The sequence below is a fragment of the Cellulomonas sp. H30R-01 genome (assembly GCF_010119915.1).
Lineage (GTDB): Bacteria > Actinomycetota > Actinomycetes > Actinomycetales > Cellulomonadaceae > Cellulomonas > Cellulomonas algicola.
Window position 1 is genome coordinate 2,477,073 of the sequence record NZ_CP048210.1, and the last position, 226,005, is coordinate 2,703,077.

General features: G+C 73.8%; 215 protein-coding genes, 4 tRNA genes and 1 pseudogene (2 of these 220 running past the window's edge). 50 read left to right on the plus strand and 170 right to left on the minus strand.

Translation table 11 applies throughout. The features are described 5' to 3' along the window. The 7 genes from ptsP to GXP71_RS11015 all read right to left on the minus strand — a co-directional run. Positions 1 to 702 carry the beginning of a phosphoenolpyruvate--protein phosphotransferase gene (gene ptsP, locus GXP71_RS10985; RefSeq protein ID WP_162354310.1) on the minus strand. The gene continues 984 nt to the left of window position 1, outside the view, so 702 of the gene's 1,686 nt are visible here — the first part of the coding sequence; its start codon is at positions 700 to 702; its stop codon lies off the left edge, out of view. A gap of 65 nt (positions 703 to 767) precedes the next feature. Beyond that, positions 768 to 1,064 carry an HPr family phosphocarrier protein gene (locus GXP71_RS10990; protein ID WP_124343827.1) on the minus strand — a complete coding sequence of 99 codons (297 nt, stop codon included), beginning with the start codon at positions 1,062 to 1,064 and terminating at the stop codon, positions 768 to 770. Positions 1,065 to 1,118: 54 nt separating this feature from the next. Continuing rightward, positions 1,119 to 2,651: a PTS fructose transporter subunit IIC gene (locus tag GXP71_RS10995; protein WP_162352694.1), complete on the minus strand. Its 1,533-nt coding sequence runs from the start codon at positions 2,649 to 2,651 to the stop codon at positions 1,119 to 1,121. Then, positions 2,648 to 3,103 carry a PTS sugar transporter subunit IIA gene (locus GXP71_RS11000; RefSeq protein WP_162352695.1) on the minus strand — a complete coding sequence of 152 codons (456 nt, stop codon included), beginning with the start codon at positions 3,101 to 3,103 and terminating at the stop codon, positions 2,648 to 2,650. Before GXP71_RS11000 ends, GXP71_RS10995 begins: the two co-directional genes overlap by 4 nt. Position 3,104: 1 nt before the next feature. Beyond that, positions 3,105 to 4,052, minus strand: a complete 948-nt coding sequence (gene pfkB, locus GXP71_RS11005; RefSeq protein ID WP_162352696.1) for a 1-phosphofructokinase — start codon at positions 4,050 to 4,052, stop codon at positions 3,105 to 3,107. After that, on the minus strand, positions 4,049 to 4,810 hold the full coding sequence (locus tag GXP71_RS11010; protein ID WP_124343831.1) for a DeoR/GlpR family DNA-binding transcription regulator: 762 nt from the start codon (positions 4,808 to 4,810) through the stop codon (positions 4,049 to 4,051). Before GXP71_RS11010 ends, pfkB begins: the two co-directional genes overlap by 4 nt. Positions 4,811 to 5,092: 282 nt before the next feature. After that, positions 5,093 to 6,217, minus strand: a complete 1,125-nt coding sequence (locus GXP71_RS11015) for a GuaB3 family IMP dehydrogenase-related protein (RefSeq protein ID WP_124343832.1) — start codon at positions 6,215 to 6,217, stop codon at positions 5,093 to 5,095. 54 nt (positions 6,218 to 6,271) lie between these two features. Between GXP71_RS11015 and GXP71_RS11020 the strand changes: the two genes are divergently transcribed. After that, positions 6,272 to 6,493: a hypothetical protein gene (locus GXP71_RS11020; protein ID WP_162352697.1), complete on the plus strand. Its 222-nt coding sequence runs from the start codon at positions 6,272 to 6,274 to the stop codon at positions 6,491 to 6,493. A gap of 140 nt (positions 6,494 to 6,633) precedes the next feature. Further along, entirely contained in the window at positions 6,634 to 7,353 is a 720-nt protein-coding gene (locus GXP71_RS11025) for an exonuclease domain-containing protein (protein ID WP_162352698.1), read from the plus strand. 102 nt (positions 7,354 to 7,455) lie between these two features. Here the strand turns inward: GXP71_RS11025 and guaB are convergent, their stop codons facing one another. From guaB to GXP71_RS11040, 3 genes are all read right to left on the minus strand, one after another. Continuing rightward, on the minus strand, positions 7,456 to 8,973 hold the full coding sequence (gene guaB / locus GXP71_RS11030; protein WP_124343834.1) for an IMP dehydrogenase: 1,518 nt from the start codon (positions 8,971 to 8,973) through the stop codon (positions 7,456 to 7,458). A gap of 100 nt (positions 8,974 to 9,073) precedes the next feature. Further along, on the minus strand, positions 9,074 to 9,772 hold the full coding sequence (locus GXP71_RS11035) for a response regulator transcription factor (RefSeq protein WP_162352699.1): 699 nt from the start codon (positions 9,770 to 9,772) through the stop codon (positions 9,074 to 9,076). 330 nt (positions 9,773 to 10,102) lie between these two features. Further along, a complete protein-coding gene (locus GXP71_RS11040) occupies positions 10,103 to 11,050 on the minus strand; it encodes a MerR family transcriptional regulator (RefSeq protein WP_162352700.1) in 948 nt (315 codons plus the stop codon). Between the two features lie 260 nt (positions 11,051 to 11,310). Here GXP71_RS11040 and GXP71_RS11045 point away from each other — a divergent pair, with 260 nt between their 5' ends. Continuing rightward, complete coding sequence (locus tag GXP71_RS11045; protein WP_124343837.1) at positions 11,311 to 11,607, plus strand: WhiB family transcriptional regulator; 297 nt, start codon at positions 11,311 to 11,313, stop codon at positions 11,605 to 11,607. A 97-nt stretch (positions 11,608 to 11,704) separates the two neighbouring features. Here GXP71_RS11045 and groES read toward each other — a convergent pair whose 3' ends face one another. Further along, positions 11,705 to 12,001 carry a co-chaperone GroES gene (gene groES / locus GXP71_RS11050; RefSeq protein ID WP_124343398.1) on the minus strand — a complete coding sequence of 99 codons (297 nt, stop codon included), beginning with the start codon at positions 11,999 to 12,001 and terminating at the stop codon, positions 11,705 to 11,707. A 253-nt stretch (positions 12,002 to 12,254) separates the two neighbouring features. Between groES and GXP71_RS11055 the strand changes: the two genes are divergently transcribed. Together GXP71_RS11055 and GXP71_RS11060 are read left to right on the plus strand one after the other, a co-directional pair. After that, positions 12,255 to 13,442 carry a class I SAM-dependent methyltransferase gene (locus tag GXP71_RS11055; protein WP_162352701.1) on the plus strand — a complete coding sequence of 396 codons (1,188 nt, stop codon included), beginning with the start codon at positions 12,255 to 12,257 and terminating at the stop codon, positions 13,440 to 13,442. Next, positions 13,442 to 14,590, plus strand: a complete 1,149-nt coding sequence (locus GXP71_RS11060; RefSeq protein WP_162352702.1) for a glutamate--cysteine ligase — start codon at positions 13,442 to 13,444, stop codon at positions 14,588 to 14,590. The genes GXP71_RS11055 and GXP71_RS11060 overlap by 1 nt, the downstream gene beginning before the upstream one ends. Before the next feature lie 120 nt (positions 14,591 to 14,710). Here the strand turns inward: GXP71_RS11060 and GXP71_RS11065 are convergent, their stop codons facing one another. Continuing rightward, complete coding sequence (locus GXP71_RS11065; RefSeq protein WP_162352703.1) at positions 14,711 to 17,395, minus strand: PKD domain-containing protein; 2,685 nt, start codon at positions 17,393 to 17,395, stop codon at positions 14,711 to 14,713. Positions 17,396 to 17,524: 129 nt separating this feature from the next. Here GXP71_RS11065 and GXP71_RS11070 point away from each other — a divergent pair, with 129 nt between their 5' ends. Together GXP71_RS11070 and GXP71_RS11075 are read left to right on the plus strand one after the other, a co-directional pair. Beyond that, positions 17,525 to 17,914, plus strand: coding sequence for a PadR family transcriptional regulator (locus GXP71_RS11070; protein ID WP_162352704.1), 390 nt, complete (start codon positions 17,525 to 17,527; stop codon positions 17,912 to 17,914). Next, on the plus strand, positions 17,911 to 18,414 hold the full coding sequence (locus GXP71_RS11075) for a hypothetical protein (protein WP_162352705.1): 504 nt from the start codon (positions 17,911 to 17,913) through the stop codon (positions 18,412 to 18,414). Before GXP71_RS11070 ends, GXP71_RS11075 begins: the two co-directional genes overlap by 4 nt. An 11-nt stretch (positions 18,415 to 18,425) precedes the next feature. Here the strand turns inward: GXP71_RS11075 and tsaD are convergent, their stop codons facing one another. Beyond that, on the minus strand, positions 18,426 to 19,478 hold the full coding sequence (gene tsaD, locus GXP71_RS11080) for a tRNA (adenosine(37)-N6)-threonylcarbamoyltransferase complex transferase subunit TsaD (RefSeq protein WP_162352706.1): 1,053 nt from the start codon (positions 19,476 to 19,478) through the stop codon (positions 18,426 to 18,428). Between the two features lie 86 nt (positions 19,479 to 19,564). Here tsaD and GXP71_RS11085 point away from each other — a divergent pair, with 86 nt between their 5' ends. Next, on the plus strand, positions 19,565 to 20,206 hold the full coding sequence (locus GXP71_RS11085) for a malonic semialdehyde reductase (protein ID WP_162352707.1): 642 nt from the start codon (positions 19,565 to 19,567) through the stop codon (positions 20,204 to 20,206). Between the two features lie 86 nt (positions 20,207 to 20,292). Here the strand turns inward: GXP71_RS11085 and GXP71_RS11090 are convergent, their stop codons facing one another. From GXP71_RS11090 to GXP71_RS11145, 12 genes are all read right to left on the minus strand, one after another. Next, positions 20,293 to 21,543, minus strand: a complete 1,251-nt coding sequence (locus tag GXP71_RS11090) for a VWA domain-containing protein (protein WP_162352708.1) — start codon at positions 21,541 to 21,543, stop codon at positions 20,293 to 20,295. Further along, positions 21,540 to 23,927: a DUF5682 family protein gene (locus GXP71_RS11095; RefSeq protein ID WP_162352709.1), complete on the minus strand. Its 2,388-nt coding sequence runs from the start codon at positions 23,925 to 23,927 to the stop codon at positions 21,540 to 21,542. Before GXP71_RS11095 ends, GXP71_RS11090 begins: the two co-directional genes overlap by 4 nt. After that, on the minus strand, positions 23,924 to 25,015 hold the full coding sequence (locus tag GXP71_RS11100) for an AAA family ATPase (protein ID WP_162352710.1): 1,092 nt from the start codon (positions 25,013 to 25,015) through the stop codon (positions 23,924 to 23,926). Before GXP71_RS11100 ends, GXP71_RS11095 begins: the two co-directional genes overlap by 4 nt. Further along, the gene (locus GXP71_RS11105) at positions 25,012 to 26,517 is read right to left on the minus strand and encodes a DUF5691 domain-containing protein (RefSeq protein ID WP_162352711.1); all 1,506 of its coding nucleotides are present in this window, start codon (positions 26,515 to 26,517) and stop codon (positions 25,012 to 25,014) included. Before GXP71_RS11105 ends, GXP71_RS11100 begins: the two co-directional genes overlap by 4 nt. Beyond that, positions 26,514 to 27,818: an SWIM zinc finger family protein gene (locus tag GXP71_RS11110; RefSeq protein ID WP_162352712.1), complete on the minus strand. Its 1,305-nt coding sequence runs from the start codon at positions 27,816 to 27,818 to the stop codon at positions 26,514 to 26,516. Before GXP71_RS11110 ends, GXP71_RS11105 begins: the two co-directional genes overlap by 4 nt. Before the next feature lie 111 nt (positions 27,819 to 27,929). Further along, on the minus strand, positions 27,930 to 28,790 hold the full coding sequence (locus tag GXP71_RS11115) for a sulfurtransferase (RefSeq protein WP_162352713.1): 861 nt from the start codon (positions 28,788 to 28,790) through the stop codon (positions 27,930 to 27,932). After that, positions 28,787 to 29,272: a ribosomal protein S18-alanine N-acetyltransferase gene (gene rimI / locus GXP71_RS11120; protein ID WP_162352714.1), complete on the minus strand. Its 486-nt coding sequence runs from the start codon at positions 29,270 to 29,272 to the stop codon at positions 28,787 to 28,789. Before rimI ends, GXP71_RS11115 begins: the two co-directional genes overlap by 4 nt. After that, positions 29,269 to 29,958 (minus strand): tRNA (adenosine(37)-N6)-threonylcarbamoyltransferase complex dimerization subunit type 1 TsaB, encoded by a 690-nt coding sequence (gene tsaB, locus GXP71_RS11125; protein ID WP_162352715.1) that lies wholly within the window; start codon positions 29,956 to 29,958, stop codon positions 29,269 to 29,271. The genes rimI and tsaB overlap by 4 nt, the downstream gene beginning before the upstream one ends. 4 nt (positions 29,959 to 29,962) lie before the next feature. Beyond that, positions 29,963 to 30,514, minus strand: coding sequence for a tRNA (adenosine(37)-N6)-threonylcarbamoyltransferase complex ATPase subunit type 1 TsaE (tsaE, locus tag GXP71_RS11130; protein ID WP_162352716.1), 552 nt, complete (start codon positions 30,512 to 30,514; stop codon positions 29,963 to 29,965). Beyond that, the gene (gene alr, locus GXP71_RS11135) at positions 30,511 to 31,779 is read right to left on the minus strand and encodes an alanine racemase (RefSeq protein ID WP_162352717.1); all 1,269 of its coding nucleotides are present in this window, start codon (positions 31,777 to 31,779) and stop codon (positions 30,511 to 30,513) included. Before alr ends, tsaE begins: the two co-directional genes overlap by 4 nt. A 181-nt stretch (positions 31,780 to 31,960) precedes the next feature. Continuing rightward, positions 31,961 to 32,596, minus strand: a complete 636-nt coding sequence (locus tag GXP71_RS11140) for a nucleoside/nucleotide kinase family protein (protein WP_162352718.1) — start codon at positions 32,594 to 32,596, stop codon at positions 31,961 to 31,963. Between the two features lie 55 nt (positions 32,597 to 32,651). Further along, positions 32,652 to 34,196 (minus strand): NAD(P)H-hydrate epimerase, encoded by a 1,545-nt coding sequence (locus GXP71_RS11145; RefSeq protein WP_162352719.1) that lies wholly within the window; start codon positions 34,194 to 34,196, stop codon positions 32,652 to 32,654. Between the two features lie 30 nt (positions 34,197 to 34,226). On the opposite strand from GXP71_RS11145, the gene GXP71_RS11150 reads away from it, so the two are divergent. Continuing rightward, positions 34,227 to 35,219: an LLM class F420-dependent oxidoreductase gene (locus GXP71_RS11150; protein ID WP_162352720.1), complete on the plus strand. Its 993-nt coding sequence runs from the start codon at positions 34,227 to 34,229 to the stop codon at positions 35,217 to 35,219. 42 nt (positions 35,220 to 35,261) lie between these two features. On the opposite strand, the gene GXP71_RS11155 is transcribed toward GXP71_RS11150, so the two are convergent. Then, positions 35,262 to 35,615 carry a holo-ACP synthase gene (locus GXP71_RS11155; protein ID WP_162352721.1) on the minus strand — a complete coding sequence of 118 codons (354 nt, stop codon included), beginning with the start codon at positions 35,613 to 35,615 and terminating at the stop codon, positions 35,262 to 35,264. A 31-nt stretch (positions 35,616 to 35,646) separates the two neighbouring features. Next, the gene (gene glmS, locus GXP71_RS11160) at positions 35,647 to 37,503 is read right to left on the minus strand and encodes a glutamine--fructose-6-phosphate transaminase (isomerizing) (protein WP_162352722.1); all 1,857 of its coding nucleotides are present in this window, start codon (positions 37,501 to 37,503) and stop codon (positions 35,647 to 35,649) included. A gap of 122 nt (positions 37,504 to 37,625) precedes the next feature. Here glmS and coaA point away from each other — a divergent pair, with 122 nt between their 5' ends. After that, complete coding sequence (gene coaA / locus GXP71_RS11165; RefSeq protein WP_162352723.1) at positions 37,626 to 38,576, plus strand: type I pantothenate kinase; 951 nt, start codon at positions 37,626 to 37,628, stop codon at positions 38,574 to 38,576. A 19-nt stretch (positions 38,577 to 38,595) separates the two neighbouring features. On the opposite strand, the gene GXP71_RS11170 is transcribed toward coaA, so the two are convergent. From GXP71_RS11170 to GXP71_RS11200, 7 genes are all read right to left on the minus strand, one after another. Next, positions 38,596 to 39,171, minus strand: a complete 576-nt coding sequence (locus tag GXP71_RS11170; protein WP_162352724.1) for a hypothetical protein — start codon at positions 39,169 to 39,171, stop codon at positions 38,596 to 38,598. Between the two features lie 241 nt (positions 39,172 to 39,412). Then, positions 39,413 to 40,102 carry a DedA family protein gene (locus GXP71_RS11175; protein ID WP_162352725.1) on the minus strand — a complete coding sequence of 230 codons (690 nt, stop codon included), beginning with the start codon at positions 40,100 to 40,102 and terminating at the stop codon, positions 39,413 to 39,415. Positions 40,103 to 40,311: 209 nt separating this feature from the next. Next, on the minus strand, positions 40,312 to 41,280 hold the full coding sequence (locus GXP71_RS20655) for a peptide deformylase (RefSeq protein WP_162352726.1): 969 nt from the start codon (positions 41,278 to 41,280) through the stop codon (positions 40,312 to 40,314). After that, positions 41,277 to 42,626, minus strand: coding sequence for a phosphoglucosamine mutase (gene glmM, locus GXP71_RS11185; protein ID WP_162352727.1), 1,350 nt, complete (start codon positions 42,624 to 42,626; stop codon positions 41,277 to 41,279). The genes GXP71_RS20655 and glmM overlap by 4 nt, the downstream gene beginning before the upstream one ends. A 139-nt stretch (positions 42,627 to 42,765) precedes the next feature. After that, positions 42,766 to 43,254 carry a 30S ribosomal protein S9 gene (gene rpsI / locus GXP71_RS11190; protein ID WP_162352728.1) on the minus strand — a complete coding sequence of 163 codons (489 nt, stop codon included), beginning with the start codon at positions 43,252 to 43,254 and terminating at the stop codon, positions 42,766 to 42,768. A 40-nt stretch (positions 43,255 to 43,294) separates the two neighbouring features. Beyond that, positions 43,295 to 43,744 carry a 50S ribosomal protein L13 gene (gene rplM, locus GXP71_RS11195; RefSeq protein WP_013770203.1) on the minus strand — a complete coding sequence of 150 codons (450 nt, stop codon included), beginning with the start codon at positions 43,742 to 43,744 and terminating at the stop codon, positions 43,295 to 43,297. A 263-nt stretch (positions 43,745 to 44,007) separates the two neighbouring features. Further along, positions 44,008 to 44,916 (minus strand): LysR family transcriptional regulator ArgP, encoded by a 909-nt coding sequence (locus GXP71_RS11200; RefSeq protein ID WP_162352729.1) that lies wholly within the window; start codon positions 44,914 to 44,916, stop codon positions 44,008 to 44,010. Positions 44,917 to 44,986: 70 nt separating this feature from the next. On the opposite strand from GXP71_RS11200, the gene GXP71_RS11205 reads away from it, so the two are divergent. After that, positions 44,987 to 45,592, plus strand: a complete 606-nt coding sequence (locus tag GXP71_RS11205) for a LysE/ArgO family amino acid transporter (protein WP_162352730.1) — start codon at positions 44,987 to 44,989, stop codon at positions 45,590 to 45,592. Between the two features lie 52 nt (positions 45,593 to 45,644). Here the strand turns inward: GXP71_RS11205 and GXP71_RS11210 are convergent, their stop codons facing one another. Both GXP71_RS11210 and GXP71_RS11215 read right to left on the minus strand, forming a co-directional pair. Next, positions 45,645 to 46,052 carry a hypothetical protein gene (locus tag GXP71_RS11210; RefSeq protein WP_162352731.1) on the minus strand — a complete coding sequence of 136 codons (408 nt, stop codon included), beginning with the start codon at positions 46,050 to 46,052 and terminating at the stop codon, positions 45,645 to 45,647. Between the two features lie 227 nt (positions 46,053 to 46,279). Further along, positions 46,280 to 47,962, minus strand: a complete 1,683-nt coding sequence (locus GXP71_RS11215) for an ABC-F family ATP-binding cassette domain-containing protein (RefSeq protein ID WP_162352732.1) — start codon at positions 47,960 to 47,962, stop codon at positions 46,280 to 46,282. A gap of 93 nt (positions 47,963 to 48,055) precedes the next feature. Between GXP71_RS11215 and GXP71_RS11220 the strand changes: the two genes are divergently transcribed. Next, a complete protein-coding gene (locus tag GXP71_RS11220) occupies positions 48,056 to 48,514 on the plus strand; it encodes a DUF5709 domain-containing protein (protein ID WP_124343453.1) in 459 nt (152 codons plus the stop codon). Positions 48,515 to 48,544: 30 nt separating this feature from the next. Here GXP71_RS11220 and truA read toward each other — a convergent pair whose 3' ends face one another. Further along, the gene (truA, locus tag GXP71_RS11225) at positions 48,545 to 49,489 is read right to left on the minus strand and encodes a tRNA pseudouridine(38-40) synthase TruA (RefSeq protein ID WP_162354311.1); all 945 of its coding nucleotides are present in this window, start codon (positions 49,487 to 49,489) and stop codon (positions 48,545 to 48,547) included. A 337-nt stretch (positions 49,490 to 49,826) separates the two neighbouring features. Between truA and GXP71_RS11230 the strand changes: the two genes are divergently transcribed. Beyond that, positions 49,827 to 50,594, plus strand: coding sequence for an ROK family protein (locus GXP71_RS11230; protein WP_162352733.1), 768 nt, complete (start codon positions 49,827 to 49,829; stop codon positions 50,592 to 50,594). 18 nt (positions 50,595 to 50,612) lie between these two features. Here GXP71_RS11230 and GXP71_RS11235 read toward each other — a convergent pair whose 3' ends face one another. The 40 genes from GXP71_RS11235 to rpoB all read right to left on the minus strand — a co-directional run bounded on the left by GXP71_RS11235 (position 50,613) and on the right by rpoB (position 84,054). Further along, positions 50,613 to 51,386 carry an alpha/beta fold hydrolase gene (locus tag GXP71_RS11235; protein ID WP_162352734.1) on the minus strand — a complete coding sequence of 258 codons (774 nt, stop codon included), beginning with the start codon at positions 51,384 to 51,386 and terminating at the stop codon, positions 50,613 to 50,615. 165 nt (positions 51,387 to 51,551) lie between these two features. Then, positions 51,552 to 52,094, minus strand: coding sequence for a 50S ribosomal protein L17 (gene rplQ / locus GXP71_RS11240; RefSeq protein ID WP_124343450.1), 543 nt, complete (start codon positions 52,092 to 52,094; stop codon positions 51,552 to 51,554). A gap of 72 nt (positions 52,095 to 52,166) precedes the next feature. Beyond that, complete coding sequence (locus GXP71_RS11245) at positions 52,167 to 53,177, minus strand: DNA-directed RNA polymerase subunit alpha (protein WP_124343449.1); 1,011 nt, start codon at positions 53,175 to 53,177, stop codon at positions 52,167 to 52,169. Positions 53,178 to 53,324: 147 nt separating this feature from the next. After that, positions 53,325 to 53,726, minus strand: a complete 402-nt coding sequence (gene rpsK, locus GXP71_RS11250; protein ID WP_013770191.1) for a 30S ribosomal protein S11 — start codon at positions 53,724 to 53,726, stop codon at positions 53,325 to 53,327. An 88-nt stretch (positions 53,727 to 53,814) separates the two neighbouring features. Continuing rightward, positions 53,815 to 54,195 (minus strand): 30S ribosomal protein S13, encoded by a 381-nt coding sequence (gene rpsM, locus GXP71_RS11255; RefSeq protein WP_013770190.1) that lies wholly within the window; start codon positions 54,193 to 54,195, stop codon positions 53,815 to 53,817. Between the two features lie 232 nt (positions 54,196 to 54,427). Beyond that, complete coding sequence (gene rpmJ / locus GXP71_RS11260) at positions 54,428 to 54,541, minus strand: 50S ribosomal protein L36 (protein ID WP_013117849.1); 114 nt, start codon at positions 54,539 to 54,541, stop codon at positions 54,428 to 54,430. A 70-nt stretch (positions 54,542 to 54,611) separates the two neighbouring features. Continuing rightward, complete coding sequence (infA, locus tag GXP71_RS11265; RefSeq protein ID WP_013770189.1) at positions 54,612 to 54,833, minus strand: translation initiation factor IF-1; 222 nt, start codon at positions 54,831 to 54,833, stop codon at positions 54,612 to 54,614. 341 nt (positions 54,834 to 55,174) lie between these two features. After that, the gene (locus tag GXP71_RS20560) at positions 55,175 to 56,155 is read right to left on the minus strand and encodes an LPXTG cell wall anchor domain-containing protein (protein ID WP_162352735.1); all 981 of its coding nucleotides are present in this window, start codon (positions 56,153 to 56,155) and stop codon (positions 55,175 to 55,177) included. Positions 56,156 to 56,731: 576 nt separating this feature from the next. Next, positions 56,732 to 57,574: a type I methionyl aminopeptidase gene (gene map / locus GXP71_RS11275; RefSeq protein ID WP_162352736.1), complete on the minus strand. Its 843-nt coding sequence runs from the start codon at positions 57,572 to 57,574 to the stop codon at positions 56,732 to 56,734. Positions 57,575 to 57,598: 24 nt separating this feature from the next. Beyond that, complete coding sequence (locus tag GXP71_RS11280; protein ID WP_162352737.1) at positions 57,599 to 58,171, minus strand: adenylate kinase; 573 nt, start codon at positions 58,169 to 58,171, stop codon at positions 57,599 to 57,601. Beyond that, positions 58,168 to 59,466 carry a preprotein translocase subunit SecY gene (secY, locus tag GXP71_RS11285; RefSeq protein ID WP_124342382.1) on the minus strand — a complete coding sequence of 433 codons (1,299 nt, stop codon included), beginning with the start codon at positions 59,464 to 59,466 and terminating at the stop codon, positions 58,168 to 58,170. The genes GXP71_RS11280 and secY overlap by 4 nt, the downstream gene beginning before the upstream one ends. Before the next feature lie 162 nt (positions 59,467 to 59,628). Beyond that, complete coding sequence (rplO, locus tag GXP71_RS11290) at positions 59,629 to 60,351, minus strand: 50S ribosomal protein L15 (protein ID WP_162352738.1); 723 nt, start codon at positions 60,349 to 60,351, stop codon at positions 59,629 to 59,631. A gap of 2 nt (positions 60,352 to 60,353) precedes the next feature. Then, positions 60,354 to 60,536, minus strand: coding sequence for a 50S ribosomal protein L30 (rpmD, locus tag GXP71_RS11295; protein WP_124342380.1), 183 nt, complete (start codon positions 60,534 to 60,536; stop codon positions 60,354 to 60,356). Beyond that, positions 60,536 to 61,180, minus strand: coding sequence for a 30S ribosomal protein S5 (gene rpsE, locus GXP71_RS11300; RefSeq protein ID WP_162352739.1), 645 nt, complete (start codon positions 61,178 to 61,180; stop codon positions 60,536 to 60,538). Before rpsE ends, rpmD begins: the two co-directional genes overlap by 1 nt. Positions 61,181 to 61,211: 31 nt before the next feature. Then, the gene (rplR, locus tag GXP71_RS11305; protein ID WP_124342378.1) at positions 61,212 to 61,583 is read right to left on the minus strand and encodes a 50S ribosomal protein L18; all 372 of its coding nucleotides are present in this window, start codon (positions 61,581 to 61,583) and stop codon (positions 61,212 to 61,214) included. A gap of 3 nt (positions 61,584 to 61,586) precedes the next feature. Then, complete coding sequence (rplF, locus tag GXP71_RS11310; RefSeq protein ID WP_124342377.1) at positions 61,587 to 62,126, minus strand: 50S ribosomal protein L6; 540 nt, start codon at positions 62,124 to 62,126, stop codon at positions 61,587 to 61,589. A gap of 24 nt (positions 62,127 to 62,150) precedes the next feature. Beyond that, a complete protein-coding gene (rpsH, locus tag GXP71_RS11315; RefSeq protein ID WP_013770179.1) occupies positions 62,151 to 62,549 on the minus strand; it encodes a 30S ribosomal protein S8 in 399 nt (132 codons plus the stop codon). 86 nt (positions 62,550 to 62,635) lie between these two features. Next, a complete protein-coding gene (locus tag GXP71_RS11320; protein WP_013770178.1) occupies positions 62,636 to 62,821 on the minus strand; it encodes a type Z 30S ribosomal protein S14 in 186 nt (61 codons plus the stop codon). Between the two features lie 2 nt (positions 62,822 to 62,823). After that, positions 62,824 to 63,390: a 50S ribosomal protein L5 gene (gene rplE / locus GXP71_RS11325; RefSeq protein ID WP_124342376.1), complete on the minus strand. Its 567-nt coding sequence runs from the start codon at positions 63,388 to 63,390 to the stop codon at positions 62,824 to 62,826. Beyond that, a complete protein-coding gene (gene rplX / locus GXP71_RS11330) occupies positions 63,390 to 63,731 on the minus strand; it encodes a 50S ribosomal protein L24 (RefSeq protein WP_124342375.1) in 342 nt (113 codons plus the stop codon). Before rplX ends, rplE begins: the two co-directional genes overlap by 1 nt. A gap of 2 nt (positions 63,732 to 63,733) precedes the next feature. After that, positions 63,734 to 64,102, minus strand: coding sequence for a 50S ribosomal protein L14 (gene rplN / locus GXP71_RS11335; RefSeq protein ID WP_034625870.1), 369 nt, complete (start codon positions 64,100 to 64,102; stop codon positions 63,734 to 63,736). Positions 64,103 to 64,247: 145 nt separating this feature from the next. Further along, positions 64,248 to 64,532, minus strand: a complete 285-nt coding sequence (gene rpsQ, locus GXP71_RS11340) for a 30S ribosomal protein S17 (RefSeq protein WP_162352740.1) — start codon at positions 64,530 to 64,532, stop codon at positions 64,248 to 64,250. A gap of 7 nt (positions 64,533 to 64,539) precedes the next feature. Further along, complete coding sequence (gene rpmC / locus GXP71_RS11345; RefSeq protein WP_013882864.1) at positions 64,540 to 64,779, minus strand: 50S ribosomal protein L29; 240 nt, start codon at positions 64,777 to 64,779, stop codon at positions 64,540 to 64,542. Further along, positions 64,779 to 65,195, minus strand: coding sequence for a 50S ribosomal protein L16 (gene rplP, locus GXP71_RS11350; protein ID WP_124342374.1), 417 nt, complete (start codon positions 65,193 to 65,195; stop codon positions 64,779 to 64,781). The genes rpmC and rplP overlap by 1 nt, the downstream gene beginning before the upstream one ends. Before the next feature lie 3 nt (positions 65,196 to 65,198). Beyond that, positions 65,199 to 66,035 carry a 30S ribosomal protein S3 gene (gene rpsC, locus GXP71_RS11355; protein WP_162352741.1) on the minus strand — a complete coding sequence of 279 codons (837 nt, stop codon included), beginning with the start codon at positions 66,033 to 66,035 and terminating at the stop codon, positions 65,199 to 65,201. Then, the gene (rplV, locus tag GXP71_RS11360) at positions 66,035 to 66,403 is read right to left on the minus strand and encodes a 50S ribosomal protein L22 (protein WP_124342372.1); all 369 of its coding nucleotides are present in this window, start codon (positions 66,401 to 66,403) and stop codon (positions 66,035 to 66,037) included. Before rplV ends, rpsC begins: the two co-directional genes overlap by 1 nt. Before the next feature lie 52 nt (positions 66,404 to 66,455). After that, on the minus strand, positions 66,456 to 66,737 hold the full coding sequence (gene rpsS, locus GXP71_RS11365) for a 30S ribosomal protein S19 (protein ID WP_124342371.1): 282 nt from the start codon (positions 66,735 to 66,737) through the stop codon (positions 66,456 to 66,458). A 12-nt stretch (positions 66,738 to 66,749) separates the two neighbouring features. Further along, positions 66,750 to 67,586, minus strand: coding sequence for a 50S ribosomal protein L2 (gene rplB, locus GXP71_RS11370; RefSeq protein ID WP_013770168.1), 837 nt, complete (start codon positions 67,584 to 67,586; stop codon positions 66,750 to 66,752). Between the two features lie 25 nt (positions 67,587 to 67,611). Next, positions 67,612 to 67,914, minus strand: a complete 303-nt coding sequence (gene rplW, locus GXP71_RS11375) for a 50S ribosomal protein L23 (RefSeq protein ID WP_124342369.1) — start codon at positions 67,912 to 67,914, stop codon at positions 67,612 to 67,614. Further along, positions 67,911 to 68,600: a 50S ribosomal protein L4 gene (gene rplD / locus GXP71_RS11380; protein WP_124342368.1), complete on the minus strand. Its 690-nt coding sequence runs from the start codon at positions 68,598 to 68,600 to the stop codon at positions 67,911 to 67,913. Before rplD ends, rplW begins: the two co-directional genes overlap by 4 nt. A gap of 5 nt (positions 68,601 to 68,605) precedes the next feature. Beyond that, positions 68,606 to 69,265, minus strand: coding sequence for a 50S ribosomal protein L3 (gene rplC / locus GXP71_RS11385; protein ID WP_124342367.1), 660 nt, complete (start codon positions 69,263 to 69,265; stop codon positions 68,606 to 68,608). 22 nt (positions 69,266 to 69,287) lie between these two features. After that, entirely contained in the window at positions 69,288 to 69,596 is a 309-nt protein-coding gene (rpsJ, locus tag GXP71_RS11390) for a 30S ribosomal protein S10 (RefSeq protein WP_013117879.1), read from the minus strand. A gap of 348 nt (positions 69,597 to 69,944) precedes the next feature. After that, on the minus strand, positions 69,945 to 70,571 hold the full coding sequence (locus GXP71_RS11395; RefSeq protein WP_162352742.1) for a hypothetical protein: 627 nt from the start codon (positions 70,569 to 70,571) through the stop codon (positions 69,945 to 69,947). Positions 70,572 to 70,720: 149 nt separating this feature from the next. Then, positions 70,721 to 71,569, minus strand: coding sequence for a cell wall-active antibiotics response protein (locus tag GXP71_RS11400; protein ID WP_162352743.1), 849 nt, complete (start codon positions 71,567 to 71,569; stop codon positions 70,721 to 70,723). Between the two features lie 166 nt (positions 71,570 to 71,735). Further along, positions 71,736 to 72,929 (minus strand): elongation factor Tu, encoded by a 1,194-nt coding sequence (gene tuf, locus GXP71_RS11405; RefSeq protein ID WP_013770163.1) that lies wholly within the window; start codon positions 72,927 to 72,929, stop codon positions 71,736 to 71,738. Positions 72,930 to 73,051: 122 nt separating this feature from the next. Continuing rightward, complete coding sequence (gene fusA, locus GXP71_RS11410; RefSeq protein ID WP_162352744.1) at positions 73,052 to 75,154, minus strand: elongation factor G; 2,103 nt, start codon at positions 75,152 to 75,154, stop codon at positions 73,052 to 73,054. Positions 75,155 to 75,247: 93 nt separating this feature from the next. Beyond that, complete coding sequence (gene rpsG / locus GXP71_RS11415; RefSeq protein ID WP_013770161.1) at positions 75,248 to 75,718, minus strand: 30S ribosomal protein S7; 471 nt, start codon at positions 75,716 to 75,718, stop codon at positions 75,248 to 75,250. Further along, positions 75,718 to 76,089: a 30S ribosomal protein S12 gene (gene rpsL / locus GXP71_RS11420; RefSeq protein WP_013770160.1), complete on the minus strand. Its 372-nt coding sequence runs from the start codon at positions 76,087 to 76,089 to the stop codon at positions 75,718 to 75,720. The genes rpsG and rpsL overlap by 1 nt, the downstream gene beginning before the upstream one ends. Before the next feature lie 476 nt (positions 76,090 to 76,565). Next, entirely contained in the window at positions 76,566 to 80,435 is a 3,870-nt protein-coding gene (locus tag GXP71_RS11425; RefSeq protein ID WP_124343744.1) for a DNA-directed RNA polymerase subunit beta', read from the minus strand. 112 nt (positions 80,436 to 80,547) lie between these two features. Continuing rightward, positions 80,548 to 84,054, minus strand: a complete 3,507-nt coding sequence (gene rpoB / locus GXP71_RS11430; RefSeq protein WP_124344658.1) for a DNA-directed RNA polymerase subunit beta — start codon at positions 84,052 to 84,054, stop codon at positions 80,548 to 80,550. A gap of 479 nt (positions 84,055 to 84,533) precedes the next feature. Here rpoB and GXP71_RS11435 point away from each other — a divergent pair, with 479 nt between their 5' ends. Both GXP71_RS11435 and GXP71_RS11440 read left to right on the plus strand, forming a co-directional pair. Next, the gene (locus GXP71_RS11435; RefSeq protein ID WP_162352745.1) at positions 84,534 to 84,941 is read left to right on the plus strand and encodes a DUF4383 domain-containing protein; all 408 of its coding nucleotides are present in this window, start codon (positions 84,534 to 84,536) and stop codon (positions 84,939 to 84,941) included. After that, positions 84,938 to 85,567 (plus strand): hypothetical protein, encoded by a 630-nt coding sequence (locus GXP71_RS11440; RefSeq protein ID WP_162352746.1) that lies wholly within the window; start codon positions 84,938 to 84,940, stop codon positions 85,565 to 85,567. The genes GXP71_RS11435 and GXP71_RS11440 overlap by 4 nt, the downstream gene beginning before the upstream one ends. Before the next feature lie 126 nt (positions 85,568 to 85,693). Here GXP71_RS11440 and rplL read toward each other — a convergent pair whose 3' ends face one another. From rplL to GXP71_RS11465, 5 genes are all read right to left on the minus strand, one after another. Then, positions 85,694 to 86,086 (minus strand): 50S ribosomal protein L7/L12, encoded by a 393-nt coding sequence (gene rplL, locus GXP71_RS11445; protein WP_162352747.1) that lies wholly within the window; start codon positions 86,084 to 86,086, stop codon positions 85,694 to 85,696. An 87-nt stretch (positions 86,087 to 86,173) separates the two neighbouring features. Then, entirely contained in the window at positions 86,174 to 86,704 is a 531-nt protein-coding gene (gene rplJ / locus GXP71_RS11450; protein WP_124342753.1) for a 50S ribosomal protein L10, read from the minus strand. 257 nt (positions 86,705 to 86,961) lie between these two features. Further along, positions 86,962 to 89,571 carry a CHAT domain-containing protein gene (locus tag GXP71_RS11455; RefSeq protein ID WP_162352748.1) on the minus strand — a complete coding sequence of 870 codons (2,610 nt, stop codon included), beginning with the start codon at positions 89,569 to 89,571 and terminating at the stop codon, positions 86,962 to 86,964. Positions 89,572 to 89,579: 8 nt separating this feature from the next. Then, positions 89,580 to 90,083 (minus strand): carboxypeptidase regulatory-like domain-containing protein, encoded by a 504-nt coding sequence (locus tag GXP71_RS11460; protein ID WP_162352749.1) that lies wholly within the window; start codon positions 90,081 to 90,083, stop codon positions 89,580 to 89,582. Then, entirely contained in the window at positions 90,080 to 90,706 is a 627-nt protein-coding gene (locus tag GXP71_RS11465; protein ID WP_238402379.1) for an RNA polymerase sigma factor, read from the minus strand. The genes GXP71_RS11460 and GXP71_RS11465 overlap by 4 nt, the downstream gene beginning before the upstream one ends. A gap of 358 nt (positions 90,707 to 91,064) precedes the next feature. Here GXP71_RS11465 and GXP71_RS11470 point away from each other — a divergent pair, with 358 nt between their 5' ends. Together GXP71_RS11470 and GXP71_RS11475 are read left to right on the plus strand one after the other, a co-directional pair. Continuing rightward, positions 91,065 to 92,972 (plus strand): peptidase S32, encoded by a 1,908-nt coding sequence (locus tag GXP71_RS11470; RefSeq protein WP_162352751.1) that lies wholly within the window; start codon positions 91,065 to 91,067, stop codon positions 92,970 to 92,972. Between the two features lie 34 nt (positions 92,973 to 93,006). Beyond that, positions 93,007 to 93,966, plus strand: coding sequence for a hypothetical protein (locus GXP71_RS11475; protein ID WP_162352752.1), 960 nt, complete (start codon positions 93,007 to 93,009; stop codon positions 93,964 to 93,966). Between the two features lie 258 nt (positions 93,967 to 94,224). Here GXP71_RS11475 and rplA read toward each other — a convergent pair whose 3' ends face one another. The 5 genes from rplA to GXP71_RS11500 form a co-directional block, all read right to left on the minus strand. Further along, positions 94,225 to 94,944: a 50S ribosomal protein L1 gene (gene rplA / locus GXP71_RS11480; protein WP_162352753.1), complete on the minus strand. Its 720-nt coding sequence runs from the start codon at positions 94,942 to 94,944 to the stop codon at positions 94,225 to 94,227. A 218-nt stretch (positions 94,945 to 95,162) separates the two neighbouring features. After that, positions 95,163 to 95,594, minus strand: coding sequence for a 50S ribosomal protein L11 (gene rplK, locus GXP71_RS11485; protein WP_124344590.1), 432 nt, complete (start codon positions 95,592 to 95,594; stop codon positions 95,163 to 95,165). A 90-nt stretch (positions 95,595 to 95,684) separates the two neighbouring features. Next, positions 95,685 to 96,482: a transcription termination/antitermination protein NusG gene (gene nusG, locus GXP71_RS11490; protein WP_162352754.1), complete on the minus strand. Its 798-nt coding sequence runs from the start codon at positions 96,480 to 96,482 to the stop codon at positions 95,685 to 95,687. 86 nt (positions 96,483 to 96,568) lie between these two features. Continuing rightward, a complete protein-coding gene (secE, locus tag GXP71_RS11495; RefSeq protein ID WP_124344592.1) occupies positions 96,569 to 96,850 on the minus strand; it encodes a preprotein translocase subunit SecE in 282 nt (93 codons plus the stop codon). Between the two features lie 123 nt (positions 96,851 to 96,973). Further along, positions 96,974 to 97,046 (minus strand) — tRNA-Trp (locus GXP71_RS11500). Positions 97,047 to 97,280: 234 nt separating this feature from the next. On the opposite strand from GXP71_RS11500, the gene GXP71_RS11505 reads away from it, so the two are divergent. The 4 genes and pseudogenes from GXP71_RS11505 to GXP71_RS11520 form a co-directional block, all read left to right on the plus strand. Beyond that, positions 97,281 to 98,501 (plus strand): pyridoxal phosphate-dependent aminotransferase, encoded by a 1,221-nt coding sequence (locus GXP71_RS11505; RefSeq protein ID WP_162352755.1) that lies wholly within the window; start codon positions 97,281 to 97,283, stop codon positions 98,499 to 98,501. A gap of 173 nt (positions 98,502 to 98,674) precedes the next feature. Continuing rightward, complete coding sequence (locus tag GXP71_RS11510; protein WP_162352756.1) at positions 98,675 to 100,207, plus strand: cell wall metabolism sensor histidine kinase WalK; 1,533 nt, start codon at positions 98,675 to 98,677, stop codon at positions 100,205 to 100,207. Further along, complete coding sequence (locus GXP71_RS11515; protein ID WP_162352757.1) at positions 100,207 to 100,890, plus strand: response regulator transcription factor; 684 nt, start codon at positions 100,207 to 100,209, stop codon at positions 100,888 to 100,890. The genes GXP71_RS11510 and GXP71_RS11515 overlap by 1 nt, the downstream gene beginning before the upstream one ends. A gap of 103 nt (positions 100,891 to 100,993) precedes the next feature. Next, positions 100,994 to 102,004 (plus strand): annotated as a pseudogene (locus tag GXP71_RS11520) (adenosine deaminase); the annotation flags it as partial. A gap of 241 nt (positions 102,005 to 102,245) precedes the next feature. Here the strand turns inward: GXP71_RS11520 and GXP71_RS11525 are convergent. The 3 genes from GXP71_RS11525 to GXP71_RS11535 are packed head-to-tail and all read right to left on the minus strand — an operon-like array spanning position 102,246 to position 106,457. Beyond that, entirely contained in the window at positions 102,246 to 103,352 is a 1,107-nt protein-coding gene (locus tag GXP71_RS11525) for a UDP-N-acetylmuramate dehydrogenase (RefSeq protein WP_238402380.1), read from the minus strand. 10 nt (positions 103,353 to 103,362) lie between these two features. Then, positions 103,363 to 104,658 carry an MFS transporter gene (locus GXP71_RS11530; protein WP_162352758.1) on the minus strand — a complete coding sequence of 432 codons (1,296 nt, stop codon included), beginning with the start codon at positions 104,656 to 104,658 and terminating at the stop codon, positions 103,363 to 103,365. Positions 104,659 to 104,681: 23 nt separating this feature from the next. Continuing rightward, complete coding sequence (locus GXP71_RS11535; RefSeq protein WP_238402381.1) at positions 104,682 to 106,457, minus strand: sugar MFS transporter; 1,776 nt, start codon at positions 106,455 to 106,457, stop codon at positions 104,682 to 104,684. A 191-nt stretch (positions 106,458 to 106,648) separates the two neighbouring features. On the opposite strand from GXP71_RS11535, the gene GXP71_RS11540 reads away from it, so the two are divergent. Further along, entirely contained in the window at positions 106,649 to 107,734 is a 1,086-nt protein-coding gene (locus tag GXP71_RS11540; protein WP_370520932.1) for a LacI family DNA-binding transcriptional regulator, read from the plus strand. Positions 107,735 to 107,832: 98 nt separating this feature from the next. Here the strand turns inward: GXP71_RS11540 and GXP71_RS11545 are convergent, their stop codons facing one another. From GXP71_RS11545 to GXP71_RS11570, 6 genes are all read right to left on the minus strand, one after another. After that, complete coding sequence (locus tag GXP71_RS11545; RefSeq protein WP_238402382.1) at positions 107,833 to 109,119, minus strand: Tat pathway signal sequence domain protein; 1,287 nt, start codon at positions 109,117 to 109,119, stop codon at positions 107,833 to 107,835. A 411-nt stretch (positions 109,120 to 109,530) separates the two neighbouring features. Beyond that, entirely contained in the window at positions 109,531 to 109,956 is a 426-nt protein-coding gene (locus GXP71_RS11550; RefSeq protein WP_162352760.1) for a MaoC family dehydratase, read from the minus strand. Further along, a complete protein-coding gene (locus GXP71_RS11555) occupies positions 109,953 to 110,402 on the minus strand; it encodes a MaoC family dehydratase N-terminal domain-containing protein (protein ID WP_162352761.1) in 450 nt (149 codons plus the stop codon). The genes GXP71_RS11550 and GXP71_RS11555 overlap by 4 nt, the downstream gene beginning before the upstream one ends. Before the next feature lie 169 nt (positions 110,403 to 110,571). After that, entirely contained in the window at positions 110,572 to 110,742 is a 171-nt protein-coding gene (gene rpmG / locus GXP71_RS11560; RefSeq protein WP_124341451.1) for a 50S ribosomal protein L33, read from the minus strand. Positions 110,743 to 110,826: 84 nt separating this feature from the next. Then, a tRNA-Met gene (locus GXP71_RS11565) sits at positions 110,827 to 110,900 on the minus strand. A gap of 50 nt (positions 110,901 to 110,950) precedes the next feature. Then, a tRNA-Thr gene (locus GXP71_RS11570) sits at positions 110,951 to 111,023 on the minus strand. Between the two features lie 209 nt (positions 111,024 to 111,232). Here GXP71_RS11570 and GXP71_RS11575 point away from each other — a divergent pair. Then, positions 111,233 to 111,700: a hypothetical protein gene (locus GXP71_RS11575; RefSeq protein WP_162352762.1), complete on the plus strand. Its 468-nt coding sequence runs from the start codon at positions 111,233 to 111,235 to the stop codon at positions 111,698 to 111,700. Between the two features lie 245 nt (positions 111,701 to 111,945). Here GXP71_RS11575 and GXP71_RS11580 read toward each other — a convergent pair. Continuing rightward, positions 111,946 to 112,027 (minus strand) — tRNA-Tyr (locus GXP71_RS11580). A 182-nt stretch (positions 112,028 to 112,209) separates the two neighbouring features. On the opposite strand from GXP71_RS11580, the gene GXP71_RS11585 reads away from it, so the two are divergent. Then, positions 112,210 to 112,707 carry a YajQ family cyclic di-GMP-binding protein gene (locus tag GXP71_RS11585; protein WP_162352763.1) on the plus strand — a complete coding sequence of 166 codons (498 nt, stop codon included), beginning with the start codon at positions 112,210 to 112,212 and terminating at the stop codon, positions 112,705 to 112,707. A 180-nt stretch (positions 112,708 to 112,887) separates the two neighbouring features. On the opposite strand, the gene GXP71_RS11590 is transcribed toward GXP71_RS11585, so the two are convergent. Both GXP71_RS11590 and htpX read right to left on the minus strand, forming a co-directional pair. Then, positions 112,888 to 114,063 (minus strand): FAD-binding oxidoreductase, encoded by a 1,176-nt coding sequence (locus tag GXP71_RS11590; protein WP_162352764.1) that lies wholly within the window; start codon positions 114,061 to 114,063, stop codon positions 112,888 to 112,890. Positions 114,064 to 114,289: 226 nt separating this feature from the next. Then, positions 114,290 to 115,174, minus strand: a complete 885-nt coding sequence (htpX, locus tag GXP71_RS11595) for a zinc metalloprotease HtpX (protein ID WP_162352765.1) — start codon at positions 115,172 to 115,174, stop codon at positions 114,290 to 114,292. A gap of 141 nt (positions 115,175 to 115,315) precedes the next feature. Between htpX and GXP71_RS11600 the strand changes: the two genes are divergently transcribed. From GXP71_RS11600 to GXP71_RS11610, 3 genes are read left to right on the plus strand one after another with little or no spacing between them, the layout of a single operon-like run. After that, a complete protein-coding gene (locus GXP71_RS11600) occupies positions 115,316 to 116,170 on the plus strand; it encodes an ABC transporter substrate-binding protein (RefSeq protein ID WP_162352766.1) in 855 nt (284 codons plus the stop codon). Further along, positions 116,167 to 117,060 carry an amino acid ABC transporter permease gene (locus GXP71_RS11605; RefSeq protein WP_202924241.1) on the plus strand — a complete coding sequence of 298 codons (894 nt, stop codon included), beginning with the start codon at positions 116,167 to 116,169 and terminating at the stop codon, positions 117,058 to 117,060. The genes GXP71_RS11600 and GXP71_RS11605 overlap by 4 nt, the downstream gene beginning before the upstream one ends. After that, positions 117,057 to 117,806 (plus strand): amino acid ABC transporter ATP-binding protein, encoded by a 750-nt coding sequence (locus tag GXP71_RS11610; protein ID WP_162352767.1) that lies wholly within the window; start codon positions 117,057 to 117,059, stop codon positions 117,804 to 117,806. The genes GXP71_RS11605 and GXP71_RS11610 overlap by 4 nt, the downstream gene beginning before the upstream one ends. A gap of 241 nt (positions 117,807 to 118,047) precedes the next feature. Here GXP71_RS11610 and GXP71_RS11615 read toward each other — a convergent pair whose 3' ends face one another. Next, positions 118,048 to 119,433, minus strand: coding sequence for an FAD-dependent oxidoreductase (locus tag GXP71_RS11615; RefSeq protein WP_162352768.1), 1,386 nt, complete (start codon positions 119,431 to 119,433; stop codon positions 118,048 to 118,050). Positions 119,434 to 119,827: 394 nt separating this feature from the next. Here GXP71_RS11615 and rarD point away from each other — a divergent pair, with 394 nt between their 5' ends. Next, complete coding sequence (gene rarD / locus GXP71_RS11620) at positions 119,828 to 120,712, plus strand: EamA family transporter RarD (protein WP_238402748.1); 885 nt, start codon at positions 119,828 to 119,830, stop codon at positions 120,710 to 120,712. A 229-nt stretch (positions 120,713 to 120,941) separates the two neighbouring features. On the opposite strand, the gene GXP71_RS11625 is transcribed toward rarD, so the two are convergent. The 19 genes from GXP71_RS11625 to GXP71_RS11715 form a co-directional block, all read right to left on the minus strand. Further along, the gene (locus GXP71_RS11625; RefSeq protein ID WP_162352769.1) at positions 120,942 to 121,706 is read right to left on the minus strand and encodes a PP2C family serine/threonine-protein phosphatase; all 765 of its coding nucleotides are present in this window, start codon (positions 121,704 to 121,706) and stop codon (positions 120,942 to 120,944) included. A 171-nt stretch (positions 121,707 to 121,877) separates the two neighbouring features. Beyond that, a complete protein-coding gene (locus GXP71_RS20505) occupies positions 121,878 to 123,470 on the minus strand; it encodes an RDD family protein (protein WP_162352770.1) in 1,593 nt (530 codons plus the stop codon). Between the two features lie 425 nt (positions 123,471 to 123,895). Next, positions 123,896 to 124,903 (minus strand): polyprenyl synthetase family protein, encoded by a 1,008-nt coding sequence (locus tag GXP71_RS11635; protein WP_162352771.1) that lies wholly within the window; start codon positions 124,901 to 124,903, stop codon positions 123,896 to 123,898. A gap of 53 nt (positions 124,904 to 124,956) precedes the next feature. Further along, complete coding sequence (nuoN, locus tag GXP71_RS11640; protein WP_162352772.1) at positions 124,957 to 126,651, minus strand: NADH-quinone oxidoreductase subunit NuoN; 1,695 nt, start codon at positions 126,649 to 126,651, stop codon at positions 124,957 to 124,959. Beyond that, positions 126,648 to 128,192, minus strand: coding sequence for an NADH-quinone oxidoreductase subunit M (locus GXP71_RS11645; RefSeq protein ID WP_162352773.1), 1,545 nt, complete (start codon positions 128,190 to 128,192; stop codon positions 126,648 to 126,650). The genes nuoN and GXP71_RS11645 overlap by 4 nt, the downstream gene beginning before the upstream one ends. 16 nt (positions 128,193 to 128,208) lie before the next feature. Continuing rightward, entirely contained in the window at positions 128,209 to 130,203 is a 1,995-nt protein-coding gene (nuoL, locus tag GXP71_RS11650; RefSeq protein WP_162352774.1) for an NADH-quinone oxidoreductase subunit L, read from the minus strand. A gap of 10 nt (positions 130,204 to 130,213) precedes the next feature. Next, the gene (gene nuoK / locus GXP71_RS11655) at positions 130,214 to 130,513 is read right to left on the minus strand and encodes an NADH-quinone oxidoreductase subunit NuoK (protein WP_124343911.1); all 300 of its coding nucleotides are present in this window, start codon (positions 130,511 to 130,513) and stop codon (positions 130,214 to 130,216) included. After that, complete coding sequence (locus tag GXP71_RS11660) at positions 130,510 to 131,508, minus strand: NADH-quinone oxidoreductase subunit J (protein WP_370520933.1); 999 nt, start codon at positions 131,506 to 131,508, stop codon at positions 130,510 to 130,512. The genes nuoK and GXP71_RS11660 overlap by 4 nt, the downstream gene beginning before the upstream one ends. After that, positions 131,505 to 132,374 carry an NADH-quinone oxidoreductase subunit NuoI gene (nuoI, locus tag GXP71_RS11665; RefSeq protein WP_370520934.1) on the minus strand — a complete coding sequence of 290 codons (870 nt, stop codon included), beginning with the start codon at positions 132,372 to 132,374 and terminating at the stop codon, positions 131,505 to 131,507. Before nuoI ends, GXP71_RS11660 begins: the two co-directional genes overlap by 4 nt. Continuing rightward, entirely contained in the window at positions 132,367 to 133,698 is a 1,332-nt protein-coding gene (gene nuoH, locus GXP71_RS11670; RefSeq protein ID WP_162352775.1) for an NADH-quinone oxidoreductase subunit NuoH, read from the minus strand. Before nuoH ends, nuoI begins: the two co-directional genes overlap by 8 nt. After that, on the minus strand, positions 133,695 to 136,337 hold the full coding sequence (locus GXP71_RS11675; RefSeq protein ID WP_162352776.1) for an NADH-quinone oxidoreductase subunit G: 2,643 nt from the start codon (positions 136,335 to 136,337) through the stop codon (positions 133,695 to 133,697). Before GXP71_RS11675 ends, nuoH begins: the two co-directional genes overlap by 4 nt. Next, the gene (nuoF, locus tag GXP71_RS11680) at positions 136,334 to 137,674 is read right to left on the minus strand and encodes an NADH-quinone oxidoreductase subunit NuoF (protein ID WP_162352777.1); all 1,341 of its coding nucleotides are present in this window, start codon (positions 137,672 to 137,674) and stop codon (positions 136,334 to 136,336) included. Before nuoF ends, GXP71_RS11675 begins: the two co-directional genes overlap by 4 nt. Then, entirely contained in the window at positions 137,674 to 138,624 is a 951-nt protein-coding gene (gene nuoE, locus GXP71_RS11685; RefSeq protein ID WP_162352778.1) for an NADH-quinone oxidoreductase subunit NuoE, read from the minus strand. The genes nuoF and nuoE overlap by 1 nt, the downstream gene beginning before the upstream one ends. Then, entirely contained in the window at positions 138,624 to 139,967 is a 1,344-nt protein-coding gene (locus GXP71_RS11690) for an NADH-quinone oxidoreductase subunit D (RefSeq protein ID WP_162352779.1), read from the minus strand. Before GXP71_RS11690 ends, nuoE begins: the two co-directional genes overlap by 1 nt. Beyond that, positions 139,964 to 140,749, minus strand: a complete 786-nt coding sequence (locus GXP71_RS11695; protein WP_124344449.1) for an NADH-quinone oxidoreductase subunit C — start codon at positions 140,747 to 140,749, stop codon at positions 139,964 to 139,966. Before GXP71_RS11695 ends, GXP71_RS11690 begins: the two co-directional genes overlap by 4 nt. Beyond that, on the minus strand, positions 140,746 to 141,297 hold the full coding sequence (locus GXP71_RS11700) for an NADH-quinone oxidoreductase subunit B family protein (protein WP_124344448.1): 552 nt from the start codon (positions 141,295 to 141,297) through the stop codon (positions 140,746 to 140,748). The genes GXP71_RS11695 and GXP71_RS11700 overlap by 4 nt, the downstream gene beginning before the upstream one ends. Before the next feature lie 101 nt (positions 141,298 to 141,398). Next, positions 141,399 to 141,761: an NADH-quinone oxidoreductase subunit A gene (locus tag GXP71_RS11705; protein WP_124344447.1), complete on the minus strand. Its 363-nt coding sequence runs from the start codon at positions 141,759 to 141,761 to the stop codon at positions 141,399 to 141,401. Positions 141,762 to 141,818: 57 nt separating this feature from the next. Continuing rightward, positions 141,819 to 143,144: a geranylgeranyl reductase family protein gene (locus GXP71_RS11710; RefSeq protein ID WP_370520935.1), complete on the minus strand. Its 1,326-nt coding sequence runs from the start codon at positions 143,142 to 143,144 to the stop codon at positions 141,819 to 141,821. A 231-nt stretch (positions 143,145 to 143,375) separates the two neighbouring features. Then, positions 143,376 to 144,071 carry a demethylmenaquinone methyltransferase gene (locus GXP71_RS11715; RefSeq protein WP_162352780.1) on the minus strand — a complete coding sequence of 232 codons (696 nt, stop codon included), beginning with the start codon at positions 144,069 to 144,071 and terminating at the stop codon, positions 143,376 to 143,378. Between the two features lie 129 nt (positions 144,072 to 144,200). Here GXP71_RS11715 and GXP71_RS11720 point away from each other — a divergent pair, with 129 nt between their 5' ends. Further along, on the plus strand, positions 144,201 to 145,550 hold the full coding sequence (locus GXP71_RS11720) for an isochorismate synthase MenF (protein ID WP_162352781.1): 1,350 nt from the start codon (positions 144,201 to 144,203) through the stop codon (positions 145,548 to 145,550). Between the two features lie 339 nt (positions 145,551 to 145,889). Here the strand turns inward: GXP71_RS11720 and GXP71_RS11725 are convergent, their stop codons facing one another. The 5 genes from GXP71_RS11725 to GXP71_RS11745 all read right to left on the minus strand — a co-directional run bounded on the left by GXP71_RS11725 (position 145,890) and on the right by GXP71_RS11745 (position 151,625). Next, positions 145,890 to 147,677, minus strand: coding sequence for a trypsin-like peptidase domain-containing protein (locus GXP71_RS11725; RefSeq protein WP_162352782.1), 1,788 nt, complete (start codon positions 147,675 to 147,677; stop codon positions 145,890 to 145,892). Positions 147,678 to 147,806: 129 nt separating this feature from the next. Beyond that, a complete protein-coding gene (menD, locus tag GXP71_RS11730; protein ID WP_162352783.1) occupies positions 147,807 to 149,684 on the minus strand; it encodes a 2-succinyl-5-enolpyruvyl-6-hydroxy-3-cyclohexene-1-carboxylic-acid synthase in 1,878 nt (625 codons plus the stop codon). Further along, entirely contained in the window at positions 149,681 to 150,709 is a 1,029-nt protein-coding gene (locus tag GXP71_RS11735; protein WP_162352784.1) for an o-succinylbenzoate synthase, read from the minus strand. The genes menD and GXP71_RS11735 overlap by 4 nt, the downstream gene beginning before the upstream one ends. Before the next feature lie 41 nt (positions 150,710 to 150,750). Further along, complete coding sequence (locus tag GXP71_RS11740) at positions 150,751 to 151,302, minus strand: TetR/AcrR family transcriptional regulator (protein ID WP_162352785.1); 552 nt, start codon at positions 151,300 to 151,302, stop codon at positions 150,751 to 150,753. Further along, positions 151,299 to 151,625 carry a multidrug efflux SMR transporter gene (locus GXP71_RS11745; protein ID WP_124343691.1) on the minus strand — a complete coding sequence of 109 codons (327 nt, stop codon included), beginning with the start codon at positions 151,623 to 151,625 and terminating at the stop codon, positions 151,299 to 151,301. Before GXP71_RS11745 ends, GXP71_RS11740 begins: the two co-directional genes overlap by 4 nt. Before the next feature lie 128 nt (positions 151,626 to 151,753). On the opposite strand from GXP71_RS11745, the gene GXP71_RS11750 reads away from it, so the two are divergent. Continuing rightward, positions 151,754 to 152,743, plus strand: a complete 990-nt coding sequence (locus GXP71_RS11750) for a 1,4-dihydroxy-2-naphthoyl-CoA synthase (RefSeq protein WP_162352786.1) — start codon at positions 151,754 to 151,756, stop codon at positions 152,741 to 152,743. A gap of 44 nt (positions 152,744 to 152,787) precedes the next feature. Here GXP71_RS11750 and GXP71_RS20160 read toward each other — a convergent pair whose 3' ends face one another. From GXP71_RS20160 to GXP71_RS11760, 3 genes are all read right to left on the minus strand, one after another. Further along, on the minus strand, positions 152,788 to 152,943 hold the full coding sequence (locus GXP71_RS20160; RefSeq protein ID WP_168679966.1) for a hypothetical protein: 156 nt from the start codon (positions 152,941 to 152,943) through the stop codon (positions 152,788 to 152,790). Between the two features lie 140 nt (positions 152,944 to 153,083). Beyond that, the gene (locus GXP71_RS11755) at positions 153,084 to 154,202 is read right to left on the minus strand and encodes a DUF3048 domain-containing protein (RefSeq protein ID WP_370520936.1); all 1,119 of its coding nucleotides are present in this window, start codon (positions 154,200 to 154,202) and stop codon (positions 153,084 to 153,086) included. A 244-nt stretch (positions 154,203 to 154,446) separates the two neighbouring features. Continuing rightward, entirely contained in the window at positions 154,447 to 155,520 is a 1,074-nt protein-coding gene (locus GXP71_RS11760) for a DUF3048 domain-containing protein (RefSeq protein ID WP_162352787.1), read from the minus strand. A 101-nt stretch (positions 155,521 to 155,621) separates the two neighbouring features. Between GXP71_RS11760 and menE the strand changes: the two genes are divergently transcribed. Both menE and GXP71_RS11770 read left to right on the plus strand, forming a co-directional pair. Then, on the plus strand, positions 155,622 to 156,971 hold the full coding sequence (menE, locus tag GXP71_RS11765) for an o-succinylbenzoate--CoA ligase (protein WP_162352788.1): 1,350 nt from the start codon (positions 155,622 to 155,624) through the stop codon (positions 156,969 to 156,971). Further along, positions 156,968 to 157,837 (plus strand): 1,4-dihydroxy-2-naphthoate polyprenyltransferase, encoded by an 870-nt coding sequence (locus tag GXP71_RS11770; protein ID WP_162352789.1) that lies wholly within the window; start codon positions 156,968 to 156,970, stop codon positions 157,835 to 157,837. The genes menE and GXP71_RS11770 overlap by 4 nt, the downstream gene beginning before the upstream one ends. Before the next feature lie 142 nt (positions 157,838 to 157,979). Here the strand turns inward: GXP71_RS11770 and GXP71_RS11775 are convergent, their stop codons facing one another. After that, positions 157,980 to 158,369 carry a DUF4229 domain-containing protein gene (locus tag GXP71_RS11775; protein WP_162352790.1) on the minus strand — a complete coding sequence of 130 codons (390 nt, stop codon included), beginning with the start codon at positions 158,367 to 158,369 and terminating at the stop codon, positions 157,980 to 157,982. Positions 158,370 to 158,419: 50 nt separating this feature from the next. Here GXP71_RS11775 and GXP71_RS11780 point away from each other — a divergent pair, with 50 nt between their 5' ends. Beyond that, on the plus strand, positions 158,420 to 158,782 hold the full coding sequence (locus GXP71_RS11780; protein WP_162352791.1) for a PLD nuclease N-terminal domain-containing protein: 363 nt from the start codon (positions 158,420 to 158,422) through the stop codon (positions 158,780 to 158,782). 97 nt (positions 158,783 to 158,879) lie between these two features. Here the strand turns inward: GXP71_RS11780 and ccsB are convergent, their stop codons facing one another. Genes ccsB through GXP71_RS11810 form a run of 6 tightly spaced genes read right to left on the minus strand, consistent with a single transcriptional unit; the run spans position 158,880 to position 164,536 of the window. After that, a complete protein-coding gene (ccsB, locus tag GXP71_RS11785) occupies positions 158,880 to 159,887 on the minus strand; it encodes a c-type cytochrome biogenesis protein CcsB (RefSeq protein ID WP_162352792.1) in 1,008 nt (335 codons plus the stop codon). Beyond that, positions 159,884 to 161,620, minus strand: coding sequence for a cytochrome c biogenesis protein ResB (locus tag GXP71_RS11790; RefSeq protein WP_162352793.1), 1,737 nt, complete (start codon positions 161,618 to 161,620; stop codon positions 159,884 to 159,886). Before GXP71_RS11790 ends, ccsB begins: the two co-directional genes overlap by 4 nt. A 1-nt stretch (position 161,621) precedes the next feature. After that, positions 161,622 to 162,617: a cytochrome c biogenesis CcdA family protein gene (locus GXP71_RS11795; protein ID WP_162352794.1), complete on the minus strand. Its 996-nt coding sequence runs from the start codon at positions 162,615 to 162,617 to the stop codon at positions 161,622 to 161,624. After that, positions 162,614 to 163,300: a TlpA disulfide reductase family protein gene (locus GXP71_RS11800; protein ID WP_162352795.1), complete on the minus strand. Its 687-nt coding sequence runs from the start codon at positions 163,298 to 163,300 to the stop codon at positions 162,614 to 162,616. Before GXP71_RS11800 ends, GXP71_RS11795 begins: the two co-directional genes overlap by 4 nt. Beyond that, a complete protein-coding gene (locus GXP71_RS11805) occupies positions 163,297 to 163,971 on the minus strand; it encodes a histidine phosphatase family protein (RefSeq protein ID WP_162352796.1) in 675 nt (224 codons plus the stop codon). Before GXP71_RS11805 ends, GXP71_RS11800 begins: the two co-directional genes overlap by 4 nt. Before the next feature lie 49 nt (positions 163,972 to 164,020). Next, the gene (locus GXP71_RS11810) at positions 164,021 to 164,536 is read right to left on the minus strand and encodes a MarR family winged helix-turn-helix transcriptional regulator (RefSeq protein ID WP_162352797.1); all 516 of its coding nucleotides are present in this window, start codon (positions 164,534 to 164,536) and stop codon (positions 164,021 to 164,023) included. A gap of 102 nt (positions 164,537 to 164,638) precedes the next feature. Between GXP71_RS11810 and GXP71_RS11815 the strand changes: the two genes are divergently transcribed. Further along, the gene (locus GXP71_RS11815; RefSeq protein WP_162352798.1) at positions 164,639 to 165,199 is read left to right on the plus strand and encodes a YceI family protein; all 561 of its coding nucleotides are present in this window, start codon (positions 164,639 to 164,641) and stop codon (positions 165,197 to 165,199) included. A gap of 88 nt (positions 165,200 to 165,287) precedes the next feature. On the opposite strand, the gene GXP71_RS11820 is transcribed toward GXP71_RS11815, so the two are convergent. Continuing rightward, a complete protein-coding gene (locus GXP71_RS11820; protein WP_370520937.1) occupies positions 165,288 to 165,902 on the minus strand; it encodes a redox-sensing transcriptional repressor Rex in 615 nt (204 codons plus the stop codon). Between the two features lie 147 nt (positions 165,903 to 166,049). Then, on the minus strand, positions 166,050 to 166,325 hold the full coding sequence (locus GXP71_RS11825; RefSeq protein WP_162352800.1) for a glutaredoxin family protein: 276 nt from the start codon (positions 166,323 to 166,325) through the stop codon (positions 166,050 to 166,052). Between the two features lie 357 nt (positions 166,326 to 166,682). Here GXP71_RS11825 and GXP71_RS11830 point away from each other — a divergent pair, with 357 nt between their 5' ends. The 4 genes from GXP71_RS11830 (at position 166,683) to GXP71_RS11845 (ending at position 169,638) form a co-directional block, all read left to right on the plus strand. Next, on the plus strand, positions 166,683 to 167,570 hold the full coding sequence (locus GXP71_RS11830; protein WP_162352801.1) for an HAD family phosphatase: 888 nt from the start codon (positions 166,683 to 166,685) through the stop codon (positions 167,568 to 167,570). Between the two features lie 166 nt (positions 167,571 to 167,736). Continuing rightward, on the plus strand, positions 167,737 to 168,261 hold the full coding sequence (locus GXP71_RS11835; RefSeq protein ID WP_238402383.1) for an N-acetyltransferase: 525 nt from the start codon (positions 167,737 to 167,739) through the stop codon (positions 168,259 to 168,261). A 72-nt stretch (positions 168,262 to 168,333) separates the two neighbouring features. Continuing rightward, the gene (locus GXP71_RS11840; RefSeq protein ID WP_162352803.1) at positions 168,334 to 168,768 is read left to right on the plus strand and encodes a VOC family protein; all 435 of its coding nucleotides are present in this window, start codon (positions 168,334 to 168,336) and stop codon (positions 168,766 to 168,768) included. A gap of 93 nt (positions 168,769 to 168,861) precedes the next feature. After that, on the plus strand, positions 168,862 to 169,638 hold the full coding sequence (locus tag GXP71_RS11845) for a DUF899 family protein (RefSeq protein ID WP_162352804.1): 777 nt from the start codon (positions 168,862 to 168,864) through the stop codon (positions 169,636 to 169,638). Between the two features lie 119 nt (positions 169,639 to 169,757). Here the strand turns inward: GXP71_RS11845 and GXP71_RS11850 are convergent, their stop codons facing one another. Next, on the minus strand, positions 169,758 to 170,933 hold the full coding sequence (locus GXP71_RS11850) for an arabinan endo-1,5-alpha-L-arabinosidase (RefSeq protein ID WP_238402384.1): 1,176 nt from the start codon (positions 170,931 to 170,933) through the stop codon (positions 169,758 to 169,760). Positions 170,934 to 170,943: 10 nt separating this feature from the next. After that, the gene (locus GXP71_RS11855) at positions 170,944 to 172,452 is read right to left on the minus strand and encodes an alpha-N-arabinofuranosidase (RefSeq protein WP_162352805.1); all 1,509 of its coding nucleotides are present in this window, start codon (positions 172,450 to 172,452) and stop codon (positions 170,944 to 170,946) included. Positions 172,453 to 172,777: 325 nt separating this feature from the next. On the opposite strand from GXP71_RS11855, the gene GXP71_RS11860 reads away from it, so the two are divergent. From GXP71_RS11860 to GXP71_RS11885, 6 genes are all read left to right on the plus strand, one after another. Next, complete coding sequence (locus GXP71_RS11860) at positions 172,778 to 174,124, plus strand: sugar ABC transporter substrate-binding protein (RefSeq protein WP_162352806.1); 1,347 nt, start codon at positions 172,778 to 172,780, stop codon at positions 174,122 to 174,124. A gap of 76 nt (positions 174,125 to 174,200) precedes the next feature. After that, the gene (locus tag GXP71_RS11865) at positions 174,201 to 175,172 is read left to right on the plus strand and encodes a carbohydrate ABC transporter permease (protein ID WP_202924242.1); all 972 of its coding nucleotides are present in this window, start codon (positions 174,201 to 174,203) and stop codon (positions 175,170 to 175,172) included. A gap of 16 nt (positions 175,173 to 175,188) precedes the next feature. Then, complete coding sequence (locus tag GXP71_RS11870) at positions 175,189 to 176,097, plus strand: carbohydrate ABC transporter permease (RefSeq protein ID WP_124342058.1); 909 nt, start codon at positions 175,189 to 175,191, stop codon at positions 176,095 to 176,097. Between the two features lie 3 nt (positions 176,098 to 176,100). After that, the gene (locus GXP71_RS11875; protein WP_162352807.1) at positions 176,101 to 177,435 is read left to right on the plus strand and encodes an arabinan endo-1,5-alpha-L-arabinosidase; all 1,335 of its coding nucleotides are present in this window, start codon (positions 176,101 to 176,103) and stop codon (positions 177,433 to 177,435) included. Further along, on the plus strand, positions 177,435 to 178,256 hold the full coding sequence (locus GXP71_RS11880; protein WP_162352808.1) for a YesL family protein: 822 nt from the start codon (positions 177,435 to 177,437) through the stop codon (positions 178,254 to 178,256). Before GXP71_RS11875 ends, GXP71_RS11880 begins: the two co-directional genes overlap by 1 nt. Positions 178,257 to 178,459: 203 nt before the next feature. Beyond that, positions 178,460 to 178,894, plus strand: a complete 435-nt coding sequence (locus GXP71_RS11885) for a hemerythrin domain-containing protein (protein ID WP_238402385.1) — start codon at positions 178,460 to 178,462, stop codon at positions 178,892 to 178,894. Between the two features lie 46 nt (positions 178,895 to 178,940). On the opposite strand, the gene GXP71_RS11890 is transcribed toward GXP71_RS11885, so the two are convergent. The 6 genes from GXP71_RS11890 to GXP71_RS11915 form a co-directional block, all read right to left on the minus strand. Further along, on the minus strand, positions 178,941 to 179,432 hold the full coding sequence (locus GXP71_RS11890; RefSeq protein ID WP_162352809.1) for a hypothetical protein: 492 nt from the start codon (positions 179,430 to 179,432) through the stop codon (positions 178,941 to 178,943). A 53-nt stretch (positions 179,433 to 179,485) separates the two neighbouring features. Beyond that, the gene (locus GXP71_RS11895; RefSeq protein WP_162352810.1) at positions 179,486 to 182,011 is read right to left on the minus strand and encodes a hypothetical protein; all 2,526 of its coding nucleotides are present in this window, start codon (positions 182,009 to 182,011) and stop codon (positions 179,486 to 179,488) included. Between the two features lie 171 nt (positions 182,012 to 182,182). Further along, positions 182,183 to 183,256, minus strand: a complete 1,074-nt coding sequence (locus GXP71_RS11900; protein WP_162352811.1) for a LacI family DNA-binding transcriptional regulator — start codon at positions 183,254 to 183,256, stop codon at positions 182,183 to 182,185. Positions 183,257 to 183,496: 240 nt separating this feature from the next. Then, positions 183,497 to 183,595 carry a 30S ribosomal protein bS22 gene (locus tag GXP71_RS11905; RefSeq protein ID WP_003792170.1) on the minus strand — a complete coding sequence of 33 codons (99 nt, stop codon included), beginning with the start codon at positions 183,593 to 183,595 and terminating at the stop codon, positions 183,497 to 183,499. A gap of 175 nt (positions 183,596 to 183,770) precedes the next feature. After that, positions 183,771 to 183,992 carry a helix-turn-helix domain-containing protein gene (locus tag GXP71_RS11910; protein WP_124343403.1) on the minus strand — a complete coding sequence of 74 codons (222 nt, stop codon included), beginning with the start codon at positions 183,990 to 183,992 and terminating at the stop codon, positions 183,771 to 183,773. A 203-nt stretch (positions 183,993 to 184,195) separates the two neighbouring features. Continuing rightward, the gene (locus GXP71_RS11915) at positions 184,196 to 185,398 is read right to left on the minus strand and encodes an acetoin utilization protein AcuC (protein WP_162352812.1); all 1,203 of its coding nucleotides are present in this window, start codon (positions 185,396 to 185,398) and stop codon (positions 184,196 to 184,198) included. A gap of 177 nt (positions 185,399 to 185,575) precedes the next feature. On the opposite strand from GXP71_RS11915, the gene GXP71_RS11920 reads away from it, so the two are divergent. Both GXP71_RS11920 and GXP71_RS11925 read left to right on the plus strand, forming a co-directional pair. Further along, the gene (locus GXP71_RS11920) at positions 185,576 to 186,952 is read left to right on the plus strand and encodes a TrkH family potassium uptake protein (RefSeq protein ID WP_162352813.1); all 1,377 of its coding nucleotides are present in this window, start codon (positions 185,576 to 185,578) and stop codon (positions 186,950 to 186,952) included. Further along, the gene (locus tag GXP71_RS11925) at positions 186,945 to 187,643 is read left to right on the plus strand and encodes a TrkA family potassium uptake protein (RefSeq protein ID WP_162352814.1); all 699 of its coding nucleotides are present in this window, start codon (positions 186,945 to 186,947) and stop codon (positions 187,641 to 187,643) included. Before GXP71_RS11920 ends, GXP71_RS11925 begins: the two co-directional genes overlap by 8 nt. A 38-nt stretch (positions 187,644 to 187,681) precedes the next feature. Here GXP71_RS11925 and GXP71_RS11930 read toward each other — a convergent pair whose 3' ends face one another. From GXP71_RS11930 to GXP71_RS11955, 6 genes are all read right to left on the minus strand, one after another. Beyond that, entirely contained in the window at positions 187,682 to 189,253 is a 1,572-nt protein-coding gene (locus tag GXP71_RS11930; RefSeq protein WP_162352815.1) for a class I SAM-dependent methyltransferase, read from the minus strand. A gap of 25 nt (positions 189,254 to 189,278) precedes the next feature. Further along, positions 189,279 to 190,217, minus strand: coding sequence for a fructosamine kinase family protein (locus GXP71_RS11935; protein WP_162352816.1), 939 nt, complete (start codon positions 190,215 to 190,217; stop codon positions 189,279 to 189,281). Between the two features lie 142 nt (positions 190,218 to 190,359). Beyond that, on the minus strand, positions 190,360 to 191,388 hold the full coding sequence (gene yjfF, locus GXP71_RS11940; protein WP_162352817.1) for a galactofuranose ABC transporter, permease protein YjfF: 1,029 nt from the start codon (positions 191,386 to 191,388) through the stop codon (positions 190,360 to 190,362). Next, on the minus strand, positions 191,388 to 192,425 hold the full coding sequence (locus GXP71_RS11945; RefSeq protein WP_162352818.1) for an ABC transporter permease: 1,038 nt from the start codon (positions 192,423 to 192,425) through the stop codon (positions 191,388 to 191,390). Before GXP71_RS11945 ends, yjfF begins: the two co-directional genes overlap by 1 nt. Continuing rightward, entirely contained in the window at positions 192,422 to 194,056 is a 1,635-nt protein-coding gene (locus GXP71_RS11950; protein WP_162352819.1) for a sugar ABC transporter ATP-binding protein, read from the minus strand. The genes GXP71_RS11945 and GXP71_RS11950 overlap by 4 nt, the downstream gene beginning before the upstream one ends. Positions 194,057 to 194,161: 105 nt before the next feature. Then, on the minus strand, positions 194,162 to 195,169 hold the full coding sequence (locus GXP71_RS11955; RefSeq protein WP_124343411.1) for an ABC transporter substrate-binding protein: 1,008 nt from the start codon (positions 195,167 to 195,169) through the stop codon (positions 194,162 to 194,164). A 638-nt stretch (positions 195,170 to 195,807) separates the two neighbouring features. Between GXP71_RS11955 and GXP71_RS11960 the strand changes: the two genes are divergently transcribed. Beyond that, positions 195,808 to 197,877 carry a glycosyl hydrolase family 28-related protein gene (locus GXP71_RS11960; protein WP_162352820.1) on the plus strand — a complete coding sequence of 690 codons (2,070 nt, stop codon included), beginning with the start codon at positions 195,808 to 195,810 and terminating at the stop codon, positions 197,875 to 197,877. A 171-nt stretch (positions 197,878 to 198,048) separates the two neighbouring features. Here GXP71_RS11960 and GXP71_RS11965 read toward each other — a convergent pair whose 3' ends face one another. From GXP71_RS11965 to GXP71_RS12005, 9 genes are all read right to left on the minus strand, one after another. Further along, positions 198,049 to 200,061, minus strand: a complete 2,013-nt coding sequence (locus GXP71_RS11965) for a beta-galactosidase (protein ID WP_162352821.1) — start codon at positions 200,059 to 200,061, stop codon at positions 198,049 to 198,051. After that, the gene (locus GXP71_RS11970) at positions 200,058 to 202,253 is read right to left on the minus strand and encodes a beta-galactosidase (protein WP_162352822.1); all 2,196 of its coding nucleotides are present in this window, start codon (positions 202,251 to 202,253) and stop codon (positions 200,058 to 200,060) included. Before GXP71_RS11970 ends, GXP71_RS11965 begins: the two co-directional genes overlap by 4 nt. 75 nt (positions 202,254 to 202,328) lie before the next feature. Beyond that, complete coding sequence (locus tag GXP71_RS11975) at positions 202,329 to 203,276, minus strand: carbohydrate ABC transporter permease (RefSeq protein ID WP_162352823.1); 948 nt, start codon at positions 203,274 to 203,276, stop codon at positions 202,329 to 202,331. Then, positions 203,273 to 204,223, minus strand: coding sequence for a carbohydrate ABC transporter permease (locus GXP71_RS11980; protein ID WP_162352824.1), 951 nt, complete (start codon positions 204,221 to 204,223; stop codon positions 203,273 to 203,275). The genes GXP71_RS11975 and GXP71_RS11980 overlap by 4 nt, the downstream gene beginning before the upstream one ends. Before the next feature lie 69 nt (positions 204,224 to 204,292). Next, complete coding sequence (locus tag GXP71_RS11985; RefSeq protein WP_162352825.1) at positions 204,293 to 205,669, minus strand: ABC transporter substrate-binding protein; 1,377 nt, start codon at positions 205,667 to 205,669, stop codon at positions 204,293 to 204,295. 115 nt (positions 205,670 to 205,784) lie between these two features. Continuing rightward, positions 205,785 to 206,798: a LacI family DNA-binding transcriptional regulator gene (locus GXP71_RS11990; RefSeq protein WP_238402386.1), complete on the minus strand. Its 1,014-nt coding sequence runs from the start codon at positions 206,796 to 206,798 to the stop codon at positions 205,785 to 205,787. Positions 206,799 to 206,942: 144 nt separating this feature from the next. Further along, positions 206,943 to 207,674 carry an ABC transporter permease gene (locus tag GXP71_RS11995; protein ID WP_162352827.1) on the minus strand — a complete coding sequence of 244 codons (732 nt, stop codon included), beginning with the start codon at positions 207,672 to 207,674 and terminating at the stop codon, positions 206,943 to 206,945. Further along, positions 207,671 to 208,504 (minus strand): ABC transporter ATP-binding protein, encoded by an 834-nt coding sequence (locus GXP71_RS12000; RefSeq protein ID WP_162352828.1) that lies wholly within the window; start codon positions 208,502 to 208,504, stop codon positions 207,671 to 207,673. Before GXP71_RS12000 ends, GXP71_RS11995 begins: the two co-directional genes overlap by 4 nt. A 41-nt stretch (positions 208,505 to 208,545) precedes the next feature. Next, the gene (locus GXP71_RS12005) at positions 208,546 to 209,400 is read right to left on the minus strand and encodes a maleylpyruvate isomerase family mycothiol-dependent enzyme (protein ID WP_162352829.1); all 855 of its coding nucleotides are present in this window, start codon (positions 209,398 to 209,400) and stop codon (positions 208,546 to 208,548) included. Between the two features lie 123 nt (positions 209,401 to 209,523). Between GXP71_RS12005 and GXP71_RS12010 the strand changes: the two genes are divergently transcribed. Beyond that, a complete protein-coding gene (locus GXP71_RS12010) occupies positions 209,524 to 209,928 on the plus strand; it encodes a DoxX family protein (protein ID WP_162352830.1) in 405 nt (134 codons plus the stop codon). Here the strand turns inward: GXP71_RS12010 and GXP71_RS12015 are convergent. From GXP71_RS12015 to GXP71_RS12040, 6 genes are all read right to left on the minus strand, one after another. Next, positions 209,894 to 210,685, minus strand: a complete 792-nt coding sequence (locus tag GXP71_RS12015; protein WP_202924243.1) for a putative protein N(5)-glutamine methyltransferase — start codon at positions 210,683 to 210,685, stop codon at positions 209,894 to 209,896. The genes GXP71_RS12010 and GXP71_RS12015 overlap by 35 nt on opposite strands. A gap of 135 nt (positions 210,686 to 210,820) precedes the next feature. Next, a complete protein-coding gene (locus GXP71_RS12020) occupies positions 210,821 to 211,468 on the minus strand; it encodes a TetR/AcrR family transcriptional regulator (RefSeq protein WP_238402387.1) in 648 nt (215 codons plus the stop codon). 110 nt (positions 211,469 to 211,578) lie between these two features. Then, positions 211,579 to 212,106 carry a GNAT family N-acetyltransferase gene (locus GXP71_RS12025; RefSeq protein WP_162352831.1) on the minus strand — a complete coding sequence of 176 codons (528 nt, stop codon included), beginning with the start codon at positions 212,104 to 212,106 and terminating at the stop codon, positions 211,579 to 211,581. 187 nt (positions 212,107 to 212,293) lie between these two features. After that, entirely contained in the window at positions 212,294 to 213,529 is a 1,236-nt protein-coding gene (locus GXP71_RS12030) for a hypothetical protein (protein ID WP_162352832.1), read from the minus strand. Positions 213,530 to 213,608: 79 nt separating this feature from the next. Next, positions 213,609 to 214,748, minus strand: coding sequence for a hypothetical protein (locus tag GXP71_RS12035; protein ID WP_162352833.1), 1,140 nt, complete (start codon positions 214,746 to 214,748; stop codon positions 213,609 to 213,611). A 287-nt stretch (positions 214,749 to 215,035) separates the two neighbouring features. Then, positions 215,036 to 215,233 carry a hypothetical protein gene (locus GXP71_RS12040; protein ID WP_124341316.1) on the minus strand — a complete coding sequence of 66 codons (198 nt, stop codon included), beginning with the start codon at positions 215,231 to 215,233 and terminating at the stop codon, positions 215,036 to 215,038. Positions 215,234 to 215,815: 582 nt separating this feature from the next. Between GXP71_RS12040 and GXP71_RS12045 the strand changes: the two genes are divergently transcribed. Both GXP71_RS12045 and GXP71_RS12050 read left to right on the plus strand, forming a co-directional pair. Then, the gene (locus GXP71_RS12045; protein ID WP_162352834.1) at positions 215,816 to 219,823 is read left to right on the plus strand and encodes an SGNH/GDSL hydrolase family protein; all 4,008 of its coding nucleotides are present in this window, start codon (positions 215,816 to 215,818) and stop codon (positions 219,821 to 219,823) included. 61 nt (positions 219,824 to 219,884) lie between these two features. After that, on the plus strand, positions 219,885 to 220,376 hold the full coding sequence (locus tag GXP71_RS12050) for a hypothetical protein (protein ID WP_162352835.1): 492 nt from the start codon (positions 219,885 to 219,887) through the stop codon (positions 220,374 to 220,376). A 61-nt stretch (positions 220,377 to 220,437) separates the two neighbouring features. Here GXP71_RS12050 and araA read toward each other — a convergent pair whose 3' ends face one another. From araA to proC, 5 genes are all read right to left on the minus strand, one after another. Next, the gene (araA, locus tag GXP71_RS12055) at positions 220,438 to 221,946 is read right to left on the minus strand and encodes an L-arabinose isomerase (RefSeq protein ID WP_124341319.1); all 1,509 of its coding nucleotides are present in this window, start codon (positions 221,944 to 221,946) and stop codon (positions 220,438 to 220,440) included. Beyond that, positions 221,943 to 222,710: an L-ribulose-5-phosphate 4-epimerase gene (locus GXP71_RS12060; RefSeq protein WP_162352836.1), complete on the minus strand. Its 768-nt coding sequence runs from the start codon at positions 222,708 to 222,710 to the stop codon at positions 221,943 to 221,945. The genes araA and GXP71_RS12060 overlap by 4 nt, the downstream gene beginning before the upstream one ends. An 86-nt stretch (positions 222,711 to 222,796) precedes the next feature. Continuing rightward, positions 222,797 to 224,392, minus strand: a complete 1,596-nt coding sequence (locus tag GXP71_RS12065) for a xylulokinase (RefSeq protein WP_162352837.1) — start codon at positions 224,390 to 224,392, stop codon at positions 222,797 to 222,799. Positions 224,393 to 224,614: 222 nt separating this feature from the next. Beyond that, the gene (locus tag GXP71_RS12070) at positions 224,615 to 225,604 is read right to left on the minus strand and encodes a LacI family DNA-binding transcriptional regulator (protein ID WP_202924396.1); all 990 of its coding nucleotides are present in this window, start codon (positions 225,602 to 225,604) and stop codon (positions 224,615 to 224,617) included. A 388-nt stretch (positions 225,605 to 225,992) separates the two neighbouring features. Next, positions 225,993 to 226,005, minus strand: partial view of a pyrroline-5-carboxylate reductase gene (gene proC / locus GXP71_RS12075; protein WP_162352839.1) — the 3' end only. 821 nt of this gene lie beyond the right edge of the window; 13 of the gene's 834 nt are visible here — the last part of the coding sequence; the start codon falls outside the window, past its right edge; it ends in the stop codon at positions 225,993 to 225,995.

The window sequence follows — 226,005 nt, forward strand, 5'->3', positions numbered from 1 at the left end:
GGCGCGCAGCGCGTCGTCCGGGTCGAGCGTGAGCGTGCCGGCGGCGGCGTCGACGGCGACCTCGGTGCCGTCCTCGACCGTCGTCGCGAAGGGCACCTGCACGACGCAGGGCAGTCCCAGCTGGCCGGCGATGATCGCGGTGTGGCCCGTCGGGCCGCCGAGCTCCGTGACGATCGCGAGCACCTTGTCGAGGTCGAGCGCCGCGGTGTCGGCGGGCGCGAGGTCCCGCGCGACGACGACCGACGGGCGGTCGAGGTGCGGGACGCCCGGTGCGGGGAGGCCGAGCGCCTGGGCGACGACGCGGTCCCGCACCGAGCGCAGGTCGGTGACCCGCTCGGCGAGGTACCCGCCCGCCTGCTGGAACATCGTCGCGAACATCGCGACGACCCCGTCGACCGCGTGCACGACGTGGTCGCCCGCCGAGATGCGCGTGAGGACCTGGCTGCGCAGCGCCTTGTCGTCGGCCATCTGCGCGGTCGCCGCCAGCACGTCCCGCACGGTGCCGGTCGCGCGCGACGACTGCGCACGCAGGTCCTCGACGACCCGCGTGAACGCCTCGTCGACGATGCGGTGCGCCGTGGCCGGATCCGCCGGGACGCCGTCCACCAGGAGCGGAGCGTCGTCGTCGACGTGCGGCGGCGGCTGCACCTGGGCGACGGGCCCGACGACGCCCCGCCGGCCCACGCCGACGCCGCGCAGCACGCGGTCGCCGTCGCGCGGGCCGGGCGCGTCGGGTGCCGCCGGCGTGGCCGGCACCGTCGGCGTGCTCACGAGCCCGTGCCGGAGGCCGCCGGGGCGTCCTCCGCGTCGAGGTCGGTCTCGAGCAGCGTGACGAGGTCGTCGAGCACGCGCTCGGCGCCGTCGTCGGTGCTGAGCGTGACCTCCTCGCCGTGCGGGACGCCGAGCGACATGACGAACAGGATGCTGCTCGCGTCGACCGGGTCGCCGCCCGGCCGGGCGATGGTCACCGGGACGCCGGTCGCGGCGACGGCGTTCGTGAAGATCATCGCGGGGCGGGCGTGCAGCCCGACGCGGGACGCGACGACGGCGGTGCGCTGAGCCATGGTGCTGGTCCTCCGGGGTTCGTGCCGGTGCGGGAGTGGTGCGGGGGGACGGCGTCAGGCCGTCTGCCCCACGAGGGCCGCCTGCTCGTCGGCGGCCTGCTCGGCCTCGACCAGCGGGTTGGGCTTGGCGCTCTTGAGCGCCACGACGATCGCGGCCATGACGACCACGCCGATCGCGATCGCGAGGATGAAGCCGAGCGGGTTGCCGATGAGCGGCAGCACCCAGATGCCGCCGTGCGGGGCGCGCAGCGTGCAGCCGAACGCCATGACGATCGCGCCCGTGGCGGCCGAGCCGGCGATCGACGACACGATCACGCGCCACGGGTCGGCGGCGGCGAACGGGATCGCGCCCTCGGAGATGAACGACGCCCCGAGCAGCCAGGCGGCCTTGCCGTTCTCCTGCTCGGCGTGCGTGAACAGCTTCTTGCGGACGACGGTCGCGAGCGCCATGGCGAGCGGCGCGACCATGCCCGCAGCCATCACCGCGGCCATGACCTTGTACTGCGTGGCGTCGGCGTCGAGGCCCTCGGTCGCCAGGCCGGTCACGGCGAACGTGTACGCGACCTTGTTGATCGGGCCGCCCAGGTCGAAGCCCATCATGGCGCCGAGCAGCAGCCCGAGGAGCACGAGGTTGGAACCGGACAGGCCGTTGAGCCACGAGCTCAGGCCGTCCATGAGCGACGCGATCGGGCGCCCGATGATCACGAACATCACCAGGCCGACGACGAACGACGACAGGAGCGGGATCACCACGACGGGCATCACGCCGCGCACGCCCTTGGGGACCTTCCAGCGCGCGATCCAGAGCGCCACGAAGCCCGCGAGGAAGCCGGTGACGAGGCCGCCGAGGAAGCCGGCGCCCACCAGCACGGACACCGACCCGCCGACGAAGCCGGGCACGAGGCCGGGCCGGTCGGCGATCGCGTACGCGATGAACCCGGACAGCACGGGGACGAGGAACCCGAACGCGACGCCGCCGGTCTGGAACAGCAGCACCGCCCAGTCCTGCAGCGACACCACGTTGAACGACGTCATGAGGTCGTCGAGCGGCACCTCGGTGACGCGCACGACGCCCTCGTCGCCCCACGCGAGCTGCGCGAGCATGAACGACAGGGCGATGAGGATCCCGCCCGCGGCGACGAACGGGATCATGTACGACACGCCCGTCATGAGCCACTGCCGGACTCGCGTGCCGACCCCGGCGTTGCTGTCGACCTTCGTCACGGGGCCGGCGGGACCGGTTCCGGGTGCGTGGCCGGTGGCGCCCGGCGCGGGGACGCCGGACTCGACAGCCGCGATCGCGGCGGCGATGACGCCCGGGGCGTCGTGCACGGCCTTCTTGACGCCGACGTCGACGAACGGCTTGCCGGCGAACCGGTCCTTGTCCTTGACCTCGAGGTCCGCGGCGTAGATCACGCCGTCCGCGTCGGCGATGACGCGCGGGTCGAGCGGCATCGAGCCCGCGGCACCCTGCGTCTCGACCGCGACCTCGTGGCCGGCGGCGCGGCCGGCCTGCTCGAGGGCCTCGGCGGCCATGTACGTGTGCGCGATGCCCGTGGGGCACGAGGTGACGGCGACGAGCTTCATGCGGGCACGACCTCTCGGGTGACGATCTCGGCCACGGTCGCGGCGTCGGGCGCCTCCTTGAGCGACGTCCGGAACGACTCGTGCACGAGGCGCCGCGCGAGCGCGGCGAGGATCTGCAGGTGCGCGCTGTCGCCGGAGTCGGGCGCGGCGATGAGGAAGACGAGCGTCGCGGGGCCGTCGGGGGCGCCGAAGTCGACGCCGCCGGGCACCTTGCCGACGGCGAGGCTCGGCACGGTGACGTGCGCCGAGCGGGCGTGCGGCAGGCCGATGCCTCCGGGCATGCCGGTCGCCATCTGCGCCTCGCGGGCGCGCACGTCGGCGTGGAACCCGTCGGCGTCGGTCACGCGCCCGGCGGCGGCGAGCAGGTCGATGAGCTGGCGGGTCGCGTCGTCGCGGTCCGTGGCGACGAGGTCGACGGCGACCAGGTCGGCGGTGATGAGGGGGGTGGTCACGTCACAGCTCCTTCAGCGCGGTACGGGGGTCGGGGTTCTCGACGACCTGGACGGCGTCGGTGTCGATCTGGTCGGGGGTGGGGACGGCGGTCCCGGGGAGCAGGACCGCGGCCCTGCCGAACGCGACGGCGCGACGCAGGCGGGTCGCGGAGTCGCCGTCCCCGGCGATGAAGCCGGCGAGGGTCGTGTCGCCCGCACCGACCGTGGACAGCGGCACGAGCGGCGGGCCGCCGGCCCACCAGTGGTGCCGCGCGGTGACGAGCATCGCGCCGTGCGCACCGAGGCTCACGAGCACGGCGCGGGTGCCTGCGTCGATGACCTCGCGCGCGGCGTCGACGACGTCGCCGACGGTGTCGAGCTCGTGCCCGACGAGCTCGGCGAGCTCCTCGTCGTTGGGCTTGACGAGCGTGAGCCCGCCGGACCGGACCGCCCGCGTGAGCGGGAGCCCGGACGTGTCTAGCGCGAACGGCACGCCGTGCCGGGCGGCGAGGCCCGCGACCTGGACGAAGAAGCACTCCGAGGCTCCGCGCGGCAGGGAGCCCGCGCTGACCAGCGCGGCGGGCTGCGTCGTCAGCTGCTGCTCGACGGCCCGCAGCAGCGCGTCGCCCTCCTCGTCGGTGAGCCGCGGCCCGGGCGCGTTGACCTTGGTGGTCGCGCCGCCCGCCTCCACGAGCGTGAGGTTGGTGCGGGTGTCCTCGGCGATCGGGACCGGCAGCGCGGGCACGCCCTGCTCGCCCAGCAGCTCGACGAGCCGCGCACCGTCGGCACCGCCGACGGGGAGGACCGCGAGCGTCGGGACGCCGTGCGCCATGAGCACCCGGGAGACGTTGATGCCCTTGCCACCGGGGTGCACCCACGCGCCGTCGGCGCGGTTGACCTCGCCGACCGCGAGCCGGTCGACCTGCAGCGCGCGGTCGAGGCTCGGGTTCGGGGTGAGGGTGAGGATCATGCGCGCACCACCCGCGTCCCGGCCGTCTCGATCTCGTCGACGAGCTCAGGCTCCGCACCGGTGTCGGTGACGAGCGTGTCGACGGCCGACAGCGGCACGACGTGCGCGAAGTCGACGCGGCCGAGCTTGGTGTGGTCCGCGAGCACGACGGTCCGCCGCGCGTTGGTGACCAGCGCGCGCTTGACCGCGGCCTCGGCGAGGTCGGGCGTCGTCAGCCCGTGCTCGACGGACAGCCCGTTGGTGCCGACGAACGCGACGTCGGCGTGGATGTCGGCCAGCGCCCGGACCGCCCATGTGCCGACCGCGGCGAGCGTGCGGCCGCGGACCGTGCCGCCCACCAGGTGCAGCGTGATGCCCGGACGCGTCGCGAGGACGGTGGCGACGGGCAGCGCGTGCGTGACGACGGTGAGCTCGCGGTCGTTCGGCAGGAGCTCCGCGAGGCGGACGGTCGTGGTGCCGGCGTCGAAGATGACGGCGCCGCCGTCGGGCAGCTCGTCGAGCGCGGCCTTGGCGATGCGCTCCTTCTCCCCCGCGAGCAGGCCCTCGCGGTCCGCGATGCCGGGCTCGAAGCCGAGGCGCTCCACGGGGATCGCGCCGCCGTGCACGCGCCGCACCAAGCCGTGCCGCTCGAGCGCGGTGAGGTCGCGGCGGATGGTCTCGGGGGTGACGTCGAGCTCGTCCGCGAGGGCGGTGACGTCGACCCGGCCCTCGGCGCGGGCGCGAGCCAGGATCTGCTGGTGCCGCTCCGGTGCGTACACGCTGCCTCCGTCGTGCCGGACACCGCGTTCATCGCGATGTCTGATGCGTCCAGAGTCCGCTTCTCACCCTGCCATGTCAAGAGATTCGGGCCCATTCGGACCTAAACAGACGACCATCTGGGCAGACTCGGGCATGACGCTGTCCGGAATCCGGCTGTCCACCCCCACCACCGGAGGACATCGGGCGTCACCCCGTCGTGAACGGGCACGACCGGACATCGACCCAGACGACAGACGCCCGCCCCGGCGGACCGGGACGGGCGTCGTCGAGCGTGACGGACGTCAGTGCGGCTGGTACGGCGAGACGACGACCTCGACGCGCTGGAACTCCTTGAGGTCCGAGTAGCCGGTCGTCGCCATCGCACGCTTGAGCGCACCGACGAGGTTGAGCGTGCCGTCCGCGGTGTGGCCCGGGCCGAACAGGATCTGCTCGAGGGAGCCGGCCGTGCCGACCTCGACGCGCTCGCCGCGCGGCAGGTGCGGGTGGTGCGCCTCCGGGCCCCAGTGCCAGCCCCGACCCGGCGCCTCGGTCGCCCGCGCGAGCGCCGCACCCAGCATCACCGCGTCCGCACCGCACGCGACCGCCTTCACGAGGTCGCCCGAGCGCCCCACGCCGCCGTCGGCGATCACGTGCACGTACCGGCCGCCCGACTCGTCGAGGTAGTCGCGCCGCGCCGCCGCGACGTCCGCGACGGCCGTCGCCATCGGCGCGTGGATGCCGAGCGACACGCGCGTCGTGTGCGCCGCTCCCCCGCCGAACCCGACGAGCACGCCCGCCGCACCCGTGCGCATGAGGTGCAGCGCCGCCGTGTACGTCGACGCGCCGCCGACGATCACCGGGACGTCGAGCTCGTAGATGAAGCGCTTGAGGTTGAGCGGCTCCGCGCGGCCCGACACGTGCTCGGCCGACACCGTCGTGCCGCGGATGACGAACAGGTCGACGCCCGCGTCGACCACGGTCCGCCAGAGCTCCTGCGTGCGCTGCGGCGACAGCGCGCCCGCGACCGTCACGCCCGCCGCCCGGACCTCCTTGAGCCGCTGGCTCACGAGCTCCGGCTGGATCGGCGCGGAGTAGATCTCCTGCATGCGGGCCGTCGCGCGGGCCACGTCGAGCGTCGCGATCTCCGCGAGCAGCGGCGACGGGTCCTCGTACCGCGTCCACAGACCCTCGAGGTCCAGCACGCCCAGACCGCCGGCCTGCCCCAGCGCGACCGCAGTCGCCGGGCTCATCACCGAGTCCATCGGCGCCGCGAGCACCGGCAGGTCGAAGTGGTAGGCGTCGATCTGCCAGCCGACCGAGACCTCCTCCGGGTCCCGCGTGCGCCGCGACGGGACGACCGCCACGTCGTCGAAGGAGAAGGCCCGCCGTCCGCGCTTCCCGCGCCCGATCTCGATCTCGTTGCTCACCGGACCAGGTTACCGGCGCCGCCACCCGCTCCCCGTCCGCGGCAGCATGGACGCATGCGGACGTGGCACCTCGACGTGGACGGGCACCGGTTCGACGTCAGCGAGCGGGCTCCGGGCACGTACGACCTCACGTGGATCACGGGCCCGCACACCGGGTACGGGTTCACGATCGGGTCGAACGACGGCTCGCCGATTCCCGCGGACCGCCTCGAGGCCGCGGCGCGCGGCTTCCTGCACGACGTCGACCCGTCGACCGGCTACCTCGCCGAGGACTGACTGCGGGCGCCGCGATCGTGTCGGTGCGCGGTGCTGTCGGTGGTCGGTGCGATCCTGGCGAAGCGGGCGGCACCACGAGCCCGTCACCGCCAGGCGCGTGCGCCGCGCGGTGAGCACGCCGGACGGACGAAGGACGCACGATGGGCTGGAACGACGGACCCTTGCTGGGCTTCGACACGGAGACCACGGGGCTCGACGTCGACCGCGACCGCATCGTCACCGCCGCCCTGGTCCGCCGCGACGCCGCCGGCACGCACGTCCGCACGTGGCTGCTGAACCCCGGCGTCGAGATCCCCGAACCCGCGGCGTCGATCCACGGCGTCAGCACCGAGCACGCGAAGGCGCACGGCGTCGCCCCCAAGGGTGCGCTCGACGAGATCGCCACCGAGCTCGCCGAGGCGTTCCGCGCGGGCGTCCCCGTCGTCGCCTACAACGCCGCGTTCGACCTGTGCCTGCTCGACGCCGAGCTGCGGCGCTACCGGCTGCCGACCCTCCCCGACCGGCTGCTCGGCGCTGCCCGGCCCGTCATCGACCCGCTCGTGCTCGACCGCGCCGAGGACCGCGAGCGTGAGGGCAAGCGCAAGCTCGTCGACCTGTGCGGCGTCTACGAGGTCGTCGAGTCGGGCGAGCTGCACAACGCCGACGTGGACGTCGTCGCGACGCTCGACGTGCTCGAGCGGATCGTCGGACGCTTCCCGCACCTCGCCGACCTGGACCTCGACACGCTGCACGAGTACCAGGTGACCGCGCACCGGGCGTGGGCGGAGAGCTTCAACGCATGGCGGACGGAGAAGGGACTCGACGGCCCGGGCGCGGAGCCCACCTGGCCCGCGCGCGAGCCCGTCGGCACCCTCTGGTAGCCCGGCGGAGACCCTCCGCGCGGCCGACCGCGACCGCGGGGCGCAGCAGCCGGGCACGACGACGCCCGGGCCCCACGTGCGGGACCCGGGCGTCGTCGGACGTCAGCGGTGCGAGCTGTAGTTCGGCGCCTCGACCGTCATCTGGATGTCGTGCGGGTGCGACTCCTTGAGCCCGGCCGCGGTGATCCGCACGAACTGGCCCTTGGACTGCAGCTCGGGGATCGTGTGCGCGCCGACGTAGAACATCGACTGGTGCAGCCCGCCGATGAGCTGGTGCGCGACGGCCGCGAGCGGGCCGCGGTAGGGCACCTGACCCTCGATGCCCTCGGGGACGATCTTCTCGTCGGTCGTGACGTCGGCCTGGAAGTACCGGTCCTTCGAGTACGAGACGCGCCCGCGGGACGCCATCGCCCCGAGCGAGCCCATGCCGCGGTAGTGCTTGAACTGCTTGCCGTTGACGAACACGAGCTCGCCCGGCGACTCGTCGCAGCCCGCGAGCAGCGAGCCCAGCATGACGGTGTCGGCACCCGCGACGAGCGCCTTCGCGATGTCGCCCGAGTACTGCAGACCGCCGTCACCGATGACCGGCACCCCGGCGGGCTTGCACGCCTGCGCGGCGTCGTAGATGGCCGTGACCTGCGGGACCCCGACGCCCGCGACGACGCGCGTCGTGCAGATCGAGCCGGGCCCGACGCCCACCTTCACCGCGTCCACGCCGGCCTCGACGAGGGCGGTCGCACCCGCGGTCGTCGCGACGTTGCCGCCGATGACCTGGACGGCGCGCGTCGACGGGTCGGACTTGAGGCGTCGCACCATGTCGAGCATGAGCCGCGCGTGCCCGTTCGCGGTGTCGACGACGAGCACGTCGACACCCGCGTCGACGAGGGCGGTCGCCCGCTCCCACGCGTCGCCGAAGAACCCGATCGCCGCACCGACGACGAGGCGGCCCTCGCCGTCCTTCGTCGCGTCGGGGTACTGCTCGGACTTCACGAAGTCCTTGACCGTGATGAGCCCGCGCAGCACGCCCGCGTCGTCCACGAGGGGGAGCTTCTCGATCTTGTGCTTCGCGAGCAGCGCGGCCGCGTCGTCGCGCGCGATCCCCACGGGGGCGGTGACGAGCGGCATCGGCGTCATGACCTCGTGCACGCGGCGGTGCTCGAAGTCGGCGGCCGGGACGAACCGCAGGTCGCGGTTCGTGATGATGCCGAGCAGGCGGTCCTGCGCGTCGACGACCGGCAGGCCCGACACACGGTAGGTGCCGCACAGGCGGTCGAGCTCGGCGAGCGTCGCGTCGGGCGAGACCGTCACGGGGTCGGTCACCATGCCGGACTCGGAGCGCTTGACGCGGTCGACCTGGTGTGCCTGGTCCTCGATCGACAGGTTGCGGTGCAGGATCCCGATGCCGCCCTGCCGGGCCATCGCGATCGCCATGCGCGACTCGGTGACCGTGTCCATCGCCGCCGACAGCAGCGGGACGCGGACCGAGATCTCGCGCGTGAGCCGGGAGGTCGTGTCGACCTCGCTCGGGATCACGTCCGTCTCCCCCGGGAGGAGCAGGACGTCGTCGTACGTGAGCCCGATCCGCGCGAAGGGGTCGGCCTGCGAGGGGGTGCCCGTCATCGCCCCAGGATACGTCCCGCGACGGGCAGCCCCGGCCCTCCGGTCCGCCTCCCGGACGCCGGCCCGACGCCCGCAGGGACGTCGGGACCGCGGCCGGTCGTCAGCGGATGAGCCCCCGGCGCAGGCCGATCGCGACCGCCTGCGCGCGGTCCTTCGCCCCGAGCTTGCGGAACAGCCGGCGCGCGTGCGTCTTCACCGTGTCCTCGGAGAGGAACAGCTCGGCGCCGATCTGCGCGTTCGACCGGCCGTTGCTCATCCCGACCAGCACCTCGACCTCGCGCTTCGTCAGCGGTGCCGGCCCGGGCTCCGACGACGCGGGGGCGCCGTCGTGACCGTCGACTGTGCCCGATGCCGGGCGCGTCCCGTCGAGACCGGACCCGCCCATCGGCGTCGGCACCTCGACCGTCGTCCGCGGACCCTGCACCGGCAGCACCGCGCTCGCGAGCACGTGCGCCGCCACCGCCGACAGCTCCGCGCGGCCCACGTCGGGCGCGAGGAAGCCGCGCGCACCGAGCTGCAGCGCCCGGTCCAGCGCGACCGAGTCGTCGGGGTTGGCCAGCAGCACCACCGCCGCCGACGGCGAGACGGCACGCAGCCGTCGGATCGCCTCGGTGGCGCCGGGTGCCGGCAGGTGCGCGTCCAGCAGGACGACCGTCGGCGGGACCCTGCGTGCCAGCGTGATCAGCTCGTCCACCGATGCTGCCGCTCGCACCGGGGTGAGAGCGGGCACACCGATGGAGGTCACCACCAGGCGCTCGCGGATCACCGCTGAGCCGTGACAGACCACGACTCCCGCCATCGTTCCTCCTGTTTACCCAAGACCGTCTCGTACGCCCGTCTGCTCCGACGGGCGGCGCGGCCCCTGCCGACCTGTCCGTCATCCGAACGGTTGATTCAGCACGGATATCGGTCGGCGCGCACGCAGACGTTAGCCCGCCGGGGCACTCCTGCGCCTCCCCCTGCCCTGGTTCCTCCCGCCGCGGGGGCTCCTGGCGGGGAATGTCCACTGGGCCGGACGGGGGACACCCGGGGGGCCGACGGGCCCTCGCCCGGCCGGGTGAGCACCGCACCGCGGCGTGCGGGCCGTCGCGCGGCACCCCGCGGCGCGCGTCGACCCGGCCGTGGCGCGTCAGGGGGCGTCGACGGCGGCGGCGACCGCGAGCACCTCGTGCAGCAGGCCCGTGAAGGTGCGCGCGCGGTGCACGTGCCGCTCGACGGGCACGAGGCGCTGCGCGCTGTCGGGGAGCATGACGAACTGCGGCAGGTCGGGCCGGTCCTGCGCGAGCCGGACCACGACCTCGAGCTCGGGCTCGGTGCGGCGCCCGACGGTGACCACGGCGCGCGCACGCGTCATCGCGACGAGCTCCGACGCGTGGTGCGGGGTCACGGGCCCGCCGACGAGCCGGCCGTCGACCCCGCTCTCGACGAGGGCGCCGGCCAGCGCGTGCGCGACGAGCGGCCGCTCCTCCCCCGGCGGCACGAGGACGAGGACGACCGGGCTGCCCGGGGTGGGCGGGGCGACGGTCGCGTCGCGCAGCGCGGCGGACGCGGCGGCGCGGACGGTGAGCGCGGCGTCGACCCCGGGGCGGTCCACGACGGTCCGGCGGGCGAGCTGCGTGAGCGCGGGCTCGACGAGGTCGGTCCACCACCGGGCGACCGCGCCGGGTGCGCCGGGGGCGAGGGCGAGCAGGCGGGCGCAGCGGTCGGCGTCGTCCGCGAGCGCGGCGTCGACGACGGCGGTGGGGCTCGCGTCGGGGTGCGGGGCGACGGGACGGACGCGGTGGCCGTGCTCGGCGGACACGTCGGTCGCGAGCGCGAGGCGCGCGGCCTCACCGGGGGCGACGCCCTCGAGCGTGAGGCGTCGCATGACGAGGAGTCGCTCGACGTCGGTCGCGCTGTACCGCCGGTGCGCGCCGGCGGAGTGCTCCGACGGTCCGAGCCCGTAGCGCCGGTCCCACGTGCGCAGCGTCGCCGGCGCGACGCCGAGCCGGCGCGCGACGGCCGCGACGGCGAGCGCGGGCGCTCCCGCGTCGGGCGCCGTGGCCGTGGGCGTCGACACGTCCTCGTCGGCGGGCATGACGCGATTGTGCCAGTGCTGCTGGGGTCATCGTGCGGTGACGACGACGGCGCGCGGACGGACCGCGCCAGCCGACCTGGGCGTCTGCTCAGAAGCGCGTCATCACACGATCGTGCGAAGCAGTCTTGAACAACTTCTGGCGCGGTTGTAGCGTTCAGCCCATCGCACCACCCGCACCACCGTGCGGGGTGCCTGACAACCGAGCTACCGAGCGCGCTGGAGCCCACGGCCCGCCGACTCGGAATGACTGAGGAGGACGCATGGCGGAGATCTCGCGGTTGCCCGGACCGGTGATGGACCTGTGGGAGTGGCAGTTCGAAGGCGCCTGCCGCGACGCCGACCAGGACCTCTTCTTCCACCCCGAGGGCGAGCGTGGGTCGGCGCGCCGGCGCCGCGCGGAGGCGGCCAAGGCCATCTGCGCGACGTGCCCGGTGCTCAAGGAGTGCCGTGAGCAGTCGCTCGCGGTGCGCGAGCCCTACGGCGTGTGGGGCGGCCTCTCGGAGGACGAGCGGGCCGCGATCCTGGCGCAGCGCAGCGGTCGTCGCGCGGTCGTCTGACCCGCAGACCCACGAGACGACGAAGGCCCCCGACCAGCAGGTCGGGGGCCTTCGTGGTGCCCGGCACCGTCAGCGACGGACGCCGGGCACCGTCAGATCACTTGACGACGACCGCGAGGATGTCGCGGGCCGAGAGGATGAGGTACTCCTCGCCGGCGTACTTGACCTCGGTGCCGCCGTACTTCGAGTAGATCACCTTGTCGCCGACGGCCACGTCGAGCGGGATCCGGTTGCCGTTGTCGTCGACACGGCCCGGACCCACGGCCAGGACCTCGCCCTCCTGGGGCTTCTCCTTGGCACTGTCCGGGATGACGAGACCCGAGGCCGTCGTCGTCTCCGCGTCGAGCGTCTTGACGACGATCCGGTCCTCGAGGGGCTTGATGGAGACCGACACAGCGGACCTCCCCTTCGCATGTGAGTCGTGTTCGAGCTGTCCGAGCGCACCGACTCACGTCGTCGCGGGTGCCGTGACCAGGTGCGCAGCTGGCACACTCGCCAGGAGAGTGCCAGCTCCTCACTCTAGGAACGCGTTAGCACTCGGTCAAGGCGAGTGCCAACGAGCGGTCGTGGCACGGACGTGCCGGAGGTGGCAGGTCGGGCCGCTCGGCCCGTCGTGCGGGCGGTCGGGCCGTGCAAGGATCGCCCGCATGGACGCCGCCGGCCTCAGCGCGCTGCTCAGCCCCCAGGGATGGGCGCTGCTCTCGGCGCTCCCGCCGTACGACGAGCAGCGGACCATGGCGCTGTCCGCGCGCCTGCACGCCGAAGGGCTCGACCCGGCCCTCGTCGCCGCCGCGCTCACGCAGTCCCGGCTGCGCGCGCGGGCCCGCGCGAAGCTCGGCGACTTCGCCGACGGCATGCTCTTCACCGCCGCGGGCCTCGAGCAGGCCACGCGGCTCACGGTCGCGGCGCACCACGCCCGCCGGTACCGCGACGCCGGCAGCACGCGGGTCGCCGACCTCACGTGCGGGATCGGCGCCGACGCGATGGCGTTCGCCGGCATGGGGCTCGCCGTGCTCGCGACCGACGTCGACGAGGCCACCGCCGCGATCGCCACCGTCAACCTGCGGCACTTCCCCGACACCGAGGTGCGGCACGCCGACGGGCTCACGCTCGACCTCGTCGCCGAGGGCGTCGACGGGGTGTACGCCGACCCCGCGCGGCGCACGTCGTCGGGCAGCCGCGTGTTCGACCCCGCCGCGTACGCGCCGCCGCTCGACGCCGTCCTCGCGCTGCGCGACCGCGTCCCCGCGCTCGGGCTCAAGCTCGGCCCGGGGGTCCCGCACTCGGCGCTCCCGGCCGACGCGCACGCGCAGTGGGTGTCCGTCGACGGCGACGTCGTCGAGGTCGGGCTCTGGTTCGGCCCGCTCGCGCCCGAGGGCCCCGGGCGGTCGGCGCTCGTGCTGTCGGGGACGACGGCGCACACCCTGAGCACCGGTCCCGACGGGCCCGCGCACGCCGCGGCCGGCCCCGTGGCCGCGTACCTCTACGAGCCCGACGGCGCCGTCATCCGCGCCGGGCTGGTCGGCGACGTCGCCCACCGGGTGCGCGGGACGCTCGTCGACCCCACGATCGCCTACGTGACGTCCGACGAGCTGCACGACGAACCCGTCGCCACCGCGTACCGCGTGCTCGACACCCTGCCGTTCGGCCTCAAGCGGCTGCGCACGTACCTGCGCGAGCGCGGCGTGGGGCGGCTGACCATCAAGAAGCGCGGCACGGCCGTCGTGCCCGAGCAGCTCCGCAAGCAGCTCGACCTGCGCGGCGACGCCGACGCCACCGTCGTCCTGACCCGCGTCGCCGGGCACCAGCAGGTGCTCGTCGTGGAGCGCGTCTGATGGCCGCGCCCGTCACGCTCCCGTTCGCGCGGTCCGCGCGGTCGAGCGTCGGGCTCGAGTGGGAGGTCGCGCTCGTCGACGCCGACTCGGGCGACCTGCGGCAGGCCGCCCAGGCGATCTTCGACACCGTGCGGCCGACCGACGGGTCCGAGCACCCGCACATCAAGCAGGAGCTGCTGCTCAACACCGTCGAGGTCGCGTCGGGCGTGTGCCGGACCGTCGGGGAGGCGGGCGCCGACCTGCGCCGCGCGCTCGACGAGGTCGCCGCGGCCGCCGAACCGCTGCGCATCCAGCTCATGGGCGGGGGGACGCACCCCTTCGCGAACTGGGCGCAGCAGAAGGTCACCGACAAGCAGCGCTACGCGACGCTCATCGACCGCACGCAGTGGTGGGGCCGGCAGATGCTCATCTACGGCGTGCACGTGCACGTCGGCATCGAGGACCGCGACAAGGTGCTGCCGCTGTCCCGCGCGATGCTCACGGTGTTCCCGCACCTGCAGTCGCTGTCCGCGTCGTCGCCGTTCTGGGGCGGCAAGGACACCGGGTACGCGTCCAACCGCGCGCTGCTGTTCCAGCAGCTGCCGACCGCCGGTCTGCCGTTCGGGTTCGAGCGGTGGGAGCAGCTCGAGCAGTACGTCGGCGACATGATGCACACCGGCGTCATCGACCAGTTCGACGAGGTGCGGTGGGACGTCCGCCCGTCGCCGCGGTTCGGGACGCTCGAGATGCGCGTGGCCGACGGTGCGACCAACCTGCTCGAGGTCACCGCGATCTCCGCGCTGACCCACTGCTTCGTCGAGCACTTCTCGTCGATGCTGGACCGCGGTGAGCCGCTGCCCGCGCTGCCGCCGTGGTTCGCGCAGGAGAACAAGTGGCGCTCCGCCCGCTACGGCATGGACGCGATCATCATCACGAACGCCGCGGGCGACGAGGAGCTCGTCACCGACGCCGTGGGCCGCTGGCTCGTCGAGCTCGCGCCCGTCGCGGAGCGGCTCGGGTGCAGCGAGGAGCTCGACCAGGTGCGCGTCATCCTCCGGCGGGGTGCGTCCTACCAGCGGCAGCGCGCCGTCGCCCGCCGCCACGCGGGCGAGCTCGACGCGGTCGTCCGCTCGCTCGTCGCCGAGCTCGAGGCTGGCCGCCCCCTGTAGCCCGGGTCGCGACCCGGGCCTGAGGACCGGGTCGCGGGTCCGTGCGGTACCCGGCCCCGGGTCGCGGGCGCCCGACGCCCGGCCAGGCGTCGGGCGCCGTCACCGTGACGCAGGCGGAGGTCAGGGCAGGCGGGTCGCGACGAGGTCGTCCCAGCGGACGGTCGTCGGGCCGTTCGTCGTCGACGAGCTGAGGTACGCCATCAGGCGCACGCCCCCGGCCGTCTGGAGCACCGCCGTCGCGTCGGTCGTCGTGTACTGCCACGTCGTCGGCTCGGGTGTGCCGTCGAGCCAGGCCCGCGTGCGCACCGTCGTCGGCGCGGTGCCCTGGACCTGCACGCGCACGTGCAGGCGAGCACCCGGCGTGAGCACCACACCCGGCAGCGTGTTGCCCGTGAGGACCGTGCCGGACCGCTCGGTGTGCAGCTGCACCGCGCCGGTCGCGAGCACCTTCACCCGGGCGCCGTAGTCCGCGGACCCGACCACCCGCCCGGAGACCGTCGCGTAGAGCGGCCCGTCCGGGACGGTGTCGAGCGCGACGGTCGTGTGCACGTCCGTCGCGGTCGCCGCGACCGCGGCCGAGCCCAGCGTCGCGGTGAGCGTCGCCCCCGCGGGAACCTGCGTCGCACCCGTCCCGCCGCCGACGGAGAACCGCGCCGAGCCACCGGCGACCGTCCACGCGCCGCCCGCGTCGGCGGCCCCCCAGCCGCCGGTCACGACGCGCGCGAACGCGTCAGCGGCGAGCGCTGTCGTCGGCGGGGGCGGCGGCGGGGCCGTGACGGTCACCGCGCGCGTCGTCGTCGCCGTCGCGCCGTCGTCGTCCGTCACCGTCAGCGTGACGGTGTACGTGCCGCCCGCGGCGTACGTGCGCGACGCGGTCGTGTCGGTCGCCGTGCCACCGTCGCCGAACGACCAGGTGCGGGACACGATCGTGCCGTCGGCGTCGGTCGACCCCGCCGAGTCGACGGACGCGGTGAGGCCGGCGGTCGTCGCCGTGAACGACGCCGTGGGCGGCTGGTTCGGCGGTGGGGGCGGCGGCGCCGCGCCGATCGGCATGACGAGCAGGTCGTCCCACCGCGCCGTGAGCGCGCCGCCGGTCGTCGTCGAGCTCACGTACGTCTGGAGCCGCACACCGCCCGCGCCCTGCAGCGCGGCGGTCGCGTCGGTGGCGGTGAACTGCCACGTCGACGGCTCCGGCTGCCCGTCCTCCCACGCGCGGACCCGCACGACGGTCGGCGACGTGCCCTCGACCTGCGTGCGGACCCGCAGCCGCTCGCCTGCCGTGAGCGTGACGCCCGGCAGCGTCCCGCCCGTGAGGACCGTGCCCGAACGCTCCGTGTGCAGCTGGACCGCACCGCCCGCGAGCACCTTGACGCGCGCGCCGTAGTCGCCGGACCCGACCACGCGCCCGGACACGGTCGCGTAGAGCGCGTTGCTCGGGATGCGGTCGAGCGCGACCGTCGTCGTCACGTCGGTCGCGGTCGACGACACCCCGCCGAGCGTCGCGGTGACGGTGCCGCCCGGGAGCGGCGACTGCTGGCCGGTGCCGCCCCCGACGGCGAACCGCGCGGTCCCGCCGCCGACCGACCACGGCCCGCCCGTGTCGGCGCTGCCCCAGCCGCCCGCCACGGTCCGCCCGAACGCGTCGGCGGCGAGCGGCCCGGGGTCCGGGTCGGGCGCCGTGCCCGTCATCGCGTACGGCAGCGTGAACTTGCTGTCGGCGTCGGTCTCGTAGCGGTCGAGCGTCGGCGAGTACGTCGTCGCGCGGATCTCGTCGGCCGCGGGGTCGAACGTGTAGTACCGCAGCCAGCCGTCGCCGCCGTTGGCGCGGTCCTGGTAGTCCGTGAGCACGGCGTGCACGGGCTGCCCGCACGCGTTGGTGTCGGTGCGGCGGGCCTCGCCGAGGTCGCCCTCGCTGAAGTGGCCCGAGACGACGAGGAAGACCGAGCACGACGGCCGGACGAGCTCCTCCCAGATCGCCCGGCCGCTGTTGCCGCCGTCGGCGCGCGCGACCTGCGTCGTGAGCCCGCCCGCGGTGTCGACGTAGGAGTGCGTCGCGACGATCGCGCGCCGCTCGGGGTAGGCGGCGAGGACCCGGCGGCCCCAGTCGAGCGCGGAGTCGGGCGCATTCATCTCGAGGCTGAGCAGCAGGAAGTCCATGCCACCGGCGCTGAACAGCGCGAACGAGTCCATGTTCTGCCGGTCGACGGGGTCGGGCCCGAACAGCCCCTGCCCGAGGTACCCGCCGTACGACGCGGTGGCACCGTTCCAGGACGCGTCCGCGTACCGGCTCGGCGGGAAGTACTGCCGGTAGAGCGGCGCCTCGCCGGTCGTGAGGTTCATGTCGTGGTTGCCCGGCAGCACGGCGTTCGGCACCCCGGCCGCGTCGAGCACGGCCATGTGCTGCGACGCCCGCTGCCACTGCACGTCCGCGGTGTCGACGCCGACGAGGTCACCGACCTGCGACACGAACGCGACGTCGAGCTCGTCGGCGTGGTCGGCGATCCACCGGGTCTGGACGCCCATCGTCGCCTGGTTCGCGGACGTGCTCACGTAGTTCTGCGTGTCGGGCAGCACGACGAACGTGAAGGGCGCCGGCTCGGCCGCGCCCGCGGGTGCGGCCGCGAGGCCCCCGCCGACGAGGCCCGCGACGAGGAGGAGCACGACCGCGGCGCGCCGACGGCGCCGGGCCTCGCGGTGGGCGACCGGGAGCGCGTGGGCGGGCGCGTGCGGGCGGTCCGGGCGGGTGTGACGCGGTTCGTGACGGGTGCGGCGCGGTGCGTGGCTGGGGCGGTCGTGCGGGGGCATGGCGACTCCTGGGCTCGCGTCCAGTGCACCCGGCCGGACAAACCGTGTCAATCACCCGGAAATGGGTCGGCCGGGTGATGTCGTCGCCTGCTACTTGTCATCGCCTACTAGTAGGCATAGCCTCGACCCGTGGACGACGACCGGGACCCTCAGCTCCTCAAGGGCGTGCTGCCGATGCTCGTGCTGGCGACGCTCGGCCGCGGCGAGTCCTACGGCTACGAGCTCGTCACACGCCTCCAGGACGCCGGCCTCACGGACCTGGCCGCCGGGACCCTCTACCCCGTGCTCAACCGGCTCGAGCGCGAGGGACGCGTCTCCTCGCGGCTCGTCGCGTCGTCGGCGGGCCCGGCGCGCAAGTACTACGTGCCGACCGACGCCGGCACCGCCGAGCTCGCGCGCGCGCAGCGGTCCTGGCAGCGCCTCGCCGGCACCGTCGCGCGCGTGCTCGACGCCGACACCCCGACCGACCCCGGCGCCGCACCGGCGCCCACCGACGACCCTTCCCGGAGGACCCGATGACCACCCTCTCGCTCCGCGACCGTCTGGTCCGCGAGGCCTACCTCACGCGCTTCTCCTGGGCCGTCCAGGACCACCCCCAGGACCGCGCGCTCGTCCGCGACGTCCGCCGCGAGGTCACGGCGACCGCCGATCAGATCGGCATGCGCGCCGCCGTCGCCGGCCTCGGCCACCCGCGCGTGCTCGCCGAGGGCTACCTCGCCGAGCTCGGTCGACGGACGCCCCGCTGGGCGACCGGCGGGGTGTGGGCCGGGCTCGCCGTGGGCGCCCTGGTCTACCTCGCGTTCGCGTACGCGCTCGGCACGCTCGACACGCTCCTCGACCTCGGTGGCGGCACGCTCACGCGGACGACGCTCGGCGCCACGACCCAGTACACCGCGACGGCCGACGCCCTGGGGGTCGAGACCTCGGTGTCGTGGCAGTGGCTGGTGCTGGGCGCGGGCGTGTTCGCCGTGACGTTCGTGCTCGGGTCGCGCGCGTGGCGCGCGTGGTCACCCGCCTGAGCGGGCCGAGGTCAGACCAGGACCTGCGTGAGCGGCATCGACGAGTCGACCGGCAGGTCCAGCGACGACGGCGGCAGGCCACGGCGCACGACGGCCGAGCCGAGCGCCGCGATCATCGCGCCGTTGTCCGTGCAGTAGCGGATCGGCGGGATCCGCAGGTCGACGCCGGCCTCGGCGCAGCGCTTCGCGGCCATGTCGCGCAGCTGCGAGTTCGCCGAGAAGCCGCCCCCGACCACGAGCGTCGAGACGCCGTGCGCGCGGCACGCGGCGATCGTCTTGGCGGTGAGCACGTCGGCCACGGCCTCCGCGAACGACGCGGCGACGTCGGGCAGCGGGATCTCCTCCCCCGCGTCCTGCCGCGCCTCGACCCAGCGGGCCACGGCCGTCTTCAGCCCGGAGAACGAGAAGTCGGTCGCGTGCTTCGCCTGGTCCTTGGGCGCCGTCAGACCGCGCGGGAAGCGGATCGCGTGCGGGTCGCCGTCCCGCGCGAGGCGGTCGATGTGGGGGCCGCCCGGGTAGGGCAGGCCGAGCAGGCGCCCGACCTTGTCGAAGGCCTCTCCGGCGGCGTCGTCGAGCGTCGAGCCGAGCTCGGTGACGTGCACGGTGTCGTCGATCAGCAGCAGCGACGAGTGCCCGCCCGACACGACGAGCGCCATGACACGCTCCGGGAACGGGCCGTCGACGAGCTCGTCGACCACGGCGTGCCCGATGACGTGGTTGACGCCGTACAGCGGCTTGTCGAGCGCGAGCGCGAGCGCCTTCGCGGCGGACGCGCCGACGGTGAGCGGCCCGACGAGGCCGGGGCCCGCGGTGACGGCGATCGCGTCGACCTCGCCGAGCGAGACGTCGGCCGTCGCGAGCGCGCGCTCGATCGTCGGGACCATCGCGTCGAGATGGGCGCGCGAGGCGATCTCGGGGATGATCCCGCCGAACCGCGCGTGCTCGTCGACCGAGCTCGCGACCGCGTCGACCAGCAGGTCGTGACCGCGGACGAGGGCGACGCCGGTCTCGTCGCAGGACGTCTCGATCCCGAGGACGAGGGGCTGGGCGCCGGTCGCAGACATGTGCCCAGGATAGGTGGGCGCACCGTGTGAGCAGCGTCACGGCCGCCTCGTGGAATCCTGCGGCCTAGTTGATGATTCAACGACACATGACCACCGACACGCCCGTCCTGGACGGCCTCGACTTCCCGACGCCCGACCTCGCCGTCACCGACGACGTGGCCGACCTCCTCTTCCGCGAGGCCCGCACCGTCGGCGCCTTCACCTCCGACGAGGTCACCGACGAGCAGATCGCCGCCGTGTACGACCTGGTCAAGTGGGGCCCCACCGCCCTCAACACCACGCCGCTGCGCCTGCTCGTCGTCCGCAGCCCCGAGGCACGCGCCCGGCTCGCCGCGCACATGGCCGAGGGCAACCGCGAGCGCGTCCTCGCCGCCCCCGTCTCGATCGTGCTCGCCGCCGACCCCGGCTTCCACGCGCACCTGCCCGTCCTCGCGCCGCACATGGCCGCGCTCGCCGACGCGCTCGAGCCGCAGGTCGAGCAGCGCGAGCAGATGGCCCGCACCAACGCGCTCCTCCAGGCCGGGTACTTCATCGTCGGCCTGCGCGCCGCCGGCCTCGACGCCGGCCCCATGGGCGGCATGGACGCCGACGCGATCGACGCCGACCTCCTCGCCGGCACCGGCTGGCGCTCGCTGTTCGTCGTCAACGTCGGCCACCGCGAGGGCGACGGCACGCACCACCCGCGCGCGCCGCGCCTCACCTACGCGCAGACCACGCGCACCGTCTGACGGCCACCCGGGCGCCGGCGACGACCGTCGGCGCCCGGGTCCCGCACGTCACGCCCCCGACGAGCGTCGGCGCCCGGGCCCGGACCTCACCCCCGCGACGACGCCGCAGCCGCCGTCCGCTCGGCCCACGCGCCGACGTCGCCCTTCGCGAGCGCCACCGCGAGCAGCTCCGGGAACCGGTCCGGCGTGCACGCGAACGCCGGCACGCCCAGCGCCGCGAGCGCCGCCGCGTTGTCCCGGTCGTACGCGGGAGCCCCCGAGTCCGACAGGGCCAGGAGCACGACGACCTGCACGCCCGACGCGGTCATCGACGCCACCCGCCGCAGCATCTCGTCGCGGATCCCGCCCTCGTACAGGTCGCTGATCAGCACGAACAACGTGTCCGCGGGACGCCGCACGAGCGACTGCGCGTACGCGATCGCACCGTTGATGTCGGTCCCGCCCCCCAGCTGCGTGCCGAACAGCACGTCCACCGGGTCGGCGAGCCGGTCCGTCAGGTCGACGACCGCCGTGTCGAACACCACGAGCGACGTCCGCAACGCCCGCATCGAGGCGAGCACCGCGCCGAACACCGACGCGTACACCACCGACTCCGCCATCGACCCCGACTGGTCGATCGCCAGGACCACGTCCCGCGCGACGACGTTCTGCGCGCGCGACCGCCCCACCAGGCGCGCCGGGACGACCGTGCGGTGCTCGGGCAGGTAGTGGCGCAGGTTCGCGCGGATCGTCGCGTCCCAGTCGATGTCGCCCGGACGCGGCCGGTGCGTCCGGTCCCGCCGCAGCGCCCCCGCGACCGCCGACCGCGTCGCCGCGGCGATGCGCTTCTCGATCTCCGCGACGACCGTCGCGACCACGTGCCGTGCCGTCGCGCGCGTCTGCTCGGGCAGCGTGCGGTTCAGCGAGATCAGCGTCGACACGAGCGAGACGTCGGGCTGCACCGACGCCAGCAGCTCGGGCTCCAGCAGCAGGCGTCGCAGCCCCAACCGGTCCACGGCGTCACGCTGCATGACCTCGACGACCGACGTCGGGAAGTACGTGCGGATGTCGCCGAGCCACCGTGCGACGCGTGGTGCCGAGCCGCCGAGCCCCGCCGACCGCGACCCCGACGACCCCGCGCCGCGCGGACCCGGCCCGTCGCCGTCGTACAGCGCCGCGAGCGCCGCGTCCATCGCCGCCTCGTCCCGGCCGAGCGGCGCGGCCACGCCGCCCGCCTCGCCCAGCACGAGCCGCCAGCGGCGCAGCCGCGTCGCCTCGTCGACCCGTGCCGGCCCGCCCGCGGCCTGCCCCGTCCCGTCGCCCACGTCGGCGGTGCCGTCGCCCGTGCCGTCGCTCATCGCGTCGCTCCCAGCAGCAGGGCCACCGTCCGGAGCGGACCGGCGGCGAGGTCCGCGTCGACGGCGACGGTGGTCGAGGCCGCCGGACCGCGTCCGCTGGCCGAGACCGCGACCGCCGCGTCGCCGACGTTGCGCCGCTCGGCCGGCGGCATCGCGCCGAACGTGCGGCGCAGCAGCGGCAGGGCGTCGGTGAACGCGTCGGTCGGCAGCGTCGCGAGCCAGTCGTCCACCACGCCGAGCAGCGCGCGGTCGTGCGCGAGCAGCAGCCCGCCGCCCGCGAGGAACCCGTCGACCCACGCCGCCTGCGTGCGCGCTGGGGTCCCGTAGGACAGGTGCCGCCCCATCCGTGCCCGCACGTCGTCCGCGTCGAGCTCGCCCGCGTCGAGCAGCAGCCGCGTCGCGCGGCCCGTGAGCGCCCCCGAGATGTCCGCCCGGTCCGCGACCGCGCGCAGCGTGCCGAGCCACGCGCGCAGGCCGTCGGGATCGTCGCGCAGTCGGACGGCGGCGTGCGTCGCGTCGACGTGACCGCGCAGCGCCGACGCGGCCTCGTCGTCGAGACCCGTGACCGCGGCCGCCAGCCCGGCGCAGATGCGTGCGAGGAGCCCGTCGGCGACCCGCGCGAGGTCGGCGGTGCCCGTGCCCCGCACGTCGGAGTAGCGGTGGGCGCGCACGAGCGGCGGCAGCGCGGCCATGAGGCGACCGATGTCCCCGTCGTGCGCGGCCTGCTCGTCGACGCGGGCCAGCAGCGGACCGGCCGCGGCCGCCAGGTCGGCCAGCAGCGCCACCTCCAGCAGGCCGGTGAGCTCGCGCAGGTCGGCGTCCGCCGCCCGGTCGACGCACCGCGCGGTCGCCGCCGCCTCGACCGTCGTGCCCCACAGTGCCGCCTCGACGACCGCGACCGCGAGCTCCGGACGCCAGACGAGCGACCACGCCTCTCGGAACGTGCCCGTGCTGCGCGAGCGCGCCTCGTCCGCCAGCCCCCACGGCACGCCGAGCAGCGTGAGCCGGTGCAGGAGCCGCGAGCGCGCGAGGTCGTGGTCGCGCCGCAGGTCCAGCTCGAGCGTCCGCGGCACCGCCGAGAACGCGAGCCGCAGGCGGCGCGCGGTCGCACGCAGGTCCGCGTCGAGGGGCACCGTCGGCACGTCGTCGCCGATCTCGCCCAGCCGCTCCCCCACGACGAGCTCCGCGGTCACGTGCGCGACGAGCGCGTCGTCGCCGTCGCACAGCACCGCGCGGGTCGCCTCGGTCACCTCCGCGAGACCGGGCAGGTGCCGCCCGCGCACGGTCGCGAGCGTCTCCGCGAGCCGGACCGCCTCGATGACGTGCGCCGACGACACCGGCAGGTCCTTCTCCCGGAGCGCCGCACCGACCTGCACGAGCCAGCTCGCGACGACGTCGCGGTCCGTGCGGAACAGGTGCTCGTACCACCCGGGCGAGGCGATGCCGGCGCCGTAGCCCGACGCGCGGGCGAGGCGCGACGACGTCCACGGCACCCACGTCAGCGTGACCTTCTTCTTCGCCAGCCCGGTCAGGAGCCGGGCGTCGCCGGCGGCGGGCGGCAGCGGCGTCGTGAGCGCGGGCGCGTGCCACGCGCCGCACACGACCGCAACCCGGCGGTGACCCGCCTTGAGGGCCGCGCGGAGCTGCTGGCGCATGTGCGCCTCGCGGCGCGCCTCGTGCTCGTCGGGCTCGGGCGCGGCGGCGCGCAGCGCGGCCATGGCCTCGGTGATCACCGGGAACGGGGTGGGCCCGTCGGTGCGGGACTCCACGACGTCCTCCCACCAGCGCTCGGGGTCGTCGTAGCCCGCGGCGGCCGCCAGGGCGGCGACCGGGTCGCGGCGGACCGCGGCGGGCGACGTCGGGTCGTCGTCGGTCCACGGCACGACGCCGTCGGCGGGAGCGGGAGCGGGTGCGTCGGCCTCGCCGTCGGTCTGCTCCTCGTCGCCCCCGACGTGCGTCTGCTCCGGGTCGACCTCGCCGCCGTCCTGCTCCCCGTCACCCTCGGGGTCGTCGGCGCCCTCCCCCGCAGCCGCGTCCTGCGCCGCACGCGCCGCCAGGACGGCGGCGGCGGGGAGGTCGACGAACCGCACGGGCACCCCGCGCGCGGTCGCCCACACGAGCGCCTGCCACTCGGGCGAGAACTCGGCGAACGGCCAGAACGACGAGGTCGCGGGGTCGTCGGCGACGGCCGCGAGGATCGCGACCGGCGGGACGAGCCGACCGCCCGCGACGAACGGCACGAGGTGGTCGCAGTCCGCCGGGCCCTCGATGAGCACGACGTCGGGCTCGAGCGCGTCGAGGCCCGCGACGACGGCGCGCGCCGACCCCGGTCCGTGGTGCCGCACGCCCATGACCTCGACGCGCGCCTCGGCGGTCTGCGTCACGCGGTGACCTCACGGCACGCGCGGTAGAAGTCGGCCCAGTCCCGCCGCTCGCGCACGACGGCCTCGAGGTACTCGGTCCAGGCGACGGTGTCGGACGACGGGTCCTTGACGACGGCGCCGACGATCCCCGCGGCGACGTCGGCGGGCCGCAGGACGCCGTCGCCGAAGTGCGCGGCGAGCGCGAGGCCGTTCGTCACGACGGAGATCGCCTCGGCGGTCGACATGGTGCCGGACGGCGACTTCACCGCGGTGCGGCCGTCCTCGGTCCGCCCGGAGCGCAGCTCGCGGAACACCGTCACGACGCGGGCGATCTCCTCCGCGGCGGCGGGGACCGGCGGCAGCTCGAGGGCACGGCCGAGCTGTGCGACCCGTCGGGTGACGATGTCGATCTCCTCCGCGGCGGTCCCGGGCAGGGGCAGCACGACGGTGTTGAAGCGGCGGCGCAGCGCCGAGGACAGCTCGTTGACGCCACGGTCGCGGTCGTTCGCGGTCGCGATGACGTTGAACCCCTTCGCGGCCTGCACCTCGGCACCGAGCTCGGGCACGGGCAGCGACTTCTCGGAGAGGATCGTGATGAGCGCGTCCTGCACGTCGGACGGGATGCGCGTGAGCTCCTCGACGCGCGCGATCGACGCCTCGCGCATCGCGGTCATGACGGGCGACGGGACGACGGCCGCCTGCGTCGGCCCCTCGGCGAGCAGGCGCGCGTAGTTCCAGCCGTACCGGATCGCGTCCTCGCCGGTCCCGGAGGTTCCCTGCACGACGAGCGTCGACCGGCCGCTGACCGCGGCGGCCAGGTGCTCGCTGACCCAGGTCTTCGCGGTCCCGGGGACGCCGAGGAGCAGCAGGGCGCGGTCGGTCGCGAGCGTCGCGACCGCGACCTCGACGAGTCGACGCGGGCCCACGTACTTCGGGCTGACGACGGTCCCGTCGGCGAGCGTGCCACCGAGCAGGTAGGTGACGACGGCCCAGGGCGACAGCCGCCACGCGGGCGGGCGGGGACGGTCGTCGACCGCGGCCAGCGCGGCGAGCTCGTCGGCGAACGCCTGCTCGGCGTGCGGGCGCAGCAGGTCGGCGGTGTCGGTCACGTGAGCTCCTCGAGGATCGTGCGGCGTTCGTGGACGAGGTCGGCCGCACGCGTGAGCGACGGCGCGACGTGGGGGCCGGCGCGGCCCGCGACGGCGCGGAGCAGGGCCTCGGTGCGGGCGGTGGGCTCGGCGTCGTGCCCCAGCCGGCGCAGGACGCCCGCGATGCCCCAGACGGCGCTCTGGCGGGCTGCCCACTCGGCGACGGCGACGGTGAGCGGCTCGGACCACGGTCCGCTCATCCCCTGCACGAGGCCTGCCACCGCCGCCTGTCCCGCGGAGGTCGCGCCGACCGTCGCCGTCACGGCGCGCACGACGTCGGCGCGGTCGCCGGGGTCGAGGACGGCACCGAGCGTCGCGGCCGCCTGCGCGGACCGCCCGGGGCTCGCGCGCAGCAGCGCACGCGCCCACCGCGGGTCGTGCTCGCGCTCCGCGGCGGCCGTCCAGCCGTCCAGCAGCGGCCCGGCGTCGGCGGCGGCGGCCAGCTGCGCGAGGGCGCCGGGGTCCCGACCGAGCCGGTCCCAGGCGGACAGCGGCGTGACCTCGACCAGCCGGGTGAGCAGCGCCGCCTTGGCCCCGGCACCGAGCGCGGGCGCGGCGAAGGGGTCGTCGGGCTCCGGCTCGGGGAGCTCGACGGTGAGGTGGTCGCGCAGCATGCGCCGGGTGATCGTCACGGAGGTGAGCGCGCGCTCGGCGCACCGGGCCACGAACGCCGACGACGGCAGGTGGGCCAGCACGCCGACGGCCGCGGCCCGCACCGCGACCGAGCGGTCCGCGAGCGCCGCGTCGAGGAACGGCTCGTCGTCCGGGGACAGGCGGGACCGCAGCGCACGGACGAGCGTCGCGCGCTCCTGCGCCCCGGCGCTGCGCCACGCCTCGGCGACCAGCGCACGGGCGGTCGCGGGGTCGGCCGTCCGCGCCCGGTCGAGCCACGCGGCGCGCTCGGCGGCGTCGCCGTGCCGCCACGCCGGGTCGTCGCCGTCGACCGTGCCGGTGTCGACAGGAGCCGGGGCGGGCAGCAGCGCGCGCCAGGTCGGGTGCTGCGCGGCCAGCCACCGCCCGCGCTCACCGGCCGCGACCAGGGCGTCCGCGCGCAGCCCGGGTCGTCCCCCGGGCTCGGCGGCCACGGCCTCGAGCACGGGCACGACGAGCGCGGGCGGGATCCGCAGCCCGCGCACCGCCGCGGTGCTGAGCCACAGCGCGAGCAGGTCGACCGCCTCCGTGCCGCCCGCGAGGAGCGCCCGCAGGTGCGCGGCGGCCGCCGCACCGCACACCGGGAGCGTCTCGTCCGGTGCCGGCGGCGGCGGGGGGCCGGCGATCACCTGGCTGCCCGTCGCGCGGCGGGCCGTGGCGGCGAGCGCGGCCGCGTCCAGCAGCCGGGTCGCCGGGTCGTCGCGCTCGGGGAGCCCGGCGGCGGCGGCCGCGAGCACCGGGTCGGTCGTCGTGGGCGATGCGGGCGAACGGTCCGTGCCGAGCAGGGCGGCGGTCGCGAGGTCGTCGGTCACAGCGCGACCAGCCCCTCCGTGGTCCAGGCGGCGCGCGGCGCGAGGCCCGTCGCCGTGCGGTCGGCCGCCACGGTCACCGGGCGGCCGCCCGACACCGCGAGCAGCCCCCACGGCTCGACGCCCGCCGCGACGGGCGCGTGCGCGTCCGTGCCGTCCGTGAGCCACCACCGCTGCCCGTCCGTGCCGACCGTGACCGGCCCCGCGACGACCGGCACCGTCGACGCCCACGGGTCGGCCTCGAGCGTCGCCGACCAGACCGCGGCGACGTCCGCGAGCCCGACGGCCGCAGGTGCAGCGGTCGCGGTGACGGCCTCGGAGTGCCGCGTGCCCACGAGCGCCCGCAACGGGTCGCCGGGGTAGGTGTGGACGTCCGCGTCGAGCTCCGTCCCGACGACGAGCGACGCGTCGAGCGGCTGTCCCGCGGCAGCGGCGAACGACACGACCGCGACGTCCCGCCCGGTCGCGCGCCCGTGCAGGTGGACCCGGCGCACCGTGAGACGCCCGTCGACGCGGTCGGTCTGCGACAGCACGACCCACGTGTCGCGCACCGGGGGTGTCGCGAGGACGTCCTCCGTCCGGGTCGGCTGCCCGATCCGTCGCCGCACGACCGCCGCGAGGTCGGGCGGCAGCGTGCCGATGCGGTCGTGCGCCTCGACCAGGACGTGCAGCATCGCGAGCTCGTCGAGCAGCCGGCCGGGCCACCCGTCGCCCGAGGCCGCGACGGACGGCAGCCGTCGCACCATGTCCGCGAGCCCCGGCGCCTGCGCGTCGACGAGCCGGGCGGCGACCTGCTCGTACGGCCGGTACCCCGCGCGGTCGGCGCCGGCGAGACCCGCGGCCAGCTGGTCGCGCAGCCACCGGCGCAGGTCCGCGACACCGCCCGCGACCCGGTCGGCCCGCTGCTCGGCGCGACGCGCCGCCGCCTCGGGGTCGGGCACCGCCGCCGGTGCCGCGGCCTTCTGCGCCCGCGCGGCCCGTGCGTCGAGCCACGCGACGGCGAAGTCGGCCGGGGCGTCGGCCGCCGGGACCTGCCCGGCCGCCCAGAGCAGCAGCAGGCCGAGGGCGTGCTTGCAGGGGAACTTCCGGCTGGGGCACGTGCACGAGTACGCGGGCCCGCTCAGGTCGACCACGGTCGCGTACGGGTTCTTGCCCGAGCCCGCGCACAGGCCCCACACCGCGGCGGGCGTCTGGGTGACACCTATCGAGCTCCAGGGCGCCGGGCTCGCGAGCTTGCGGCCCGCCGCGACGGACGAGGCGTCGGGCGCGAGCGCGAGCACCTGCTCCTGGGTCCACGTCGGCACGCGCGCGAGCGTAGCCGTCGGCCCCGACACGTCCGGCGCGTCTGCGCCCGTCGCCCGCGGCGAGCGCACCAGGTTCGCCCGGTTGCCGGACGGGCGCCCCGGTGCCGCCCCTCAGTCCCCCGTCGCGACCGGTCGGGACGGGTCGTTGGACCACTGCGACCAGGACCCCGGGTAGAGCGCCGCGTCGATGCCGACCGCGGCGAGCGCCGCGACCTCGTGCGCGGCCGTCACGCCGGACCCGCAGTAGACGGCGACCGGCGCACCGGCCTCGACGCCGAGCGCCCGGAACCGGTCCCGGAGCGCGTCGTCGGAGCGGAACACGCCGTCCTCGGTGAGGTTGTCGACCGTCGGCGCGCTCACCGCACCCGGGATGTGCCCGGCCCGCGGGTCGACGGGCTCGACCTCGCCGAGGAACCGCGGACGCGCGCGCGCGTCGAGCAGCGGACCGTCCCAGCCGGCCGCGTCGTCGGCGTCGATCGTCGGCAGCGCGCCCGTGGACAGCACCACGTCGCCCGGGTCGGCCGTGACCGACCCCGCCTCGAGCGCGAGCCCGGCCGCGGTCCAGCCGGTCAGGCCGCCGTCGAGGAGCCGGACGTCGACCAGCCCCGCCCAGCGCAGCAGCCACCACGCGCGCGCGGCCGACGTGCCGCCCGCGTCGTCGTACACGACCACCGCACGGTCCTCGCGCACGCCCCAGCGCCGCGCGGCCTCCTCGAGGTCGGCGACGGCCGGCAGCGGGTGCCGCCCCTCCTCGGGGCTCGGCATCGACGCGAGCTCGGTGTCGAGGTCGACGTACACCGCACCTGGCAGGTGTCCGGCGAGGTACTGCTCGTGACCGTCGTCGCGCCCGAGCGCCCAGCGGACGTCCAGCAGCACGGGCGGCTCGTCGCCGGCGAGGCGAGCCGCCAGCTCCACCGGGTCGACGAGCACCGCCTCGCGGGTGGTCGCTCGTCGCGTCCGCTGCTCCGTCATGGTGCCTCCCCCTCGTCGCGGCGCAGGTCGAGCCGCATGGTCCATGCGTCGGCATTCTCCGGCTGGTAGTACCCGCGCCGCAGGCCCAGCCGCTCGAACCCCGCGCTCTCGTACAGGTGGAGCGCCGGGGCGTTGTCCACCCGGACCTCGAGGAGCGCGGCACGGGCACCGAGCGCCCGCCCGTGGTCCAGCAGCGCGGTGAGCAGCAGCCGGCCGACGCCGCGGCCCTGGTGCGCGGGGTCGGTCCCGACGGTCATGACCTGGACGTCCTCGCCGTCGAACCACAGCCCCGCGTACCCGACGAGCGTGCCCGCGGCGTCCTGCGCGCCCACGTACCACCGCCCCGGTCCGACGATCTCCTCGAGGAGCGACCGCGCGGACCACGCGCCCGCGCCGAACAGCTCGTCCTCCATCCGGACCAGCGCCGGCACGTCCTGCGTCGTCAGCGCACGGAGCTCGACGCCCGGCGCTCCCGCGGTCATCCGAGCACGCGCTTGCGGCTCGCGGCCGGGGTCACGTCGGGGCGGCGCAGGTAGAGCGGCGTCGTGGGGAGCTCCTCGCCGTGCGCGGACCGCTGCGCGGCGAGCGTCGCGAGCGCTGCGGGGTCGGGGTCGACGAGGCCGCGGTCCTCCAGGTCGTCCGCGGCACCGAGCACCGGGTACAGCAGGCCGCCGCGCCCGACGACGACCGCACCGGCTGTCCGCTCGTCCGCGGCGACGTCGTCGGCCGCACCGACCTCGGGCGCGACGAGCACGTCGACGCCACCGGCGCCGTCCGTGCGGTACAGCGACCAGTAGACCTCGCGACGGCGGGCGTCGGTGGCGACGAGCACGGTCGACCCGGCGTCCAGGACGCGCGACGCGGCCACGGCCACGCCGTCGAGGCTCGGCACGCCGCGGACGGGGACGCCGAGCGCGAGACCGAGCGTGCGGGCGGTCACGAGCCCGACCCGCAGCCCGGTGAAGGGCGCGGGACCCGTGCCGACGACGACCGACGTCAGCGCCGACCGGCCGACGTCCGCGTCCGCGAGGACGGCGGCGACCATGGGAGCGAGCAGCTCGGCGTGGTGGCGCGGCTGGTCGTCGCTGCGCGCGGCCAGGACCGCGCCGGAGTCGTCGAGGAGGGCGACCGCGACGGCCGCCGAGGTGTCGAGCGCGAGGACGGGCACGGCGTCAGCCTGCCACCGCGTCCGCGCCGGGGAGCGCGACGCCCGCCCAGCGGTCGCCGACCGCCCGCACCGTGACGACCCGCTCGCCCGCGGCGGCGTCCTCGTCGTCGGCCGGGTCCACGCCGCCACGCGGGCGGACCACCGTCACCTCGAGCCGGTCGGCCGCGAGGCCCTCGACCCAGCCCTCGCCCCACTCGACGACCGTGACGGCCTCGTCGAGGCTCGAGTCGAGGTCGAGCGCGTCGACCTCGTCGAGCGACGACAGCCGGTACGCGTCGACGTGCACGAGCCCGGGGCCGCGCGTGCCGTCCGGGCGCGGGAGCGGCGGGTGCTCGCGCGCGATGATGAACGTCGGCGACGCCACCTGCCCACGCACCCCGAGCCCGACGCCGATCCCCTGCGTGAGCGTCGTCTTGCCCGCGCCGAGGTCGCCCGTGAGGACGACGAGGTCGCCCGCGCGCAGCACCTCCGCGAGCGCGCGCCCGTACGCGCGGGTCGCGTCGCTGTCGGGCAGGCGCACCGTGGCCGTGGGGCCGGTGGTCACGGCGTCGGTCATCGGGCCACCTCCGTGGTGAGGGCGGGCGCGTCGCCCGCGGCGGGGCCGGGCGTCCCGGCGTCGGACGTGCCGTGCTCGCCCGCGACGGGCGTGGCGGCGGTGGTGGGGTCGGCGTCGCTGTCGACGTGCACGCGCGGTACGCGGGCGCCGACGCGCGTGACGATCTCGTAGGAGATGGTGCCCGCCGCGCGCGCCCAGTCCTCGGCGGTCGGGCCGCCGTCGCGGCCGGTGCCGAACAGCTCGACCCGGTCCCCGGCGACCTCGCGGGCCCCCGGGCCGAGGTCGACGACGACCTGGTCCATGCAGACGCGACCGGCGACGCCCAGCGTGCGCCCGCCGACCCGCAGCGGCCCGCCGGGCCGGTCCTGCGTGCCCGACGCGTGCCGCGGCACCCCGTCGGCGTACCCGACGGGCACGACGCCGACGACCGTGTCGTGCGGGGTCACGTACTGGTGCGCGTAGGAGATGCCGTGGCCGGCGGGGACGGCCTTGACGGTCGCGAGCTCGGCCTCGAACGTCATCGCGGGCACGAGCCCGAAGTCCTCGGGACCCCCGAGCTGCGGCACGGGCGACAGCCCGTACACCGCGATGCCGGGGCGCACGAGGTCGTGGTGGACCGCGGGGTCGGTGAGCGTCGCGGCCGAGTTGGCGAGGTGCCGCACCTCGACGTGCGCACCCGCGGCCTCGACGGCGCGCACCGCGTCGGCGAACACGACGGCCTGCGCGCGGACGGTGGGGTGCGCGGGCTCGTCGGCGAACGCGAGGTGCGACCAGACGCCGACGACCTCGACCGCGCCCTCCGCCTGGGCGCGCAGGGCGTCCGGCAGCAGCGCGCCGAGGTCCGCGGGCGTCAGGCCGTTGCGCCCGAGCCCCGTGTCGACCTTGAGGTGGATCCGCGCGGTCCTGCCGGCGGCGCGCGCCGCGGCGACGACCTCGTCGAGCGCCCACGCCGCGGCGACGGACACGTCCACGTCGGCCTCGACGGCCTCGCGCAGCGGTGCGCCGGGCGCGTACAGCCACGTGAGCACGCGCGCGCCGACGATCCCGGCCCGCCGCAGGGCGACGGCCTCCGGCACCTGCGCCGCGCCCAGCCACGTCGCGCCGCCCTCGACCGCGGCCTGCGCGCTCGGGACGAGCCCGTGGCCGTACGCGTCGGCCTTCACGACGGCCATGACCTGCGCCGTCGGTGCGTGCGCCGCGAGGCTGCGCACGTTGCCGCGGATCGCGGCGAGGTCGACGACGGCACGCGAGGGGAACTGGCTCACGGCGCCCAGTGTCGCACCCGCACCCACCGGCGCCCGTCGATCCGGCGACGCGGGCGACCTCTCCAGCAGACCCGGCACCGACGACCCGGGCCTCGGTACCGCGACGCGCCCCCGGGCGGTCACCAGACCCGGGTCGAGGGCGGGAGGCCGGTCAGGTCGACAGCCGGGCGCGTCGACCGGCTCAGGCCGGGCGGACCACGACGTCGGCGCGCCCCGCGGTCGCCGCGACCAGCCGCGCGTTGCGCTCGTCGGGACCGTGCGCCCACGCGTGCGCGGCGTCGGCGGGCTTGCCGAACGCCTCGTGCCGCGCGACCAGTCGGGCGAGCCGCAGGTCGTCGTCGGGTGCGACGAACCACGCCTCGTCGAGCAGCCCGGCCACGGGCGCGAAGCCGTGCGCCTCGAGCAGGAGGTAGTTCCCCTCGGTGACGACGAGCGGGACGTCGGGCGCGACCCGGATCGCCCCGGCGACCCCGTTGCGCAGGTCGCGGCGGTACTCGGGCGCGTAGACGACCTCGTCGGGGTGCGGCTCGCGCAGCCGCCGAAGCAGCGCGACGAACCCGGCGGCGTCGAACGTGTCGGGCGCCCCCTTGCGGTCCGCGAGGCCGAGGCGCTCGAGCTCGGTCTGCGCGAGGTGGAACCCGTCCATCGGCACGACGACGGCGACGTCGGGGTAGGCGGCCGCGACCTGCGCGGCGAGCGTGGACTTGCCCGCACCGGGCGCCCCGGCGATCCCCAGCACCGCGCGGCGGCCCGTGGCGAGCAGCCGTTCGACCCGCGACGCGAGGTCGCGGTCGAGCGTCGTCGCGGGGGCGGTCATGCGGCCTCCTCCGAGCGCGCCACGACGTCCCTCCCGACCGCGGCGACGACGGCGGTCACGCGGCCCGCCCGAGCAGGTCGGCGACCGTCGCGGGCAGCGCGTGCGCGACCGCGAGCGCGGTGACGGGCCCGCCGGGGTTGGCCCGGTCCGCGGCCCGTCCGTGCACGAGCGCGGCGGTCGCCGCGAGCGCGGGGGCCAGCGTGGCGTCGGCGTGCACGTCCTCGACGCGTCCCGCGAGCAGCGCCCCGAGCAGGCCCGCGAGCACGTCGCCGGCGCCCGCGGTGGCGAGCCACGGCGGCGCGTCCGACTGCGCGTAGACGACACCGTGCGACCCGACGACGACCGTCGTCGCACCCTTGAGCAGCACGGTCGCGCCGGTGCGGTCGTGCGTCTCGCGTGCCCACCGCAGCGGTTCCGCCTCGACGTCCGCCCGCTCGACGTCGACACCGCGCTGCGCGAGGAGCCGGGCGGCCTCACCCGCGTGCGGCGTCAGGACGACGTGCGCGCCGACCCGCTCGGGCAGCAGGTCGAGCGCGCCCGCGTCGACGACCGCCGCCTCGCCGCGGTGCAGCACGCCCTCGAGCGCCCGCTGGACGCGTCGCCGCTGGGCGGCGTCGTCGGGCGAGACCCCGGGCCCGAGGACCCAGGCCTGCACCCGGCCGGGTCCGACGACGACCTCCGGCCGGGCGGCGAGCACGGCGTCGCCCGCGTCGCCGACGTACCGGACCATGCCGACGCCCGCGAGCGCCGCACCCGACGCCGCGAGCACGGCCGCTCCCGGGTAGGTGCGGGTCCCCGCCACCACCCCGACCACGCCGCGCGAGTACTTGTGCGCGTCGCGCACGGGCACGGGCCACAGGGCTGCCGCGTCGTCGGTGTGGAGGGTCGCGACGTCGGGCCGCTCGGGCAGGTCCAGACCGAGGTCGACGACCTCGACGCGGCCCGTCGACGCGGCGGCGGGCGGCAGCAGCAGCCCGGGCTTGGCCCCGCCGAACGTCACCGTGACGTCGGCGTCGAGCACGGCGCCGGTGCGGGTCCCGTCGTCCACGCCGATGCCGGACGGCAGGTCGACCGCGACGACCACCGGGCCGTCCACGTCGCCGGTCGCGGCGCGGACCTCCTCGACCAGCGACGCGACCGGTCCGCGCAGGCCGCCGCGTGCCCCGATCCCCAGCACGCCGTCGAGCACGACGTCCGCGGCCAGGACCTCGTCGACCGCTCCCGCGACCGTCACCGCGGGCCACGGCCCGCCCGTCCCCGACGCGTCGTCGACGAGCCCTCGCACCCGTCCGCCGGCGGCCCGGAGCGCCGCGAGGCCGCCCTCGTGCAGCCGGTCCGCGGTCGCGACCACCCGCACGCGCGCACCGCGCCGCGCCAGGAGGGCCCCCGCGTGCAGCGCGTCGCCCCCGTTGTTCCCGGCCCCGGCGAGCACGACGACGCGCGCGCCGGCGAACCGGCCGCGACGCCGCACGACCTCGCGCACGACCGCGACGTGCAGCGCGAACGCGGCGCGCTCCATGAGCGGGACGCCCGCGTCGAGCAAGGGCTCCTCGGCGGCACGGACGGAGGCGGCGTTCCACGAGAGCAGCACGAGTCTCATCCTGGCGTGCGCGCAGGTAACGTGCCGAGCATGCGCTTCGGACTCTTCATCCCTCAGGGCTGGCGTCAGGACCTCACGGGCATCGAGCCCCGCGACCACTGGTCGGTGATGAACGGGCTCGCCCAGCACGCCGACCAGGGCGACGCCTTCGACTCGATCTGGGTGTACGACCACTTCCACGCGGTGCCCGAGCCCAACGGCGAGGCGACGCACGAGGCGTGGAGCCTCATCAACGCGTACGCGGCGACGACGTCGCGCGTGAAGCTCGGCCAGATGTGCACGTGCATGGCGTACCGCAACCCCGCCTACCTCGCGAAGGTCGCCGCGACCGCGGACGTGATCTCGGGCGGCCGCGTGCAGATGGGCATCGGCGCCGGCTGGTACGAGCACGAGTGGCGCGCGTACGGCTACGGCTTCCCCCGCGCGGGCGAGCGGCTCGCGATGCTCGACGAGGGCGTCCAGATCTTCAAGCAGCTCTGGACCAACGGGGTCGCCACCTTCGACGGGAAGCACTACCAGGTCGACGGCGCCCAGCTCGCGCCCCTCCCCCTGCAGGTCGACGGCCCGCCGCTGTGGATCGCGGGCGGTGGCGAGCAGAAGACGCTCCGCATCGCCGCCGAGCACGCGCAGTTCACCAACTTCGACGGCCACCCCGACGTCTTCACGCACAAGTCCGAGGTGCTGCGCGGCCACTGCGAGGCCATCGGCCGCCCGTTCGAGGAGATCACGCGCTCGTCGAACTTCAACGTCGTCATCGGCGAGACCGAGGCCGACGTCGACGACCGCATGGCCTGGGTCGAGGAGCACCTGTCGCTGACCGTGCCGAACAAGGCACCGGAGGTCGCCGAGGAGTTCCGCAAGGGCGTGCTCGTCGGCACCCCGGAGCAGCTCGTCGAGAAGCTCCAGGACCTCGAGAAGCTCGGCATGACCTACGCGATCACGTACTTCGCGGAGGCCGCCTACGACCGCTCGGGCATCGAGCTCTTCGAGCGCGAGGTCGTCCCCGCGCTGCGCTCCGCCTGACGCACGACGCCCGGCGCGGGCGGCTCCCGCGCGCGCCGGGCGTCAGTCGCGCTCGGCGATCACCACGGCGGACGCGATGCCCGCGTCGTGCGAGATCGACAGGTGGAACCGCGCGACGCCGAGCTCCGCGGCCCGGGCGGCGACCGTCCCGGTCACCTCGAGCACCGGCTGCGACCCGGCCGTGCGCGGCACCTGCGCGTCGTGCCAGTGCAGCCCGGGCGGGGCGCCGAGCGCCTTGGCGAGCGCCTCCTTGACGGCGAACCGCGCCGCGAGCGACGTCTCGGGCATCGCCCGCTCGGCCGGCGTGAACAGCTTGGTGCGCAGCGCGGGCACGCGGTGCAGCGTGTCGACGAACCGCGCGATGTCGACGACGTCGATGCCGACGCCGACGATCACGCGCGCCTCCCGACGCCCCGAGCCGGACCCGTCACTCGACGGTGACGGACTTCGCGAGGTTGCGCGGCTGGTCGACGTCGAGGCCCTTGGCGGTCGCGAGCTCGCACGCGAACACCTGCAGGGGCACCACGGCGAGCAGCGGCGCGAGGAGCGTCGGCGCCTGCGGCACGTAGAAGACCTCGTCGGCGTACGGGCGCACGGCCTCGTCGCCGTCCTCGGCGATCACGAGCGTGCGGGCGCCGCGCGCGCGGATCTCCTGGATGTTCGACACGACCTTGGAGTGCAGCGAGTCGCGTCCACGCGGCGACGGGACGACGACGAACACCGGCTGCCCGGGCTCGATGAGCGCGATCGGGCCGTGCTTGAGCTCACCGGCGGCGAAGCCCTCGGCATGGATGTACGCGAGCTCCTTGAGCTTGAGCGCACCCTCCATCGCGACGGGGAAGCCGACGTGCCGGCCGAGGAACAGCACCGACTGCGTGTCGGCCATCCACCGGGCGATCTCCCGGACCCGGCCGGCCCGGTCGAGGACCTGCTGGATCTTGTCGGGCATCGCACGGAGCTCGTCGAGGATCGCGGTGACCTCGTCGGCGAACTTGTTGCCGCGCAGCTGCGCGAGGTACAGCCCGAGCAGGTACGCGGCGGTGATCTGCGCGAGGAACGCCTTGGTCGACGCGACCGCGATCTCCGGGCCGGCGTGCGTGTAGAGCACCGCGTCGGACTCGCGCGGGATCGTCGAGCCGTGCGTGTTGACGATGGCGAGCACCTTGGCGCCCTGCTCGCGCGCGTGCCGGACGGCCATGAGCGTGTCCATCGTCTCGCCCGACTGCGACACCGCGACGACGAGCGTCTGCTCGTTGACGACGGGGTCCCGGTACCGGAACTCGTGCGCGAGCTCGACCTCGACGGGGATGCGGCACCAGTGCTCGATCGCGTACTTCGCGACGTGGCCCGCGTAGGCGGCGGTGCCGCACGCGATGACGACGATCTTGTCGACGGACCGCAGCACCGACTCGTCGATGCGGATCTCGTCGAGCACCAGGCGGCCGTGCGCGTCGGTGCGGCCGAGCAGCGTGTCGGCGACCGCGTGCGGCTGGTCGTGGATCTCCTTGTCCATGAAGGAGCGGAAGCCGCCCTTCTCGGCGGCCGCGGCGTCCCAGTCGACCGTGTAGCGGCGCGCGTCGGCGGGCTTGCCGTCGAAGTCGGTCACGGTGACCGCCGACGGCGTGATCGTCACGACCTGGTCCTGGCCGAGCTCGAGCGCCTCGCGGGTGTGCGCGATGAACGCCGCGACGTCGGAGCCGAGGAAGTTCTCGCCCTCGCCGAGGCCCACGACGAGCGGCGAGTCGTGCCGGGCGCCGACGACGACGTCGGGCGCGTCGGCGTGCACCGCGAGCAGCGTGAACGTGCCGTGCAGCGTGCGCGCGACCTCCGTGACCGCCTGCGTCAGGTCGCCCGTGCGGTCGTAGGCGCGCGAGACGAGGTGCGCCGCGACCTCGGTGTCGGTCTCGGACGTGAACTCGACGCCCTCGGCGAGGAGCTCGGCCTTGAGGGTCGCGAAGTTCTCGACGATGCCGTTGTGGATCAGCGCGAGACGGCCCGAGACGTGCGGGTGCGCGTTGACGTCGGTCGGGCCGCCGTGCGTCGCCCAGCGGGTGTGCCCGATCGCCGCGGTGGCCTCGGCCAGCGGGTGGGTGTCGAGCTCCTCGACGAGGTTCGCGAGCTTCCCGGCCTTCTTGGCGGTGTCGAGCTCACCGTCGGGGCTGACGAGCGCCACCCCGGCCGAGTCGTACCCGCGGTACTCCAGCCGCCGCAGACCTTCGAGCACGACGTCCAGCGGTCGGTCGCTCGCGGTCTGGGACCCGACGTAGCCCACGATTCCACACATGCCCGCGAGTCTATCGGGCGTGCGGTCGGCGACCGCCGGGAGGTGACTGCCGTCACGGCCTGCGACGGGGCGCGCGGGCGTCCCCGGTGAGCAGCGCCGTCGTCGTCCGGCACAATCGTCCCGTGCCACCGTCGCTCACCCCGGCCACGCCGTACGTCGACCTGGACCGCGACGCGTGGCGTCGGCTCTCGGCCTCGACGCCGCTGCCCCTCACCGACGCGGACGTCGACCGTCTCGCCGGCCTGGGGGACCCGATCGACCTCGCCGAGGTCGACGCGATCTACCGGCCCATCTCCCGCCTGCTCGACCTGCACATCGAGGCGACCCGCGGCCTCCACGCGGCGTCGAGCACGTTCCTGCGCGAGGACGTCGGCGGCACGCCGTTCGTGATCGGCGTCGCCGGGTCCGTCGCGGTCGGCAAGTCGACGACCGCCCGCCTGCTGCGCGAGCTCCTGGCGCGCTGGCCCGCGACGCCGCGCGTCCAGCTCGTCACGACCGACGGGTTCCTCTACCCCAACGCCGAGCTCGAGCGGCGCGGGCTCATGGACCGCAAGGGCTTCCCCGAGTCGTACGACCGGCGCGCGCTGCTGCGGTTCGTCTCCAAGGTGAAGGCGGGCCGTCCCGAGGTCCGGGCCCCCGTCTACGACCACCTGACGTACGACATCGTCCCCGGCCGCGAGATCGTCGTGAACCGCCCCGACGTGCTGGTCGTCGAAGGTCTCAACGTGCTGCAGCCCGCGCGACCGACGAGCGAGGGCACGTCCAACCTGGCGGTCAGCGACTTCTTCGACTTCTCGATCTACGTCGACGCGCGCACGACCGACATCCGCCAGTGGTACGTCGACCGGTTCCTGAGCCTCCGCTCGACCGCGTTCGCCCAGCCCGAGTCGTACTTCCACCGGTACGCGTCGCTCTCCGACGACGAGGCCGTCGAGCGCGCCGAGCACATCTGGGACACCATCAACGCGCCCAACCTGCAGCAGAACATCCTGCCGACCCGCAGCCGCGCGACGCTCGTGCTGACGAAGGGCTCCGACCACTCCGTCGAGCGCGTGCGCCTGCGCAAGCTCTGAGCGTCCGAGGCTCCGTGCGTCAGCGGCCCGACGGCGGACCCGTCGGCGTGACCCGCTCCACGGGGAACTCGGTCGTGTCCGTCTCGTGCAGAGCGTCGAGCGCGGCGAGCACGTCCGCGACCGGCGCGCCGCACGCGTCGGTCGGCCACACGGGCCGCACCGCACGCCCGAGCGCGTCGACCAGCCACAGCACCGTCGGCACCGCCCCCGACGTCTCGCACGCTCCCGACGGCTCCTGCGACGGCCGCTCGAGCGCGGCGAGCAGCGGGGCGAGATCCCCCTCGCGCCGGCTCTCCGTCACCGCCGCCCACGTGCCCGACGCGGACTTGAGCGTGCCGGACGCCGAGCACACGAGCACGCTCGACGCCGCGAAGTCCTCGGGCACCGCGCCCGGGGTCGCGGCGGGACCGGTCTCCTCGGCGGCGGCCGTCCGGTCCTCGAGCACGAGCCCGAGCTCGCGGACGACCTCCGGGTCGAGGCAGTCCGCCTGCACCGCGACCCGCGCCTCGGCCTGCCGCGTCACCGTCGGCGCGCTCGCGCACCCGCCGGCCGCGGCGATCCCGGCGACGACGAGCGCGGCCACGCCCGCGCGCACGCCGGACGACCGCCGTCCCCGTCGCCGGGACGTGCGTCTCTCGTGCGGTGCCCCTGCCATGTCTGCCCCCTGTCGCGTAGCCCCGCGGACAGCAGGCCGGGAGGCCACACGGGTCGCAGGGAGTGCCGACTGCCCTGTCGACCCGAGACGAGCGTAGGCACGCTCCGGCGCGCGCGTCGCGGTCGACACCGGATCGTTAGCAGCCGCGGTCCGATCGTGAGCAGACCGTGACCCGGGGACGTCAGGCGACGGCGTCGTCCTCGGCCACGGCGCGGCGGTGCGCCGACGTCTCGACGCTGCGCAGCGGCACCGCGGGGGCGTGCTGGACGCGGGCCCGGCGCCGCTGGGCGAGCGCCTGGTAGCGGCGCAGCAGCCAGTCGATCACCACGCCGAGCGCCACCCCGCCGACGACACCCACGACCACCGCGAGGATCGGGTTGTGCCCGAGCCACGCCGCGGCACCGATGCCGATCGCCGTCGAGTACACGCCCCACGTGAGCGCGGCGAGCGCCGCGAGCGCGCTGAACCTGCGGCGGCTGTACCCCAGCGCGCCCGCGGTCATGTTGACCGCCACCCGGCCGACCGGGATGTACCGCGCGGCGATGATGAACGACGCCCCGCGGTGCTCGAGCGCGCGCTCCGCCCAGTCGATGGTCGCCTGGGCACGGGCCGAGCGCAGGAATCGGACCTCGCGCACCTTGACCTTCGTCCCGATCTGGTACGCGATCTGGTCACCCGTGAACGCGCCGGCGGCGGCGACCAGGATCACCAGGACCAGGTTGGGCTCCCCCTGCGCCATGGCCAGCGTGGCCAGCGCGATGACGACCGACTCGCTCGGGATGGGCGGGAAGAACCCGTCGATCGTCGCGAAGAGGTACAGCACGACGAAGACCCACGGTGAGCCCACCAGGGCCAGCACCCATGCCTCCACGCGTCCTCCAGGTCGTCGGGCGCCGACCTGCGGATCGGCGTCGTGACTCCCACGGTAGGACCCGGGACAGCACCGCCGATATAGGGGACACCCCCGGATCATCCCTGAGGTCACCCCGAACGAGCCGTCGGGTGCAGACCGGTCGAGCGGCCCTCCTCCTCCGGGGGGAGGCCGGCGCGCCCCGGACCTGGCAGGGCGTCGCCGACCGGTCAGGACGCGGGGCGCTGACCCCCGACGGGGTCCCCGTCCGAGGCCGGCTCGCCGTCGTGCGTCGACCCCGACGCGTCGACGTCGTCGGTACGGGCCGCACCGGCCTCGACGTCCCCGGTGCGGCCCGCACCGCCGTCGGGGTTCGGCGCCGGTGCGCCTTCGGTGACGGGTGCGGCGTTGTCCGCCGCGTCCAGGTCGACGTCCGGGCCGGTCGCGGGGTGCGCGCCCGCTCGCGGCTCAGCCGGGGCGGGCGCGTCCTCGGACGCCCCACCGTCCGGCACGGCACCGTCGTCGGGCACCACGCCGAGGTCGAAGCCGAGCGCCCTCGCCGCGGTGGTCGGGCGCGGCTCGCTGGCCCACCGCAGCCCGAGGGCGTCGGCCGCGGCGAGCGACCGCAGCTCGGCCCGGTCGAGGTAGAGCACGCCACCGAGGTGGTCGGTCTCGTGCTGCACGATGCGCGCGGGCCAGCCGGACACGACCTCGTCGAGCGCACGGCCGCGCTCGTCGGCCCCGGTCAGGTGCACGTGCCGCGGCCGCGCGACGACGGCCTGGTACCCCACGACGCTGAGGCAGCCCTCGTAGAACGCGACACGCTCGTCGTCGACCGGCGCGTACCGGGGGTTCACGAGCACGCGGAACTCGAGCGGAGACCGCTCGCGGACCTGGCCGACGTCGCCGTCGGGCGGGCCCGCGTCCTCGATCACGGCGACCGCGACCGGCAGTCCGATCTGCGGCGCCGCGAGCCCGACACCGGGCGCGGCGTGCATGGTCGCCCGCATGACGTGCACGAGCGACTCGAGCTCGTCGTCGGCGAGCTGGCCGTCGTACGGCAGCGCCTGTGCGCGCAGCACGGGGTGGCCCGCCTGCACGATCGGGACCGTGCCGGTGCCGTGGGCGGCGTCCAGCAGCCGCAGGACGAGGTCGCGCAGCGCGACGTCCCGCTGCCGCGCGGACCCCGGGGTGCTCACAGGGCGAGCCGCGACGACACGACGTCCGCGAGCTCGCGCGCGACGCCGTCGGCCTCGGCCTGCGTCGCGGCCTCGACCATGACGCGGACGAGCGCCTCGGTGCCCGAGGGCCGCAGCAGCACGCGACCGGTGTCGCCCAGCCGCGCCTCGGCGGCACGCACGGCGTCGAGCAGCGGCTCGTCGCTCGCGGCGCGCCCCTTGTCGACGCCCGAGACGTTGACGAGCGTCTGCGGGAGCCGCTGCACGACCCCCGCGAGCTTGGCGAGCGGCTCACCGGTCTCCGCGACGCGCGCGGCGAGCTGCAGCGCGGTGAGGACGCCGTCGCCGGTCGTGGCGTGCGCGGCCATGATGATGTGGCCCGACTGCTCGCCGCCGAGCGAGTACCCGCCCGCCCGCATCGCCTCGAGCACGTAGCGGTCGCCCACCGCGGTCTCGACCGTGCGGACGCCGCGGTCACGCATCGCGAGCCGCAGACCGAGGTTGCTCATGACGGTCGTGACGAGCGTGTCGTCGGCGAGGGTGCCGGCGTCGCGCATGGCCAGCGCGAGGACGCCCATGATCTGGTCGCCGTCGACGAGGTTGCCGTCGGCGTCGACCGCGAGGCAGCGGTCCGCGTCGCCGTCGAACGCGACGCCGAGGTCGGCCTCCGACGCGACGACGGCCGCGAGCAGCTGCTCGGGGTGCGTCGAGCCGCACTTCTCGTTGATGTTGCGCCCGTCGGGCGACGCGTTGATGACGACGACGTCCGCGCCGGCCTGCCGCAGCGCCGCGGGGCCGACCTCGCTGGCCGCACCGTTCGCGCAGTCGACGGCGATGCGCAGGTTGCCGAGCGAGGGACGGATGGTCGCGACGAGGTGGTCGACGTAGTCGTCGCCCGCGCGGCCCGTGTCGAGCCGGATCCGGCCGACGTCCGCGCCGGTCGGGCGGTCCCACGCCTCGCCCATGCGCTTCTCGATGGCGCGCTCGAGGTCGTCGTCGAGCTTGTGCCCGCCGCGCGCGAGGAACTTGATGCCGTTGTCCGGCATGGGGTTGTGCGACGCGGAGAGCACGACGCCGAGGTCCACGCCGAGCTCGGCGGTGAGGTAGGCGACGGCGGGCGTCGGCAGCACGCCGACGTTGACCACGTCGACACCCGCGGAGGCCAGACCTGCAGCGACGGCGGCGGCGAGGAACTCGCCCGAGGCCCGGGAGTCGCGGCCGACGACCGCACGCGGGCGGTGCCCCTCGAACGCGCCGCTCGCGCCCAGCACGTGCGCCGCGGCGACGGACAGGTCGAGCGCGAGCTCGGCCGTCACGTCCCGGTTCGCCAGTCCTCGCACCCCGTCGGTGCCGAACAGTCGGGCCATCTCTGCACTCCCTTGTCACGCGACGTCGTCGGCGCGCCCCTGCGTCCCCGCCGTCTGTCCTGCTGTGCTCACGATCCCGCAGACACCGATGGCCCCGCTGGTCTTCCGACCGACGGGGCCATCGGGTGAGGCGCTGAGATCAGCGCTTCGAGTACTGCGGAGCCTTGCGGGCCTTCTTGAGACCGGCCTTCTTGCGCTCGACCACACGGGCGTCGCGCGTGAGGAAGCCGGCCTTCTTGAGGGCCGGGCGGTTGTGCTCGGCGTCGATCGCGTTGAGCGCACGGGCGATGCCCAGGCGCAGCGCACCGGCCTGGCCGGAGACGCCACCGCCGGTGATGCGCGCGACGACGTCGAAGCGACCCTCGACGTCCACGAGCTTCAGCGGCGAGTTGACGAGCTGCTGGTGCACCTTGTTCGGGAAGTAGTCCTCGAGCGTGCGCCCGTTGATCTTCCACTGGCCGGTGCCGGGGACCAGGCGCACGCGGGCGATGGCCTCCTTGCGGCGGCCCAGGGCCTGGCCGGGTGCGGTGATGGACTGACCGCGCCCCTGGGGGGCGGCCGTCTCGCTGGTGTAGCTGGTGGGCGTCTCGTCGCCCTCGAGGTCGATGTCGACCGTGGTCTCTGCCACTGGTGTCCTCGGTTCCTGTCTTCTCTACGCGCGGCGGCCGTCAGGCCTGCTGCGCGACCTGGGTGATCTCGAACGGCTTCGGCTGCTGGGCGGCGTGCGGGTGCTCGGCGCCGGCGTAGACCTTGAGCTTGCCGAGCTGCTTGGCAGCGAGCGAGCTCTTGGGGAGCATGCCGCGGACGGCCTTCTCGATCGCGCGCTCCGGGTGCTTCTCGAGGAGCTCGCTGTAACGCGTCGCCCGCAGACCACCCGGGTAGCCGGAGTGGCGGTAGGCGAGCTTGGTCTCGCGCTTGTTGCCGGTGAGGGCGACCTTGTCCGCGTTGATGACGATGACGAAGTCGCCGCCGTCGACGTGCGGAGCAAAGGTGGCCTTGTGCTTGCCGCGCAGCAGCGTGGCCACGTGGGTGGCCAGGCGGCCGAGGACGACATCGGTCGCGTCGATGACGTACCAGGTCCGCTCGACGTCGCCGGGCTTCGGGGTGTACGTACGCACGGGTCGTAAGCCTTCGTTCGTTGTGTCTGCATGTCACGGTCGTCGCGCGAGCGGCGCCGTGGAGGGCTGTCGGAGCATCCCTCCGGCGAGTGGGAACCGCACCGGGACGCCACCGCAGCGCTCAGGTGAGAAGTCCGGGCGCGCGACAGGGGACGCACAACAACGCACAACAGTACCTGCGGCCCGGAGGGGCGGTCAAAACAGGTGGCGTCGGATGCGCCACACCGTCCCGATCCTGGCCGTCGCACCGCGCCGGGCGGCGGTCACGACCGGTGCAGCGGGCGCGACGCGCGCAGCACGCGCTCCGTGAGGTCGTCGAGCGTCGGAGTCCGCAGCGCCCAGTGCTGCCAGAAGAGCGGCACGTCGAGCCACCGCCCGGGCGCGACGTCGACGAGCGCACCGGACGCCAGCTCGGCGGCCACCGCCTGCTCGGGCACCATCCCCCACCCGAGCCCGGCGCGCAGCAGCGCCACGAACGCCCCCTGCTCGGGCGCGTAGTGCAGCGGCAGCGCGGGCCGCGCATTCGTGACCTGCTGGACGAACGCGTGCTGGAGGCCGTCGGCGCGGTTGAACGCCACCGCGGGCACGTCGCCGAGGACGTCGGCGAGCACGCGCGGGGCCGGGTCGGGGTCGGCGAACCAGCGGTCCCGGACGTCCGGCGCCGCGAGTGCGAGGTAGCGCATCGACCCGAGCGGCCGCACGCGGCAGCCCTGCACTGCGCGACGCTCCGCGGTGACCGCCGCGGCGACGGTGCCGTCGCGCAGCAGCTGCGCGGACAGGTCCTGGTCCTCGCGCCGCAGGTCCACGAGCACGTCCCCGGGCAGGCCGACGAGGGCCGCGGGGAACCACGTCGAGAGCGAGTCGGCGTTGACGGCGACCGCGAGCCGCCGCCGGCCGCCGGGTTGCGCGCCCGCGACCGCACCGAGCTCCACGAGCGCGTCGCGGGCGAGCGCGTCGACCTGGCCCGCGAGCCGGACGAGGACCTCCCCGGCGGCGGTCGGGAGGCAGGGCCGCGAGCGCTGCACGACGACCCCGCCCACCTGCTGCTCGAGCGCCCTGATCCGCTGGCTCACGGCTGACGGCGTCACGTGCAGCGCGCGGGCGGCCGCGTCGAAGCTGCCCTCGTCGACCACCGCGGCGAGCGTGCGCAGGTGCTCGGTGTCGAATGACATGAAGTGATGCTAACGGTTCGGAAGAAACATGAACTGGTCTTCAGGACGTCGCCCGACCTACCGTCGACGCATGCTCCCCGCGGTCGTCACCGGCTTCCTCAGCGCGCTCTCGCTCATCGTCGCGATCGGCGCGCAGAACGCCTTCGTGCTGCGCCAGGGGCTGCGTCGGGAGCACGTCCTGCCCGTGGTCCTCGTGTGCGCCGGCGCCGACGCGCTGCTGGTCGCGGCGGGGATCGCCGGGCTGGGCGCGCTGGTCGGGGACCACCCCGTCGTGCTGCGCGTGATCAGGTACGCCGGGGCGGCGTTCCTGCTGGTCCTCGCGGTCGGCGCAGCCCGTCGGGTGGCGCGGCCCCAGCAGCTCGACCCCGCGAGCGACGGACCGGCCCGCCGCTCGGCCGTCCTGCTCACGTGCCTCGCGCTGACGTTCCTCAACCCGCACGTCTACCTCGACACCGTCGTGCTGCTCGGCGGGCTCGCGCAGCAGCACCCCGCCGCGGGCGGGTGGGCGTTCGGCGCCGGCGCGGTGGCCGCGAGCGTCGTGTGGTTCACCGCGCTCGGGTTCGGCGCCGGGAGGCTGCAGCCGCTGTTCGCGCGACCGCGCGCGTGGCAGGTGCTCGACGGCGTCGTCGCCGCCGTGATGGCCACGCTCGCGGTGCTGCTCGTCGTCGGCGGCTGACCTGCCCGGTCCGCCGCCGCGCTTCCGCGGGCGACCAGCCGGCGGCCGGGCCCTACGCGTCCGTGCGCGGCGTCTGACGCCGGCTCGGCAGGAGCGCCTGCAGGTCCGCGACGGGCACGACGCCCGCGTGCCGCCCGCGCCGGGCGCGCGCCCGGTCGACGAGCGTGCCGAGCGCCTCGTGCAGCGCCGCGCGCTGCGCCTCCGCGACACGGTGCCGCTCGTCGGCCAGCAGGTGGTCGCTGAAGTCGCAGCGGTCGTGGGACAGGTCACCGAGCTGACGCATGAGGACGCCCGACGCGAGCGCGATGCGCTGCAGCGCCTGCGCGCACCGCTCGAGCTCCTCCTGGTCGTCGGTGTCGGTCAGCTGGACGTGCGACAGCCACTCGGCCAGCGTGCCGAGCGCCGCGGCGTCGTCGACGCGCGCAGGGCGGTGGACCCACGGGACGGTGGTGTTCGACATGGCGTCATTGTGCGCCGCACGCGACGGCGTGGGCGGGTGAGAAACGTCGACATGCAGGACGTGCGTCCCAGGTCGTACGGCAACCGGGTGACAGCCGCTGGGCCTTCTGGTGGACGCCTGTCCAGGGAAGCGCTCGCCCGCGCCGGTCGCAGGGATCGGTCGCGGGTCGACGCGGTGATCGCCGCCGGAGGCGTCCGTGTCGACGCGCCCGAGCCAGCGTGCCCCCGTCAGCGAGCCCGCTCGACCCGCGCCGCGTCCCACACCGGCTCGGGCGTCTCGACGACCGACCCGTCGGCCGCGAACACGAGGAACCGGTCGAACGTCCGGGTGAACCACCGGTCGTGCGTGACCGCGAGCACCGTGCCCTCGAACGCCGCGAGCCCGGTCTCGAGCGCCTCCGCGGAGTGCAGGTCGAGGTTGTCCGTCGGCTCGTCGAGCAGCAGCAGCGTCGCACCTCCCAGCTCGAGGAGCAGGATCTGGAGCCGCGCCTGCTGACCGCCGGACAGCGTCTCGTACGCCTGCTCGGCCTGGTCGACGAGCTCGTACCGGTCGAGCGCACGGCTCGCCTGCTCGCGCCCGAGCCCCGCCCGGTGGGCGTCACCCCGGTGCAGGATCTCGAGCAGCGTCCGACCCACCAGCTCCGGGTGCGCGTGGTTCTGGGCGAACCACCCCGGCCGCACGCGGGACCCCAGGACGACCGACCCGGTGTGCCGCACGGGCGCGACCGCCGTCTCCCCCGCGGGCTCGTGCTCGGGGCCCGGGTCCGAGCCACCGGCCGCGAGCAGCCGCAGGAAGTGCGACTTGCCCGACCCGTTCGACCCGAGGACCGCGACGCGCTCGCCGAACCACACCTCGAGGTCGAACGGCTTCATCAGGCCCGTGAGCTCGAGGCTCGTCGCGACCACCGCACGCTTGGCCGTCCGACCGCCGCGCAGGCGCACGCGCACCGACTGCTCGCGCACCTTCACCATCGGCGGACCGGCCTCCTCGAACTTGCGCAGCCGCGTCTGCGCCGCCTGGTACCGCGACGCGAGCCCGTCGTTGAACGCCGCCTTCGTCTTGAGCGTGAGCACCAGCTCCCGCAGCTTCGCGTGCTCCTCCTCCCAGCGCCGCATGAGCTCCTCGAGCCGCGAGCGCCGGTCCTCGCGCGCCTGGTGGTACGTCGAGAACCCGCCTCCGTGCACCCACACCGACGCCCCGACGGCGGTCGGCTCGAGCGTCGCGACGTGGGTCGCCACCCGCGACAGCAGCTCGCGGTCGTGGCTCACCAGCAGCACCGACTTCGGCGACGTCACCAGCCGGTCCTCGAGCCAGCGCTTGGTCGGCACGTCGAGCGCGTTGTCCGGCTCGTCGAGCAGCAGCACCTCGTCGGGACCGCGCAGCAGCGCCTCCAGCACCAGGCGCTTCTGCTCGCCGCCCGACAGCGTCCGCACATCCCGGTGCTGCGCCCGCTCGAACGGCACCGACAGGACCGCGTCCGTGACGCGGTCCCAGCCCGCCTCGGCCTCGTACCCGCCGACGTCCGCCCAGTCCACGAGGGCCTGCGCGTACCGCATCTGCGCAGGCTCGTCGTCGACCTCCATGATCCCGAGCTCCGCCGCGGACAGCTCGACCGCCGCGTCCCGCACCGCAGCCGGCGCGAGCGACGCGAGCAGGTCACGCACCGAGCGGTCGTCGTCGATCCTCCCGACGTCCTGGCGCATCACGCCCAGACCGCCGCTGCGCTGCACCGACCCCGCGTGCGGCTGCTCGTCACCGGCGACGATCCGCAGCAGCGTCGACTTGCCGACCCCGTTCGGGCCGACGAGCGCGACGCGCGCACCCTCCCCCACCCGGAACGTCACGTCGTCGAGGAGCGGCCGGCCGTCCGGCAGGACGTAGCCGATGCCGCCGATGTCGAGATGACCCATGCCGCACAGTCTGACCGGCCCGTGCGCCCTGGCCGAACCTCATTGCCCCGCCGTCCCCTGGCGGAGCGTCGCGGCCGGTGCGAGGGTCGGAGCATGAGCGACGAGACACCTGCCACCCGGACCGATGCCGCACTCGGCAGCGAGGGCGACACCGACCAGCTCCCCGGCGAGGACACCCTCGTCGAGCGGGGCGTCGACGACCACCTCGACGAGGGCTACACGCCCCCCGAGCGCGACCGCCCCCGCACGACCCACTACGGGGAGACGCACTGGGAGGAGGAGCACCGCGAGACCATCGACCAGCGGATCGAGCAGGAGGAGCCCGAGGTCTGGGAGCAGCGCCCGCGCGTCACCGGCGACCGTGAGGAGCTCCGTGCCGGCCGTCTGGTGGCGGACGACGACGCCGTCGAGTCCGGCGTGAACGACACCTTCGCGGTCGACGCAGGCGTCTCGGGCGGCGCCGCGAGCGCCGAGGAGGCCGCCGTCCACCTCATCGAGGAGGAGTACGTCGACGACCGCTACTACCAGGACGGCGAGGACGAGCGTCCCTGACGTCCGCCCGCGCGACCGACCGGCGGAGCCTCAGCAGCACCCCGGGGTCGCGTCGACGTCGTGCGCCTCGCGGCGTGCGCGGGTCTGCACCGCGCGCGCCGCGAGCGCGTCGTCCGCGGGGTAGCCGACCTCCTCGAGCGTGAGACCGTGCGCCGCGACGACGGCCGCACCCGCGTCCCGACGACGGCCGGCCAGCAGCTCCGCGGCCCACCCCACCGGGCGGCGCCCCTCCCCGACGGCGACGCACGCGCCGACGAGCGCCCGCACCATCGAGTGGCAGAACGCGTCCGCCTGCACCGTCGCCACCACCAGCCCCGCGTCGGCGGCCCCGGCCGGGCCGCGCGACCACGAGAACCGCTCCAGCGTGCGGATCGTCGTCGCCCCCTCGCGCGGCTTGCAGTACGCCGCGAAGTCGTGCCGCCCCAGCAGCGAGGCCGCGGCCGCGTCCATCGCCGCCACGTCCAACGGCCGGCGGTGCCACAGCACGTGCGCGCGGCTCAGCGGGTCACGCGCGGCGCTGTCGTCGCAGATCCGGTACGCGTAGCGCCGTCGCAGCGCGGAGAACCGGGCGTCGAAGCCCTCGGGGGCCCGCGTCACACGGTGGACGACGACGTCCGCCGGCAGCACGCCCGCCAGACGCGACACGAGCGCCGCCTCCGCGGTCGGGGCCGAGCGGCCCCGGGCCGCCTCCAGCACCTCGGGGGCGACGTCGACGTGCGCGACCTGACCCCGCGCGTGCACCCCCGCGTCCGTCCGGCCCGCGACGGTCACGTGCGGTGCCGGGACGCCGTGCGCCGCGGTGCGCAGCACCACCGCGAGCGCGTCCTCGAGCACGCCCTGCACCGTGCGCAGCGCCGGCTGCCGCGCCCACCCGCTGAACGCCGTGCCGTCGTACGCGAGGTCGAGCCGCAGCCGCGTCGCGCCCGCCGCCCCGTCGCGCGCCGTGCCGACCGGCCCGGCCGGCCTGGACGGAATGGACGGAATGGGCGGCGACGGTGCGGCCGCCGTCGGCGTGCCGCCCAGCTCGCTGCGGGCGTCGCTGGGTTCGCCGGGCGGCGCGTCGGTCGGCTCGGTGGGCGGGACGGTCACGAGGGACCACGGTAGTGCGGCGGCCGCCCGGGGCCCGCGCGCACGAGCCCCGCACGGCACCGTCCGACGTCCGCCAGCGGCTCGTCCTCGCGGCGAGGCCCAGCGGCTCGTCCTCGCGACGCCGCACCGTCCGACGTCCGCCAGCGGCTCGTCCTCGCGGCGACGCCGCACCGTCCGACGTCCGCCAGCGGCTCGTCCTCGTGACGAGGGATAGCGTGGCGACGTGCCGACGACGCCCGCCCACCCCTTCACCCTCGCGGTCGACTGCGGCGGCGGCGGGATCAAGGCGTCCGTGCTCGACGCCGCCGGCACGCTCCACGCCCCCGCCGTGCGCGTCCCCACCCCGTACCCGCTCTCCCCGTCGCGCCTCGTCGACACCATCGCCGCGATCGGCGCGGACCTGCCCGCCGCCGACCGCGCCACGGTCGGCATGCCGGGCATGATCCGCCACGGCGTCGTCGTGGCGACCCCGCACTACGTCACACGCGCCGGTCCCCGCACCGCGGTCGACCCCGCGCTGGTCGACGCGTGGACCGGGTGCGACATCCGGGCGGCGCTCCAGCAGCGCCTCGGCGTCCCGACGCTCGTCCTCAACGACGCCGAGGTCCACGGCGCGGGCGTGGTCTCCGGTACGGGCGTCGAGCTCGTCCTCACGCTCGGCACGGGCCTGGGCTCCGCGCTGTTCGACGGAGGTGTCCTCGCGCCGCACCTCGAGCTGTCGCACGCGCCCGTCCGCTGGGGCACGACGTACGACGCGTACGTCGGGCAGGTCGAGCGGACCCGGCTCGGCGACGGCCTGTGGTCGCGGCGCGTGCGACGCGTCGTCGAGGGTCTGCGGCCGGTGTTCCTCTGGGACCGCCTCTACCTCGGCGGCGGCAACGCCCGGCAGGTCACGCCGCAGGTGCTCGAACGGCTCGGTGACGACGTCGTCGTCGTGCCGAACCAGGCGGGGATCGTCGGGGGCGTCCGCGCCTGGACGCTCCACGCCTGAGCCGTACCGTCACCGACGTCACGACGCGGCCCGGCGGACACCCACGTCGGGCGAGACGGCCGCGGCTGCCACGCGCGACGCGTCGGTCCCGTCGACCTCGTCGAGCGCCTCGAGGACGACGCGCGTGAACCGCTCGGGTGCGACCAGGCTCACGAGGTGCGTCGCCCCGGGGACGACGACGAGCCGTCCGTGCCGGCACGCACGCAGGAACGCACGCTCGTCACCGCGGAAGTGGTCGTACCGCCCGTTGACGAGCCACACCGGCGCCTCGATCGTCGCCAGGTCGTCGAGCGGCGCAGCGGTGGCGACCTGCCGCAGGACGTCCTCGGTGACCAGCAGCGCGAACCCGCCGGCCCCCACGTCCACCGCCCCCGGGGCAGGCAGGAAGCGGCGCACCATGAACGCGTTGAGCCGCTCACCGTGGTCCGGCAGCAGCACGATCCCCCGCGCGGCGAGCGACCACCCCTCGACGAGCGGCCGGAGCGGGCGGGTCGAGCACGACGCCGCGACGAGCCCGGCGACCTGCTCGGGGTGGCGTGCCGCGTGCGCGATCGCCACGTAGCCACCGAGCGACAGCCCGACGACGAGCGCGCGCCCGCCGACGTCGTCGACGGCCTGACGGACCGTCGCGACCGCACCGTCGAACGTGAACGGCTCGCCCACGCGCGCACCGTGCCCCGGGAGGTCGACGGCGTGCGCCGTCCTGCCCGCGCGCTCGAGCGCCTCGACCTGCGCGCGCCACATCGTGCGCGACGTCCGCAGCCCGTGCACCAGGACGACCGGCAGCCCCATGCCACGACCCTACGGCGGACGCCCGGCTCTGCCACTGCGGATCACGGCGACGCCGCGCGACGCCCGGACGCGCGAGGGCGCGGCCTCCACGCGGAGGGCGGCCAGGACGCACGAGAGGCCCGGAACCAGCGCGGTTCCGGGCCTCTCGTCGGTGCTGCGGGAGGGTCAGGCCTTCTCGGCGTCGCCCTCGGTCGCCGCGGTGGTGTCCTCGGCCGGAGCCTCGGTCGCCTCGGCGTCGGTGGTCTCCTCGACCTCGGCGGCGGGGGCCTCGTCGGCCTTCTTCTCCGCCTTCGGCGCGGCCTTCGCGGTGGCCTTCGTGGCCTCCTTGACGACGGCCTGCTTCGGCGACAGCGGCTCGAGCACGAGCTCGATCACGGCCATGGGCGCGTTGTCGCCCTTGCGCGGGCCGATCTTCGTGATGCGCGTGTAGCCACCCTGACGCTCGGCGACGGCCGGCGCGATCTCGGTGAACAGGGTGTGCACGACACCCTTGTCCTTGACGACGGTCAGGACACGGCGGCGGGCGTGCAGGTCGCCGCGCTTCGCGAACGTGATGAGGCGCTCGGCGAGCGGGCGCAGACGCTTGGCCTTGGCCTCGGTCGTCGTGATCCGCTTGTGCTCGAACAGCTGCGTCGCGAGGTTCGCGAGGATCAGACGCTCGTGCGCCGGTCCGCCACCGAGCCGGGGACCCTTGGTGGGCGTGGGCATGATCTACTCCTTGAGTTCCAGTGATCGGCGACGCGCACCGGACCGTTCAGGCCCGGCGCGCGTTCCCCGGCGTCAGTACTGCTCGTCCTCGACGAAGTCGCCCTCGTCGTCGCCGTAGAAGGCCGACGCGGACGGGTCGAAGTCGAGCGGGCTGTCCTTGAGCGTCAGGCCGAGCTCGGCCAGCTTCTCCTTGACCTCGGTGATGGACTTCGCACCGAAGTTGCGGATGTCCAGGAGGTCGGCCTCGCTGCGCGCCACGAGCTCACCCACGGAGTGGATGCCCTCACGCTTGAGGCAGTTGTACGAGCGGATCGTCAGCTGCAGGTCCTCGATCGGCAGCGCGAGGTCCGCGGCGAGCGCGGCGTCGGTCGGCGACGGGCCGATCTCGATGCCCTCCGCCTCGACGTTGAGCTCACGCGCCAGGCCGAACAGCTCGACCAGCGTCTTGCCGGCGGACGCGAGCGCGTCGCGCGGGCTGATCGCGGCCTTGGTCTCGACGTCGACGACGAGCTTGTCGAAGTCGGTCCGCTGCTCGACACGCGTCGCCTCGACCTTGTAGGTCACCTTGAGGACGGGCGAGTAGATCGAGTCGACCGGGATCCGGCCGATCTCCGCGTCGAACGACTTGTTCTGGGCGGCGGAGACGTAGCCGCGGCCGCGCTCGACCGTGAGCTCGATCTCCAGCTTGCCCTTGTCGTTCAGCGTCGCCAGGTGCAGGTCGGGGTTGTGCACCTCGACCCCGGCCGGCGGAACGATGTCCGCGGCGGTGACGACACCCGACCCCTGCTTGCGCAGGTACATCACGACCGGCTCGTCGTTCTCCGACGAGACGACCAGGTTCTTGATGTTGAGGATGATCTCGGTGACGTCCTCCTTGACACCCGGCACGGTGGAGAACTCGTGCAGCACGCCGTCGATCCGGATGGAGGTGACGGCGGCACCGGGGATGGAGGACAGCAGCGTCCGGCGCAGCGAGTTGCCGAGCGTGTAGCCGAAGCCGGGCTCGAGCGGCTCGATGGAGAACCGCGAACGGTTCTCCGAGATGACCTCTTCGGTCAGGGTGGGGCGCTGTGCGATGAGCACGGTGGGTTTCCTCTCAGCGGGCGTCCGCCATATGACGCTCCGCAGTACTGCGTGACGGCCATGCCTCGGTCCGCATGACCGGTCGGACGAGTCACGCCGTGGCCGGTGCGTCGACGACGCGAGCACCGGCCACGGCCGAGCCGAGGGTCAGACGCGGCGGCGCTTCGGCGGGCGGCAGCCGTTGTGCGCCTGGGGCGTCACGTCCTGGATCGAGCCGACCTCGAGGCCCGTCGCCTGGAGCGAGCGGATCGCGGTCTCACGGCCCGAGCCCGGGCCCTTGACGAAGACGTCGACCTTGCGCATGCCGTGCTCCTGGGCACGACGCGCGGCGGCCTCGGCGGCGAGCTGCGCGGCGAAGGGCGTCGACTTGCGCGAGCCCTTGAAGCCGACCTGGCCGGAGGACGCCCACGCGATCACGGCGCCGGACGGGTCCGTGATGGAGACGATCGTGTTGTTGAACGTGCTCTTGATGTGCGCCTGGCCGTGGGAGACGTTCTTCTTCTCCTTGCGGCGCGGCTTGCGCACGGAACTGCGGGTCTTGGGAGGCATCTGCTTCTTCTCTCGTGGTCGTCAGGCTGCGTGTGCCGACGTCCCGGGACCTCTCGCCGTGCGGCGCGGTCCTCGCGGGACGTGCGGGTTACTTGCGCCCGGCCTTCTTCTTGCCGGCGACGGTGCGCTTCGGGCCCTTGCGGGTACGCGCGTTGGTCTTCGTGCGCTGACCGCGCACGGGAAGGCCACGGCGGTGGCGGAGGCCCTCGTAGCAGCCGATCTCGACCTTGCGGCGGATGTCCGCGGCGACCTCACGGCGGAGGTCACCCTCGAGCTTGAAGTTGCCCTCGAGGTAGTCACGCAGCGCGACGAGCTCGGTGTCCCCGAGGTCCTTCACGCGGACGTCGGGGCTGATGCCCGTGGCGGCGAGGGTCTGCTGGGCGCGCGTGCGACCGACCCCGTAGATGTAGGTGAGCGCGATCTCCAGCCGCTTCTCGCGGGGGAGGTCGACGCCGATGAGACGTGCCATGTGCCTGGTGGCTCCTGAACTGCGTCGGAGGTCTTCCGCACCGCCTTCCCGCGTGCTGCGGGCCCCGGCCTCCGACCGAGGGTTCGCCGGTCCGGACCGGGCTGCTGCCCGGCACCGTCCGGAGTGGCGGTGCGCTTGCCGGCCCCTGCCCCGGGGCCGATGGTCCCGTGCGGGACCGGTCGTGCTGCTCGACGTGCACCGCGGGACGGACCCGTGGCGCACCGTCAGGGCGTCAGCCCTGGCGCTGCTTGTGGCGCAGGTTCTCGCAGATCACCTGGACGCGACCGTGCCGGCGGATCACCTTGCACTTGTCGCAGATCTTCTTGACGCTGGGCTTGACCTTCATCGCGTTGATTCCTCCGCCGCCGCTGACCCACGGGCTCCCCCGGGGGCGTGACGGCGTGTTCGAGTGGTGGTTACTTGTAGCGGTAGACGATCCGACCGCGGGACAGGTCGTACGGGCTCAGCTCGACGACCACCCGGTCCTCGGGGAGGATCCGGATGTAGTGCTGACGCATCTTGCCCGAGATGTGGGCGAGCACCTTGTGGCCGTTCGTGAGCTCCACGCGGAACATCGCGTTCGGCAGAGCCTCCACGACGCTGCCCTCGATCTCGATGACACCGTCCTTCTTCGCCATGTCCTCCGCTAACTGTCGGTCCTGGTCTTGATCAGCCCACGTCGGCCGTGGCCCCCGCGCGTGCGGGAGCGGGACCGGCGTTCGTGGAGAGTGCGAAGGCCCGGACCGCACCGAGGCCTGCCCGCGTCGAGGACGACGGGCCGACCGTGGCGCGACGGCTGTCAGGAGCCCCACGATCGCGGGACGACTGTCAGCCAACTGGGCGCACACACCCAACGGACTATGTTACGGCATCCGCCTCACAGGACGAAACCGCCGGACCTGCGCCCCCTCCTGTCACGGGGACGTCGCCAGGTCCGGCGGTCTCGTCACGGGCCGTCATTGGCCCGGGTCGTGCTCGGTCAGGCGTCCGAACCGCTCGGACGACGACGGTGGCGCAGCGCCAGCAGCACACCGCCGGCGGCGACCAGCACACCGGCGCCGACGGCGAGCGGCAGCGCCGTGGAGCCGGTCGTGGCGAGCGCACCGGCCGCGAGCACCTCGGAGCGGACGGTGGGCGTCGGCGTCGACGACGGGGCGGCCGCGAGGACCTCCGACGTGGGCGACGGGGTCACCACGGGCGTCGCGACCGGCGTGGGCGTCGCGCTCGGCGTGGGCGTGACGTCGTCGTCCACGACGTCCGTCGGGACCGGCGTCGGCGTGGGCGCCTCGGGCGTCACGCTCGGCGTCGCCGACGGGGTCGGGGTGACGGTCGGCGTCGGCGTCGCGCTCTGCGTCGGCACCGGGTACGTCGGCGCGCAGGCCGGGACGGCACCCACCTGCTCCTCGAGGTCCCAGTGGTCCGCGGCGAACAGCGGCCCGCCCTGGTTGACCCACTTCAGGACGCCGTCGGGGTAGTGCGGCGCGTCGGAGTCCGTGAAGACCTGGGGACCGCCGTAGGCAGCGTCCTCCTGCACGCCCCAGCCGGGCCCGCAGACCTCGAACGGCACCGCGTCCTTGATCTGGTCCCACGTGATGTTGCGCCACTGGGCACCGTCCCACGTCGCGACCAGGTACTGCTGCGTCGAGTTCTCCCACGAGGCGGGCGCCTTGGCGTCCTTCTTCAGGTAGACGTACGCGGCCGTCGTGGTCTGGCCGCCGCGCGTCGGCTTCGGCTGGGCCGACTGCATCGGCGTCGGGGTCGTCGGCGTGGTCGAGCTGGGCTTCGGCTTCGGCTTCGTCCACGTGTCACCGCGGTGCGAGCCGCCGTGCCCCCCGTGGCCCGAACCACCGGTCGCCGCAGCCGGTGACGCGACGAGCACGCCCGCCGCGAGGACGGACGTCCCGACGACGGCGGCGCGCCGCGCGTGGGACCGGAGGGACGGACGACTGCTGCGCTGCATAGGGACCAACCCATCGTGTGCGGCAGGCATGACGAGGGGGCACACGCCTGCGTGTCCGACGGACCGCACGCGAGCACCCCGCCGCGGGCGTGCGACGAGGTGCGGGAGCGGTCCTGGCGGGAGGACGATCCCGCCGCGCGGCACACTATCCGACAAACCGGACGCCGTGGGGCTGTTTGCCCAGGTCGGGCGCATTCGGACGGGAAACTGGACACGTGTTCACCCGATCGTGTGGTAGCGCTTCCCGCACGCGAGGGACGGCGGTGCGCCACGGGCGAGCTCGCGTGTCGACCGGCTCGGCTCGGCGGAGCGGATCGACGCGCCGACGAGGTCGGTACCGCGACGTCGATCAGCGCGCCGACCAGGCGGCACCGCGACATCGATCAGCGCGCCCACCCGGCGGCACCACGACATCGATCAGCGCGCCGACCAGGCGGCACCGCGAACGTGGATCAGCGCGTCGACGCGGTCGGCGGCGACGTCGCCCGCGGGCCTGACCCGGTCCACGACGCCTACCGCGCGCCGTTCGCGCTGCCCGTCAGCAGGTTCGCGACCTCCACCGCCCTCACGGTCGGGTCAGACCAGCGGGGCGACCTCGACACCGAGCGTGCCGAGCTCGGCCGCTCCCCCGTCGTGTGCGGTCAGCACCCAGATCCCGTCCTCGAGGACGGCGACGCTGTGCTCCCAGTGCGACGCGCGCGACCCGTCGACGGTCACGACGGTCCAGTCGTCGTCGAGCACCTGGGTGAAGCGCTGCCCGCGGACGACCATCGGCTCGATCGCGACGCACAGGCCCGGCTTCACGCGCGGGCCGCGGTCGCGCGCCCGGTAGTTGAGGACGTCGGGCGGCTGGTGCATCGCGGACCCGATGCCGTGACCGACGTACTCCTCGACGACCCCGTACCGACGCCCGTCGTTCAGACCGGCCTCGGCGGCCGCGTCCACGACGTCCTCGACGGCCTCACCGACAGCGCCGAGCCGCTCGGCCGACGCGAGCGCGGCGATCCCGGCCCACATGGCCTGCCGTGTCGTCTCCGCGAGGTCGGCGTCGGCCTTCTCGCCGCCGTCGAGCACGACGGTGATGGCCGAGTCGCCGTGCCAGCCGTCGACGACGGCGCCGCAGTCGACGGACACGACGTCACCGGGCTCGAGCACGCGCGCGCCGGGGATGCCGTGCACGACCTCGTCGTTGACGGACACGCAGAGGGTCGCGGGGTACCCGTGGTACCCGAGGAAGGACGGGGTCGCGCCGGCGTCGGCGATGACCGCGGCGGCGACGGCGTCGAGCTCGGCCGTCGTCACCCCGGGGGCGACTCGCTCCCGGACCGCCGAGAGGGCGTCGGCGACGACCAGGCCGGCACGTCGCATGACGCGCACCTGGTCGGGGGTCTTGTACTCGATGCGCTCACGGCCGAACACGGGCACCACCTACGAGGGCCCGCGTCAGCGGGCGAGCGAGCCGATCGCGGCGACGAGCCGCTCGGTGACCTCGTCGACCTCGCCGATCCCGTCGACCTGCACGAGCAGACCGCGGTCGGCGTAGACGGCCGAGATCGGGGCGGTCTGCTCGGCGTACACGTCGAGCCGGTGTCGGATGACGTCCTCGGTGTCGTCCTCACGGCCCTCGATCTCGGCGCGCTTGAGCAGACGGCCCACGACGACGTCGGGGTCCGCGGTGATCTCGACCGCGAGGTCAACCGCACGGTCGCCGAGGATCTCGTCGAGCGCCGCGACCTGGGCCACGTTGCGCGGGTATCCGTCCAGCAGGAAACCCTCGGCGACGTCGTCCTGCGCGAGCCGGTCCCGCACGAGGTCGTTCGTCAGCTCGTCCGGGACCAGCGCGCCGGACGCGGTGATCGCCTGGACCTTCTGGCCGAGCTCGGTGCCGCCCTTGATGTTGGCGCGGAAGATGTCGCCGGTCGAGATCGCGGGGACGCCGAGACGCTCGGCGAGCCGGGCCGCCTGGGTGCCCTTGCCCGCTCCGGGCGGGCCGAGGAGGACGAGACGTGCGCTCACCGCAGGAACCCTTCGTAGTGCCGCTGCTGGAGCTGCGACTCGATCTGCTTGACGGTCTCCAGCCCCACACCGACGACGATGAGGATCGACGAGCCGCCGAACGGGATGTTCGTGCTGACGTCGAGGGCGATGAAGACGATGGTCGGGATCAGCGCGACGAGGGCGAGGTAGATCGAGCCCGGAGCCGTGATCCGCGTGATGACGTAGTCGAGGTACTCGGCCGTGGGGCGACCGGCGCGGATGCCGGGGATGAATCCGCCGTACTTCTTCATGTTGTCCGCGACCTCGTCCGGGTTGAACGTGATCGCCGTGTAGAAGTAGCAGAAGAAGATGATGAGGAGCACGTAGATCGCGATGTGCCACGGCGACGCCGGGTCCGCGATGTAGCGCGAGACCCACTGGACCCAGCCCGCGGTCGGGTCGCCGAACTGGGCGATGAGGCCCGGGACGGCGAGGAGCGACGACGCGAAGATCACCGGGATGACGCCGGCCATGTTGATCTTGATCGGGATGTAGGTGCTCGAGCCGCCGTACATGCGGCGGCCGACCATGCGCTTGGCGTACTGCACCGGGATGCGGCGCTGCGACTGCTCGACGAAGACGACGAGCGCGATGACGAGCACGACGACGGCGAGGACCGCGACGAACTTCGCGCCACCGCCGGCGCCCCCGGCGATCGACCACATCGCGCCGGGGAAGCTCGCGGCGATCGACGTGAAGATGAGGAGCGACATGCCGTTGCCGACGCCGCGCTCGGTGATGAGCTCGCCGAGCCACATGATGAGGCCGGTGCCCGCGGTCATCGTGATGACCATGATGAGCAGCGTCACCCAGCTGTCGTTCGGGATGACGTCGACGGTGCAGCCCTGGAAGAGCTGGCCGCTGCGCGCGATCGTGATGATCGTCGTCGACTGGAGGACCGCCAGGGCGATCGTCAGGTACCGGGTGTACTGCGTGAGCTTCGCGGTGCCGGACTGGCCCTCGCGGTGCAGCTCCTCGAACTTGGGGATCACCACGCGCAGCAGCTGGATGATGATGCTCGCCGTGATGTACGGCATGATCCCCAGCGCGAACACGGAGAGCTGCAGGAGCGCTCCCCCGCTGAACAGGTTCACGATCCCGATCAGGTCGTTCGCGCCCTGCGTCTGGTCGATGCAGACCTGCACGTTGGGATAGCTGACGCCCGGGGTCGGCAGGAACGAGCCGATCCGGAAGACGACCATGATCCCGATCGTGAAGAGCAGCTTGCGCCGCAGGTCGGGCGTCCTGAACGCCCGGACGAATGCGCTGAGCACCTGGTCCTCCTGGGCCGCCGATCGGCGGCGTCTCGTGCGACCCGGCTGTCCCGGACCGCGAACCCCGCCACGACGCGGGGCAACGAGGCACCCTAACGGATGCCCGACGACAAACGGAACGAGGCCGGTGGGAATTGAGATCCCACCGGCCTCGTCCGGCGATCAGTCCTGCGCGACGGAGCCGCCGGCAGCCACGATCTTCTCCTTGGCGGACGCCGAGTAGGCGTCCACGGCCACGGAGACCTTGACCGTGAGCTCGCCGGTGCCGAGCACCTTGACGGGCTGGCCCTTGCGGACCGCGCCCTTCGCGACCAGGTCGGCGACCGTCACGTCGCCACCGTCCGGGTAGAGCGCCGAGAGCTTGTCCAGGTTGACGACCTGGTACTCGACGCGGAACGGGTTCTTGAAGCCACGCAGCTTCGGCAGACGCATGTGCATCGGCATCTGCCCGCCCTCGAAGGCGGCCGGGACCTGGTACCGGGCCTTGGTGCCCTTGGTACCACGACCGGCCGTCTTGCCCTTGGACGCCTCACCACGACCCACGCGGGTCTTGGCGGTCTTGGCACCCGGGGCCGGACGCAGGTGGTGCACCTTGAGGGTGCCACCGGCGCCGGGCTGGGCGGCGGCCTCGGCCGCCTTGCGGGCGGCCTCCGTCGGCGCAGCCTTCTCGGCCTTCGCCGGAGCGGCGGCCTTCTTGGCCGGGGCCTTCTTCTCGGCAGCCGGCTTCTCCGCAGCGGCGGAAGCGGTCTCGGCCTTCTCGGCCTTCGCCTTCGTCGTCTTCTTCGGAGCCTCGGCAGCCGCGTCGGCGGCCTTCTTGGCGGGAGCCTTCTTGGCGGCGGCCTTGGGGGCCGTCACCTCCTCGGTCTCCTTCTTCTCGTCAGCCATGCTCACTCCACCTCTTCGACCGCGACGAGGTGCCGCACGGTCTGGACCATGCCGCGGATCTCAGGGCGGTCCTCCTTGACGACGACGTCGCCGATCCGCTTGAGGCCCAGGGTGCGCAGCGTGTCGCGCTGGTTCTGCTTGCCACCGATGCCCGACTTCTTCTGGGTCACCTTGAGACGAGCCATCACGCACCCACCTTCTCCGCGGCGGCCGCACGGCCCTCGGCCTGGGCCCGCAGGAGGGCGGCCGGGACGACGTGCTCGACCGGCAGACCACGGCGCGCGGCCACGGCCTCCGGCTGCTCGAGGCCACGGAGGGCCGCGACGGTCGCGTGGACGATGTTGATCGCGTTCGACGAGCCGAGCGACTTGCTCAGGACGTCGTGGATGCCGGCGCACTCCAGGACGGCGCGCACGGGACCACCGGCGATCACACCGGTACCCGGCGACGCCGGACGCAGGAACACGACACCGGCGGCGGCCTCACCCGTGATGGGGTGCGGGATGGTGCCCTGGATGCGGGGGACGCGGAAGAAGTTCTTCTTCGCCTCCTCGACACCCTTGGCGATCGCCGCGGGCACCTCCTTGGCCTTGCCGTAGCCGACGCCGACGGTGCCGTCACCGTCGCCCACCACGACGAGCGCGGTGAAGCTGAAGCGGCGGCCACCCTTGACGACCTTGGCGACGCGGTTGATCGTCACGACGCGCTCGACGAACTGGCTCTTCTCGGCGGCGTCCTGACGACGCCCACCGTCACGACGGCCGCCGTCGCGGCGGTCGCCGCCGGTGCCGCCCTGGGCACCGGTGTTGCTGCGTGCAGGAGCAGCCATCAGTGAGTCCTCTTCTTCCCGGTGTACGTCGTCACAGCTTCAGACCACCCTCGCGGGCACCGTCGGCGACCGCGGCCACCCGGCCGTGGTACTTGTTGCCGCCGCGGTCGAAGACGACCGCGTCGATGCCCTTGGCCTTCGCGCGCTCGGCGACGAGCTCGCCGACCTTGCGGGCCTTGGCGGACTTGTCGCCCTCGGCCCCGCGCAGGTCGACCTCGAGGGTCGACGCCGACGCGATGGTCTGGCCGATGCCGTCGTCCACGACCTGGGCCGTGATGTGACGGGCGGAGCGGGTGACGACGAGGCGCGGCCGAGCAGCCGAGCCCACGACCTTCTTGCGCAGGCGCAGGTGCCGGCGCTGGCGGGCGATCGTCTTGCCCTTGCCCTTGATGCTGATCGCCATGGCTTACTTCCCAGCCTTTCCGACCTTGCGGCGCACGTTCTCGCCCGCGTACCGCACGCCCTTGCCCTTGTACGGCTCGGGCTTGCGGATCTTGCGGATGTTCGCGGCGACCTCGCCGACCTGCTGCTTGTCGATGCCCTGCACCGAGAAGCGGGTCGGCGCCTCGACGACGAAGGTGATGCCCTCCGGCGGCGTGACGACGACCGGGTGGCTGAAGCCGAGCGCGAACTCGAGGTCCGAGCCCTTCGCGGTCACGCGGTAACCGGTGCCGACGATCTCGAGCTTCTTGACGTAGCCCTCGGTCACGCCGGTGACCAGGTTCGCCAGGAGCGTGCGGGTCAGGCCGTGCAGCGAGCGCGAGAGGCGCTCGTCGTTCGGGCGGGTGACCACGAGGGCACCGGCCTCGTCACGCGCGACCTCGAGGGGTGCGGCGACCGTGTGCGAGAGGGTGCCCTTGGGGCCCTTCACCGTCACGACGGCACCGTCGATGTTGACGTCCACGCCGGTCGGGACCGAAACGGGGATCCTGCCGATACGAGACATTGGCGTTCTCCTTCCGGGTCTCGATTACCAGACGTAGGCGAGGACTTCCCCACCCACGCCCTTCTTGGCGGCCTGCTTGTCGGTGAGGAGACCCGAGGACGTGGAGAGGATCGCCACGCCCAGGCCGCCGAGCACCTTGGGCAGGTTGGTCGACTTGGCGTACACGCGCAGGCCCGGCTTGGACACGCGCTTCAGGCCGGCGAGCGCACGCTCGCGGTTGGGGCCGTACTTCAGGGTCACGACGAGGTTCTTGCCCACAGGGGCGTCCTCGACGGTCCAGCCCTGGATGTAGCCCTCGGCCTGCAGGATCTCCGCGACGTGCGACTTGAGCTTCGAGAACGGGATCGACACCGTGTCGTGGTGCGCCGAGTTCGCGTTGCGCAGACGCGTGAGGAAGTCTGCGATGGGGTCGGTCATGGTCATCGGGCTTCAGCCCTTTCTCGCCGGGGTATCCCGGACCCGCTCGACGCGGGCCCGGGACCTACCGACGATCGTTCCTACTGGGGGTCTTACCAGCTGCTCTTGGTGACGCCGGGGAGCTCGCCGCGGTGGGCCATCTCCCGCACGCAGATCCGGCACAGGCCGAACTTGCGGTACACCGAGTGCGGACGGCCGCAGCGCTGGCAGCGCGTGTACGCACGCACCGCGAACTTGGGCTTGGCGGCAGCCTTGTTGATCAGAGCGGTCTTCGCCATGGTCAGTTCTCCTTGAACGGGAAGCCGAGGAGCTTGAGGAAGGCGCGACCCTCGTCGTCGTTGTTCGCCGTCGTGACGATCGTGATGTCCATGCCGCGGACACGGTCGATCCGGTCCTGGTCGATCTCGTGGAACATCGACTGCTCCGTGAGGCCGAACGTGTAGTTGCCGTTGCCGTCGAACTGCGTCGCCGACAGGCCGCGGAAGTCACGGATACGGGGAAGCGCCGTCGAGAGCAGGCGGTCCAGGAACTCCCAGGCACGGTCGCCGCGCAGCGTGACGTGCGCGCCGATCGGCATGCCCTCGCGCAGCTTGAACTGCGCGATGGACTTGCGGGCCTTGGTGACCTGCGGCTTCTGGCCCGTGATCTGGGTCAGGTCGCGGATCGCGCCCTCGATGAGCTTGGAGTCCTTGGCGGCGTCGCCGACACCCATGTTCACGACGACCTTCACCAGGCGCGGGACCTGGTTGATGTTCTCGTACGCGAACTGCGTGTTGAGCGCCGGCTTGATCTCCTCGGCGTAGCGGGTCTTCAGACGCGGCTGGGCCGGAGCGGTGATCTCGGTCATCAGATGTCCTTACCGGAACGCTTGGCGACGCGGACACGGACGTTCCGCGTGCGGCCGTCACGCTCGACCTGCTCGGTGCGGTAGCCCACCCGGGTGCCCTTCTTGGTCTCCGGGTCGACGAGCATCACGTTGCTGATGTGGATGGGGGCCTCGACGGTCTCGATGCCACCCGTGCGGGTGCCACGCTGCGTCTGGCCGGCCTTGACGTGCTTCTGCACGCGCTGCACGCCCTCGACGACGACGCGCTGCGTCTCGGTGAGCACCTCGAGCACGCGGCCCTGCTTGCCCTTGTCGCGCCCCGAGATGACGAGGACGAGGTCGCCCTTCTTGATCTTCGCCATGGTCAGAGCACCTCCGGCGCCAGCGAGATGATCTTCATGAACTTCTTGTCGCGCAGCTCGCGGCCCACGGGGCCGAAGATGCGCGTCCCACGGGGCTCCCCGTCGTTCTTGAGGATCACGGCGGCGTTCTCGTCGAACTTGATGTACGAGCCGTCCGGACGGCGGCGCTCCTTGCGGGTGCGCACGATGACGGCCTTGACGACGTCGCCCTTCTTGACGTTGCCGCCGGGGATCGCGTCCTTGACGGTGGCGACGATGACGTCACCGATGCCTGCGTAGCGACGGCCGGAACCACCGAGAACGCGGATGCAGAGGATCTCCTTGGCACCCGTGTTGTCGGCGACACGCAGTCGCGACTCCTGCTGGATCATTGCCTACTCCTGTCGTCCGGCGGGTTCTCGGTCGAGCTGGTCGCCGAGCCTGGCCTGACGTAGTTGCCGTGATGCACACGTCGCGGCGGGGGTGCTCCCTCGCGGGGTCACCCCCGCCGCCCGTGGGCAACTTGGGTGCTGCTGCTTACTTGGCCTTCTCGAGGATCTCCACCAGGCGCCACCGCTTGGTCGCGGACAGCGGGCGGGTCTCCATGATGAGGACGAGGTCGCCGACGCCGGCCGAGCCCTGCTCGTCGTGCGCCTTGACCTTGCTGGTCCGCCGGATGACCTTGCCGTAGAGCGGGTGCTTGACCCGGTCCTCGACCTCGACCACGACGGTCTTGTCCATCTTGTCGCTCACGACGTAGCCGCGGCGCGTCTTGCGGTACGCGCGGTGCTCCGCCGTGGCGGTGGTGCTCTTCTCGTTCATGCTGCCCTCACTCGCTCGCGGTCGGAGCGGTACGGATGCCGAGCTCGCGCTCGCGCAGGATCGTGTAGATCCGGGCGATGTCGCGGCGGACGGCCTTCAGACGGCCGTGGCTCTCGAGCTGACCGGTCGCGGACTGGAAGCGGAGGTTGAAGAGCTCCTCCTTGGCCTTCTTCAGCTCGGCGACCAGCTTCTCGTCGTCGAAGGCGTCCAGCTCGGTGGGAGCCAGGTCCTTGGTTCCGATAGCCATCAGTTACCACCCTCGCGAACCACGAAACGGGTCTTCATCGGGAGCTTGTGCTGGGCGCGGCGCATGGCCTCGCGAGCCAGCGGCTCCGGGACGCCGGCGAGCTCGAACATCACTCGGCCGGGCTTGACGTTGGCGATCCACCACTCGGGCGAGCCCTTGCCGGAACCCATGCGGGTCTCGGCGGGCTTCTTCGTGAGGGGACGGTCCGGGTAGATGTTGATCCAGACCTTCCCACCACGCTTGATGTGGCGGGTCATGGCGATACGCGCAGCCTCGATCTGCCGGTTCGTGACGTAGGCGGGCTCGAGAGCCTGGATGCCGTACTCGCCGAACGAGATCTTGGTGCCACCGGTCGACGCGCCGGAGCGGCCGGGGTGGTGCTGCTTGCGGTGCTTGAGTCGGCGCGGGATGAGCACGGCTCAGGCCTCCGTTCCGGTCTCAGCCGAGGTCTCCGCCGCGGGAGCGGCCTCGGGCGCGGGGGCCTCGACAGGGGCGTCCGAGGTGCGCTCGCGACGGCCGCCGCCACGGGGGCCGCGGTCGCCACGCTCGCCACGGTCACCGCGCGGGCCACGGGCCGGGCGCGGAGCCTGGGTCGCCTGCTCGCGGGCGAACTCCTTCTCGGTGATGTCGCCCTTGTAGACCCAGACCTTCACGCCGATGCGGCCGAAGGTCGTGCGGGCCTCGAAGAAGCCGTAGTCGATGTTCGCGCGGAGCGTGTGCAGCGGCACACGACCCTCGCGGTAGAACTCCGTGCGGCTCATCTCCGCGCCGCCGAGGCGGCCGGAGACCTGCACGCGGATGCCCTTGGCGCCGGCGCGCTGCGCCGACTGGATGCCCTTGCGCATCGCGCGGCGGAACGAGACACGGCTCGCGAGCTGCTCGGCGATGCCCTGGGCGACCAGCTGGGCCTCGATCTCGGCGTTCTTGACCTCGAGGATGTTGAGCTGGACCTGCTTGCCCGTGAGCTTCTCGAGCTCGCCGCGGATGCGGTCGGCCTCCGCGCCACGACGCCCGATGACGATGCCCGGGCGGGCGGTGTGGATGTCGACGCGGACGCGGTCACGCGTGCGCTCGATCTCGACCTTCGCGATGCCGGCGCGCTCGAGACCCGTGCTCATGAGCTTGCGGATCTGCACGTCCTCGCGGACGTAGTCGCGGTAGCGCTGACCCGGCTTCGTCGAGTCGGCGAACCAGCGCGACCGGTGGTCCGTCGTGATGCCCAGGCGGTACCCGAGCGGGTTGACCTTCTGTCCCACTATCGGGTCCGTCCCTTCGTCTCGCGCTCAGCGACGACCACGGTGATGTGGCTCGTGCGCTTGAGGATCTGGCTGGCACGACCCTGCGCCCGCGGACGGAACCGCTTGAGCGTCGGGCCCTCGTCGACGAACACCTCGGAGACGTAGAGGTTCGCCTCGTCGAGCCGCTCGCTGTTGCGCTTCGCCCCCTCGACCGCGTTCGCGATCGCCGACTGCACCGTCTTGAGGACGGGCTCCGCGGCCGCCTGCGGCGCGAACTTCAGCACCGCCACGGCCTCGCCGGCCTGCTTGCCACGGATGAGGTCCACGACGCGCCGGGCCTTCTGGGGCGTGACGCGGACGAACCGCGCCTTCGCCTTGGCTTCCATTGCTGTCCTGCCTTCTTGTCTCTGCCGTCAGGGCGTCACCAGCTGACCGAGGTCAGCGGCGACGGCCCTTCCGGTCGTCCTTCTCGTGGCCGCGGAACGTGCGCGTCGGGGCGAACTCGCCGAGCTTGTGCCCGACCATCGACTCCGTGACGAAGACCGGCGCGTGCTTGCGCCCGTCGTGCACCGCGAACGTGTGACCCAGGAAGTCCGGGGTGATGACCGAACGGCGGGACCACGTCTTGATGACGTTCTTGCTTCCGGCCTCGTTCTGCGCGTCGACCTTCTTCTGGAGGTGGCCGTCGACGAACGGGCCCTTCTTGAGGCTGCGAGGCATCTCGGGCTCCTATCAGCGCTTCTTGCCGGTGCGCCGACGGCGCACGATGAGCTTGTCGCTCGGCTTGTTCGGACGGCGGGTACGACCCTCGGGCTGGCCCCAGGGGCTCACCGGGTGGCGACCACCGGAGGTCTTGCCCTCACCACCACCGTGCGGGTGGTCGATCGGGTTCATGGCGACACCACGGACGGTGGGGCGCTTGCCCTTCCACCGCATGCGGCCGGCCTTGCCCCAGTTGATGTTCGACTGCTCGGCGTTGCCGACCTCGCCGACCGTGGCGCGGCAGCGCAGGTCGACGTTGCGGATCTCGCCGGACGGCATGCGCAGCTGCGCGTACGGGCCGTCCTTCGCGACGAGCTGCACGGACGCACCGGCCGAGCGCGCGATCTTCGCACCGCCACCGGGCCGCAGCTCGATGGCGTGGATGACCGTACCGGTCGGGATGTTGCGCAGCGGCAGGTTGTTGCCGGGCTTGATGTCGGCACCGGGGCCGTTCTCGATGACGTCGCCCTGCGACAGCTTGTTCGGCGCGATGATGTAGCGCTTCTCGCCGTCCGCGTAGTGCAGGAGCGCGATGCGGGCGGTGCGGTTGGGGTCGTACTCGATGTGAGCGACCTTGGCCGGCACGCCGTCCTTGTCGTGACGACGGAAGTCGATGACGCGGTACGCACGCTTGTGACCGCCACCCTGGTGGCGCGTGGTCACACGACCGGTGGAGTTGCGGCCACCCGTCTTGTGCAGCGGGCGGACCAGCGACTTCTCCGGCGTGGAGCGCGTGATCTCGACGAAGTCGGCGACCGACGAGCCACGGCGGCCCGGCGTCGTCGGCTTGTACTTACGGATTCCCATGAGTCCTCAGATCCTTCCGGGCCGCTCAGCCGACCGGTCCGCCGAAGATGTCGATCGTGCCCTCGCGGAGGGTGACGATCGCACGCTTCGTGTCCTTGCGGCGGCCGATGCCGAACCGGGTCCGACGGGCCTTGCCCTGACGGTTCGCGGTGTTGACCGAGTCGACCTTCACGCCGAACACCTGCTCGACGGCGATCTTGATCTCGGTCTTGTTGGCGCGCGGGTCGACGAGGAAGGTGTACTTCCCCTCGTCCAGAAGGCCGTAGCTCTTCTCGGACACGACCGGCGCGATCAGGATGTCGCGGGGGTCCTTGCCGACGGTGGTCACTTGGTCTCCTCCTCGGCGGCCTCGGACTCGCTCGCCACGGCCTTGGCACCCTTGGCGGGGCCGGCCAGGAACGCGTCGAGAGCGCCCTGCGTGAACACGACGTCGTCAGAGATCAGCACGTCGTAGGTGTTGAGCTGGTCCGCGACCAGCAGGTGCACCCGCTCGACGTTCCGCAGCGACTTCCACGTGATCTCGTCCTGACGCTCGACGACGACCAGCACGTTCTTGCGGCCCGACAGGTTGTCGAGGACGGCGAGAGCGGACTTCGTCGACGGCGCCGTGCCCGGGGCGAAGCCCGAGACGACGTGCACGCGGCCGGCGCGGGCGCGGTCCGAGAGAGCACCGCGGAGCGCCGCGGCCTTCATCTTCTTCGGGGTGCGCTGGCTGTAGTCACGCGGCGTGGGGCCGTGGACGACGCCACCACCGGCGAACTGCGGAGCACGCGTCGAACCCTGGCGGGCGCGACCGGTGCCCTTCTGCTTGTACGGCTTCTTGCCGCCACCACGGACCTCGCCGCGCGACTTGGTGTCGTGCGTGCCCTGGCGTGCCGCCGCGAGCTGCGCGACGACGACCTGGTGGATCAGCGGGACGTTGGTCTGCACGTCGAAGACGTCCGCGGGCAGGTCGGCCGTGCCGGCCTTCTTGCCCTGCGGGTCGAGGACGTCGACCGTCAGCGTGTCGCTCATGGAGGTCACGCACCCTTCACAGCGGAACGCACGACGACGACGCCACCCTTGGGGCCGGGGACGGCACCCTTGACGAGCAGGAGGCCCCGCTCGGCGTCGACCGCGTGCACGGTCAGGTTCTGGGTGGTCTGACGGGCGTTGCCCATCCGACCGGCCATGCGCAGGCCCTTGAAGACACGCGACGGCGTCGACGCGCCACCGATCGAGCCGGGCTTGCGGTGGTTGCGGTGCGAACCGTGGGACGCGCTCACGCCGGCGAAGCCGTGGCGCTTCATGACACCGGCGGTGCCCTTGCCCTTGGTCGTCCCGACGACGTCGACGAGCTGGCCGGCCTCGAAGAGGGCGGCGGTGAGCTCCTGGCCGAGCGTGAACTCGGCGGCGTCCGACGTGCGGATCTCGGCCACGTGCCGGCGCGGCGTCACGCCGGCCTTCTCGAAGTGGCCCTTGAGCGGCTTGGTGACCTTGGTCGGCTTGACCTCGCCGAAGGCGAGCTGCACAGCGGCGTAACCGTCGGTCTCAGCGGAGCGGACCTGCGTCACGACGTTGGTGCCGACCGCAACCACGGTGACGGGCACGAGACGACCGTTGTCGTCCCAGAGCTGCGTCATGCCGAGCTTGGTGCCGAGCAGCGCCGTGACGGGGCGCGCGTTCTGCTGGGTAACCATGAAGATCAGTTCCTTCCCAGCGTCAGAGCTTGATCTCGATGTTCACGTCCGCCGGCAGGTCGAGACGCATGAGCGAGTCGACGGCCTTCGGCGTGGGGTCGATGATGTCGATGAGCCGCTTGTGCGTGCGCATCTCGAAGTGCTCGCGGCTGTCCTTGTACTTGTGGGGCGACCGGATGACGCAGAAGACGTTCTTCTCCGTCGGCAGCGGCACCGGACCCACGACCGACGCACCAGCGCGAGTCACCGTGTCGACGATCTTGCGCGCCGAGCTGTCGATGACCTCGTGGTCGTAGGACTTGAGCCGGATGCGGATCTTCTGTCCCGCCATGGCGTCGTCTACTTCTCTCTCTTCGAACCGGTCCGTCCGACCCCCGCGCTCGGGCGTGTCGCTTCAGGCGACATTCCTCTGCGCTGCGTACCGTTCCCGGCACGAGGTCGGTGGTTGTAGTCGAGCGTCCACCGCCGGGTGACCCCGGGGTCCGGACGCTCTCCACGTCTGCCTGCCCAGCCGGTCGGGCGCACGTAGGCACACCACCCCCAGCGGGCAACTTGACTAGTCTGCCAGACGGACCGCGGATACTCCAATCCCGCCCCGCTGTGCGCTCCCCCACAACCACTCCACGACCGCCTGACGACCGCCGTGCGGCCTGGGCCGCCCGCGCGAGAGCGCCGGCCCTCAGCCCGGGACCGGTCCGCGGGAGCGCCGGCCGACGTGCACGACCGTCGGCGGACGCCGGTCCTCCCACGGCGCCACCTCGACCCGCACCCCGTGGGTCGCCGACTCCGCGACGAACCGCTCGAGCACCTCGACGAACCGCCGCCGGAAGCCGTCCCGCTCGGCGTCGTGGTCCTCGACCTCGACGCGCAGGACGCACGCGGAGCCGTCGACCGCGTGCCCGCGCACGTGCACCGCCGTCGCGACGAACGGCACGGACGGCTCGGCCGCGAGCACGGCGGCGAGCGCGACCTCCCCGACCATGTCTCCCGCCGACGCGTGCTGCCCGCGGACCGTGCACACCGGGACGCCGCCCGCCCCGACGACCCGCTCGACCCGCAGCCCGGCCGCCGCGGCCACGCCGGCGAAGACGTCGAGGGCCGGCCCGACGGGGGCGGCGACCTGCACGAGGCACGCCGGCGACGCCATGGCGGAAGGCCACGGTCGCGGACCTCCGGCGTCGAGGCCCGACCACGACCGCCACGGGTGACCGACGGGGAGCGTCGGCGCGACCCGGTCCGCGACGACCGCACGCGCCGCGTCGGTCGCGACATCGGCGAGCCGGCGCACCGCGGGCGGGAGGGTCATGCGCGGGAGCCTAGGGTGACGGCGACGCACGCGGGCGGTGCCGCGACGCACACCACCCGACCGGCCGACGCGGCGCTCGCGCCGGGTCAGCAGTCGTGGGGCCGGGTCGTCTGTCGTCCGCGCCGGGGTCAGCCGTCGTCCGCGCCGGGTCAGCGCTGCTCGACGGTCAGCGAGCCCACGCCTCCGCCGATCCGCACCTCGTAGTGCGGCGCGTCCGGGTCGAACCCGACGGTGCTGACCTCGGCTCCTGCCCCGAGACCGTCGGTCGTCTCACCGTCGACGGTCGCAGAGCCTGCTCCCGACGTGACGCCCGCGCGGACGCCGGTGTGCTCCGGTACGCGCACGACCAGGCTGCCCGCGCCGGCCCGCTGGTCCACGACGACCTGGCGGTCGGGATCGGGCAGCCTCAGCTCGATCGCGTCGGCGCCCGACGCCAGCAGCACCCCGTCGACCTCCGTCGCTGCGAGGTCCACCGTGACGCGCGACGCGCCGCTGCGCACCTCCACCTCCCAGCGGACGTCCGCAGCGACCCGGACCACCACCGCGCCGCCGCCGAGGCTCACCACGGGGGCGTCGTCAGGACCGTCGACGGTTGCCGCCCGGTCCGCCCCCGCCGGCTCCACGACGACGAGGTCCGCGCGCGGCGCGTCGGCCCGCACGGTGAGCGTCGCGACGTCGCCCGTCACGACGAGGCGGGCCGAGTCCGCGCCACCTCGCGCCATGGTCGCCGTGCTGTCCGCGTCCGTTCCCCCCAGCGGCCCGCTCCACGGCCACGGCGCGGAGCGCAGCGGGCCCTGCGTCACCACCAGGACGAGCGCCCCGAGGACGAGCGCCCCACCGACCAGCAGCCAGGTGCGGAGCGGGACCGGGGACCGGGCGCCAGCGGGACGCCTGTCCGGCACGGCCCCGGCCACGGCACCTGGCGCGCCCGCCCGGCCACCCTGCGGGTGCTGCGGGTGCTGCGGGCCTGGCTCGGGTCGGTCGCTGTCCGAGGGCATGGCCGCGACCGTACCGAGCCGCCGCCCGCCTCGCCCGTCGGGGACGGCACCGCCCCCGGCGGAACCGGCGGCCACCGTCCCGTGCGGGCGGGGGGGACGACGCAGGGCCCGGGAGCCGAAGCTCCCGGGCCCTGCGTGCGAGCGATCTAGCCCCGAAGGGCGGTGATCACTTGAGGATCTTCGTGACCCGGCCCGAGCCGACGGTGCGGCCACCCTCGCGGATGGCGAAGCCGAGGCCCTCCTCCATGGCGATGGGCTGGATGAGGTTCACGTGGATCTCGGTGTTGTCACCGGGCATGACCATCTCGGTGCCCTCGGGCAGCGTGATGACACCGGTGACGTCCGTCGTCCGGAAGTAGAACTGCGGACGGTAGTTGCCGTAGAACGGGTTGTGACGACCGCCCTCGTCCTTGGCCAGGATGTAGACCTGGCCCTCGAACTCGGTGTGCGGGGTGATCGAACCCGGCTTCACGACGACCTGGCCGCGCTCGACCTCCTCGCGCTTCGTGCCGCGCAGGAGCAGACCGACGTTCTCGCCGGCCTCGGCGTAGTCGAGCAGCTTGCGGAACATCTCGACGCCGGTGACCGTGGTCTTGATCGCCTTCTCCTTGATACCGACGATCTCGACCTCCTCGTTCACCTTGAGCTGACCGCGCTCGACACGGCCGGTGACGACGGTGCCACGACCGGTGATCGTGAAGACGTCCTCGATCGGCATGAGGAACGGCTTGTCGATGTCACGGACCGGGTCCGGGACGTTCTCGTCGACCGCGTCCAGCAGGTCCTCGACGGACTTGACCCAGACCGGGTCGCCCTCGAGGGCCTTGAGGCCGGAGACGCGCACGACCGGCACGTCGTCGCCCGCGAAGCCCTGCGAGGAGAGGAGCTCGCGCACCTCGACCTCGACGAGCTCGAGGATCTCCTCGTCGTCGACGACGTCGGACTTGTTCAGGGCCACGAGCAGGTAGGGCACGCCGACCTGACGGGCGAGCAGGACGTGCTCACGCGTCTGGGCCATCGGGCCGTCCGTCGCGGCGACCACGAGGATGGCGCCGTCCATCTGCGCCGCACCCGTGATCATGTTCTTGATGTAGTCGGCGTGACCCGGCGCGTCGACGTGCGCGTAGTGGCGCTTCTCCGTCTGGTACTCGACGTGCGCGATGTTGATCGTGATACCGCGCTGCTTCTCCTCCGGCGCCTTGTCGATCTCGTCGAACGGCGTGAAGGGGTTCAGGTCCGGGTACTTGTCGTGCAGCACCTTCGAGATCGCGGCGGTCAGCGTCGTCTTGCCGTGGTCGACGTGACCGATGGTCCCGATGTTGACGTGCGGCTTGGTCCGCTCGAACTTCGCCTTGCCCACTGGGTGTCCTCCTCAGGACTTGGTAGAGAGTGCCCGTCTGCGGCTACCGGGAGGGTAGACGCGAGGCGTGCGGTCCTACGGGTCGGTTTGTGTGATGGAACTACAGGGTTCGACCTGTGGGACTACTCGCCCCGGGTCTTCTTGATGATCTCGTCGGCAACGTTCCGAGGAACCTCGGCGTAGCTGTCGAACTGCATCGAGTACACCGCGCGACCCTGGGTCTTCGACCGCAGGTCACCGACGTACCCGAACATCTCGGAGAGAGGAACCTGGGCGCGGATCACCTTCACGCCCGTCGCGTCCTCCATGGACTGGATCATGCCGCGGCGCGAGTTGATGTCGCCGATGACGTCACCCATGTAGTCCTCGGGGGTGCGGACCTCGACGGCCATGACCGGCTCCAGGAGGACCGGGTCGGCCTTGCGGACCGCTTCCTTGAGGATCATCGAGCCGGCGATCTTGAACGCCATCTCCGAGGAGTCGACGTCGTGCGACGCGCCGTCGAGCAGGATCGCCTTGACGCCCACGAGCGGGAAGCCGGCGAGTACGCCGAGCTGCATCGCGCTCTGGATGCCGGCGTCGACCGACGGGATGTACTCGCGCGGGATGCGGCCACCGGTGACCTTGTTCTCGAACTCGTACAGCTCGCCCTCGGCGGGGTCCAGCGGCTCGAAGGTCATCTGGACCTTCGCGTACTGGCCCGAGCCACCGGTCTGCTTCTTGTGCGTGTAGTCGATCTTCTCCACCGAGCGGCGGATCGTCTCGCGGTACGCGACCTGCGGCTTGCCGACGTTCGCCTCGACCTTGAACTCGCGACGCATGCGGTCGACGAGGATGTCGAGGTGGAGCTCGCCCATGCCGCCGATGACGGTCTGGCCGGTCTCCTCGTCGAGCTTGACCCGGAACGTCGGGTCCTCCTCGGCGAGCTTCTGGATGGCCGTGGAGAGCTTCTCCTGGTCACCCTTCGTCTTGGGCTCGATGGCCACGTCGATGACGGGCTCCGGGAAGGTCATCGACTCGAGGACCACGGGCGCCGAGGGGTCCGTCAGGGTGTCACCGGTGGTGACGTCCTTGAGGCCGATGAACGCGTAGATGTGGCCCGCGGTCGCGTCCTCGACCGGGTTCTCCTTGTTGGAGTGCATCTGGAAGAGCTTCCCGATGCGCTCCTTCTTGCCCTTGGTCGAGTTGAGCACCTGCGCGCCCTGCGAGACCTTGCCCGAGTACACCCGGACGTAGGTCAGCTTGCCGAAGAACGGGTGCGCGGCGACCTTGAACGCGAGGGCCGAGAACGGCTCGGTCGCGTCCGGGTGACGCTCGATGACGATCTCGGCGTCCTTGGCGTCGTGGCCCTGGACGGCCGGCACGTCGAGCGGCGTCGGCAGGTAGTCGATGACGGCGTCGAGCATGGGCTGGACGCCCTTGTTCTTGAACGCCGAGCCGCAGAGGACCGGGTAGGCCTCCGAGGCGACGGTGAGCTTGCGGATGCCGGCCTTGATCTCGGCGACCGTGAGCTCCTCGCCACCGAGGAACTTCTCGAGCAGCTCGTCGTCGGTCTCGGCGACGGACTCGAGGAGCGCGGCGCGGTACTCCTCCGCCTTCTCCTGCAGGTCGGCCGGGATCTCCTCGATCTCGTACTTCTCGCCGAGGGCCGTCTCGCCGCGCCACACCAGGGCGCGCATCTCGACGAGGTCCACGACACCGATGAAGTCGTTCTCGGAGCCGATGGGCAGCTGGATGACGAGCGGCTTCGCCTTGAGGCGGTCGACGATCGTCTTCACCGTGAAGTAGAAGTCCGCGCCGAGCTTGTCCATCTTGTTGACGAAGCAGATGCGGGGGACGTCGTACTTGTCCGCCTGGCGCCAGACCGTCTCCGACTGGGGCTCGACGCCCTCCTTGCCGTCGAACACGGCGACCGCGCCGTCGAGGACGCGCAGCGAGCGCTCGACCTCGACCGTGAAGTCCACGTGGCCGGGCGTGTCGATGATGTTGATCTGGTTGTTCTTCCAGTAGCAGGTCGTCGCGGCGGACGTGATCGTGATGCCGCGCTCCTGCTCCTGCTCCATCCAGTCCATCGTCGACGCACCGTCGTGCGTCTCACCGATCTTGTAGTTGACCCCGGTGTAGAACAGGATCCGCTCGGTGGTGGTGGTCTTGCCGGCATCGATGTGCGCCATGATGCCGATGTTGCGGACCTTCGTCAGGTCCGTGAGCACGTCCAGTGCCACGTGAGTTGCCCCTTGTCGGTTGGCTTGTGGTGGTGCCGCCGCCCCGCCCGCGCATGCTGAGCAGCACGGACGGGGCGCGGCGACCGGCTGGGATTACCAGCGGTAGTGCGCGAAGGCCTTGTTCGACTCGGCCATCTTGTGCATGTCCTCGCGGCGCTTGACCGCGGCACCAAGGCCGTTCGAGGCGTCGAGGATCTCGTTCATGAGGCGCTCGGTCATCGTCTTCTCGCGGCGGGCGCGCGAGTAGTCGGTGAGCCAGCGCAGGGCCAGGGTCGTCTGGCGCACGGGGCGCACCTCGACCGGGACCTGGTACGTGGCACCGCCGACGCGGCGCGAGCGGACCTCGAGCGAGGGGCGCACGTTGTCGAGCGCGCGCTTGAGCACGACGACCGGGTCGCCCTGCGTCTTCTCGCGCACGCCCTCGAGCGCGCCGTAGACGATCGACTCCGCGACGGACTTCTTGCCGTCGAGGAGGACCTTGTTGATCAGCTGCGTGACGACCGGCGACCCGTAGACCGGGTCGGAGATCAGCGGCCGCTTCGGGGCCGGACCCTTACGAGGCATCAGCCCACCTTCTTCGCGCCGTAGCGGCTACGCGCCTGCTTGCGGTTCTTGACGCCCTGCGTGTCGAGGGCACCACGGACGATCTTGTACCGGACACCCGGGAGGTCCTTCACACGGCCGCCGCGGACGAGCACGATCGAGTGCTCCTGCAGGTTGTGGCCGACACCGGGGATGTACGCGGTGACCTCGACCTGGCTCGAGAGACGGACGCGGGCCACCTTGCGGAGGGCCGAGTTCGGCTTCTTCGGGGTCGTGGTGTAGACGCGGGTGCACACACCGCGTCGCTGGGGGGAGCCCTTGAGGGCGGGCGTCTTCGACTTGTTCGTCTTCGCCTGCCGGCCCTTGCGGACCAGCTGCTGGATCGTAGGCACTACGTCTCCGTCTGTTGGATGAGCTCTGGTCGACCGGACCCGTCACCCTGGACGGCCGGCAAGTGCGGGGGTCGTCGCCCGTCGCGCGACTACGTCCCTGGTCTCGAGTCCCGCACCGACCCCCGCGCCCGGGCGTGTCGCCCCGGCCTTCCGCGGCGCTCCCCGTCCGGTGTTCCGTGACGGAGGTGACGCGGTGGAGGGGGAACCACCCGGTGCTCCCGACCCGCTACCCCGCGTCAGCGAGGGCACGTCCGAGTGCACGCATGAGGGCCCGACGGCGCGGGCACGGTGTCCTACGTTACCTGGGCCCCCACGGGAGCGTCAAAGAGACGGCGCTCACCCGCCCACGGTACCCGCGGACCGGCGCGCGCTCATCCCGAGTGCTCCCCCGCCGCACGACGCGGCCCGGCGGCCGAGGACGCCCGAGGGGGCCCGCCGCGGACGGCGGACCCCCTCGGGTCGGAGAGGCTGAGACCTCAGCGGAAGTCGCCGAAGTCGATGTCCTCGAGCGGGATCGCCTCGCCCGAGCCGAGGCCCAGGGCGGGGAAGTCGATCTCGTCGTAGCCGAAGGTCGGGTACAGCTCGGCCTTCGCCTCCTCGGTCGGCTCCACCGTGATGTTCCGGTAGCGGGGCAGGCCCGTGCCGGCGGGGATGAGCTTGCCGAGGATGACGTTCTCCTTGAGGCCCAGGAGCGGGTCGGAACGACCCGACATCGCGGCCTCGGTGAGGACGCGCGTCGTCTCCTGGAAGGAGGCCGCCGACAGCCACGAGTCCGTCGCGAGCGACGCCTTCGTGATGCCCATGAGCTCGGGACGACCCGACGCCGGCTGACCACCCTCGGACACGGCCTTGCGGTTCGCGTCCTCGAACCGGCCGCGCTCGGCGAGCTCGCCGGGCAGCAGGTCCGTGGTGCCGGAGTCGAGGACCGTCACGCGCCGCAGCATCTGCCGCACGATGACCTCGATGTGCTTGTCGTGGATGTCCACGCCCTGGGAGCGGTAGACCTCCTGCACCTCGTCGACCAGGTGCTTCTGCGTGGCACGCGGGCCGAGGATGCGCAGCACCTTCTTGGGGTCGACGGCGCCCTGGACCAGCTGCGTGCCGACCGCGACGTGGTCTCCGTCGTTCACCAGCAGGCGCGAGCGCTTCGTGATCGGGTAGGCGATCTCCTCCGAGCCGTCGTCCGGCGTCAGGACGATGCGCCGCGAGCGGTCACCCTCCTCGATCGCGATGCGGCCCGAGAACTCCGCGATGGGCGCCTCACCCTTGGGGGTGCGGGCCTCGAAGAGCTCCTGGACACGCGGCAGACCCTGCGTGATGTCGTCGGCCGAGGCCACACCACCGGTGTGGAACGTCCGCATCGTCAGCTGGGTGCCGGGCTCACCGATCGACTGCGCCGCGATGATGCCGACGGCCTCGCCGATGTCGACGAGCTTGCCCGTCGCGAGCGAACGGCCGTAGCACTTCGCGCACGTGCCGACGCGCGACTCGCAGGTGAGCACGGAGCGCACCTTGAGCGTGTCGACGCCCGACTCGAGCAGGCGGTCCAGGAGGACGTCGCCGACGTCGTCACCGGCGTGGCCGATGAGCTCGCCGTCGACCTCGATGTCCGTCGCCAGCGTGCGCGAGTAGACGCTCGTCTCGACCTTGTCGTGACGACGCAGCCCGTCCGTTCCCGGGACGCCGATCGGCATCGTCAGGCCACGCTCGGTGCCGCAGTCCTCCTCGCGGACGATGACGTCCTGCGAGACGTCCACCAGACGACGCGTCAGGTAGCCCGAGTCGGCGGTCCGCAGAGCGGTGTCCGCCAGACCCTTGCGGGCACCGTGCGTCGCGATGAAGTACTCGAGGACGGACAGGCCCTCGCGGTAGTTCGCCTTGATCGGGCGCGGGATGATCTCGCCCTTCGGGTTGGCGACCAGACCACGCATGCCCGCGATCTGGCGGACCTGCATCCAGTTGCCACGCGCACCCGAGCCGACCATGCGGTACACCGTGTTGCGGGCAGGGAAGTTCTCCTGCATCGCCTTGGCGACCTTGTCCGTGGCCTGGGTCCAGATCTCGATGAGCTCCTGACGGCGCTCGTCGTCCGTGATCAGACCCTTGTCGTACTGGCCCTGGACCTTGGCGGCCCGCGCCTCGTGCTCCTCGAGGATGTCCTTCTTCGCGGCCGGGGTCGCGACGTCGGAGATCGAGATCGTCACGCCGGAGCGCGTCGCCCAGCGGAAGCCGGCCTCCTTGAGCGCGTCGAGGGACGCCGCGACGGCGACCTTCGGGTAGCGCTCGGCGAGGTCGTTGACGATCGCCGAGAGGCGCTTCTTGTCGACCACGCCGTTCTCGTACGGGTAGTCGACCGGCAGCAGCTCGTTGAAGAGCGCACGGCCGAGCGTCGTCTCGAACAGCAGCGTGTCGCCCTCGGACCAGCCCTCGGGGGCGTCGTCCTCGGACAGCACCAGGTCGTCGAACCGGATCTTCACGACCGCGTTGAGGTCGAGCGTCCCCTGGTCGAACGCCATGATCGCCTCGGAGACCGAGCTGAACGCGCGGCCGGCGCCCTCCGCACCCTCGAGCCGGTCCGACGTCAGGTGGTACAGGCCGATGATCATGTCCTGCGAGGGCATGGTCACCGGACGGCCGTCCGACGGCTTCAGGATGTTGTTGCTCGAGAGCATGAGGATGCGGGCCTCGGCCTGCGCCTCCGCGCTCAGGGGCAGGTGGACGGCCATCTGGTCACCGTCGAAGTCCGCGTTGAACGCGGCGCAGACGAGCGGGTGCAGGTGGATCGCCTTGCCCTCGACGAGCTGCGGCTCGAACGCCTGGATGCCCAGACGGTGCAGCGTGGGCGCACGGTTCAGCAGCACCGGGTGCTCGGTGATGACCTCCTCGAGCACGTCCCACACGACCGGGCGGGCGCGCTCGACCATGCGCTTGGCCGACTTGATGTTCTGCGCGTGGTTGAGGTCCACGAGCCGCTTCATGACGAACGGCTTGAAGAGCTCGAGCGCCATCTGCTTGGGCAGGCCGCACTGGTGCAGCTTGAGCTGCGGGCCGACGACGATGACCGAACGGCCCGAGTAGTCGACGCGCTTGCCGAGCAGGTTCTGGCGGAACCGGCCCTGCTTGCCCTTGAGCATGTCGGAGATCGACTTCAGCGGACGGTTGCCGGGGCCCGTGACCGGGCGACCGCGACGGCCGTTGTCGAACAGCGAGTCCACGGCCTCCTGGAGCATCCGCTTCTCGTTGTTGACGATGATCTCCGGCGCGCCCAGGTCCAGGAGCCGCTTGAGGCGGTTGTTCCGGTTGATGACGCGGCGGTACAGGTCGTTCAGGTCCGACGTGGCGAAGCGGCCGCCGTCGAGCTGGACCATCGGGCGCAGGTCCGGCGGGATGACCGGGACCGCGTCGAGGACCATGCCCGTCGGCGAGTTGTTCGTCGTGAGGAACGCGTTGACGACCTTCAGACGCTTGAGGGCACGCGTCTTGCGCTGGCCCTTGCCCGTCTTGATGATCTCGCGCAGGTTGTCGGACTCCGCCTCGAGGTCGAACGCCTCGAGACGCTTCTGGATCGCCGCGGCGCCCATCGAGCCCTCGAAGTAGTTGCCGTAGCGGTCCTGCAGCTGGCGGTAGAGCAGCTCGTCGCCCTCGAGGTCCGCGACCTTGAGGTTCTTGAAGCGGTCCCACACGTTCTCGAGACGCTCGAGGTCCGCGTCCGCACGCTTGCGGATCTGGGCCATCTCACGCTCGGCCGAGTCGCGGACCTTGCGGCGCGCGTCGGCCTTGCCGCCCTCGGCCTCGAGCTCGGCCAGGTCGGTCTCGAGCTTGAGCGCGCGGGCGTTGATGTCGTTGTCGCGGCGGTCCGCGATCTCCTTCTTCTCCAGGTCGATCTCGTTCTGGAGGTTCGGGAGGTCCTCGTGCCGGCCCTCCTCGTCGACCCACGTGATCATGTAGGCCGCGAAGTAGATGACCTTCTCGAGGTCCTTGGGCGCCAGGTCGAGCAGGTAGCCCAGACGCGACGGCACACCCTTGAAGAACCAGATGTGCGTCACCGGGGCGGCGAGCTCGATGTGACCCATGCGCTCACGGCGCACCTTGGAGCGCGTGACCTCGACACCGCAGCGCTCGCAGATGATGCCCTTGAAGCGGACGCGCTTGTACTTGCCGCAGTAGCACTCCCAGTCCCGGGTGGGACCGAAGATCTTCTCGCAGAACAGGCCATCCTTCTCCGGCTTCAGGGTCCGGTAGTTGATGGTCTCGGGCTTCTTCACCTCACCGTGCGACCACGCACGGATGTCGTCGGCCGTGGCCAGGCCGATGCGCAGCTCGTCGAAGACGTTGACGTCGAGCAAGGGGTCCTACTTCCTTCGCTTGCCGGGTCCGTGTGAGGCCCGGCGGACGGAAATCGTGCAAGGGGTGCGGGCGCTGTCGCGGGCGGCGGGGCCGCCCGCGACAGGCTCGTCGTCAGATCTCTTCGATGCTGCTGGCGTTGGGGCGACGCGACAGGTCGATGCCGAGCTCCTCCGCGGCGCGGTAGACCTCGTCGTCGTTCTCCTTCATGTCGATCGAGACGCCGTCGGACGACAGCACCTCGACGTTCAGGCAGAGCGACTGCATCTCCTTGAGGAGGACCTTGAAGGACTCCGGGATGCCCGAGTCGGGGATGTTCTCGCCCTTGACGATCGCCTCGTACACCTTGACGCGGCCGGGCACGTCGTCGGACTTGATGGTGAGGAGCTCCTGCAGCGTGTAGGCGGCGCCGTACGCCTCGAGGGCCCACACCTCCATCTCGCCGAACCGCTGACCACCGAACTGCGCCTTACCACCCAGCGGCTGCTGCGTGATCATCGAGTACGGGCCGGTCGAGCGCGCGTGGATCTTGTCGTCGACCAGGTGGTGCAGCTTGAGGATGTACATGTAGCCGACCGCGACCGGGTCCGGGAACGGCTCGCCGGAGCGGCCGTCGAAGAGCCGGGCCTTGCCGTCGGGCTGGACCATCCGGTCGCCGTCACGGTTGGGCAGCGTCGAGCCGAGCAGACCGGTGAGGGTCTCCTCCGGCACACCGTCGAAGACCGGCGTGGCGACCGGGTTGCCGGCCGGGGACGAGGCCGCGACCGCGGGCACGCCCTCCTTCCACTGCACGTCGCCCTCGGCCAGCTCGATGTCCCAGCCCTGCTTCGCGACCCACCCGAGGTGCGTCTCGAGGACCTGCCCGACGTTCATACGACCGGGCACACCCAGCGGGTTGAGCACGACGTCGACCGGCGTGCCGTCCGCGAGGAACGGCATGTCCTCGACGGGGAGGATCTTCGAGATGACGCCCTTGTTGCCGTGACGGCCGGCGAGCTTGTCGCCGTCCGTGATCTTGCGGCGCTGCGCGATGTACACGCGGACCAGCTCGTTCACGCCGGCGGGCAGCTCGTCGCCGTCCTCACGGCTGAACGTGCGCACCTCGATGACCGTGCCGGACTCGCCGTGGGGCACCTTGAGCGACGTGTCGCGGACCTCGCGCGCCTTCTCGCCGAAGATCGCGCGGAGCAGGCGCTCCTCGGGGGTCAGCTCGGTCTCACCCTTCGGGGTGACCTTGCCGACGAGGATGTCGCCGGCCGCGACCTCGGCACCGATGCGGATGATGCCGCGCTCGTCCAGGTCCGCAAGGACCTCCTCGGAGACGTTCGGGATGTCCCGCGTGATCTCCTCGGGGCCGAGCTTCGTGTCGCGGGCGTCGACCTCGTGCTCCTCGATGTGGATCGAGGACAGGACGTCGTCCTGCACGAGGCGCTGCGACAGGATGATCGCGTCCTCGTAGTTGTGGCCCTCCCACGACATGAACGCGACGAGCAGGTTGCGGCCGAGCGCGAGCTCGCCCTCGTCCGTCGCCGGGCCGTCGGCGAGCACCGAGTTGACCTCGACGCGCGCGCCCTGCTCGACCAGCACGCGCTGGTTGTAGGACGTGCCCTGGTTCGAGCGGCGGAACTTCGCCACGCGGTACGTCGACGTGGTCGCGTCGTCGTTGGCGACGACGATGAGGTCGGCCGACACCTCGGTGACGACACCCGGCTTCGTCGCGACGATGACGTCGCCCGCGTCGACCGCCGCACGACGCTCCATGCCGGTGCCGACGAGCGGCGCCTCGGAGCGGACCAGCGGCACGGCCTGGCGCTGCATGTTCGCACCCATGAGGGCGCGGTTCGCGTCGTCGTGCTCGAGGAACGGGATCAGGGCCGTCGCGACCGACACCATCTGGCGCGGGGAGACGTCCATGTAGTCGATGTTCTCGCCGGTGACGTACTCGATCTCGCCACCCTTGACGCGGACGAGGACGCGGTCCTCCTCGAACGTGCCGTCGGCCTCGAGCGGCGCGTTGGCCTGCGCGATGACGTGGCGGTCCTCGTCGTCGGCGGTGAGGTAGTGCACCTCGTCCGTGACGCGGCCGTCGACGACCTTGCGGTACGGCGTCTCGACGAAGCCGAACGGGTTGATCCGCCCGAACGACGCGAGCGAGCCGATCAGACCGATGTTCGGACCCTCAGGGGTCTCGATCGGGCACATGCGGCCGTAGTGCGACGGGTGGACGTCACGGACCTCCATGCCGGCGCGGTCGCGCGACAGACCACCCGGGCCGAGGGCCGACAGACGACGCTTGTGCGTCAGGCCCGCGAGCGGGTTGTTCTGGTCCATGAACTGCGACAGCTGGCTCGTCCCGAAGAACTCCTTGATGGAGGCCACGACGGGGCGGATGTTGATCAGCGTCTGCGGCGTGATCGCCTCGACGTCCTGCGTCGTCATGCGCTCGCGCACGACGCGCTCCATCCGGGACAGGCCCGTGCGGACCTGGTTCTGGATGAGCTCGCCGACCGCACGGATGCGACGGTTGCCGAAGTGGTCGATGTCGTCGGTCTCGACGCGCACGTCGATCGCCTCGCCGGCACGCGTGCCGGGCAGCGTCTGCAGGTCGATGTGCAGCGACGCGAGGTACTTGATCGTCGCGACGACGTCCGCGAGCGACAGGACGGAGTCCGCGAGGGGCGCGTCCTGGCCGAGCTTCTTGTTCAGCTTGTAGCGGCCGACCTTCGCGAGGTCGTAGCGCTTCGGGTTGAAGTAGAAGTTCTCGATGAGCGCGCGGCCGGCCTCGACGGTCGGCGGCTCGCCCGGGCGGATCTTGCGGTAGAGGTCGAGCAGCGCCTCGTCCTGCGTCTGGACGTGGTCCTTCTCGAGCGTCTCGATGACGGCCGGGTACGCCGCGAACTCCTCGCGGATCTCCGCCTCGGACATGCCGAGCGCCTTGAGCAGGACGGTCGCGTTCTGCTTGCGCTTGCGGTCGACGCGGACGCCGACGTTGTCGCGCTTGTCGATCTCGAACTCGAGCCACGCACCACGGCTCGGGATGACCTTGGCGGTGAGGATGTCCTTGTCGGACGTCTTGTCCGCCTGGCGCTCGAAGTAGACGCCCGGCGAGCGGACGAGCTGCGAGACGACGACGCGCTCGGTGCCGTTGATGATGAACGTGCCGCGCTCGGTCATGAGCGGGAAGTCGCCCATGAAGACAGTCTGGCTCTTGATCTCACCGGTCGTGTAGTTGACGAACTCCGCGGTGACGAACAGAGGCGCGGCGTACGTGAAGTCCTTCTCCTTGCACTCCTCGGCCGTGTACTTCGGCGGCTCGAAGCGGTGCTCGCGGAACGAGAGGGACATGGAGCCGCCGAAGTCCTCGATCGGCGAGATCTCCTCGAAGATCTCCTCGAGACCGGCGGTCTCGGGGACGTCCTGACGACCGTTCTCCAGCGCGGCGGCCACGCGGGCCTGCCAGCGCTCGTTGCCCAGCAGCCAGTCGAAGCTCTCGGTCTGCAGGCCGAGCAGGTCGGGGACCTCGAGCGGCTCGTGGATCTTGGCGAAGGAGATACGACGGGATGCGGTGCGGTTCGCGATGGCGTCAGCGGTCGGTGCAGAAGGGGTGCGCGAGGCAGCCAAGAGGGGTCCTTCCCTGCGGATCGTGTGCACGCTGCGCAGGTCAGGCGGGGCGCGATCCCCCGGCCGTGCGAGCTGCGGAACCGTCGCGCACGTACGACGTCCACTGCTCGGGTTATACGGGATCGCGGGCACAGGCCAGCGCAAAGCGCTAGCATACTCAACCGGCATGGGAAAGTCCACCCGGCGTCGGCCGGGTCCCGCGTCGTCGTCGACGCCGTCCCGGCTTCTCGCTCACGCGGGCGACTCGCCCGCGTCGACGACCACGCTGTCGTCGCGGCACATGGTGGCACACGTCACCCTGACCGCGAAAGCGGAGCAGGTGAGAGCGGGCGTACGACCACCCGCCCTGTACCCGACCGCCCCCGGCATCCCTCGACCCATCCGGCGCGCCGTCGGCTGCGAACCCCCCTCGCACCACATCGCACGCGGTCCCGCGGGACCGCCCGGGCGGGGCCACGCGCCCCGGGAACGAGGCAGCCATGTCGCAGTCCCCCAACCGCATCGTCGGGACGGTCTTCGGAGCCGTCTACCTGCTCGTCGGCGTCGCCGGCTTCTTCGTGACGTCGGGCGTCGGCTTCGCGTCGACCGAGGGCGAGCCGCTGATCCTCTTCGAGGTCAACCCGCTGCACAACATCGTCCACCTGCTCATCGGCGCCGTGCTGTTCTTCGCGGCACGCTCCTCGGTCGCCGCGTCCCGCGCCGCCAACACCGGCGTCGGCGCCGTCTACCTGCTCGTCGGCGTCCTCGGCCTGTTCCTCGTCGGCAGCGGCGCGAACATCCTCGCCCTCAATGGCGCCGACAACGTGCTGCACTTCGCGAGCGCGGTCCTGCTGCTCGGCGTCGGTCTCGGCGCCGACCGCACCGCCTCGGCGCGGGCGACCGCATGACGACCGCGTCCGCCGCCCTCGCCGCCCGGCCCGCTGCCGGGGGGCTGGGGCGCGTCGCGGGCGCGCACGCCCCGGACCGGGTGGCGGTCGAGTCCCCCGCCGCGGTCGTGCTGCGCGTCGGGGCCGCCGACGCGACGCTCGGCGCCGGGCTGGTCCTCGTCGCGCTGGGCGCCGAGCACATGGGCCACGCACCCGTCGTCGCGGTCGCGGCCGTCGTGCTCGGCCTCGCGCAGCTCGTCTGGGCGTGCGCGGCCCTGCGCGGGCCCGTGCCGCTGCCGCGTGCCGCGCTGGCGGTGCTGCTCGTCGGCGGTGCGGGCTGGCTCGTGGTCCAGCCGGCGACGGGCGAGCCGCTCGGGCACGCCGACGTCGCGGTCGCCGGGCTGCAGGTCGGCGCGGCGCTGCTCGTCGCGGGCGGGCTGCGGCTCGCCCGCGACGGAGGTGCGCGCCGGCGGGCGCCCGCGGGCGCGCTCGTGCAGCTCGTCGCGCTCGTCGTCGGCGCCGGGCTCGTCGCGGCCGTCACGGTCCCGGCGCTCGCCGCGACCGACGCCGGCGCGCACGCGCAGCCGCACGGCTCGCACGGCCTCCCCGGCCTGCCGGGCCTCGGCGGGCACGCGGGCCACCCCTGAGGCGCTCCCCCGGCTCCCCGGTCGCGCCGCGCCGGGGACGACGAAGGCCGCACCCCTCACGGGGTGCGGCCTTCGTCGTGCAGTGCGCCTCCGGCGTCCGGTCGCAGGGACCGGGCCGGAGTCAGATCACTTGAGGGTGACCGTGGCGCCGGCGCCCTCGAGCTGCGCCTTCGCCTTCTCGGCGGCCTCCTTGTTGACACCCTCCAGGACGGCCTTGGGGGCCTCGTCCACCAGGTCCTTGGCCTCCTTGAGACCGAGGGACGTGAGGGCGCGCACCTCCTTGATGACCTGGATCTTCTTGTCGCCGGCCGCCTCGAGGACGACGTCGAACGAGTCCTTCTCCTCCTCGGCCTCGGCCTCGGCGCCCGCGCCACCGGCGGCGGGGGCCGCGGCGACGGCGACGGGGGCGGCGGCGGTGACCTCGAAGACGTCCTCGAAGGCCTTCACGAACTCGGAGAGCTCGATCAGCGTGAGGCCCTTGAACTGCTCGATGAGCTCGTCGGTGCTGAGCTTCGCCATGATGGCGTTCCTTTCGTCGGGTGCCCGGTCAGCCGTGCCGGCTGCCGAAGCAGATGTGGGGGTGTGCGCGACGCGTGACCGCGAGGGTCAGGCGGCCGCGCCTTCCGACTCCTGCTTCTGGCGCAGGGCATCGATGACACGGGCGGCCTGGGCGGTGTTCGCGGTGAAGACGTAGGCAGCCTGGTAGAGCTTGGCCTTCATCGCACCGGCCGCCTTGGCCAGGAGCACCTCGCGGGACTCGAGGTCCGCGAGCTTGGTGACCTCCGCGGCGGTCAGGGCGCGTCCGTCGAGGACACCGCCCTTGATGACCAGCGCGGGGTTCGCCTTGGCGAAGTCACGCAGACCCTTCGCGGCCTCGACCGGGTCGCCGGTGACGAAGGCGATCGCCGACGGGCCCTTGAGCGCGTCGTCGAGGCCCGTCAGGCCGGCTTCCTTGGCCGCGATCGCGGTCAGCGTGTTCTTCACCACGGCGTAGGTTGCGTTACCGCCGAGCGCCTTGCGCAGCCGCTTGAGCTGCGCGACGGTGAGCCCGCGGTACTCGGTCAGCACGGCCGCGTTGGACTCACGGAACCGGTCCGTGAGCTCTGCGACAGCGGCTGCCTTGTCCGGCCTCGCCATGGCAATCCTTCCGATGGTGGTGCCACCGGTCTGCACCCCGAGAAACGAAAGAGCCCCGCGCAGGCGCGGGGCTCGGCGTCAGGACGCGGCGGGGCCGGTCCGTCGGGGAACTCTCACCTGCGCTGGCCTCCGCTGCTGCGGGACTTCGGTCGAGGCCACGGAACGTGGCGCCGACGACCGGCGGTCTTGGGCCCGACAAGCGTACGACACGGTCCCCGCGCCACCCAAATCGCGTGCGCCGCACCACGCCGGGACGGTCAGACCGGGGCACCGAAGCACATGAGCGGCGCGACCGTCCCCGTGCGGTCGGCGTCCTCCGCGACCGCGGTGGCGACCGCACGCGCCACCGGAGCCCCCTCGCGCAGCAGCACGTGGGTCCGCGTCATCACGCGCATCGCCGTCTCGTCCGGCAGCGGGGCGATCGCCGCCACCACGCAGCCGACCCCGCGACGCAGCAGGACGCTCGCCATGCCGAGCGCCTCACCGCCCGCCCGCACCGACGCGCGGCCGACCTCGCAGCTCGACAGCACCACGAGGTCCGGTGTCTGCGCACCCGCGTCGAGCTCGTGCGCGAAGAGCGGGCCGTCGGCGAGGCGGACCGACGAGAACAGCGGGTTGTCGGGCTCGTGCCGGCCGTGCGCGGCCAGGTGCACGACGCCCGGCGACCCGAGCAGCGCGATCATGCGCGCGACCGTCGCGTCGGCGCCGACCACCGCCTCGCCGTCGGGCCAGAGGGCCGCGACCTCGCGCACCTCGTCGTCGGCGTGCCGCAGGCCCGGACCCGCCGCGGCGGTCACACGACCCGGCATCGCGCCGACCGTCCCCGTGTAGCGGATCCAGTGGTGCACCGAGGGGGCGACGACCGTCGGCAGGCCGGCGCGCGCCGCGAGCATCGACCACGGCAGCGCGGCGAGCCAGCCGGTCGCGACCACGACGAGCTCGTCGGGAGCCCCCAGCAGCGGCACGAGCCGTGCCTCGATCGCCGCGAGACCGTGCCGCAGCGCCCGCTGCGCGACCTCCCGCAGCTCGGCCGGGACCAGCGGGTTCGCCGTGACCTCGAGGTCCGCGTGCACGCGGCGCACCAGCTCGGACAGCTCCGCCGCCGGACCGAGGCGGTGCAGCTCGGTGCGCTGCGCCGTCACCGCGACGGCGAGCAGCTCGCCCCGGTGCACGCCGATGTCCACGAGCGTGCTGCCGGGACGCTGGGCGACCAGGCGCCGCACCTCCGACGCGCGCCCCGGACGCTCGTCGCCCGCCTCGCCCCGCTCGTGCCACGAGCGCGCGAGGATCTCGTGCTTGAGGCGCTGCGCCTCCCGGAACGCGCGCGCCCGCTGCGGGTCCGCGCTCGCGCGGCCGATGACGCCGCGGCTGTCGTCGATGAGCCGCCGGAGCTGCGACAGCAGCGCCGCCGACTCCGGGTCGCTCGGCGGGTTGACCCGCGGCGTCCCGCCGATCACCGCGCGGATCCGCTCCGCCGCGTCCAGCAGCGCCGTCGCACGCCCCGTCGACAGCGCGAGCTCGACGTCGAGCGACGCGAGCGCCCGTCCGTGCACCGCGCCCGCGGTCCGCAGGTCGAGCGACCCGAACCGGGACCGGTGCAGCGCGAGGTCACGCTGCCCCGCGTGCACGAACCGCGCCGCCCGCGCCCGGTCCCCCGCCGCCTGCGCGAGCTTCGCGCGGATCCAGCGGCCGTGCAGCCGGACCGAGATCGGGTCGCTCCCCCGCACCGTGCCGAGCTGCTCGAGCAGCGCCTCCGGGTCGTCGAGCGCGCCGCGCGCCAGGTCCGCCTCGATCCGCACGTACGCCGCGCCGACCTCCCACGCCGTGCGGCCCGACGCCCGGCACATCGCCTCCAGCCGGCCCGCCCGGCGCGACAGACCCGCCCACAGCGTCCGCGTGCCCGCGTCGGCCGGTGCCTGCGCGTACGCGACCGCGTCGACCTGCAGCCCGAGCAGCGCCGCGCGCACGACCCACGCGTCCTCGCGTCGCCGACGGAACCGCCGCTCCGCCGACGCCGCGAACCGCCGGGCCGCCGCGACGTCACCCCGCAGCAGCGCGCACTCGGCCCGGCCCAGCTCGCACTCCGCCACGTCGCGCACCCGGCGGTGCTGCTCGAACGACGCCGCCGCCTCCGCGAGCGCCTGGTCCGCCACGCCGACCAGCCCCGCCTCGAGGAGCACACGCGCCCGGTCCAGCAGCGCCGTCGGCCGGGGCGGACCCGGCAGGATCCGGGCCGCCGCCTCCATCCGCGCGAGCGCGTCCGGCAGGTTCCCGGCGACGAAGTCCAGGTAGCCGAGGTTGTGCTCCGCCTTGAACGTCAGCAGCTCGAAGCCCGCACGACGCGAGCGACGCGCGCACTCCGCGTAGTCCGCCCGCGACAACGACACGTGGTGCATGTCCGAGTGCAGGACCCCACGGTTGAGGAGCACGCGGCACGCGTCGATCGGGTCGGCGTCGTCGATCGACGCGACCGCCTCGTCGAGCCAGTGCAGCGCCTCGTGCTGGCGGCCCGCCCGCAGCGCGAGCAGCCCCCGCAGACCCGCGACCGCCGGCACCAGGCCCGCCCAGCCGCGCGACGGGTCCCGCTCGTGCTCGACGAGCATCGCGTCGAGCTCGTCGAGCGCCGGACCCGGGGCGCCGCGCGTCTCGAAGTCCGCCTTCGCGAGCTCGACGAGCGCGCGCGCCCGCAGCCGCACGACGTCCGGCGACCCCGGCAGGGCCTCCAGGTCGTGCAGCAGCGGGCGCAGGCGTCGGCGGGCACGCGTCGGACGACCCTCGGCGTTCTCGGTCTCGGCGCGCACCAGCGCCTCGGCGAGGACGTCGACGGTGCGCGGCCCGGCGGCCGCCGGGCCGCCCGGGTCCGACATTCGGTGCCTTAGAGCTCGATCTGCGGGGTCACGATCGGCACCTGCGGCTCCTCCGGTCGCCGCAGGACGAGCCGCGCGGGACCGCGCTCGACGTCGGAGAACGAGAAGCGGCCGTCCGCGTCGGACGTCACCGTCGTCACGTCACCGGACTGGTGCAGCTCCACCGAGAGCTCGCTCGCCGGTGCCGCCCAGCCGTCGACCCGCACGCGGTCCGCCTCCGGGCGCACGGAGATCATCACCGTGAGCACGTCCGTCGTGAACGTGATCGTGCCGGCCTCGATGCTCGTCTCGTCCGCACGGACCGCGAGCGCCGGCTCGCCGACCAGGTGCAGCTCCGCGAGCTCGGCGTGCAACGCCTCGATCGTCAGGGCCATGCCGATGCGGTCGACCAGGCCCGCCGGGACCGGGTCGGACACGGCGACCAGCGACGCGAGCTGCTGCAGGATCTCGACGTCGGCCACGTCCAGCGAACCCGCGGCGACCAGGGCGAGGGTGCTCTCGTCGGTGCTCATGACATGCTCCAGGCGGGGTCGTTGGAGAGGGCGAGGCGGAGCTTCGCGAGACAGCGGCCGCGGGTCGGACCGATGCTCCCGACCGGCATCCCGAGCGCCCGGGACACCACCGTGTAGTCCGGCCGGTCGACCAGTGCGACCAGCCCCAGGAGCCGGCGGCAGCGGTCCGGCAGCGTGCCGACGTGCTCCCAGAGCACCCGGTCACGCTCGGAGCGCACTGCGACGGTGTCCGGCCGGTCGTCGGCGGGTGCCGACAACCAGTCGGTCACGTGCTCGTCGTGCTCGTGCCGCACGAGGTCCTCGCGGGTCCGCCGCACCGCACGCCACGCCGCCCGCTTCGCGGTGACGAGCATCCACTGCAACGTCGCCCGCGGGTCGCGGATCGACTCGATGTCACGCACGAGGGTCAGCCAGACGTTCTGCACGATGTCCTGCGCCTGCTCCGCGTCCACGCCCTGGGCGCGGACCGTGTGCCACAGCAGCGGCGTCATCACGTGCACGAGCGCCGCGAGCGGCGCCCTGTCGCCGTCGCGGTACGCGACCACGGCCCGGGCGGCCTGGTCGGCCAGCCCTTCTCCCTCGCGGAGCGCGGCATCCACCGGCTCCACCAGGTCGTCACTCATCATGGACCCCTCACAGGCTGGCCTCGTCGGGCGGCCGCGCCCCTGACACAGTAGGGCGGCCCGGACAACCCCGACAAGGACGACACGGACAGCCGACCGGCTCCGCCGCGGACCGGGTGCGCTCCCGTCCCGCGCGCCTGCGAGCGCCCGTCCCCCCGTGCCGGGGTCGACCCTCAGGAGCGGGGCTCCCGCCACCAGATACACGTGCACCAAGATTTCTTCCCCGGACGTGTATCTGGGCAGGCCGCGGGCGCTCCTCGCCAGCACCCGCCCGAGCTCACGCCGTCCGGTCCGCCCCCGCGGCGACGGCGCCGGAGCGGGCCGGGACCGTGGACTTCGAACCGAGGAGACGCACGACATGACCGAGCAGGACAGCGCGCCCGAGCCCCTCAGCCGGGAGCAGATCCGCCCGACGAAGCGCACCCACGAGGACTCGCTCATCGCCCGACCGGGCGTCGTCGGCGTCGACATCGGCGAGAAGTGGTCCGACGGCCGGCCCACCGGACGGCAGGCCATCGTCGTCCACGTCGCCCGCAAGCTCGACGCCGCCGACCTCGACGACGACCAGCGGATCCCCGCCGCCATCGACGGCGTCCCCACCGACGTCGTCGAGCACCGCGTCGTCCTGCACCACGAGGCCCCGGCCGTCGACGACGTGACGACCCTCATGCGCGGCCGCGTGCGGCCGCTCGCGGGCGGCATCAGCATCGGCCCCGTCGACCCTGTGACCATCCAGAGCGCGACCTCCGCCGAGCTGCGGTCCGTCAACGGCACCCTCGGCGTCGTCGTCGTCGAACGGCACACCGGCCGCGCGCTCGCGCTCACGAACTGGCACGTCGCCGCCGGCGACGGGCTCGAGGACGTCGGGAGCCGCTGGGTGCAGCCCGCGCTCGCCGACGGCGCCTCGCGCGGCGACCAGTTCGGCCTGCTCGTCCGCGGCACCCTCACCGACCGCATCGACGCTGCCGTCGTCGCGATCGCGCCCGGTGCCGCGTGGGTGCCCGGCGTCGTCGGCATCGGCGCGGTCACCGGCTCCGCCGCGGCCGTCGACGGCTCCGTCGTCCGCAAGCACGGCCGCACGACCGGCCTGCGGACCGGGCGTGTCGTGTCCACCGACTTCACGACGTCCGTCGACTTCGGCCCCGGCATCGGCTGGCGCACCCTGCGGGACCAGATCCGTGTCGAGCCCGCCGAGGGAGAGCCGTCGTTCTCCGCGGGCGGCGACTCCGGGTCCGTGCTCGTCGACGAGGACGGGAAGGTCGTCGGGCTGCTGTGGGCCGGCGAGGGCGACGGCTCCTTCTCCGTCGCCAACCCGATCGCCGCCGTCCTGTCGACGCTCGGCGTCGACGTCGCGACACCCGCGTCCGTCCGCGCCGCGCGCGCCCGTCAGGCGGCACTCGCGCGTCGGGCCGCCCAGCTGCGGGCCGCGCAGCAGCGCGCGACGGGTGGCCTGTTCCCGCCCGTGTCCGCCGCCTACCGGCGTCCGCGGCGGCGCCGCGCCGCCGGTCCGCAGTCGCCGGACGGCGCCCGGCCGGGCTCGGACGGTGCCGCCTCGGGAGCGCCCGGTGGCGCCGCGTCCGACGCGCCGACGGGGTCGCCGGCAGGCCAGCCGTCGAGCGCGGCCGGGCGTGCGCCGGGCACCGCGGGCGAGGTGCGTGAGCACCGGCTCGGTGCGGCGGCCCAGCCGTTCACCGAGCCCTTCACCGAACCGTTCACCGAGCCCTTCACCGAGGCGCTCACGGCGAACCCGTTCACCGAGCCGTTCACGGAGCCGTTCACGGAGCCCTTCACCGAGGCGCTCACCGCGAACCCGTTCACCGAGCCCTTCACCGAACCGTTCACCGAGCCCTTCACCGAGGCGCTCACGGCCAACCCGTTCACCGAGCCGTTCACGGAACCCTTCACGGAGCCCTTCACGGAGCCGTTCACGGAGCCCTTCACCGAGTCGCTCACCGCGAACCCGTTCACCGAGCCCTTCACCGAACCGTTCACCGAGCCCTTCACCGAACCGTTCACCGAGCCCTTCACGGAGCCCTTCACCGAGGCGCTCACCGCGAACCCGTTCACCGAGCCCTTCACCGAGCCGTTCACGGAGCCCTTCACGGAACCGTTCACCGAGGCGCTCGCGCAGGCCTACGCCCGGCTCCACGGCCCGCAGCGCGCCGCGCTCACGCTCGCCCGGGTCCGCGCGGAGGCCGCGCGCCGGCAGCGTGAGGCGTTCTGGGCGGGCTACGTCACCGCGATCGTCCGCGGCCGCACCCGCTGACGACCCGGCCGAGACCACGAGGAGACCGCCCGACATGAGCGTCCTGGCAGAAGGAGTCGACCGTCAGCCGACGGCACGCGTCATCGCGCTGCGGCCGTCCGCGGGCCGGCACGCCGCCGCCGGGCGGTCTCCCGAGGTCGTGGGGCTCGGCCCCGAGCCCGACGAGCCCCGGCACGGGACCACGGGGCGGCACGCGACCGCTCCCGCGCCCGTCGACGCGCCCGGCACGGGAGCTCGCTCGCTCGTCCGCGAGCTCGAGGACCTGACCGAGCAGATGCAGGCGCACGGACCCCTGCCGTCGCTGCGGGTCGACCTGCGCGAGCTGCTCGCGGCGTGGGCGGCGGCGCTGGTCCGCCTGCACCGCACGCCGCTGACCCCGACGACGCCCGTCGCCGAGCTGCCCTGGGTGCTGACCGAGCCGCTGCCCGACTGGCTGGACGTCCTGCCCGGGGACACGGGCCCCGTTTGGGCGGTCCGAGCACACCCCGGGATCCGCCGCGCCGTCGAGGAGACCCGACGCGCATGGCTGCCGGTGCAGTGGGTGCACGGCGACCCGACCGGCGACGAGGTCGTCGTGACCCGCACCCGCGGGGCCGTGCGCGCGGTGCTGCTCGGCACCGCGCGGGACACGCCCGAGGGTCCGCTGGCACCCGCGCGCACGGGCCGCAGCGGCTGCGGCGACCCGCGGTGGGACGTCGCGACGGCGCTCGACTGGCTCGCGCTCGCGCTCGGTCCGGCTCTCGATCCCGCGTGGCAGCTCGACCCCGTCGCCACGTTCGCCGGTCAGTACCGCGAGCTCGGCGGCGACGCGCTGCCGGACCGCGCGACGGCCGTCGCCCGGACGCTCGCCTCTGCCGTCGAGTGGACGGCCCACCTCACGCTGGACCGTGACCCGAGCGAGGACGAGCGGGCGTGGTTGTCGGGCCTGTGGTCGCGACCGCTCGAGCTGGTCGGGCGCACCCGCACGACCGCGGTGGCCGGGCGCCGCTCCTGACCCGCCCGCGACCGCGAGCCACGCGCGTCAGGCCGCGCGCACCGCGTGTCGAGGCACGGGAGACGTCCGGGAGGCACGGGACGCAGCACGGTCGGGCGAGCAGCCGCGCCTACCGGGCGCAGGACGGCCGGACGTGCACCGCTGTCCGTGTCCGTGTCCGGCGGAGGCGAGCCGGGGCAGGACCGGCGGGACGAGAACGGCGAAGGCCCGATCCGCAGGGGGGACCGGGCCTTCGCCGTTCGTGCGCGGGGACGAGCCTCAGGCGGCGTCGTCCTCGACCGTCAGGTTCCGGGTCTTGTTCTGGTCGAGCAGGATCCCGGGGCCGTTCGTCGTCGAGATGGTCGCCTTCGTGATGTAGCGGCCCTTCGAGGCGGACGGCTTGAGACGCAGGATCTCCTCGAGCGCCGCCGCGTAGTTCTCCACCAGGTTGACGTCGGAGAACGACGTCTTGCCGATGATGAAGTGCAGGTTCGCGTGACGGTCCACGCGGAACTCGATCTTGCCGCCCTTGATGTCGGACACGGCCTTGGCCACGTCCATCGTCACGGTGCCGGTCTTCGGGTTCGGCATGAGACCGCGGGGGCCCAGCACCTTGCCCAGACGACCGACCTTGCCCATGAGGTCCGGCGTCGCGACGGCGGAGTCGAAGTCGGTGTAGCCGGCGGCCACCTTCTCGATCAGCTCGTCGCCACCGACCTCGTCGGCGCCGGCCGCGCGGGCCTGCTCGGCACGCTCACCGGTCGCGAAGACCAGGACGCGCGCCGTCTTGCCCGTGCCGTGCGGGAGGTTGACCGTGCCGCGGACCATCTGGTCGGCCTTGCGGGGGTCCACACCGAGGCGGAAGACGACCTCGACGGTCGCGTCGTACTTGGTGGTCGACGTGCTCTGCGCGAGGCGGACCGCCTCGAGCGGGCTGTAGACCTTGCCGGCCTCGATCTTCTCGGCGGCGTTGCGGTACGCCTTGCTGTGCTTTGCCATCTGCTTCTCTCTTCTCAGCAGTCGTGGTCCATCGGGCCGCACAGGGCCCTGCCACTGAACTTCGTCACGTCACGAGGTCTCGTGCCGCGTGGTGCCGGTCGGCGCGGACGCCGACCGGCGGGGTGAGGACGTCAGCCCTCGAGCTCACGCTCGGTCCGACCTGCGCTCACGCTCCGGCACGTCCCGCTGCGCGAGCCGTACCTGCGCGTTCGCTCCGGTCAGCCCTCGACCTTGATGCCCATCGAGCGGGCCGTGCCGGCGATGATCTTCTCGGCGGCCTCGAGGTCGTTCGCGTTGAGGTCCTCGAGCTTGGTGCTCGCGATCTCGCGGACCTGGGCCGACGTGAGGGTCGCGACCTTCACGGTGTGCGGCGTCGGGGAGCCCTTGGCGACCCCGGCGGCCTTCTTGATGAGCTCGGCGGCCGGCGGCGTCTTCGTGATGAAGGTGAACGAGCGGTCCTCGTACACCGTGATCTCGACGGGGATGACGTTGCCGCGCTGCGACTCGGTCGCCGCGTTGTAGGCCTTGCAGAACTCCATGATGTTCACGCCGTGCTGACCGAGCGCGGGGCCGATCGGCGGGGCGGGCGTCGCCGCACCGGCGTTGATCTGGAGCTTGATGAGGCCGGTGACCTTCTTCTTGGGGGGCATGAAGCCGTCCCTCTCTGGTTCGTGGGCCGACGCCGTGGGCGATGACCCGGTTGCAGTGCCGCCCCACGGTGCGGGGCGGCAGCGTCAGCGTCAGATCTTGGCGACCTGGCTGAACGACAGCTCGACCGGGGTCTCCCGGCCGAAGATCGAGACGAGCACCTTGAGCTTCTGGTTCTCGGCGTTGATCTCGGAGATCGTCGCCGGCAGCGTGTCGAACGGCCCGTCCGTGACGGTGACCGACTCGCCGACCGTGAAGTCGACCTGGATCTGCGAGGTGCTCTTGGTGGCCGCGGCCGCCGTGGCGGGGGCCTTCGGCGTCAGCGACGGCGCGAGCATCGAGAAGACCTCGTCGAGCGTCAGCGGCACCGGCTGGTGGGTGTGGCCCACGAACGACGTGACGCCCGGGGTGTGCCGGACGGCGCCCCACGACTCGTCGGTCATCTCCATGCGGACGAGGACGTAGCCGGGGATCCGGACGCGCTTGACGACCTTGCGCTGCGCGTTCTTGATCTCGACGACCTCCTCCATGGGGACCTCCACCTGGTAGATGAAGTCCTCCATGTTGAGGCTCTGCGTGCGGTTCTCGAGGTTCGCCTTCACGCGGTTCTCGTAGCCCGCGTACGAGTGGATGACGTACCAGTCACCCGGCTGGCTGCGCAGCTGCGACTTGAAGGCGGCGACGGGGTCCTCGTCGGGGTCGGGCTCGGCGTCGTCGGCCGACTCCTCGACCTCGGCGCCCTCGTCCTCGACCTCGGCGACCTCGTCGGTCGACGCGTCGTCGGCCGGAGCGAGCTCGTCGCCCGCGGCGCCCTCGACCGCCTCGACCGACGCCAGGGCGTCCTCGAGCTCCGTCTCGGCGCCGGTGGGCTCCTGCGACTCCTGCGACACGTGCGAACCTGCTTTCTCCCGCATGGGGTGCGTGCGGGTGGCGAGACTCCTCGCCACCGTGGGCCGGCCGGTGCGGCCGCGAGGGCTCAGCCCCCGAACACCCAGAACGTCAGACGGCCGATCCCGAGGTCGACGACCGTCACGAACGCCATCACGACCGCCACGAACACGAGGACGACCGTCGTGTACGTGATGAGGTCGGAGCGCGTCGGCCGGACGACCTTCTTGAGCTCGGCGACCACCTGGCGCCAGAAGAGCGCGATGCGGGCGAACAGCCCGCGCTTCTTCTCGCCCTTGACGGACTTGGGCTCGCGGGCGGTCGCCGGGCCCCCGGCGTCGGACGCCGCGGCCGGTGCGGTTTCGCTCACGTCTGGCCCCTGTGTCTCGTGGTGGCCACCGGGACCGTGCGGCCCGGCGGTGGGACGGCTGACGCGACGCGCCGGACCGTCCGGCGATCCTGCTCATGCCCGGCCGGGAGCCGGACATGCGCGCAGGGCAGACAGGACTCGAACCTGCAACCTGCGGTTTTGGAGACCGCTGCGCTACCAATTGCGCCACTGCCCTACGGCGGCCGGGCCACCCCATGACACTGTCGCTCCCCGCGTGCGGAACACGCGAGGGCGCGGCTCATCATGGCGAAGGTCAACCGCCGGGGGTCCACTGTACGCGACGCGACCCCGTGGGTCGAACCACGTCCGCGGGGGCCCGCGCGGCACGCCGCACGACGCTCGCCACGGGCGCGCGCCACGGGTCGGAAGGCCGGGCCGCCGTCGCGTGACCTCTGCCACTATGGGGCCCGTGAGCGAGCAGACCACCCCCCGCGCCCGCGTGTCCGCCCGGGTCGCCGCCATCGCCGAGTCCGCGACCCTCGCGGTCGACGCCAAGGCCAAGGCGCTCAAGGCCGCCGGCCGGCCCGTCGTCGGGTTCGGCGCGGGCGAGCCGGACTTCCCGACCCCCGCGTACATCGTCGACGCCGCCGTCGCCGCCGCGCAGGACCCGGCGAACCACCGGTACACGCCCGCCGCGGGCCTCCCCGCGCTGCGTGAGGCGATCGCCGCGAAGACGCTGCGCGACTCCGGCTACGAGGTGAGCCCGGCCGACGTGCTCGTCACGAACGGTGGCAAGCAGGCCGTCTTCCAGGCGTTCGCGGCGCTGCTCGACCCGGGCGACGAGGTCCTCCTCCCCGCGCCCTACTGGACGACCTACCCGGAGGCGATCCGCCTCGCTGGTGGCGTGCCCGTCGAGGTGTTCGCCGGCGTCGACCAGGGCTACCTCGTCACCGTCGAGCAGCTCGAGGCCGCGCGCACGCCGCGCACCAAGATCCTGCTGTTCAACTCGCCGTCCAACCCGACGGGCGCCGTCTACTCACCCGAGCAGACCGCCGAGATCGGGCGCTGGGCGCTCGAGCACGGCATCTGGGTCGTCACCGACGAGATCTACGAGCACCTCACCTACGACCACGCGGTGTTCACGCCGATCGTGCGCGTCGTGCCGGAGCTCGCGGACACGAGCATCGTGCTCAACGGCGTCGCCAAGACGTACGCGATGACCGGCTGGCGCGTCGGCTGGATGATCGGCCCGCGCGACGTCATCGCCGCCGCGACGAACCTGCAGTCGCACCTCACGTCGAACGTCGCGAACGTGTCGCAGCGGGCCGCGATCACCGCGCTCACGGGCGACCTCGCCGCGGTCGAGGAGATGCGCTCCGCGTTCGACCGCCGCCGCCGGACCATCGTCGAGATGCTCGGCGCGATCGACGGCGTCGAGGTGCCCGCGCCGCAAGGCGCGTTCTACGCGTACCCGTCGGTCGAGGGTCTGCTGGGCCGGACCATCCGGGGCGTCACGCCGCGCACGTCGGCCGAGCTCGCGAGCCTGATCCTCGACGAGGTCGAGGTCGCGGTCGTGCCGGGCGAGGCGTTCGGCCCCAGCGGGTTCCTGCGGCTGTCGTACGCGCTCGCCGACGCCGACCTCGTCGAGGGCGTGTCGCGCATCCAGCGGCTGCTCGGCGAAGCCGAGTGACCGCGGCGGCCGGGCTCGCGCAGCCCGGCCGCGCCGGACGTCGGCGGCCCGGACGGCACGGGTGACGCGCCGCTGACGGTGGGAGGACGCCCGCTCGCGGGCCGTCCCCCGTGCTCGTGACGCGGCTGATCTGGGACTGCGCGCCGTCGGTGCCGCGGTCCATACTGTCCGCCATGCGTCCGGACGAGCCACGCAGCGCGCGCGGGAGCGCTCCCGCGCCTGCGCCGCTCACCGCTGCGCACCTCACCGTCCGGGTCCGCATCCTCACCGCCGTCATCGTGCTCTCCGCCCTGACCGTGCTCGTCGCCGGCGCCACGGCGTTCTGGCTGCAGTCGCGCGAGACCGACGCGCGGATCGACAACTCCCTCGCCCGTGCGCTCACCGCGCTGCGCGTGGTCGAGAAGAAGCCGAACCCCAGCACCGACCAACCGTTCGAGACGGTCAGCGACGTCCTGGCCGTCGCCGTGCGCAACCGCGTGCCCGGCAAGAACGAGGGCGTCATCACGCTGCTGTCAGGTCGGCTGAAGTGGACCGCCGCGCGCGAGACGAACGCGATCCACCTCGACACCGACACCGAGCTCATCGACCACCTCAGCCGGCTGTCGCTCTCGACCAGCAGGCCCACGGTGCAGACCGTCCGCACGAGCGTGACCGAGTACCGCCTCATGGCGGCGCCGGTGCGCGTCGACCGCGACCCCGCGCTCGGGCTGTTCGTCGTCGCGTTCGACCGCAGCGCCGAGATGCGCACGCTGCAGACGACGTTCCTCACGTACTCGGCCGTCGGCATCGTCGCGCTGCTCGGGATCTCGGTCGTCGCGTGGTTCGTCGTCGGACGCCTGCTGCACCCGCTGCGGCTGCTGCGGGACACCGCGCGGCGCGTCACCGAGTCCGACCTGTCGGAGCGCATCAACGTCAGCAGCAACGACGACCTGGGCGACCTGGCGCACACCGTCAACGCGATGCTCGACCGGCTCGAGCGCGCCTTCGGCTCGCAGCGCGAGCTGCTCGACGACGTCGGGCACGAGCTGCGGACGCCGCTGACCATCGTGCGCGGGCACCTCGAGCTGCTCGACCCCGACGACCCGGAGGACGTCCGCACGACGCAGTCGCTCGCGCTCGACGAGCTCGACCGCATGCACCGCCTCGTCGACGACCTCATGATCCTGGCCACCGCCGAGCGTCCCGACTTCGTGCGCCTCGCCCCGACCGACGTCGGACGGCTGACCGACGACGTGCACGAGAAGGCACGCGGGCTCGGCGACCGCCGGTGGGTCGTCACGTCGCGCGCGGACGTCACCGTCAGCCTCGACGAGCAGCGCATCACGCAGGCGTGGCTCCAGCTGCTCGCGAACGCCTACCGCTTCTCTCCACCGGCGTCGACCGTCTGGATGGGCTCCGAGGTCGTGGGCGACCGGCTCATGCTCTGGGTGCGCGACGAAGGTCCGGGCGTGCCCGCGTCGGAGGAGCGCCGGATCTTCGAGCGCTTCCACCGCGGCCAGGCGGACCGGTCCCAGAACGGCGCGGGCCTCGGCCTGCCGATCGTCGCTGCCATCGCGCAGGCCCACCACGGCACCGTCGTCGTCGAGCGCCCGCCCGAGCGCGGGAGCCGCGGTGCCGTCTTCGTCCTCGACCTTCCCGCCGTCGACCTCGTCGACGGCGAGACGACCGTCCCCGACCGCATCGCCGACCTCGCGGAGCACCACTGATGACGCACATCCTCATCGCCGAGGACGAGGAGCGGATCGCCGCCTTCGTCGCCAAGGGCCTGCGCACGGCCGGGTACGAGGCCACCGCCGTGACGACCGGCGACGCCGCGCTGACCCGCGTCCGCGCAGGAGGGGTCGACCTCGTCATCCTCGACCTCGGCCTGCCGGACCTCGACGGGTTCCAGGTCCTGCGCCGGCTGCGTGAGGCCGGGCTCACGCTGCCCGTCATCGTGCTCACCGCGCGCTCGTCGGTGACGGACACCGTCACGGGGCTCGAGTCGGGCGCCGACGACTACATGGCGAAGCCGTTCCGGTTCGAGGAGCTCCTCGCCCGGGTGCGGCTGCGCCTGCGCCAGCAGCAGCCGCAGCCGTCCGGCGACGTCACGGTGCTGTCCCACGGGCCGCTGCAGCTCGACCTGCGGACGCGGCGGATCCGCGTGCGGGACCAGGAGGTCGAGCTGTCCGCGCGGGAGTTCGCGCTCGCCGAGACGTTCCTGCGCAACCCGGGTGACGTGCTCACGCGCGAGCGCCTGCTGTCCGACGTGTGGGGCTACGACTTCGACCCGGGGTCGAACGTGGTCGACGTGTACGTGCGGTACCTGCGCCGCAAGGTGGGCGCCGAGCACTTCGACACCGTGCGCGGCGTCGGCTACCGGCTCGTCGACGTGACCGCCGTCGGCTGAGCGGTCGCGCCCGCGGCGACCGTCCGTGGGCGTGCGGCCGCTGGGGCGACCGCGCGTCGTGGGTCGGGCGGACGCCCCCGGCCGCGGCTGGCACACTGTGCCGATGCGTGACCTGGCCCTCCTGCCGAAGGCGCACCTGCACCTGCACTTCACGGGCTCGATGCGGCCCGCCACGCTCGCGGACCTGGCCGACCGGCACGGGATCCGGCTGCCGGCCGTCCTGCTCGACGCCGACCCGCTGCACGTGCCCGCCGACGAGCGCGGCTGGTTCCGTTTCCAGCGGCTCTACGACGCGGCGCGCGCGTGCGTCCGCAGCGAGGACGACATGCGCCGGATCGTCGCCGAGGCCGTCGAGGACGACGCCGCCGAGGGGTCCGGACGTCTGGAGATCCAGGTCGACCCCACGTCGTACGCGCCGTTCGTCGGCGGCCTGACGCCCGCGCTGGAGATCGTGCTGGACGAGGCGCGCCGCGCGGGTGCGGCGTCCGGGGTCGACGTGGGCGTCGTCGTCGCGGCGTCGCGGATGCGTCATCCGCTCGACGCGCGCACGCTCGCCCGGCTGGCCGCCCGGCACGCGGGGGACGGTCCGGGCGAGGTCGTCGGGTTCGGGCTGTCGAACGACGAGCGGCGCGGCGACACCGGGGCGTTCGGGCCCGCGTTCGCGATCGCGCGCCGCGCGGGGCTCGCGGCGGTGCCGCACGGCGGCGAGCTGCTCGGCCCCGCGCACGTCGAGGAGGTGCTCGACGCCCTGCGCCCCGACCGGCTCGGTCACGGCGTCCGCAGCGCCGAGGACCCGCGGGTGCTCGACCGGGTCGTCGACGAGGGTGTCGCGCTCGAGGTGTGCCCGGCGTCGAACGTGTCGCTCGGCGTCTACGGCGCGGACCGTGACGTGCCCCTGCGCACGCTCGTCGCGGCCGGTGCGCGGGTCGCGCTCGGGGCGGACGACCCGCTGCTGTTCCGGTCGCGCCTGGTCGCGCAGTACGAGGCGGCGCGGGACGTGCACGGGTTCTCGGACGAGGAGCTCGCGGCGCTCGCGCGGTCGTCGATCCTGGCGAGCCGCGCCTCGGAGAGCGTGCGCGGCCGGCTGCTCGCGGGCGTCGACGGGTGGCTCGCGGGCGACGACGGCGAGCGCGCGGGTGGGAGCGCGTCGGCGCGCTCCGAGCGGCAGGCCGGTGCAAGGGACGGCGCCGGCCGGGCGGGCGCGTCGGTGGACGGTGCCGCGCGGGCCACCGGGTGGGCGGACGGTGCCGCCCGGGCCACCGGGTCGGCGGACGGTGCCGCCCGGGCCGACGGGTCGGCGGACGGTGCCGCCCGGGCCGACGGGTCGGCGGACGCCGCGGGCGCACCCGTCGACGTCAGAGGCTGACGCCCACCAGCACGGGCTCGGGCTCGAGCTCGACGCCGAACGCGGTGCGCACGCCGTCGCGGATGTCGCGGGCCAGCGCGACGAGCTCGTCCGCCGTCGCACCACCACGGTTGGTGAGCGCGAGCGTGTGCTTGCCGGACAGCGCCGCGGCGCCCGGCCCGGAGTGGCCGCGCCCGAACCCGGCGTGCTCGATGAGCCAGGCCGCGCTCGTCTTCGTCGCACCGTCGCCGGCGGGGAAGCGCGGCGCGTCGGCGGGCAGCGCGGCGGCCGCGGCGGAGTCGAGGATCGGGTTCGTGAAGAACGACCCGGCGCTCCACGTGTCGTGGTCGGTCGCGTCGAGGACCATCCCCTTGCGTCCGCGCAGCTCGAGCACGGCGGCCCGCACGTCGAGGATCGGTGCGCGCTCCCCCACGGCGACGCCGAGCGTGCGCGCGAGCTCCGGGTAGCGGACGGCCTGGGCGAGCGTGCCCTGGCGCAGCTGGAAGGTCACGTCGAGGACGACGTACCGCGGGGTCGGCCCCCACGGTGCGCGCGGGTCCTCGGGGTCCGCCGCGGTCGGCCGCATCGAGCGCTTGAGCAGCGATGTGCGGTAGCCGAAGCGCAGGTCGACGAGCGGGAGCGTGCGGACCTTGCCGCGTCCGCGGTCCCAGACGCGCACGGTCGCGATGGTCTCGGACACCTCCTGGCCGTACGCGCCGACGTTCTGCACGGGCGTCGCACCGGTCGAGCCGGGGATGCCGGACAGGGCCTCGAGGCCGACGAGCCGGTGCGTGACGGCGTGCTCGACGACCTCGTCCCACGGCGTGCCCGCGGGGACGGTGTACGTCACGCCCGCGCACGCGGAGTGGTCGGGCACGTCGATGCCCGTCCGCACGTCGCGCACGACGACGCCCTCGAAACCCGCGTCGGCGACGAGCAGGTTGGAGCCGCCGCCGACGACGAGGAGCGGCTCGCCGGCGTCGTCCGCCGCACGCACGACGTCGACGAGCTCCGCCTCGGTCGTCGTCTCGATGTAGCGCGCGGCCGGTCCCCCGACCCGGAGGGTCGTGAGGTCGGCGAGGGCGGGGGTCGTCGTCGGGGTCGTCACGTGCTGCACGCCGCCCAGGCTAGACCGCGGCGTCGGGACGCTTCGCGTCAGCGGGCTCGACGGGCTCGGCGGGGCCACCGGGGACGTCGGCCTCGACGGGCTCGTCCGTCGACGGGCGCACGAGCGGCGCAGCCGCGTTGACGACGAGGAGACCGAGGACGACGGGGACGAGGATGACGAGCAGCGCGTTCCGGTAGCCGACGTGCTGCGCGAGCAGGCCGAGCAGCGGCGGACCGGCGAGGAACGCGCTGTAGCCGATGGTCGACACCACGCTCACGCGGGGGGCGGCGCGCAGCGGGTCGTCGGACGCGGCGCTCATGCCGACGGGGAACCCGAGCGCGGCACCGGCGCCCCACGCGACGACCCCGACCAGGGCGAGCCACAGCTGGCCGGCCAGGGCGAACGTGAGCAACCCGACGATCGCCAGCACCGCGCACAGCCGCAGCACGACGACGCGCCCGTACCGGTCGAGCAGCGCGGTGCCGAACCAGCGCATGCTCGTCATGGCGCCCACGAAGACGCCGAAGGCGAGCGCGCCGAGCGCGTGCGACGTGTCGAAGCCGTCGACGACCGCGAGGCTGACCCAGTCGTTCGCGGAGCCCTCGGTGAGCGCGGCGGCGAGCACGACGAGGCCGATGAGCAGCGTGCGCGGCTCGAGCCACGCCGCGAGCGCACCGCGGGCGCCGCGCGGGGGGGAGTCGTCCGTGACGGCGTGCGGGTGCTCGGAGCCGGCAGGCAGGAACGCGCGGACGGCGAACGCGACGACGACGACCGACGCGGTGACCGCGATCGGCACGTGCACCGCGACGGGCACGTGCAGCAGCGCCGCGAGCGCGGAGACGCCCGCCGCGCCGACCGTCCCGAACGAGAACCCGGCGTGGTACCGCGGCATGACGGTGCGGCCGAGCTCCTGCTCGACCGCGGCCCCCTCGAGGTTCATCGCGGCGTCCCACACGCCCGTGCCGACGCCGTACAGCACCATGCCGACGACGACGACCGGGACCTGTCCGGCCGCGACGCCGAGCGCCGCGATCGTCAGCCCGAGGCCGTTGAGGATCGCGAAGCCGAGCACCGTGCGGCGCGCACCGAGCCGCTCGACGACCATGCCCGACAGCGGCAGGGCCACGAGCGAGCCGACCGCACCGACGAGCAGCAGCAGGCCCATCTTCTCGGGCGAGAAGTCCAGCCCGTCGCGGATCGCGGGCAGGCGCGACGCCCACGTCGCGAAGTTGAAGCCGTTGAGCACGAAGACGGCCATGACCGCCAGCGACGCGCGCCGGGTGCGCAGGTCGGGCTGGGTCGGGGTGTCGGACATCGTTCCTCCGGTGCGCGGTGCCGTCATCGATCGTGCCCGTTCCTGCTCGTGGTGGCACGTGCGCGACCGGTGGCGCGCACGCGAAGGGTGGTGGCGCCCGCGCGGACCGCGGCGCGCGCACGGACGGCGTGCGCGCGGACGCGGTGCCGCCGGCGCGCGTGCGGGAGCGCGAGCGCGGGCTGCTCGGCCCGCTCCGGCGGGAGGTCGGCGTGCGCGGCGAGGGCGGCGAGCGGGTCGGGGTCGGCGTGCGCGGCGAGGGCGGCGAGCGGGTCCGGGTCGGCGTCGGCGAGGAGGCCGCGCTCCGGGCTGGGGGCCTGCTCGCGGACGTCACCGTCACGGAGGAGGACGCCGCGGGTGGGAGCGACCGGCCGGGCTGCCCCGGGCTCGACCGCGGCGCCCGCGACACGAGCTCGTCGAGCAGCCGGCCCGGCGGCCGCCGACGCGGTCTTCTCGGGCGCGACGCGGGCCGCGAGCAGGACGCTCGCGACCATCGCGACGCCGATGAGCAGCAGCGCGTGCCGCGCGCCCATCGACTCGGCGGCGAGTCCGAGCAGCGGCGGCGCCGCGAGCGACGCGACGGAGGCGAACGACGAGACGACGGCGACGCGGCCGGCGGACCGCAGCGGGTCGTCGGACGCCGCCGCGATGCCGACCGGGACCGCGAGCGCGGCGCCGAAGCCCCAGCCGACGATGCCGACGGCGGCGAGCTCGAGGGTCGGGGCGAGGCCGAACAGCAGCAGCCCGCCGAGCGAGACGACGCCCGACACGCGCAGGACGGCGACGCGACCGAACGAGTCGATGAGGCGGGTGCCGAGCAGCCGCACGACGGTCATGGCGCCGACGAACACGCCGAGCATCGCGCCGCCGACGGCCTCGCTGCGGTCGAACCCGTCGACGACGGCGAGCGACAGCCAGTCGTTGGCCGACCCCTCGGAGAGTGCGGCGGCCATGATGACGACGCCGATGAGCAGCGTGCGCGGCTCGCGCCAGGAGTCGAGCGCGGTGGCGATGCGGCGGCGACGCCCGGCGGGTGCGACGGCCACGACGGCCGGCCTCGGCGCGCCGTCGCGCGCCTCGGCGTCCACGGTCGCGACGACGGGCTGCGGGCGCCGACGGTCCCCGGGGGCGTCGTCGAGCACGACGCCGCGCAGCGACGCGAGCCGCCAGACCACCGCGAGCGCGGCGACCGCGGAGAACTGCACGACCACGGGCACGTCGAGCGCGGCGGCTGCGGCGCCCAGGCCGGACCCGGTGACGGCGCCGATCGAGAACGCGGCGTGGAACTGCGGGATGACAGTCCGGCCCATGGCACGCTCGACGCGCCCCGACTCGACGTTGAGCGGGACGTTGCCGAGCGCGACCGCGACGCCGTTGAGGAAGATGCCGACGGCGAGGACGGCGACCGAGCCCACCGCGGGGCCGACACCCATGAGCACGTACCCGACGGAGAGCGCGACGGTCGACGCGACGATCCCGACCCGGCTGCCGAAGCGCTGCACGACGATGCCCGCCGCTGTGACGGTCACGAGCGCGCCGAGGGACCCGACCAGCAGCATCCCGCCGAGCTCGGCCGTGGACAGGTCGAGCGCGTCGCGGACCGCGGGGATGCGCGCGAGCCAGCTCGAGAACGTGACCCCGGTGAGCGCGAACAGGCCCATGAGGAGCCAGCGGGCGCGGGACAGCCGGCGTGCGTCCGGGACGTGGTGCGGCGGTGTCGCGTCCGCACCGGGCGACGGGGTGGCGGGCGGCGCGGACGGCGCGGACGAGCGGGGCTGCCCGGCGGGGGCGGGGTGGGACACGGTGGGGCTCCGGGCGCGGGTCGGGCGAAGCGGTCGAATCGATTCGACCACGTCTCGCAGCGGGGTCGAATCGATTTGATGGGACGGGACATTCTGCGGGTACGCTGGCGGTCGCGTCAACACGTCTGCGCACCCGCGCGTCGTGCCCCGTCGCACCCGTCCTCGCCTCGCCCACGCGGGCGACGAGCCCCGTGCGCCGACCCGGAGGTGGACCCCTGCCCCGCCCTCGCCCGACCCTCGCGGACGTCGCCGCGGCCGCCAAGGTCTCCGTCTCGACGGCGTCGCTCGCGTTCTCGGGTGCCGGCCCCATCGCCGCCGCGACCCGCCAGCGCGTGCTGGACGCGGCGGTCGAGCTCGACTACGCCGGGCCGAACCCGCTGGGCCGCCAGCTGCGACGCGGCCGGTCGGGCATCGTCGGGGTCGTCGTGGGGGACGCCCTCAAGCGCTCGTTCCGCGACCCCGTCTCGGTGCAGGTGCTCGACGGGCTCGTCGGGACGCTCGGCTCGCTCGGCCTCGGCGTCCTGCTCATCCCCGGTCCCAGCGACCCCACCGAGCCGCCCGTCGACCCCCTCGTCGAGTCCGCGGCCATGGACGTGGCCGTGCTCATGTGGGGCGGCACCACCGACGACCCGACGCTCACCGCGCTCCAGCGCCGCGGCATCCCCACCGTCGTCGTCGAGGGTCGTCAGCAGGAGGGCGTCACGACCGTCGGGATCGACGACCGCCGTGGCATGACCGAGGCGACGCAGCACCTGCTCGGTCTGGGCCACGAGCGGATCGCCGTGGTCACGCTCCCGTTCGACCGCGCCCGGCGCGACGGGCTCGTCGACGACGACCGTCTGTCGCAGATCGACTGGGAGATCACCCGCCGACGCCTCGCGGGCGTCACCGACGCGGGCGTCACGCCGCAGGCGATCTACGAGACCCCCGCCTCGCTCGTCGAGCACGGCAAGACCGCGGGGGCCGCGCTGCTCGCCGGCGACGCCCGACCCACCGCCGTCGTCTGCCAGTCCGACCTCCTCGCGTCGGGGGTCGTGCTCGCGGCACGCGAGCTCGGGCTCCGCGTGCCCGAGGACGTGTCCGTGGCCGGCTTCGACGGGCTCGACCTGCCCTGGCTCGCACCCGACGTCCTCACGTCCGTCGTCCAGCCGCTCGCCGAGAAGGGCGCCGCGGTGGGTCACGCCGTCGAGGACCTGCTCGCGGGCGAGACGCCGCCCTACCGGGAGCTGGGCGTCACGCTGCGCCTGGGGACGACGACCGGCCCCGCCCCCTCCTGACCGAGCCCCCGCCCGACGACGCGAGCCCGGACCGGACGCACCGCGCCCCGGTCCTCCACCTCCGCCGGGGAGGACCGGGGCACGGCCGTGCGCCGGCGTCAGCTGCGCTTCAGCCAGTCGAGCGGGTTGGTGCGCGTCGCCGCGTAGACGAACCACGACGTCGCGCCCACGTGCTGCACCTGGAAGTAGCCGAACCCGAACCCGGTGTCGAGCAGGCTCGACGCGGCGACCACTCCCCCGTCGACGACCACGCCGCCGAGGTGCTGTCCGACGCCCAGGACGTCCTGCGCGTGCCGGACCTGCGCGAGCAGCCGGTCCGCCGCCTTGGCGTCACCGCGGCCGTTGCGGTCGATCAGCGCGGTCGCGAGCTGACCGGTGCCCTCGAGCCACACGCCCTGCGGGTGCACGGTGATGCCGTTGTACTGCGCGGTCGACTGCGCGCTCGCGGTGCTGAACGTGACGCCGGAGACCGTCTCGCCGTCGGGCAGCTGCGACGTCGGGGCAGACGCGTCGTCCGTGACCGCGAGCGCCGTGCCCGCCCAGTCCAGGCCGCGCTTGAACGTGCGGTCACGGGTGGCGAGCCACGCCCACGTCACCGTGTCGAGGGGCACCGGGAAGCGGTTGATCTCGACGCCGTCGTTCGTGCCCGTCCAGAAGAAGCCCTCGGACGGCTCCCACATCGCGTCGACGAACTCCCGCGCGTGCGCCGCCGCCGCCTTCCAGCGGTTGTCACGAGTCACCTTGCGGAGCATCGAGAAGAACGCCGTGCAGTCGATGTTGTGCTCGGTCGAGCCGTTGGGCACGGGTGCGTTCGCGCCGTTCACCCCGAAGGAGAAGCCGCCGAGGCCCGTGGTGCGCCAGGTGTTCGTCGTGATCCACTCGCCGATCCGGACGGCACCCGCGAGGTAGCGGCGGTCGCGCGTGCGGTCGTAGAGGTGGAGCAGGGCGATGCCGGGCCACGCCATGTCGCCGACCGCGGTCCCGAGGAACCCGAACTGCCACCCGATGTTCGCCGTGCCGTCGGGCTGCACGAACCCGTACGGCTGCGGGTTGCCGTCGTAGAACGTGTACGGGCCGACGTTGTACCCCTGCCGCAGCCGGCCGTCGGAGTAGCCCGGGTCGTGGTCCTGCGCGTACAGCAGGCCGTCGCCGAGGACGCGCGCCGTCTGCTCGCTGGACCGCCTGCCGTCGGCCAGCAGCGCGATGATCGCGAGCGCGTTGTCGTACGTGAACGCCGTGCTGAACAGCCCTAGCTCGTCGCCGTAGCTCTGCGCGAGCCGGGCGCCCGTGTTCACCGTCGGGTAGGCGTCGGCCGCGGCCTGCAGGAAGCCGACGGCCGCACGCTGCGCGGACGCGCCGTGCCCGTGACCGCGTCCCGTTGACACGTGTCCACCAGGGGCGGCCGAGGCGCCCGGGGCCGTGGCGACCGCCACGCCGGCGGCGACACCAGCGCCGGTCAGTGCGAGGAACGTCCGGCGCGAGACCCGCGCCCCTGACTCCGTCGTCGTGTGGTGCATCGGTGCTCTCTCCTCTGTGGGCGTCGGGCCGCGACGATGCGGCCCGGGTACACCGTAGGGAGCGGCCGGACGGAAAGGAAGAAGCCGGACGAATCGTCCGTACGCACCACGCTCACGGGTGCGGCACCGTCGCCCGGGCGGGCGACCCGGACGTCGCGCGAGCACGCGACACCCCCGAGCGGCGCCGTCGGCGGCCGCGGACGACGGAACTGCCCGCACCGCGGCGCTGCGCCGAGGTCCGCGACCACGACGCGGTGCGCGCGACCGTCCGCAGCCGGTTCAGCCGAGCCGGACGACCGCCTGCGCCTTGCCGAGCACGCGCACACCGTCGACGCTCACCGTGAGATCGACGCGCACCGTGCCCGCGCCCGCGTCGAGCGCGCCGACGACGGCGACGACCTCGACGGTCGCGGCGCCCGGGTCGGGGACCGGGACGGGGCGCGTGAACCGCACCTGGTAGTCGACGACGGCGCCCGGGTCGCCCGCCCAGTCGGCGACGACGCTGCTCGCGGCGCCCATGGTCCACATGCCGTGCGCGATGACACCCGGCAGGCCGACCGCCGTCGCGATGCGCTCGTTCCAGTGGATCGGGTTGAAGTCGCCGCTCGCGCCCGCGTACCGGACGAGCCGCGCACGGTCGACGGTGACCTCGCGCCGCGCGAGCTCCTGGCCGACGGTGAGCTCGGTGAGCACCGGCGTGGTCATGCGTCCTCCCCGCGGACGGCCAGCGTCGAGACGACGGTCGCGACGGCCTCGCCGTCCTCGGCCGCGATCTCGGCGCGCGTGGTGATCATGGCGAGCCCGGCGCGCTCGACGATCGCGTCGACGTGCAGCACCGTGACGAGCCGGTCGCCGGCGCGGATCGGGCGGTGGTGCGTGAACCGCTCGTCGGCGTGCACGACGCGGCTGAAGTCGATGCCCGCGGCCGGGTCCTCGAAGAGCTGCGCCTCGGCACGCTGCGCCACGACGACCGCGAACGTCGGCGGTGCGATGACGTCGGGGTGACCGAGCGCCCGTGCGGCGTCGGGCTCGGTGTGCGCGGGGTGCGTCGCGCCGACCGCGGCGGCGAACTCGCGCAGCTTCTCGCGCCCGACCTCGTACGGCGCGTTGGGCGCGTACTCGCGTCCGGCGTACCCGGTGTCGACCGGCATCCTCGTGCTCCTGTCGTCCGTCGCGTCGCCTGCCCGGCCCTCTCGGCCCGGCACGGCCCTGCTCAGCCCTGCACGGCGGTCACACCTGCACCGCGCTCAACGCACAAGCACGCCCGCCGGCGCGGAGCCGGGGGCGTGCCTGGAGTCCTGCGGCCCCGTGGGGCGCGGCTCAGCGGGTCTCGCGGTGGACCGTGTGCCGGTTGTCGCGCGGGCAGTACTTCTTCATCTCGAGCCGGTCGGGGTCGTTCCGACGGTTCTTCTTCGTGATGTAGTTCCGCTCCTTGCACTCCGTGCAGGCGAGCGTGATCTTCGGGCGGACGTCCGCGCTCTTGCTGGCCATGGTCTTCTCCTCGCGCCTGGACGGCGCCTGCGTTCTGCTGTCCACGACGCGTCGACCGACGCATCGCCTGGGTCACACTGGCTGTAGCGGGAGCGGGGCTTGAACCCGCGACCTCACGATTATGAGTCGTGCGCTCTGACCAGCTGAGCTACCCCGCCTCGGATGTCCCGAGGCCGTGGAACGAACCACGGCCCCGGACACACCACAGAGCCCCGAAAGGGAATCGAACCCTTGACCTTCTCCTTACCATGGAGACGCTCTGCCGACTGAGCTATCGGGGCAGCGCGTGCAAGGTTACACGGGCGAGTGCCCGGCTGCGAAATCCGGGCCGGTGACGGTCGCCACGGCGGCGCGCGACCCGCCGCGCGACCTGCGACGACGACCGCCGTCGAGCCCCGCGGCGCTCGCCCGAGGAGCCGCGCGGGCGCCCGCGTGCCTAAACGATTCGTCTCGTCGCCAGGGCGGTTTGTCCGGTGTCAGGATCCCGCCCATGCGCCGAACACCCCGCAGCACCGCCGCTGCCCTCCTGCTCGCCGCCGCGGTCACCCTCGGCACCGCGGCGTGCACCGGCTCCGACGACGACGCCGCCACCCCGGACTCCGACGCCGGCGACGGCACCGCCGCGACGCTCGCGTGGCCCACCGCGATCGACCCCGCCACCGCCGAGGACTCGTTCTTCGTCGTCTGGACCGACGTGGCCGACTCCGCCGCGGGTCCCGAGAAGCTCCAGCCCACCATCGACGCGCTCGCCGCGGCGGGCTACACGACGCTCCCCTGGGACCCGGCCTGCCAGAGCGGCGCGGAAGAGCTGCTGGGCGGTCTCACCGGCTTCGCGGACCCGCTCGGCGTCGGCGTGGCGTTCGCCTCCGCGGAGGACGCAGGCGCCTTCGACACGCTCTACGAGGGCGCGACGGTCTCCGTCACCGAGGGCACGTACACCTGCGCGAAGCCGTCCTGACCCCGCTCCCCACTCCCCTGCGACCGGCGGGGCGCCCTCGGGTGCCCCGCCGTCGTCGTCCCCGGAGACCGCCCGGAGCGCGGCACGGGCGCGCGAACCTCGGGCACGTGGACCTCGGGCACATGGTCCTCGCGCACGTGGACGTCGGGTACGTGGACGTCGGGTACGTGGACGTCGGGCACTGCGCGCTCGGGCCTGAGACGACGAGAGCCCGGACCGCAGTCGCAGTCCGGGCTCTCGCACCGTGGCGGGTGAGGGATTCGAACCCCCGTAGGCTGTGCCAGCTGATTTACAGTCAGCCCCCTTTGGCCGCTCGGGTAACCCGCCAGGGATCGCTCGCCGTTGCGGGGTCGACCCGGAGGCCGGCCGCCGCGAGCAGCGCGCGGGTGGAAGGATAGCAACTCCCGAGGGGTGCTGACGAAACGGCCCCCGGGACGGACGGCCGACGCCCCCGGGCGCGGCGACAGACGAGTCCCCGGCGGGTGCCCGGGGCGGCAGGAGGAGAGCACATGGCGAGCGAGTCGTCGTTCGACGTCGTCAGCAAGGTCGACCGTCAGGAGGTCGACAACGCGCTGAACCAGGCGGCGAAGGAGATCGCCCAGCGCTACGACTTCAAGGGCGTCGGGGCGTCGATCACGTGGAGCGGCGAGTCGGTCCTCATGGTCGCGAACTCCGCCGAGCGGGTGCTCGCGGTGCTCGACGTCTTCGAGTCGAAGCTCATCAAGCGCGGGATCTCGCTCAAGTCGCTCGACGTGGGCGACCGGGAGCCCAAGCCGTCGGGCAAGGAGTACCGCCTCGCGGGGTCGATCCAGGAGGGCCTGTCGAGCGAGATCGCGAAGAAGCTCGCGAAGATCGTGCGCGACGAGGGCCCGAAGAACGTCAAGACGCAGATCCAGGGCGACGAGCTGCGCGTCACCGCCAAGAGCCGCGACGACCTGCAGGCCGTCATCGCGCTGCTCAAGGGCGCCGACGTCGACGCGGCGCTCCAGTTCGTCAACTACCGCTGACGCGGCGGCGGGGAGCGCGGCGCACGCCGCGCCTCCCGCCGCCCGTCCGGCATCGACACGGTCCCCGCGAACGCCCGCTCGTCCCGCAGGCACCCGCCCGCGGACCCGTCCCGTCGCGCCACGCACGAGGCGGACCCCGGGCTCACACCGCCGGCGTCGAGACGGCGGTCGTCCGCCGGATCAGACGCCCGCGCCGAGCGCCGCGAGCGAGAAGCGGCTGCGGTCGAGCTCGTCGTCGTCGGCGCCGACCTGGCGCGGCACGCCCAGCCCGTCCTCGGCGAGGTCGGCGAGCACCTGACCGGCCCCCGGAGCGAGCGCGACGCCGTGCAGGCCGGTGCCCAGCGCGAGCACGACACGGCCCACCCGGTCCAGCACCATCGGGCCCGCCGCACGCTCGGTGACCCACGGTCCGGCATCGTCGACGCCGACCCCGGGCAGGCACTGCGCGACGTACTCGACGAGCTCGGTGGCGACGGCCTCGGGGGCAGCGTCCGCCCCCGTCGCGCCGAGCGGTGCGGGCTCGGTCCGGTGCACGAGCACGACACCCTGGTCGGTCGGCTCGCCACGCACCCGCAGCGCCGGGTAGCCGACGTCGGGCCCGAGGTCGCCGCGCGCGGAGCGGTGCGCGACAGGGTCGGCGCGGTGCACGAAAGCGGGCCAGGGCCGAATGCCCGACGGGAGCGCTTCCACGCGGTCGGCGCGTACGCGCGTCTCGCGCACCACGTGCGCCGCAGGGACCTCGACGACGCCGCCGAGGAGCCCTGCGGTCGCTGCGCCCGCGCACACGACGACGACCGACGCGTCGACGTGGTCGCCGTCGTCGACGTGCACGCGCGCGGCGTCGTCGCGCACCTCGACCCGTCGCACGTCCGCACCGAGCACCAGGTCGGCACCGTGCGACACCGCCTGCCGCCGCAGGGCCGCGAGCGTCGCGGCGACGTCGGCCACCCCCGCGGCGGGCTGCACGACGGCCCGGTCGTCGAACCGCATGCCCGGCCAGCGCTGCTCCGCCTCCGGGCCCGTGAGGTACTCGAACGGCACCGACGTGACGAGCAGCGTCTCCACGAGCGGGCGCAGCGCCTCGACGGGACCGTGCTCGACGCAGCCGGTCGGCTCGACCAGTCGCTCGCCCGCCTCGTGCTCGAGGACGTTCCACCACTGGTGGCTGAGGAGCGCGAGCCGGCAGCGGGCGACGTCCGCGTGGCCCGGCCGGACGACGTCGCGTCCCTGCACGGGCGGCTCCTGCGCGCGGTCGAGCAGCAGCACGCGGTGCCCGCGTCGTGCGAGCGCCCAGGCCGTCGCGGAGCCCGTCGCCCCGGCGCCGACCACCACGACGTCGTACCGGTCCTGCGTCACGTCGCCCCCTCCCGCGCGTGACACCGTGCCCCGTCGCGGGGCAGATTCTAGGGATTCGTCCCGATTCGCGAACATCGCTGTCCGCGAGGAGAGATCGTCCGGCCTGGTGGCCGGTCCGACGTCGGCCCGCTGGGTCGCAGCGGGGGTCGGGGACCGCCGAGCGACGTGGCCCCGGAGCCGGGCGCGCTCGTCCTCCGGCGACCGTCGCGCCGCGGCGCCGAGCCCGTCAGTAGCGCGTGATGCCGCCCGTCGTGCCGGCCTGCCGCTCCAGCCGCGCGATCCGCTCGGCCATCGGGGGGTGCGTCGCGAACATCTTCGCGAGCCCCTGACCCGAGAACGGGTTGGCGATCATGAGGTGCGAGACGTCGACGAGCTCGCGGTCCTGCGGCAGCGGGCGCGCCCTGGTCCCGGACTCGAGCTTGCGCAGCGCCGACGCGAGCGCGAGCGGGTCGCCGGTCAGGCGCGCGCCGTCCTCGTCGGCGTCGTACTCGCGCGTGCGGCTGATCGCGAGCTGGATCAGGGTCGCCGCGAGCGGCGCGAGGAAGGCCAGCAGGAGCCCGGCGAGCGGGTTGCCGCCGCGGTCGCGGTCCGAGCCGCCGCCGAAGAAGAGCGCGAACTGGGCGAGCGACGTGATGATGCCCGCGACGGCCGCCGCCACCGACGACGTGAGGATGTCGCGGTTGTAGACGTGCATGAGCTCGTGACCGAGGACGCCCCGCAGCTCACGCTCGTCGAGCAGGTGCAGGATGCCCTCGGTGCAGCACACGGCGGCGTTCTGCGGGTTGCGCCCCGTCGCGAACGCGTTCGGCGCGGCCGTCGGGGACACGTACAGGCGCGGCATCGGCTGGCGGGCCTGCGTTGAGAGCTCACGGACGATGCGGTACATCGCCGGCTGCTCGATCTCGCTGACCGGGCGCGCGCGCATCGCGCGGATCGCGATCTTGTCCGAGTTCCAGTAGGAGTACGCGGTCATGACGAGGCCGAGCCCCGCGAAGATCAGCAGGTACTTCGGCGTCCCGCCCCCGAGCAGCCACCCGATGCCGAGCAGCACCGCCCACAGGGCCCCGAACAGCGCCGCCGTCTTCAGCCCGTTGAAGTGCTGGTGTCCCATCGCGCGCACCCGTTCCTTCCCGCGTCTCGCACCCGACCCAACGCGGGCGGCGACCCGCAGGTTCCCTCGTATTGTGTGCTCCACGTCCCGCCGACGACGCCGACGACGCACCCACCTCCCCTCCCAGCCCCGGAGCCCGTGATGCGCACAGCCCGCTGGACCGCCCTGACCGCCGCCCTCGTCGCCACGCTCACGGTCGCGGCCTGTGCACCCGTCGACGACGCGCCGACCGGCGACTCGACCTCGACCTCGACGGCGGGCGGCCTCGCCACGGTGAAGGACGGCGTCCTCACGATCGCCACGTCCGACCCGGCGTACGAGCCGTGGGTCGTCGACGACGACCCGAGCAACGGCGAGGGCTTCGAGTCGGCCGTCGCCTACGCGGTCGCCGAGCGGCTCGGCTACGACGCCGACCAGGTCGAGTGGACCAGCGCGAGCTTCGACCAGATCATCGCGCCGGGCGCCAAGGACTTCGACTTCGCGGTCAACCAGGTGTCGATCAGCGACGAGCGGAAGAAGAGCCTCGCGTTCTCCTCGCCGTACTACGAGACGACGCAGGCCGTCGTGACGCTCGAGGGCTCCCCCGCCGCGGACGCGACGAGCCTCGCCGACCTCAAGGACGTGCGGATCGGCGCGATGGTCGGCACCACGAGCCTGACGTCCGCGCAGAACACGATCGCGCCGACGACTCCCGTCTCACCCTTCAACGACAACGACCAGGTCAAGCAGGCGCTCACGTCCGGGCTCGTCGACGCGATCGTCGTCGACCTGCCGACCGCGCTCTACGTCACCGCGGCCGAGCTCGACGGCGGCGTGCTCGTCGGGCAGCTCCCGGGCAGCGCGGGCGGCGACCAGTTCGGCCTCGTGATGGACCTCGACAGCCCGCTCACGGCCGACGTGTCCGCTGCGGTCGACGCGCTGCGCGAGGACGGCACGCTCGCCGAGCTCGAGGCGCGGTGGCTGACCGACGCCGCGGGCGCACCCGTCCTGAAGTGACGACGGGAGCGTCGGCGGCCCTGGTCGCCTGGGAGCCGTCGGAGCACCAGCGCGCGCGGGACGCCTACCGGCGCTCACGGGCGCGCCGCTCGACCGCGGTGGCGGTCGTCTCGACGGTCGCGCTGACCGCCGTCGCGGTGCTCGGGCTCGTGTCGTCGCCCGGGTGGCCGCGGGTCAAGGCGTCGTTCTTCGACCCGGAGGTCGCGCGAGCGTCGCTGCCGGCGGTGCTCGAGGGCCTGTGGCTCAACATCCGCGTCATGGCCGTGTGCGCGGTCGTGATCGTCGTCGTCGCGCTCGGCCTCGCGCTCGCGCGCACGCTCCGCGGCCCGGTGTTCTTCCCGCTGCGGGCGCTCGCGACGGGCTACGTCGACGTGTTCCGCGGGCTGCCGCTGATCCTCGTGCTGCTGCTCGTCGGGTTCGGCCTGCCGGGCCTGCGGCTGCAGGGCGTCCCGACGTCCGCCGTGGTCCTCGGCGGGCTCGCGCTCGTCCTCACCTACTCCGCGTACGTCGCCGAGGTGTTCCGCGCCGGCATCGAGTCCGTGCACCCGTCGCAGGTCGCCGCGGCCCGGTCGCTGGGGCTCACGCGCGGGCAGGCGATGCGGCACGTCGTGCTGCCCCAGGCGGTCCGGCGCGTCGTGCCGCCGCTGCTCAACGACCTCGTCGCGCTGTCGAAGGACTCGGGTCTCATCTCGATCCTCGGTGCGATCGACGCGGTGCGCGCCGCGCAGATCGAGACCGCGCGCTACGCCAACTTCACGCCGTACGTCGTCGCGGGCGTGCTCTTCGTGCTCCTCACGATCCCGCTCACGCGGTTCACCGACGTGCTCGCCCGCCGGTCCGGCTGGCTCGGTGCGCAGGGTTCGCTCGCGGGCGGCGGGGCGCTGCGGTGACCGCGACGGACGAGGCCCCCCTGCTGCGCGTCCGCGGGCTGCGCAAGTCGTTCGGCGAGCACGTCGTGCTGGACGACCTGTCGCTCGACGTCGAGGCGCACCGCGTCGTCGTCCTCATCGGCGCGTCCGGGTCCGGGAAGTCCACGCTGCTGCGGTGCGTCGACCTGCTCGAGGACGTCGACGACGGCGTCATCGAGCTCGAGGGCCGGGACATCACCGACCCGCGGCTCGACGCGAACGCCGTGCGCGCGCGGATCGGCATGGTGTTCCAGTCGTACAACCTGTTCCCGCACCTGCGCGTGCTCGACAACGTGACCCTCGCGCCCCGGCTCGTGCACCGCACGCCGCGACCGCAGGCGGAGGCCGAGGCGATGGCCGTCCTCGAGCGCGTGGGCCTCGCCGACAAGGCCCGCGCGTTCCCGGACGAGCTGTCGGGCGGGCAGCAGCAGCGCGTCGCGATCGCCCGTGCGCTGCTCGGCAGGCCCGCCGTCATGCTGCTCGACGAGGTCACGAGCGCGCTCGACCCCGAGCTCGTCGGCGAGGTGCTCGACCTGCTCGTCGAGCTCAAGTCGACCGGGCTGACCATGGTCGTCGCGACGCACGAGATGGGGTTCGCGCGCGAGGTCGCCGACGAGGTGTGCTTCCTGCACGCCGGCCGCGTGCACGAGCGCGGGACCGCCGCGCAGGTGCTCGGTGAGCCGCGGGAGGAACGCACGCGCGAGTTCCTGCGGCGGCTGCACGCCTGACTCGTCCGCGGCACGGGCAGCACGACGGGCGGATCCGCACCGCGCGACAGCGCGGCGACGGGCGGATCCGTACCGCGCGACAGCGCGACGGGCGATCCGTACCGCGCGACAGCGCGACGGGCGGATCCGTACCGCGCGACAGCGCGACGGGCGGACCCACCGCGGCCGGAGGCTGCGGCGTCGACGCGACGAGGCCCGGCACCCCTCGCGGGGGCCGGGCCTCGTGACCTCGTGCGTGCGGTCAGACGGTCGGGACGTCGCGGCCGAGCGAGATCGCGACCATGTGCTCGCGCGGGACGACCTTGACGCGCTCGCGGCCGTGCGGCTCGCCGAGGGACCTCTCCCACGCGTCGAGCAGCTCCCAGCCGGTCCACGTGATGACGTCGACGCCGCGAGCCGCGAGGAACTCGTCGACCGCCTTCGGCGCACGGTCCGTGGCCGTGTAGAACGCGTCGCCGCCCTCGGCGACGTCCTCGCCGAGGTGGCGGATCGTCTCCGACGCGTCCGACTTGGTGTGGCCGATGAGGCCGACCGGGCCGCGCTTGATCCAGCCCGTCGCGTACACGCCGGGGATGTGCTCGCCGTCGACGTCCACGACGCGACCCTCGCGGTTCGGGATCACGCCGGCGACGTCGTCGAACGGGATGTCGACGAGCGGCGAGCCGAAGTAGCCGACCGCGCGGTAGACGGCCTGGACGGGCCAGTCGTGCGTCTGCCCGGTGCCCGTGACGTTGCCGTCGCCGTTCAGCGCGGTGCGCTCGGTGCGCAGGCCGACGACCTTGCCGTCCTCGCCCAGCACCTCGACCGGCTTGTGCAGGAAGTGCAGGTGGATGCGGCGGCTCGCCGTGAGCTCCTCGGGCTCCTTGAGCGTCCAGTCCGTGAGGGTCTTGACGACCTGCTTGGTCTGGTTCGAGGAGTGGATCGCGGCCATCGAGCCCTCGTCGAACTCGAAGTCCTCGGGGTAGACGATGACGTCGACGTCCGGCACGTGCCCGAGCTCGCGCAGCTCGAGCGGCGAGAACTTCACCTGGGCCGGGCCGCGACGGGCGAAGACGTGCACGTCGGTGACGGGCGACGCCTTGAGGAGGTCGTAGACGTTGGCCGGGACCTCGGTCGGCAGCAGGTCGTCCGCGTGCTTCGCGAGGATGCGCGCGACGTCGAGCGCGACGTTGCCGGCGCCCAGGACGGCGACGTGCTGCGCCTCGAGCGGCCAGGTGCGCGGGACGTCGGGGTGGCCGTCGTACCAGGACACGAAGTCCGCGGCACCGTAGGAGCCGTCGAGGTCGATGCCCGGGATCGGCAGGGCCGCGTCGCGGATCGAGCCCGTGGAGAAGATCACCGCGTCGTAGAACTGGCGCAGGTCGTCGAGCTTCAGGTCCGTGCCGTAGTCGACGTTCGCGAGGAGGCGGATGTCGCCGCGCTCGAGCACCTTGTGCAGCGCGACGATGATCTGCTTGATGCGCGGGTGGTCCGGCGCGACGCCGTAGCGCACGAGCCCGAACGGCGCGGGCAGGCGCTCGAAGAGGTCGATGCTGACGTCGAGGTCCGTCTTCGACAGGATGTCGGCGGCGTAGATGCCGGCCGGTCCGGCGCCGACGACGGCGACGCGCAGGGTCGGGGTGCTCACGGGACGGTTCGCCTTCCGATCGGGGAGCGGTCGTCCGCACCGCGGACGGGTGGGTCCAGCGGTGGACGTTACCGGGACGCAGCGGGCATGCCGACGCGGCCGTGCGGCGAACAGTCTAGGTCGGCTGGTGAGGGTCGCCTCACCCGTTTCACGATCTGGACGTTCCGTCCATCATGCAAGACGCACGTCCGACTCCCCGGGAAGGGCGAGCGCCTACGCTCGACAGGTGCCCGGAACACCCGACGCAGCGGTCCCCGGACCCGCCGCGTCCCCCCTGATTCCTGCCCCCTCCCTCGCCGACACCCCCTCCGCCGCGACGACGCCGACGGGTGCCGCCACGACGTCGGACACGTCCGCCGAGAGCGCGCCGACCCCGCCGTCCGCGCGCGGCGGGCTGGCCGCCGGCATCGCCGCCTACGCGCTGTGGGGCGTGCTGCCCCTGTACTTCCCGCTGCTCGAACCCGCCGGCGCCGTCGAGATCATCGCCCACCGCGTCGTCTGGTCCCTGCTGTTCTGCCTCCTCCTGCTGCTCGTCACGCGGACCTGGGCCGGGTTCGTCGCCGCGCTCCGCGACCGCCGCACGCTCGGGCTCCTCGGCGTCGCGGCCGTCCTGCTGGCCGTCAACTGGCTCGTGTTCGTCTTCGGCGTGCTCACCGACCGCGTCGTCGACGCCGCACTCGGGTACTTCATCAACCCGCTCGTCACCGTCGCCCTCGCCGTCCTCGTGCTCCGCGAACGCCTGCGGCCCGTCCAGTGGGTCGCGCTCGGGTTCGGTGCGCTCGCCGTCGTCGTCATCACCGTGGGGTACGGACAGCTCCCCTGGATCGCCCTCACCCTCGCGCTCAGCTTCGGGTTCTACGGCCTCATCAAGAACCGCGTCGGACGCAGCGTCGCCGCGATCCCCGGCCTGACCGCCGAGACTCTCCTGCTCGCCCCGCTCGCGCTCGGGTACCTCGCCATCCTCGGTGCCGACGGCACCGGCACCTTCGCCGCGTACGGACCCTGGCACGCCGTCGCGCTCGTCTCGTCCGGGGTCGTCACCGCCGTGCCGCTCCTGCTCTTCAACTCCGCCGCACGCCGGCTCCCGCTGAGCGTGGTCGGGCTGCTGCAGTACCTCGCGCCCGTCCTGCAGCTCCTCATCGGCGTCCTGGTGCTGCACGAGCAGATGCCCGTGGCCCGGTGGTGGGGGTTCGCGCTCGTGTGGCTCGCGCTCGTCCTGCTGACGGTCGACGGGCTGCGGAGCCGGCTCCACACGCGCACGCGGACCGCCACCGCCTGACGTCCCCCGACCCCGCGCCGACCGCGCGTCGGGTCCCGACGACCGCGTGCGACGCCACGCGTGCGGTCGCGTGGCACGCGTCGAGCGGGCGGCGGCACGCGTCGAGCGGGCGCGCGGCACGCGTCGAGCGGGCGGCGGCACGCGTCGAGCGGGCGGCGGCACGCGTCGAGCGGGCGGCGGCACGCGTCGAGCGGGCGGCGGCACGCGTCGAGCGAGCCGCGGGACGGGCTCAGCGGCGCGGCACCGTCGCGTCGACCACCACGACCGTCACGTTGTCGCGCCCGCCGGCCGCCAGCGCCGCCGCGACCAGGCGGTCCGCCGCCTCCTGCGCCGACCCCGCCGCGCGCAGCTCGACCTCGATGCGCCGGTCCGTCAGCTCGTCCGTCAGGCCGTCCGAGCACACGACCATCCGGTCGCCCGGGCTCACGGGGAACAGCCACACGTCCGGCCGCACGTCCGACGCCCCGCCGCCGAGCACACGCGTGACGACGTGCCGCCGCGGGTGACGCGCCGCCGCGTCCGCGGGCACCAGACCGCTCGCCACCAGCTCGGCGATCTCCGAGTGGTCCGCCGTGACCTGCTCGAGCACACCGCCGATCATGCGGTACGTCCGCGAGTCGCCCACGTTGAGCACGACCCAGCACGGCACGCCCTCGTGCTCCGAGAGGACCACGCCCGTGATCGTCGTGCCCGGCCGGCGCGGCGACGTCGACGGGAGGTCCCGGACCCGTGCGTGCGCGTCGCGCAACGTGCGCGCCACCGTCGCGACGTCCGGCGTCGTCCCCACGAGCGGCCGCAGGGCCTCCACGGCCAGGCCGCTCGCGACCTCGCCCGCCTCGTGACCGCCCATGCCGTCCGCGACGACGTACACGCCGCCCGACGCGAGGGACGCGTCCTCGTTCGAGTCCCGGCGCCCACGATCCGTCGCGACACCCACGTCGACCCGGACGCCGGCCACGGCCGGCTGCACCGACTCGTCCGACGGGGCCGTCACGTCCACCTCGCAGCGGGATCGCTCCCCGGCGAGGACCCGCCGTCGGGAGGGCGGTCGGCGACCGCCGCGCTCATGCTACGGCGCGACAGGCGCAGGACGGTGCCGTTCGTCGGGATCGTCCAGGGCGGCGGAGCCCCACCGGCCGCCTCGCGTGCCGCGGAGCGAGGTGCGTCAGGCGCGCTCGACGCGGGCCGCCCGCTGGCCGAAGCGGATCGTCCAGCCCGCCTCCACGACCGCGCGCGCGCCCGGCGTGAGCGCCGATCCCGCGCCGTCGGGACCGACGAGCACCGTGCCGTTCGTCGAGCCACGGTCGACCACCCACAGCTGCCCGTCGCCCGTCGGACCGAACGCGAGGTGGACCTTCGAGACGGACCGCTGCGGGTCGTCCACGGCGACGACGTGCGTGACACCGGCGTCCGACGGGTCGCGGCCGACGAGCCCGTCACCCTCGACGACGACCCGCTGACCCGTGTCGAACACGAGCCGCAGCAGGCCGACCGGGGCGCGGTCCACGGACCGGCCCGCCGTGCCGACCAGTCGCGTCTGCTCGAGGTCGCCGAGCCCGCCGGCCGGCTCGTCACGCACGACGGGGTGCTCCAGGCCGGCCGGACCGGAGGGCGTGAGCGGCTCGACCGGCGGGGCCGCCGGCTCGCGCAGCCGCGTCTGCTCGACCTCGCCGAGGCCGTCGGCGGGAGCAGGACCGGGCGCGGGTGCCGAGGCGGGTGCGGGACGTCGGGCGACCGGCACGAGCGGGATCGTGCCCGTGACCGTCTCCGGGACGTCGACGAGCCCGGGCCGCGCGACGACCGGCGCGGTCGGCGCCGGACCGACCGGCACCGCGTCGATGACCGGGCCCGCGCCGAGCGGGGCGTCGCGGTGCTCACCCGCGAGGCCGGCGGGCACGTCGACGAGACCCCCACCGGGCGGAGCGGGTGTCGGCACCATGGGCACGACCGCGGTCGGCGGCGGGCCCTCGACGAACGCGGGCGGCGGCGGCGCGGGCTGATGGTCGGCGGCCGCGGACGGCGGGGGCGACGCGAGCGGCGGCGCAGCAGGTGCGGGCGCGGCGCCGTGCAGCGGTGCGGGCGGGCCGGGCGGTGCCGGGGGCACCGGGCGCCCCGGCTCGACCCCGCGCGCGACCGCGGTCTCCCACGCGGCGCGCGCGTCCGGTCGGACGGCGGCGGAGCGCCGGGACCCGTCGGCAGCGACGCGACGACCGTGCCCGCCCCGCGCCGCTCGGAGCGCGCCGGCCCGGACGACGAGGGTGCCGGCGGCCTTGTCGTGCCAGCCGCGCTGCGCGGGCTCGCGGTCCCACACGCCGGAGATCACGACGACGACCTGGCCGACGAAGCAGACCAGCACGCCCGCGGCGACCACGAGGTTGCGCAGCAGGATCGCGAGCAGACCGGCCGGCAGGCCCGTCCGGACGGCGACCGTGCGGATGCCCAGCGCCGCACCGCCGACGGTCGCGCCGGTGATCGCCTCCGCGCACCACTGGCCGACGCCGACGAGGAGCGCGAGCACGCCCGGGAGGACCATGAGGCCCGACGGGCGCCCGTCCGCGCCCGCACCGGCGGCGAGGGCGATGGCGGTGCCGATCCCGTAGACCGCACCGAGGACCGCGCCGTCGACGACGTACGCGAGGAACCGGCGCACGACCGGTGCGACCTCGTCCGGGGCGACCGGGACGCCGCCCGCGACCGACCGGGGCGCCGGCCCGCGCGCGACGCGGGGCCGCTGGGGCTCGACCGGGGGTGTGCTCACCATGACCTCCGTCGCGGCCTCGGGCGAGTCCGCGCCGTCATGCTGCCAGATCGTGCCGCGCCCCAGCGTCGACGTCCCGCATGTCCCGACGGCGTCCCCCCGGACGGGTCAGCCCCCGGGGCCCGCGCGGCCGGCCGGGCACTCCGCCGGCACCGGACGCCCCGCCGGTCGGACGCCCCGCCGGTCGGGCACCCCCGTCGGTCGCACCCCGTCGGTCACGAGGCGCAGTCGGCCGGGACGCGTGGTCGGCGGTCGGGGGTCGACGCGGCGGGTCCAGCCGCGCCGGTGGTCGGGACGCGCCGACGGTCGGGACACACCGACGGTCCGGACGCACCGACGGTCAGGACGCACCGACGGTCAGGACGCGCCGACGGTCAGGACGGGCGATCGGTCCGGACGCGCGGACGGTCAGGACGCGCGGACGGTCAGGACGCGCGGTCGACCAGCGCGTCGGCGAACGCGACGAGCGCGTCCTTGACGGGACCGTCGGGCAGCGGGCCGAGCTCGGCGACGGCCTCGTGCGCGAGCGCCACGGCCCGGGCCCGCGTCTCCTCGACGACGGGGTGCGCCCGCAGGGCCGTGACGGCCGCCGCGAGGGCGTCGTCACCGGACAGGTCGGCGTCGAGCTGCGTGACGAGCGCGGCGTCGTCGGGTGACGCGTCGGGTGCGGCGGCGCGGGCACGCAGCAGCAGGGCGGGCATCGTGGGGACGCGCTCGCGGAGGTCGGTGCCCGGGGTCTTGCCGGTCACGGCGCCGTCGGAGGTGAGGTCGATGACGTCGTCGGCGAGCTGGAACGCCACGCCGATCTTCTCGCCGAAGGCCGTGACGGTCCGGACGACGTCGGGCCGGCACCCGGCGAACATCGCCCCGAACCGGGCGGACGTCGCGACGAGCGACGCGGTCTTGTCGGCGAGGACCTGCAGGTAGTGCGCGACGGGGTCCTCGTCGGGGCGCGGGCCGACGGTCTCGTGCAGCTGGCCCAGGCACAGCCGCTCGAACGTCGCGGCCTGGATGCGGACCGCGTCGGGGCCGAGGCCGGCGACCGTCGCGGACGCGCGCGCGAACAGCAGGTCGCCCGTGAGGATCGCGACGGAGTTGCCCCACACCTCGTGCGCGCTGGGGGCTCCGCGGCGCAGAGGCGCGGAGTCCATGACGTCGTCGTGGTACAGCGTCGCGAGGTGCGTGAGCTCGACGACGGTGGCCGCGTCGACGACCTCGCGTCGCGCGCCGTCGCCCAGCTCGGCCGTGAGGAGCGTGAGCAGCGGCCGCAGCCGCTTGCCGCCCGCGTTGACGAGGTGCCGGGAGGCGTCGTCGGCGAGCTGGTCCGCGTGCGTGACGGAGTCGCGCAGGCGTTCCTCGACGAGCGCCAGCCGGTCGGTGAGGCGCGCGCTGAGAGCAGGGTCCGCCAGAGCGATGGCGGTCGTCGTGGTCACGGCACGAACCTATCTTCCCCGCGCGGGTGGGTCGGGCACCCCGCGCGGCCGCGTCACGGCAGGAGCTGGGCCACGTCACCGACGAGGTCGAGGACGGGCGACGGGACGATGCCGAGCACGACGGTGAGCACCGCGCACACGGCGATCGCGACGACGGCGAAGCCCTCGCTCCCGACGACCGTCGTGGTGGTGGCCGTGGCCTTCTCCACGAGGGTCGCGGTCGCGGTGGTCCCCGCAGGCCTCGGCGCCTCGACGGGCTCGTCCGCGACGGTCGCGGCCGCTCCCCCGGTCACCTCGTCGGCCCCGTCGCCGGCGCCGCCGAAGAACATCAGCACGATGATGCGGACGTAGAAGAACGCGGCCGCGGCGGACGACAGCACACCGACGACGGCGAGCGGCCAGGCGCCGCCCTCGACCGCGGCCGAGAACACCGCGAACTTCCCGATGAAGCCGGCGGTGAGCGGGATGCCCGCGAACGACAGCAGGAAGAGCGCGAACGTCACCGCGAGGAGCGGGTTGGTCCGTCCCAGGCCGGTCCACTGCGACAGCCGGGTCGCCTCGCCGAGCACCGGACCGGGCTCGTCGCCGCTGCCCGCGGACCGCTCGCGCACGAGCCACACGATGCCGAACGCGCCGATCGTCGCCGCGCCGTAGGCCAGCAGGTAGAACAGCACGGCCGGGATCGCGGACTCGTCGAGCGCGACGATGCCCGTGAGGATGAAGCCCGCGTGCGCGATCGACGAGTACGCGAGGATGCGCTTGACGTCGGTCTGCACGAGCGCGGCGACGGTGCCGACGACCATCGTCGCGATCGCGACGGTCCACAGCACGACCGACAGGTCCCACTCGAGGTCCGGCAGCACCACGTAGACGAACCGCAGCAGCGCACCGAACGCGGCGACCTTGGTGCACGCGGCCATGAAGCCGGTGATGGGCGTCGGGGCACCCTGGTAGACGTCCGGGGTCCAGGTGTGGAACGGCACGGCCCCGACCTTGAAGAGCAGGCCGGCGAGCACGAGCACCGCACCGACGAGCAGCAGCCCGTCCACGCCCGTGACCTGGAGCGCCTGGTCGGCGATCTCCGAGTACCGCAGCGATCCCGAGTAGCCGTACAGCAGTCCGATGCCGAACAGCATGATCGCGGACGCGAACGCCCCGAGCAGGAAGTACTTCATCGCGGCCTCCTGCGAGAGCAGGCGGCGGCGACGGGCCATGCCGGTCAGCAGGTACAGCGGCAGCGACAGGACCTCGAGCGCGACGAACAGCGTCAGCAGGTCGCCCGCGGCGGGGAAGATCAGCATGCCGCCGACCGCGAACAGCAGCAGCGGGTAGACCTCGGTCTGCTGGAGGCCGCGACGACGCGCGAGCTCCTCGTAGTCCGAGCTCGGCACGGCTGCGGCGGACGGCGCGAAGGCGTCCTCGCCGGTGTCCGTGCGGTCGGCGACGACCAGCACGGACAGCAGCGCGAGCAGGGCGATCGTGCCCTGCAGGACGAGCGTCGGGCCGTCGACGATGATCGAGCCGCCGACGACCGCCGTACCGCCGTCGGACGCGACGCCCGACCACAGCGCCGCGACGGCGACGAGGGCGGCCGCGGGTGCGGCCAGACCGAGCGTGACCTGCACGGGCCGCCGCACGCGGGCCGGGACGAACGCCTCGACCAGCACGCCCGCGACCGCGGCGAGCAGGACGATGAGCGCGGGGCTCAGCAGCGACCACGGGATCTCGGGCGCGGTGAACGCGTTCACTTGTCGGTCCCTTCCTGGGCGCCGTGGGGAGCGACGTACGGCTCGACGCCGACCTGCTGGAGCGTGAGGTCCGCCGGCGGCCGGACGAGGTCGAGCGCGGGGCCCGGCACGAAGCCGAAGACGAGCATGAGCGCGATGAGCGGGCCGACGACCCACCGCTCGCGCGTGTCGAGGTCAGGCGTGGCGACGAGCTCCTCGCGGACCGGGCCCGTGAACACCCGCTGGTAGGTCCACAGCACGTAGATCGCCGCGAGCACCACGCCGAAGGTCGCGACGATCGACGCGGCCGGGTGGCGGGTGAACGTGCCGACCAGCACGAGGAACTCGCTGACGAACGTCGAGAGGCCGGGCAGCGACAGCGCCGAGAGCCCGATGACGAGGAACGTCCCGGCGAGCACGGGCACGACCTTCTGCAGGCCGCCGAAGTCGGCGATCTGCTGCGACCCGCGCCGCGCGGCGAGGAACCCGACGAGCAGGAACAGCCCGCCCGTCGAGAGCCCGTGGTTGACCATGTAGAACGACGACCCGGCGATCGACGTCGCGGAGAACGCGAAGATGCCGAGCACGATGAAGCCGAAGTGCGACACCGACGTGTACGCGACGAGCCGCATCATGTCCTTCTGCCCGATCGCGAGCAGCGCGCCGTAGAGGATCGACACGACCGCGAGCACGATGATCACCGGCGCCGCCCAGCGGGACGCGTCGGGGAACAGCGGCAGGCACAGCGTGAGCATCCCGAACGTGCCGACCTTGTCGAGCACGCCGACGAGCAGCGTGGACGTCCCGGCGGGCGCCTGCTGTGCCGCGTCGGGCAGCCAGGTGTGCACGGGGAACATCGGCGCCTTGATCGCGAACGCCAGGAAGAACGCGAGGAACAGCCACTTCTCGAGCGTCGGGTCGAGCGACAGGCCCGTGAGGTTCTCGGTGAGGAAGCCGTCGGCGCCGCGCGGCCCGTTGAGGTACAGCGCGATCACGCCGACCAGCATGACGAGCCCGCCGGCGAGCGAGTACAGCAGGAACTTCACGGCGGCGTACCGGCGCTGCTCCCCGCCGAACATCCCGATCATGAAGTAGACGGGGATGAGCATCGCCTCGAAGACGACGTAGAAGAGGAACACGTCGCGCGCCGCGAACACGAGGACGATGAACGCCTCGAGCAGCAGGACCAGCGCGAGGTACTGCCGCAGGCGGTCCGTGGGCACGGTCAGCGAGCCCTGCTCGCGCCACGCCGCCAGGACGACGAGCGGCACGAGCACGACGGACATGAGCACGAGCACGAGCCCGACGCCGTCGACGCCGACGGCGTACGAGACGCCGAGCGCGGGGATCCAGGAGTGCGTCTCGGTGAGCTGGTGCGCGGCGGCGTCCGCGGTGTCGAACGCGAGCAGCGCGCCGACGGCGAGGACGAGCTCGGCGATCGCGAACCCGAGCGCGACCGCGCGGGTCCGGCCGCGCCAGCCCGCGGGCAGCGCCCAGAGGGCGACCGCTCCGAGGACGGGCAGCACGACCAGCGCGGTCAGCCAGGGGAAGGAGGTCGACATCGGTGGGGGCTCTCCCTCAGCTCTGGGTGACCAGGACGGCGACGACGAGCACGACCAGGCCGATCACGGTCGTCGCGGCGTAGGAGCGGACATAGCCGGTCTGCACCCGGCGGGCCAGGTCGCCGAGGCCGACCGTCGCGCGGCCGACGCCGGTGACCGTGCCGTCGACGACCGCGCGGTCGGCGAAGACGAGGGACCGGGTGAGGTGCTGGCCGGGCTCGACGAGCAGCGCGTCGTTGACGGAGTCCTGGTACAGGTCGACGCGGGCCGCGCGGGTGAGCGCGGTGCCGAGCGGCGGGACGACCGGGACCTGCGACACGGCGTAGCGGCGCCACGCGAGGACGAGGCCGAGCACGACGACCGCGAGCGTCAGCGCGACGAGGACCCACGCGGGGAGCACCGGCTCCTCGTGCTCGACGTGCCCGGTGACGGGCTCGAGCCACGTGACGAAGCGTCCGCCGAGCGCGAGGAACCCGCCGAGCCCGACCGACCCGACGGCCAGGATGATCATGGGCCACATCATGAGTCGGGGTGCCTCGTGCGGGTGCTGCGCCGACCCGTCGGCCTTCGCCGACCAGCGCCGCTGGCCCTCGAACGTCATGAAGAACAGCCGGGACATGTAGAACGCGGTGATGCCCGCGCCCAGGAGCGCGACGGTGCCGAACACCCAGGCGCGCCACGGCTGCCCGTCGACGGGCACGAACGCGGCCTCGATGATCTTGTCCTTGCTGAAGAACCCGGAGAACGGCGGGATGCCGAGGATCGCGAGCCAGCCCGCCCCGAAGGTCAGCCACGTGATCACCATGTACCGCGCGAGCCCGCCGAAGCGTCGCATGTCGACCTGGTCGTCCATCGCGTGCATGACGGACCCCGCACCCAGGAACATGCCGGCCTTGAAGAAGCCGTGCGTCACGAGGTGGAAGATCGCGAACGCGTACCCGACGGGGCCCAGGCCGGCGGCCAGGACCATGTAGCCGATCTGCGACATCGTCGAGGCGGCCAGGGCCTTCTTGATGTCGTCCTTCGCGCAGCCGACGATCGCCCCGAACAGCAACGTGATCGCGCCGACGACCACCACGACGAGCTGCGCCGTGGGCGCCGCGTCGAAGATCGCACCGCTGCGGACGATGAGGTACACGCCCGCGGTGACCATGGTGGCGGCGTGGATGAGCGCGGACACCGGCGTCGGGCCGGCCATCGCGTCGCCGAGCCAGGACTGCAGCGGGAACTGCGCGGACTTGCCGCACGCGGCGAGCAGCAGCATGAGTCCGAGCGCGGTCGCGGTGCCCTCGGACAGCTCCGACGCTCCGCCGAGCACCGTGCCGAAGTCGAGCGCGCCGAACTGGGCGACCATGATCCCCATCGCGACGATGAGCCCGATGTCGCCGACGCGGTTGGCGACGAACGCCTTCTTCGCGGCGACCGCGTACGGCGTGCGGTGGTTCCAGAAGCCGATGAGCAGGTACGACGCGAGACCCACGCCCTCCCACCCGACGAACAGCAGCAGGAAGGAGTCGCCGAGCACCAGCAGGAGCATCGCCGCGACGAACAGGTTGAGGTACGCGAAGAACCGGCGCCGCGCGTCGTCGTGCTCCATGTACGCCACGGAGTAGACGTGGATGAGCGTCCCGACGAACGTCACGAGCAGGACGAACGTCAGCGACAGCGGGTCCAGGCGGAAGCCCGCGTCGACGTGGAACGCTCCCGCGTCGAGCCACCGGCCGAGGTCGACGACGATCACGCGGGAGTCCGCGGGGCGTCCGAGCAGCGCGAGGAACGCGACCGCGCCGGCGACGAACGCGCCGGCCGAGGCGAGGACGCCGAGCCAGTGGCCCCAGCGGTCGGCGCGGCGGCCGAGCAGCAGCAGGACGGCCGCGGACAGCAGCGGCAGGCCGATGAGCAGCGGGCCGACGAGGAAGACGCCGGCCTGCACGGTCTCCGTGGCGGGCGCGACGGTCTCCGCCCGCAGGTGCGCGGGCAGCGTCGCGGCGAGGGTGGTCAGGGTGTGCACGGGCCGCCCCTCAGCTCTTGAGCAGGTTCACGTCGTCGACCGAGGCCGAGCGCCGGGTACGGAAGATCGCCACGATGATCGCGAGGCCGACGACGACCTCCGCGGCGGCCACGACCATGACGAAGAACGCCAGGACCTGGCCCGTCAGCGCGCCGTGGATCCGCGAGAAGGTCACGAGCAGCAGGTTCGTCGCGTTGAGCATGAGCTCGACGCCCATGAACACGATGATCGCGTTGCGCCGCAGCAGCACCGTCGTCGCCCCGATCGTGAAGAGGATCGTGGCGAGGACGAGGTAGTGGGTGAGGCTCACGCCTGGTCCTCCTGTCCGACGACCCCGCGGGGTCCGGTCGAGGGTCCGTCCTGACCGCTGTCGCTCACGGCCGCGTCCAGGTCCGGCACGTTGACGCGGGCGCCGGCCGGGTCCGCCGCGGGCGGCGGCGTCGGGCCGTCGCCGGTCGCGGCGTCGTCGGACGCGAACCGTGCGCCGGTGAGCCGGCCGGAGCGCACGCGCGCGGTGCGCGCGGCGAACTCGGCGGCGTCGGCCTCCTGGCCGCGGACGCGCAGCACGCGCGGCACCGAGTCGTCGATGGGCCGCCCCTGGGGGTCGAGGGCCGGGACGTCCATCGCGTTGTGCCGGGCGTACACGCCGGGCGCCGGCAGCGACACCGGGTGGGCGCCGGCGGCGACGCGGGCGTCCGCGCGCTCCTTCTGGCCGACGCGCGGCACCAGCCGGGTGCGGTGCGTGTAGACGAGCGCGCCGAGCGCGGCGGTGACGAGCAGCGCGCCCACGACCTCGAACGCGAGCACGTACTCGCCGAAGACGACGTGCGCGATCGCGACCGGGTTGGACGCCTCGTTCGCCGCGTCGAGCCCCTGCGCCGGGCCGTAGGTGGCACGGCCGACGACGCCCGCGAGCACGACGCCGAGCCCGACGCCGGCGAGCACGCCGATCCAGCGCTGGCCGCGGATGGTCTCGACGAGCGAGTCGGACGCGTCGACGCCGACGAGCATGAGGACGAACAGGAACAGCATCATCACGGCGCCGGTGTAGACGACGACCTGCACGACGCCGAGGAACACGGCGTCCTGCGCGACGTAGAGGAACGCCAGCGAGATCATCACGACCACGACGGACATCGCGGCGTGCACGGCCTTGCGCGCGAACAGCAGCCCGAGCGCGGCGAGCACCATGATCGGCCCGAGCACCCAGAACAGGACGGCCTCGCCGGTGCCGGCCTCGCCGCCGTCGAGCGCGGTCGCGCCCATCGGGGCGGCGCTGAGCGCGTGCCCGAGGAGCGCGCTCACCGGGAGCCCTGCTTGGTCGCGGCGGCGGCGAGCGCGGCCTGCGCGGCGGCGGTCGGTCCGGGCACGTTCGCGGCCTCGACGCCCGCGCCGCCGGGCAGCGTCGGGTCGTCGGGACGGTGCTCCGCGACCCACGCGCGCTGCGCGTCGTCGGGGCCGGTGACCTTGCCCTGGTAGTACTCGGTGTCGCTCGTGCCCTCGACCATCGGGTGCGGCGCGGAGAGCATGCCCTGGCGCAGCGGCGCGAGCAGGTCCTGCTTCTCCCAGATCATCCCCGCACGCGTCGGACCCGCGAGCTCGTACTCGTTGGTCATCGTGAGCGCGCGCGTCGGGCACGCCTCGATGCACAGGCCGCAGAAGATGCAGCGCAGGTAGTTGATCTGGTAGACGCGGCCGTACCGCTCCCCCGGGCTGAACTGCGCGTCCGGGGTGTTGTCGGCGCCTTCGACGTAGATCGCGTCCGCGGGGCACGCCCACGCGCACAGCTCGCAGCCGATGCACTTCTCGAGCCCGTCGGCGTACCGGTTGAGCTGGTGACGGCCGTGGTACCGCGGCTTGGCGGGCACCTTCTCCGACGGGTACTGCTCCGTGACCGTCGGCCGGAACATGTTCGACAGCGTGACGCCGAAGCCGCCGACGGGTGCGAGGACCTCGGACAGCCCGGAGCGGGGCTCGATGAGCGACGTGTAGCCCTCGGTCTCCGGCGTCGCGACCTCGCCGCCGCGCGGCCGCGGGGCGACCGTGCGACCGGGCTGCGCGCCGGGCGCGGGCTTGCCGCCCGCGGGCGAGCCGCCTGCGGGACGAGCGGCCGCGGGCTTCGCGCCGGTGGGCTCGCCCGCCTTGCCGGTGGGCTTGCGCTGGTCAGCCACCGTGCACCTCCTGCGTGACCTGGGGGACGTCGGTCGAGGCCGCCTGGGCGGCGCGCTGCTTGCGCGGGGACGGCGGCAGCGTCTGGCCGGGCAGCGGCGGGACGGGATAGCCGCCTGCGAACGGGTCGAACGGCTGCGGGCCGGACGGCTTCGGCGGTTCCGTGGGCTTCTTGCGCTCGGGGATCGCGAACGACACGAGCAGGCCCAGGACCACGATCCCCGCGAGGACGAACAGCAGGGTCCGCAGGTCGAGGCCCGAGAACTGCCGCACGCCCTGCACGACCGCGACGCAGACGACCCACACGAGCGCCGCCGGGATGAGCACCTTCCAGCCGAGCTTCATGAACTGGTCGTACCGGAACCGCAGGACGGAGCCGCGGATCCAGACGAACACGAACATGAGCGCCCAGAGCTTCGCGAGGAACCACAGGATCGGCCACCAGCCGGTCTGCAGAAAATGGTCCGCCGGGATGAACGGGGCGCGCCAGCCGCCGAGGAACAGCGTCGTCGCGACCGCCGAGACGTTGAGCATGTTGATGTACTCCGCGAGGAAGAACCACGCGAACTTCATCGACGAGTACTCGGTCATGTAGCCCGACACGAGCTCGCCCTCGGCCTCGGGGAGGTCGAACGGCAGACGGTTCGTCTCGCCGACCATCGACACGATGTAGAGGACGAACGCGGGCAGCAGCGGCAGGAACCACCAGACCTGCGTCTGCGAGCTGACGATCTGCGACGTCGACATCGACCCGGCGAGGATGAACACGCTGACGAGCGACAGGCCCATCGCGAGCTCGTAGGAGATGACCTGGGCGGTCGAGCGGACCGAGCCGAGCAGCGGGTACGTCGAGCCCGACGACCAGCCGCCCAGGACGATGCCGTACACGCCGACCGAGGCGCACGCGAGGATGTACAGCACCGCGACCGGGAAGTCCGTGAGCTGCAGCGGCGTGACGATGCCGAACATGCTGACCGACGGCCCGAACGGGATGACCGCGAACGTCAGCAGCGAGCAGAACACCGCGATCATCGGCGCGACGATGTAGACGAGCTTGTCGGCCGCCTTGACGGTGACGTCCTCCTTGAACAGGAGCTTCATCGCGTCGGCGAGCGACTGGAGCAGGCCGAACGGGCCGTGCACGTTGGGACCGGGCCGCACCTGCATGCGCGCGACGACCTTGCGCTCGAACCAGATCGCGATGAGCACGCTGGTCAGCAGGAAGACGACGATCGCGACGGCCTTGAGCAGCCAGATCCAGAAGTTGTCGTTGCTGAAGTCGGCCGCGACGGCGGTGGTGCCGTCGACCGCGAGCTGCAGGGTCATGCGCCGACCTCCTCGTGGGCACTGCGACCGGCATCCTGCCCGGTGCCGGTCTCCTCGCGGGTGAGCGCACCCGGCGCGGCGGCGATCCGGACGAGGTCGCCCGCGTCCGCGTGCAGCGTGTCGCGCACGGCGCTGCCGGGCGCGTTCGTCGGGAGCCAGACGACGAGGTCCGGCATGTCGGTGACGACGACGGGCAGCGTGATCGTCCCGGCGTCGGTCGACACCGCGATCGCTCCCCCGTCGGTCGCACCGACGGACGCCGCCGTGGCCGCCGAGACCCGCGCGACGGGACGCTTGGCCGTCCCCGCGAGGAACGGCTCGCCGCTCTGCAGCCGGCCCTCGTCGAGCAGCTGGTGCCACGTCGCGAGGACCGCGGTGCCCGCGGCGACGGCGGGCGGCTCCGCTGCCGGCACGTCCGGGGCGTCCACGCGCGCGCCGTCCCAGCCGCCGAGCTGGTCGAGCTCGGCGTGCACGGCCGTGAGCGACCCGGTGCCGAGATCGACGCCGAGCGCGTCGGCGAGCCGGTCGAGCACGCGGTGGTCGGGCAGGAAGTGCGACGTCAGCGCCTGCGTGAACGGGCGCGGGCGCCCCTCCCACGTGACGAACGTGCCGGGCTTCTCGACCGGCGGTGCGACGGGCAGGACCACGTCGGCGCGGTCGGTGACCTCGGAGCGGCGGACCTCGAGCGACACGAGGAACGGCACGCGGTCGAGCGCCTCGCGGGCGATGGCCGGGTCGGGCAGGTCGGCCGGCTCGAGGCCGCCCACGACGAGGCCGCCCAGGAGGCCGGCGCGCGCGGCGGCGAGGATCTCCGCCGCCGACCGTCCGGGCTCGGCGGGCAGGTGCTCGACGCCCCAGACCGCGGCGATGTCGACGCGCGCGCCCGAGTCGGCGACCGGACGACCGCCCGGCAGCAGGCTCGGCAGGAGCCCCGTCTCGACCGCGGCACGCTCGCCCACGCGACGCGGGACCCACGCGAGGCGGGCCCCCGTGCGGGCCGCGAGCCGCAGCGCGGCGGAGTACGCACCGGGCGACGACGCGAGCCGCTCGCCCACGAGCACCACGGCGCCCTCGGCGGCCAGCGCGGCCGCGGCGTCACCGAGCAGCTCGTCGGCGCCGGCGACGATCCCGTCGAGCACCTCCGCCTCCGTGCCCGGGGCCGCCGCGAGGAGCGTGCCGGAGAGCCGCTCGAGCCCGCGGCTCGCGAGCGGCGCGACCGACAGGACGCGCGTGCGCTTCTTCACGACCTGCTCGCGCACCCGCAGGAACGCGATGCCGGCCTCCTCCTCGAGCTCGAGCCCGACGAGCAGCACGGCCGGCGCGGCGACGAGGTCGCCGAACGTGACCTCGAGCGTGCGGCCCGCGACGTGGTGGCCGAGGAACGCCTCCTCCTCCGCCGAGTGCGGGCGCGCGCGGCCGTCGACGTCATTCGTGCCGAGCGCGACGCGCGCGAACTTCGACCACGCGTAGGCGTCCTCGAGCGTGAGGCGCCCACCTGGGAGGGCAGCGAGACCGACCGCCGTCTCCCGCGGGTCGGACGGCGTCTGCGCCGCGCGCAGGCCCGCGGCCGCGACGTCGAGCGCCTCGATCCATGACGCGGGCTCGAGCTCACCGGCCGCGTTGCGGACGAGCGGGGTCGTGATGCGGTCCGGCGCGGACTGCCACGTGAACGCGAAACGGTCCTTGTCGGTGATCCACTCCTGGTTGACCACCGGGTCGTCGCCCGCGAGGCGCCGCAGCACCACGCCGCGGCGGTGGTCGACGCGGATCGCCGAGCCCTGGGAGTCGTGCTCCGCGATCCCGGGCGTCGACACCAGGTCGAACGGGCGCGACCGGAACCGGTACGCCGCGCTCGTCAGGGCGCCCACCGGGCAGATCTGCACGGTGTTGCCCGAGAAGTACGACGCGAACGGGCGGCCCGACGTGTCCTGCGTCGACGCGCCCACCGGGGTGTCGCCCGCGAACCCGAGGACGTCGGTGTCGAACGTGCCGATCTGCTGCTGCGCGCCGCGCTTCTGCAGGTCGATCCACACGTCGCCCGCGATCTCCTCCGAGAACCGGGTGCAGCGCTGGCACAGGACGCAGCGCTCGCGGTCGAGCAGGATCTGCGTCGAGATCGCGATCGGCTTGGGGAACGTGCGCTTGACGTCGACGAAGCGCGTCGTCGCGCGGCCGTTCGACATCGCCTGGTTCTGCAGCGGGCACTCGCCGCCCTTGTCGCACACCGGGCAGTCGAGCGGGTGGTTGACGAGCAGCAGCTCCATGACGCCGTGCTGCGCCTTGTCGGCCTCGGGCGACGTGTGCTGCGTCTTGACCTGCATGCCGGGCGTGGCCTCGAGCGTGCAGGACGCCTGCGGCTTGGGCATCTTCGCGAGGTTGCCGTCGCGGCCGGGCGCCCAGACCTCGACGAGGCACTGCCGGCACGCGCCCGCGGGGGCGAGCAGCGGGTGGTCGCAGAACCGCGGGATCTGGATGCCGACCTGCTCGGCCGCGCGGATGACGAGCGTGCCCTTCGGGACGGTCGTCTCGAGGCCGTCGATCTCGAACGTCACCGTGTCCGTCGGCTCGGGCGCGGCAGGCATCGGTGCGGCCGGGACGAGCGGGGTCGCCGTCGTCGGGCCGGAGGACGTGATGGTCATGCGTGCACCCCCGCGAGGGCCGCCCGGCCGCGCCGGGGGGCGTAGGTGAACAGCGAGCTGTGCTCCGGCGGGAAGAGCACGTCGGCGGGCGTGTGCGTGCCGGCCTCGAACTCCTCCCGGAAGTACTGCACGGCCGACGTGATCGGGCTCGTCGCACCGTCGCCGAGCGCGCAGAACGCGCGGCCGAGGATGTTGTCGCACAGGTCGAGCAGCAGGTCGATGTCCGCGTGCGTCCCCTGGCCGCCCTCGATGCGCTTGAGCACCTGGACCAGCCAGTACGTGCCCTCGCGGCACGGGGTGCACTTGCCGCACGACTCGTGCTTGTAGAACTCGGTCCAGCGCGTCACCGCGCGGACGACCGAGGTCGTCTCGTCGAAGATCTGCAGTGCGCGCGTGCCGAGCATCGACCCCGCGGCGCCGACCGACTCGTAGTCGAGGGGCACGTCGAGGTGCTCGGCCGTGAAGATCGGCGTCGACGACCCGCCGGGGGTCCAGAACTTCAGCTGGTGGCCCTCGCGGATGCCGCCCGCCATGGCGAGCAGCTCGCGCAGCGTGATGCCGAGCGGCGCCTCGTACTGGCCGGGGCGCGTGACGTGACCGGACAGGCTGAACAGGCCGTGGCCCGTCGACCGCTCGGTGCCCATGCCCGTGAACCAGTCCGCGCCGCCGCGCACGATGCCGGGCACCGACGCGATCGACTCGACGTTGTTCACGACCGTCGGGCGCGCGTACAGGCCCGCGACCGCGGGGAACGGCGGCTTGAGCCGCGGCTGGCCGCGCAGGCCCTCGAGCGAGTCGAGCAGCGCGGTCTCCTCGCCGCAGATGTACGCGCCCGCACCCGCGTGCAGCGTGATCTCCAGGTCGAAGCCCGAGCCGAGGATGTTCGTGCCGAGGTAGCCCGCGGCACGCGCCTCCTCGATCGCCCGCAGCAGCCGCCGGTAGACGTGCAGGACCTCGCCGCGCACGTAGAGGAACGCGTGGTGGCAGCCGATCGCGTAGCTCGTGATGATCATGCCCTCGATGAGGTGCTGCGGGCTGGCCATCATGAGCGGGATGTCCTTGCAGGTCCCCGGCTCGGACTCGTCCGCGTTGACCACGAGGTAGCGCGGCCCGCCGTCGGGCGCGGGCAGGAATCCCCACTTCATGCCCGTCGGGAAGCCCGCACCGCCACGGCCGCGCAGACCGGAGTCCTTGACCATCGTCACGACGTCCGCCGCCTGCATGCCGAGCGCGCGGCGCAGGCCGCGGTAGCCGCCCGCGTCCTCGTAGGCGGACAGGGTCCAGGACCGGTCCGCGTCCCAGGTGTCCGTGAGGACCGGGGCCAGGGTCGTCGCCATCACGACTCCTTCGCGTCGTCGGAGGACTGCTTGCGCTGCTCCTGCTCGGCCGAGACGTCGCCCTCGCTGACGGGCGGACGCTCGGCGCTCGACTGCTCGGCGCCCGGCGCGGGCGTGCCCGCCGGGGTGGGCTCGGCCGCGGACGCGGGACGCTCGCCCGCGGCTGCCGCCGGTGCCGCGGCACGCGGGGTGCCCCGCGCCGGCGTCCGGGCCTGCTCGGCGGCGCGCGTGCGCTCCTCGTCGGTGAACGGCGGGGCGGTCCAGCCCTCCTGCCGCGCGAGCTCGAGGCCCCGCAGCGTCGCGGGACCGGCCCCCACGCCCTCGTCCGCACGGCCGTCGGAGAAGCCCGCGAGCACGCGGCTCATCTCCTTGAACGTGCACACGTGGTCCGCGCCGCGCGTCGGGGCGACGGGCGTCCCGGCGCGCAGGGCCTCGACGACGTCGCGCGCCGAGTCCGGCGTCTGGTTGTCGAAGAACTCCCAGTTGACCATCACGACGGGCGCGTAGTCGCAGGCCGCGTTGCACTCGATCCGCTCGAGCGTGATCGCGCCGTCCTCGGTGGTCTCGTCGTGGCCGACGCCCAGGTGGTCGGAGAGCTCCTCCCAGATCGCGTCGCCGCCCATGACCGCGCACAGCGTGTTGGTGCACACCCCGACCGTGTAGTCGCCGTTGGGGTGCCGCTTGTACTGCGTGTAGAACGTCGCGACGGCGCTGACCTCGGCCGTCGTGAGCCCGAGCTCGGCCGCGCAGAACGCGATGCCGCGCGGGCTCACGTAGCCGTCCTCCGACTGCACCAGGTGGAGCAGCGGCAGCAGCGCGGAGCGCTCCTGCGGGTAGCGGGCCTTGATCACCGCCGCGTCCGCCGACAGCCGCGCGCGCGTCTCGTCGTCGAACGCCGTGCGGTGCGTCGCGCCCGGCACGCGGGCGCCCCCGATCTCCTCGACCGACATCAGCGGTCCACCCCTCCGAGCACCGGGTCGAGCGACGCGACGGCGACGACGACGTCGGCCACCTGGCCGCCCTCGCACATGATCGACACGGCCTGCAGGTTGTTGAACGACGGGTCCCGGAAGTGGGCCCGGTACGGCCGCGTGCCGCCGTCGGACACGAGGTGCACGCCCAGCTCGCCGCGCGGGTGCTCGACCGTCTGGAAGACCTGGCCGGCCGGGACGCGGAAGCCCTCGGTCACGAGCTTGAAGTGGTGGATCAGGGCCTCCATCGAGGTGCCCATGATCTCCTTGATGTGGTCGAGCGAGTTGCCCATGCCGTCCGACCCGATCGCGAGCTGCGCAGGCCAGGCGATCTTCTTGTCGCCCACCATGACGGGCCCGGGGCCCATCTTCTGCAGGCGGTCGAGCGTCTGCTCGACGATGTTCATCGACTGGTAGCACTCCTCCATGCGGAGGATCACGCGCGCCCAGGAGTCCGCCTCGGTCGCGACCGGGACGTCGAAGTCGTACGTCTCGTAGCCGCAGTACGGCGCGGCCTTGCGCACGTCGTACGGCAGGCCTGCCGACCGGAGCACGGGGCCTGTGATGCCGAGCGCCATGCAGCCCGACAGTCCGAGGTAGCCGACCTCCTTGAGCCGCAGCTGCAGGATCGGGTTGGCGAGCATGAGGTCTTCGAGCTGCTTGAAGTAGTGGCGCATCGACGTGAGCGCCTCGCGGATCGTGTCGATCGCGCCGGGCGGGATGTCCTGCGCGACACCGCCGGGGCGGATGAACGCGTGGTTCATGCGCAGGCCCGTGATGAGCTCGAAGATCCGCAGGACCTCCTCGCGCGCCGTGAAGCCCACGGTCATGATCGTCGTCGCACCGAGCTCGTTGCCGCCCGTCGCGAGGCACACGAGGTGCGACGCGATGCGGTTGAGCTCCATGAGCAGCACGCGGATGACCGTCGCGCGCTCCGGCACGTCGTCCGTGATCCCGAGCAGCTTCTCGACGCCCAGGCAGTACGCGGCCTCCTGGAACAGCGGCGCCACGTAGTCCATGCGCGTGCAGAAGGTCACGCCCTGGGTCCAGGTGCGGAACTCCATGTTCTTCTCGATGCCGGTGTGCAGGTAGCCGATGCCCGCGCGGGCCTCGGTCACCGTCTCGCCGTCGATCTCGAGCATGAGCCGGAGCACGCCGTGCGTCGACGGGTGCTGCGGCCCCATGTTGACGACGATGCGCTCCTCACCGAGGCGCGCCGCTTCCTCGGCGATGTCCGACCAGTCGCCGCCGGACGCCTCGAACGTCGGGACGCCCGTGGTCTCGTCGTCGACCAGGTGCGCGGTCGCGTGGGGGGTGCTCATGAGTAGGACCTCCGCTGGTCCGGGGGCGGCACGGTCGCGCCCTTGTACTCGACCGGGATGCCGCCGAGGGGGTAGTCCTTGCGCTGCGGGTGGCCCGGCCAGTCGTCGGGCATCTCGATGCGCGCGAGGCCGGGGTGGCCGTCGAAGACGAGGCCGAAGAAGTCGTATGTCTCGCGCTCGTGCCAGTCGTTGGCCGGGTAGACGGACGTCGTCGACGGGATGTGCGGGTCGGCGTCGGGCGCCGTCACCTCGAACCGGAGGCGACGCCCGTGGGTCACCGACACCACGTGGTAGACGGCGTGCAGCTCGCGACCCGTCTCGTGCGGGTAGTGCACGCCGCTGACGCCGAGGCTGAGCTCGAACCGCAGGTCGGGGTCGTCGCGCAGCGCGCTGGCGACCGCGACCACGTGCTCGCGCGCCACGTGCAGCGTGAGCTCCTCACGGTCCACGACGACCGACTCCACGGCGTTCGCGAAGCCCGTGCCGTTCTCGTCGAGGACCTCGGTCAGCACGTCGACGACCTCGTCGAACCAGCCGCCGTACGGGCGCTCGCTCGCGGCCGGCATCAGGACCGGCACGACGAGCCCGCCGTAGCCGGAGGTGTCGCCCGTGCCGTGCGCGCCGAACATGCCCTGCCGGACGTCGACGACCTCGAGCGGCGTGCGCGCGGCCGGGACGTTCTGTCCGCCCGCCTCGAGCGCGGCCTCGCTGGTCGCCTGCGCGCCGGTGCCGGCGTCGCCCGGCTTCACGGCCGCGGCGGCATCCTTCTTCTCGTCGGTCATCGCAGCAGCCCCGTCATGTGCGAGGTGGGCGTCGCGGCGAGCGCGGCGGCCTCGGCGGCGGCCGCGGCCTCACGACGGTTCACGCCGAGCGGCTCGTTCTGGATCTGCTCGTGCAGCGTGAGGATCGCGTTGATGAGCATCTCCGGACGCGGCGGGCAGCCCGGCAGGTAGATGTCCACCGGCACGACGTGGTCGACGCCCTGCACGATCGCGTAGTTGTTGAACATGCCGCCCGACGAGGCGCACACGCCCATCGAGAGCACCCACTTCGGCGCGGACATCTGGTCGTAGACCTGCCGCACGACGGGCGCCATCTTCTGGCTGACCCGGCCCGCGACGATCATCAGGTCGGCCTGCCGCGGCGAGGCGCGGAACACCTCCATGCCGAACCGCGAGAGGTCGTACCGCGGCGCACCGGCGGCCATCATCTCGATCGCGCAGCACGCGAGGCCGAACGTCACCGGCCACAGCGAGCCCTTGCGGAAGTAGCCGACCAGGTCCTCGACCGTCGTCAGCAGGAATCCCGAGGGAGCCTCTTCGATCCCCATGCGTCAGCCCTCCGTCCGTCGCCGTGCCGTCGTGCCTGTGACCCTGCCTGTACGCACGCTCCGGGGAGCCTCCCCCGGCGGTCGCACCCTCGCCCGTGACGTCAGTCCCACTCGAACCCCCCGCGCCGCCACTCGTAGACGAACGGCACCGTGATGAGCACCAGGAAGACGAGCATCGCGACGAGCCCGAACACCGCGAGGTCGCCGAACGCGACGGCCCACGGGTAGAGGAAGACGACCTCGATGTCGAAGACGATGAACGTCATCGCCACCAGGTAGTACTTGATGGGGAACCGGCCGCCACCGATCGCGTGCGGCGTCGGCTCGATGCCGCACTCGTACGCCTCCAGCTTGGCGCGGTTGTAGCGCTTCGGTCCGAGGATCGCGCTGGCCCCGACACCGCCGAGCGCGAGCACGGCCGCGATGCCCATGAGGACGAGCAGCGGGGCGTACGGGTTGTCCATCAGGACGTCACTCCTCTTCGTCGAGGCCGAGCCAGGGGCGGGTGCGGGGCGGACAGCTCATGCGGCCGGTGCGATCCGCGCCAGCCCGGCGATCACCCGGTCCACCATGTCACCGCCCCGAGGTTCGTAGCAGTCGGACAGCAGCTTGAGCACGAACTTCATGAGCAGCGGCCGCGGCAGGCCGTAGCGGGTGCAGAGGCGCATGACCTCGGGGTGCTCGATGAGCCGGACGAACACGCGACCCAGCGTGTAGTACCCGCCGAGGTCGTCCTTCATGCGGCGCTGGTACGTCGCGAACGCACGCTCGCGTCCCGCCGCGGTCCCCCGCGCGAGGCCCTGGGCGATCGCGTCGGCGGCGACCCGACCGGCCTGCAGGCCGTACGCGATGCCCTCGCCGTTGAACGGGCTGACCATGCCCGCGGAGTCGCCCGCGAGCATGAGGCCGTCGGCGTACAGCGGCCCGCGGTTGAAGCCCATCGGGAGCGCGGCACCGCGCACCTGGCCGACCTGGTTCTCCGGCGTGAACTCCCACTCGGCGGGCGCGTTGCGCATCCACGCGGCGAACAGCGCCTTGTAGTCGACCTTGGTCGCGGCGGCCGTCGAGCTCACCGAGCCGAGGCCCACGTTCGCGGTGCCGTCGCCGAGGGAGAAGATCCAGCCGTAGCCCGGCATGAGGTTCGAGCGGCCCGGCTCGCCGTCCCAGAGCTCGAGGTGGCTCTCCATCCACGGGTCGTCGTGGCGGGGCGTGCGGAAGTACGTGCGGACGGCGACGCCCATCGGACGGTCGTCGCGCTTGGTGCGGCCCGCCGACGTGGCGAGCCGCGTCGAGACGCCGTCGGCCGCGATGACGACGGGCGCCCGGTAGACGACCTCGTCGCCCGCGCGGTGGCCCTTGTCGTCGACGGGACGGGCGGTCACGCCCACGACGCGCCCGGTCCGCTCGTCGCGCACCGGACCCGTCACGGACGTGCGCTCGAGCAGCTTGGCGCCGCCCGCGCGGGCGTGCGACGCGAGCGTGTGGTCGAGCGACATGCGCGACTTCGCGAGGCCGTACGACGGGTACGAGGAGAGCTCGGGCCACGGCAGCTCGAGGCGGTGGCCGCCCCCGATCACGCGCAGCCCGCGGTTCCGGATCCACCCGTCCTGCTCGCGCAGCGGGAGGCCCATGCGCACGAGCTCGGCGACCGCGCGCGGGGTCAGTCCGTCGCCGCAGACCTTGTCGCGCGGGAACGCGGCCTTCTCGAGGAGGAGCACGTCAAGGCCCGCGGAGGCGCAGTGGAACGCGGCGCTCGAGCCGGCCGGCCCAGCGCCCACGACGATGACGTCAGCGTCATCCGTCGTCGTCCCCACCACGAGCGGCTCCCCACTTGTGACGATGTTCACGTGCGGTCAGCGCGAGTGTAACCACGGCATCTGACGGTGTCTCCGAAGGTGTGCCTAACCTGTGGAGGCGAGGTGAAGAACGGCCGCTGGCCTGCGGCTCCGCGGGACGGGCACCCCGGGCACGCGCGCGTCGGGCGCGGTCGCCGCCCCCCGGCGGGCCGTGAGAATCGGACGGCACTCGCACGACCGGCCCCGACCAGCGTCGTCACCCGGTCGGCCGTCCCGCACGGTTCACTCCGGACGCGTGCCGCGGTGCAGCGCGACGATCCCGCCGGACAGGTTCCGGAACGCCACGTGCTCCCAGCCCGCGCGCTTCACCAGCAGGCCCAGCGCGCGCTGGTCCGGCCACTCCCGGATCGACTCCGCGAGGTAGGTGTACGCCTCGGGCTCCTTCGAGACGGCCCGCGCGACGGGCGGCAGCGCGCGCATCAGGTAGTTCGAGTAGACCGTGCGGAACGGCTTCCACGTGGGCGTCGAGAACTCGCACACCACGAGCCGCCCGCCCGGCTTCGTCACGCGCAGCAGCTCCTCGAGCGCGGCGGGGACGTCCGACACGTTGCGCAGCCCGAACGACATGGTCACGGCGTCGAACGACGCGTCCGCGAACGGCAGGTGCAGCGCGTCGCCGGCCACGAAGGCCAGGTCCGGGCGGCGACGCTTGCCGACCTCGAGCATGCCCATCGACAGGTCGCACGCGACGACGCGCACCCCCTGGTCCGCGAGCGGCTCGGCCGACGTGCCCGTCCCGGCGGCCAGGTCGAGGACCGTCTCCCCCGGCTGCGCGGCGAGCGCCCCGAGCGTCGCCTTGCGCCACGCGCGGTCCTGGCCGAGCGAGATGACGTCGTTCGTGACGTCGTACCGGTGCGCGACCGCGTCGAACATGCGCGCGACGTCGCGGGGGTCCTTCTCGAGGGAGGCACGGGACATGCCGCCCATCGTCGCAGGTCCGCCCTCCCCCGACGAGCCGCGTCCCGCGCGCCGCGCCGCACGCGGGTGCCGTGTACGTCACACCGTCGTCGACGAGCAGCGCCCGCCACGGGTCCTACCCTGGACGTGATGACCACGCAGACCGCCGCGCCCGCGGACGCGGTCCCCCAGCCGCTCGTGGTGCGGACGGTCGCCCTCGACGACCTCGGCCGGACGCACGACGCGGACCCCGGCACCCCCGACCCCGCGGACCTGCTCGACCTGCTGCCCTCCGACGCACCCCTCGCGTGGGTCCGTCGCGGCGACGGGATCGTCGCGTGGGGAGAGACGCTGCGCGTCGAGGTCACCGGCGCCGACCGCTTCGCGCGCGCCGAGGAGGCCTGGCGGTCCGTGCTCGCGCACGCCGTGGTCCGCGACGAGGTGCACGTGCCCGGCACCGGCCCCGTCGCGTTCGCCTCGTTCGCGTTCGACGACGACTCCCCCGCGGGCGGCGTCGTCGTCGTGCCGCGCGTGGTGGTCGGCCGTCGCGGCGGCCGTACCTGGCTCACGACCCTCACCGCCGGGCCGCGGCTCAGCGCCGCCCCCACGCTCGCCGACGTCGTCGGCCCGCACGTCCCCCCGGTCGCCCCCGGGGACGTCGAGTACCGCGACGGCGCCGTCCCCGCCGACGACTGGCGCGACGTCGTCGCCGCCGGGGTCGCCGCGATCCGCGCCGGCGAGGTCGAGAAGGTCGTCCTCGCGCGCGACGTCCGCGCCCGCAGCCAGCACCCCGTCGACGTGCGCTGGGCCCTGCAGCGGCTCGCCCGCCGGTACCCGTCCTGCTGGACGTTCAGCGTCGACGGGCTCATGGGCGCGACGCCCGAGCTGCTGGTCCGGTCCGAGAAGGGCCTCGTCACCTCGCGCGTGCTGGCCGGGACGATCCGCCGGACCGGCGACGACGCCGCCGACATGGCGCGCGCCGCGATCCTCGCGCACTCGTCGAAGGACCTCGAGGAGCACGAGTACGCGGTCTCGTCCGTCGCCCGCGCGCTCGAACCGTTCTGCTCGTCGACGAACGTGCCCGACGTGCCCTTCGTGCTGCACCTGCCGAACGTCCTGCACCTCGCGTCCGACGTGACCGGCGTGCTCACCGCGCCGGTCGGCACCACGACGCACCCGTCGTCGCTCGCGCTCGCGGCCGCGCTGCACCCGACCGCCGCCGTGTGCGGCACGCCGACGACCGCCGCCCGCGCGCTCATCGCGCAGGTCGAGGGCATGGACCGCGGCCGCTACGCCGGGCCCGTCGGGTGGATGGGCGCCGACGGCGACGGCGAGTGGGGCATCGCCCTGCGGTCCGCGCAGGTCGACGCGCAGGACCCGCGCGAGGTGCGGCTCTTCGCCGGCTGCGGCATCGTCGCCGCGTCCGACCCCGCCGCCGAGCTCGCCGAGTCCGAGGCGAAGCTCGTGCCGATGCGCGACGCGCTCGGCCGCGACGCCTGACGCGTCGCCGACCCCTCGTCGTCGCCCGGCTCCGGGCAGCACGACGCCCCCGGCCGTCCGTGGGCCGGGGGCGCCGACGCGGTCGGTGACCGCGGGCACGGGGGCCGCCGGGGAGAGCGGCCCCCGGCGCCGCACGGGTGCCGTCGGCGTCACGGGCGGGGGACGCGGCCGTGACGGCGGTGACCCGTGCGGGTCGGGTGCCGGGCACCTGGGGGTGCCCGGCGGTGGCGGTCGGGTCGACCGCGGTGAGCGGCTCCGGTGTGCGAGCCGCGTGTCCCGTGCGACCCCGGTGGGCGGTGCTGGGCCGTCACCGGGGCCGCGGTCGGGGAGCGCGAGGCGTCAGCTCTGGCCCTGACCCTGGAACCACTTCCAGAGGTCCTCGGGCGTCATGCCGCCCGGCAGGCCACCCGGACCCTGCGGGTCCTGGCCCTGGCCCTGCTGGCCCTGGTCCTGGCCCTGGCCGCCGCCCTGCGGGTCCTGCGGGGCGGCCGCGGACTCCGGGCGGGCGGCGAGCGTCACGTCGACCTCCGACGCCTTGCCGTCGCGGACGACGGTGAGCGTCGCCTGGTCGCCGGACGCGAGCGCCCGGACGTAGGCGGTGAGCGACTCGGCGCCGCCGACGGCGTGGCCGTCGATCGCGACCACGACGTCCTCGGCCTCGAGACCGGCCTTCGACGCGGGCGAGTCCGCGCTGACCTCCTCGACGACCGCGCCGCGACGGGTCACGCCGTCGGCGGTCGCGGTGCCGTCCGACAGGCTCACGCCGAGGAACGCGTGCTCGGCCGTGCCGTCGTCGACGAGCTGCGTCGCGATGTTCTTCACGAGGTTCACCGGGATGGCGAAGCCGAGGCCGATCGAGCCGGACTGCTGCGACATCGTCGCGATGGACGAGTTGATGCCGATGACGCGGCCCTGCGCGTCGAACAGCGGACCGCCGGAGTTGCCGGGGTTGACCGCGGCGTCGACCTGGATCGCGTTGGTCACGGTCGCCTGGCTGCCGTCCTCCGCGGACGTCGAGACCGGTCGGTCGACGGCCGACACGATGCCGGTCGTCACGGTGTTGGCGAGCCCGAGGGGGTTGCCGACGGCCATGACGGACTGGCCGACCTCGACCTTGGCGGAGTCGCCGAGCGCGGCCGCGACGAGGTCGTCGGGTGCGTCGTCGAGCTTGATGACCGCGAGGTCGGTGGTCGGGTCGGTGCCCACGACGCTCGCCTCGAAGAGGCGGCCGTCGGTCAGCGTCACCTGGACCTTGCCCTGCGCACCGGCCACGACGTGGTTGTTCGTGACGATGTGGCCCTGCTCGTCGACGATCACGCCCGAGCCCTGGGCGCCGCCCTGGCCGGTGCTGACCTCGATCGCGACGACGGACGGCGCGACTGCCTGGGCGACCGCCTGCCAGTCGGGGGCGTCGTTCGTCGAGCCCGCGACCGGGACGGTGTCGGTCGTGTCGCGGCCGATCTCGGCGAGCGACGCCGGGCGCGAGCCGTCGGCGCGCTCGTCGCCGATCGTGAAGGCGGCACCGGTCGCGGCGACGCCGAGGATCGCGGCGGCCGCGGCGGCGGACACGACCGGGATCCACGTGCGCCGCTTGCGCGGGCCGGCCGCGCCGGGCTGCGTCGCGGTCGGGCCGTACGGCGGGACGCCGGGGCCCGCGGGGGCGGTGCGGACCGGTCCGTACGGGGCGTGCTGCGGTGCCCCCTGCGGGTGGACCGTCGCGGGCTGGTGGGCGGCCACCGTCACGGGCTGCTGCGGCGCGCCGTGCTGCTGGGCCGGGTGCTGCTGAGCCGCGTGCTGCTGAGCCGCGTGCGGCTGCGTCGGGTGCTGCGCGAACGACTGCGCCGCGGCGTGCTGCGCGGCCGCCTGCTGGGCCGCGGTCCACTGCGCGTGGTACGCCGCGTCACGCTCGGCACGCACGCGTGCGGCTTCCTCGTCCGCGGCCTGGCGGCGGGCCAGCTCCTGCGCGTGGACCTCGCCGGGCGCGGCGGGGTGCGGGGCGGTGAAGGGGTTGGTCGGGTGGGCCGGCTGCGTGGGCAGGGGCTGCGTCGCGCCGATCGGCGGGATCGGCTGCGTCGGCTGCGCCTGGGGGTGGTTCTCGCCCGCGCCGTGCTCTGGGGTGCTCGTCATCGTGGTGCCTCCTTGTCGTCCTCCATGAAAGGACGCCGCGCTGGAGGGAGGCTCAGACGAACCTGGGAACTTGCTGTCAGTTCCTCATGCGTCCGGCAGGAGTGCCGCGCGGGCGCCGGCAGCGACCGGTCAGCCGAGGGCGCCGTCGACCGCGCGCGCCACGTCGGCCGCGACGCGCTCGCCGAGCGCCCGCCGTCCGGTGCGGTCCACGCGGACCTCGACGACGCTCAGCCCGGGTCCGGGCGCCGCGAGCGCGGGCAGCAGGCCCTCGGCGTCGACGACGCGCGTGTGCCGCACCCCGTACCCCGCGCACAGGGCCGCGACGTCGACGCCGTGCGGGGTCGCGAACACGCGCTCGAAGACGTCGGACCGCTCGGGCTCGCCCGGCTCGAGGGTCGCGAAGATCGACCCCCCGTCGTCGTTCGCCACGACCACCTGGAGGTCGACGACCGGCTCGAGCGGACCGCGCAGCAGTCCGCCCACGTCGTGCAGGAACGTCAGGTCGCCCACGAGCGCGCGGACGCGGCGACGCGGCAGCCCGAGCGCGACGCCCGCGGCGGTCGACAGCGTGCCGTCGATCCCGGCGAGCCCGCGGTTCGCGAGGACGAGCGGGGCGGTGTCCCAGCGGGCCACGAGGTCGAGGTCACGGACGGGGTTCGACGAGCCGACGACGAGGACGTCGTGCGGCTGCAGCACGCCCGCGACCGCCCGGGCGAGTGCCGGGCCCGTGACTCGCGTGCCGCTGCGCGAGCGTCGGGCGTCCCGCTCCCCCGGGCCGTCGAGCAGCGCGTCGACCGCCGCGTCGGCGGCCTTGCCGGCCGTCTGCCACGCCTCGAGCCAGCCGGTCGGGGCGTGCAGGCGACCGCGGAGCATGCGGGCGGGCACCTCGGTGAGCACGTCGGACGCGTTGCGCGCGGCGTCGGGCCACGCACCGCCCTGCGGTGCGACGACCACGACCTCGACGTCGGCGCGCCCGAGCAGGCGCTGCACGGGCCGGGACAGCGTCGGCCTGCCGAGGACGACCACGCGCCGGACCGCACTGCCGAGCCGCGGGTCAGCGAGCAGGAGCCGGTAGGCCGCGATCGCGTTCGGTCCGCCGCGCGCGCCCGACGACGGCTCGGCGAGCAGGGGCCAGCCGCACGCCTCGGCGACGCGTCGCGCGACCGGGCCGGCGCCGTCACCCGCGACCACGACGGTCGGGACGGCCCCCCGACGGCGACCGGAGGCCGTCGCACCGGATGCGCCGCCCCCCGACGCCACGGCCGCGCGCGCGTCGACGACCGCGGGCAGCGCCGCGGTCACGGCGCCCGGGAGCCCCGCGCCGCGCGACTGCACGTTGCCGAGCCCGACGGCCGAGGGCTCGGGCCAGGGCCCGGGCGGCGGGACGAGCGGCTCGCGGTAGGCGAGGTCGAGGTGCACCGGTCCGGGGTCGCCCGTGCGCGCGCCGGTGGCGGCCGCGACTGCGCGCGACACCAGGTGGCGCAGGTCGCGGGCCTCGTCGGGCAGCCCGACCGGCGCGGGCACGTCGGCGGCGAGCCGCACGGCGGCACCGAAGATCCCGGGCTGGACGGTCGTCTGGTTGGCGCCGGTCCCGCGCAGCTCGTGCGGGCGGTCGGCCGTGAGCAGGAGGAGCGGGACGCCCGCGTGATGGGCCTCGAGGACCGCGGGGTGCAGGTTCGCGACGGCCGTGCCCGACGTGGTGACGACGGCGACCGGCCGCGCCCCGCCGTCCTCGTCGTGCGCCGCGGCACGTGCCAGGCCCAGCGCCAGGAACCCCGCGGACCGCTCGTCGATCCGCACGTGCAGACGGATCGCGGGCGCGCCGGCGGGACGCTCGTCGTCGGGACGGGCGGCGTCGGCGAGCGCGTACGCGAGCGGGGCGCTGCGCGACCCGGGGGCGAGCACGACGTCCCGCACGCCGAGCGTGGCGAGCGCCTGCACGAGCACGCGTGCGGCCGTGGTGGCCGGGCTCGGGTCGCGTGGCTGCGTCGTCACGTCGGACATCATGCCGTCCACGTCGCGCGCGGGCCGGTCGGGTCGCCCGTCGGCGTCCCGGTCCCGCGCGGGCCGCGGGCACCGCTGACCGCGAGGACGTCGTCGAGCCGGCGGTGCCACCGCGCGGTGAGCGCGTCGTCGGCCGCGTGCGCGGCGAGGAGCCGCGCGTCCGGCTCGGGACGGCGCACGGCGAGCGCGCCGTCGACGGGCAGGAGCGGCTCGGCGACGACGTCAGCCGTGAGGAGCTGTGCGGTCGCGAGCCCGCACGCGTACGGGAGCTCGGGCAGCGCGGCCGCGAGCGCGACGCCCGCCGCGAGCCCGACCGACGACTCGAGCGCCGACGACACGACGACCGGCAGGCCGCACTCCTCGGCGATCCGCAGGCACGCGCGCACCCCGCCGAGCGGCTGGACCTTGAGCACGAGGACGTCCGCCGCGCCGGCCCGTGCCACCGCGAGGGGGTCGTCGGCCCGCCGGACCGACTCGTCGGCGGCGATCGGGACGGTCGTGCGGCGGCGCAGCGCGGCGAGGTCGGCGACGGTCGGCACGGGCTGCTCGGCGTACTCGAGCCCGCCCGCGGCGCGGTCGAGCACCGCGAGCCGGGCGGCCGCGGTGTCGACGTCCCACGCGGCGTTGGCGTCGACGCGGATCGCTCCGCCGGGTCCGAGCGCGTCGCGGACGGCCTCGAGCCGGGCGACCTCGTCGTCGACGGACTGCCCGGGCTCGGCCACCTTGACCTTGGCGGTCCGGCACCCGCCCGAGGCGCGGACGATCCGGTGCGCGGTCTCGGCGTCGACGGCGGGCACGGTGACGTTGACGGGCACGCTCGCGCGGACCGGGTCGGGCCAGCCCTCGTCGGCGGCCTCGCGTGCCGCACGCCACCAGGCGGCGGACTCGGTCGCGTCGTAGTCCCAGAACGGGCTGAACTCGCCCCACCCGGCGTCGCCGCGGACCAGGACCCCGTCGCGGCTGGTCAGGCCGCGGAACCGGGTCCGCATCGGCACGGACCAGACGACCGGGGACGGCGTGGCGGGCATCGGGCCAGCGTACGTCGGCTGCCGTGGGCGCTCGGACCGGGTCAGCCGACCGCGGCGACCAGCAGGTCGTGCGCGGTCGGACGGACCGGGCGACCCTCGGAGAGCGCGGTCACGACGGCGCCGTCGACGAGCGCGACGGCGACCGCGGGCGGCAGGTCGAGCCCGACGGCACGCACGACGCGCGCGACGACGGCGTCGACCTCGGCACGCCCTTGCGCGAAGGCGCGGGCGAGCGCGTCGCTGCGACCGGACCCGAGCAGGTGCTCGTAGTGCGCGCGCACCGCGTCGTCGTCGCCGGGTGGCAGGACGGCGTCGACCACCGCGTCGAGCCCGGGGCGTGCGCCCGGGTCGTCGGGCAGGCCGGCGAGGACGGCGGCGGCGTGGGTCGCCCACCCGCGCGCGAGCACCGCACCTGCGGCGGTCGCGAGCTCGTCGAGGTCGGCGAAGTAGTACGTCGTCGCGGACAGCGACGCGCCGGCCGTGGCCGCGACCCGGCGGTGCGTGAGGGCGCCAGGGCCCTCACGCAGCACGAGGTCCGCGGCCGCGGCGGCGAGCTGGTCGCGGCGCTGCGCGCCCTTGGTCGTGCGGGTCACGCGTGGCTGCTGCCGGACAGCTGCAGCCCGACCACGCCCGCGACGATGAGCACCAGCGACACGACGGTGAGCACCGACATCCGCTCGTGCAGCAGGATCGCGGCGGCGACGGCGGTGGTCGCGGCCCCGACGCCGACCCACACGCCGTACGCGATGCCGACGGGCAGCGTGCGCAGCGCGAAGCTCAGGCCCGCGAACGACGCGGCCGCGAGCACGACGAACCAGACGCTGGGCCAGAGCTTGGTGAAACCGGCCGACTGCTTGAGCGCGAGCGCCCAGCCCGCCTCGAGCACGCCGGACAGGACGAGGACGATCCAGGCCATGGGGGGAAGACACCTCCGTGCAGGCCCACCGTCGTCGGCGGGCGTCGTGCGCGCCGGGTGTCAGGTCCGCCGTCCCGCGCACGTTCTAGTACGACCGTACCAGAATCATCCGACACTAGGGTGACGACGTGAGCGACACCTCCCCGACCGCCGAGCCCGCGCTGCCCGCACCCGTCTCCACGACGTTCGACCCGCGCCGCTGGCGCACCGTCGAGGGCTTCGAGGACCTCACCGACCTCACGTACCACCGCGGCTACGCGCGGCCCGACGACGCGCAGCGCGCCGCCGGCGCGACCGGACGCGACCTGCCCGTCGTGCGCGTCGCGTTCGATCGGCCCGAGGTCCGCAACGCGTTCCGCCCGCACACGGTCGACGAGCTCTACCGCGTGCTCGACCACGCGCGCACCACCTCGTCCGTCGGGACCGTCCTGCTCACCGGCAACGGGCCGAGCCCGCGCGACGGCGGCTGGGCGTTCTGCTCGGGCGGCGACCAGCGCATCCGCGGCCGCGACGGCTACCGCTACGCCGACGGCGACACCGCCGAGGCCGTCGACCCCGCACGCGCCGGCCGGCTGCACATCCTCGAGGTGCAGCGCCTGATCCGGACCATGCCCAAGGTCGTCGTCGCACTCGTCGGCGGCTGGGCCGCGGGCGGCGGGCACTCGCTGCACGTCGTCGCCGACCTCACGATCGCGAGCCGCGAGCACGGCCGGTTCATGCAGACCGACGCCAACGTCGGCTCGTTCGACGGCGGCTACGGGTCCGCGCTGCTCGCACGGCAGGTCGGGCAGAAGCGCGCCCGGGAGATCTTCTTCCTCGCCCGCGAGTACTCCGCCGACGAGGCCTACGCGTGGGGCGCCGTGAACGACGTCGTGCCGCACGACGAGCTCGAGGAGGCCGGCCTCGAGTACGCCCGGATCATCGCGACCAAGTCGCCGCAGGCCATCCGGATGCTCAAGTTCGCCTTCAACCTGGCGGACGACGGCCTCGCCGGTCAGCAGGTGTTCGCCGGGGAGGCCACCCGGCTCGCCTACATGACCGACGAGGCCGTCGAGGGACGCGACGCCTTCCTCCAAAGGCGCGATCCCGACTGGTCCGGCTTCCCGTACGCCTACTGACGAGGTCCCTCCACCCCGTCAGCCCGGCGCACGGGAGCCGGCGCTCACTGGCGACCGAACGCCCACGCCGCGAGGTCGACGACCTGGCTGATCGCGAGCGTCGCACCCAGGGCGAGACCCGCGAGGATCACGACCGACGCGACGACGGCGCCCAGCGACGCGGTGCTGTGCTCACGGGCTTGCAGGTGCTCGGTGGCCATGACGACAACACTGCCGCGGCGCCCCCCGCGCGCGCGTCGCCCTCACGTCGGGAACCTGCCGGCGGGAAACCCACCCGTGGGAGGACAACGTTCCGCCCCGAGGTGGACCTCGCCACGCGACGGCCCTCCTTCCGGCGGGCTCAGCCCACCGTGAGCGACCCCGAGCCGGCCGGCACCAGCTCGACCCACGTGTTGCCGGGTGCCAGGTCCGCCGGGCGGCCGTCGGGCAGGAACAGCCGCATCGGCGCGTCCTGCGCGTCCTTCTGCCAGCGCACCGCGACGGTCTTCCCGCCCGTCGCGACCACGCCGTCGCCGGAGCCGACCAGCTCGTAGGTCGGCACGGGCGCACCGCCCTGCGCCCCGAACTGCGTGTTGGGGTGCGCGGCCGTGATCGACACGACGTTCACCGCCGACAGCCGCGCGCCGCTGCGGGCGTTCGCGGGCGTCTGCCCCTCCGACCGCAGCCACGTCCCCGACCCCGCGTCCCACGACCAGCGCGGGTTCGACGCGGCCGACAGGCGGAAGTCGAGGGTCGTGGCGGGCGTGCCGCCGACGACCGCCGCCGCCCGGTCGGCGCTGCGCGCGAACGTGAACTGCTCCCCCGGCGGGGCCTGGTGGTTCGCGTCGGCCTGCGCCCAGAACACCTCGGGCGTGCCGTAGACGTTGTGCGGCGCCGCCCGGTCCCGCGTCCGGTAGAGCCCGTCGGCGCCCGCGTCGTGCGAGATCATCTGCAGGCCGCTGTCCTCGACGAGCGCGAGGATGCCCGGCTGCCCGCCCGAGAACACGAGCAGGCCGTGCGTCGGCGCGAGGATCACCGGGTCCATCGGGCGCACGGAGCGGATCGGGCCGACCTCGGCCGGTACCTGCGAGTGGAAGACCGCGATGAGCCGCGACACCTCGAACTCGACGATCGTCTCCCACACGACGTCCGCCTGCTCGAGCCCGGTCTGCGGCCGCGCGACCGCGGTGTTCTCGACCTTCACGCCGAGCGCCGGACGCTGCGCCGGCTCGCCCGGCACGCCGGTCAGCGGCCACGTCGGCGGCACGACGGGCGCCGGCGCGGCGCCCTTGTCGGGCGCGATCGACGGCCGCTCGGTGACGGGCGTCGGCGGCGGCGTCTGCTCGGCGGCCGTCCCGCACGCCGCGAGCGCGAGCACCGCGCCGACCAGCGGCAGGCTCCACCGCAGCGTCGCGCGGCCGCGTCGCCGGGGTCCGGCCGTCGTGCCCCGTGTCGTCGTGCCCTGCGTCGTCCTCGTCACGCGGACCACTGTGTCACGGCACGTCGCGGACGTTCCTGAGCGCGGCGGGCGTGCCCCGCACTCGGCCCGACGATCGCCCGGGCGGCGCACCGGACCGCGCATCGCCGGCGGTCCGGCGGCCGGGTCGGGAGGCGGTGACGTGCAGGCGACGGTCACGCCCAGGAGACGGTGACGCCCAGGAGACGGTGACGCCCAGGAGACGGTGACGTGCAGGCGACGGTGACGCCCGGGGAGCGGGTGACGCTCAGGAGACGGTGACGCTGCCCGACGACGCCGGCACGAGCTCGACCCAGGTGACGCCCGGGGCGAGCGTGACCGGCGAGCCGTCCGGGGCCGTCAGGGTGAGCACGGCGTCCGTCGCCGGCTTCGACCACGTCACCTCGAGCGCCTTGCCGCCGCTGACGACCGTGCCCTTCCCGGTCCCGACCAGCACGGTCTCCGGCACGGGGTTCCCGGCGGGGTCCTTCGTGCCCGAGTCGACGAGCTGCACCCGCAGCGCGACCACGTTGCGTGCGGCGAGGCGGGCGCCCGACCGGGCCGTCGCGGGCGTGTCGCCCTCGGACCGCAGCCACGTGCCGCTCGCGGTGTCGAACGCCCACTGCGGGCGCGAGTAGCCCGACAGCCGGAGGTCGAGCAGCGTCGCCGGCGTCCCCGCGGTCAGCACCGTCGACTGGTCCGCGCGGCGCGCGAACGCGAACTGCGCCGGCGGGGACGCGCTGTGGCCCGCGTCGGCGTTCTCCCACCACGTCGTAGGCGTGCCGTAGACGTTGTGCGGCGCCGGCATCACGCCCTTCTTGCGGTAGAAGCCCGCCGCGCCGCCGTCCTGGCTCATGAGCTGCACACCCGACTGCCCGAGCTCGCGCACGAAGGCCTGCTGACCGCCCGAGAACGCGACGATGCCGTGCAAGGGCGCCGCGATCGCCGGGTCCATGGGGCGGATCGAGCGGACCGGACCGACCTCGGCCGGGACCTGCGAGTGGAAGACGGCGACGAACCGGGTGATGCCACCCTCGACGACCTGCTCCCAGACGACGTCCGCCTGGTCGAGACCGGTCTGCGGGCGCACCTCGCGCGGGTTCTCGATCTTCACCGCGATCGCCGGCCGGTCGACCACCGCGTCCGCGGCCTCGCCCGTGAGCGGCCAGCGCGGCGGCACGACGACCGCGGGCGGGGCGGCCTTCGCGACCTCGACGGCCGGCTCCTGCGTGAGCGTCGTGCGCTCGGGCTGGCTCGGTCCGGACGCGCAGGCGCCGACGGTGAGCACCGCGACGAGGACGGCGGCGAGACGCAGCGTCGGGCGGGCGGGGGCGTGAGGCACGGAGAGCTCCTTCGGGGCGGACCGCGGGTCACTCTAGTTGCCGGCACCGTGCGTCCGGTCCGGCGTCGGGCGGCTCGCCGACGGGCACCTAGGCTGGGCGCGTGACCCGGCCCCTGCGCGACGTCCCCGCGCACGCGCTGCTCGACGCGCTGGCCGCGGCCCTCGACGGGACGGGCCCCGCCGTGCGACCTCTCGCCCCCGGCCCGGTCGAGCGGCCGGGCGACTCCCCGGCGGTCCACCCGCCCCCGCACGCGACGCACGAGCGCGTAGGAGCCGCGGCGGGAGCGCCCGCACCGGGTCCGGCCGCGGCGACGGCCGCGCACGTGGACGAGCACGTGGCCGTCGTGGTGCGGACCTCGGGGTCGACCGGCGAGCCGCGCGAGGTCCTGCTCTCGCGCGCCGCCCTGCGCGCGTCGGCGACGGCCACCGAGCACCGGCTCGGGGGGCCCGGGCGGTGGCTGCTCGCGCTGCCGACGCACCACGTCGCCGGGCTGCAGGTGCTCGTCCGCTCGGTCCTCGCGGGGACCACGCCCGTCGTCGCGCCGGACGGGCCGTTCCGTCCCGCGGCGTTCGTCGAGGCGGTCGGCGCCTTCGGGACCGCCGAGCGGCGGTACACCTCCCTCGTCCCGACCCAGCTCGTGCGGCTGCTCGACGACCCCGCCGCGACCGCGGCGCTCGCGACCTTCGACGCGGTGCTGCTCGGTGGCGCGGCGACCGCCCCCGACGTCCTCGCGCGGGCGCGGTCGGCGGGCGTGCGCGCCGTCACGACGTACGGCATGACCGAGACGTGCGGGGGCTGCGTGTACGACGGCGTGCCCCTCGACGGCGTCACGGTCGCGCTGGACGACGCCGGGCGCGTGCTGCTGTCCGGTCCGGTCCTGGCCGACGGCTACCGCGGCCGCCCCGACCTGGACGCCGACGCCTTCGTCGGGCTGCCCGACGGACGCCGCGCACTGCGCACGAGCGACCTCGGCCGGCTCGAGGACGGCGTCCTCACGGTGCTCGGACGCGCCGACGACGTCCTCGTGACCGGTGGCGCCAAGGTGGCCCCCGCGGCCGTCGAGGCGGTGCTCGGCGGGCTCGACGGCGTGCGCGAGGCGTGCGTCGTGGGTGTGCCCGACGCCGAGTGGGGGCAGGCGGTCGTCGCGGTCGTCGTGCCGCGCCCGGGTGACGCCCTGACGCTCGACCGGGTGCGCGAGGTGGTCGCGCACCGCCTCGGCGCCCCGAGCGCGCCCCGCCACCTGGTGACGGTGGCCGCGCTGCCGCTGCGCGGCCCGGGCAAGGTGGACCGCACGGCGGTCGCGCGGCTCGCGGCGGCGGAGGTCGGGCACGACGCCGCGGCACGACACGACGACCCGGCAGGACACGACGACACGCAGCGCACGACCCCGACGGGCGTGCACGACGACGCGGGCACCCCGCCCGCACCGACCGGAAGGAGCGGCGCGTGACGACCGCACGCGAGTGGGTGGCCGGTGCACGGCTCAGGACGCTGCCGGCGGCGGCCGCACCGGTGCTCGTCGGCACGGGTGCCGCGGCGCAGCTCGACGAGGCGAACCTCGGCCGGGCCGCGCTCGCGCTCGGCGTCGCGCTGGCGCTGCAGGTGGGCGTCAACTACGCCAACGACTACTCCGACGGCATCCGCGGCACCGACGTCGACCGTGTCGGGCCGCTGCGGCTCACCGCGTCCGGCGCCGCGAGCCCCCGCGCCGTGCGGGCGGCGGCGTTCCTGTCGTTCGCCGTCGCCGGGCTGCTCGGCCTCGCGCTCGTCGTCGTGACGTCGCAGTGGTTCCTGCTGGCCGTCGGGGCGTTCGCCATCGCCGCCGCGTGGACGTACACGGGCGGTCGCAGCCCCTACGGGTACCGCGGGCTCGGCGAGGTCGGCGTCTTCGTGTTCTTCGGGCTCGTCGCGGTGCTCGGCACGACGTGGACCCAGGCGCTCGAGCTGCCGTGGACCGCGTGGGTCGGCGCCGTGGCCGTCGGGCTGCTCGCGTGCGCGCTGCTCATGGTCAACAACCTGCGTGACGTGCCCACCGACGCGCTCGTCGGCAAGCGCACCTTGGCCGTGCGGCTCGGGGAGTACAAGGCGCGCCGCGTGTACGCCGCGTTCGTCCTCGTGCCCGTCGCGCTCGGCGCCGTGTGCGTGTTCGCCGCGCCGTGGGCGCTGCTCGTCCTGCCGCTGTTCGCGCCTGCCGGCATCCTGGCCGGCGTCGTGCTGCTGGGGGCGCGTGGACGCGCCCTCGTGCCCGTGCTCGCGGGCACGGGGATGCTCGAGCTCGGGTTCGGGGTCCTGCTGGGACTCGGCCTGGCGATCTGACCGCGCTCGCCGTCGCGGATCCGGCGACGACGTCCGGCGGGCGGCGTCAGGCGCACCGCGTGAGGCGATCTGGCAGGCGGACCGCGTCAGGCGGGCGCCGGCAGGCGAACCGCGGCAGACGGACCGCGGCAGGCGGGCGGCGTCAGGCGGGCGGCGCGGTGCGGTCGATCGTCGTCCCGCCGTCGTCCGTCGCAGTCGGCCGCGGGGCATCGCCGCCCGGCGAGGTCAGCGGCGCGGGCTCGTCCTCCGACCGCGGCTCCCGCGCGGCGTCGACCGCTGCGTCCTCGACGTCGGCGTCCTGGTCCGCGCGCGAGCGCCCCTTGGTGCCCTCGCGCGTGCGTCGCTCGTCGCGCGCGGCGATCCAGGCGACGGCGGCGTCGCGCGGCGTCCGCAGCAGCACGTACCCGGCCATCCACGCGAGCAGCGCTGCCGCGATCACCGCGAGCCAGGACCGCAGCCCCGCGACCCAGAGCAGGCCGAGGAACGCGGCGAAGAGCAGCAGACGGTAGAGGGTGTAGAGCACGACGGGCACCCCACCAGCCTAGGACGGCACCGGGACCGCTCGACGCCTAGGGTGGGTGGATGGCCCGCTACCTCGCGTTCGTGATCGTGGTCGGCCTCGTCGTGTGGTGCGTGCTCGACATCTCCCGCAGCTCCGACGAGGAGCGGCTGGGCGTCCACCCGCTGCTGTGGATGGCGCTCGTCGTGCTCGTTCCCGTGCTGGGCGCGATCCTGTGGATCCTCGTCAGCCGCGGTCGCCGCGCGGCCGCCCGCCAGGCCGGCGGTGGCAGCACCGGCGGCTCGGCGTCGGGCGGGTCGTCGTGGACACCGCGCCGGCGGACGGGGCCGGTGGCGCCCGACGACGACCCGGACTTCCTGCGCAAGCTCGACGAGGAGCGGCGTCGCCGCGAGCAGGGCACGGGCGACGGCTCCCCGACGTCCTGACGTCACGCCGCTCCGGCACGAGGACGACCTGACGTCACGCCGGTCCGGCACGCACCGGTCGCGGTGGCCCACCTGACGCCGCAGGCGGGCGCGCGGGTCAGAGGCCCGAGTAGGAGTGCTTGCCGGAGAAGACCAGGTTCACGACGGTGAAGTTCGCGAGCACGACGGCGTAGCCGACGAACACGAAGTAGGCGGCCCGGCGGCCGCTCCAGCCGCGCGTCGTGCGGGCGTGCAGGTACGCCGCGTAGACGACCCAGGCGACGAACGTGCCGACCTCCTTGGGGTCCCAGCCCCAGTAGCGGCCCCACGCGTGCTCGGCCCAGATCGCACCGCCGATGAGCGTGAACGTCCAGAGCACGAAGCCGAGCGCGTTGAGGCGGAAGGCGAGCGCCTCGAGGTCGCGCGGCGACGGCACCTGGTCGACCCACGCGAACCGCTGGCCGACGACGGCACGGCGCATGCCGTCGGTCCAGGCGCGCGGCGCGTCGACGGGCTTGGGGCCCGACGCGCGCACGTCCGCGAGGATCTGCAGCGCGGACGCCGCGAACGCGACCGTGAAGATGCCGGTGGCGATGATCGCGACGCCGACGTGGATGACCAGCCAGTAGGAGTGCAGCGCGGGCTGGACGGCGTCGGCCTGGATGTAGAAGGCGTTGAGGGCGAGCACCATCGCGAGGACCGCGATGCCCATGACGAGCACGCCGAGGAACGCGATCACGCGACGCTGCTGCACGACGGCCAGCACGGACACCGCGACGAGGACGCCGACGATCGTGAACTCGTACATGTTCGCCGTCGGCCAGCGACCGGCGGCGACACCGCGCAGCACGATGCCGGCGAACAGCAGCACGAGGCCGAGGTAGGTCGTCGAGCGGGCGATGCCCTCGGCCTTCGCCGAGCCCCCGCGTGCCGCCGGGGGCGCGTCGGCGACCGCGACCGAGCCGCCGCCGGCGGCGACCGCGACGCGGGCCTCCGCCTTCGCCGCGGCGCGGCGCTGCGTGGAGTCGGCGATGCGCGCGAGGTCGGCGGCGTACGCGATCAGCGCGATCGTGAACGCGGTCGCCGCGGCCCACACGAGCAGCGTGGAGAGGTCACCGGTGGTCATGTCGCGCTTCCTCGGGGGACGGTCGGGGCGGACGGGCTGGACGGGGTGGACACGTCGGCGGGGGCCGTCGGGTCCGGTGGCTGTGCGGCGGCCGGCGGCAGGATCTCCGCGAGCAGCCGGTCGAGCTCGGGCTGGAGGCCGACGTCGTCACCGCGGGCGAGTCCCGCCGCGGTGACCACTGTACGGCCCGGGTCGTCGCCGGTCCCGGGGGCGGCCCGCACCCACACGCGGCGGCGCGGTGCGAACAGGCTCGCGGCGAGGCCGCCGAACGCGAGCAGCGCGAACACGAGCACGAACGTGAGCGCCGGGTCGTGGCGGAGGTCGAGCGCGACGAACCGCGGCAGGCCGTCGAACGTGAGCGTGCCGAGGCCGTCGGGCAGGTCGACCGTCTCGCCGGGGCGGACGTACAGCGTGACGGCGTTGCCGTCGGCGTCGACCGCCTGCTCCATCCGGGACTCGTCGAGCTCGTAGACGTTCTGCGGCACGCCCGTGTCGAGCCCGAGGTTGCCGGACCACACCGACAGCACGAGCAGCGGCTCGTCCGGCTGCGGGTCGGTCGACCGGTAGAGGGTGTCGCTGACCTGCGTCGCCGTCGGCAGCAGGTAGCCGACGACGCCGATCTGCTCCTGGTCGCCCGAGACGTCGGGCACCTTGACGACGCCCCGCGACGTGTAGACCTCGTCCTGCGGCAGGAACGGCACCGCGCCGGCGAACGCGACCTCGCCGGCCGCGTCGCGGACCGTGAGCTCGGGCGCGTAGCCGTTCCCCTGCAGGTACACCTTGGCGCCGCCGGCGGTCAGCGGGTGGTTGACCTTGATGGTCCGCTCCTGCGGCGCGTCGCCCGGCTCGGTCAGCGTCACGTGCGCGGTGAAGTCGCGGGACTGGAGCGTCTCGGGGTCGAAGCGCGCGTCGAACTGGTCGAGCCGCAGCGTGAACGGCACGAGCGTCGACGGGTCGAAGGCGGTGCCGCTCTCGAAGGTGTCGTAGTCGACCTGCGCGTTCGCGAACCCGCGCCCCTGCACGACGATCGCCTGGCCGCGGTAGTGCAGCAGCTGGCCGGTCGCGACGGACACGAGCAGCCCGACGAGCGCGAGGTGGAACACGAGGTTGCCGGTCTCGCGCAGGTACCCGCGCTCCCCCGCCGCCGACCACGTGCCGCCGCCCTCGTCGTGCACGTCGACGCGGTACGTCGGGACGAACGGCAGCCACGACCAGCCCTGGCGCATGGTCGCCGCGGCGCGCTCGGCGACCGTGCGCGCGTCGTCGTCCGTCGTCCCGCCGCCCTGCGCCGGGAACCGGCCGAGGCGCCGGGGCGTGCGCGGCGGACGGCCGCGGACCCCCGCGAGGTGCACCTTGGTGCGCGGCAGGATGCAGCCCACGAGCGACACGAAGAGCAGCAGGTAGATGGCCGAGAACCAGACCGACGAGTACACGCCGAAGAACCCGAGGCGGTCGAGCCACGGGCCCGTCGTCGGGTGGTCGAGCAGGTACTGGGCGACCTTCGCCGGGTCCTGCACGCGCTGCGGGAACAGCGTGCCGGGCACCGCGGCGACGGCGAGCAGCATGAGCAGCAGCAGCGCGACGCGCATGCTGGTGAGCTGGCGCCACGCCCAGCGCACCCAGCCCGTGAAGCCCAGGGTCGGCAGCTGGACGGGGGCCTCCGCGGGTGCGTCGGGCGCGTCCGTGGGCTGCGTGAACGCGTCGTCGAGGCCCTCGGGGCGGTAGGTCGTCACGTCACACCACCGGCACGAAGGGGTCGTAGCCCGTGAGAACGCCCTGGAGCCAGGACGCCCACGTCCCCCACACGCCCGTCACCAGCGCGAGGCCCAGGATCACGAGCATCGCGCCGCCGACCCGCATGATCGCGCGGCGGTGCCGGCGCAGGAAGCCGACCATGCGCGCGCTGCTCTCGAGCCCCAGCGCGACCAGCAGGAACGGCAGGCCGAGGCCCACGCAGAACGCGACGGCGAGCAGCGCGCCGCGACCGGCCGAGCCGCCGTCGAGGGACAGCGTGAGGATCGCGGCGAGCGTCGGGCCGATGCAGGGCGTCCACCCGAGCCCGAACGTCACCCCGAGCAGCGGTGCACCCCAGAGCCCCGCACGGGGTGCCAGGTGGAGGCGGCGCTCGTTCTGCAGGAACGGGATCAGGCCGACGAACCCGAGGCCCATGACGATCACGACGAGGCCGAGGACGCGCGTGACCGGGTCCTGCCAGCGCAGCAGCAGGCCGCCGAGCGAGCCGGCGAGCGCGCCGTAGGCGACGAAGACCGCGGTGAACCCGGCGACGAACAGGCCGACGCCGAGCAGGACGCGCGAGCGGGCGGGCGCGAGACGCTCCGCGGTGGCCGTCGTGGTGCGCGCGCCGCCGCCGCCCCCGGTCGTCGCGTCCCCGGCCGCGACCGTCGTGCCGGCAGTGCTGTCGGTGCCGGCAGTGCCGTCGGTGCCGGCAGTGCCGTCGGTGCCCGCGGACGTCCCGGCGGAGGACGCCGTCGTCGCGCCGGCGCGACCCGAGCGCGACGCCCCGGCGCCCGACATCCCGCCGAGGAAGCCCAGGTACCCGGGGACGAGCGGCAGGACGCACGGTGAGGCGAAGGACACGAGCCCGGCGATCAGGGCGACCGGCACCGCGAGCAGCAGCGATCCCGACACGACGGCCTGGCCGAAGACGTCGCCGACGTCCGCCGCGACGGGCAGGCCGGCGGCGAGGGCGGGGACGACGGCGGCGGTCACGACGCGGCGCCGCCGGGCTGCTCGGCGAGGAGGTCGTCGACGAGGGTGCGCAGCGTCGACGCCTCCGCGAGACCGAGGATGCGGGCGGCGACCTTGCCGTCGCGGTCGAGCAGGATCGTCGTCGGGACGGCGTTCACCGGCACGACCCCCTGGAGCGCGGCGATCGCCGTGCCGTCGGTGTCCTCGATGCTCACGTAGGGCACGTCGAACTGGCGCTGGAACGCCTCGGCGGCGCCCGCGGCGTCGGTCCCGTTGATGCCGAGCACGTGCACGCCGTCGTCGGCGTAGTCGGTCGCGAGCGCGACCAGGTCCGGCGCCTCCGCGCGGCACGGCGGGCAGTTCGCGTACCAGGTGTTGAGGACGACGACGTCGCCGCGCCAGTCCGCGACGTCCTGCGTGCTGCCGTCGTAGGCGGTCCCGGCGAGCTCGACCGGCCCCTTGCGGTCGGCGGCGGCCCACGTCGTCGCACTGCCGTCACCCGACTGGTAGCCCTGGTCGACGACGTCGGCGGGGGCGTCGCCCTCGGACGACGACGTGCAGCCCGCGGCGAGCGCGGCGACGACCGCGAGGGCTGCCGCGGTGCGGGCGAGGGTGCGGGAGCGACGCGTCACGGACGGGCAAGCCGTCGACGGGCGCGTCGCGAGCGAGGGGCTCGTCGGGAGCAGGGCTCGGCGCACGCTCATGCCCCCGCGACGTGGGACGCGCCGGGCAGCAGCGCGGCGGCGGGCTCGGAGTACCCGACGCCGACGAGGCGGTCGTCCTCGTAGCGAAGGGAGGTCAGCGAGGCGAGGCTGCACTGGCGGCGGCGCGGGTCGTGCCACAGGCGGCGGTTCTCGAGCGCGAGGCGCGTGACCCACACGGGCAGCTGGTGGCTGACGAGCACGGCCTCGTGACCCCGGGCCTGCCGTCGGGCGTCGGCGACCGCGGCGAGCATGCGGTCGACCTGCTCCTGGTACGGCTCGCCCCACGACGGCTTGAAGGGGTTGCGCAGGTAGGGCCAGTGCTCGGGGTGGCGCAGCGAGCCGTCGCCGACGCCGAACGTCTTGCCCTGGAAGTGGTTGGCGGCCTCGATGAGCCGCTCGTCGACGCCGACGTCGACGCCGAACGCGGCGGCGATGGGGGCGGCGGTCTCCTGCGCGCGCTGCAGCGGTGATGCGATGACGGCGACGACGTCGTGCCGCGGCCGCGCGGGCCCGCCGGTCGTCCCGGGCTCGCCCGCGAGCGCGTCCGCGACGGCGCGCGCCATGGCGTGCCCCCGCTCGGACAGGTGGTAGCCCGGCAGGCGCCCGTACAGCACGCCCTCGGGGTTGTGCACCTCGCCGTGGCGCAGCAGGTGGACGGTGGTGGCGACCATGGGGCTCAGTGTCGCAAACCCGGCTGTGTGTCCCGGACGGTTCGGGCCGTCACGCGACGTGACACGGGACACCCGGGTCGTCGTCGCACCCGCCCCCGACGATCCGGTCGGCGACGACCTGCATGGCGGCGCCGAGCGCGGCGAACTGCTCGGGCGTGAGGACGTCGACGAGGTGGTCGCGCACGGACTGCACGTGCTCGGGGGCCGCGTCGACGAGCCGCTGCCACCCGGCGTCGGTCATGGTCGCGTTGACGCCGCGCGCGTCCTCGGCGCAGGGCGCGCGCCTGACCAGGCCGGCGTCCTCCATGCGGCGGACGGTGTGCGTGAGGCGGCTGCGCGAGTGCACGATGCCGTCGGCCAGCTCGGACATGCGCATGGTGCGGCCGGGCTGCTCGGACAGGCGGACGAGGACCTCGTACTCGTGCGTCGACAGACCGGTGCGCGCCTCGAGCTCGTGCTCGAGGACGGCGGTCAGGCGGGCGACGCCCGAACGGAAGGACCGCCAGTGGGTCTGCTGCTCGGCCGTGAGCCAGCCGCCGCGCGGCGAGGGCTCGGTGGTGCTCATCACGATCTCCATCCCGGGACGGGTGTTGCGCTCTGCCGACAAGTGTAGTTCAATCGTCAACTAACGAGAGTAGTTGACCTTTCAACGACTGAGGAGCTCCCCATGACCGCCACCGCCACCGCCCTGCCCACCGGCCTCACCACCGGCGTCTGGGCCGTCGACGCCTCCCACACCGAGGCCTCCTTCACCGTCCGCCACGCGGGCATCTCCAAGGTGCGCGGGTCCGTCGCCGTCTCCGAGGGCACCATCACCGTCGGTGAGACCCTCGCGGACACCTCCGTCTCCGTCACGCTCGACCCGTCGACCGTCTCGACCGGTGACGCCAACCGCGACGGCCACCTCAAGTCGGGCGACTTCTTCGACGTCGAGAAGTTCGGCCAGTGGACCTTCGTCTCGACCGAGATCCGCGGCGCGGGCAGCGAGTACGTCATCGTCGGCGACCTCACCATCCACGGCGTGACGCAGTCCGTCGAGCTCGCGACCGAGTTCAACGGCACCGCGGTCGACCCGTTCGGCAACACCCGCGCCGGGTTCGAGGCCACCGTCACGATCTCCCGCAAGGACTTCGGCCTCACCTGGAACGCGGCCCTCGAGGCCGGCGGCGTCCTGGTCGCCGACAAGGTCGTCATCGCGCTCGACGTCTCGGCCATCCGCCAGGGCTGAGCCCCCGTCCCGCACCCCGGGACCCCGCACGGAGCCCCGCCACCCCACCCGGGTGAGCGGGGCTCCGTCGTCTGCGCAGCCGGGCGGCTCACGCCTCCCAGGTCCCCGTGCGGCGCTGGTCGTGGAACGCGAGGATCTGCAGCTCGGAGGCCACGTCCACCGCGCGCACGTCCACGTGGGCCGGCACGTGCAGCGCCCGCGGCGCGAACGTCAGGATGCCGACCACACCCGCCTCGACCAGCGCGTCGCAGACGGCCTGCGCGCCCGCCGCCGGCGTCGCGATCACCCCGATCGACGCCCCGTTCGCGCGGACCAGCGCGTGCAGGTCGTCGAACGGCTGCACGACCAGTCCCGCCACCGTCGTCCCCACGACGCCCGGGTCGGTGTCCACCAGCCCCACGACCGCGAAGCCCCGCTCCGCGAACCCCGAGTAGTTCGCGAGCGCGTGCCCCAGGTTGCCGACGCCGACGATCACGACGCGCCGCTGCGTCGTCAGGCCCAGCACGACCTCGACCTGCTCCGACAGGTGCGCCACGTCGTAGCCGACCCCGCGCCGCCCGTACGAGCCCAGGAACGACAGGTCCTTGCGGAGCTGCGCCGACCCCACGCCCGCCCGCGACGCGAGCTCGTCCGACGACGTCAGCACCGCCCCCTCGGCCGCGAGCGCGTGCAGCGCACGCAGGTAACCGGGCAGCCGTGCCACCGTCGCGGGCGGCACCGTCCGCGCCCGTCCCCCGCCGGACGCCGCGGGCTCGCTCGCCGCGCCGCGCGTCCGGTGTGCCGTGCCATGCGTGTCCACGTCGACTCCCGCAAGCCCCCGACCGGCCGTCGGTCCGGCCGTCAGCACAGGTTAGGGCGTCGCGCGGGGACGGGAAAGGGCCTGCTCGAGGTGTCGCGCGTCGATCCGCCAGTAGCCCTGCGTCACACCGTCGACCTGCACGACGGGGACGAGCTCGCCGAACTCCTCCACCAGGTCGCGACCGTCGGCGGCGCCGCCCGGGGCGTCGACGTCCACCTCGACCCATCGCTCGCCCGCCCGCGCGCAGACGTCGGCGACCACCGCGCGCGCCTCCTCGCACAGATGGCACCCCGCCCGCCCGAACAGCACGACCCTCGCGTCACCCACACCCCCACGCTAGGCGACCCGCCCCCGCCCCGGACCCACCCGCTCCCGCGCCGGACGCCCGCCCGCGCCCACCCCGGACGACCCGCCCCGCGCCGGACGCCCCACCCGCCCCCCCTCCTCCCCGCCTCGTCGCCGAGTTCGTCACGTCGTGCCGAGCTCGTCAGCTGCAGCGAGCGAACTCGGCACGACGTGACGGACTCGCGGGAGTGGGCGGCGAGGGCGAGGGGGGATGGGAGGAGACGGGGGTGGGAGGCGGTGACGGGAGGCGGTGACGGGAGGCGGTGACGGGAGGCCGGGTGGGACCAGGGGGGAGGCGGGGTGGGACATGAGTGGCGTGGGTCTCAGTACAGTGGCGGGGTGCGTCCGGTCCGCGATCCCTCCCCCGCCGCGCGCGCGATCGCCGAGGCAGGCGTCGCCAAAGCCCCCACGGACGTCCCGGTCGTCGCTGCCGAGCCGGGGTCGGACGAGGTCCGCACGGGCGCGTTCTTCGACGTCGACAACACGATCATCCGGGGCGCGTCGTCGTTCCACCTGGCCGTCGGCCTCTACCGGCGCGGGTTCTTCCGCAAGCGCGACATCGTGCGGTTCGGCGTGCACCAGGCCCGGTACCTCGCGTTCGGCGAGAACAAGCAGCAGATCGACGAGGTCCGCTCGCGTGCGCTCGAGATCATGCGCGGTCACTCGGTCGCCGAGGTGACGGCGATCGCCGAGGACGTCTACGACGAGGTCCTCTGCCTGCGCATCTACCCCGGCACGCAGCGGCTGCTCGACGACCACATCGCGGCCGGGCACGAGGTCTGGCTCGTGACCGCGACACCGGTCGAGATCGGCGAGGTCATCGCGCGACGCCTCGGCGTCACGGGCGCGCTCGGGACGGTCGCGGAGCACGACGACGGCTTCTACACCGGGCGGCTCGTCGGGGACCTGCTGCACGGCCAGGCGAAGGCCGACGCGGTGCGCGCGCTCGCCGAGCGGGACCGCATCGACCTCGGCGAGTCGTACGCGTACGGCGACTCGACGAACGACGTCGCGATCCTGTCCGAGGTCGGCCACCCGTGCGCGATCAACCCGGACCGCCGCCTGCGCCGGCACGCCGCGTCGGTCGGCTGGCCCGTGCGCGAGTTCCGCAGCAGCCGCGGCCGGACCGCGCGCCGCAGCATCAACGCCGCGAGCCTCGCGGGTCTCGCGTGGGCCCTGGGGCTCGTCGTCCGCGCGGTGCGCCGCTCGCTGCGCGGCGGCTCCTGACTGGCGGCAGCTCCTGGATGCTCCTCCCCGCGTCCGGCAGCATGAGCAGCTCGGCCGGGACCGCCGGTCTCGTCGTCCGGACCGTCCGACGCGCGCTCCGCGCCGGTCCTGAATGCTGCTGGACCGTCGTCATGAGCCGCCCCCGCGCGTCCCTATGCTGACGCGCATGCCCGTGCGCCCCGCCACGCCCGCCGACGTCGACGCCCTCGCCGCGCTCGCGGCCGTGACCTTCCCGCTCGCGTGCCCGCCCGGGTCGACGCCCGCGGACCAGCAGGAGTTCATCGCGCGGGTGCTGTCGCCCGAGCGGTTCGCGGAGTACGTGGTCGACGGCGAGCGCGCCGTGCTCGTCGCGGACGAGGGCGGCGTGCTCAGCGGGTACACGATGCTCGTCGAGGGCGAGCCGACCGACGAGGACGTGCGCGCGGCGCTCACGGTCCGTCCCACGATCGAGCTGTCCAAGTGCTACGTCCACCCCGACCACCACGGCGCCGGGATCGCGCACACGCTCATGGCGGCGTCGATCGACGAGGGTCGTCGCCGCGGGGCCGCCGGCATGTGGCTCGGCGTCAACCAGCAGAACGCCCGGGCGCGCGCGTTCTACGAGCGCTCGGGGTTCGCGGTCGTCGGGACGAAGCACTTCACCGTCGGGTCCCGCGTCGAGGACGACTACGTGCTGGAGCGCGCGCTCTGACGGCGGCTCACCCGGGCGCCTGACGGCGCCTCACCCCGCGCCCCGACGGCGGCGCGCCCCTAGCCTGGGGCGATGGCACAGGTCAGGCAGGTTCAGGTCACGTTCGACTGCGCCGAGCCGGAGCGGGTCGCCCGGTTCTGGTGCGAGGTGCTCGGGTACGTGGTCCCGCCGCCGCCCGAGGGCTTCGACTCCTGGGACGCGTTCGCCGAGTCGCTGCCGCCCGAGCGCCGCGACGCCGCGTTCGCGGTCGTCGACCCGACGGGGGCCGGTCCTCGGCTGTTCTTCCAGAAGGTGCCCGAGGGCAAGGTCGTGAAGAACCGCGTGCACCTCGACGTGCGGGTGGGCACGGGCCTGGTCGGCGACGAGCGGGTCGCGGCGCTCGAGGCGGAGTGCGAGCGGCTCATGGCGCTCGGCGGACGGAAGGTCCGGCTCATGCTCGCGGACGGGTTCGACGAGTCGTGCCTGGTGATGCAGGACGTCGAGGGCAACGAGTTCTGCCTCGACTGAACCACCCCGATGAGTTCCGGCGGAGCCGCCGGTCCTCCCTCGTGACGATCCGCCGGACGACCAGCGTCCGGCCGCGGCACGACGGGAGACGCCATGACGAGCGCGACGCACGGCACGACCACCGGCACGGGCCGCCCGCCCGTCGTCGACCTGGCCGCGTGGCAGGAGGCGCGCGACGCGCTGCTGGTGCGCGAGAAGGCGCACACGCACGCGGCGGACGCCCTCGCGGCGGAGCGTCGGCGGCTGCCGATGGTCGAGATCGACGGGAGCACGCTCGTCGTGGGCGCGGACGGGCCGGTGCCGTTCGTCGACCTGTTCCAGGGCGGTGAGGAGCTGCTCGTCTACCAGCACATGTGGCACGACGGCGCACCCTTCCAGGGCCAGTGCGAGGGCTGCACGGTGTCGGCGTGGGCGCTGCGCGACTCCGTCTACCTGCGGGCGGCCGGCGTCGCGTTCGCCGTCCTCACGGAGGGCCCGTGGGAGGAGGTCCCGCCGTACCTGGAGTTCATGGGGTACACCGAGCCCTGGTTCTCGGTGCGCGGGGTCGAGTGGCCGGTCGGCGGCGACATGGGCCGTGTCACGACCTTCCTGCGCGACGGCGACCGCGTGTTCCTGACGTACACGACGACGGGCCGCGGGGTCGAGGTCGCGAACCCGGTGTTCGCGCTGCTCGACCTGACGCCGTACGGCCGGCGCGAGGCGTGGCAGGACACGCCCGACGGGTGGCCCGTGGGGCACGGGCCGTGCTGGTACTGGCGCACGACGGCGGACGGCCGCGAGGACTGGGACGCGAGCCGGCCGACGCCGCAGTGGACCCGGCCGGGCGCGACCGACGTGACGTCGCTCGGCCGCCACGCCCACCACCACTGACGGCACGGACCACCGCCGAGGGCGGCGCGCTCGTGCCGCTCGCGCGTGGCCACAGGCCGCGACGCGCGTGCCGACGGGCGGCCACCGCCTGGCTCCCGCGGCACGCGCGTCGGCGGACCTCAGCCGGCCTGCTCGGAGGCCTGCTCCTCGCGCGTCGTCGCGACGGGCCAGCCCTCGTCGTCCCAGCCGAGCTCACGCAGCCCGAGCGTGATGTCGCCGCCGGCGGCGCCGTCGTACCAGTGGAACGCGAGCACGCCGTGCGACACGGACTGGCCGCCGGGGCCCACCATGTCGCCGGTCGTCGCGAGCAGCGGGGTGCCGCCGTCGTCGACGAGGTCCGTGCCGTCCCGGTCGACGTACGGACCGGTCACCGAGCGCGAGCGCCCGACGGCCATGTGGTACGTCGAGTCGGTGCCCCGGCAGCAGAAGTCCCGCGAGAAGAACAGGTAGTACCAGCCGTCGCGGTGCACGAGGTACGGCGCCTCGATCGGGTTGGGCGCGCCGGTGCGGCTCGCGAGCGTCACGGGCTCGGCGTCGCGGTCGACGGGCATGCCCGACGGGAAGGACAGCTCGACGAGCTGGATCCCGCCCCAGAACGACCCGAACGCCATCCACCCGCGGCCGTCGTCGTCGACGAGCACGCCGGGGTCGATCGCGTTGTAGTCCGTCTCCCCCGGTGTCGACGACCACACGAGCCCCTGGTCGACCCACGCGTAGTCCGGGTCGTCGGGGTCGAGCGTCGTGCTCGTCGTCAGGCCGATGGCGGAGCGGTTCGCACCGAACGTCGACGCCGAGTAGTAGAGGTACCAGGTGCCGTCGTGCTCGAGGACCTCGGGCGCCCAGAAGTTCTGCACGCCCGGCACGGCCTCGTAGGCCCAGTCGGGCCGGGTCGACGCGTCCCACACGGTGCCGACCTCCTCCCAGGTGCGACCCTCGTCGAGCGACCGGCGGATCTGCGGCGCGCCGAGCCCTTGCCGCACGTCGCCCGTGCTGAAGACGTACCAGGGCTCGCCCTCGTCGCCGACGACGAGCGCCGGGTCGTGCGCGCGCAGGTCGCCGGACGGCTCGAGGTCGGTCGCCGCGGGGGCGGGGTCGGGCCAGAGCCACCAGGCCAGACCCCCGCCGACCAGCAGCGCACCGACGACGAGCACGGCCACCAGCCCGAGGCCGGGCCGGCGCCCACCCGAGGCGCCCTCACCGGGAGCGGTCGCGGTCGCGGCGGCGATCGTGGCGGGCGGCGAGCCTGCGGACGACGCGGCGTCGGACGAGCCCGGCACGTCGGGCCCGTCCGGCACGTCCGGCACGTCAGGCGCCCAGACGGACGACGTTCCACGACACGGGCGGCACCTGCACGACCAGGCGCCCGTCGCGGATCTCGGCGGTCGTGTTGGTGCGCGGTGCGACGGACGTGTCGTCGTCGGCGGTCGCGGTCCACGTGTGGTCCGGGTTGGACAGCGTGGACGCGTCGAGCACGCGCAGGCCGGGCAGCGAGCGCGCGTCGACCTCGAGCAGCGCGGGCTCGGTGAGCGACCGGTTGACGGCGAAGAGCGTGGTCGCGCCGGTCTCGGGGTCGCGCGTGGCGACGGCGTCGACGAGCGCGGCGTCGCCGTAGCGCGCGGTCTCGTACGTCGGGGCGTCGATCGCGACCTGGAGCACGTCACCCGCGGCGTACCGGGAGGCCTGCGCGAAGGGGTGGAAGATCGTCTGCTTCCAGGACCGGCCGCCGGGCTCGGTCATGATCGGCGCGATGACGTTGACGAGCTGCGCGAGCGACGCGGCGTGCACGCGGTCGGTGTGCCGCAGCAGCGAGATGAGCAGGTTCCCGACGACGACGGCGTCGGCGACGTTGTAGCGGTCCTCGAGCAGGACGGGCGCGACGGGCCAGTCGTCGCCGGTGGGGGGCTTCGACTCGGCGCGCTTCTGGTACCAGACGTTCCACTCGTCGAACGAGATGTGGATGCGCTTGGACACCTTCTTGTGCGCGCGGACGGCGTCGGCGGTCGCCGTGACGGACTCGACGAAGTGGTCCATGTCGGTGGCGGACGCGAGGAACGAGCCGAGGTCGCCGTCCTCCTCCCAGTAGTACGCGTGGGCGGAGACGTAGTCGACCTGCTCGTACGCCTCGGAGAGCACGATGCGTTCCCACTCGCCGAAGGTCGGCATGACGACGCCGGACGAGCCGCACGCGACGAGCTCGAGCGTCGGGTCGACCATCTTCATCGCGCGGCCCGTCTCGGCGGCGAGCCGCCCGTACTCGTGCGCGGTCTTGGACCCGATCTGCCAGGGCCCGTCCATCTCGTTGCCGAGGCACCACATCGTGACCTTGTACGGGTCCGCCGCGCCGTTGGCCCGGCGCTGGTCGGCCCAGTACGTGGGCGCCGTCCCGTTGCAGTAGTCGAGCAGGTCGAGCGCCTCCTGCACGCCGCGCGTGCCGAGGTTGACGGCCATCATCGGCTCGACCTCGGCGAGCGCGGCCCAGCGCATGAACTCGTCGACGCCCACGGTGTTGGGCTCGAGCGAGTGCCACGCGAGGTCGAGGCGCGCGGGGCGCTGCTCGACGGGTCCGACGCCGTCCTCCCAGCGGTAGCCCGAGACGAAGTTGCCGCCGGGGTAGCGCACGGTCGAGACGCCGAGCTCGCGCGTGAGCTCGAGGACGTCCTTGCGGAAGCCGTCGGCGTCGGCGGTGGGGTGCGCGGGGTCGTGGATGCCCGTGTAGACGCAGCGGCCCAGGTGCTCCACGAACGACCCGAAGGTGCGCCGGCGGACGGGACCGACGGTGAAGGCCGGGTCGAGGGTGAGACGGACGGGGAACATGCGAGCTCCTGTGGTCGACTGTTCTACATCGTTGTAGACGGCAGTCTGCACACGCACCCGGTGCGGCGTCAAACACGCCCCGCTGCATCCCCCGCCCGCCTCGGCGCCGGCCGTTACCGGTTCGTGGCTTGACCGACCGGCGACGTTCGTGCCATGTTGTGCAACGTTGTAGATCAACGTTGTACGAGACGACGTTGGGACAAGCAGACAGAGGTCAACGACGACCACGACGGACCGCAGCCGCTCCGGCGCCCCGCCCACCGGCGGACGCGGTCCCGACGACGGCAACGACCTCACCGATCCTCGGGAAACGGGAGGCAGGCAGATGACCACCAGGAGGAAGCTCCTCGCCGCGGCAGCGTTCGCCGTGGCCGGGACCCTCGCGCTGACGGCGTGCAGCGGGGGCGGCGACGCCAGCGGTGACGGCGGCGACAAGACCATCACGTTCATGTTCCGTGGGGGCCCGGACGAGAAGGCCGCCTACGAGGCCGCCATCAAGAAGTACACCGAGGACACCGGGACCAAGGTCAAGGTCATCGTCACCGACGCCGACCAGTACGCGACGAAGCTGCAGGCCGCCGTCGCCGGCAACAACGTGCCGGACGTCTTCTACATCGAGCAGGCCAGCCTGCAGTCCTACGTCGCCTCCGGCGTCCTCCTCGACATCACCGACCAGGTGGAGAACAGCGACGTCGACCTCTCGAACATCTGGGAGTACGGCGTCAACTCCTACCGCTTCGACGGCGAGGTCCAGGGCACGCCCGACGGCGCGCTGTACGGCTTGCCGAAGGACGTCGGCCCGTTCTCGTTCGGCTACAACAAGACGATGCTCGAGGCGGCCGGCATCCCGCTGCCCGACAAGGACACCCCGCTCACGTGGGACCAGTTCGTCGACATCAGCAAGCAGCTCACGGTCGACAAGAACGGCGACGGCACGCTCGACCAGTGGGGCACCGGCCTCAACGTGCAGTGGAACCTGCAGTCGATGGTCTGGAGCAACGGCGGCGACTGGACGAACGAGGACCACACCAAGGTCACCGTCGACACCCCCGAGTTCGCCGAGGCGCTGCAGAAGTTCGCGGACCTCACCAACGTCGAGAAGGTCACGCCGTCGGCGTCCGACGCCGCCACGCTGGACACCTACCAGCGCTGGATGGCGGGCGAGATCGGCTTCTTCCCGGTCGGCCCGTGGGACGTCTCGGTCTACAACGACCTCGACTTCGACTACGACCTCATCCCCTGGCCGACCGTCGGTGACGGCGGCACGGCGACGTGGCTCGGCTCGCTCGGCATCGGCGTCTCCGCGACGTCGAAGCACCCGGACGACGCCGCGAAGCTCGTGACCTACCTGAGCGCCGACCCCGAGGCGCAGCAGACGCTGGTCGACGCGAACATCCAGATCCCCAACCTCATCGACGTCGCCCAGGAGTGGGCCGCCGAGGAGGGCGCCGAGCCCGCGAACCGCCAGGAGTTCCTGGACATCGCGCAGGACTACGGCCGTGCCATGCCCGCCGCGTTCACCTACGGCGCCGAGTGGTACGACGAGCTCTGGACGAACATCCAGCCCGTGCTCGACGGCAAGCAGACGGCCGCCGACTACCTGGCCGAGGTGCAGCCGAAGATGCAGACGCTCCTCGACGAGTCCATCGCGAACGCCGAGCAGGCCGGCTGATCCTGCCCCACCCGTCCCCGCCGCCCGACGCCGCTCCGCCGGGCGGCGGGGACCCCGGAACGAGAAGGAGCCTGGGATGGCGCGCACCGCGACCGTCGAGACCCCGCCGAAGGCGCCCGGCACCGCCGCCGCCTCCCCCGCACCCGCGGCGCGCACCAAGCGCGACATCCTGCGCCTGCACCGCACCGAGCACCGCTGGGCGGCCCTGTTCGTCGCCGCCCCGGTCCTCGGGTACCTGCTCTTCACGCTGTACCCCATCGGCTTCGCCGTGTACGCGTCGCTGACGAGCTGGAACGGCCTGGGCCCGATGCGGTTCGTCGGCCTGGAGAACTACGTCGACCTGATCTCCGACGAGTACTTCCACAAGGCGCTGTTCAACACGTTCTTCTACATGATCGGCATCCCGATCGGCCTGGCGCTGTCGCTGCTGCTCGCGCTCGCGCTCAACCGGAAGATCCCCGGCCGCACCGCGTTCCGCACCATCTACTACGTGCCCGTGATCTCGTCGCTCGCCGCGATCGCGATCGTGTGGCAGTTCGCCTACAACGGCGACTTCGGCCTCGTGAACCAGGTGCTCGCGTGGTTCGGGATCCAGGGCCCCGACTGGCTGCAGAACACCGCCACCGTGAAGCCCGCGATCATCATCATGGCGATCTGGAAGGGCCTCGGGTACTCGACGCTGCTCTACCTGGCCGCGATCCAGTCGGTGCCCGCGTCGCTGCTGGAGGCGGCCGCCCTCGACGGCGCGAACGCCTTCCAGCGGTTCCGGTCGATCATCATGCCGATGGTCCGTCCCGTGACGTTCTTCCTCGTCGTCACGAACGTCATCGCCGGGTCGCAGATCTTCACCGAGATCAACATCATGACCCCCACGGGCGGCCCCGAGTTCAGCTCCGCGTCCGTCGTCTGGTACATCGTCCGCAAGGCGTTCAAGTACCAGCAGATGGGCTACGCGACGGCCATGTCGATCGTGCTGGGGATCCTCGTCCTCGTCATCACCCTCATCCAGTTCCGCCTCAACCGGCGCAACAGCTTCGCCATCGACTGAGGGCAGGAGACACGCCATGACTCAGACCACCCTGCCCCCGCTCGCGCGTCCGGCCGCCGCGAAGCCCGAGGGGCGCACCCCGACCTCCCGCACGCGCTCCCGGCGCACGGCCGACGCGATCACGTTCGTCATCCTCGTGCTCGGCTCGGCCGCGATGCTCGCGCCGCTCGTCTGGATGCTCTCGACGTCGCTCAAGACGAAGGCCGAGGTCTTCGCGCTGCCGCCCGTCTGGATCCCCGACGCGCCGCAGTGGGACACCTACGTCCGGATGTGGACCGAGGCGCCGATCCTGTCGGGCTTCATGAACAGCCTGATCGTCGCCGGCACGGTGACCGTCGTCGGCTCGTTCACGTCGGCCCTCGCCGCGTTCGCGCTCGCGAAGCTGCGGCTGCCCTACAAGAACGCGATCTTCATCGGCCTGCTCTCGGGCCTGATGGTGCCCTACCCGACGATCATGATCCCGCAGTTCGTCATGTTCTCCCGGCTGCACTGGGTCGACACCCTGCTGCCGCTGATCGTGCCGCTCCTGTTCGGCAACATCATCATGATCTTCTTCCTGCGGCAGTACCTCGAGTCGGTCCCGAACTCGATGATCGAGGCCGCGAAGATCGACGGCGCGTCCTACCCGCAGATCTTCCGCATCATGATCCTGCCGATGATCCGGCCGGCCATCGCCGCCCAGTTCATCCTCTGGTTCATGACGATCTGGAACGACTACCTCGCGCCGATCCTCTACCTGAACACCCCGGAGCGGCAGACGCTGCAGGTCGTCATCGCCAACCTCAACGTCGAGTTCGCGACGCAGCGCGACTACCCGCTGATCATGGCGGCGTCGTTCGTGGCGCTGCTGCCGATCCTCATCGTGTTCCTCATCTTCCAGCGGCAGATCATCGAGTCCGTCGCCCTCACCGGCACGAAGGGCTGACCCGTGACGCTCCTCGGAGACCCTGCCGTGGACCCCGCGGTCCCCGACACCAGCGCGTGGGGCGGTCGGCACGCGCACGACCCGACCGCCGTCCGCGACGACGACGGCACGTACTGGCTGTTCTCGACCGACGCGTTCAGCGAGGGCCCGGTCCGGGCCGGCGTGCAGGTCCGGCGGTCCGCCGACCTCGTGACGTGGGAGTTCCACGGCTGGGCGCTGCCCGGCGTGCCGTCCGACGGCGCCGCGTGGACCGGCGCCGAGGGCCTGTGGGCGCCCGAGGTCGTCCGGGTCGGCGACGAGTGGCGGATGTACTGGTCGGCGTCGACGTTCGGCTCCCGGACGTCGGCGATCGGGCTGGCCGTCGCACCGCACCCGTCCGGGCCGTGGGAGGACCGCGGGCTCGTCGTCACGTCCCGGCACGACGCCGACGGCCCGAACGCGATCGACGCGAACGTCGTCGTCGACGGCGACCGGCACTGGCTCGTCTACGGGTCGTTCTTCGGCGGCATCCACGTCCTCGAGCTCGACCCGGCGACGGGCGGCGCGCTCGACTCCCCCGGCCCCGGACGTCCCGCGGGCGGACCGGGCTGGCTCGTCGCGCGGCGCCCGCGCTCCGTCGAGGGCGCGATCGAGGGCGCGTTCGTCCTCCCCCGGCCGGGCGGCGGCTGGGCGCTCGTCGTCTCGTACGACTCGCTCTTCTCGACCTACCACGTGCGCGCCGGCGTCTCCGCCGACGTGACCGGGCCGTACGTCGACCGCGCCGGCCGCGACCTGCGCGACCTCGACGCCGACCCCGCGACCGTCGGGACGCCCGTCCTCGCCGGCCACCGGTTCGCGGGCGGACGCACGTGGCTCGCCCCGGGGCACGCCTCCGTGCTCACCGACGGGGACGTCCAGCTCCTCGTGCACCACGTGCGCGACGGCGACGACCCGACCCGGCACGAGGTCCAGGTCCGCCGCCTCGTCTGGACCGACGACGGGTGGCCGCTCGTGTCACCCCAGCCGTGGAGCGGCCCCACCGAGTCGACCGACGAGTCCACCTGGCCGGCCGACGTCGCCGACCTGGTCGGCACGTGGGAGGTCGTGACCTTCGCGCAGACCGCGGCGAGCGGCGTGACCGCGTCGCACGTCGTCGAGGTGACGCCCTCCGGGCTCACGGGCGTCCGGGCGCTCGGCTCGGGCCGGTTCGTCGGCCCCTGGCCCTTCGCCGGACCGACCGACGCCCCCCTGCACGCCGTGGTGCTCCCGTCCTGGGACGCCGTGCGCGACCGGGCCGCGCTGTCGTTCACCGCGACCGACGACACGGGCCGCACGGTGTTCGGGACGCGGACGTCATGATGACCGCCGTGCCCGTCGACGACCGCGACGCCGAGGCCCGCCGCGCGCTCACCGCGCGTCCGCGGGGTGAGAACGCGCGCGCGACCGGCACGGCCGCCGACCCCGTCGACCCCGCGGGGCGCTCCGCGGGGTCGACGGACGGCTCCACGGACCGCTCGGCCGACGCCTCGACCAACGCCTCGACCAACGGCTCGACCGACGGCGAGGTCGGCGGCTGGGCCGGCCGCGTCATGGGCGTCCTGCGCGTCGCGACGCACGTCGTCGGCGTCAACGCGCTCGTGCTTCTCGGCACGCTCGCCGGGCTGGTCGTGCTCGGCCTGCTCCCCGCCCTCGTCGCGGGCGGCCGCCTCCTCGCGCGCCTGGCTGACGGCAGCCCCTCCGACCACCTGTGGCACGACTTCTGGTCCGCGTACCGGTCCGGGTGGCGTCGCACGAACCTGCTCGGCGTGCCCGTCTGGGTGGCCGGTGCGCTCCTGTGGGTCGACGCGGCCGTCGTGCGGTTCGTCGAGGGGCCCGTCGCCGCGGTGCTCGCCGCCGGGGTGCTCGCGCTCGGCGCGTGGTTCTGCGTCGCGCTGCTCACGCTCGTCGCCGTCGCGCGCCGGTACGACGAGACGCCCGTCCGGACCTGGCGGTTCGCCGCGCTGTTCCCGCTGCTCTCGCCCGGCACCTCGCTGGCCGTGCTGGTGGTCGTCGCGGCGTGCACGGTGTCCGTGCTCGCACTGCCCGTGCTCGCGCCCCTCGTCGGGACCGCGCTCCCGCTGCTCGCGGGCGGCTGGCTCGTCGACCGCCGCCTCGACGCCCTGGACGCGCGCCCGTCCTGACGGACGCACGGCCCGGTCGGCGGCGGCGCGGCTCGGTGCCAGGCCTTCCCGCGGGCCGTCGGGCACGGCTAGGGTCGCCCGAGCGTCGCGTGCCGGTGACGGGCTGCGTCAGGCATGGAGGCGCCCGAGCGGGAGACACCGCCATCACGACACCCACCCCTGACACCGACCGCGCCCGCGCGCTCGCCGACGAGCTCCGCGAGGTGCACCGACGCCTGCGGGCCGCGCTCGACCTGGCGCTCGACGCCGGCGCTGACGCCGGCTCGGAGGACCCGCACGCCGATCCGGCACGTGACCCGCTGCTCTACTGCTGGGGCTTCTGCGCGGCGCTCGAGGGCCACCACCGCAGCGAGGACGACAGCCTCTTCCCGCTCCTGCTGCGCGCACACCCCGACCTGGCGCCGGTCGTCGGGCAGCTCCGCCAGGACCACCGCATGATCGACCACCTGCTCGGTTCCCTGCGCGAGGCGATCCGCTCGGGCGCCGACGCCGACGAGCGCGCGCGGCACCTGGAGGGCGTCGCCGCGATCATGGAGTCGCACTTCCGCTTCGAGGAACGCCGCGTCCTGCCGCTGCTCGACGCACTCGACCCGGACGGCGTCCCGGCCGCGGCGGACCTCTACGGCCCGCTCGCCTGACGACGGGACGTCGGTGACGTCGCCGCGGCCGCACCGGAGGCCGAGGTCAGTCGTCCGTGGCGCGCAGGAACCGCTCGTGGAAGGCGGCGGCGTCGAGCTCGAACCGACCGACCGTCGTCCCGCCGGCGTGCGCGAGGAACATCTCCACGGCCTCGAGGTAGGCGCGGTAGTGCTCGGTGGACGTCGTCTGCACGGCGAGCGACGTGACCGCCACCTCGGTCATCGCCGCGACGGCCGGGTTGTCGGCCCACCGCCCGGCCTTGACGTCGTCGAGCGTCCGCTCGAGCCGCGCGACCGACTCGAGGCCCGTGCCGTAGAGCCGTCGCTCCCGGAACGTGTAGACCTCGAGGACGCTGGGCGCGGAACCGGCCACCTTCGTCCGCAGCTCGAGGGTCGTCCAGCGCCCGTCGATCCCGTCGTAGTAGAAGTCGCCGTCGGAGTCGAAGTCCTCGCTCTCCCACACCGCCGGCCAGAAGGCCTCGGCCTCGGGGTGCGCGACGTCCGGCGCGACGACGACGAGCTCGGTGTAGAGCAGCATGCGCGGCCTCCTTCGGGCGCCCCGACGGCCGGCGTCGTGGCGTGCTCGGCCCCCTAGTGGAGCTCGAGGTCGATCTTGCCCCAGACGGGGATGTGCGGGACCTGGGCGGCGTCGATGTTGCGGATGCCGAGGTCGTGCTTGAACCGCGCCTTGTAGAGCCGCATGAGCTCCTCGCGCTGCGAGTTCGACAGCGTCGTCGCGCTCACGATCGTGATGTCGAAGTCGCGGTCGGCGAAGTCGTCGATCTTCTTGCCGAACCCTGCCTTCTTGCCGGGGTTGAACGTCGCTCCCGTGATCCGCGAGCCCGTCGCGAAGCCGGTCGCGTCGGTCACGCCCTTCGACACGAGCCACTCGCGGATGAGCCGCTGCGCCTCCGCGAACTCGTCGGGCGTCATGCCGTGCGGCACTGTCGGCACCTGGATGCGCGACGCGGCGAGGCGCGCGATCTCGCCCTCCTTGAGCGTGGGGTTGGCGGCCCGCAGCTCGGCGACGAGCTCGACGTTGTGCTTCTGCGACGCGACCTGCGACTCGACCGCCGCGATCGCCGCCTGGCGCTTGGCGGCGTCGGTGATCGTGCCGACCTTCGCGAGCTGCGCCTCGAACGACGCGAGCTCCTCGGGCGTGAACCGGGCCCGCAGCGACGCGACCTCCGTCTCCAGGACGGCCGCGTCGGCGTCCCGGAAGAGCTTCGCCGCCTCGTCGTCGATCGTGGTCAGCGACTCCTTCGGCAGGCCGCTCGCCGCACCCTTGAACGCGTCGTAGGACCGGCGCAGCGCCCGGAACGTGTCGGGCAGGCGGACCACCAGCTTGGCGATGCCGTAGGCCGCGATGAGCGTCTGCGTGACGTCCCACGCCTTGAGGAACTCCTTGCCCTCGGGCGTCTTCGCGATGTCGGAGCGGAACGAGTTGATGACGAGCGCGGCGGCGGCCATCGTCGTGTCGAGGACGGCGATGACCTTCGCGAGCCGCGACGCCTTGGTCAGCAGGCCCGCACCGCCGGCGAACAGCAGCCCGACGTCGACGGCAAGGTGCAGCTCGCGGCTGAACTGCTCGTTCTTGAACGAGATGAGCGACGCCGCGGGCATGTAGATCGTCTCGCCCTCGGTCGCGTTCGCGAACTCCTCGTCGAGGAAGAAGTGCACGCCGATGATCTCGTCGGGCTCGAGGACCTGGTCGGCCGTCTTCATGCCGAAGGGCCCCGCGTTGATCCAGTACGCGACCCGGACCTTGCCGTCGTCGGTGTACTCGACGGTCTCGTAGTAGAACCGCTTGTTGTAGGTGGCCTTGATGATCCCGGGGTCGGCCCAGGGGAAGATCTTCGCCGCCTGCATCCGACGCAGCGCCTCCTCGGGGTCCGTGGAGGCGAAGACGATCGAGCGGAGCACGGCGTAGAACTGCTTGTTCTCGGCGCCGTCGAGCACGCTCTCGAGCTTCTTCAGCAGGCTCGACTCGTGCGCGCGGAGCTCGGCGCCGAGCGCCTTGACGTCCGAGGCGGGCGTCGACGTCAGGAGCCGCAGGATGGACTGCTCGTCCTCGTCGCCCACCACGAACCCGTCGGCGACCTGCCGGATCAGCGTCATGCGGTCCGCGAGCGACAGGTAGAACAGCGTGCGCGCCGGCATCGCCGCGACGCGCGAGTCGACGTCCCACGCACCCTCACCGCTCGCCTCGAGGACGTCCGCGATGGCGCCCGGGGCCGCAGCCTTCGCGGCCACGAACTCGTCCACGGCGGTCTCGAGCGCCTCGAGCGAGGGCGCCTTGCCGCCGCCCTGCGACAGGTAGTTCTCGACGTCGGCGTCGGACAGCCTCTGGATCTTGCCCGCGACGCGGGCGAGCCGGGCGTACTGGGCCGGCGTGACGACCACGCCGTCCGCGGTCGTCTTGATGACGAGGCCCACCTTCGGCGGCAGGTTCGCCGCGAACTGGCGCTGCGCGAGGACCTCGCTCTGGATCTGCAGCCACAGCTCGCGGCGCCCGGTCTCGTCCTCCTGGATCTTCGTCCCCGGCGGCGTGTCCGTGACCTCGTGGTAGCGGCGGTCGATCTCGTCGAGGAGCGCCTGCTTCTCGGCACCGGGCGGCATCCTCGCGAACGCCTCCGCGCGGTCCGAGGTGCCGGCGATCGCCCCGTCCGCGTCGACGGCGAGCCCGAGGTCCTCGGCGGTCGCGCGCGAGCGTCCGGCGCGCAGCGTGCTGGGGCGCACGAGCACGCGGACCGGGCTCTCGGACGCGTCGTAGTGCTCCTTGACGTTCAGCCACCGCGTGCCGGTGAGGCCGAGCTGCGCGTTCGTCGTCGCGACGAACTGCTCACGGGTCTGCGGGGTCGAGAAGTGGATCGCGACCGGGACCCGGTCCTTGCCCTCGCGCTGGACGACGGGGCTCGGCGCACCGGACAGGAGCCGCGCGACGACGCGGTTGCCCGCGAGCCGCTGCCACGACTGCAGGTCCCGCACGTCGGGCGCGGGGACCTCCGCCGGGAGCCTCGCCGACGCTGCCGCCGCCCGGGGCCCGGTGGCACGCTCCGGCCGGCGCGGCTGCCCGCCCTCGGCAGCAGCGGGTGCGGTGCGGCGCGGACCTGGCATGACGACTCCACCCCCGGACGGCGGACCCTCCAGGGTGCAGCGGGTCGACGTCGACGCGGAACGGCGCCACGGGGTGCCCGAGGGACAGCGTCGCGTGCCCGATCGGGCAGGCGGTGACGGCCGTGGACGCGACCGTCCGTCGGCGGGTCGCGAGCGACCCGCCAGGATGCGTCAGCGGGTGACGGCTGCCGTGCCGACCGGCGGGGTCGCGGGGGCCGCGTCGCCGAGCGTCGACTCACGGCCGACGATCGTGAAGTCCGCGATCACGCGCTCGTACGGGCGGTCCGAGTCGGGGTCGTCGATGCGCGCGAGCAGCAGGTCCACGGCGGTCCGCGCGATCTGCTCGCGGCCCGGGGAGACGGTCGACAGCGTGGGCGACGAGTACGCCGTCTCCTCGATGTCGTCCCAGCCGATGACCGCGATCCGACCGGGCACGTCGACGCGGCGGGCGTGCAGCGCGTGCAGCGCGCCGAGCGCGAGCGCGTCGTTGAGCCCGAAGACGGCGTCGAGCTCGACACCCGAGTCGAGCAGGCGGTGCATGGCCTCGGCCCCGGTCGCGCGGTGCCACAGCCCCGCCTCGCCGATGAGCGCGGGGTCGACGCCCAGCCCTGCGTCCTCGAGCGCCTCCCGGTAGCCCTGCATGCGCAGCGCGGCGGAGCCGACGGTCTCGCCCTCGTGCGCGCCGATGACCGCGATGCGGCGGCGGCCCTGGTCGAGCAGGTGCCGGACGGCGGCCTTGGCGCCGTCGACGTTGCTCATCGTCACGTGGTCGGCGGGGCCGCCGAAGATGCGCTCGCCGAGCAGGACCATCGGGTAGTCGACGTCGAGCGCGTCGACGTCCTGCGGGCCGAGCTCGAGCGGGGAGAAGATCAGCCCGTCGGTGAGGTGCCGGCGCTGCCCGGTGAGGACCTCGAGCTCGCGCGCGCGCACCGACCCGGTCTGCTCGATGAGGACGGTGAGCCCGCGGGCCTCGGCGGCGCGGATGACGGAGTCGGCGAGCTCGGCGAAGTACGGCAGGGAGAGCTCGGGCACGGCGAGCCCGACGAGGCCCGTACGACCGCGGCGCAGGTTCCGGGCCGTGAGGTTGACCTGGTAGCCGAGGTCCGCGATCGCGGTCTCGACCTTCTCCTTGGTCGCGGGGCGGATGTACTGGTAGCCGTTGAGCACGTTCGAGACGGTCTTGATCGACACGCCCGCCCGCGCTGCGACGTCGTGCATCGTCACCGCACCCGTGCGTCTGCTCATGCGTGCCTCCCGTGCACCCCTCGCTCCCCGACCTCGCCTCACCGATAGTGGCAGAGCGACGCGCGGTGTCACCTGCGACACCTGCGCGAGCGCAATCGTACATCGTTGTACGAACGCGGGAGGGCAGGTCAGGGCCGGTCGGGGAAACACGTCGGGCCCGGCACGTGCCGGGCCCGAGGATGTCCGGCCGTCAGGCCGGTCGCGCCGACGACGTCCGGGAGGGACGACGCCGACGGAGGGTCACTTCTTGTTGCGACGCTGGTGACGCGTCTTGCGCAGCAGCTTGCGGTGCTTCTTCTTGGCCATCCGCTTGCGGCGCTTCTTGATGACGGAGCCCATGGGTCCTCAACTCGCTTCCGGGTGTGGGCCCGGCACGGGCCCTGCTGGTGGTCGATCGACGCGCGGTGCCGTCCATCGGCCAGAGGCCGCGAGCCCACGCACGGGAAAGTCCGAGGCACCACCTTACGCGATCGACGGCCCTCGCCGCGACGCGCCGTCCCCCGGGCGCCCGACGTCAGGACGAGAGGCGCCCGTGGTCCTGCTGCTCGGGCTCCACGCGCGCCGTGCGCAGGTAGTGGTCGAGCGCGTCCTGCGGGACCCGGAAGGAGCGGCCGACGCGGACCGCCGGGAGCTCGCCCGAGTGCAGCAGGCGGTACACGGTCATCTTGGAGACGCGCATGACATCGGCGACCTCGACCACCGTGAGGAATCGCGTGCGGCCCGGCTGGTCGCTCATCGGCTCGGCTCTCTCGTCCTGCTCGGCGACGCGCCGGGCTCTCGCGCTTCCCCCCTCGGGTGCCGGACCACGATAGTGCCGCCTGGGACTGGTGTGAAAGAGGAGACGCCTGGGACTCCCCCGTCCGGTCTCCACCCGGTCGGCGCAGCGTCGACGCACGCCGGCTCGCACCCGCCGCGGCGTCGGCTCGCGGGAGCGTCAGCTCAGTCGAGGTCCGGGTCGAGGCCCCAGCACGGGAAGACGGCGGCGCGCGTCGCGCGGATCGCGCGGTCCACGTCGTCGGCCGGGTCGTAGCCTCCCGACCACGGGCGCAGGCGCACGGGACGACCGTCGGTCATCCGCTCGGGGCCGAGTCGGCCGTAGCGGTCACGGACCAGCTCGCGCCACGCCGTCGGGACCTCGGTCCCCGGCTCGACCGGCCGGTGCGCCGCGATGCCGAGCAGGTGCGACCACGACCGCGGCACCACGTCGAGCACCGCGTACCCGCCGCCGCCCAGCGCGACCCACCGGCCGCCCGCGACCTCGTGCGCGAGGTCGTGCAGCAGCTCGGCGGCGGCACGCTGCCCGTCGACCGAGACCCGCAGGTGCGTGAGCGGGTCCATCAGGTGCGAGTCGCAGCCGTGCTGCGTCACGAGCACGTCGGGGCGGAACTCGCGCACCGCCGCGGGCACGATCGCGTCGATCGCGCGCAGCCACCCCGTGTCGCCGGTCCCCGCGGGCAGCGCGACGTTGACGACCGACCCCATCGCGTCCGCGCCGCCGATCTCGCGCGCGAAGCCCGTGCCCGGGAACAGGCCCGCGCCGCTCTCGTGCACCGAGATGGTCAGCACCCGCGGGTCGTCCCAGAAGACCGTCTGGACGCCGTCGCCGTGGTGCGCGTCGACGTCCACGTACGCGACGCGCGTCGCGCCCGCCGCGAGCAGCGACCGGATCGCGACGGCCGCGTCGTTGTAGACGCAGAACCCCGACGCCGCGCCCGGCATCGCGTGGTGCAGGCCGCCCGTCACGTTCACGGCGTGCTCAGCACGCCCCTCCCACACCGCGAGCGCCGACTCGACCGTGCCCGTCACGACGCGTGCCGCGGCCTCGTGCATGCGGGGGAACACCGGGTCGTCCGTCGTGCCCAGGCCGCGCACCGGGTCCCGGGTCCCGTGCTCGGACGCCGCCTTGACCGCGGCGACGTACTCGGGTTCGTGGACCGTGAGGAGGAGCGCGTCGTCGGCCGCCGGTGCGTCGACGAGGTCGACCTCGGGCCCGTCGAGCAGGTGCAGCTCCTCGGCCAGGCGGATCGTCAGCTCGACGCGCTCCGAGGTCATCGGGTGCCCGTGGCCGAAGTCGTAGGCGAGCATGTCGGCGGACCACACCACCCGGGCCTGGACGGGTGGGTGCAGCCCCCGCGACGTCATGCGGACACCGTCGCACCCGCCGCCCGTCCGTGTCGATCCGACCCGCCCGTCGCGGGCGCGGAGCAGGTCCCGCCGGGCGACACCCGCGGCGCGCGCGGGCACGTGTCGAGCAGGGCCGTCCGGCGTGCCAGCATGGGCCCGTCCGGCGGGCGCCGGTGAGCACGAGGCGGAGGTTCGATGGCGCGGGGCGGGCCGGGCATGAGGTGGCACGTGCGCGAGCTCGTCGACCGTGCCGCCCGCCAGTCGCCCGCACGGCTCGCGCTCGGCGTGTTCGGGTCGGTCATCGCCCTCATCACCACGCTCCTCCTCGCGCCGTGGGCCACCACGTCGGGCGAGCAGGCGCCGTTCGCCGACGCGCTCTTCACGGCGACGTCCGCGACCACGGTCACCGGGCTCGTCACCGTGCCGACCGGCGAGTACTGGTCCACGTGGGGGCTCGTCGTCATCCTCGTCGCGATCAAGATCGGCGGCCTGGGCGTCATGACGCTCGCGTCGCTCCTCGGCCTCGCGGTGAGCCGGCGCCTCGGCCTCACGCAGCGGCTGCTGGTGTCGTCGGAGACGAAGTTCACGCGGCTCGGCGAGGTCGGCTCGCTGGTCAACACGGTCATCATCACGTCGACCGCGTTCGAGGTCGCGATCGCCCTGGTCCTGCTGCCGCGCTTCCACATGTACGACGAGTCGTGGGGCGAGGCCGCCTGGCACGCGATCTTCTACGGCGTCTCCTCGTTCAACAACGCCGGGTTCGTGCCGACGCCCGACGGGCTGTTCCCCTACGCGTCCGACTGGTGGGTCCTGCTGCCGATCATCGTCGGCGTGTTCGTCGGCTCGCTCGGCTTCCCCGTCATCCTCAACATCGCCGGCAGCCTGCGCCGCCCCCGGCGCTGGAACCTGCACTCGAAGCTCACGCTGACCACGAGCGTCGCGCTCGTGGTGTTCGGGTCGATCATCGTCGCCGCGTTCGAGTGGACCAACCCGGAGACGTTCGGCGGGCTCGACCCCAGCGCGACCGTCCTCGCGTCGCTGTTCGCGGGTGTCATGCCACGCTCGGGCGGCTTCACGACGTTCGACATCGCCGAGATGCACGAGGGCACGTGGCTGCTCATGGACGCGCTCATGTTCGTCGGCGGCGGCTCCGCGTCGACCGCGGGCGGCATCAAGGTCACGACGCTCGCCGTCATGCTGCTCGCGATCGTCGCCGAGGCGCGCGGCGACCGCGACGTCGAGGCCTACGGACGGCGCATCCCGCGCGAGGCCCTGCAGGTCGCGATCGCGGTGTCGTTCATCTCCGCGACGTTCGTGCTCGTGGCGTCGCTCCTGCTGCTCGCCATCACCGGCGAGGCGCTCGACGTCATCCTCTTCGAGACCATCTCGGCGTTCGCCACGTGCGGCCTGTCCACCGGCATCACGATGGACCTGCCCGACGCCGGGAAGTACGTGCTCACCGTGCTCATGTTCATCGGCCGGACCGGCACGATGACGCTTGCGGCCGCGCTCGCGCTGCGCAACCGTCGTCGGGTCATCCGGCTGCCGGAAGAGAGGCCCATCATTGGCTGACACCTCGCGGGACACCGCCCGCACCTCCGGGCGCGGGTCCAAGAAGGACGCCGGCGTCCTCGTCATCGGGCTCGGCCGGTTCGGGTCCGCGATCGCCGCGACCCTGGACCGGCTGGGCCAGGACGTGCTCGCCGTCGAGCGGGACCCCGACCTCGTCGTCCAGTGGGCCGGGCGCGTGCCGCTCGTCGAGGCCGACGCGACCAACCCCGAGGCGCTCGAGCAGCTCGGCGCGCGCGACTTCCCCGTCGCCGTCGTCGGCGTCGGGTCCTACATCGAGGCGTCCGTGCTCATCGCCGGGAACCTCGTCGACATGGGGATCCCGCAGATCTGGGCCAAGGCCATCTCCGCGGAGCACGCGCGCATCCTGCAGCGCATCGGCGCGCACCACGTGATCCTGCCGGAGGCCGACGCCGGGTCGCGCGTCGCCCACCTGGTGTCCGGCAAGCTGCTCGACTACATCGAGGTCGAGGACGGGTTCACCGTCGTGAAGATGCGGCCGCCGAAGGAGACGCAGGGCTTCACGCTCGCGCAGTCCAACATCCGCGAGCGCTACGGCGTCACCGTCATCGGCGTGAAGAGCCCGGGCATCGACTTCGTCTACGCGACGCCCGAGACCCGCATCTCGCAGAACGACATCATCATCGTCTCGGGCCACGCCGAGCTGCTGGAGCGCTTCGCCGCCCGCCCCTGACGCGAGGGCGTGGGAGGCCGCGGCCGGGCGGTCCGGGGTCAGCGGGGCCGGCGCGCCACCATCAGCAGGTGCGTGGCGGGCCACGCGACCGGGTCGCCGGTGGCCGGGTCGCGGAGCGCGGCGCCGACCGAGAGGCGGTTCTCGACGAGCCAGTCGTTGGTCCACGGGGCCGAGCCGACGGCGACCTCGAACCCGACCGACGTGAGCAGGTCCACCCAGTCGGCCCACGTCATGTCGCAGAACCGCTCGTGGCACTCCGACAGCCACGAGTCGACGTAGTCACGCGTCGTCAGGAACTCCATCGCGCCGCGCAGCGGCAGCGTGACGGTCGCGGTCGCGGCGTCGGCGACCAGGGCCTTCACCGCGAGGTCGGCGCCCGAGAGCGCCGGGAAGTCGCGCGCGAACTGCACGAACCGCTCGGCGGGCGTGAGGGCGTCGACGTGGTCGTGCACCGCGGCGCGGTCGCGCCCGGACAGGTCGGCCGCGACCGCGTGGTCGGGGCGCACGGGGCCGTCGAGGACCAGGTCGACGAGGCGGTCGCCGTCGTCGGGGCCGAGGACGTCGCTGTTGATCCACACGCCGCCCGGGGCGGTGTGGCGGAAGATCCGCTCGGCCAGCAGGCGCAGGTCCGCGACGCCGTTGCCGTAGGACGAGATCTCGTGCGTGAGCGCCACGGTGATCGTGGTGCTGACCGACGACTCGGGGAAGACCGACGACCGCAGCAGGTTGCGCTGCGCGAAGAACACGTTGGGGTTCGCGAAGACCCCCTGCGCCTTGCGGTGCTCGGCCTCGGCGACGAGGTGCCGGGACACGTCGACGCCGTACAGGTCGGACTCGACGAGCCGCGGGTCACGGGAGGCGCGCTCCAGCAGGCCGCCTGCCGCGCACCCCAGGTCGACGACGGTGCCCGGCACGACGTGCGGCGCGACCTGCGCCCACTTGCGGTCCGACGCGTCGTCGAAGGCCGCGGTGTAGGTGCGGTAGTCGCGCGTCTCGGTGAGGTCGCCCTCCGAGCCGACCGTCGGGTCGGTGTGGATGAGCCGGATCTGCTCGGCGAGCCGGTAGCGGTCGTAGAACGCGACCGTCTGCGGGTGCGCGAGGTCCCGCCAGGTCGGGTCGTCGGCGACGACGCGCTCGAGCACGTCCCACGGCCGCGGCGGCGCGGGCGTGACGGCGGCCTCGACCGGCGCGACGCGGAACCCGGCGGCGGCGTACAGCGCCGCGACCTCGGGCGTCGAGCACGCGACGACGGTGTTCTCCGGCGTCGGGCGGCGGCCGGTCGTCAGCTCGACCGACGCGAGCACGGTGCTCGCGAAGCGGGCCGACGGCGGCACGTCGGCGACCGGGGCGACGACCGACGGCAGGTCCGCGGCGACGCTCACGCGCTCGACGAGCGACTCCCGGCGGTGCGCGGGCAGCGGGTTGCGGCGCGTGCCGGTGTGCGTCGCGGACGTGACCGCCCACACGACCTCAGCCCCGGGTGCGACCTCGATCGGGCGGCCCGCGTCGTCGACCTCGTGGCCGTCGAGCAGGGAGCGCAGGTAGTCGACCTGGAACGCGGTGACGAGGTGGTGGCGTCCCGGGAAGAGGACGTACGAGACCGGGGGCATGGTTCTCCGGGGTGGTGCGTGCGGGTCAGGGGGCGGCGGGCGCGACGGGCGCCGCGGCGTCGGACGGTGCGGGGGCGACGCGGGACGGCAGGCGGCGGCGGTACGGCGCGAGGAGCGCGCGCACCCGCTCGGCGGCGCCCCAGTCGTGGTCGAACATCGCGACGAGCGCGAGCTCCTGCCGCAGGAACAGCAGCGGCATCCGGTCCTTCCAGCCCGCGTCGAGGCCGACGACCTCGGCGTAGACGTCGAAGAACCGGTCCGACTCGGGCGGCCGCGGCTCGCTCCACAGCATCGCGACGTCGACCTCCGCCCACGTCATCGAGACCGCCGGGTCGATCAGCGCCGGCGCGCCGTCCGGCGTCGCGATGACGTTGGACGACCAGAGGTCGCCGTGCGTGAGGCACGGCGGCGCGGGCGGCAGCAGCTCGGTGAGCCGGTCGCAGAGGTGCTCGAGCGCGCGGCGGTCCTGCTCGTCGAAGGCGGCCTGGACGCGCGGCTCGGGCAGCCAGCGCAGGAGGCGCCGGCGGGCGAAGAACTCGAACCCGTCGTCGTCCCACGTGTTGTCCTGCCGCATGCGGCCCAGGTAGTTGTCGCGGTGCCAGCCGAACCGGGTGCCGGTCGTCGACGTGTGCAGGTGCGCGACCGCGTGCGCGAGCGCCTCCCAGAGGGCCGGGGTGTCGACGCGCGGTACGAGGGCCTCGAGGACGAGCAGGTCCGGGCCGACGTGCAGCACGTCGGGGGTCCGCAGGCCGCCGCGCTCGCGCAGGACGTGCAGGCCTTCCGCCTCGGCGTCGAACATGCCGTCCGCGCCCGTCTCCAGCGTCTTGGCGAAAACCGGCATGCCCGACCGTCGCTGCGCGAGCCCGGCGACGGCGATGAGGCCGCCGTCGAGCGGGGTGACGTCGGTGACGTCGTCGACGCCCGCTGCCGCGAGGCGCTGGGCGATGAGGTCGGTCCCGGACATGGTGGCGAGGGTAGCGACCGGCGGCGACACCCCGGGACCTGCGTCTCACGCGGGCGGCCGGCCGCGGACCCGAGGACGGGTGACGGGCACGGCGCGGCCCGGCCCGCGGCGGTGCGTCTCGCCGCGGACCGGGCCCGGTCGGTCAGGTCCGGCGCAGCGCGAGCAGGCGCTGGAGGACGACGAAGACGAGCAGGAGCCCGCCGATGACGATCTTGGTCCACCACGACGAGAGCGTGCCCTCGAAGGTGATGGCCGTCTGGATCAGACCGAGCACGAGCACACCGAGCACCGACCCGAGCACGAAGCCCGACCCGCCCGTGAGCAGCGTGCCGCCGATGACGACGGCCGCGATCGCGTCGAGCTCCATGCCCACGCCCGTGAGCGCGTAGCCGGACCGGGAGAAGATCGCGAACAGCAGACCGCCGAGGCCGGCGCACGTCCCGCTGATGACGTAGACGAGCACCTTGGTCCGCGCCACGGGCAGGCCCATGAGGCGCGCCGACTGCTCGCCGCCACCGATCGCGTACACCGTGCGACCGAACCGCGTGTAGTGCAGCACCACGAACGCCACGGCCACGACGACCAGGGCGATGAGCCCCGACGGGGTGAGGACGAAGCCGTCCTCCGGCCCCCAGCGCGTCCGCGCCAGCGCCACGATCGTCGGGTCCGCGATCGGGATGGACTCCGGCGCGACGAGGTAGCACAGGCCGCGCGCGAGGAACATCGCGGCGAGCGTCGCGATGAACGGTTGGATCTCGAACACGTGCACCATCACGCCGACGGCGAGGCCGATGAGCGTGCCCGTGAGGATCGCCGCGGGGATCGCCACGGTGGCGGGCCACCCGTGCGTGAGCATCCAGGCGGAGACGATGCTCGACAGCGCGACGACCGCGCCGACCGACAGGTCGATGCCGCCCGTGAGGATCACGAACGTCATGCCGACCGCGAGGACCACGAGGAACGAGTTGTTGATGAGCAGGTTCGCCATGACCCGCCCGGTGAGGAAGTTGTCGTAGCGCGAGCCGGCCACCACGAGCATGACGACGAGCACGACGACGGTCCCGAGGACGGGCAGATAGCGGTCGTCGAGGCGCCAGCGCCTCGTCGGCGCGGCCGCGTCGGCGGCCGGGGTGCGGCCGCGCAGGCGGCGGGTGAGCTGGTCGGTGGACATCAGGCCGGCACCTCCACCGGGACGGGGGCCGTACGACGTCGTCGGGCACGCATCCTGTGCTGCACGACCGGGGACTGCAGCAGGCAGACCGCGATGACGACGAGGGCCTTGAACAGCGACACCGCGTTGGCCGGGATGCCGAGGATGGTGATCGACAGGGTGAGCGTCGTGATGACGAGCGTCCCGACGAGCGTGCCCGTGAGCGAGAACTTCCCGCCCGCGAGCGACGTACCGCCGATGACCACCGCGAGGATCGCGTCGAGCTCGATGAAGAGCCCGATGTTGTTCGCGTCGGCGGCCATGGTGTCGGCGGAGCGGATGAACCCCGCGAGGCACGCGAACAGCGCGCACACGACGTAGACGGTCCAGATGATCGTGCGGGCGCGGACGCCCGCGAGGCGGCTCGCGGAGGGGTTGATGCCGACCGACTCGATGAGCACGCCGAGCGCGGTGCGCCGGGTGACCAGGGCGGTCGCCGCGAAGACGACGCCCGCGATGATCGCCGCGACGGGCAGCGACAGCCAGTACCCCGACGCGAGCGTCTTGTACGGCTGGCTCGTGACGGTCGTGATGTTGCCGCCGGTGATGAGCATCGCGATGCCACGCCCCGCGGTCATGAGCACCAGCGTCGCGATGATCGGCTGGATCCCGACCACGGCCACGAGGAACCCGTTGAACAGGCCGATGAGCAGTGCGATCAGCAGGGCCGTGCCGATCGCGGCGGCGACCGTGGCGAGCGAGCCGGGATCGGGCGACGCGGCGATCTGCGTGAGCGCGACGGCTCCCGCGATCGCCATGACCGCACCCACCGACAGGTCGATCCCGCGCGTCGCGATGACGAGCGTCATGCCCAGGGCCACGAGCAGCAGGACGCTGCTGCGCCGCAGGATGTCGACCGGCCCGCCGAAGAGGTGCCCGTCACGCACGGTGATGTCGAGGAACGTCGGCGACTTGAGCGTGCTCGCGACGACGAGCACGACGAGCGCGACGATCGGCCAGAACAGGCGGTGCCGCACGACGGACTGCACGACGTTCATGCCCGGTCCTCCTTCCCGAAGAGCTGGACGTCCTGGACCTCGTCGGAGGGCGGCGGGCCGGACGGTTCGTCCGCCGTCCCCGCGCTGGCGATGAGGTCGACGACGTCGTCCGTCGTCACGTCGTCGGTGTTGACGAGCTCGGCGACCTTGCGCCGGTCCCGCAGCACGGCGATCCGGTGCGAGAGGCGCAGCACCTCCTCGAGCTCGGCGGAGATGAAGACGACCGCCATGCCCTGCGACGCGAGGTCGGCGACGAGCCGCTGGATCTCGGCCTTCGCGCCGACGTCGATGCCACGCGTCGGCTCGTCCAGCAGCAGCAGCCTGGGCTGCGTCGCGAGCCACCGGGCCAGCAGCACCTTCTGCTGGTTGCCGCCGGACAGGTTGCCCGCGAGCGCGTCGGGGTTGGCGGGCCGGATGCCGAGCGCCTCGACGTACCGGTCGACGACCTCGTCGGCCTTCTTCTTCGGCACGCGCCGCACCCAGCCGCGCTGGGCCTGGATGCCGAGGACGATGTTCTCCCGCACCGTGAGGTCCGCGATGATCCCCTCGGTCTTGCGGCTCTCCGACGAGTACACGATCTTGCGCGCGAGCGCGGCGCGCGGCGTGCGCAGGCGCGCGGGGCGGTCCTCGACGCGCAGCTCGCCGCGGTCGGCGTGGTCCGCGCCGTAGAGCAGGCGCGCGAGCTCCGTGCGGCCGGACCCGAGCAGGCCCGCGAGGCCGACGACCTCGCCCGCGTACACGTCGAGGTCGAACGGCTCGATCGAGCCCTTGCGGCCCAGGCCGATCGCCTGCAGGTACGGGCGGGTGTCCGCACGCGCGGCGACCACGGGCTTCGGGGCCTCCTCGAGGCGTTCCAGCACCTCGAGCGACCGGCCGATCATCTTCTGCACGAGCTCGACCCGGGGCAGGTCGGCCGTGCGGTACTCCCCGACGAGCGTGCCGTTGCGCAGGACCGTCATGCGGTCGGACAGCGCGTACACCTGCTCGAGGAAGTGGGAGACGAACAGGATCGCGACGCCGCGGTCGCGCAGCGCGCGCACGACGTCGAACAGCCGCGCGACCTCGTCGGCGTCGAGGCTCGACGTCGGCTCGTCGAGGATCAGCACGCGCGCGTCGACGACCATCGCGCGCGAGATCGCGACGAGCTGCTGCACCGCGAGGCTGTGCGACGACAGCTGCGAGCGCGGGTCGAGGTCGAGGTTGAGCGTCGCGAGGTGCTTGCGGGCCTCGCGCCGGGTCGCGGGCCAGTCGACGACGCCGAACCGGCGGACCTCGTGGCCGAGCATGATGTTCTCCGCGACCGAGAGGTTCTCGCAGAGGTTGACCTCCTGGTACACGGTGCTGATGCCCGCGGCCTGGGCCTGCGCGGGACCGGTGAACGTCACGGGGGTCTCGTCGACGAGGACCGTGCCCGCGTCGACCTGGTAGACGCCGGTCAGCGCCTTGATGAGCGTGGACTTGCCCGCGCCGTTCTCGCCCATGAGGGCGTGCACCTCGCCGGGGAACAGCCGGAAGTCCACGCCGTCGAGCGCCTTGACGCCCGGGAACCCGATGGAGATCCCTGTCATCGTCACGACCGGGCGGGGCGCGTCGAGCGTCGCCGCCGCGGTCGCCGTCTGGGTGTCGGTCATCGTCGACCTCTCTACCTGCCGGTACGTCTTCACCGTACCGGCGTGCGGCACCCGCTCCCGGGGCACGGGCAGGGCCGTGTCCCGGGAGCGGGCGGTGGACGTCGGTCAGTACTGCCGGTTCGGCAGCGCCTCCTGGGCCGCGGCCTGGTCGAACTCCTCGTCCTTGGTGACGATGCGCTTCTCGACCGTGCCGCCCGAGTCGAGCGTCTTGATGATCTCGGCCAGGTCGGGGCCGAGCAGCGGGTTGCACTCGACGATGTAGGTGATCTTGCCGTCGGCGAGCGCCTGCATGCCGTCCTTGACGCCGTCGATCGTCACGACCTTGATGTCCTCGCCCGGCTTCTTGCCGGCCGCCTCGATCGCCTCGATGGCGCCGAGGCCCATGTCGTCGTTGTGCGCGTAGACGACGTCGATGTCCGGGTACGCCTGGAGGAAGCCCTCCATGACCGTCTTGCCCTCGGCGCGCGTGAAGTTGCCCGTCTGCGACGCGATGATCTCGACGTTCGGGTTGTCCTTCGTGGCCTCCTCGAACCCGGTCTTGCGGTCGATCGCCGGCGCCGAGCCGGTCGTGCCCTGAAGCTCGACGACCTTGATCGGCTCGGTCGCGAGGGTGTCGGACACGTACTTGCCGATCCGCCGTCCCTCCTCGACGAAGTCCGAGCCGATGAACGTCACGTACAGCGACTCGTCCTCGGTGTCGACGGCCCGGTCCGTGAGGATCACGGGGATGTTGGCCGTCTTCGCCTCCTCGAGCACGGCGTCCCAGCCGGACTCGACGACGGGCGAGAACGCGATGTAGTCGACCCCCTGGGCGATGTAGGAGCGGATCGCCTGGATCTGGTTCTCCTGCTTCTGCTGGGCGTCGGAGAACTTGAGGTCGAAGCCCTCCTCCTTCGTCAGCGAGTCCTTGATGGACGTCGTGTTGGCGGTGCGCCACCCGGACTCGGCACCGACCTGGGCGAAGCCGACGGAGATGAGGTCGCCCCCACCGTCGCCGCCTGCGGTCTCGTCACCGCCGCTGTCTCCGTCGCCGCCGGCGCAGGCCGACAGGCCGAGCACCAGGGCGGCGAGCCCGGCCGTGATCGCGCGCTTGTGGAACGTCGTGCTGGCCATGCTTCTCCTCCTCGAGAAACCCACCTCACCCCCGGTCCGGCCGACGCTGGCCGGACCGCGGTCGTGCACGCCCGGCACTGCCGGGCGGGGCGGCGTGCACCCTCGGTGCGAACCGGACCCCTCGGTCAAGCGTGATGTTAGCGCTCACATCGGGCAGATGGGGCGCCGTTTTGTTGCGATCCGGTCACGCCGCCCGGACGGGCCGGTGACGCACGGAGAGTCCGTGCGTCACCGGCCACCACCACGACCCCCTCCGCACCGGGCGGCGCCGGGCGCCTCGCCTCCGGTCCGGCTCCCGTCTCGCCCGCGGCTCGTCGGCGTCGTCGACGACGGGATGCGACGTCCTCTCGCGGGCGAGACAGTCCATGTCTCCGTCCCGTCGCGAAGCCTCGTGCTCGTCAGGGCTGTCGGCTGTCGGCTGTCGGCTGTCGGCTGCCGGCTGTCGCGGCCGCGGCCGCGGGCGACGGACGGGCCGGGCGGGAGCGGGCGAGGCGACAGAGCCGCATTGTCTTGCGTGATTCACGTAAGTTCTTGCGGATTGTCATGGAGTCTTGTCTGGTGTTCTGTACGGTCTCTACGGTGTGTCCACCCGGCTCCCCACCCGTGGAGCCGTCCCGGCTGCGCAAGGAGGCGCTCCCGTGCGGACCCCGCTCACCCCCACCCCCGCGCGCGGACGGCGACGGACGCCCCGCGCGGCCGCCGTCGCCGTCGTCGCCCTGACCCTCGTCGGCGTGCTCGCCCCGTCCGCCGGCGCCACCGCCGCCGGCCGACCCGGCCCGCCCGTCCCGCCCGCGGCGAGCCCACCCGCCACCCGTGCCGCGCTCGACCCGGCCCTCGTCGCGGGGCGCGGCGCCGACCTCGGCATCGTCGAGCAGGAGGCCGAGGCCGCGACGACGAACGGCACGGTGATCGGTCCCGACCGCACCGCGTACACGCTGCCCGCGGAGGCGTCGGGGCGGTCGGCGGTGCGGCTGCTCCCCGGCCAGCACCTCGAGCTCCGGCTGCCCAAGGCCGCGAACGCCCTCACGATCCGCTACGCGATCCCCGACGCGCCGACCGGCGGCGGCATCACGTCGCCGCTCGACGTCACCGTCGGCAAGGACCGGCGGACGATCACGCTCACGTCGCAGTACTCGTGGCTCTACAACCAGTACCCGTTCACGAACGACCCGGGTGCAGGGCTGCTGCACCCGGACTGGTGGATCACCGAGTGCGGCTGCGTGCCCTCCGCGACGACTCCGACGCCGACCATCACCACGCCGTTCCGGCCCATGCACTTCTACGACGAGCAGCGCGTGCTGCTGGACCGGACCTACCGCGCGGGCGAGACCGTGCGGCTCACCGTGCCGAAGAAGGCCACCGCCGCGTGGACCGTGATCGACCTGCTCGACTCGCAGCTCGTCGGCGCGCCGCACGTGCGGCTCGAGGCCGCGAACGCGGTGCTGTTCGGCGCCGACCCGACGGGCCGTCGCGACGCCGCCCCGGCCATCGAGAAGGCGATCGCGTTCGCGAAGAAGCACGACCTGCCCGTCTACCTGCCGCCCGGCACGTACCAGGTGAACCGCCACATCGTGGTGGACGACGTCACCGTCGAGGGCGCGGGTTCCTGGTGGACGACGCTGCGCGGCCGGGAGGTCGCCCTGCCGACGCCCGCGCCCGACGGCTCCGTGCACACGGGCGTCGGGATCTACGGGAAGCCGGCGGCGGAGGGCGGGTCGCGCGACGTGCACCTGTCCGGGTTCGCGATCCAGGGCGACGTGCGCGAGCGCATCGACGCCGACCAGGTCAACGGCGTCGGCGGTGCCATGAGCGACTCGACCATCCGCGACCTGTACGTCCAGCACACCAAGGTCGGCCTGTGGTTCGACGGCCCGATGTCGAACCTCGTCGTGAGCGACACCGTGATCGTCGACCAGATCGCCGACGGCGTGAACTTCCACACCGGCGTCACCGACTCCGTCGTGCGGAACTCCGTCGTCCGGAACACCGGCGACGACGCGCTCGCGATGTGGGCGCAGGGCACGACGAACGCGCGCAACACGTTCGAGCGCAACACCGTCCAGACGCCGACGCTGGCGAACGGCATCGCGATCTACGGCGGCGAGGACATCGCGGTCGTGGGCAACCTCGTCGCCGACCCCGTCCGGGAGGGCAGCGCCCTGCACGCCGGGTCGCGGTTCGGGGCCGAGCCGTTCACCGGGTCGCTGCGGTTCGTCGACAACACGACCGTCCGCGCGGGCACCTACGAGCTCAACTGGAACATCGGGCTCGGGGCGTTGTGGGTGTTCGCGCTCGACCGGAGCATCGACGTCGACCTGCAGGTCGTCGGCGACCACTTCCTCGACAGCACCTACAACGCGCTCATGCTCGTCACCGACTGGCCCGTCAAGGACCAGTACTCGATCACCGGCGTGGACGTGCGCGACGTGCGCGTCGACGGAACCGGCACGTCCGTCCTGTCGGCCCGCACCGCGGGGTCGGCGACGTTCGCGAACGTCGACGCGCGCAACGTCGGGGCGGTCGGCATCAACAACTGCGGCGCCTTCGGGTTCACGCCCGCGGGGTCGGAGTTCACCGTGGTCGACGGCGGGGGCAACGACGGCGGCGGGACGACCGGCCCGTGGATGGCGCCGTGGGAGCTGCCGAACACGATCACGTGCGACGACCGGCCGCCGGTGGTGCCCCCGCCGCCACCGTCCGCGTGGTGACGCGCGGGGTGACCCGCTGAGACCGGGGCTCCCGGGCCGGAGTGCGCACCGGTCCGGGAGCCCCTTCGTCTGCGACGGGCCCACCGCGTCAGCGGCAGGCGCGCGACGACGGGTGGGTGCGTCAGCGGTCCTGGCGCAGCCACCCGTCGTCGGCGACGGCCCGTCGCCGCGTCAGCGGTCCTGACGCAGGACGAGCACGCCGCGCGCGGGGACCGTCGCGCCGCCGTCGTGCACGCCGCCCGCGACCAGGTCCGTGCCCGACGCGTCGATCCGGACGTCGTCGTCGGTGTGGTTGATCGCGAACAGCCACGCCGCGCCGTCGCCCACCCGCCGGACGACCTCGACCCCGACCGGGACGTCGGGCACCAGCGGGTCGACACCGGCAGCCGCGAGCACCGTGCCGAGCAGCGCCGACGTCGACGCCGGGTCGAGGCGGGTCGCCACGTACCAGGCCGCGCCGTCGCCCACGTCGCGACGCGTCACCGCGGGGAAGCCGGCCGACGGGCCGTCGGCGAACGACGCCACCACCGCGGCGTCGGGCACGGTCATCCGCTCCGACCACACCTCGCCGACCGACCCGTCGTCGAGCATCACCCGCGCCCCCTCCGCGAGCGGTGCGAACTCCTCGCCCCGCACGCCCAGGAGGTCCCGGAACGCGCCCGGGTAGCCGCCGAGGAGCACGCGGTCGTGCGCGTCGACGATGCCGGAGAAGTACGTGACGACGACCTGCCCGCCGCGCTCGGCCACGGCGCGGAGCCGGTCGGAGAGCCCGTCCGGCGCCAGGTAGAGCGTCGGCACCAGCACCACGTCGTACCCGTCGAGCCCGTCCGCGGCAGCCGTGGTCGCGGGCAGGACGTCGACGGGGACACCCGCGTCGAGCAGCGACCGGTGCAGACGTCGGGCCTGGTCGAGGTAGCGGACGTCGACCGTCGGGTGCGCCTCGAGCTCCGACGCCCACCACGCCTGCGTGTCCCACAGCAGCGCGACGCGCGCCCGCTCGACGACGCTCCCCCGCACCTCCGCGAGCCGCCCGAGCGTGGCGCCCAGGTCGACGACGTCCCGGAACAGCGCCGAGTCGCGGCCGGCGTGCGGCACCATCCCCGAGTGGTACTTCTCGGCGCCCGCGCGGGACTGCCGCCACTGGAAGAACAGCGCGCCGTCGGCGCCGCGGGCGACGTGCTGCAACGAGTTCCGCAGCAGCTGGCCGGGGTTCTTCGCGAGGTTGCGCGGCTGCCAGTTCACGGCGCTCGTGGAGTGCTCCATGACGAGCCACGGCTCACCGCCGGCGAGCCCGCGCACGCGGTCGGCGCTGAACGCGAGCTCCGCCCAGCCGTCCGGGTCCGCCGCCCACAGGTAGTGGTCGTTCGCGACCAGGTCGACGAGCGGCGTCGTGGCCGCGTAGTCGAGCTGGTGGAACTCGCCCATCACCATGTAGTTCGTCGTCACGGGCAGGTGCGGCGTGACCTCGCGCAGCACCGCGGCCTCCGCGGCGAGGTGATCGACGAACGCGTCGGACGAGAACCGCTCGAAGTCGAGCCGCTGCCCCGGGTTGGGGATCGTCGTCGTGCGTCGCGGCGGCAGCACCTGGTCGAACGACGCGTACCGCTGCCCCCAGAACGCCGTGCCCCACGCGAGGTTGAGGGCGTCGACGTCGTCGTACCGCGTGCGGAGCCAGTCGCGGAACGCGGCCGCGGACACGTCGCACCAGCAGCGCCCGTTGTGGCACGCGAGCTCGTTCGACACGTGCCACATCCGCACCGCCGGGTGCTGCCCGTACCGCTCGGCCAGCACGCGGGCGATCCGCAGCGCGTGCTCGCGCAGCACCGGGCTGCTCGGGCACCACGACTCGCGGCTGCCCTGCGCGAAGCGCAGGCCGTCGGCGTCGACCGGCAGCATCTCCGGGTGCTTCCGGTGGAGCCACACGGGCGGCGCCGCACTGGGTGTCGCGAGGTCGACCCCGATGCCGTTCTCGTGCAGCAGGTCGAGCACGCGGTCCAGCCACCCGAACCGGTACACGCCCTCCTCGGGCTCGAGCTCGCCCCACGAGAAGATCCCGACGGACACGAGGTTGACCCCTGCCTCGCGCATGAGCGCGACGTCCTCGTGCCAGACCTCCTCCGGCCACTGCTCCGGGTTGTAGTCGCCGCCGAACGCGATGCCCTCGGTGGGCCAGCGCGCGCTCACCGTGTCACCGCCACGAGCACGTCCCACGCACCGAGCGCGACCGTGGCACCCGCGTCGAGCGGGCCTCCGGGCGCGTCCGGCGGGGGCGGGTCGGCGGGACGGTCCCCGCGCGCGGCGACGAGCACGTCGAGGTCGGCCGGGGCGACGACGTCGACCGCCTCCCACGACCAGTTGTGCAGGACGTGCACGCGCCGGCCGTCGGTCGTCGTCGAGGTGTGCACCGTGACGCTCGGCGGCAGGTCCGACCAGCCGGCGAGCGGCTGCGGCACGAGCCAGCGCGCGAGCGACCGCGCGAACGACGCGCCCGGCACGGTCCCGACGACGGTCACGCGCCCCGCGCCGTACGCCCGGGTCGTCGCCGCGGCCCAGGCCCCGTGGTGCGGGTGCACGTACCGCGCGAGCACGTCGGCCTCCCCGTCCGTCGCCGCGGTCGTGAGGTCGCCCTCGGGCGGGGTGCCCGGGGTCAGGGACTCCGCCCACGCCGTCGCCGTCGCGTCGTCGTCGAGGGCCAGCGGGGAGCCGGGGGCGGCGACGACGGGGACCGGGGTCGGGAGGTTGGCGATCTCGTCGTACCAGGCGCCCGCGGCCTCCGACAGGCCGCCCGGCTGGACGGTCGCCCGGGCGCGCGCCTCGGTGTCGGCGTACCCGGTGCGCGGACCGACAACCAGGTGCCCGCCCGCCTGCGCGTACCGGCGCAGCCAGTCGAGGTCCTCGTCGGACGCGGCGTAGAACCCGGCGGCGACGAGCACCGGGAGGCGCGCGGCAACGGCCGCCGGGTCCTCCACGCCCACGTGCTGCGGCCGCACGACCCGCACCTGCAGGCCCGCGTCGAACGCGCCCCGGTAGAAGGACGCGACGATCCGCGGGTACGACAGCGGGTCGCCCTCGCCCGACGCCGTCTGGAGCGGCGGCTGGCCCGCGAGCGCCCACCGGCTCGCGCCGTGGTGCCAGATCGCGACGTCGGCGTCGGGGGTCGCGTCGGCGAGCAGCCCGCCGACGCGCCCGAGCTCCGCCCCGAGCACGGCCATCTCGCGGTACGCCCGGCCGGGCACGCCGCTGTGCGGCAGCACGCCGCCCCAGTACGTCTCGGCGCCGTAGTGCAGCGTGCGCCAGTGCCAGTACTCGACCATGCGCGCGCCGCGGGTCACGAGCGCCCACGCGGCCTGCCGCCACTGCCCCGGGTAGGCGGGCAGGTTCGTCGACGGGCCGCCGATGGCCTGCGCGTCGGTCTCGGTCACGAGGAAGGGCTCGTCGCGCGAGGACCACATGACGTCGGCCACCTGGAACAGCGCCCACGTGCCCGTCGCTGTCCACGACTGCGGCACGACCGCCGCCGACGGGTGCGCGAGGCCGTCCTGCATCGTGTAGTACGCGTTGCCGCTGGTCACGTCGAGGACCGACGCGAGGTCGGCGTCCTCGAGCGCGGGCCGCTCGTACGCGATGCACGTCGTCACCCACTGACCGGGCCGCGCCAGCGAGCGCACGGCCTGCGCCTGCCAGTCGATCATCTCCGTCGTGAGCGCCGCCTGGAACCGCCGCCACGCGAGGTCGTACTGCGGCTGCGCGTTGCCGTCGGGCGTCCACAGGTCGGCCCACGTCGAGAGGCGGTGCGACCAGTAGACGAGGCCCCACTCGCGGTTGAGCGTCTCGACGTCGCCGTACGTGTCCTCGAGGTGGTCGACGAACCGCTCGAAGATGCCGCGGTTGTGCAGCAGGTGCAGGCCGGGCTCGTTGTCGACCTGGTACCCGACGACGGCCGGGTGGTCGCGGTAGCGCTCGACGATCCGGCGCAGCACGCGCTCGGCGTACCAGCGGAACACGGGGTGCGTGAAGTCGACCTCCTGCCGTGCGCCCCAGCCCATCGGGCGGCCCGTCGCGGACTCCCCCGCGATCTCCGGGTAGCGGCGGACCAGCCACGGCGGCACCGCGTACGTCGGGGTGCCGAGCACGACGTCGATGCCGCGCTCGTGCGCGCCGTCGAGCACGGGCTCGAGCCAGTCGAGGTCGAACCGCCCGTCGGACGGCTCCCAGGTGGACCAGACCGACTCGCCGACGCGGATCACCGTGAACCCGGCGGCGGCCATGAGGTCGAGGTCGCGCTTGAGGTCGCCGGGCGACGGGTCGGCGCCGGGGCCGTGGTACTCGTGGTAGTACGCGGCGCCGAAGCGGACGCGGTCGTGCTGCACGGACATGAGGTCTCCTCAGCCGGGTGTACCGGTGGATCAGGGGCCGCGGGCGACAGCGCGCGCGGCGGGAACAGGGGCGCGTCAGCCCTTGACGGAGCCCGTCGCGAGCCCGGACTGCCAGTACCGCTGCAGGAACAGGAACGCGACGATCAGCGGGATGATCGAGATGAGCGATCCGGTGATGACGCTCGAGAACAACGGTCGTGATCCCGATCCCCCCGCGGCGGTGGCCTGCCACTGCGCGAGGCCGACCGTCAGCGGGAACAGGTCGGGGCTGTTGAGCACGATGAGCGGCAGGAAGTAGTTGTTCCACGTCGCCACCAGCGTGAACAGCAGGACCGTCACGAGGCCGGGCACGAGCAGCCGCAGCGCGACCTGGAAGAAGATCCGCAGCTCCCCGGCGCCGTCGACGCGGGCGGCCTCGATGAGGGTGTCGTCGACCGCGTCGGCCGCGTAGACCCGCATGAGGAACACCCCGAACGGGCTGACGAGCGAGGGCAGGATGACCGCCCACGGCGTGTTCGTCAGGCCGGCCTTCGCGAACAGCAGGTACGTCGGGATCGCGAGCGCCGTCGTCGGGATCATGATCGACCCCAGGATGCCGCTGAAGATCGCGTTGCTGCCGGGGAACCGGTACTTCGCGAAGGCGTACCCCGCGGCGGTCGCGAGGAACGCGGCCCCGACGGCGGCGGTCCCCGCGTAGAAGACCGTGTTCCGCATCCACAGCAGGTAGACGCCGTCCTGCGCGGTGAACACCGCCTGGATGTTCTCCCACAGGGAGATCGACTGCGCGAACCACAGCCCGAACGACGAGAACAGGTCCGCGTTCGACTTGGTCGACGCCACCACGAGCCAGAACAGCGGCAGCAGGAAGTACACGAGCGCGAGGAGCATGAGCACCGACAGCAGCGGGCTGCGGCGGGGCTGGTCGCTCGAGTGGCCGCGGCGGCGGCGGCTGCGCGGTGCCGCCGGCTCGGCGGGTCCGGACGCGCGCCGGCCCGCGGGGGTGCTGATCGTCGTCGTGGTCATCGGGCACGCTCCTTGCGCTCCCTGCGCTGCGCCGAGAGCTGCACCACGTAGGAGACGATCATGATGACGATGCCCAGCACGAAGGCGATCGCCGCGGCGTAGTTCAGGTCACGGTTGATGAACGAGAGGTTGTACGCGTAGAGGTTCGGCGTGTAGTCGGTGCCGATCACGTTCGGCGCGAGCGACTGCAGCAGGTTCGGCTCGGTGAAGAGCTGGAACGAGCCGATCACGGAGAAGATCAGCGTCAGCAGGAGCGCCGGGCGCACGGCCGGGATCTTGATGCTCCACGCGGTCCGGACCGCGCCGGCCCCGTCGACGGACGCCGCGTCGTACAGCTCCGCGGGGATCGCCCGCAGCGCGGCGTAGATGATGATCATGTTGTAGCCGACGAACTCCCACGTGACGATGTTCATGATCGAGAACAGCATCCAGTCGGCCGACAGGAAGGGCGGCGCCGGGGCGCCGACCGCGTCGGCGATCTGCGCGGCGGGCCCGAAGTCGGGGCCGTACAGGTAGCCCCACATGAGGGCCGCGACGACGCCGGGCACCGCGTACGGGACGAAGATGCCGAGCCGGATGAAGCGCTGCAGGTACAGCACGCCCGCGTCGAGCAGCAGCGCGAACAGGAGCGACAGGCCGAGCATGACCGGCACCTGGATGACCAGGAAGAGCGCCATGCGGCCGACGCCCGACAGGAACGACGGGTCGGACAGCGCGCGGCTGTAGTTGTCCAGCCCGACGAAGGCGGTGCCGCCGACGAGCTGCTCGCGGAACAGGCTGAGGTAGCCCGCGTAGACGAGGGGTGTGACGAGGAACAGGACGAAGATCGCGACGAACGGCGCGATGAGCAGGTACGCGGTGGCGTTCTGCTTGCGGCGCATCGGCGACGAGTGCCGGTGCTTCCGGGGCTGCGCGAGGGTGCGCTCGGGCGTGACGACGTCGGTCATCGGTGTCTCCCGGGGTCGGTGAGGTGGCCGGTCCCGCGGCCTGCGGAGTGCCGCGGGACCGGCGGTCCCTCAGTCGGCGACGGTGAAGCCCTGCTGCTCGGCGTAGGTCGTGAGCTTGTCCTGCCACGCCTGCATGGCCTCGACCAGGTCGGTCTTGTCCGCGATGGCCTTGCCGACGGTCTCCTCACCGGCGGAGTAGGCGTAGTCCATGAACGGCAGCCACCCGAAGTCCGGCTCGACCGTCGAGGACACCTCGGCGAAGAGCTTGTTGACCTCCTGGCCGCCGTAGAACTCGGACTTCTCGTCGGCGAACTGCGGGTCCTCGAGGACCTCGGTGGTGGTCGGGAACAGGAACTGCTCGGTCGCCATCGTCATCGTCGACGCCTTGTCGTGGTTGATCCACAGCGCGAGCTGCGACGCGGCGATCGGGTTCTTCGTCGACGCGAGCACCGCGTCGGACGAGCCGCCCCAGTTGGCGGAGACGTCCTGCCCCTCCTCCCACTGCGGGATCGTCGAGGCCCGCCACAGGCCTGACGTGTTCGCGGCCGTGCCCTGGAGGAACACCGGCCCCCACGCGGCGGCGACCCACGACGCGTACTTGCCGTTCGCGAGCCCCTGGTACCAGGCGTCGGTGAAGTCCGGGTCGACCGAGACCGCGTCGGCCTCGATGAGGTCGCCCCAGTACTGCGCGACCTGCGTCGCCTCGTCCGAGGACAGGTCGATCGTCACGGTCTCCTTGCCGTCCCAGCCGAACGGGCGCGCACCGGCCTGCCACAGCAGCGCGGTGAACTGGCCCATGTCGTTGCCGGGGAGGTTCGTCAGGTAGAGGTTCGGGTCCGCCGCGTGCAGGTCGGTCGCCGCCTGCGCGAACGCGTCCCACGTCGTCGGGACCTGGATCCCGTGCTGCGACAGCAGGTCCTCGCGGTAGAGCAGGCCCATCGGGCCCGAGTCCTGCGGGACGCCCCACACCCTGTCACCGTCGGTCGACTTGACCTGCTCCCACACCCACGGCACGTAGTCGTCGCCGACGTCCGCCGGCATGTACGGCGTGAGGTCGAGCAGGTTGTCGCCCAGCGCGAACGACGACAGGTGCTGGAACTCGATCTGCGCGACGTCGGGGGCACCCTCGCCCGCCTTCAGCGCGCTGCGCAGCTTCTGGTAGTGGTCCGCGCCCTGGCCGACGTTCACGACCTCGACGTCGATCGCCGGGTAGGCCTCCTCGAAGAGCGTGACCTCCTTCTCGATGTCGGGGACCCACGTCCAGAAGGTCAGCTTGGTCGGCGTCTTCATGGCCTCGTCGATGTCGGCCTGGCTGACGGGGCCGGTCGTCTCGCCGCCGCCGTCGCTCCCGCCGCCGCTGCTGCAGGCGGTGAGGGCGAGCGCCGCCACGGCGACCCCCGCGGTGAGCCCGGCGGCCTTGCGCCGCCACGTGATCGTCCTCGACATGCTCCACTCCTTCGTGAAGGTCGTGCTGGTCCGGTCGGTGCGCGCGCCCCGCCGCGATGGTGCGCGGCGGGACGCCCGGGTTGGCCTCGTGGGCCGGAGTGCGGGTGCGGCTGGGTCAGCCCCGCCCGCGGGGTGCTGCTGTCGTCTCCCGGACCACGAGCTCGACCGGGACGTCCTCGCGACGGTCCTGCCGTCGCGGGTTCTCGACGGCGTCGACGAGGAGCCGGACGCCGAACGAGGCCAGGTGCGTGAGGTCCTGGCGGATCGTGGTGAGGGCGCGCGTGAGGTACGCGGCCTCGGGGATGTCGTCGAAGCCGACGACGGACACGTCACCGGGGACGTCGCGACCCGCGTCGGCGAACGCGCGGAGCACGCCGATCGCCATGTGGTCGTTCGCGACGAAGACGGCGGTGACGTCGGGGTCGGCGGCGAGGCGCTGCCCGACGGCGTAGCCCGACGGTGCGCTCCAGTCGCCGTGCAGGACCTCGGGGACGGGCGCGCCCGCCGCGGCCAGCGTCTGCCGCCAGCCGTCGGCGCGCAGCCCCGCCGACCGCCAGCCGGACGGGCCGGCGACGTGGTGGACCGTGCGGTGCCCGAGTCCCAGCAGGTGCTCGGTCGCGGCGCGGCCGCCACCCGCCTGGTCCGCGTCGACCATGAGCTCGTTGGTGGAGATCCCGTACCGGCCCGACAGGCTGAGGAGCGGCAGGTCACCGACCTGTGCCGCGTCGAGCGTGAAGACCCCGACGGGCTCGTTGACCGCGATGCCGTCGACGCCCTGCTCGACCAGGTCGAGCAGCGAGCCGGTGATGCTCTCCGGGTCCCCCTCGAGCGTGTTGACGACCGACATCGCGTAGCCGGCCTCGCGGATCGCCCGCTCGATGCCGACCATGATCGACGCGGGGCCGAAGTCGGTGGACCCGACGGACAGGACGCCGATCGTCCTGCTGCGGCCGGAGACGAGCTGACGGGCGGCGCGGTTGGGCCGGTAGCCGAGGGTCGCGGCGGCGTGGCGGACGCGGTCGCGGACCTCGGGGCGCACGTGGGGGTCGCCGTTGATGACGCGGCTCACGGTCTTCTGCGAGACACCGGCGGCGCGCGCGACGTCCATCGCGACGACTGCTCGCTCCACGGCCACGACGGTGTCCCTTCGGTCGGCTCTGCCCGATGACTACGTAGTCAAACCATCGGATGACTACGTAGTCAAGAGGCGCGGACCACGGGATTGTGACGATTCAGAAACGGTCGCGCTCCCACGGTCGGCGCCGTGGAGTCGTCAGGGCGTGCGGCGGCGGAGGGTGGACGCGCCCACGACCAGGGCTCCGACGATGAACAGCGCGACGACCCCGACGTCACCGCGGACGTCCGCCCACCCCGACCCCGCCGCGAGCTTCTGCATCGCGTCGAGCGCGTACGTCAGCGGGAACACACGCGAGAGCCACTCGAGCAGCTGCGGCATCTCGTCGCGCGGCATGAGCAGCCCGCACGTGATGATCTGCGGGAAGATCACCGCCGGCATGAGCTGCACCGCCTGGAACTCCGTCCGGGCGAGAGCCGACGCGCCCAGCCCCAGCGCGCAGCCCAGGACCGCGTCCAGCACCGCGACCAGGATCACCAGGCCGATCGGCCCGGCGACGTCCATCCCGCACACTCCCACCGCGAACCCCACCACGACGAGCGCCTGCACCGACGCGAGCACCGCGAACGCGATCGCGTAGCCGACGACGACGTCCGCGCGGCCGATCGGGAGCGTCATGAGCCGCTCGAGCGTGCCCGACGTGCGCTCCCGCAAGGTCGCGACGCTCGTCACCAGGAACATCACCAGCAGCGGGAACAGCCCGACGAGCAGCGGACCGAACTGGTCGAGCACCGGCGTCCCGTCGAACATCCACGCGATCAGGCCGATGAGCAGGCACGGCAGCAGCAGGACCAGCGCGATCGTGCGGTGGTCGTGCCGCAGCTGGGTGAGGACGCGGGTCGCGGTCGCGGCCGTCAGGCGGGGGCTCACGACGCACTCCCGGTGTCCGTACCGGTCGCGCCCGTCGCGCCGGTCGCGTCGGCCCTCCCCGTCCTGCCCGTCGCGCCCGTCGCACCGGGCACACCGGCGGGGCCGGCCGCCGCGTTCGCCGCGTCGACGAGGGCGAGGAACGCGTGCTCCGCGTCGGGCGCTCCCGTCTGCGCGAGCAGCTCGGGCAGGGTCGCGTCCGCGAGGACCCCGCCCTCGCGCATGAGGACCAGCCGGTCGCACCGGACCGCCTCGTCCATCACGTGGCTCGACACGAGCAGGCTCGCGCCCGCGTCGCGGAGCCGGCCGAACAGGTCCCACAGGTCGCGGCGCAGCACGGGGTCGAGGCCGACGGTCGGCTCGTCGAGCACCAGCAGCTCGGGGTGCCCGAGCAGCGCGATCGCGAGGGAGACGCGGGACCGCTCACCGCCGGAGAGCGTGCCGATCGTCTGCTTCGCGCGTGCCGTCAGGTCGACCTCGTCGAGCGCCCGGTCCACCTCGCGCTGGCCGAGCCCGAGGATCGCGGCGGCGTAGCGGAGGTTCTCGGTGACGGTGAGGTCGGAGTACACGCTCGGGGCCTGCGTCACGTAGCCGATGCGCCGCCGCAGCGAGGGAGCGCCGGCGGGCTCGCCGAGGACGAGCACGTCGCCGCCCGCGACCACCTGGGCGCCGACGATCGCGCGCATGAGGGTCGTCTTGCCGCTGCCGCTCGGGCCGAGCAGCCCGACCACCTGCCGCCGCGGGACGGCCAGGTCGAGCGCGTCGATGACGGGCCGACCACCACGGACGACGCGCAGACCGACGACCTCGACCGCCGGGGTGTTATTCCCCATGCGAGGAATTGTGCTCCTCGCAGGTACGGTGGGGCAAGGGCCTACTGGCTCGACTCGACGAGCACCTCGCGGAACCGGTCGACGACGGCTCGCTCCCCCTCGACCGCGAGCGCGTCCAGCGGTCCCCGGCCCCACAGCCAGAGGTCGAGGTCCCACGCGGACCCCGTGAGCGTCGCCGTGCTGCGCGCGTCCTCCGGGGCCACGTCGCGGGCGACCAGCTCACCCGCGTCCAGGTCGTACGTGGTGCCGGTGCGCGGCGACGTCCCCGCGAAACGGCCGAGCGCGACCAGCCACGAGCGGCCGGCGTCGGACGCGACGACGAGCACGCGTCCGTCGTCGGCGGGTGTGAACGTCGCCCACGGCGGGAGGCCGCTCATCATCACGGCGAGCATCTCGTCGACCCCGTCCGCCGCGACCTCGACCTGCGGCGCACCGACCGGGAGCCCCGCGACCTGCTCCGCGTCGACGCGGTGCACGAGCGCCTCGTGCGCCTGCCGACGGAGCGCCCACGCCACGTCGCCCCCGTGCGGCGACCACGACCAGCACCGCTCCGACGGGCCGTGCCCCTCGAACGCGTCGAGCAGCGCCCGGGTCCGTGTGCGCAGGAACGGCACGAGCGCGTCGTCCGGCTCGCGCTCCGGGCCGTCGAAGCCGCCCGGCGGGTCGCCGCCCACGTCCACGACCGCGTCCGGCGCGGCCAGACCGACGACCCTCGACCAGAAGTCCTGCGTCTCGCCCAGGTGGTACGCGAGGTCCGCGGCCGACCAGTCCGGGCACGCGGGGACGCGGGCGTCGGGCGGCGCGGCGGCCAGCGCGTCGGCGGCGCGGGCGGACTCCGCCCGGATCACCTCGGCGAACGGCAGCGTGGCCGGGGACGCGCTCGACGACGTCGTCATGGCGCGACAGTAGCGACCCGCACCGACACCCCGGCCGCCGCAGACGGGACGCGGCGCCCGTCCCCCGAGCCCGGGCGCCGTCCGTGCAGGTGCCGTCGGTGGGCGTTGCTCCTACGGTGAGGCGTGCTCTCCGACCCCGTCCGCCGTCACGGTCCCGCCCTCGCGCTCGCCGCCGTGCTCGGCACCGCAGGGGTCCTCCACCTGCGCCGCCCGGCGATCTTCGCGTCGCTGATCCCCCGCGCGCTCGGCGACCCGCAGCCGTGGGTGCTGGCCAGCGGCGTCGCGGAGCTCGCGTGCGCGGCCGCGCTCGTGCCGCCCGCGACCCGCCGCGCCGGCGGCCTCGCGTCGGCCGCGCTGCTCGTCGGGGTGTTCCCCGGCAACGTCACGATGGCCGTCCGGTCGCACCGCGGCGCCCGGCACTGGTCGCGCCACCCCGTCGTCGCGTGGGGACGGCTCCCGCTCCAGGTGCCCCTCGTCGCGTGGGCGGTCGCCGTCAGTCGTGCAGCGGACCGTCCCACCGGCCGATGACCACCGTCGCTTCGAGGTCGTCGTCGTCGACGACACGGGGGAACAGCCCGGCCGACGACATCGCCGCCGCGGTCGCGGTCGCCTGACGCTCGCTCGTCTCGATCAGCAGGTGGCCGCCCGGACGCAGCCAGCCGGGCGCCGCGGACGCGACCCGTCGCTGCACGTCGAGCCCGTCCGCTCCCCCGTCGAGCGCGACCAGGGCCTCGTGGTCGCGGGCCTCCGGCGGCATGAGGCGCACCTCGTCCGACGGCACGTACGGGGCGTTCGCGGTCAGCACGTCGACCCGACCGCGCAGGTGGTCCGGCAGCGGCGCGTCGAGGTCGCCCAGCAGCGCGACCCCGCCGACCGGGTCGAGGTTGCGGCGCGCGACGGCCACCGCCGCCGCGTCCACGTCGGCCGCGACCAGGACCGCGTCCACCAGGGACGACACCACCGCGAGACCCACGGCACCCGTCCCGCAGCACAGGTCGACCACGACCGCGTCGCGCGCCGGAGCGAGCGCCACCGCCTCGCGCACCAGCAGCTCCGTGCGGCGGCGCGGCACGAACACCGTCGGCGCCACGACCACGCGCAGCCCGCAGAACTCCGCCCAGCCGACGACCTGCTCGAGCGGCTCGCCCGCGACGCGTCGGACCACCATCGCGTCCAGCGCGGCAGGATCGGTCGTGGCGGCGAGCAGGACGCGGGCCTCGTCCTCGGCGAACACGCAGCCGGCGGCGCGCAGCCGCGCGGCCAAGGTCGGGATGTCGGGCAGCACGTGCGGAACCTACGCCCGCGGGCCGGTGGCGTGCGACGCCGATGTCGCGCGCCGCGGCGCCGAGCGTCGCCGCGCACCGGTCGCGGTCACCCGCGGCACGAGCCGCTTCCGTCGGTGCCCCCCGCGGCAGACGCCTCACGCCCGGGCGTCCGGCAGAGGGTCGACGAGGTACCGCTGGAGCGTCGGACCCACGAGGGCGGCGAGACGGTCCGCGGCGAGCGACGCCACCGGTTCCACCCCGAGCACGTGGCGCGTCACGAGCACGCCGACGACGTGCGACGCGACGAGCGAGACCCGCAGCGCCTGGTCGGGCCCGGGCAGGACCCGCGCGACCTGCGAGAACACCTCCCGGCCGACGTAGCCCATGACGAGGTGCGGCGGGACCTCCTCCGAGCCGATCGCCGAGAACACGGCGCGGAACGTGGCCCCGTCATCGGAGTCCCACACGCTCAGCACCGTCCGCAGCAGCCGCTCACCGAGCCCGTCGACGCCGTCCGCGACGAGCCCTGCGGCCGTCCGGCCCGGGTCGACGCCCTGCGGGATCACCCCCGCCGCGAACAGGGATGCCTTGTCGCCGAAGTAGTGCCGGACCAGGCCCGGGTCCACGCCCGCACGGCGCGCGACCGAGCGGACGCTCGCCGCGTCGAACCCCCGCTCGGCGAACTCCGCGCGCGCCGCCGCGACGATCGCCCCGCGCGTGTCCTCCCCGGCGGGACGACGCCCGCGCGGGCGCGGCGACGCGACGGGCACGTCGTCGGGCTCGACGTCAGGGGCGGGCTGCACGAGCCCAGCGTAGGAGCGTCGTGACACGGCGGGCTCGACCGTCGGCGAGTTCCGACGCGACGTCCGCCGGCCGCATCGGGCCTCGCGGCCCTGTCGTGCGCGGGACCGGGCTAGCCGCGCTGAGCGGCGGGAGAGGTCGCGGTCGCGGTCGCGGTCGCCACGAGGGCGTCGCCGGTGAGGCGGTAGCCCGTCCAGTCGTCCATCGGGAACGCGCCGAGCGAGCGGTAGAACGCGATCGACGGCGCGTTCCAGTCGAGCACCGCCCAGTCGACCCGGGCGTACCCGCGCTCGACCGCGATCGCGGCGAGGTTGCGCAGCAGCGCCTGCCCGTAGCCGTGGCCGCGCTGGTCGGCGCGGACGTACAGGTCCTCGAGGTAGATGCCGTGACGGCCGGTCCACGTCGAGAAGCTGAGGAACCAGACGGAGATCCCGACGACCTCGGCGTCCCGCTCGACGACGTGGGCGAACACCGCCGGGTGGTCGCCGAACAGCGCGGTGGTCAGGTCGGCCTCGGTCGTCTCGACGGCGTCCGGCTCGCGCTCGTACTCCGCGAGCTCGCGGATGCAGGCGAGGATGCCGGGCTCGTCACCGGGCCGGGCGGGGCGCAGGACGGCGCCGCCCGAGAGCGTCGTGGTCACGGGCCGTGACGTTACCCGCGCGTCGGCCCCGACCGGTCGGAGGTCCACGGCGGACGCCCATGGGTCGGCCCGCGCAGTGCGGCAGCGCTCGGCCCACGCGTCGCGGCGGCGGGCGGCTGCCGCGTCGGCGCGGGTCGGGGCGCGCCCGTGGGGCGACCGTCGTCCGGCCGCCCCACAGGACTCGCGCTCACCGCGTCGGCGGCGCCTGGCGCTGCGTCGGCACGTGGTCGAGCAGCTGACGACGACCGTGGTCGCGGGTCGACGTCGCGGCCCGACGGAGCGTCAGGCCGACGCCGACCAGCGCGACCACCGCGAGACCGCCCCACCACGGCGAAGCTCCCGTCGCGGCGAGTGCCGACGGCAGCCCGGCAGCCGCGAGCGTCGCCCCGGAGCCCGCCGTGATCGCGGTCGCCGCACCCGTCGCCCCCGTCTCCGCGGACGCCGGCACGGAGCCCGACGCTCGGCCACCCGCCACGACCGGCAGCGTCCCCACCGCGCTGCCGTCCGTGCCCACGGTGCCGCCGCCGGACACCGATCCGTTCGAGCCCGTCGAGCTCGTCGAGCCCGTCGAGCCCGGCACCGTGCCGGGGGTCGTCCCGGCCACGGTCCCGACGGTCGCGTCACCACCGATGCCGGCGGCGACGCCCGCGACGTCGACCGGCAGCGTCACCGGCACGGACACGAGCCCGTCGCCGGACGTCGAGCCCGCCGACCCCGTGCTCGCCGACACGCCGTCGACGGCGGCGTCACCCAGGCCACCGAGCGCGACACCGGACACGGTGATCGGCGCGGTGACGGGAAGGGCGACGGCGGTCTCGTCGGTGCCCTGCGCGTCCGGACGGCTGCCGCCCGTCGACCCTGCGGTCGACGCGGACGAGCCGACCGTGGCGTCACCGAGGACGCCCATGGCCACGCCGGCGACGTCCACCGGCGCGGTGACGGGTGCGGAGACCAGGCCCGCGTCGCCCGGGGTGGGCGGGACTGCCGCCCTGGACGGCGCCGCGGACGCGTGATCCGTCACGGTGGCGTCCCCCAGGACGCCGACCGCGACAGACCGGACGGACACCGGCGCGACCACCGGTACCTCGACGAGCGCGGCGGGCGCGGCAGGCGCCGGTGCCGGGCTGGTGACGGGCGCGGGCGGCGGGTCCGCGGCGGGCGCGGCGGCCACGGACGTCGCGTCCCCGCCGACCGCGACGGCGACTCCGGAGACGTCGACCGGCACGGTGACCGGTGCGTGGACGAGCGTGCCCGTGTCGGGTGCGAGCCCGAGGGGACCGCCCGCGCCGCCCACCTGGAGGTCGACGGACACGGTGGCGGGTGAGGCGGGTGGCTCCGTGGCGTGGGCCAGGCCGGCCCCGGCGACGACGATGCCGCCGCTCACGAGCGCTGTCTGCAGCGCTCGACGGACGAACGTGTGCATGGTGGTGCTCCTCCGTGCTGGATCGGGTGGCCCGTGCGGGCCGTGGACGCGTGCCGCGGCGTGCGCGGCCGGTCCCCCGTCAGGCGGGAGAGCTCGGGACCTCGTCGAGGGGCGGCGTGGCGGCCACGGCGAGCGTGCCGCCGAGGACGCAGCGCCCGGAGCCCGGCTGGTGCGCCGCGGCCACGAGCACCGCGGGCGTGTCACCACCGCGCGCGCCGGACGTGCTGCTGGGCGTCGTCGGGGTGCTGCCCGGTACGTCGGACGGGCCGCGGCCGGCGGGGTCGGACGGCACCGGCGCGCCGGAGGAGGGTGCGGTCGTCGTCGAGACGGTCGACGGACCCGCCGGCACGTCGCCGGCGGAACGCACCGGCACCGCGTGGCGCGCCGCAACGGTCACCGGGCGGGTGGGCTGGGACATCACGAGCGGCTCGGGCGCGGTGGCCGTCGACGCCGGCTGCCCGACCCCGGTGGCCGCGTCGGTGGGCACGACCCCCGGGAGCGCCGCGTCGACGACCGGCCGGAGACGGTCGGCGACGGGATCGAGGATGTCGAGGCCGTCGGTGGCGGGCGCGAGCGCCTCGTCCAGCGGTGCGACGACGTCGGTGAGCGGCCGGAGCGCGGAGGCGAGCGGTCCGACCAGCGGCACCGCCCCGTCGAGGACCGGCGTGACCGCGTCGACGACAGGGCGCAGCGGTGCGACGGCCGCGTCGAGAGCCTCGACCGTCGGTGCGAGGGCGTCGGCGACGGGTGCGGCGACGGACGCCGCAGGGGCCGTGACCTGGGCGCTCACGGGCGCCGCCGGTGCGACGACCGCCGCGAGGCCGGGCTGGACGGCGGGCGCGACGACCTGCTCCACGACCGGCTGCGCGACGGGCGTGACGACCCGCTCGACGAGGGGGTGGGCGACGGGCGTGACGACGTGCTCGGCCACGGCCTGCGCGACGGGTGCGACCGCGCTCTCCACGACGGGCTCGACGACCGGGACCACGACGTCGTCGACCACCGCGGGGAGAACCCCCGCGAGCGCGGTCGGCGTCGCGCCCGCGGCTGCGCCCGCGCTCGCGCGGAGGTCGGTCGGTACCGGCTCGGCGGCGTCGGCGCGCGGCGCGGACAGCACGCTCTGCACCAGGACGAGGAGTGCGAGGCCGACGAGCGCGAGGAGGCCGCGCAGGAGCCACGTGGCTCCTGTGGCCGTCGCACCGCTGCGAGTCGTCGACATCGTCGTCACTCCCCCTGAGCAACTTCTCCGTGCGACCGACCGTACGAAGGCCGGTTGCGCCCGGCAACCGCAGGGCGGTCGGGCACGGGGCACGGGAGCGCGCGCGTGGACGTCGCCGCGGTCGTGGCGTCACCGCAGGTCGGCACGGGCCCGACGGCCGCCGGTCCTCGACGAGACACACCGCGGCGGAGCCGGACGCGTCATCCGTTCGGATCAGCGGGTCGTCCGGCATCGCGTGCGGGACGGTGCGGGGAACTCCCGAGCGGCCCCGCCGCCGTCCCTTCAGCTCAGACCGCGCACTCGCAGACGAGGTTGTACTCGACGACCTCGTCACCCTCGTCCGGCCGCGCCCACGCCTCGGCGTCGGCGCGCGAGGCGAACTTCCGGCCGGCGAGGCGGCCGTTGGCGAGGAGGACGCTGAACTCGATGAGGGTGCGCGGGTCGTCCAGGTCGACCGTCGTCGTCGTGCCGGTTGCCTCGCTCATCGTCCGCCCTTCCTCGTGGCCGTCGCGGACCAGGTCGCGGCGACTCGTCCTGGACAACTCCCGCCTCGGTCCTCGCATTCCGTCATGGCACGTGCGAGGGAGGTGGACCGTCACGGCATTCTGGTCCCGCCTCGGCAATGCTCCCGCGGGGCGTCGACCGAAACGACACGTGCCTGCCACGACGTGCGTGTCCGACGACCAGGACGAGCGGCGTCCCTGCACCTCGGAGCACCAGGCGGAGGTCCGGCCGAGCCCGCGAAGAACGGCGCGGCGGGCGATCGGCGGCGACGTCTCTCCGACGTTCTCACGCGTGCCCGGTCTCGTGGCCGACAGGTTCGGCCGGGACCCAGAAGCACCCTCGACCCGTCGAGAGTCATAGCGTCCGACGCCTTTCGACCGGGTGAGAGAACGCACGTCTCCCCACGTCAGATCGTGCGGTTTGGGGAAAACCCGCTCGAAGAAGGACCCGCTGTGCTATGACGGGGCTCGTCGGTCACACGACCATTGACGCAGCGTCCTCGTATCCACCAGGGTGTCGCCCGCGACGGCCGCACGCGCTGCTCGCCGACTCAGGGGGCTCGCATGCGCAACGGTCGTCCGGCACGCACTCTCACCGTCCTCGTCGCGCTCGGTGCGCTGACGGTGACCGGCGCCCAGGCGGCGCCACCGGAGCCCGAGGCGCCGCCGAGCGACGCCCCTGCCGCGACGTCGGCCGGCCGGTCGACCCTCCCGCCGGGCACCGACGAGGTCGTCGAGGCTCCCGCCGTGGAGGACCTGACGACCGAGATCCCCGTCGACGAGCGCGACGCGACGCTCGGTGGCGACTGGGAGACCTCGACCGACCAGGCGTGGACGCTGTCCGGCGACCCGTCCGGCCTCCACGTCCTCCTCGCCGACGCCTCGGACGGCTACGCCTGGCGGACGGTGGCCACGCTGGCCCAGGCCGGCGTCGAGACGGACCGCTGGATCGGGAACGCGTGTCTCACCGAGTCCGGCGACCGCCTCGTGGTCGCCTACGCCCCCCGCTCGTTCACGAACGAACCGGAGCTCTTCCTCCAGGGGGCCTGGACGGCGGTCGTCGACCTGACGAGCGGCACGGTCACCGACCTGCCCGTGCGCGGCAGCCTCGAGTACTTCACACCGTCCTGCGGGCACGAGGAGGACGCCGTGCTCACGGTGTCGGGCGGCGAGGAGCTCGATGCGACACGGCTGGTCAGCGTCGACGCCGCGACCGCGACGGTCGAGGCACCGGTGGAGGTGGCAGGCCAGGTCACGTCCGCGATCGCGACCGACGCCGGCCTCGTCGCCGCGGTCGGTACCCAGGTCGCACGGATCGACGGCGCCGGGCGCGTCACCCCCCTGACCAGTGCCGGATCCGCGCCGTACGAGATCACCTCGGACTCGGGTGGCGGCGTGGTCTTCCTCGAGCACGACGGCACCACGGCGACCGTCCGGCGGCTCGACGCGACCCGCCTCACCCGGCCCCGGCCGGAGAGGCCGGCAACCGTCCTGGCGACCGGCCCGTTGACCGACGTCGGCGTCACCCGGACCGCGCGCGGTGACGTCCTGCTCACCGGGAAGGCGCGCGCCGCTCGCTCGCTGCCCTCCTCGGTCAAGGTCGCGCCCGTCGCGAAGGACGCGGAGGTGAGCGCCGACGGGCGGGTCGTCGTGGAGGTGACGTCGGACCGCGCGCCGGCCGCCTCCCTCGAGGGCACCGTCGACGCCACCGCGCCCCTGACCACCGTCCAGACGCGCGTGACCGGTCTGGCGAGCGGTCGGACGGCCGTCGTCGACGCGCTGGTCGAGAGCGCCGCGCCGGCGACCGACGCCGAGACCGGCACCGGGCCGGCCGACCGTCGGGACACGTCGTCGTCGGCGTCCCGGAGCGCCGGACGCGCCGCCGTCGACGTCGGCACCGTGGCCGTGACGGCGACGAGCCCCTCGGCCGCCCACGATCCCGTCGACGACGACCGCGGCTGCTCGGTCCCCCGCAACTCCGTGCACAACCAGGCCGTGCAGCCCAAGCCTCGACAGGTCGAGTGGGCCGTGAACCAGGCGGTCAAGGGCGCGCTCACCGTGCAGCGGCCCGCCAACTGGAAGAACCTCGCGATGCCGGCGTACACGCCGCAGGGGATGTTCCCGTCCATCCCTCTCGAGGGCGGCGGCGAGGTCCCCTCGCAGATCATGCTCGGCATCCTCGCCCAGGAGTCCAACCTCTGGCAGGCCAACGGCTACGTGGTCCCGGGCGTCACCGGCAGCCCGCTGATCGGCAACTACTACGGGGTCGACCGCTCGGGCGACCCGTGGGACCCGAACTTCATCAAGGCCGACTGCGGCTACGGCGTCGCGCAGGTGACCGACGGCATGAGGCGCGCCGACACCGGGATGCCGGGCGGACGCACGCTGAACCAGCAGCGCGCCATCGCGCTGGACTTCGCGGCCAACGTCGCCGCGGGCATGCGGATCCTCCAGGAGAAGTGGAACCAGACGCGACGCGCGGGTCTGACCATCAACGACGGCAGCTCGGCACGCATCGAGAACTGGTTCTTCGCCGTCTGGGCGTACAACTCGGGCTTCTACCCCGAGGCCGACAAGTTCACCGACGGGCGCAACGGCGCCTGGGGCGTCGGGTGGGCGAACAACCCCGCCAACCCCAGCTACAAGCCCAACCGCGGCTTCTTCCACGAGCGACCCGCGGACGCGACACGGCCCCAGGAGTGGCCCTACCCCGAGAAGGTCATCGGGTTCGCCGCGTACCCTCCCGCCCTGCTCGAGTCGCCCGAGACGTACGTCGCCGCGTACCGCGCAGCGTGGTGGCCGGGCGAGGGCAACGCGGCCGACCGGAACCGGACGGACGCCAAGCCGCCGACCTTGACGTTCTGCATCAACCGGACCGGCTGCGACCCGGAGCTCGGTTTCAACACCGACGCGAACGGGATCGCCTGGGGGCCGTGCTGGCACAAGAACGCCAGCGGCGCGTACGACGGCCGCTGCTGGTACAACGGCAACGCGACCTGGAAGGTCGACTGCCAGAACACGTGCGGGCGTTCGTTCATCCGGTTCCCGCTCGGCTACGCCTACCAGGAGGACGGCACCGCCTACGCCCCGGCCTGCACGGACGTCGGGCTGCCGGCCGGCGCTCTCGTGATCGACGACGTCCCGAAGACCGACCCGGTCGTCCGGCCGGGGTGCGCGCGGCAGAGCGCGGACGCGGGGACCTTCACGCTGACGTTCAGCACCGGATCGGATCCCGACGAGTACCCGTCGAAGATGGACCTGCACCAGCTGGGTGCGGGGTACGGCGGCCACTTCTGGTTCGGGCACACGCGCCAGCGGGACCTCCGCGGCGGCGAGATGGAGTTCTCGGGGACGTGGCAGCTCGGCTCCGAGCTGCACCAGTGGGCACGCGTGCTCGTGCACATCCCGGACCACGGTGCTCACACACGGCAGGCGACCTACGTGATCGACCCCGGTGCCGGGCCTCGCGTCGCGCGGACGATCCTCCAGCGCACGATGCGCAACGGCTGGGTGTCGCTCGGCGTCTTCGAGATCTCCGGCAAGCCGAGCGTGACCCTGTCCACCGTCACCGACGACGGCGACTACCAGGTCGAGAACGGGCAGACGCTGCCCGCGAAGAACGAGGACATCGCGTTCGACGCCGTCGCGTTCGCACCGCTCCCGGCAAAGCCCCGTGACATCGTCGTCGCGCTCGGTGACTCGTTCTCCTCGGGCGAGGGCAGCGAGATCTACGACGCCGAGACCGACTTCGCACCCACCAACGGCAGGCTCCGCGACGGGTGCCACCGCTCACCCGTCACGTGGTCGCGCCTCGCGACGTTGCCGGGCTCGACGGCACAGGTCGCGCGCCGCGACCTCGACTGGGACCCGACGCTGGACTACCACCTGCTCGCCTGCTCGGGTGCCTTCGCGAGCCACGTCCTGCGCAACCAGAACCCGACGGGGCTGCACGGCGAGCTGCGTCAGCTGGAGCGGAACTTCCTCGACGACAGCACGACGCTCGTCACGCTGTCGATCGGCGGCAACGACGCGCTCTTCATGGACACGTTCCTCACCTGCTTCCAGCCCGGTGAGTGCCACCTGCGCCGCGAGTCGGAGACTGCACCGACGCTCGACACCGTGACGAGGACCAGGATCCAGGACGAGGTCGGCCCCCGGGTGGAGACCGTGCTGCACGAGATCCACGACGCCGCACCCAACGCGCGCATCCTCCTGATGGGGTACCCACCGCTCCTGAACGGGCGATGCGGCACGCTGGAGACGTTGCTCAGCCCGGACGAGGCGGCATGGCTGGACGGCCTCGCCCCGGTTCTCGCGGCCCGCATGGCGCAGGCGACGGCACAGGTCAACGCGACCGAAGGCACGGACTTCGTCACCTTCGTGGATCCGGAGCCCTACTTCAGGGGGACCGGGGTGTGCGGCAGCCCGTCGTTCATCAATCCGCCCATGGTGCGGACGTCGGTACCGTCCGAGCTGATCTTCAGCGCGAGCCAGAGCCTGCACCCGAACCTCGACGGGTACGGCGCGTACGCCCGCGCGATGACCGACGCCCTGGCGGCGCTGCCGAGGTGAGCGCCGGGCCGGCGGCACGCCGGGGCACCGGATCCGCGACCGGACGAGTGAGGGAGGCCCTGTGGAGCAGGTGAGACGACGGCCGGCGGCTGTGATCGTGCTCGTCCTCGTCGTCCTCGGGCTCGGAGTCGGCGCGGCGGTGCTGGCCGCACGCGTCGCCCTGTCGCCCGTCGATCGGGTCACCCTCGAGGATCAGGCGGCGGCGGCGGCGCAGCAGAACGCGGTCGAGCGCCGCGACGAGTGGCGCGAGGCGCTCGCGGAGGGCCGGCACGACTCGGACCAGGCGTTCGAGTCGGCCGCCGAGGCGTTCGTCGATCGCGAGCGGGGGGACGTCGTCATCGAGTCGGGGGACGGCCGGCTGACCTGGCGGACGTACGTGCTCGGGGACGCGCACAACGACGCGGGCGGTTTCCTCGCGCGGTCACGCTCGGCCGTGCTGTGCTTCGACGCGACCGCCGACCGGGACGTCGAGGGTCTCGTCGTCCTCGCGGACGCCGAGTGCCCGCCGGACGTCGAGGCGCTCGGCGACGTCGACGTCGACCTGGCCCCCTGAACGACGGCGAGGGTCGGCGCGTGGTGCGGAACCACGGGCCGACCCTCGCCGGGCAGCAGGGTCAGAGGCCCTGGGCGAGCCGCCAGTAGGCCTGGTTCCAGCGGACCTGCTCGCGGAAGCCACGGCGGGTCGTGGACTCGTCGATGACGAGCAGCTCGGTGCGGGCGATCTCGGCGAAGTCCTCGAACACCTCGATGCCGACGGCCGTGGACAGCACGGTGTGGTGCGCGCCGCCCGCGGTGAGCCACGCCTCGGCGGAGGTGCGGAAGTCGGGGCGGGGCTGCCAGACGGCGCGGGCCACCGGCAGGTTCGGGAGCGCGGCGGTCGGCGGCACGATGTCGACGACGTTCGCGGTGAGGCGGAACCGGTCGCGCATGTCGGCGAGCGAGACGACGACGCCGACGCCCGGGTCGGTGTCGAACACCAGGCGGACGGGGTCCTCCTTGCCGCCGATGCCGAGCGGGTGGATCTCGAGCGTCGGCTTCGACGTAGTGAGCGTCGGGCAGATCTCGAGCATGTGGGCGCCGAGGATGCGCTCGTCGCCGGGCGTGAGGTCGTAGGTGTAGTCCTCCATGAGGGAGGCGCCACCGGGCAGGCCCTGCCCCATGACCTTGGCCGCGCGGACGAGCACGGCGGTCTTCCAGTCGCCCTCGGCGCCGAAGCCGTAGCCGTCGGCCATGAGGCGCTGGACCGCGAGGCCGGGCAGCTGGCGCAGCGCGCCGAGGTCCTCGAAGTTCGTCGTGAACGCCTTCGCGCCGACGGACTCGAGGAACGTGCGCAGCGCGATCTCCTGGCGCGCGCCGTAGCGCAGCGACTCGTGCTGGTCGCCGCCACGACGCAGCGACGGGACGACGTCGTACAGGTCCTCGTACTCGGCGACGAGCGCGTCGACCGCGGCGTCGTCGACGGCCTCGACCGCGGCGACCAGGTCGTTCACGCCCCACGTGTTGACGGAGACGCCGAACCGCAGCTCGGCCTCGGTCTTGTCGCCCTCGGTGACGGCGACGTTGCGCATGTTGTCGCCGAAGCGGACGAGGCGGAGCTCGTGCGTCGCGGCCCAGCCGGCGGCGGCACGCACCCACGTGCCGATCGACGCGCGGACGGCGGGGTTCGACGCGTGCCCGACGACGGTCTTGCGCGCGGTGCCGAGGCGCGTCGCCATGTACCCGAACTCACGGTCGCCGTGGGCGGCCTGGTTGAGGTTCATGAAGTCCATGTCGATGGTGTCCCACGGCAGCTCCACGTCGGCCTGCGTGTGCAGGTGCAGGAGCGGCTTGCGCAGCGCGTCGAGGCCGGCGATCCACATCTTCGCCGGGGAGAACGTGTGCATCCAGACGACGACGCCGAGCACGTTGTCGTCGGCGTTCGCGTCGAGCGCTGCGCGGCGGATCGCGGCCGAGTCCTTGAGGACGGGCTTCCAGACGACCGTCGCCGGGACCTCGTCGGAGTCCTGCAGCAGGCGCGCGACCTCCTGCGACTGCTCCGCGACCTGGCGCAGCGTCTCCTCGCCGTACAGGTCCTGGCTGCCGGTGAGGAACCAGATCTCGCGGTCGGCGTACGGCTTGGTCATCGGGCGTTCTCCTGCTCGGTGTCGGTGGTGGTGCCGGCGGCGGGGGCGGCGGTGCCCTGGCCGTAGACGTTCTGGTAGCGGTCGTACAGCGAGTCGACGTGCTCCTGCGCGATGGGCAGCGGCTCGCCGAGCTGGCGGGAGATGTGCACGGTGCGCGCGACCTCCTCGACCATGACCGCGGCCTTGACGGCGGCCTTCGCGTCGCGGCCGATGGTGAAGGGCCCGTGGTTGCGCATGAGGACCGCGGGGCTGCGGGACTCGCGCAGGGTCTCGACGATGCCGCGGCCGATGGAGTCGTCGCCGATGAGCGCGAACGGCCCGATCGGGATGTCGCCGCCGAACTCGTCGGCCATCATCGTGAGCACGCACGGCACGGGCTCGGCGCGCGCGGCCCACGCCGTCGCGTACGTGGAGTGCGTGTGCACGACGCCGCCGACCTCGCTCATGTGCGTGTAGACGTACGCGTGCGCCGCGGTGTCGGACGACGGGGCGCGCGTGCCGTCGACGAGGTTCCCGTCGAGGTCGCAGACGACCATCGACTCGGGCGTGAGCTCGTCGTACGTCACGCCCGACGGCTTGATGACGAACAGGTCCCGCGCGCCCGAGCCTGCCGGGTCGACGACGACGCGCTGCGAGACGTTGCCCGCGGTCCAGACGACCAGCCCCCAGCGCGGCAGCTCGGCGTGCAGGCGCGCGACGACCTCGCGCGTGGTGGCGACGGCGGCGCGCACGTCGTCGGGGTAGGCGTCCAGGGGTGTCGTCATGCGGGTCTCGCTCCGTGTCTCGTCGTCGTGCGTCGTGCAGGTGGCGTCGGTGCGCCGGGCGGTGCGGGCGGGTGCGGGCGGCAGCGTCAGACGGCGCTCGCCGCCGCCTGCGCGATCACCAGGCCGGCCGTGTAGCGCTCGAGGTAGGCGGTGAACCCGCGCACGTCGTCGGCGTCGGGCTCGACGACGTCGACCTTCGCGTCGGCGAAGATCCGCGTGCTCAGGTACGCGCCGAGGTCGAGCTCGTCGGACACGTCGAGGTACGACGCGAGCACCGCGATGCCCCACGCCCCACCCTCGCTCGCGGTGTCCCCGACCGCGACCGGCGCGTCGACCGCCGCGGCGAGCAGCCGCTGCGCGACGCCCGCGGTGCGGAACAGGCCGCCGTGCGCGAACAGCGCGTCGACCTCGACGCCCTCCTCGGCCAGCAGCCGCATGCCGAGGCTGAGCGTGCCGAACGCGCCGTAGACCTGCGTGCGCGCGACGTTGGCGAGCGTGAGGCGGCTGTCGGGCGTGCGGACGACGAGCGGACGGCCCTCCGCGAGACCCGCGATCGGCTCGCCGGACAGGAAGTTGTACGCGAGCAGGCCGCCGCCGTCGGCGTCGCCGTCGAGCGCCGCGCGCAGGAACGTGCCGAAGACCGCGTCGGCGTCGGTGTCGTGGCCGGACGCGGCCGCGAACTGGCGGAACACCTCCGCCCACGCGCCGAGCTCGCTGGCGCCGTTGTTGCAGTGCACCATCGCGACGAGGTCGCCCGCGGGCGTCGTCACGAGGTCGATCTCGGTGTGCACGCGCTCGAGCGCCTTCTCCAGCACGATCATCGCGAAGATGCTGGTCCCGACGCTGACGTTGCCGGTGCGCGGCGCGACCGCGTTGGTCGCGACCATGCCGGTGCCGGCGTCGCCCTCGGGCGGGCACAGGGCCGTGCCGGCCCGCAGCGTGCCGGACGGGTCGAGCAGCGCGGCCCCCTCGTCGGTGAGCCGGCCCGCCTCCTGACCGGCGACCAGGACCTCGGGGAGGACGTCGGCGAGCCGCAGTCCCGGCTGCCGCTCGGCGACGAGGTCGTCGAACTGCGCGAGCATGCGCGCGTCGTAGTCGCGCGTCGCGGGGTCGATCGGGAAGACGCCCGACGCGTCGCCGACACCGAGGACCTTGCTGCCGGTCAGCTTCCAGTGCACGTAGCCGGCGAGCGTCGTGACGAACGCGACCTGCGGGACGTGCGGCTCCTCGTCGAGCACGGCCTGGTAGAGGTGCGCGATCGACCAGCGCAGCGGGATGTTGTGCCCGAACAGGCCCGTGAGCTCGGTGGCCGCGGCCTCCGTCGACGTGTTGCGCCACGTGCGGAACGGCACGAGCAGCTCGCCGTCGGCGTCGAACGCGAGGTAGCCGTGCATCATCGCGGAGACTCCGAGCGCGCGCAGCGCCGTGGGCCGCACGCCGTGCTGCTCCTCGGCGTCCGCGAGCAGCGCGGCGACGGACTCCTGCAGCCCCGTCCAGACGGCGTCGAGCGAGTACGTCCACACACGGTCGACGAACTGGTTCTCCCACGCGTGGCTGCCGGTGGCCAGGACCGTGCCGTCGGCGGCGACGAGGCACGCCTTGATGCGCGTGGAACCGAGCTCGATGCCGAGGGTCGTCTCGCCTGCGCTGATCGCGTCTCGTGCCTGGGCGGTGTCGACCATCGTCGCGGCTCCTTCGTCGCTGGTGGCGGGTGCCGGCCACGTGCCGGGCACCCCTCGCTCGTGCACCGTCAGATCGCGGTGCGTGAGCCAATGTTAGCGCTCACATCGGGTGGACGGTCCAGCCCGGAGGTCCCACGCCGCGCTCGGCGCGCGGTGTCCTGCGCGGTCCGACGCACGGCGTCGTGCGCGGTCCGACGGCGCTGCCGAGGCGCGCGCGTCCCGTCACGCACGGGCACCGCTGCTCACCCGCACCACGAGCTCCGCCGGGATCAGCCGGTGGCCCGGGTCGCCGCCCGACATCGCCGTCTCGAGCGTGTCGATCGCCAGCAGCCCGAGCGCCGAGAAGTCCTGCCGGACCGTCGTCAGCGGCGGGACGTAGTGCGCCGAGCCGACCTCGTCGTCGAAGCCCACCAGCGCCACGTCGTCCGGGACACGGACCCCGGCCTCCCAGAACGCGTGCAGCAGGCCGAGCGCGAGCTGGTCGTTCGCCGCGAACACCGCGTCGGGCAGCCCCTCACGCACGAGGCGGCGTCCCACGTCGTACCCGTCGGACGCACCCCAGCCGACGACCACCGGCTCGTCGACCGGCACGCCCGCGGCCGCGCACTCCGCACGCCAGCCGACCAGCCGGTCCTGCGCGTCGAACCAGTCCTGCGGACCCGCCACGTGCAGCACGCGCGACCGACCCGCCTCGAGCAGGTGCGCCGTCGCGAGCCGCGCACCCTGCTGCTGGTCGACACCCACGGCGTGCAGGTGCGGCTCCGACGGCACGTCCGCCGCCGACGACACCACGACCACCGGCACCGGGGAGTCGAGCGCCGCGAGCACGTCGACCGCCTGCACCGTCGGCGCGATGATCGCCACACCGTCCACGCCCTGCCCCAGGAAGTGCTCGAACGCCCGGTGCATCGCGTCACCGTCGAACTGCCGCAGCGTGGCGACCGACACGAACCAGCCCGCGACGCGCGCCGCCTCCTCGACCCCGACCAGCGTGCTCGTCGGCCCGTAGAGCGCGGTCGCGGGCGTCACGACCCCGACCGTGCCCGTCCGCCGCGTGACCAGCGCCCGGGCCGCGCTGTTGCGGCGGTAGCCGAGCTCCGCGATCGCCGCGAGCACGCGGTCACGCGTCTCCGGGCGCACCGACGGGTGGTCGTTGAGGACGCGCGACACCGTCTGGTGCGACACGCCCGCGCGCGCCGCGACGTCGCTCATCGCCGGTGGGCGGCCCGTCGTCCCGTTGCGCGCAGCGGCCGGGCGCCCCGTCGCCCCGTCCGTCCCGATCTCGGCCACGCCGCCTCGACTTCCCGTGCTCGTCCGGGGTCCGTCCCCGTCCGCCGTCCGCCGCCTCGCGACGTCCGTCCCGCCAGTCCTACCGCCTCACCGGCTCCCGGGAGGCCCGATCGCGCCGACCCGTGCCGTCGCGCCCGTGTTTCGATAGCCCACGAGCGCCTCGCTCGCCCCCGCGCGCCGTCGAGAGGCTGGTCCCGTGCCGCGCGGCCGACGCGGCGCCCGGCCGAGCGGTGGTCGCGTCACCGACTCGTTTCGACGCTCCTGACGCCCGTGCGCACGCCCCCGTCGACCGCGCGCGGGACGGCGCGCGTCAGCCCGCGTAC

What these genes read in the sequence shown, in the direction of transcription:
- htpX (WP_162352765.1), bottom strand. Translation starts at nt 115,174, where the DNA reads ATGGGACACCAGCACTTCAACGGGCTGAAGACGGCGGCGCTGTTCGGG.
- GXP71_RS11675 (WP_162352776.1), bottom strand. Translation starts at nt 136,337, where the DNA reads ATGACCATCACGTCCTCCGGCCCGACGACGGCGACCCCGCTCGTCCCG.
- rplN (WP_034625870.1), bottom strand. Translation starts at nt 64,102, where the DNA reads ATGATCCAGCAGGAGTCGCGACTGCGTGTCGCCGACAACACGGGTGCC.
- GXP71_RS11715 (WP_162352780.1), bottom strand. Translation starts at nt 144,071, where the DNA reads ATGTCCCGTGCCTCCCTCGAGAAGGACCCCCGCGACGTCGCGCGCATG.
- GXP71_RS11090 (WP_162352708.1), bottom strand. Translation starts at nt 21,543, where the DNA reads ATGAGCGACGGCACGGGCGACGGCACCGCCGACGTGGGCGACGGGACG.
- GXP71_RS20160 (WP_168679966.1), bottom strand. Translation starts at nt 152,943, where the DNA reads ATGGCCACCGAGCACCTGCAAGCCCGTGAGCACAGCACCGCGTCGCTG.
- rplO (WP_162352738.1), bottom strand. Translation starts at nt 60,351, where the DNA reads ATGGCTGACGAGAAGAAGGAGACCGAGGAGGTGACGGCCCCCAAGGCC.
- GXP71_RS11045 (WP_124343837.1), top strand. Translation starts at nt 11,311, where the DNA reads ATGGCGGAGATCTCGCGGTTGCCCGGACCGGTGATGGACCTGTGGGAG.
- GXP71_RS11700 (WP_124344448.1), bottom strand. Translation starts at nt 141,297, where the DNA reads ATGGGGATCGAAGAGGCTCCCTCGGGATTCCTGCTGACGACGGTCGAG.
- GXP71_RS11600 (WP_162352766.1), top strand. Translation starts at nt 115,316, where the DNA reads ATGCGCACAGCCCGCTGGACCGCCCTGACCGCCGCCCTCGTCGCCACG.
- GXP71_RS11800 (WP_162352795.1), bottom strand. Translation starts at nt 163,300, where the DNA reads ATGAGCGTGCGCCGAGCCCTGCTCCCGACGAGCCCCTCGCTCGCGACG.
- GXP71_RS11585 (WP_162352763.1), top strand. Translation starts at nt 112,210, where the DNA reads ATGGCGAGCGAGTCGTCGTTCGACGTCGTCAGCAAGGTCGACCGTCAG.
- rpsQ (WP_162352740.1), bottom strand. Translation starts at nt 64,532, where the DNA reads ATGAACGAGAAGAGCACCACCGCCACGGCGGAGCACCGCGCGTACCGC.
- rplC (WP_124342367.1), bottom strand. Translation starts at nt 69,265, where the DNA reads ATGGTTACCCAGCAGAACGCGCGCCCCGTCACGGCGCTGCTCGGCACC.
- infA (WP_013770189.1), bottom strand. Translation starts at nt 54,833, where the DNA reads ATGGCGAAGAAGGACGGTGTCATCGAGATCGAGGGCAGCGTCGTGGAG.
- rpmG (WP_124341451.1), bottom strand. Translation starts at nt 110,742, where the DNA reads ATGGCCAGCAAGAGCGCGGACGTCCGCCCGAAGATCACGCTCGCCTGC.
- menD (WP_162352783.1), bottom strand. Translation starts at nt 149,684, where the DNA reads ATGATGTCCGACGTGACGACGCAGCCACGCGACCCGAGCCCGGCCACC.
- GXP71_RS11880 (WP_162352808.1), top strand. Translation starts at nt 177,435, where the DNA reads ATGACCGCCGTGCCCGTCGACGACCGCGACGCCGAGGCCCGCCGCGCG.
- GXP71_RS11690 (WP_162352779.1), bottom strand. Translation starts at nt 139,967, where the DNA reads ATGAGCACCCCCCACGCGACCGCGCACCTGGTCGACGACGAGACCACG.
- GXP71_RS11865 (WP_202924242.1), top strand. Translation starts at nt 174,201, where the DNA reads ATGGCGCGCACCGCGACCGTCGAGACCCCGCCGAAGGCGCCCGGCACC.
- rplA (WP_162352753.1), bottom strand. Translation starts at nt 94,944, where the DNA reads ATGGCAAAGCACAGCAAGGCGTACCGCAACGCCGCCGAGAAGATCGAG.
- araA (WP_124341319.1), bottom strand. Translation starts at nt 221,946, where the DNA reads ATGACCAAGCCGTACGCCGACCGCGAGATCTGGTTCCTCACCGGCAGC.
- GXP71_RS11870 (WP_124342058.1), top strand. Translation starts at nt 175,189, where the DNA reads ATGACTCAGACCACCCTGCCCCCGCTCGCGCGTCCGGCCGCCGCGAAG.
- GXP71_RS11895 (WP_162352810.1), bottom strand. Translation starts at nt 182,011, where the DNA reads ATGCCAGGTCCGCGCCGCACCGCACCCGCTGCTGCCGAGGGCGGGCAG.
- GXP71_RS11205 (WP_162352730.1), top strand. Translation starts at nt 44,987, where the DNA reads ATGCTCCCCGCGGTCGTCACCGGCTTCCTCAGCGCGCTCTCGCTCATC.
- GXP71_RS10995 (WP_162352694.1), bottom strand. Translation starts at nt 2,651, where the DNA reads ATGAAGCTCGTCGCCGTCACCTCGTGCCCCACGGGCATCGCGCACACG.
- GXP71_RS11060 (WP_162352702.1), top strand. Translation starts at nt 13,442, where the DNA reads ATGGCCGCGCCCGTCACGCTCCCGTTCGCGCGGTCCGCGCGGTCGAGC.
- GXP71_RS11980 (WP_162352824.1), bottom strand. Translation starts at nt 204,223, where the DNA reads ATGACCGACGTCGTCACGCCCGAGCGCACCCTCGCGCAGCCCCGGAAG.
- GXP71_RS11530 (WP_162352758.1), bottom strand. Translation starts at nt 104,658, where the DNA reads ATGTCCGACACCCCGACCCAGCCCGACCTGCGCACCCGGCGCGCGTCG.
- GXP71_RS11075 (WP_162352705.1), top strand. Translation starts at nt 17,911, where the DNA reads ATGACCACCCTCTCGCTCCGCGACCGTCTGGTCCGCGAGGCCTACCTC.
- rpmD (WP_124342380.1), bottom strand. Translation starts at nt 60,536, where the DNA reads ATGGCTCGTCTCAAGGTGACCCAGAAGAAGTCGGGCATCGGTGGCAAG.
- GXP71_RS11215 (WP_162352732.1), bottom strand. Translation starts at nt 47,962, where the DNA reads ATGGGTCATCTCGACATCGGCGGCATCGGCTACGTCCTGCCGGACGGC.
- rplE (WP_124342376.1), bottom strand. Translation starts at nt 63,390, where the DNA reads ATGACCGAGATCACCGCTCCGGCCCAGCCGCGTCTGAAGACCCGCTAC.
- GXP71_RS11575 (WP_162352762.1), top strand. Translation starts at nt 111,233, where the DNA reads ATGCGCCGAACACCCCGCAGCACCGCCGCTGCCCTCCTGCTCGCCGCC.
- GXP71_RS11890 (WP_162352809.1), bottom strand. Translation starts at nt 179,432, where the DNA reads ATGCTGCTCTACACCGAGCTCGTCGTCGTCGCGCCGGACGTCGCGCAC.
- GXP71_RS11810 (WP_162352797.1), bottom strand. Translation starts at nt 164,536, where the DNA reads ATGAGCACCACCGAGCCCTCGCCGCGCGGCGGCTGGCTCACGGCCGAG.
- GXP71_RS11955 (WP_124343411.1), bottom strand. Translation starts at nt 195,169, where the DNA reads ATGGCCAGCACGACGTTCCACAAGCGCGCGATCACGGCCGGGCTCGCC.
- GXP71_RS10990 (WP_124343827.1), bottom strand. Translation starts at nt 1,064, where the DNA reads ATGGCTCAGCGCACCGCCGTCGTCGCGTCCCGCGTCGGGCTGCACGCC.
- rpsH (WP_013770179.1), bottom strand. Translation starts at nt 62,549, where the DNA reads ATGACCATGACCGACCCCATCGCAGACTTCCTCACGCGTCTGCGCAAC.
- rpsM (WP_013770190.1), bottom strand. Translation starts at nt 54,195, where the DNA reads ATGGCACGTCTCATCGGCGTCGACCTCCCCCGCGAGAAGCGGCTGGAG.
- GXP71_RS12045 (WP_162352834.1), top strand. Translation starts at nt 215,816, where the DNA reads ATGCGCAACGGTCGTCCGGCACGCACTCTCACCGTCCTCGTCGCGCTC.
- glmM (WP_162352727.1), bottom strand. Translation starts at nt 42,626, where the DNA reads ATGGCCCGACTGTTCGGCACCGACGGGGTGCGAGGACTGGCGAACCGG.
- rplL (WP_162352747.1), bottom strand. Translation starts at nt 86,086, where the DNA reads ATGGCGAAGCTCAGCACCGACGAGCTCATCGAGCAGTTCAAGGGCCTC.
- rpsS (WP_124342371.1), bottom strand. Translation starts at nt 66,737, where the DNA reads ATGCCTCGCAGCCTCAAGAAGGGCCCGTTCGTCGACGGCCACCTCCAG.
- pfkB (WP_162352696.1), bottom strand. Translation starts at nt 4,052, where the DNA reads ATGATCCTCACCCTCACCCCGAACCCGAGCCTCGACCGCGCGCTGCAG.
- GXP71_RS11920 (WP_162352813.1), top strand. Translation starts at nt 185,576, where the DNA reads ATGGCGCGGGGCGGGCCGGGCATGAGGTGGCACGTGCGCGAGCTCGTC.
- GXP71_RS11460 (WP_162352749.1), bottom strand. Translation starts at nt 90,083, where the DNA reads ATGAGCACCGACGAGAGCACCCTCGCCCTGGTCGCCGCGGGTTCGCTG.
- GXP71_RS11475 (WP_162352752.1), top strand. Translation starts at nt 93,007, where the DNA reads ATGAGCGTCCTGGCAGAAGGAGTCGACCGTCAGCCGACGGCACGCGTC.
- GXP71_RS11815 (WP_162352798.1), top strand. Translation starts at nt 164,639, where the DNA reads ATGACCGCCACCGCCACCGCCCTGCCCACCGGCCTCACCACCGGCGTC.
- GXP71_RS11455 (WP_162352748.1), bottom strand. Translation starts at nt 89,571, where the DNA reads ATGTCGGACCCGGGCGGCCCGGCGGCCGCCGGGCCGCGCACCGTCGAC.
- GXP71_RS11860 (WP_162352806.1), top strand. Translation starts at nt 172,778, where the DNA reads ATGACCACCAGGAGGAAGCTCCTCGCCGCGGCAGCGTTCGCCGTGGCC.
- GXP71_RS11695 (WP_124344449.1), bottom strand. Translation starts at nt 140,749, where the DNA reads ATGACCGACGAGAAGAAGGATGCCGCCGCGGCCGTGAAGCCGGGCGAC.
- GXP71_RS11200 (WP_162352729.1), bottom strand. Translation starts at nt 44,916, where the DNA reads ATGTCATTCGACACCGAGCACCTGCGCACGCTCGCCGCGGTGGTCGAC.
- nuoH (WP_162352775.1), bottom strand. Translation starts at nt 133,698, where the DNA reads ATGACCCTGCAGCTCGCGGTCGACGGCACCACCGCCGTCGCGGCCGAC.
- GXP71_RS11220 (WP_124343453.1), top strand. Translation starts at nt 48,056, where the DNA reads ATGAGCGACGAGACACCTGCCACCCGGACCGATGCCGCACTCGGCAGC.
- GXP71_RS11440 (WP_162352746.1), top strand. Translation starts at nt 84,938, where the DNA reads ATGACGACCGCGTCCGCCGCCCTCGCCGCCCGGCCCGCTGCCGGGGGG.
- GXP71_RS11950 (WP_162352819.1), bottom strand. Translation starts at nt 194,056, where the DNA reads ATGACCGACACCCAGACGGCGACCGCGGCGGCGACGCTCGACGCGCCC.
- GXP71_RS11465 (WP_238402379.1), bottom strand. Translation starts at nt 90,706, where the DNA reads ATGAGTGACGACCTGGTGGAGCCGGTGGATGCCGCGCTCCGCGAGGGA.
- GXP71_RS11835 (WP_238402383.1), top strand. Translation starts at nt 167,737, where the DNA reads ATGCCCGTGCGCCCCGCCACGCCCGCCGACGTCGACGCCCTCGCCGCG.
- GXP71_RS11150 (WP_162352720.1), top strand. Translation starts at nt 34,227, where the DNA reads ATGCGCTTCGGACTCTTCATCCCTCAGGGCTGGCGTCAGGACCTCACG.
- GXP71_RS11805 (WP_162352796.1), bottom strand. Translation starts at nt 163,971, where the DNA reads ATGGTCGCCACCACCGTCCACCTGCTGCGCCACGGCGAGGTGCACAAC.
- GXP71_RS12065 (WP_162352837.1), bottom strand. Translation starts at nt 224,392, where the DNA reads ATGGTCGACACCGCCCAGGCACGAGACGCGATCAGCGCAGGCGAGACG.
- GXP71_RS11855 (WP_162352805.1), bottom strand. Translation starts at nt 172,452, where the DNA reads ATGTTCCCCGTCCGTCTCACCCTCGACCCGGCCTTCACCGTCGGTCCC.
- GXP71_RS11555 (WP_162352761.1), bottom strand. Translation starts at nt 110,402, where the DNA reads ATGCCGGTCGACACCGGGTACGCCGGACGCGAGTACGCGCCCAACGCG.
- rplF (WP_124342377.1), bottom strand. Translation starts at nt 62,126, where the DNA reads ATGTCTCGTATCGGCAGGATCCCCGTTTCGGTCCCGACCGGCGTGGAC.
- GXP71_RS11705 (WP_124344447.1), bottom strand. Translation starts at nt 141,761, where the DNA reads ATGGACAACCCGTACGCCCCGCTGCTCGTCCTCATGGGCATCGCGGCC.
- tsaD (WP_162352706.1), bottom strand. Translation starts at nt 19,478, where the DNA reads ATGTCTGCGACCGGCGCCCAGCCCCTCGTCCTCGGGATCGAGACGTCC.
- GXP71_RS11470 (WP_162352751.1), top strand. Translation starts at nt 91,065, where the DNA reads ATGACCGAGCAGGACAGCGCGCCCGAGCCCCTCAGCCGGGAGCAGATC.
- GXP71_RS11720 (WP_162352781.1), top strand. Translation starts at nt 144,201, where the DNA reads ATGACCACGCAGACCGCCGCGCCCGCGGACGCGGTCCCCCAGCCGCTC.
- GXP71_RS11735 (WP_162352784.1), bottom strand. Translation starts at nt 150,709, where the DNA reads ATGCCCGCCACGCCGTCCCCGGTCGTCTGGTCCGTGCCGATGCGGACC.
- GXP71_RS12000 (WP_162352828.1), bottom strand. Translation starts at nt 208,504, where the DNA reads ATGGGGAATAACACCCCGGCGGTCGAGGTCGTCGGTCTGCGCGTCGTC.
- GXP71_RS11900 (WP_162352811.1), bottom strand. Translation starts at nt 183,256, where the DNA reads ATGAGCAGACGCACGGGTGCGGTGACGATGCACGACGTCGCAGCGCGG.
- GXP71_RS11065 (WP_162352703.1), bottom strand. Translation starts at nt 17,395, where the DNA reads ATGCCCCCGCACGACCGCCCCAGCCACGCACCGCGCCGCACCCGTCAC.
- GXP71_RS11975 (WP_162352823.1), bottom strand. Translation starts at nt 203,276, where the DNA reads ATGACCACGACGACGATCAGCACCCCCGCGGGCCGGCGCGCGTCCGGA.
- rplV (WP_124342372.1), bottom strand. Translation starts at nt 66,403, where the DNA reads ATGGAAGCCAAGGCGAAGGCGCGGTTCGTCCGCGTCACGCCCCAGAAG.
- GXP71_RS11210 (WP_162352731.1), bottom strand. Translation starts at nt 46,052, where the DNA reads ATGTCGAACACCACCGTCCCGTGGGTCCACCGCCCTGCGCGCGTCGAC.
- rplQ (WP_124343450.1), bottom strand. Translation starts at nt 52,094, where the DNA reads ATGCCCACGCCCACCAAGGGTCCCCGGCTCGGTGGCGGACCGGCGCAC.
- GXP71_RS11840 (WP_162352803.1), top strand. Translation starts at nt 168,334, where the DNA reads ATGGCACAGGTCAGGCAGGTTCAGGTCACGTTCGACTGCGCCGAGCCG.
- GXP71_RS11145 (WP_162352719.1), bottom strand. Translation starts at nt 34,196, where the DNA reads ATGAGACTCGTGCTGCTCTCGTGGAACGCCGCCTCCGTCCGTGCCGCC.
- GXP71_RS11515 (WP_162352757.1), top strand. Translation starts at nt 100,207, where the DNA reads ATGACGCACATCCTCATCGCCGAGGACGAGGAGCGGATCGCCGCCTTC.
- nuoF (WP_162352777.1), bottom strand. Translation starts at nt 137,674, where the DNA reads ATGGCGACGACCCTGGCCCCGGTCCTCACGGACACCTGGGACGCGGAC.
- GXP71_RS12030 (WP_162352832.1), bottom strand. Translation starts at nt 213,529, where the DNA reads ATGCACACGTTCGTCCGTCGAGCGCTGCAGACAGCGCTCGTGAGCGGC.
- GXP71_RS11235 (WP_162352734.1), bottom strand. Translation starts at nt 51,386, where the DNA reads ATGGGGCTGCCGGTCGTCCTGGTGCACGGGCTGCGGACGTCGCGCACG.
- GXP71_RS11320 (WP_013770178.1), bottom strand. Translation starts at nt 62,821, where the DNA reads ATGGCGAAGACCGCTCTGATCAACAAGGCTGCCGCCAAGCCCAAGTTC.
- GXP71_RS11510 (WP_162352756.1), top strand. Translation starts at nt 98,675, where the DNA reads ATGCGTCCGGACGAGCCACGCAGCGCGCGCGGGAGCGCTCCCGCGCCT.
- GXP71_RS11645 (WP_162352773.1), bottom strand. Translation starts at nt 128,192, where the DNA reads ATGTCGACCTCCTTCCCCTGGCTGACCGCGCTGGTCGTGCTGCCCGTC.
- GXP71_RS12070 (WP_202924396.1), bottom strand. Translation starts at nt 225,604, where the DNA reads ATGAGCGACGTCGCGGCGCGCGCGGGCGTGTCGCACCAGACGGTGTCG.
- GXP71_RS11395 (WP_162352742.1), bottom strand. Translation starts at nt 70,571, where the DNA reads ATGACCCTCCCGCCCGCGGTGCGCCGGCTCGCCGATGTCGCGACCGAC.
- GXP71_RS11435 (WP_162352745.1), top strand. Translation starts at nt 84,534, where the DNA reads ATGTCGCAGTCCCCCAACCGCATCGTCGGGACGGTCTTCGGAGCCGTC.
- GXP71_RS11400 (WP_162352743.1), bottom strand. Translation starts at nt 71,569, where the DNA reads ATGCCCTCGGACAGCGACCGACCCGAGCCAGGCCCGCAGCACCCGCAG.
- rplX (WP_124342375.1), bottom strand. Translation starts at nt 63,731, where the DNA reads ATGGCGAAGATCAAGAAGGGCGACCTCGTCCTCGTCATCTCGGGGCGC.
- rpmJ (WP_013117849.1), bottom strand. Translation starts at nt 54,541, where the DNA reads ATGAAGGTCAAGCCCAGCGTCAAGAAGATCTGCGACAAGTGCAAGGTG.
- GXP71_RS11935 (WP_162352816.1), bottom strand. Translation starts at nt 190,217, where the DNA reads ATGTCCGGGACCGACCTCATCGCCCAGCGCCTCGCGGCAGCGGGCGTC.
- GXP71_RS11905 (WP_003792170.1), bottom strand. Translation starts at nt 183,595, where the DNA reads ATGGGCTCCGTCATCAAGAAGCGCCGCAAGCGGATGGCCAAGAAGAAG.
- GXP71_RS11745 (WP_124343691.1), bottom strand. Translation starts at nt 151,625, where the DNA reads ATGGCCTGGATCGTCCTCGTCCTGTCCGGCGTGCTCGAGGCGGGCTGG.
- GXP71_RS11725 (WP_162352782.1), bottom strand. Translation starts at nt 147,677, where the DNA reads ATGACGAGCACCCCAGAGCACGGCGCGGGCGAGAACCACCCCCAGGCG.
- GXP71_RS12005 (WP_162352829.1), bottom strand. Translation starts at nt 209,400, where the DNA reads ATGACGACGTCGTCGAGCGCGTCCCCGGCCACGCTGCCGTTCGCCGAG.
- GXP71_RS11040 (WP_162352700.1), bottom strand. Translation starts at nt 11,050, where the DNA reads ATGCCCGCCGACGAGGACGTGTCGACGCCCACGGCCACGGCGCCCGAC.
- GXP71_RS11970 (WP_162352822.1), bottom strand. Translation starts at nt 202,253, where the DNA reads ATGTCCGTGCAGCACGACCGCGTCCGCTTCGGCGCCGCGTACTACCAC.
- GXP71_RS11780 (WP_162352791.1), top strand. Translation starts at nt 158,420, where the DNA reads ATGGCCCGCTACCTCGCGTTCGTGATCGTGGTCGGCCTCGTCGTGTGG.
- yjfF (WP_162352817.1), bottom strand. Translation starts at nt 191,388, where the DNA reads ATGTCCACCGACCAGCTCACCCGCCGCCTGCGCGGCCGCACCCCGGCC.
- GXP71_RS11140 (WP_162352718.1), bottom strand. Translation starts at nt 32,596, where the DNA reads ATGACCGCCCCCGCGACGACGCTCGACCGCGACCTCGCGTCGCGGGTC.
- GXP71_RS11945 (WP_162352818.1), bottom strand. Translation starts at nt 192,425, where the DNA reads ATGAACGTCGTGCAGTCCGTCGTGCGGCACCGCCTGTTCTGGCCGATC.
- GXP71_RS11985 (WP_162352825.1), bottom strand. Translation starts at nt 205,669, where the DNA reads ATGTCGAGGACGATCACGTGGCGGCGCAAGGCCGCCGGGCTCACCGCG.
- rpsK (WP_013770191.1), bottom strand. Translation starts at nt 53,726, where the DNA reads ATGCCTCCCAAGACCCGCAGTTCCGTGCGCAAGCCGCGCCGCAAGGAG.
- GXP71_RS20560 (WP_162352735.1), bottom strand. Translation starts at nt 56,155, where the DNA reads ATGCAGCGCAGCAGTCGTCCGTCCCTCCGGTCCCACGCGCGGCGCGCC.
- glmS (WP_162352722.1), bottom strand. Translation starts at nt 37,503, where the DNA reads ATGTGTGGAATCGTGGGCTACGTCGGGTCCCAGACCGCGAGCGACCGA.
- GXP71_RS11020 (WP_162352697.1), top strand. Translation starts at nt 6,272, where the DNA reads ATGCGGACGTGGCACCTCGACGTGGACGGGCACCGGTTCGACGTCAGC.
- rplR (WP_124342378.1), bottom strand. Translation starts at nt 61,583, where the DNA reads ATGGCGATCAGCATCAAGGGCAAGGGCAAGACGATCGCCCGCCAGCGC.
- GXP71_RS11910 (WP_124343403.1), bottom strand. Translation starts at nt 183,992, where the DNA reads ATGAGCGACCAGCCGGGCCGCACGCGATTCCTCACGGTGGTCGAGGTC.
- rplJ (WP_124342753.1), bottom strand. Translation starts at nt 86,704, where the DNA reads ATGGCGAGGCCGGACAAGGCAGCCGCTGTCGCAGAGCTCACGGACCGG.
- guaB (WP_124343834.1), bottom strand. Translation starts at nt 8,973, where the DNA reads ATGACGGGCACCCCCTCGCAGGCCGACCCCTTCGCGCGGATCGGGCTC.
- GXP71_RS11845 (WP_162352804.1), top strand. Translation starts at nt 168,862, where the DNA reads ATGACGAGCGCGACGCACGGCACGACCACCGGCACGGGCCGCCCGCCC.
- GXP71_RS11055 (WP_162352701.1), top strand. Translation starts at nt 12,255, where the DNA reads ATGGACGCCGCCGGCCTCAGCGCGCTGCTCAGCCCCCAGGGATGGGCG.
- GXP71_RS11550 (WP_162352760.1), bottom strand. Translation starts at nt 109,956, where the DNA reads ATGACCACGCCGGTGCTCACCGAGCTCACCGTCGGCCAGGAGCTCGCG.
- GXP71_RS12035 (WP_162352833.1), bottom strand. Translation starts at nt 214,748, where the DNA reads ATGTCGACGACTCGCAGCGGTGCGACGGCCACAGGAGCCACGTGGCTC.
- rpsJ (WP_013117879.1), bottom strand. Translation starts at nt 69,596, where the DNA reads ATGGCGGGACAGAAGATCCGCATCCGGCTCAAGTCCTACGACCACGAG.
- rplD (WP_124342368.1), bottom strand. Translation starts at nt 68,600, where the DNA reads ATGAGCGACACGCTGACGGTCGACGTCCTCGACCCGCAGGGCAAGAAG.
- GXP71_RS11025 (WP_162352698.1), top strand. Translation starts at nt 6,634, where the DNA reads ATGGGCTGGAACGACGGACCCTTGCTGGGCTTCGACACGGAGACCACG.
- tsaE (WP_162352716.1), bottom strand. Translation starts at nt 30,514, where the DNA reads ATGACCGACGCCGTGACCACCGGCCCCACGGCCACGGTGCGCCTGCCC.
- rplK (WP_124344590.1), bottom strand. Translation starts at nt 95,594, where the DNA reads ATGCCCCCCAAGAAGAAGGTCACCGGCCTCATCAAGCTCCAGATCAAC.
- rpsG (WP_013770161.1), bottom strand. Translation starts at nt 75,718, where the DNA reads ATGCCTCGTAAGGGTCCGGCCCCGAAGCGGCCGCTGATCTCCGACCCG.
- rplB (WP_013770168.1), bottom strand. Translation starts at nt 67,586, where the DNA reads ATGGGAATCCGTAAGTACAAGCCGACGACGCCGGGCCGCCGTGGCTCG.
- GXP71_RS12060 (WP_162352836.1), bottom strand. Translation starts at nt 222,710, where the DNA reads ATGACGACACCCCTGGACGCCTACCCCGACGACGTGCGCGCCGCCGTC.
- ccsB (WP_162352792.1), bottom strand. Translation starts at nt 159,887, where the DNA reads ATGACCACCGGTGACCTCTCCACGCTGCTCGTGTGGGCCGCGGCGACC.
- GXP71_RS11930 (WP_162352815.1), bottom strand. Translation starts at nt 189,253, where the DNA reads ATGCCCCCGGTCTCGTACGTCCTCTTCCCGGGACGCCACCACCTCGTC.
- rpsE (WP_162352739.1), bottom strand. Translation starts at nt 61,180, where the DNA reads ATGGCTGCTCCTGCACGCAGCAACACCGGTGCCCAGGGCGGCACCGGC.
- GXP71_RS12040 (WP_124341316.1), bottom strand. Translation starts at nt 215,233, where the DNA reads ATGAGCGAGGCAACCGGCACGACGACGACGGTCGACCTGGACGACCCG.
- rimI (WP_162352714.1), bottom strand. Translation starts at nt 29,272, where the DNA reads ATGACCGCGGGAGCGCCGGGCGTCGAGCTCCGTGCGCTGACGACGCAG.
- rpmC (WP_013882864.1), bottom strand. Translation starts at nt 64,779, where the DNA reads ATGGCTATCGGAACCAAGGACCTGGCTCCCACCGAGCTGGACGCCTTC.
- nuoE (WP_162352778.1), bottom strand. Translation starts at nt 138,624, where the DNA reads ATGTCGGTCGAGGAGATCGGGGGCGCCCGCGTGCCGGGCGCGACGCAC.
- GXP71_RS11115 (WP_162352713.1), bottom strand. Translation starts at nt 28,790, where the DNA reads ATGACGGAGCAGCGGACGCGACGAGCGACCACCCGCGAGGCGGTGCTC.
- GXP71_RS11085 (WP_162352707.1), top strand. Translation starts at nt 19,565, where the DNA reads ATGACCACCGACACGCCCGTCCTGGACGGCCTCGACTTCCCGACGCCC.
- GXP71_RS11915 (WP_162352812.1), bottom strand. Translation starts at nt 185,398, where the DNA reads ATGACGTCGCGGGGGCTGCACCCACCCGTCCAGGCCCGGGTGGTGTGG.
- GXP71_RS11035 (WP_162352699.1), bottom strand. Translation starts at nt 9,772, where the DNA reads ATGGCGGGAGTCGTGGTCTGTCACGGCTCAGCGGTGATCCGCGAGCGC.